At 67.1% G+C, this 214,500-nt stretch carries 201 protein-coding genes, 1 tRNA gene and 2 pseudogenes; 88 read left to right on the top strand and 116 right to left on the bottom strand.

The window, feature by feature from the left end; translation table 11 throughout:
• Window positions 1-226: 226 nt before the first annotated feature.
• From ACFVUS_RS34235 to ACFVUS_RS34220, 4 genes and pseudogenes are all read left to right on the top strand, one after another.
• Window positions 227-526 (top strand): annotated as a pseudogene (locus ACFVUS_RS34235) (DivIVA domain-containing protein); the annotation flags it as partial.
• A gap of 257 nt (window positions 527-783) precedes the next feature.
• Complete coding sequence (locus ACFVUS_RS34230; RefSeq protein ID WP_387776222.1) at window positions 784-1,428, top strand: DNA-3-methyladenine glycosylase I; 645 nt, start codon at window positions 784-786, stop codon at window positions 1,426-1,428.
• 165 nt (window positions 1,429-1,593) lie between these two features.
• The gene (locus tag ACFVUS_RS34225; protein ID WP_006554284.1) at window positions 1,594-1,761 is read left to right on the top strand and encodes a DUF3117 domain-containing protein; all 168 of its coding nucleotides are present in this window, start codon (window positions 1,594-1,596) and stop codon (window positions 1,759-1,761) included.
• A 21-nt stretch (window positions 1,762-1,782) separates the two neighbouring features.
• On the top strand, window positions 1,783-2,958 hold the full coding sequence (locus ACFVUS_RS34220) for a putative RNA methyltransferase (protein WP_387776219.1): 1,176 nt from the start codon (window positions 1,783-1,785) through the stop codon (window positions 2,956-2,958).
• On the opposite strand, the gene ACFVUS_RS34215 is transcribed toward ACFVUS_RS34220, so the two are convergent.
• Entirely contained in the window at window positions 2,940-3,863 is a 924-nt protein-coding gene (locus ACFVUS_RS34215) for a LysR family transcriptional regulator (protein WP_387776216.1), read from the bottom strand. The two genes, ACFVUS_RS34220 and ACFVUS_RS34215, sit on opposite strands and share 19 nt — an antisense overlap.
• 69 nt (window positions 3,864-3,932) lie before the next feature.
• Here ACFVUS_RS34215 and ACFVUS_RS34210 point away from each other — a divergent pair, with 69 nt between their 5' ends.
• Entirely contained in the window at window positions 3,933-4,430 is a 498-nt protein-coding gene (locus ACFVUS_RS34210; protein ID WP_387776213.1) for a GNAT family N-acetyltransferase, read from the top strand.
• On the opposite strand, the gene glgA is transcribed toward ACFVUS_RS34210, so the two are convergent.
• Window positions 4,427-5,584 (bottom strand): glycogen synthase, encoded by a 1,158-nt coding sequence (glgA, locus tag ACFVUS_RS34205; protein WP_387778462.1) that lies wholly within the window; start codon window positions 5,582-5,584, stop codon window positions 4,427-4,429. The genes ACFVUS_RS34210 and glgA overlap by 4 nt on opposite strands.
• 267 nt (window positions 5,585-5,851) lie before the next feature.
• Here glgA and glgC point away from each other — a divergent pair, with 267 nt between their 5' ends.
• Entirely contained in the window at window positions 5,852-7,066 is a 1,215-nt protein-coding gene (gene glgC / locus ACFVUS_RS34200; protein ID WP_387776210.1) for a glucose-1-phosphate adenylyltransferase, read from the top strand.
• Between the two features lie 101 nt (window positions 7,067-7,167).
• Entirely contained in the window at window positions 7,168-8,358 is a 1,191-nt protein-coding gene (locus ACFVUS_RS34195; protein WP_387776207.1) for a hypothetical protein, read from the top strand.
• Here the strand turns inward: ACFVUS_RS34195 and ACFVUS_RS34190 are convergent, their stop codons facing one another.
• The 6 genes from ACFVUS_RS34190 to ACFVUS_RS34165 form a co-directional block, all read right to left on the bottom strand.
• Complete coding sequence (locus tag ACFVUS_RS34190) at window positions 8,359-8,790, bottom strand: hypothetical protein (protein ID WP_387776204.1); 432 nt, start codon at window positions 8,788-8,790, stop codon at window positions 8,359-8,361.
• Between the two features lie 77 nt (window positions 8,791-8,867).
• Window positions 8,868-9,080 carry a hypothetical protein gene (locus ACFVUS_RS34185; protein WP_387776201.1) on the bottom strand — a complete coding sequence of 71 codons (213 nt, stop codon included), beginning with the start codon at window positions 9,078-9,080 and terminating at the stop codon, window positions 8,868-8,870.
• A gap of 148 nt (window positions 9,081-9,228) precedes the next feature.
• Entirely contained in the window at window positions 9,229-10,887 is a 1,659-nt protein-coding gene (locus ACFVUS_RS34180) for an ABC transporter permease (RefSeq protein WP_387776198.1), read from the bottom strand.
• Window positions 10,884-11,837 (bottom strand): ATP-binding cassette domain-containing protein, encoded by a 954-nt coding sequence (locus ACFVUS_RS34175; protein ID WP_387776195.1) that lies wholly within the window; start codon window positions 11,835-11,837, stop codon window positions 10,884-10,886. Before ACFVUS_RS34175 ends, ACFVUS_RS34180 begins: the two co-directional genes overlap by 4 nt.
• A 33-nt stretch (window positions 11,838-11,870) precedes the next feature.
• Window positions 11,871-12,503 carry a TetR family transcriptional regulator gene (locus tag ACFVUS_RS34170; protein ID WP_387776192.1) on the bottom strand — a complete coding sequence of 211 codons (633 nt, stop codon included), beginning with the start codon at window positions 12,501-12,503 and terminating at the stop codon, window positions 11,871-11,873.
• Window positions 12,504-12,710: 207 nt separating this feature from the next.
• The gene (locus ACFVUS_RS34165) at window positions 12,711-13,358 is read right to left on the bottom strand and encodes an O-methyltransferase (RefSeq protein ID WP_387776189.1); all 648 of its coding nucleotides are present in this window, start codon (window positions 13,356-13,358) and stop codon (window positions 12,711-12,713) included.
• Between the two features lie 235 nt (window positions 13,359-13,593).
• Between ACFVUS_RS34165 and sigE the strand changes: the two genes are divergently transcribed.
• The 5 genes from sigE (at window position 13,594) to ACFVUS_RS34140 (ending at window position 17,635) form a co-directional block, all read left to right on the top strand.
• Window positions 13,594-14,271, top strand: coding sequence for an RNA polymerase sigma factor SigE (sigE, locus tag ACFVUS_RS34160; protein WP_387776186.1), 678 nt, complete (start codon window positions 13,594-13,596; stop codon window positions 14,269-14,271).
• A gap of 71 nt (window positions 14,272-14,342) precedes the next feature.
• Window positions 14,343-14,726, top strand: a complete 384-nt coding sequence (locus ACFVUS_RS34155) for a hypothetical protein (RefSeq protein ID WP_387776183.1) — start codon at window positions 14,343-14,345, stop codon at window positions 14,724-14,726.
• 10 nt (window positions 14,727-14,736) lie between these two features.
• Window positions 14,737-16,323 (top strand): S1C family serine protease, encoded by a 1,587-nt coding sequence (locus ACFVUS_RS34150; RefSeq protein WP_387776180.1) that lies wholly within the window; start codon window positions 14,737-14,739, stop codon window positions 16,321-16,323.
• A 15-nt stretch (window positions 16,324-16,338) separates the two neighbouring features.
• Window positions 16,339-16,740 (top strand): Sec-independent protein translocase protein TatB, encoded by a 402-nt coding sequence (gene tatB / locus ACFVUS_RS34145; RefSeq protein ID WP_364640014.1) that lies wholly within the window; start codon window positions 16,339-16,341, stop codon window positions 16,738-16,740.
• A gap of 58 nt (window positions 16,741-16,798) precedes the next feature.
• Complete coding sequence (locus ACFVUS_RS34140; RefSeq protein ID WP_364640017.1) at window positions 16,799-17,635, top strand: hypothetical protein; 837 nt, start codon at window positions 16,799-16,801, stop codon at window positions 17,633-17,635.
• A gap of 36 nt (window positions 17,636-17,671) precedes the next feature.
• Here ACFVUS_RS34140 and ACFVUS_RS34135 read toward each other — a convergent pair whose 3' ends face one another.
• The 6 genes from ACFVUS_RS34135 to dapE all read right to left on the bottom strand — a co-directional run bounded on the left by ACFVUS_RS34135 (window position 17,672) and on the right by dapE (window position 24,136).
• The gene (locus tag ACFVUS_RS34135; protein ID WP_364640020.1) at window positions 17,672-18,601 is read right to left on the bottom strand and encodes a glucosyl-3-phosphoglycerate synthase; all 930 of its coding nucleotides are present in this window, start codon (window positions 18,599-18,601) and stop codon (window positions 17,672-17,674) included.
• The gene (gene folP / locus ACFVUS_RS34130) at window positions 18,598-19,470 is read right to left on the bottom strand and encodes a dihydropteroate synthase (protein ID WP_387776175.1); all 873 of its coding nucleotides are present in this window, start codon (window positions 19,468-19,470) and stop codon (window positions 18,598-18,600) included. The genes ACFVUS_RS34135 and folP overlap by 4 nt, the downstream gene beginning before the upstream one ends.
• Window positions 19,471-19,543: 73 nt before the next feature.
• Window positions 19,544-21,313, bottom strand: coding sequence for a long-chain-acyl-CoA synthetase (locus ACFVUS_RS34125; protein WP_387776172.1), 1,770 nt, complete (start codon window positions 21,311-21,313; stop codon window positions 19,544-19,546).
• Window positions 21,314-21,474: 161 nt separating this feature from the next.
• Complete coding sequence (locus ACFVUS_RS34120; protein ID WP_387776169.1) at window positions 21,475-22,026, bottom strand: TIGR00730 family Rossman fold protein; 552 nt, start codon at window positions 22,024-22,026, stop codon at window positions 21,475-21,477.
• Window positions 22,020-22,814, bottom strand: a complete 795-nt coding sequence (locus tag ACFVUS_RS34115) for a TIGR00730 family Rossman fold protein (protein ID WP_387776166.1) — start codon at window positions 22,812-22,814, stop codon at window positions 22,020-22,022. The genes ACFVUS_RS34120 and ACFVUS_RS34115 overlap by 7 nt, the downstream gene beginning before the upstream one ends.
• A 218-nt stretch (window positions 22,815-23,032) precedes the next feature.
• Window positions 23,033-24,136: a succinyl-diaminopimelate desuccinylase gene (gene dapE / locus ACFVUS_RS34110; RefSeq protein WP_387776163.1), complete on the bottom strand. Its 1,104-nt coding sequence runs from the start codon at window positions 24,134-24,136 to the stop codon at window positions 23,033-23,035.
• Between the two features lie 107 nt (window positions 24,137-24,243).
• Here dapE and dapD point away from each other — a divergent pair, with 107 nt between their 5' ends.
• Window positions 24,244-25,200, top strand: coding sequence for a 2,3,4,5-tetrahydropyridine-2,6-dicarboxylate N-succinyltransferase (dapD, locus tag ACFVUS_RS34105; protein ID WP_387776160.1), 957 nt, complete (start codon window positions 24,244-24,246; stop codon window positions 25,198-25,200).
• Between the two features lie 93 nt (window positions 25,201-25,293).
• On the opposite strand, the gene ACFVUS_RS34100 is transcribed toward dapD, so the two are convergent.
• Window positions 25,294-25,665, bottom strand: coding sequence for a PPOX class F420-dependent oxidoreductase (locus ACFVUS_RS34100; protein ID WP_375965545.1), 372 nt, complete (start codon window positions 25,663-25,665; stop codon window positions 25,294-25,296).
• Between the two features lie 64 nt (window positions 25,666-25,729).
• Window positions 25,730-27,157: an acyl-CoA synthetase gene (locus ACFVUS_RS34095; protein WP_387776157.1), complete on the bottom strand. Its 1,428-nt coding sequence runs from the start codon at window positions 27,155-27,157 to the stop codon at window positions 25,730-25,732.
• A gap of 148 nt (window positions 27,158-27,305) precedes the next feature.
• Between ACFVUS_RS34095 and ACFVUS_RS34090 the strand changes: the two genes are divergently transcribed.
• Complete coding sequence (locus ACFVUS_RS34090) at window positions 27,306-28,163, top strand: oxygenase MpaB family protein (protein ID WP_387776154.1); 858 nt, start codon at window positions 27,306-27,308, stop codon at window positions 28,161-28,163.
• A gap of 13 nt (window positions 28,164-28,176) precedes the next feature.
• On the opposite strand, the gene ACFVUS_RS34085 is transcribed toward ACFVUS_RS34090, so the two are convergent.
• Complete coding sequence (locus tag ACFVUS_RS34085; RefSeq protein WP_387776151.1) at window positions 28,177-28,809, bottom strand: TetR/AcrR family transcriptional regulator; 633 nt, start codon at window positions 28,807-28,809, stop codon at window positions 28,177-28,179.
• 146 nt (window positions 28,810-28,955) lie between these two features.
• Between ACFVUS_RS34085 and ACFVUS_RS34080 the strand changes: the two genes are divergently transcribed.
• On the top strand, window positions 28,956-29,840 hold the full coding sequence (locus ACFVUS_RS34080) for an oxygenase MpaB family protein (RefSeq protein ID WP_387776148.1): 885 nt from the start codon (window positions 28,956-28,958) through the stop codon (window positions 29,838-29,840).
• Window positions 29,841-29,887: 47 nt separating this feature from the next.
• On the opposite strand, the gene ACFVUS_RS34075 is transcribed toward ACFVUS_RS34080, so the two are convergent.
• The 7 genes from ACFVUS_RS34075 to ACFVUS_RS34045 all read right to left on the bottom strand — a co-directional run bounded on the left by ACFVUS_RS34075 (window position 29,888) and on the right by ACFVUS_RS34045 (window position 38,714).
• Window positions 29,888-30,838, bottom strand: coding sequence for a proline dehydrogenase family protein (locus ACFVUS_RS34075; protein WP_387776145.1), 951 nt, complete (start codon window positions 30,836-30,838; stop codon window positions 29,888-29,890).
• Complete coding sequence (gene pruA / locus ACFVUS_RS34070) at window positions 30,838-32,472, bottom strand: L-glutamate gamma-semialdehyde dehydrogenase (protein WP_387776142.1); 1,635 nt, start codon at window positions 32,470-32,472, stop codon at window positions 30,838-30,840. The genes ACFVUS_RS34075 and pruA overlap by 1 nt, the downstream gene beginning before the upstream one ends.
• Window positions 32,473-32,532: 60 nt before the next feature.
• Window positions 32,533-34,146 carry a GMC oxidoreductase gene (locus tag ACFVUS_RS34065; protein ID WP_387778459.1) on the bottom strand — a complete coding sequence of 538 codons (1,614 nt, stop codon included), beginning with the start codon at window positions 34,144-34,146 and terminating at the stop codon, window positions 32,533-32,535.
• A gap of 201 nt (window positions 34,147-34,347) precedes the next feature.
• Window positions 34,348-34,421, bottom strand: a tRNA-Asp gene (locus ACFVUS_RS34060).
• Between the two features lie 70 nt (window positions 34,422-34,491).
• Window positions 34,492-35,580, bottom strand: coding sequence for a succinyldiaminopimelate transaminase (dapC, locus tag ACFVUS_RS34055; RefSeq protein WP_387778456.1), 1,089 nt, complete (start codon window positions 35,578-35,580; stop codon window positions 34,492-34,494).
• A gap of 21 nt (window positions 35,581-35,601) precedes the next feature.
• Window positions 35,602-35,925, bottom strand: coding sequence for a ferredoxin (gene fdxA, locus ACFVUS_RS34050; RefSeq protein ID WP_067572375.1), 324 nt, complete (start codon window positions 35,923-35,925; stop codon window positions 35,602-35,604).
• Between the two features lie 182 nt (window positions 35,926-36,107).
• Window positions 36,108-38,714, bottom strand: coding sequence for a bifunctional FO biosynthesis protein CofGH (locus ACFVUS_RS34045; RefSeq protein WP_387776138.1), 2,607 nt, complete (start codon window positions 38,712-38,714; stop codon window positions 36,108-36,110).
• 243 nt (window positions 38,715-38,957) lie between these two features.
• On the opposite strand from ACFVUS_RS34045, the gene ACFVUS_RS34040 reads away from it, so the two are divergent.
• From ACFVUS_RS34040 to ACFVUS_RS34030, 3 genes are all read left to right on the top strand, one after another.
• Window positions 38,958-40,451, top strand: a complete 1,494-nt coding sequence (locus ACFVUS_RS34040; RefSeq protein ID WP_387776135.1) for a hypothetical protein — start codon at window positions 38,958-38,960, stop codon at window positions 40,449-40,451.
• Between the two features lie 133 nt (window positions 40,452-40,584).
• Complete coding sequence (locus ACFVUS_RS34035; RefSeq protein WP_387776132.1) at window positions 40,585-41,112, top strand: PH domain-containing protein; 528 nt, start codon at window positions 40,585-40,587, stop codon at window positions 41,110-41,112.
• Window positions 41,109-42,791, top strand: coding sequence for a PH domain-containing protein (locus ACFVUS_RS34030; RefSeq protein WP_387776129.1), 1,683 nt, complete (start codon window positions 41,109-41,111; stop codon window positions 42,789-42,791). The genes ACFVUS_RS34035 and ACFVUS_RS34030 overlap by 4 nt, the downstream gene beginning before the upstream one ends.
• A 30-nt stretch (window positions 42,792-42,821) precedes the next feature.
• Here ACFVUS_RS34030 and ACFVUS_RS34025 read toward each other — a convergent pair whose 3' ends face one another.
• Window positions 42,822-43,289, bottom strand: a complete 468-nt coding sequence (locus tag ACFVUS_RS34025) for a carboxymuconolactone decarboxylase family protein (RefSeq protein ID WP_387776126.1) — start codon at window positions 43,287-43,289, stop codon at window positions 42,822-42,824.
• 198 nt (window positions 43,290-43,487) lie between these two features.
• Between ACFVUS_RS34025 and ACFVUS_RS34020 the strand changes: the two genes are divergently transcribed.
• Window positions 43,488-45,443, top strand: coding sequence for a GMC family oxidoreductase (locus ACFVUS_RS34020; RefSeq protein WP_387776123.1), 1,956 nt, complete (start codon window positions 43,488-43,490; stop codon window positions 45,441-45,443).
• A gap of 1 nt (window position 45,444) precedes the next feature.
• Here the strand turns inward: ACFVUS_RS34020 and ACFVUS_RS34015 are convergent, their stop codons facing one another.
• From ACFVUS_RS34015 to typA, 9 genes are all read right to left on the bottom strand, one after another.
• The gene (locus ACFVUS_RS34015; RefSeq protein WP_387776120.1) at window positions 45,445-45,819 is read right to left on the bottom strand and encodes a DUF742 domain-containing protein; all 375 of its coding nucleotides are present in this window, start codon (window positions 45,817-45,819) and stop codon (window positions 45,445-45,447) included.
• Complete coding sequence (locus ACFVUS_RS34010) at window positions 45,816-46,250, bottom strand: roadblock/LC7 domain-containing protein (RefSeq protein WP_387776117.1); 435 nt, start codon at window positions 46,248-46,250, stop codon at window positions 45,816-45,818. The genes ACFVUS_RS34015 and ACFVUS_RS34010 overlap by 4 nt, the downstream gene beginning before the upstream one ends.
• The gene (locus ACFVUS_RS34005) at window positions 46,247-48,769 is read right to left on the bottom strand and encodes a nitrate- and nitrite sensing domain-containing protein (RefSeq protein ID WP_387776114.1); all 2,523 of its coding nucleotides are present in this window, start codon (window positions 48,767-48,769) and stop codon (window positions 46,247-46,249) included. Before ACFVUS_RS34005 ends, ACFVUS_RS34010 begins: the two co-directional genes overlap by 4 nt.
• 155 nt (window positions 48,770-48,924) lie before the next feature.
• Window positions 48,925-50,247 (bottom strand): FAD-binding oxidoreductase, encoded by a 1,323-nt coding sequence (locus ACFVUS_RS34000; protein WP_387776111.1) that lies wholly within the window; start codon window positions 50,245-50,247, stop codon window positions 48,925-48,927.
• Between the two features lie 80 nt (window positions 50,248-50,327).
• Window positions 50,328-50,840: a hypothetical protein gene (locus ACFVUS_RS33995; RefSeq protein WP_387776108.1), complete on the bottom strand. Its 513-nt coding sequence runs from the start codon at window positions 50,838-50,840 to the stop codon at window positions 50,328-50,330.
• Window positions 50,837-50,995: a hypothetical protein gene (locus ACFVUS_RS33990; RefSeq protein ID WP_194852736.1), complete on the bottom strand. Its 159-nt coding sequence runs from the start codon at window positions 50,993-50,995 to the stop codon at window positions 50,837-50,839. Before ACFVUS_RS33990 ends, ACFVUS_RS33995 begins: the two co-directional genes overlap by 4 nt.
• Before the next feature lie 3 nt (window positions 50,996-50,998).
• Entirely contained in the window at window positions 50,999-51,928 is a 930-nt protein-coding gene (mshB, locus tag ACFVUS_RS33985) for an N-acetyl-1-D-myo-inositol-2-amino-2-deoxy-alpha-D-glucopyranoside deacetylase (protein ID WP_387776104.1), read from the bottom strand.
• The gene (locus tag ACFVUS_RS33980) at window positions 51,925-53,679 is read right to left on the bottom strand and encodes an ABC transporter family substrate-binding protein (protein ID WP_387778453.1); all 1,755 of its coding nucleotides are present in this window, start codon (window positions 53,677-53,679) and stop codon (window positions 51,925-51,927) included. The genes mshB and ACFVUS_RS33980 overlap by 4 nt, the downstream gene beginning before the upstream one ends.
• 153 nt (window positions 53,680-53,832) lie before the next feature.
• On the bottom strand, window positions 53,833-55,728 hold the full coding sequence (gene typA, locus ACFVUS_RS33975) for a translational GTPase TypA (RefSeq protein WP_387776101.1): 1,896 nt from the start codon (window positions 55,726-55,728) through the stop codon (window positions 53,833-53,835).
• A gap of 151 nt (window positions 55,729-55,879) precedes the next feature.
• On the opposite strand from typA, the gene ACFVUS_RS33970 reads away from it, so the two are divergent.
• Window positions 55,880-56,059 carry a hypothetical protein gene (locus tag ACFVUS_RS33970; RefSeq protein ID WP_084522846.1) on the top strand — a complete coding sequence of 60 codons (180 nt, stop codon included), beginning with the start codon at window positions 55,880-55,882 and terminating at the stop codon, window positions 56,057-56,059.
• A 20-nt stretch (window positions 56,060-56,079) separates the two neighbouring features.
• Complete coding sequence (locus tag ACFVUS_RS33965; RefSeq protein WP_387776097.1) at window positions 56,080-56,373, top strand: 4a-hydroxytetrahydrobiopterin dehydratase; 294 nt, start codon at window positions 56,080-56,082, stop codon at window positions 56,371-56,373.
• On the opposite strand, the gene ACFVUS_RS33960 is transcribed toward ACFVUS_RS33965, so the two are convergent.
• Window positions 56,315-57,535, bottom strand: coding sequence for a mannosyltransferase (locus ACFVUS_RS33960; RefSeq protein ID WP_387776094.1), 1,221 nt, complete (start codon window positions 57,533-57,535; stop codon window positions 56,315-56,317). The genes ACFVUS_RS33965 and ACFVUS_RS33960 overlap by 59 nt on opposite strands.
• Before the next feature lie 318 nt (window positions 57,536-57,853).
• Here ACFVUS_RS33960 and ACFVUS_RS33955 point away from each other — a divergent pair, with 318 nt between their 5' ends.
• Together ACFVUS_RS33955 and ACFVUS_RS33950 are read left to right on the top strand one after the other, a co-directional pair.
• Window positions 57,854-58,642, top strand: a complete 789-nt coding sequence (locus tag ACFVUS_RS33955; protein WP_387776091.1) for a hypothetical protein — start codon at window positions 57,854-57,856, stop codon at window positions 58,640-58,642.
• Between the two features lie 112 nt (window positions 58,643-58,754).
• Window positions 58,755-59,120 carry a hypothetical protein gene (locus ACFVUS_RS33950; RefSeq protein WP_387776088.1) on the top strand — a complete coding sequence of 122 codons (366 nt, stop codon included), beginning with the start codon at window positions 58,755-58,757 and terminating at the stop codon, window positions 59,118-59,120.
• 80 nt (window positions 59,121-59,200) lie between these two features.
• Here ACFVUS_RS33950 and ACFVUS_RS33945 read toward each other — a convergent pair whose 3' ends face one another.
• The 4 genes and pseudogenes from ACFVUS_RS33945 to ACFVUS_RS33930 form a co-directional block, all read right to left on the bottom strand.
• Entirely contained in the window at window positions 59,201-59,953 is a 753-nt protein-coding gene (locus ACFVUS_RS33945; RefSeq protein ID WP_387776085.1) for a DUF1906 domain-containing protein, read from the bottom strand.
• Window positions 59,954-60,249: 296 nt separating this feature from the next.
• Entirely contained in the window at window positions 60,250-61,461 is a 1,212-nt protein-coding gene (locus ACFVUS_RS33940; RefSeq protein ID WP_387776082.1) for a hypothetical protein, read from the bottom strand.
• A gap of 165 nt (window positions 61,462-61,626) precedes the next feature.
• Entirely contained in the window at window positions 61,627-62,238 is a 612-nt protein-coding gene (locus tag ACFVUS_RS33935) for a CHAP domain-containing protein (RefSeq protein WP_387776079.1), read from the bottom strand.
• 2,346 nt (window positions 62,239-64,584) lie between these two features.
• A pseudogene (locus tag ACFVUS_RS33930) lies at window positions 64,585-65,796 on the bottom strand (BTAD domain-containing putative transcriptional regulator); the annotation flags it as partial.
• A 226-nt stretch (window positions 65,797-66,022) separates the two neighbouring features.
• Here ACFVUS_RS33930 and ACFVUS_RS33925 point away from each other — a divergent pair.
• A complete protein-coding gene (locus ACFVUS_RS33925; RefSeq protein ID WP_387776076.1) occupies window positions 66,023-66,502 on the top strand; it encodes a hypothetical protein in 480 nt (159 codons plus the stop codon).
• A gap of 3 nt (window positions 66,503-66,505) precedes the next feature.
• On the opposite strand, the gene ACFVUS_RS33920 is transcribed toward ACFVUS_RS33925, so the two are convergent.
• From ACFVUS_RS33920 to ACFVUS_RS33910, 3 genes are all read right to left on the bottom strand, one after another.
• Window positions 66,506-67,027 (bottom strand): hypothetical protein, encoded by a 522-nt coding sequence (locus ACFVUS_RS33920; RefSeq protein WP_387776073.1) that lies wholly within the window; start codon window positions 67,025-67,027, stop codon window positions 66,506-66,508.
• A gap of 154 nt (window positions 67,028-67,181) precedes the next feature.
• Entirely contained in the window at window positions 67,182-67,856 is a 675-nt protein-coding gene (locus ACFVUS_RS33915; protein WP_387776070.1) for a GNAT family N-acetyltransferase, read from the bottom strand.
• Between the two features lie 354 nt (window positions 67,857-68,210).
• Complete coding sequence (locus ACFVUS_RS33910; RefSeq protein WP_387776067.1) at window positions 68,211-69,674, bottom strand: flavin-containing monooxygenase; 1,464 nt, start codon at window positions 69,672-69,674, stop codon at window positions 68,211-68,213.
• A gap of 156 nt (window positions 69,675-69,830) precedes the next feature.
• Between ACFVUS_RS33910 and ACFVUS_RS33905 the strand changes: the two genes are divergently transcribed.
• Window positions 69,831-70,577, top strand: a complete 747-nt coding sequence (locus ACFVUS_RS33905) for an SDR family NAD(P)-dependent oxidoreductase (RefSeq protein WP_387776064.1) — start codon at window positions 69,831-69,833, stop codon at window positions 70,575-70,577.
• Between the two features lie 50 nt (window positions 70,578-70,627).
• On the opposite strand, the gene ychF is transcribed toward ACFVUS_RS33905, so the two are convergent.
• The 3 genes from ychF to ACFVUS_RS33890 all read right to left on the bottom strand — a co-directional run bounded on the left by ychF (window position 70,628) and on the right by ACFVUS_RS33890 (window position 73,735).
• Window positions 70,628-71,707: a redox-regulated ATPase YchF gene (gene ychF, locus ACFVUS_RS33900; protein WP_387776060.1), complete on the bottom strand. Its 1,080-nt coding sequence runs from the start codon at window positions 71,705-71,707 to the stop codon at window positions 70,628-70,630.
• Between the two features lie 64 nt (window positions 71,708-71,771).
• Window positions 71,772-73,037 (bottom strand): GDSL-type esterase/lipase family protein, encoded by a 1,266-nt coding sequence (locus ACFVUS_RS33895; protein WP_387776057.1) that lies wholly within the window; start codon window positions 73,035-73,037, stop codon window positions 71,772-71,774.
• A gap of 68 nt (window positions 73,038-73,105) precedes the next feature.
• Window positions 73,106-73,735 carry a TIGR03086 family metal-binding protein gene (locus tag ACFVUS_RS33890; RefSeq protein ID WP_387776054.1) on the bottom strand — a complete coding sequence of 210 codons (630 nt, stop codon included), beginning with the start codon at window positions 73,733-73,735 and terminating at the stop codon, window positions 73,106-73,108.
• 100 nt (window positions 73,736-73,835) lie between these two features.
• Between ACFVUS_RS33890 and ACFVUS_RS33885 the strand changes: the two genes are divergently transcribed.
• Window positions 73,836-74,792, top strand: a complete 957-nt coding sequence (locus tag ACFVUS_RS33885) for a helix-turn-helix transcriptional regulator (RefSeq protein WP_387776051.1) — start codon at window positions 73,836-73,838, stop codon at window positions 74,790-74,792.
• On the opposite strand, the gene ACFVUS_RS33880 is transcribed toward ACFVUS_RS33885, so the two are convergent.
• Genes ACFVUS_RS33880 through ACFVUS_RS33870 form a run of 3 tightly spaced genes read right to left on the bottom strand, consistent with a single transcriptional unit; the run spans window position 74,793 to window position 77,859 of the window.
• Complete coding sequence (locus tag ACFVUS_RS33880) at window positions 74,793-75,602, bottom strand: carbohydrate ABC transporter permease (protein ID WP_387778450.1); 810 nt, start codon at window positions 75,600-75,602, stop codon at window positions 74,793-74,795.
• A 23-nt stretch (window positions 75,603-75,625) separates the two neighbouring features.
• Window positions 75,626-76,531 (bottom strand): carbohydrate ABC transporter permease, encoded by a 906-nt coding sequence (locus tag ACFVUS_RS33875; protein ID WP_387776048.1) that lies wholly within the window; start codon window positions 76,529-76,531, stop codon window positions 75,626-75,628.
• Window positions 76,528-77,859 carry an ABC transporter substrate-binding protein gene (locus ACFVUS_RS33870; protein ID WP_387778447.1) on the bottom strand — a complete coding sequence of 444 codons (1,332 nt, stop codon included), beginning with the start codon at window positions 77,857-77,859 and terminating at the stop codon, window positions 76,528-76,530. The genes ACFVUS_RS33875 and ACFVUS_RS33870 overlap by 4 nt, the downstream gene beginning before the upstream one ends.
• A 449-nt stretch (window positions 77,860-78,308) precedes the next feature.
• On the opposite strand from ACFVUS_RS33870, the gene ACFVUS_RS33865 reads away from it, so the two are divergent.
• From ACFVUS_RS33865 to ACFVUS_RS33850, 4 genes are all read left to right on the top strand, one after another.
• Window positions 78,309-80,633, top strand: coding sequence for a carbon starvation CstA family protein (locus ACFVUS_RS33865; protein WP_387776044.1), 2,325 nt, complete (start codon window positions 78,309-78,311; stop codon window positions 80,631-80,633).
• An 85-nt stretch (window positions 80,634-80,718) separates the two neighbouring features.
• Entirely contained in the window at window positions 80,719-80,889 is a 171-nt protein-coding gene (locus ACFVUS_RS33860) for a YbdD/YjiX family protein (protein WP_387778444.1), read from the top strand.
• 77 nt (window positions 80,890-80,966) lie between these two features.
• On the top strand, window positions 80,967-82,493 hold the full coding sequence (locus tag ACFVUS_RS33855; RefSeq protein ID WP_387776041.1) for an AlkA N-terminal domain-containing protein: 1,527 nt from the start codon (window positions 80,967-80,969) through the stop codon (window positions 82,491-82,493).
• Window positions 82,490-83,008 (top strand): methylated-DNA--[protein]-cysteine S-methyltransferase, encoded by a 519-nt coding sequence (locus ACFVUS_RS33850; RefSeq protein ID WP_387776038.1) that lies wholly within the window; start codon window positions 82,490-82,492, stop codon window positions 83,006-83,008. Before ACFVUS_RS33855 ends, ACFVUS_RS33850 begins: the two co-directional genes overlap by 4 nt.
• Before the next feature lie 84 nt (window positions 83,009-83,092).
• Here ACFVUS_RS33850 and ACFVUS_RS33845 read toward each other — a convergent pair whose 3' ends face one another.
• Both ACFVUS_RS33845 and ACFVUS_RS33840 read right to left on the bottom strand, forming a co-directional pair.
• Window positions 83,093-86,284 carry an AAA family ATPase gene (locus ACFVUS_RS33845; RefSeq protein ID WP_387776035.1) on the bottom strand — a complete coding sequence of 1,064 codons (3,192 nt, stop codon included), beginning with the start codon at window positions 86,282-86,284 and terminating at the stop codon, window positions 83,093-83,095.
• A gap of 91 nt (window positions 86,285-86,375) precedes the next feature.
• Window positions 86,376-87,734: an exonuclease SbcCD subunit D gene (locus ACFVUS_RS33840; protein WP_387776032.1), complete on the bottom strand. Its 1,359-nt coding sequence runs from the start codon at window positions 87,732-87,734 to the stop codon at window positions 86,376-86,378.
• Window positions 87,735-88,059: 325 nt separating this feature from the next.
• On the opposite strand from ACFVUS_RS33840, the gene ACFVUS_RS33835 reads away from it, so the two are divergent.
• Both ACFVUS_RS33835 and ACFVUS_RS33830 read left to right on the top strand, forming a co-directional pair.
• Window positions 88,060-89,208, top strand: a complete 1,149-nt coding sequence (locus ACFVUS_RS33835; protein ID WP_387776029.1) for a DNA recombination protein RmuC — start codon at window positions 88,060-88,062, stop codon at window positions 89,206-89,208.
• Between the two features lie 77 nt (window positions 89,209-89,285).
• Complete coding sequence (locus ACFVUS_RS33830; RefSeq protein ID WP_387776026.1) at window positions 89,286-90,272, top strand: DUF6542 domain-containing protein; 987 nt, start codon at window positions 89,286-89,288, stop codon at window positions 90,270-90,272.
• Between the two features lie 125 nt (window positions 90,273-90,397).
• Here ACFVUS_RS33830 and ACFVUS_RS33825 read toward each other — a convergent pair whose 3' ends face one another.
• Window positions 90,398-91,399, bottom strand: coding sequence for a 4-hydroxy-3-methylbut-2-enyl diphosphate reductase (locus tag ACFVUS_RS33825; RefSeq protein ID WP_387776023.1), 1,002 nt, complete (start codon window positions 91,397-91,399; stop codon window positions 90,398-90,400).
• Window positions 91,400-91,572: 173 nt separating this feature from the next.
• Between ACFVUS_RS33825 and ACFVUS_RS33820 the strand changes: the two genes are divergently transcribed.
• The 3 genes from ACFVUS_RS33820 (at window position 91,573) to ACFVUS_RS33810 (ending at window position 94,003) form a co-directional block, all read left to right on the top strand.
• Window positions 91,573-92,307, top strand: coding sequence for a lipid droplet-associated protein (locus ACFVUS_RS33820; RefSeq protein ID WP_387776020.1), 735 nt, complete (start codon window positions 91,573-91,575; stop codon window positions 92,305-92,307).
• Between the two features lie 248 nt (window positions 92,308-92,555).
• Entirely contained in the window at window positions 92,556-93,782 is a 1,227-nt protein-coding gene (xseA, locus tag ACFVUS_RS33815) for an exodeoxyribonuclease VII large subunit (protein WP_387778441.1), read from the top strand.
• Window positions 93,779-94,003: an exodeoxyribonuclease VII small subunit gene (locus ACFVUS_RS33810; RefSeq protein WP_364640203.1), complete on the top strand. Its 225-nt coding sequence runs from the start codon at window positions 93,779-93,781 to the stop codon at window positions 94,001-94,003. Before xseA ends, ACFVUS_RS33810 begins: the two co-directional genes overlap by 4 nt.
• 6 nt (window positions 94,004-94,009) lie before the next feature.
• Here the strand turns inward: ACFVUS_RS33810 and ACFVUS_RS33805 are convergent, their stop codons facing one another.
• Window positions 94,010-94,558, bottom strand: a complete 549-nt coding sequence (locus tag ACFVUS_RS33805; RefSeq protein ID WP_387776017.1) for a DUF4245 domain-containing protein — start codon at window positions 94,556-94,558, stop codon at window positions 94,010-94,012.
• Between the two features lie 195 nt (window positions 94,559-94,753).
• Here ACFVUS_RS33805 and glpX point away from each other — a divergent pair, with 195 nt between their 5' ends.
• Both glpX and ACFVUS_RS33795 read left to right on the top strand, forming a co-directional pair.
• On the top strand, window positions 94,754-95,797 hold the full coding sequence (gene glpX / locus ACFVUS_RS33800) for a class II fructose-bisphosphatase (protein WP_387776015.1): 1,044 nt from the start codon (window positions 94,754-94,756) through the stop codon (window positions 95,795-95,797).
• A 115-nt stretch (window positions 95,798-95,912) separates the two neighbouring features.
• On the top strand, window positions 95,913-97,319 hold the full coding sequence (locus ACFVUS_RS33795) for a class II fumarate hydratase (protein ID WP_387776013.1): 1,407 nt from the start codon (window positions 95,913-95,915) through the stop codon (window positions 97,317-97,319).
• Between the two features lie 76 nt (window positions 97,320-97,395).
• Here the strand turns inward: ACFVUS_RS33795 and ACFVUS_RS33790 are convergent, their stop codons facing one another.
• A complete protein-coding gene (locus ACFVUS_RS33790) occupies window positions 97,396-98,580 on the bottom strand; it encodes an FAD-dependent monooxygenase (RefSeq protein WP_387776011.1) in 1,185 nt (394 codons plus the stop codon).
• A 103-nt stretch (window positions 98,581-98,683) separates the two neighbouring features.
• Here ACFVUS_RS33790 and ACFVUS_RS33785 point away from each other — a divergent pair, with 103 nt between their 5' ends.
• A complete protein-coding gene (locus tag ACFVUS_RS33785; RefSeq protein ID WP_387776009.1) occupies window positions 98,684-99,415 on the top strand; it encodes a TetR/AcrR family transcriptional regulator in 732 nt (243 codons plus the stop codon).
• A 177-nt stretch (window positions 99,416-99,592) separates the two neighbouring features.
• Entirely contained in the window at window positions 99,593-100,015 is a 423-nt protein-coding gene (locus ACFVUS_RS33780; protein ID WP_387776007.1) for a limonene-1,2-epoxide hydrolase family protein, read from the top strand.
• A 109-nt stretch (window positions 100,016-100,124) separates the two neighbouring features.
• On the opposite strand, the gene ACFVUS_RS33775 is transcribed toward ACFVUS_RS33780, so the two are convergent.
• From ACFVUS_RS33775 to ACFVUS_RS33760, 4 genes are all read right to left on the bottom strand, one after another.
• Window positions 100,125-100,982 carry an acyl-ACP desaturase gene (locus ACFVUS_RS33775; protein ID WP_387776004.1) on the bottom strand — a complete coding sequence of 286 codons (858 nt, stop codon included), beginning with the start codon at window positions 100,980-100,982 and terminating at the stop codon, window positions 100,125-100,127.
• Window positions 100,983-101,160: 178 nt separating this feature from the next.
• Complete coding sequence (locus ACFVUS_RS33770; protein WP_387776002.1) at window positions 101,161-101,682, bottom strand: LGFP repeat-containing protein; 522 nt, start codon at window positions 101,680-101,682, stop codon at window positions 101,161-101,163.
• A gap of 204 nt (window positions 101,683-101,886) precedes the next feature.
• On the bottom strand, window positions 101,887-103,287 hold the full coding sequence (locus tag ACFVUS_RS33765; RefSeq protein ID WP_387775999.1) for a PhoH family protein: 1,401 nt from the start codon (window positions 103,285-103,287) through the stop codon (window positions 101,887-101,889).
• Between the two features lie 229 nt (window positions 103,288-103,516).
• Window positions 103,517-103,903, bottom strand: coding sequence for a DUF488 domain-containing protein (locus ACFVUS_RS33760; protein WP_387775996.1), 387 nt, complete (start codon window positions 103,901-103,903; stop codon window positions 103,517-103,519).
• Between the two features lie 21 nt (window positions 103,904-103,924).
• Here ACFVUS_RS33760 and ACFVUS_RS33755 point away from each other — a divergent pair, with 21 nt between their 5' ends.
• A complete protein-coding gene (locus tag ACFVUS_RS33755) occupies window positions 103,925-104,197 on the top strand; it encodes a hypothetical protein (RefSeq protein WP_387775993.1) in 273 nt (90 codons plus the stop codon).
• A 79-nt stretch (window positions 104,198-104,276) separates the two neighbouring features.
• Complete coding sequence (locus tag ACFVUS_RS33750) at window positions 104,277-104,627, top strand: glutaredoxin domain-containing protein (protein ID WP_387775990.1); 351 nt, start codon at window positions 104,277-104,279, stop codon at window positions 104,625-104,627.
• 67 nt (window positions 104,628-104,694) lie between these two features.
• Here ACFVUS_RS33750 and glyA read toward each other — a convergent pair whose 3' ends face one another.
• Both glyA and ACFVUS_RS33740 read right to left on the bottom strand, forming a co-directional pair.
• On the bottom strand, window positions 104,695-105,990 hold the full coding sequence (gene glyA / locus ACFVUS_RS33745; RefSeq protein WP_387775987.1) for a serine hydroxymethyltransferase: 1,296 nt from the start codon (window positions 105,988-105,990) through the stop codon (window positions 104,695-104,697).
• Between the two features lie 246 nt (window positions 105,991-106,236).
• Window positions 106,237-107,433, bottom strand: a complete 1,197-nt coding sequence (locus ACFVUS_RS33740; protein ID WP_387775984.1) for a DUF885 domain-containing protein — start codon at window positions 107,431-107,433, stop codon at window positions 106,237-106,239.
• Window positions 107,434-107,656: 223 nt separating this feature from the next.
• Between ACFVUS_RS33740 and coaA the strand changes: the two genes are divergently transcribed.
• The gene (gene coaA, locus ACFVUS_RS33735; RefSeq protein ID WP_364640244.1) at window positions 107,657-108,589 is read left to right on the top strand and encodes a type I pantothenate kinase; all 933 of its coding nucleotides are present in this window, start codon (window positions 107,657-107,659) and stop codon (window positions 108,587-108,589) included.
• A gap of 3 nt (window positions 108,590-108,592) precedes the next feature.
• On the opposite strand, the gene ACFVUS_RS33730 is transcribed toward coaA, so the two are convergent.
• Both ACFVUS_RS33730 and ACFVUS_RS33725 read right to left on the bottom strand, forming a co-directional pair.
• Window positions 108,593-109,189, bottom strand: a complete 597-nt coding sequence (locus ACFVUS_RS33730) for a hypothetical protein (RefSeq protein WP_387775980.1) — start codon at window positions 109,187-109,189, stop codon at window positions 108,593-108,595.
• 161 nt (window positions 109,190-109,350) lie between these two features.
• On the bottom strand, window positions 109,351-110,130 hold the full coding sequence (locus tag ACFVUS_RS33725; RefSeq protein WP_364640250.1) for an isoprenyl transferase: 780 nt from the start codon (window positions 110,128-110,130) through the stop codon (window positions 109,351-109,353).
• 227 nt (window positions 110,131-110,357) lie between these two features.
• Here ACFVUS_RS33725 and ACFVUS_RS33720 point away from each other — a divergent pair, with 227 nt between their 5' ends.
• The 3 genes from ACFVUS_RS33720 to ACFVUS_RS33710 all read left to right on the top strand — a co-directional run bounded on the left by ACFVUS_RS33720 (window position 110,358) and on the right by ACFVUS_RS33710 (window position 113,531).
• Window positions 110,358-111,038, top strand: coding sequence for a hemolysin III family protein (locus ACFVUS_RS33720; protein ID WP_387778438.1), 681 nt, complete (start codon window positions 110,358-110,360; stop codon window positions 111,036-111,038).
• Between the two features lie 169 nt (window positions 111,039-111,207).
• Window positions 111,208-112,797, top strand: coding sequence for an adenylate/guanylate cyclase domain-containing protein (locus ACFVUS_RS33715; RefSeq protein ID WP_387775977.1), 1,590 nt, complete (start codon window positions 111,208-111,210; stop codon window positions 112,795-112,797).
• 266 nt (window positions 112,798-113,063) lie between these two features.
• Window positions 113,064-113,531, top strand: coding sequence for a hypothetical protein (locus tag ACFVUS_RS33710; protein WP_387775974.1), 468 nt, complete (start codon window positions 113,064-113,066; stop codon window positions 113,529-113,531).
• Between the two features lie 45 nt (window positions 113,532-113,576).
• On the opposite strand, the gene ACFVUS_RS33705 is transcribed toward ACFVUS_RS33710, so the two are convergent.
• Complete coding sequence (locus tag ACFVUS_RS33705) at window positions 113,577-115,673, bottom strand: thioredoxin domain-containing protein (RefSeq protein ID WP_387775971.1); 2,097 nt, start codon at window positions 115,671-115,673, stop codon at window positions 113,577-113,579.
• Window positions 115,674-115,911: 238 nt separating this feature from the next.
• Between ACFVUS_RS33705 and ACFVUS_RS33700 the strand changes: the two genes are divergently transcribed.
• Window positions 115,912-117,297: a cytochrome P450 gene (locus ACFVUS_RS33700; RefSeq protein WP_387775968.1), complete on the top strand. Its 1,386-nt coding sequence runs from the start codon at window positions 115,912-115,914 to the stop codon at window positions 117,295-117,297.
• Here ACFVUS_RS33700 and ACFVUS_RS33695 read toward each other — a convergent pair.
• From ACFVUS_RS33695 to ACFVUS_RS33670, 6 genes are all read right to left on the bottom strand, one after another.
• Window positions 117,283-118,122: an ABC transporter permease gene (locus ACFVUS_RS33695; RefSeq protein ID WP_387775965.1), complete on the bottom strand. Its 840-nt coding sequence runs from the start codon at window positions 118,120-118,122 to the stop codon at window positions 117,283-117,285. The two genes, ACFVUS_RS33700 and ACFVUS_RS33695, sit on opposite strands and share 15 nt — an antisense overlap.
• Window positions 118,119-118,856 carry an ABC transporter ATP-binding protein gene (locus tag ACFVUS_RS33690; RefSeq protein ID WP_387775962.1) on the bottom strand — a complete coding sequence of 246 codons (738 nt, stop codon included), beginning with the start codon at window positions 118,854-118,856 and terminating at the stop codon, window positions 118,119-118,121. Before ACFVUS_RS33690 ends, ACFVUS_RS33695 begins: the two co-directional genes overlap by 4 nt.
• A gap of 36 nt (window positions 118,857-118,892) precedes the next feature.
• Window positions 118,893-119,378, bottom strand: a complete 486-nt coding sequence (locus ACFVUS_RS33685) for a hypothetical protein (RefSeq protein WP_387775959.1) — start codon at window positions 119,376-119,378, stop codon at window positions 118,893-118,895.
• 32 nt (window positions 119,379-119,410) lie between these two features.
• Complete coding sequence (locus ACFVUS_RS33680; protein WP_387775956.1) at window positions 119,411-120,223, bottom strand: SAM-dependent methyltransferase; 813 nt, start codon at window positions 120,221-120,223, stop codon at window positions 119,411-119,413.
• 156 nt (window positions 120,224-120,379) lie between these two features.
• Window positions 120,380-121,471 carry a hypothetical protein gene (locus ACFVUS_RS33675; protein WP_387775953.1) on the bottom strand — a complete coding sequence of 364 codons (1,092 nt, stop codon included), beginning with the start codon at window positions 121,469-121,471 and terminating at the stop codon, window positions 120,380-120,382.
• 71 nt (window positions 121,472-121,542) lie between these two features.
• A complete protein-coding gene (locus ACFVUS_RS33670; protein ID WP_387775951.1) occupies window positions 121,543-122,622 on the bottom strand; it encodes a LuxR C-terminal-related transcriptional regulator in 1,080 nt (359 codons plus the stop codon).
• A gap of 86 nt (window positions 122,623-122,708) precedes the next feature.
• Between ACFVUS_RS33670 and ACFVUS_RS33665 the strand changes: the two genes are divergently transcribed.
• Window positions 122,709-123,140 carry an ester cyclase gene (locus ACFVUS_RS33665; RefSeq protein ID WP_387775948.1) on the top strand — a complete coding sequence of 144 codons (432 nt, stop codon included), beginning with the start codon at window positions 122,709-122,711 and terminating at the stop codon, window positions 123,138-123,140.
• A gap of 24 nt (window positions 123,141-123,164) precedes the next feature.
• Here ACFVUS_RS33665 and ACFVUS_RS33660 read toward each other — a convergent pair whose 3' ends face one another.
• Complete coding sequence (locus ACFVUS_RS33660; RefSeq protein ID WP_387775945.1) at window positions 123,165-124,640, bottom strand: hypothetical protein; 1,476 nt, start codon at window positions 124,638-124,640, stop codon at window positions 123,165-123,167.
• Window positions 124,641-124,838: 198 nt separating this feature from the next.
• On the bottom strand, window positions 124,839-125,687 hold the full coding sequence (locus tag ACFVUS_RS33655) for a class I SAM-dependent methyltransferase (RefSeq protein ID WP_387775942.1): 849 nt from the start codon (window positions 125,685-125,687) through the stop codon (window positions 124,839-124,841).
• Window positions 125,688-125,801: 114 nt separating this feature from the next.
• On the opposite strand from ACFVUS_RS33655, the gene ACFVUS_RS33650 reads away from it, so the two are divergent.
• The gene (locus ACFVUS_RS33650) at window positions 125,802-126,317 is read left to right on the top strand and encodes a MarR family winged helix-turn-helix transcriptional regulator (protein WP_387775939.1); all 516 of its coding nucleotides are present in this window, start codon (window positions 125,802-125,804) and stop codon (window positions 126,315-126,317) included.
• 186 nt (window positions 126,318-126,503) lie between these two features.
• Window positions 126,504-126,704, top strand: coding sequence for a hypothetical protein (locus ACFVUS_RS33645; protein WP_387775936.1), 201 nt, complete (start codon window positions 126,504-126,506; stop codon window positions 126,702-126,704).
• A 45-nt stretch (window positions 126,705-126,749) separates the two neighbouring features.
• On the opposite strand, the gene ACFVUS_RS33640 is transcribed toward ACFVUS_RS33645, so the two are convergent.
• Both ACFVUS_RS33640 and ACFVUS_RS33635 read right to left on the bottom strand, forming a co-directional pair.
• The gene (locus tag ACFVUS_RS33640; protein WP_387775933.1) at window positions 126,750-127,928 is read right to left on the bottom strand and encodes a family 2 encapsulin nanocompartment cargo protein terpene cyclase; all 1,179 of its coding nucleotides are present in this window, start codon (window positions 127,926-127,928) and stop codon (window positions 126,750-126,752) included.
• A gap of 133 nt (window positions 127,929-128,061) precedes the next feature.
• A complete protein-coding gene (locus tag ACFVUS_RS33635; protein WP_387775930.1) occupies window positions 128,062-128,523 on the bottom strand; it encodes a phage tail protein in 462 nt (153 codons plus the stop codon).
• A gap of 60 nt (window positions 128,524-128,583) precedes the next feature.
• On the opposite strand from ACFVUS_RS33635, the gene ACFVUS_RS33630 reads away from it, so the two are divergent.
• Together ACFVUS_RS33630 and ACFVUS_RS33625 are read left to right on the top strand one after the other, a co-directional pair.
• The gene (locus ACFVUS_RS33630; protein WP_387775927.1) at window positions 128,584-128,892 is read left to right on the top strand and encodes a hypothetical protein; all 309 of its coding nucleotides are present in this window, start codon (window positions 128,584-128,586) and stop codon (window positions 128,890-128,892) included.
• 70 nt (window positions 128,893-128,962) lie between these two features.
• Window positions 128,963-129,811, top strand: coding sequence for an acyl-CoA thioesterase (locus ACFVUS_RS33625; protein ID WP_387775924.1), 849 nt, complete (start codon window positions 128,963-128,965; stop codon window positions 129,809-129,811).
• A 1-nt stretch (window position 129,812) separates the two neighbouring features.
• Here ACFVUS_RS33625 and ACFVUS_RS33620 read toward each other — a convergent pair whose 3' ends face one another.
• The gene (locus ACFVUS_RS33620) at window positions 129,813-130,514 is read right to left on the bottom strand and encodes a helix-turn-helix domain-containing protein (RefSeq protein ID WP_387775921.1); all 702 of its coding nucleotides are present in this window, start codon (window positions 130,512-130,514) and stop codon (window positions 129,813-129,815) included.
• Between the two features lie 92 nt (window positions 130,515-130,606).
• On the opposite strand from ACFVUS_RS33620, the gene ACFVUS_RS33615 reads away from it, so the two are divergent.
• Window positions 130,607-131,803 carry an MFS transporter gene (locus tag ACFVUS_RS33615; RefSeq protein ID WP_387775918.1) on the top strand — a complete coding sequence of 399 codons (1,197 nt, stop codon included), beginning with the start codon at window positions 130,607-130,609 and terminating at the stop codon, window positions 131,801-131,803.
• Here ACFVUS_RS33615 and ACFVUS_RS33610 read toward each other — a convergent pair.
• Window positions 131,796-132,290, bottom strand: a complete 495-nt coding sequence (locus tag ACFVUS_RS33610) for a pyridoxamine 5'-phosphate oxidase family protein (RefSeq protein ID WP_387775915.1) — start codon at window positions 132,288-132,290, stop codon at window positions 131,796-131,798. The two genes, ACFVUS_RS33615 and ACFVUS_RS33610, sit on opposite strands and share 8 nt — an antisense overlap.
• An 18-nt stretch (window positions 132,291-132,308) precedes the next feature.
• Window positions 132,309-133,730: an MFS transporter gene (locus ACFVUS_RS33605; RefSeq protein WP_387775912.1), complete on the bottom strand. Its 1,422-nt coding sequence runs from the start codon at window positions 133,728-133,730 to the stop codon at window positions 132,309-132,311.
• An 87-nt stretch (window positions 133,731-133,817) separates the two neighbouring features.
• Between ACFVUS_RS33605 and ACFVUS_RS33600 the strand changes: the two genes are divergently transcribed.
• Window positions 133,818-134,276 carry a winged helix-turn-helix transcriptional regulator gene (locus ACFVUS_RS33600; protein ID WP_387775909.1) on the top strand — a complete coding sequence of 153 codons (459 nt, stop codon included), beginning with the start codon at window positions 133,818-133,820 and terminating at the stop codon, window positions 134,274-134,276.
• On the opposite strand, the gene ACFVUS_RS33595 is transcribed toward ACFVUS_RS33600, so the two are convergent.
• A complete protein-coding gene (locus ACFVUS_RS33595; protein ID WP_387775906.1) occupies window positions 134,216-135,394 on the bottom strand; it encodes a tRNA-dihydrouridine synthase in 1,179 nt (392 codons plus the stop codon). The two genes, ACFVUS_RS33600 and ACFVUS_RS33595, sit on opposite strands and share 61 nt — an antisense overlap.
• Window positions 135,395-135,759: 365 nt before the next feature.
• Here ACFVUS_RS33595 and ACFVUS_RS33590 point away from each other — a divergent pair, with 365 nt between their 5' ends.
• Window positions 135,760-136,974, top strand: a complete 1,215-nt coding sequence (locus tag ACFVUS_RS33590; protein ID WP_387775903.1) for a family 1 glycosylhydrolase — start codon at window positions 135,760-135,762, stop codon at window positions 136,972-136,974.
• A gap of 19 nt (window positions 136,975-136,993) precedes the next feature.
• On the opposite strand, the gene ACFVUS_RS33585 is transcribed toward ACFVUS_RS33590, so the two are convergent.
• Together ACFVUS_RS33585 and ACFVUS_RS33580 are read right to left on the bottom strand one after the other, a co-directional pair.
• Window positions 136,994-138,013, bottom strand: a complete 1,020-nt coding sequence (locus ACFVUS_RS33585) for a nitroreductase family deazaflavin-dependent oxidoreductase (RefSeq protein ID WP_387775900.1) — start codon at window positions 138,011-138,013, stop codon at window positions 136,994-136,996.
• 13 nt (window positions 138,014-138,026) lie between these two features.
• Window positions 138,027-139,568, bottom strand: a complete 1,542-nt coding sequence (locus tag ACFVUS_RS33580; protein WP_387775897.1) for a flavin-containing monooxygenase — start codon at window positions 139,566-139,568, stop codon at window positions 138,027-138,029.
• A 112-nt stretch (window positions 139,569-139,680) separates the two neighbouring features.
• Here ACFVUS_RS33580 and ACFVUS_RS33575 point away from each other — a divergent pair, with 112 nt between their 5' ends.
• Window positions 139,681-140,430: an enoyl-CoA hydratase-related protein gene (locus tag ACFVUS_RS33575; protein WP_387775894.1), complete on the top strand. Its 750-nt coding sequence runs from the start codon at window positions 139,681-139,683 to the stop codon at window positions 140,428-140,430.
• A 15-nt stretch (window positions 140,431-140,445) separates the two neighbouring features.
• Here the strand turns inward: ACFVUS_RS33575 and ACFVUS_RS33570 are convergent, their stop codons facing one another.
• The 10 genes from ACFVUS_RS33570 to ACFVUS_RS33525 form a co-directional block, all read right to left on the bottom strand.
• On the bottom strand, window positions 140,446-141,048 hold the full coding sequence (locus ACFVUS_RS33570) for a hypothetical protein (RefSeq protein WP_387775891.1): 603 nt from the start codon (window positions 141,046-141,048) through the stop codon (window positions 140,446-140,448).
• A gap of 25 nt (window positions 141,049-141,073) precedes the next feature.
• Window positions 141,074-142,045, bottom strand: coding sequence for an MlaD family protein (locus ACFVUS_RS33565; RefSeq protein WP_387775888.1), 972 nt, complete (start codon window positions 142,043-142,045; stop codon window positions 141,074-141,076).
• Window positions 142,042-143,061, bottom strand: coding sequence for an MlaD family protein (locus ACFVUS_RS33560; protein WP_387775885.1), 1,020 nt, complete (start codon window positions 143,059-143,061; stop codon window positions 142,042-142,044). The genes ACFVUS_RS33565 and ACFVUS_RS33560 overlap by 4 nt, the downstream gene beginning before the upstream one ends.
• A 20-nt stretch (window positions 143,062-143,081) precedes the next feature.
• Window positions 143,082-144,182: an MlaD family protein gene (locus ACFVUS_RS33555; RefSeq protein WP_387775882.1), complete on the bottom strand. Its 1,101-nt coding sequence runs from the start codon at window positions 144,180-144,182 to the stop codon at window positions 143,082-143,084.
• The gene (locus ACFVUS_RS33550; RefSeq protein ID WP_387775880.1) at window positions 144,182-145,171 is read right to left on the bottom strand and encodes an MlaD family protein; all 990 of its coding nucleotides are present in this window, start codon (window positions 145,169-145,171) and stop codon (window positions 144,182-144,184) included. The genes ACFVUS_RS33555 and ACFVUS_RS33550 overlap by 1 nt, the downstream gene beginning before the upstream one ends.
• The gene (locus tag ACFVUS_RS33545; protein ID WP_387775877.1) at window positions 145,159-146,181 is read right to left on the bottom strand and encodes an MlaD family protein; all 1,023 of its coding nucleotides are present in this window, start codon (window positions 146,179-146,181) and stop codon (window positions 145,159-145,161) included. Before ACFVUS_RS33545 ends, ACFVUS_RS33550 begins: the two co-directional genes overlap by 13 nt.
• Entirely contained in the window at window positions 146,178-147,164 is a 987-nt protein-coding gene (locus ACFVUS_RS33540) for an MlaD family protein (RefSeq protein ID WP_387775874.1), read from the bottom strand. Before ACFVUS_RS33540 ends, ACFVUS_RS33545 begins: the two co-directional genes overlap by 4 nt.
• Before the next feature lie 4 nt (window positions 147,165-147,168).
• On the bottom strand, window positions 147,169-148,035 hold the full coding sequence (locus ACFVUS_RS33535) for an ABC transporter permease (protein ID WP_387775871.1): 867 nt from the start codon (window positions 148,033-148,035) through the stop codon (window positions 147,169-147,171).
• Complete coding sequence (locus tag ACFVUS_RS33530) at window positions 148,035-148,889, bottom strand: MlaE family ABC transporter permease (protein WP_387775868.1); 855 nt, start codon at window positions 148,887-148,889, stop codon at window positions 148,035-148,037. Before ACFVUS_RS33530 ends, ACFVUS_RS33535 begins: the two co-directional genes overlap by 1 nt.
• Window positions 148,890-149,014: 125 nt before the next feature.
• Entirely contained in the window at window positions 149,015-150,685 is a 1,671-nt protein-coding gene (locus tag ACFVUS_RS33525; protein ID WP_387775865.1) for a hypothetical protein, read from the bottom strand.
• A gap of 309 nt (window positions 150,686-150,994) precedes the next feature.
• Here ACFVUS_RS33525 and ACFVUS_RS33520 point away from each other — a divergent pair, with 309 nt between their 5' ends.
• Together ACFVUS_RS33520 and ACFVUS_RS33515 are read left to right on the top strand one after the other, a co-directional pair.
• Window positions 150,995-151,999 carry an AraC family transcriptional regulator gene (locus ACFVUS_RS33520; protein ID WP_387775862.1) on the top strand — a complete coding sequence of 335 codons (1,005 nt, stop codon included), beginning with the start codon at window positions 150,995-150,997 and terminating at the stop codon, window positions 151,997-151,999.
• A 143-nt stretch (window positions 152,000-152,142) separates the two neighbouring features.
• The gene (locus ACFVUS_RS33515) at window positions 152,143-153,738 is read left to right on the top strand and encodes a GMC oxidoreductase (protein ID WP_387775859.1); all 1,596 of its coding nucleotides are present in this window, start codon (window positions 152,143-152,145) and stop codon (window positions 153,736-153,738) included.
• On the opposite strand, the gene ACFVUS_RS33510 is transcribed toward ACFVUS_RS33515, so the two are convergent.
• Window positions 153,728-155,023 carry an FG-GAP repeat domain-containing protein gene (locus ACFVUS_RS33510; RefSeq protein ID WP_387775856.1) on the bottom strand — a complete coding sequence of 432 codons (1,296 nt, stop codon included), beginning with the start codon at window positions 155,021-155,023 and terminating at the stop codon, window positions 153,728-153,730. The genes ACFVUS_RS33515 and ACFVUS_RS33510 overlap by 11 nt on opposite strands.
• Before the next feature lie 193 nt (window positions 155,024-155,216).
• Between ACFVUS_RS33510 and ACFVUS_RS33505 the strand changes: the two genes are divergently transcribed.
• From ACFVUS_RS33505 to ACFVUS_RS33495, 3 genes are read left to right on the top strand one after another with little or no spacing between them, the layout of a single operon-like run.
• A complete protein-coding gene (locus ACFVUS_RS33505; RefSeq protein ID WP_387775853.1) occupies window positions 155,217-156,425 on the top strand; it encodes an FG-GAP repeat domain-containing protein in 1,209 nt (402 codons plus the stop codon).
• Window positions 156,426-156,428: 3 nt separating this feature from the next.
• A complete protein-coding gene (locus tag ACFVUS_RS33500; protein ID WP_387775850.1) occupies window positions 156,429-156,905 on the top strand; it encodes a hypothetical protein in 477 nt (158 codons plus the stop codon).
• An 8-nt stretch (window positions 156,906-156,913) separates the two neighbouring features.
• Entirely contained in the window at window positions 156,914-157,441 is a 528-nt protein-coding gene (locus ACFVUS_RS33495; RefSeq protein WP_387775847.1) for a hypothetical protein, read from the top strand.
• On the opposite strand, the gene ACFVUS_RS33490 is transcribed toward ACFVUS_RS33495, so the two are convergent.
• Entirely contained in the window at window positions 157,434-157,682 is a 249-nt protein-coding gene (locus tag ACFVUS_RS33490) for a hypothetical protein (protein WP_387775844.1), read from the bottom strand. The two genes, ACFVUS_RS33495 and ACFVUS_RS33490, sit on opposite strands and share 8 nt — an antisense overlap.
• Between ACFVUS_RS33490 and ACFVUS_RS33485 the strand changes: the two genes are divergently transcribed.
• Together ACFVUS_RS33485 and ACFVUS_RS33480 are read left to right on the top strand one after the other, a co-directional pair.
• Window positions 157,677-159,464: a phytoene desaturase family protein gene (locus tag ACFVUS_RS33485; protein WP_387775841.1), complete on the top strand. Its 1,788-nt coding sequence runs from the start codon at window positions 157,677-157,679 to the stop codon at window positions 159,462-159,464. The genes ACFVUS_RS33490 and ACFVUS_RS33485 overlap by 6 nt on opposite strands.
• 54 nt (window positions 159,465-159,518) lie before the next feature.
• The gene (locus ACFVUS_RS33480) at window positions 159,519-160,472 is read left to right on the top strand and encodes an enoyl-CoA hydratase/isomerase family protein (protein WP_387775838.1); all 954 of its coding nucleotides are present in this window, start codon (window positions 159,519-159,521) and stop codon (window positions 160,470-160,472) included.
• Window positions 160,473-160,554: 82 nt separating this feature from the next.
• On the opposite strand, the gene ACFVUS_RS33475 is transcribed toward ACFVUS_RS33480, so the two are convergent.
• On the bottom strand, window positions 160,555-160,953 hold the full coding sequence (locus ACFVUS_RS33475) for a hypothetical protein (RefSeq protein ID WP_387775835.1): 399 nt from the start codon (window positions 160,951-160,953) through the stop codon (window positions 160,555-160,557).
• Between the two features lie 178 nt (window positions 160,954-161,131).
• On the opposite strand from ACFVUS_RS33475, the gene ACFVUS_RS33470 reads away from it, so the two are divergent.
• Window positions 161,132-161,851 carry a response regulator transcription factor gene (locus ACFVUS_RS33470; RefSeq protein ID WP_387775832.1) on the top strand — a complete coding sequence of 240 codons (720 nt, stop codon included), beginning with the start codon at window positions 161,132-161,134 and terminating at the stop codon, window positions 161,849-161,851.
• On the top strand, window positions 161,851-163,194 hold the full coding sequence (locus ACFVUS_RS33465) for a sensor histidine kinase (RefSeq protein ID WP_387775829.1): 1,344 nt from the start codon (window positions 161,851-161,853) through the stop codon (window positions 163,192-163,194). The genes ACFVUS_RS33470 and ACFVUS_RS33465 overlap by 1 nt, the downstream gene beginning before the upstream one ends.
• A 10-nt stretch (window positions 163,195-163,204) precedes the next feature.
• Here ACFVUS_RS33465 and ACFVUS_RS33460 read toward each other — a convergent pair whose 3' ends face one another.
• Together ACFVUS_RS33460 and ACFVUS_RS33455 are read right to left on the bottom strand one after the other, a co-directional pair.
• Entirely contained in the window at window positions 163,205-163,705 is a 501-nt protein-coding gene (locus ACFVUS_RS33460) for a hypothetical protein (RefSeq protein ID WP_387775826.1), read from the bottom strand.
• Between the two features lie 77 nt (window positions 163,706-163,782).
• A complete protein-coding gene (locus ACFVUS_RS33455; RefSeq protein ID WP_387775823.1) occupies window positions 163,783-164,415 on the bottom strand; it encodes a DUF4097 family beta strand repeat-containing protein in 633 nt (210 codons plus the stop codon).
• Window positions 164,416-164,588: 173 nt separating this feature from the next.
• Here ACFVUS_RS33455 and ACFVUS_RS33450 point away from each other — a divergent pair, with 173 nt between their 5' ends.
• Entirely contained in the window at window positions 164,589-165,527 is a 939-nt protein-coding gene (locus ACFVUS_RS33450; protein ID WP_387775820.1) for an ATP-binding cassette domain-containing protein, read from the top strand.
• Window positions 165,527-166,276 carry an ABC transporter permease gene (locus tag ACFVUS_RS33445; RefSeq protein ID WP_364640311.1) on the top strand — a complete coding sequence of 250 codons (750 nt, stop codon included), beginning with the start codon at window positions 165,527-165,529 and terminating at the stop codon, window positions 166,274-166,276. The genes ACFVUS_RS33450 and ACFVUS_RS33445 overlap by 1 nt, the downstream gene beginning before the upstream one ends.
• Here ACFVUS_RS33445 and ACFVUS_RS33440 read toward each other — a convergent pair.
• On the bottom strand, window positions 166,260-169,430 hold the full coding sequence (locus ACFVUS_RS33440; RefSeq protein WP_387775816.1) for a BTAD domain-containing putative transcriptional regulator: 3,171 nt from the start codon (window positions 169,428-169,430) through the stop codon (window positions 166,260-166,262). The two genes, ACFVUS_RS33445 and ACFVUS_RS33440, sit on opposite strands and share 17 nt — an antisense overlap.
• 90 nt (window positions 169,431-169,520) lie before the next feature.
• Between ACFVUS_RS33440 and ACFVUS_RS33435 the strand changes: the two genes are divergently transcribed.
• From ACFVUS_RS33435 to ACFVUS_RS33405, 7 genes are all read left to right on the top strand, one after another.
• Window positions 169,521-170,768, top strand: a complete 1,248-nt coding sequence (locus ACFVUS_RS33435) for a cytochrome P450 (RefSeq protein ID WP_387775813.1) — start codon at window positions 169,521-169,523, stop codon at window positions 170,766-170,768.
• Between the two features lie 157 nt (window positions 170,769-170,925).
• Window positions 170,926-171,378 carry a GtrA family protein gene (locus tag ACFVUS_RS33430; RefSeq protein WP_387778435.1) on the top strand — a complete coding sequence of 151 codons (453 nt, stop codon included), beginning with the start codon at window positions 170,926-170,928 and terminating at the stop codon, window positions 171,376-171,378.
• A gap of 22 nt (window positions 171,379-171,400) precedes the next feature.
• On the top strand, window positions 171,401-172,036 hold the full coding sequence (locus ACFVUS_RS33425; protein WP_387775810.1) for a TetR/AcrR family transcriptional regulator: 636 nt from the start codon (window positions 171,401-171,403) through the stop codon (window positions 172,034-172,036).
• A 70-nt stretch (window positions 172,037-172,106) separates the two neighbouring features.
• Complete coding sequence (locus ACFVUS_RS33420; protein WP_387775807.1) at window positions 172,107-172,535, top strand: nitroreductase/quinone reductase family protein; 429 nt, start codon at window positions 172,107-172,109, stop codon at window positions 172,533-172,535.
• A gap of 221 nt (window positions 172,536-172,756) precedes the next feature.
• Complete coding sequence (locus ACFVUS_RS33415; RefSeq protein WP_387775804.1) at window positions 172,757-173,449, top strand: alpha/beta hydrolase; 693 nt, start codon at window positions 172,757-172,759, stop codon at window positions 173,447-173,449.
• A 171-nt stretch (window positions 173,450-173,620) separates the two neighbouring features.
• Window positions 173,621-176,131 (top strand): LuxR C-terminal-related transcriptional regulator, encoded by a 2,511-nt coding sequence (locus ACFVUS_RS33410; protein WP_387775801.1) that lies wholly within the window; start codon window positions 173,621-173,623, stop codon window positions 176,129-176,131.
• A 300-nt stretch (window positions 176,132-176,431) separates the two neighbouring features.
• Window positions 176,432-177,841, top strand: a complete 1,410-nt coding sequence (locus ACFVUS_RS33405) for a DUF1254 domain-containing protein (protein ID WP_387775798.1) — start codon at window positions 176,432-176,434, stop codon at window positions 177,839-177,841.
• 3 nt (window positions 177,842-177,844) lie between these two features.
• Here the strand turns inward: ACFVUS_RS33405 and ACFVUS_RS33400 are convergent, their stop codons facing one another.
• The 4 genes from ACFVUS_RS33400 to mca all read right to left on the bottom strand — a co-directional run bounded on the left by ACFVUS_RS33400 (window position 177,845) and on the right by mca (window position 180,713).
• Window positions 177,845-178,288: a hypothetical protein gene (locus ACFVUS_RS33400; protein ID WP_387775795.1), complete on the bottom strand. Its 444-nt coding sequence runs from the start codon at window positions 178,286-178,288 to the stop codon at window positions 177,845-177,847.
• A gap of 82 nt (window positions 178,289-178,370) precedes the next feature.
• Window positions 178,371-179,378 (bottom strand): C2 family cysteine protease, encoded by a 1,008-nt coding sequence (locus tag ACFVUS_RS33395; RefSeq protein ID WP_387775792.1) that lies wholly within the window; start codon window positions 179,376-179,378, stop codon window positions 178,371-178,373.
• 157 nt (window positions 179,379-179,535) lie between these two features.
• Window positions 179,536-179,802, bottom strand: coding sequence for a hypothetical protein (locus ACFVUS_RS33390; RefSeq protein WP_387775789.1), 267 nt, complete (start codon window positions 179,800-179,802; stop codon window positions 179,536-179,538).
• Complete coding sequence (mca, locus tag ACFVUS_RS33385) at window positions 179,799-180,713, bottom strand: mycothiol conjugate amidase Mca (protein WP_364640539.1); 915 nt, start codon at window positions 180,711-180,713, stop codon at window positions 179,799-179,801. Before mca ends, ACFVUS_RS33390 begins: the two co-directional genes overlap by 4 nt.
• A gap of 154 nt (window positions 180,714-180,867) precedes the next feature.
• Between mca and ACFVUS_RS33380 the strand changes: the two genes are divergently transcribed.
• Window positions 180,868-181,284, top strand: coding sequence for a DUF4307 domain-containing protein (locus ACFVUS_RS33380; RefSeq protein ID WP_387775786.1), 417 nt, complete (start codon window positions 180,868-180,870; stop codon window positions 181,282-181,284).
• 248 nt (window positions 181,285-181,532) lie between these two features.
• Window positions 181,533-182,027, top strand: a complete 495-nt coding sequence (greA, locus tag ACFVUS_RS33375; RefSeq protein WP_387775783.1) for a transcription elongation factor GreA — start codon at window positions 181,533-181,535, stop codon at window positions 182,025-182,027.
• 137 nt (window positions 182,028-182,164) lie between these two features.
• Here the strand turns inward: greA and ACFVUS_RS33370 are convergent, their stop codons facing one another.
• Window positions 182,165-183,310, bottom strand: coding sequence for a cystathionine gamma-synthase (locus ACFVUS_RS33370; protein ID WP_387775780.1), 1,146 nt, complete (start codon window positions 183,308-183,310; stop codon window positions 182,165-182,167).
• 92 nt (window positions 183,311-183,402) lie between these two features.
• Here ACFVUS_RS33370 and ACFVUS_RS33365 point away from each other — a divergent pair, with 92 nt between their 5' ends.
• Both ACFVUS_RS33365 and ACFVUS_RS33360 read left to right on the top strand, forming a co-directional pair.
• The gene (locus tag ACFVUS_RS33365) at window positions 183,403-184,578 is read left to right on the top strand and encodes an acyl-CoA dehydrogenase family protein (protein ID WP_387775777.1); all 1,176 of its coding nucleotides are present in this window, start codon (window positions 183,403-183,405) and stop codon (window positions 184,576-184,578) included.
• Between the two features lie 87 nt (window positions 184,579-184,665).
• A complete protein-coding gene (locus tag ACFVUS_RS33360; protein WP_364640340.1) occupies window positions 184,666-185,010 on the top strand; it encodes a DUF6401 family natural product biosynthesis protein in 345 nt (114 codons plus the stop codon).
• A 69-nt stretch (window positions 185,011-185,079) separates the two neighbouring features.
• On the opposite strand, the gene ACFVUS_RS33355 is transcribed toward ACFVUS_RS33360, so the two are convergent.
• Window positions 185,080-186,057: a hypothetical protein gene (locus ACFVUS_RS33355; RefSeq protein WP_387775774.1), complete on the bottom strand. Its 978-nt coding sequence runs from the start codon at window positions 186,055-186,057 to the stop codon at window positions 185,080-185,082.
• Between the two features lie 238 nt (window positions 186,058-186,295).
• A complete protein-coding gene (locus ACFVUS_RS33350; RefSeq protein WP_387775771.1) occupies window positions 186,296-186,877 on the bottom strand; it encodes a transglycosylase SLT domain-containing protein in 582 nt (193 codons plus the stop codon).
• Window positions 186,878-187,547: 670 nt separating this feature from the next.
• Here ACFVUS_RS33350 and ACFVUS_RS33345 point away from each other — a divergent pair.
• From ACFVUS_RS33345 to ACFVUS_RS33335, 3 genes are all read left to right on the top strand, one after another.
• Window positions 187,548-187,949, top strand: a complete 402-nt coding sequence (locus ACFVUS_RS33345) for a hypothetical protein (RefSeq protein WP_387775768.1) — start codon at window positions 187,548-187,550, stop codon at window positions 187,947-187,949.
• A gap of 46 nt (window positions 187,950-187,995) precedes the next feature.
• Complete coding sequence (locus tag ACFVUS_RS33340) at window positions 187,996-189,081, top strand: HD domain-containing phosphohydrolase (protein ID WP_387775765.1); 1,086 nt, start codon at window positions 187,996-187,998, stop codon at window positions 189,079-189,081.
• Window positions 189,082-189,285: 204 nt separating this feature from the next.
• Window positions 189,286-189,741: a nuclear transport factor 2 family protein gene (locus tag ACFVUS_RS33335; protein ID WP_387775763.1), complete on the top strand. Its 456-nt coding sequence runs from the start codon at window positions 189,286-189,288 to the stop codon at window positions 189,739-189,741.
• Window positions 189,742-189,751: 10 nt separating this feature from the next.
• Here the strand turns inward: ACFVUS_RS33335 and ACFVUS_RS33330 are convergent, their stop codons facing one another.
• Together ACFVUS_RS33330 and ACFVUS_RS33325 are read right to left on the bottom strand one after the other, a co-directional pair.
• Window positions 189,752-190,897, bottom strand: a complete 1,146-nt coding sequence (locus ACFVUS_RS33330) for an AbrB family transcriptional regulator (protein ID WP_387775760.1) — start codon at window positions 190,895-190,897, stop codon at window positions 189,752-189,754.
• A gap of 280 nt (window positions 190,898-191,177) precedes the next feature.
• On the bottom strand, window positions 191,178-192,566 hold the full coding sequence (locus ACFVUS_RS33325) for a cystathionine beta-synthase (RefSeq protein ID WP_387775757.1): 1,389 nt from the start codon (window positions 192,564-192,566) through the stop codon (window positions 191,178-191,180).
• 81 nt (window positions 192,567-192,647) lie between these two features.
• On the opposite strand from ACFVUS_RS33325, the gene ACFVUS_RS33320 reads away from it, so the two are divergent.
• The 3 genes from ACFVUS_RS33320 to ACFVUS_RS33310 all read left to right on the top strand — a co-directional run bounded on the left by ACFVUS_RS33320 (window position 192,648) and on the right by ACFVUS_RS33310 (window position 194,888).
• Window positions 192,648-193,106 carry a hypothetical protein gene (locus tag ACFVUS_RS33320; protein ID WP_387775754.1) on the top strand — a complete coding sequence of 153 codons (459 nt, stop codon included), beginning with the start codon at window positions 192,648-192,650 and terminating at the stop codon, window positions 193,104-193,106.
• A 108-nt stretch (window positions 193,107-193,214) separates the two neighbouring features.
• Complete coding sequence (locus ACFVUS_RS33315) at window positions 193,215-194,432, top strand: acetyl-CoA C-acetyltransferase (RefSeq protein WP_387775751.1); 1,218 nt, start codon at window positions 193,215-193,217, stop codon at window positions 194,430-194,432.
• Window positions 194,433-194,564: 132 nt separating this feature from the next.
• Complete coding sequence (locus ACFVUS_RS33310) at window positions 194,565-194,888, top strand: DUF1330 domain-containing protein (RefSeq protein WP_387775749.1); 324 nt, start codon at window positions 194,565-194,567, stop codon at window positions 194,886-194,888.
• Window positions 194,889-194,947: 59 nt separating this feature from the next.
• Here ACFVUS_RS33310 and ACFVUS_RS33305 read toward each other — a convergent pair whose 3' ends face one another.
• The 6 genes from ACFVUS_RS33305 to ACFVUS_RS33280 form a co-directional block, all read right to left on the bottom strand.
• Window positions 194,948-195,859: a Bax inhibitor-1/YccA family protein gene (locus ACFVUS_RS33305; RefSeq protein ID WP_387775746.1), complete on the bottom strand. Its 912-nt coding sequence runs from the start codon at window positions 195,857-195,859 to the stop codon at window positions 194,948-194,950.
• A 223-nt stretch (window positions 195,860-196,082) separates the two neighbouring features.
• The gene (locus ACFVUS_RS33300; RefSeq protein ID WP_387778431.1) at window positions 196,083-197,009 is read right to left on the bottom strand and encodes an LLM class F420-dependent oxidoreductase; all 927 of its coding nucleotides are present in this window, start codon (window positions 197,007-197,009) and stop codon (window positions 196,083-196,085) included.
• 94 nt (window positions 197,010-197,103) lie between these two features.
• Window positions 197,104-198,243: a class I SAM-dependent methyltransferase gene (locus tag ACFVUS_RS33295; protein WP_387775743.1), complete on the bottom strand. Its 1,140-nt coding sequence runs from the start codon at window positions 198,241-198,243 to the stop codon at window positions 197,104-197,106.
• A 17-nt stretch (window positions 198,244-198,260) separates the two neighbouring features.
• Complete coding sequence (locus ACFVUS_RS33290) at window positions 198,261-199,724, bottom strand: MDR family MFS transporter (protein WP_387775740.1); 1,464 nt, start codon at window positions 199,722-199,724, stop codon at window positions 198,261-198,263.
• 225 nt (window positions 199,725-199,949) lie between these two features.
• Window positions 199,950-201,626, bottom strand: a complete 1,677-nt coding sequence (locus tag ACFVUS_RS33285; protein ID WP_387775738.1) for a DUF885 domain-containing protein — start codon at window positions 201,624-201,626, stop codon at window positions 199,950-199,952.
• Window positions 201,627-201,725: 99 nt separating this feature from the next.
• Window positions 201,726-202,643: a ribonuclease Z gene (locus ACFVUS_RS33280; RefSeq protein ID WP_387775735.1), complete on the bottom strand. Its 918-nt coding sequence runs from the start codon at window positions 202,641-202,643 to the stop codon at window positions 201,726-201,728.
• Between the two features lie 121 nt (window positions 202,644-202,764).
• On the opposite strand from ACFVUS_RS33280, the gene ACFVUS_RS33275 reads away from it, so the two are divergent.
• Window positions 202,765-203,274, top strand: a complete 510-nt coding sequence (locus ACFVUS_RS33275) for a hypothetical protein (protein ID WP_387775732.1) — start codon at window positions 202,765-202,767, stop codon at window positions 203,272-203,274.
• 89 nt (window positions 203,275-203,363) lie between these two features.
• Window positions 203,364-204,002 (top strand): DUF305 domain-containing protein, encoded by a 639-nt coding sequence (locus ACFVUS_RS33270; RefSeq protein WP_387775729.1) that lies wholly within the window; start codon window positions 203,364-203,366, stop codon window positions 204,000-204,002.
• A 66-nt stretch (window positions 204,003-204,068) separates the two neighbouring features.
• On the opposite strand, the gene ACFVUS_RS33265 is transcribed toward ACFVUS_RS33270, so the two are convergent.
• Both ACFVUS_RS33265 and ACFVUS_RS33260 read right to left on the bottom strand, forming a co-directional pair.
• The gene (locus ACFVUS_RS33265; RefSeq protein ID WP_387778428.1) at window positions 204,069-204,359 is read right to left on the bottom strand and encodes a hypothetical protein; all 291 of its coding nucleotides are present in this window, start codon (window positions 204,357-204,359) and stop codon (window positions 204,069-204,071) included.
• A 150-nt stretch (window positions 204,360-204,509) separates the two neighbouring features.
• The gene (locus ACFVUS_RS33260; RefSeq protein ID WP_387775726.1) at window positions 204,510-206,024 is read right to left on the bottom strand and encodes an amino acid permease; all 1,515 of its coding nucleotides are present in this window, start codon (window positions 206,022-206,024) and stop codon (window positions 204,510-204,512) included.
• Window positions 206,025-206,307: 283 nt separating this feature from the next.
• On the opposite strand from ACFVUS_RS33260, the gene ACFVUS_RS33255 reads away from it, so the two are divergent.
• Window positions 206,308-207,294 carry a hypothetical protein gene (locus ACFVUS_RS33255; protein WP_387775723.1) on the top strand — a complete coding sequence of 329 codons (987 nt, stop codon included), beginning with the start codon at window positions 206,308-206,310 and terminating at the stop codon, window positions 207,292-207,294.
• A gap of 6 nt (window positions 207,295-207,300) precedes the next feature.
• Here ACFVUS_RS33255 and ACFVUS_RS33250 read toward each other — a convergent pair whose 3' ends face one another.
• The gene (locus tag ACFVUS_RS33250) at window positions 207,301-208,344 is read right to left on the bottom strand and encodes an NAD(P)-dependent alcohol dehydrogenase (RefSeq protein WP_387775720.1); all 1,044 of its coding nucleotides are present in this window, start codon (window positions 208,342-208,344) and stop codon (window positions 207,301-207,303) included.
• A 139-nt stretch (window positions 208,345-208,483) separates the two neighbouring features.
• On the opposite strand from ACFVUS_RS33250, the gene ACFVUS_RS33245 reads away from it, so the two are divergent.
• Complete coding sequence (locus tag ACFVUS_RS33245) at window positions 208,484-209,947, top strand: flavin-containing monooxygenase (RefSeq protein WP_387775717.1); 1,464 nt, start codon at window positions 208,484-208,486, stop codon at window positions 209,945-209,947.
• 7 nt (window positions 209,948-209,954) lie between these two features.
• The gene (locus tag ACFVUS_RS33240; protein WP_387775714.1) at window positions 209,955-210,872 is read left to right on the top strand and encodes an alpha/beta hydrolase; all 918 of its coding nucleotides are present in this window, start codon (window positions 209,955-209,957) and stop codon (window positions 210,870-210,872) included.
• A gap of 11 nt (window positions 210,873-210,883) precedes the next feature.
• Here ACFVUS_RS33240 and ACFVUS_RS33235 read toward each other — a convergent pair whose 3' ends face one another.
• The 4 genes from ACFVUS_RS33235 to ACFVUS_RS33220 are packed head-to-tail and all read right to left on the bottom strand — an operon-like array spanning window position 210,884 to window position 214,275.
• Window positions 210,884-211,177 (bottom strand): chorismate mutase, encoded by a 294-nt coding sequence (locus tag ACFVUS_RS33235; RefSeq protein WP_387775711.1) that lies wholly within the window; start codon window positions 211,175-211,177, stop codon window positions 210,884-210,886.
• A gap of 52 nt (window positions 211,178-211,229) precedes the next feature.
• Complete coding sequence (locus tag ACFVUS_RS33230; RefSeq protein ID WP_387775708.1) at window positions 211,230-211,799, bottom strand: TetR/AcrR family transcriptional regulator; 570 nt, start codon at window positions 211,797-211,799, stop codon at window positions 211,230-211,232.
• A 53-nt stretch (window positions 211,800-211,852) separates the two neighbouring features.
• The gene (locus ACFVUS_RS33225; protein WP_387775705.1) at window positions 211,853-213,082 is read right to left on the bottom strand and encodes a cytochrome P450; all 1,230 of its coding nucleotides are present in this window, start codon (window positions 213,080-213,082) and stop codon (window positions 211,853-211,855) included.
• Between the two features lie 44 nt (window positions 213,083-213,126).
• Window positions 213,127-214,275: a BTAD domain-containing putative transcriptional regulator gene (locus ACFVUS_RS33220; RefSeq protein ID WP_387775702.1), complete on the bottom strand. Its 1,149-nt coding sequence runs from the start codon at window positions 214,273-214,275 to the stop codon at window positions 213,127-213,129.
• Window positions 214,276-214,500 lie beyond the last annotated feature (225 nt).

Here is a 214,500-nt window from a genome sequence, read left to right as displayed (position 1 = left end):
CGGGTGTTTCTCCAAAAACACCCACCCCCCCCCCCACCTTTACCCCTATCCCCCACCCAATTCGACACCCGCCGCCCCTTTCCCCCCCCCACGCGCCACGGCTGTTTCCAGGGACGGGGGTCGGATTGCGGCACGCGAGAAATGCTCGGCTGCGGGCGAATTCAACGGCTGAATTCCGCCGGGGTGAGATGCGGTCGCGGCCGCGTCGGCACCTAAGCTCGGGAGCATGCTCACGCTGCTTCTGTACGTGCTGATCGTCGGCCTGGTAGCCGCCCTGCTGTTCCTGGTCGTCAGCGCGCTGTTCGGACGGTCGGAAGAGCTCGGCCCCCTACCGGAGAACACCACCGCGACGGTCCTGCCCGCCGAGGGCATCAGCGGTGCGGATGTGCGCGCGCTGCGCTTCCAGCAGGTGATCCGCGGCTACAAGGCGGGCGAGGTGGACTGGGCGCTCACCCGCCTCGCCGCGCGCATCGACGAACTCGAGACGCAACTGGCCCATGCCCGCTCCGGCAACCACCTCGCGGGTATCGCCGTATCGCCCAATGGCGCTCCGATTCCGGCCGAACCACCAGCACCCCGCCGACTGGCCCCGGACGCGCTCTCCGGCGCGGCCGCGCCCGTCCCCGAGGTGCTCTCCGCTCCCGACCCGACCCCCTCCCCGGCCGATCACGGCGCCCCCGGCTCGTCCCCTCTCCCGGGCGATCACGGTGTCGGCGGCCAACCCGCCGTACCGAGCCCGGCGGCGGAGCCGGGCACCCCCGGCATCGCAGAGCCCGGTGCGCGATGAGCGCGGCGGCGAAGCCGGGCGGCACGGCAGCGGCGAAGCCGCGCGCGGCGGCGAAGCCCAAACCCGCGAAGCCCGAGCCCGAGCCGAGTGACGGCCGCACCCGCTGCGGGTGGGCGGACGGTTCGCAGCTGTATCGGGACTACCACGATCAGGAGTGGGGTCGGCCGCTGCACGGGGATGACGCCTTGTTCGAGCGGGTGTGTCTGGAGGCTTTCCAGTCGGGGCTGGCGTGGATCACGATTCTGCGCAAGCGCCCGGCCTTCCGGGCGGCGTTCGACGGGTTCGTGATCGAGCGGGTGGCGGAGTTCGGCGACGCGGATGTGGAACGCCTCATGGCCGATCCGGGCATAGTTCGCAATAGCGCCAAAATCCACGCCAGCATCCACAATGCGCGGGTTGCCCGCGACCTGGGCCGATCCCTGGACGAGCTGCTCTGGTCCTTCGCCCCGGCCCCGGGAAAGCGGCCACGCACCCTGTCCGATGTGCCCGCCGTCACGATCGAATCCATCGCTCTCGCAAAAGAACTGAAGCGGCTCGGATTCAAGTTCGTGGGACCCACTACTGCGTACGCACTCATGCAGGCGACGGGGATGGTAGACGATCACATCGCCGATTGCTGGGTGAATGTGAGGACTCCCTGAACGCCACAACGGTCGGTTTTTGGAACTCAGGTACCCGCCCCGATCCGCGATAGGGAAGAATGGTCATGGTGTAGCCCGCCACATGTCGGCGGGCTGCCTGGTTGGTGACAACTGGAGTTCCATGAAAGTGCGCGGATATTCGCGCAGATCTGGAGGGAGCAGAGGATGGCGGCCATGAAGCCCCGCACCGGGGACGGTCCCCTCGAGGCAACCAAGGAAGGGCGTGGAATCGTCATGCGGGTTCCACTCGAGGGTGGCGGGCGTTTGGTCGTCGAGCTCACGCCGGAGGAAGCTGCGGCACTGGGTGACGAACTCAAGAGTGTCACCAGCTAGTTGCCAGACTTGCCAGTGCCGGTGAGCACACCGCCCTCCGGGGCATTCGGCGGCTCGGCCCCCGAACCCCGAGGCACCGGAGCGCATCCGCTCACCGGCACATCGGTTCAGACCGCATACCCCCTCGGCCCGGCCGATCGTCTGATCGCCTGCGCCGACCTACTGTCCTGCCCGGAATGCGGTCGGGATCTCACATCCCGCGATCACGCGCTGCGCTGTCCGCGCGGGCACAGTTTCGATATCGCCAAACAGGGCTATGTCAGCCTGCTCACCGGCGCCGCCACCAAGATGACCGGTGACACCCCGGCCATGCTCGACGCCCGCGCGGCCTTCCAGCGGGCCGGCCACTTCACCCCCATCGCCGCCGCCCTGGCCGCGGCGGTCGCGGCCGCACCCGAACCTCCGGCATTGCCCGATTCCCGGATCCGAGTCGGCACCGCGCCCGAAAACACGGCGCTGCCCGACGCGGTGGTGCCTCCGCGTGGCGGTGCCGTGACACGCCCGGGCGTATCCATGACATCGGCCTCGGCGGCACGACTGGCCGCCACGCTGCTGCGGGCCTCCCCCGATGAGCGGCGGGCCGGAACGGCCGGAACGGTGTCCCCGTCCGCACCCGTGTCCACCGCGCCCGCGCTGCTGGAAATCGGCTCGGGCACTGGCTACTACTTGGCTATGGCACTCGATGCGCGGCCGGGGGCACGCGGGCTGGCCTTGGATGTGTCCAAACCCGCGGTGCGGCGGAGTGCGCGGGCGCATGAGCGGGCGGGCGCGGTGCTCGCGGACGCCTGGCGCGGGCTGCCGGTGCGCACCGGTGCGGTGGCGGCGGTGCTGTCGGTTTTCGCGCCGCGCAATGCGGAAGAGGTTGCCCGGGTGCTGAATCCGGGTGGGCGGTTTTTTGTCGTCACGCCGACGTCGCGGCATTTGGCCGAGTTGATCGAGCCGCTCGACATGGTGCGGGTGGACGCGGGCAAAACCGAGCGACTTGCCGATTCGCTGGACGATCGCTTCGAACTGCTGGATCGCACGCCGGTCGAGTATCGAATGTCATTGACGCACACCGATATCGCGAATGTGTCCGCGATGGGACCGTCGGCATTCCATGCCGCGGAGCAGCGCGCCGAACGCATTGCGTCGCTGCCGGACCCGTTCGAGGTGACCGCAGCGGTGACGGTGTCGGTCTATCGCCCGCGCGGCTGATTCGGCAGCAGATCCAGCAGATTGCGGACCAGCGGCCGCGTGTCGTCGGCGCGGTGCGCGGTGTAGATCGTGGTGACGGCGGCGGTTCCGGCGAGCGGGATGATGCGCACCGATTCGGGTGCGGTGAAGGTGGCGCTGCGCGGTGCGACGGTGACCCCGAGTCCGGCCGCGACCAGATACAGCAGGATCGTCCAGTTGGTGGCCTCCTGCACGATGCGCGGCCGGTGGCCGGATTCCAGCAGCGGCGCGAGGTTCTTGTCGTAGGCGCGCCCGCCCGCGGCGCGCGGATAGAACACCATCGGATTGGTGACGAGTTCGGCCCCGGTGATGCTGTCCCGGTGCGCGTCCGGATGGTCGGCGGGCAGGATCGCCACGAACGGTTCGGTGATCAGCGGTGTGGTGACGGTGCCGGGCTGCTCGTCCGGATCCCGCACGATGGCCAGATCCAGCGTCCCGTGCGCGAGCCGTGCCATCAGATGACTGGTGAACCCTTCCACCAGGTCCACCTCGACCAGTGGGAAACGGTCCCGGAAGGCCCGTACGCCGCGCAGCGGTTCCAGCGGCAGCACCGAGGGCACGAAGCCGAGGTACAGCGTGCCCTGACTGCCCTGGCCGATCCGGTGGATCTCGGCGAGGTCGCGTTCGGCGTGCCCGAGCAGTGCCCGGGATCGCTCCAGCAGTACCGTCCCGGCGGCGGTGAGCGCGACGGTGCGCGAGGTGCGATCGAAAAGCCTTGCCCCGAGCAGGGTTTCCAGCCGCTGGATCTGCTGGGTGAGCGCGGGCTGGGCGATGTGCAGACGCGCGGCGGCGCGCCCGAAGTGCAATTCCTCGGCGACGGCGCGGAAATACCGGAGGTGCCGAAGTTCCACGCCGTCGATGGCGAGGCCGGTGCTGCCTTTGCTCATAATTTCAACATATCAATCCGAGTTATCAAGTATTGGACGTTATAGGTGCAGGCGGGACATGCTGATGAGGTGACCCAGCAGACCGATTCCCTCGCCCCGCACTCGATCACGGTCGAGCCGATGACCACGGCCGCCGACGCGCGCGCCTTCAAGGACCTCAATCTGGAGTGGATCACCGAACTCTTCACGGTCGAGGCCGCGGACCTGGTCACCCTGGACCATCCGCGACGCATCGTCGATGACGGAGGCCGCGTGCTCATCGCCCGCGCCGGTGCCGAGGCCGCGGGCTGCGTCGCCCTGGTCGCCGAGGGGCACGGCGTCTTCGAACTCTCCAAAATGGCTGTCTCGCCACGCTTTCAAGGTCGCGGTATCGGCCGCGTCCTGTTGCGCGCCGCCATCGAGCAGGCGCGCGAGCTGGGCGCGACCTCGCTGATCCTGGCCAGTAATTCGAAACTCGCTCCGGCCGTGCACCTTTACGAATCGATCGGCTTCGCGCACGTGCCGCCGTCCGAACTTCCGCCGACGCCCTACGACCGCGCCGACGTGTTCATGCGCTACGACCTCTAGTTCTTGCGCACCAGGTCGTAGACCTTGGCGGTCTGCGCGGCGATGCGGTCCCAATCGAATTCGGCGATGGCGCGCGCCCGCCCGGCCGCGCCCATGGCGGCGGCGGTCGCGGGATCCGCGGCCACCTGGTTGACGGCCCGCGCCAGCCCGCGCTCGAAGGCGTCGGGCGCGTGTTCGTCGTAGTGCACCAGCCGCCCGGTGGCGTCCTGCGCCACCACCTCGGGAATGCCGCCGACATCGGAGGCGACCACGGCGGTACCGCAGGCCATGGCCTCCAGATTCACGATGCCGAGCGGTTCGTACACCGAGGGGCAGACGAAAACCGTTGCGGCGGCGAGCACCTGGCGCACCAGTTCGGTGGGCAGCATTTCCCGCACCCAGTACACCGCGTCCCGGGTCTTGCCGAGTTCGCGTACGGCCCCGGCCACTTCGGCGTCCATGGCGGGGGTGTCGGCGGCCCCGGCGAGCAGCACCAATTGGATATCCGGATCGAGATATCGGGCGGCGGCCAGCAGATGTGAGACGCCCTTCTGCCGGGTGATGCGCCCGACGAACGCGACCACCGGCCGGTCCCGCCGCACCCCGAGTTCGCCGAGGATGTCGCGGGTATCGCGGGCCGGTCCGCCGGGATGCCAGACCTGGGCGTCGATTCCGTTGTGCACCACATGCACTTTCGCGGGATCGATATCGGGGTAGGCGGCGAGCACATCGCCGCGCATGCCCTGGCTCACCGCGATGACAGCGTCGGCGTAGGTCATGGCATTGTGCTCGGACCAGGAGGACAGCCGATAGCCGCCGCCGAGTTGTTCGGCCTTCCAGGGCCGCCGGGGTTCGAGCGAATGCGCGGTCAGCACATGCGGAATCCCGTACAGCTCGGCGGCCAGGTGCCCGGCCAGCCCGGTGTACCAGGTGTGCGAATGCGCGACATCGGAGCCACCGGCGGCATCGGCCATGCGCAGCTGCGCGGACATCATCTGCAAGGCGGAGTTGGCGGCGTACAGCATCGGATCCGCCTGGTGCACCACGGCATCGGTGCGCTGCACGCCCATGCAGTGCACGGTCACATCGCACAGCGCCCGCAGGCGCGGGATCAGTTCGGTGACATGCACTCCCGCCCCGCCGTACACCTCGGGCGGGTATTCGCGGGTCATCATCGCGACTCGAAGTTCGCGCCCGCCGTCCGCGCCGTAACTCACCGATCCAAACTACAGCGTGCCGTCGGCGGGTTCGGGCCTACATCGATGAAAGAAAACATAGAGTTCACGGCCCGGCCCGGTAGCCGAGTGCGAAGCGCCGGAACGCGGCGGCCGAGTGGAGGGCCGAAGAACCGGGGTTTGCGGGGCCGTGAACACGCGACGCCGCGGGCGACGCGGACGGGCACGTTCATTCAGGGTTTCGCTATACCCGGTAGTTTGGCGAGTGTGAGGAGCCAGCCGCACGTACTCGGGATCGTGCTCGCCGGTGGCGAGGGCAAGCGACTCTTTCCGCTCACCAAGGATCGCGCCAAGCCCGCGGTGCCGTTCGGCGGTGCGTACCGGCTCATCGATTTCGTGCTGTCGAATCTGGTCAATGCCGGTTATCTGCGGATCTGTGTTCTCACCCAGTACAAATCGCATTCGCTGGACCGGCATATCTCGCAGACCTGGCGGCTGTCCGGATTCGGCGGCGAGTACATCACCCCGGTGCCCGCGCAGCAGCGACTCGGCCCGCGCTGGTACACCGGCAGCGCGGACGCCATCATGCAGTCGCTGAACCTCATCTATGACGAGGACCCCGAGTACATCGTGGTGTTCGGCGCGGATCACGTGTACCGGATGGATCCGGAGCAGATGGTGCAGGCGCATATCGAATCCGGTGCGGGCGTCACGGTGGCGGGCATCCGGGTGCCGCGCAGTACCGCGAGCGCGTTCGGTTGCATCGACACCGACGAATCCGGCCGCATCACCGGCTTTCTGGAGAAGCCCGCGCATCCGCCGGGCACCCCGGACGATCCGAATGTCACCTTCGCCTCGATGGGCAATTACGTCTTCACCACAAAGGTGCTGGTGGACGCGATCCGTGCGGACGCCGATGACAACGACTCCGATCACGATATGGGCGGGGACATCATTCCGACCCTGGTGCGCGCGGGCGCGGCCTCGGTGTACGACTTCGGCGGCAATGAGGTGCCCGGCGCGACCGATCGCAGCCGCGGCTACTGGCGTGATGTGGGCACCATCGACGCCTTCTACGAGGCGCATATGGATCTGGTGTCGGTGGATCCGGTCTTCGATCTCTACAACCGGCACTGGCCGATTCGCGGTGCCATGGAGAATCTGCCGCCCGCCAAGTTCGGCCGCGGTGGGCTGGCGCAGGAGTCGATCGTGGGCGCGGGCAGCATTCTGTCCGCGGCCACGGTCCGCAATTCGGTGCTGTTCTCCAATGTGATGGTGGAGGACGGCGCGACGGTGGAGGGCAGTGTGCTCATGCCCGGGGTGCGGATCGGTCGCGGCGCGGTGGTGCGGCACGCGATTCTGGACAAGAACGTGGTGGTGTCCGAGGGCGAGATCATCGGCGTGGATCTGGATCGCGACCGGGACAGATTCGCGCTCAGCAATGGCGGGGTGGTCACGGTCGGTAAGGGCATTTGGGTATGAGAGCGGCCGCGACGCGCGGATAACGGTGGACAGCCGCCCATCCGGGTCCGAAAATCGGTGGGTGGAGCGCTGCCCCGCCGGGCCGCGCGGGAGGGAAGAGCATGAACCGCGCAACGAGGGTCCTGACCGCACTCACCTGTCTCGCACTCACGGCCACCCTGTCCGGCTGCGCGCAGAAGGGTAAGGCGGTCGCCGGGGAAATGGACGTCCGCACTCTGGACGCGGGCACCTACGCGGTGAATCGATTCACCTACGACCGCAATTCGAACGGCAACGGCCCGATGCTGGAGGGCATGCGGATGGCCTCGGCGGTGGTGCCGACGGTGCAGATCGATCCCAGCCTGAAGATCGGTCGCGGCGGCATCGTGCTGACCAGCGTCAATGATGTGGTGACCGTGAGCCACCTGTCCTCCTCGGCCAAACCGGTGCTGCAGAACCGCGGTTTCGTGGCCGGTTTCGCCATGAGCGGTTCGGATCTGCCCGATCCGGCCGGTTCGAACGCGCCGGATCCGGCGAGCACCACCGCCACCATTCGCCTGCTGCGCTTCCCGTCCGCCGACAATGCCAAGCTGGCGGCGAAGGAACTGGAGGACGCCGACTTCGGCGTCGCGCTGGATCAGAACAAGAAGCTGTCGCTGGCGGACTATCCGGATGCCTTCTCGCACTGGCGGCCCGGCGTCGGCAGTATCGGTGTGGTCATGGCGCGCAAGGAATTCGTGATCTCGATCTTCATCTCGCGGCCCAAGGCGGATCAGGGGGATCTGCTGTCCTGGGCGAAGAAGACGCTCGACGCCGAGGTGCCGGTGGCGGACGCGTTCACCCCGACGCCCGCCGATCAGATCGATGCGCTGCCGGTGGATCCGGATCGGCTGCTGGCTCGAATCCTGGTGTCCGACAGGGATTCCCACACCCCGGATCCGGACAATTTCGCGGTGTACGGCGCGAATATGCTCATCCACCCGGCCGGTGACGAGAGTCTGCGGCAGCGGCTGGTGAACGATACGGGCATGGACGCCATGGCGCTCACCAAGGACGGCTATCTGTTCCGCACCCGGGACGCGCGCGGCGGGATCGATCTCACGGCCGGATTGATCAGCAGCCTGGGCGAGACCGCGATCGGCGCGCCGGACCGGGTGCCGGACACCAAATGCGTGCAGCACCGTTCCGATGGCACGTCCTACCGCTGCTACGTGGTCTACAAGCGTTTCGTGGGCGTGGTGACCGGCAGCAGTCAGGACGAGGTGCAGAAGAAGGCGACGGCGCAGTACGTACTGCTGGCCAACAGCCTGTGATCAGAAGCGGATGACATCCTCGTCCAGGGCTCGCCACGCGGCGGGCCGGGACGGGCGATGGGTGCCGTGCGCGCATTCGGAATCCGGTGCGGCGCCGTCGGTGTCATGCGGCAGCGCGATATGACCGGTGCGCGGCAACATATTCGCGGCGCGACCAGGGCGACTGTCATCGCGGAATCGGTAGTCGCGGAATCCGAAGGGCTGCAACAGGGCTCGCAGGAATTCCGCGCCGTCGGCGGGCAGCACCGTGCGGTCCTGGCCGATGATGTCCACGCCCTGGTGGTACCAGACGCGTGCGACCAGCCCCTCGACCGGATCGATCGCCCGGAAGCTGGCCTGCCCGTCCGAGTTCAACCGGAATTCGGCGACGCGTCGCCATCGTCCCGATTCGCGCAGATACAGACCGACAACGGCGGGGGTCCGCTGACTCATGAAAAACCTCACTCGTCGAACTTTCCCCTGGAGTATCCCGAACGGCGCGGGGTAATCCTGCTGTCCCTCAGTATCGTTCAGTTCTGATAGACGGGCGATGCGGTGCGACCCCCGCAGAAGGGTTCGCAGGGCCCCGGCGTCGAGGGCACCACGTGTGATTGATCGTCGAATCTGGCTCCGCTCACCAGGAGCAGCACCAGCAGCGCGGCGAAGACGACCAGCCCGAAAATGATCAGCGCGGGCCATAGCCAGCCTGCCGGCAGATGAATGCCGAGCATCAAACCTTCCATGCCCCACCTCCTTATTTCGTTCCTTACTCTCGTTTACCACCTGCGGCCCACTCGAATCCACCCCTGCGACTGCCCCAGCACTGCCCCTGCCGAAAACGCGAAAGGGGCCGCGAACCGCCGGCAACGGTTCGCGGCCCCTCCGGACGGGTCAGCGCAGGTCGCGTTTCCGGAATCCGATGAGCCCCAAGGCAATCAGCGCGGCCGCGATGACCAGCAGAATCAGCACCGGCACCGGGTCGAAGGAGGCACCGGGCACCTTGGGCAGATGCTCGAACGGTTCCAGGTCGCGGAGCCATTGCGGGGCACCGGAGATCGCGCCGAGCAGGAAGACCGCGATGGCGGCGGTCAGCACACCCCACGCCACCGGGGTCCAGCGCGGCGCGAGACCGAACAGCGCCACCGTGATTCCGGTGAATATCCACACCGCGGGCAGTTGGATGAGTGCCGCGCCGAGCACATCGGGCAGCTTGCCGCCGACATCACCGGCCGCGCGCCCGTACACGAAACCGCCGAGCAGACCCGAAACGAACAGTGCCACCGCCGGTCCCAGCAGTGCGAACAGCAGATGCGATGCGGCCCAGCGGGTTCGCGACACCGCACCGGTGAGCAGCGTCTCGGCGTGATCGCCGCTCTCCTCCGAATGCAGCCGCAGCGCCGCCGACACCGTGTAGGCCGCCGCCGCCACGCCGATCATGGTGAAGGCGTAGCTGATCATCGAATTCTCCAGCGACGCCGATCCGCCCATGCGGGTGATCAGATCGCGAATGGACTGGCTGCTGCCGAGTTCGTCGCCGATGCCGTGGATGACGCTGCCGATGATCAGGCCGTACAGGCCGAGTCCGACCGTCCAGGCGATCAGGGTGCCGCGCTGCAATCGCCAGGCCAGTCCGAGCGGTCCCGACAGCGCCGGTCCCGCGGTGGCGGCGCCCGGGCGTTCGGCGATCAGGCCCGCACCGATATCCCGGTGCCGCAGTAGCGAATACGCGATGACGGTCAGCACGACCACCGCCGCCACATGCAGTAGCAGCACCGCGAAATGATTGCCCGCGAACGGCCGCACCTGGAGAGACCAGCCTTGCGGCGACAGCCACACCAGCGGGCTGGTTGGCCCGTCTCCGGCGCGGGCATCACCGATGGCGCGCAGCGTATAGGTCACCGCGAGCACCGTGAAGGCGATACCGCGCGCCAGCCGCGCGCTGGTGGTCAATTGCGCGCAGACTGCCGCCACCGAGGCGAAGACCACGCCCGATCCGGCCAGGGCGAGCCCGAAGGCCAGCGATCCGGCCCTGGCGTCGTCGCCGGTGAGCTTGCTGCCCGACAGGCTCAGGAACCCGATCAGGCCGGTGGCAAGCGCACCCCCGTAGCCGAGGATGAGCGCCGCGGTCAGCCCTGCGTAGCGCCCGACCCGGGTGGCGGCCACCAATTCCCCACGGCCCGTTTCCTCTTCGGCGCGGGTGTGCCGGATGACGGTGAGAATGGCGGCGATGGCGATGAGACTGTAGAACATCCCCGCCTTCCAGATGCCGACCGCACCGAGGCTGGTGTTGTACACCGGTCCGTACATGGCCAGCTGCGCCGGACTGGCGAGAATCGAGTTCGCGAACCCCGCGCGGTCCGCCTCGTCCGGGTACACGCTGACAATGCTGTTGATGTACACGCTGCCCAGCGGCAGCGACAGCAGCAACACCCACAGCGGCAATACAATGCGATCGCGGCGCAGGTACAGCCGGAGCAGTTGTCCGGTGCCGGTGAAATCCGTTGACCGTAACGGGCTTTCGAATGCGCGGGGCGCGGTGATGGCGGTCATTTCGCGGCCCGCTGCAAATCGGCGGAGTCCCGGCCGGATTCGGCGGGGTCCTCGCCGTTGAGCGAATAGTGCCGCAGGAACAGCTCTTCCAGCGTCGGCGGCTGGCTGACCAGACTGCGCACACCGGTATCACCGAGCACCTTGATGAGCTCGCCGAGATGTTCGCTGTCCACCTGGCAGCGCAGGGTGTGGCCCTCCACGGTGATGTCCGCGACGCCCGGAATCCGGCTGAGATCGCCCGGATCACCGATCATTTCGGCGGTGATGGCGGTGCGGCTCAAATGCCGCATCGAGGCCAGCGTGCCCGATTCCACGGTGCGCCCGGCGCGGATGATGGTGACCCGCTGGCACAGCGCCTCCACCTCGGACAGGATGTGGCTGGACAGCAGCACCGTGCAGCCGCGCGCCGCGGCCTCGGTGACGCATTCGCGAAATGTCTGCTCCATCAGGGGATCCAGACCCGAGGTCGGTTCGTCGAGCAGCAGCAGACGGGCCTCGGACGAGAAGGCCGACACCAGCGCCACCTTCTGCCGATTGCCCTTGGAGTAGGTGCGCGCCTTCTTGCGCGGATCGAGCTCGAACCGCTCGATGAGATCGGCGCGCCGCCCCTGATCCAGGCCGCCGCGCATGCGCGCCAGCAGATCGATGGTCTCGCCGCCGCTCAGGGAGGGCCACAGCGTGACATCTCCGGGCACATAGGCGATATCGCGGTGCAGCGCGACCGCGTCGGTCCACGGATCCCGTCCGAGCACCTCGGCCTTACCCGAGGTACGGGCCAGAATGCCCAGCAGTACGCGAATGGTGGTGGACTTCCCCGCGCCGTTGGGCCCGAGGAATCCGTGCACCTCCCCCGCGGCGACCTCCAGGTCGAGTCCGTCGAGTGCGTGCACCTGCCCGAAATTCTTGTGCAGATCCCGGACCGAGATGGCCGGAGTGGCCGGAGTGTTCATCGAATCTCCTTGTAGGAAAACGACAGTGGGGTACTACTGCTGTTCGGTGAGGGTGTCCAGCGCCATCGAGTCGGTGAGCAGACCGTTGGTGTAGATCTCGAGCGCGGGCAGCGTCATTTGATTCGCGTACTCGCGCAAGGCTTTTCGATAGTCGATGCGGCCCTCGTGCTGGGCGGCGTACAACTGCAGGAACATCACCATGCCGCCGCCGTTGGTGGTGGCGATGTAGCGCGCGGTGGCCTTCAAATCCCTTGGCGGATGGTAGGTTCCGGCCGCGACACCGGCGATCAGATACTGTTCGACGTCCTCGACCATATGCTCGAAGAAACTCGTCAGCAGATCACCGCCGGATTGGAAGCTGCGCAGCATATAGGCCATATGCGGTGCGAATTCCTCGATCTCGGCCATCTGTTCCAGCAGCCCGTTGGGTGAGGGGCGCTGCGCGAATTCGACTTTCGCGGCCCGGATCACATCCCGGACGTGCTCATCGCAGGCCACCCGCAGCCCGTCCTTGGACCCGAAGTGATGGTTGACCAGACCGGGCGAGACGCCCGCCGCGGCCGCGATGGCCCGCACCCCGACCCCGAAGCCCTGTTCGCCGAAGGTGGCGATCGCGGCATCGCGAATCCGTGCGCGGGTGGTCAGATCCTCGGCGGTTGAACGCATGTTCAATAGATTAAACACTCGTTCAATCAGATGGCAAGGGGTGTGCGCCGGAAAGAAATCGTGAAGGTCGCACAACAAGCGCGAACGCGGATGTTCCACGCGCGGAACACTTCCCCCGCAGCACCTGCTGCTACGCGGAAAGTCCCCGCGTGGAAAACATTATCCGCAGGTCGGAAGAACAATCAGCCGCGCGAAGCGCAGCACACATCAGCCGCGCGAGGCGCAGAGCAGCCCGTCGCCGACCGGAATCAGCACGCTCGTCAGCGCCGGATCCTCCGCGATGGCCCGCGTGGCCGCGCGCACCGCCTGGGTCTGTGGATCGCGCTGCGCCGGATCGGGCACCCGCCCGCCGAGCAGCGCGTTGTGCAGCAGGATCGCCCCGCCCTCGCGGAGTAATCGCACCGCCTGTGCCACGTATTGCGGATGCTCCAGCGGCGCGGCGTCGATGAACACCAGGTCGTAGGCCCCATCGGCCAAGCGCGGCAACACATCCAGCGCCCGGCCGTTGATCAGCCGGGTGCGCGCGGGCGCGATCTCGGCGGACCGGAACGCCTCGCGCGCGGCGCGCTGATGTTCGGGTTCGGAGTCGATGGTGGTGAGCGTGCCGTCCTCGCGCATGCCGTCGAGCAGCCAGAGTCCGCTCACCCCGGCCCCGGTGCCGACCTCCACGACCGCTCGCGCGCCGAGCAATTGCGCGTACATACTGAGAAGTGCGCCCACCGACGGGGGTACCGGTGCGGCACCGAGTTCGAGGGCGCGTTCGCGCGCGCTGATCAGAATCTCGTCCTCGGCGACGGATTCCTCCACGTAGGCGAGGTTGCGCTGCAGGTTCGATGCCGCGGGAGTGAGGCTCACGGCTATGAGGCTAATGGCGCGGAACCGGGAAAGCCCGGCGGCGACCGGCCGGTGTGGCGATTTTTCTCAGGTGTCCCTCAGCCTGCGCATACGACCACCACATCGGGACCGGCAAGAGTATTGCCAAGTCAGGCCAGCGACAGTCGGTCCGGCGGGCGGGGAACACACGACCAACCAGGTCGGTTGTACCCGGCAGTCGGAACTTCGGTCCCGAGTAGGAGGTAATCCCATCCACATGGTCGACGCGGCGCGTGAACCCGCCATCCTGCCCACGCAGGACTTGAACTCCGTGCTGGACGGCACCACCGTGCCGGATAGCGAACTCGACGAGGCTGCCCTGAGCGGCACCGCGGCTTTCGATGCCACCGGTGACCGCACCATGATGCCGACCTGGGACGAACTGGTCCGGGAGCACGCCGACCGCGTGTACCGCCTGGCCTACCGCCTCACCGGTGATCAGCAGGACGCAGAGGATTTGACCCAGGAAACCTTCATCCGGGTGTTCCGCTCGCTGCAGAACTATCAGCCGGGCACCTTCGAGGGCTGGCTGCATCGCATCACCACGAACCTGTTCCTGGATATGGTGCGGCGCCGCAATCGGATTCGCATGGAGGCGCTGCCCGAGGATTACGACCGGGTGCCGTCCGAGGGTCCGGGCCCCGAGCAGGTCTATCACGACGCCAACCTGGATCCGGAGCTGCAGGCCGCGCTGGATTCGCTGGCGCCGGAGTTCCGTGCCGCGGTGGTGCTCTGCGATATCGAAGGTCTGTCGTACGAGGAGATCGGCGCGACGCTCGGGGTCAAGCTGGGCACCGTGCGCAGCCGTATCCACCGAGGACGTCAGGCACTCAAAGAACACCTTGCGCATAATGGAGTGGAGCGGCGCTTCGCCGCCCCCGAGAACGCCAGGTGACAGGCCGGGCCCAGCGCCCGAACACCGGCATTCCCGATGCAGCCGAGGTGGTCCGGAAGGGTGTGCAGCTTATGAGTGGGCAGGACAGAACGCCGCGTCCACCTCGATTCGCCCCGACCGAGCATCTGGCCAGTGAGGCCATTGCCGCGTACGTGGACGGCGAATTGCGGATGAACGCGTACCTGCGTGCCGCTCACCATCTTTCCGTATGCGTCGAATGCGCGGCCGAGGTGGACGCGCAGCAGCAGGCGCGCATTGCGCTGCGACAGTCCTCGGATCAGATTTCCGCGCCGATGCGCCTGCACGATTCGCTGAGCCGCATCCCGCTGTCCGAACTTCCGACGGCGGAAACGCTGAATGCGGATCGCGGAACTTTCGCGCGCGGCGCGAACTTCGTCGGGCTGCGCCAAGATTCGTTCGACAGCAAACGGTGGACATCCTGGTGGCGCAAGTAGAGTTCATCGCGTGACCACCGAATCGAAGAACACGGGCCCGGTTCCGGGTGACGGGCCCGCGGCGAACAACCTGCAGAATTCCGCGCAGGCTTCGGATTCGGCGGCCGATCGGGGGAACCTGAGGCCGTCGGACGCACCGGTCCTGGGACCGCGGCCGGTAATGCGGCCGCATGTCGATACGCATACCGCACGCGCCTTCCGCCGCCCGAGTGGGCAGAACGGCTCGTTCTCACCGCGCACGGCCGCCGCGGCGGCCGCGGCCGCCGCTACGGACGGCCCGCAGGTGCAGAACCGACCGCCGGACGCGGTGCTGGCCGAGGCGTTCGGCCGTCCCGCCGGTTCACAGGAGCTGTTGCAGCGTGATCCCGAGGCCAAGGCCGAGACGGCCGCCGCGGCCGGCCCGGCCGATCCGTGGCGGGATCCGAATTCCGCTGCCCGCCTTGGCACTCCGGCCGTGGGCACCCCGCTGCCGCCGCCGTTGACGCAGGGCCGTCAGATCAGCGCCCGGGAGGTGCTGTTCGGCGGTAAGGTCGCGCCCGCGGCGCTGGCCATCCTGGCCGCGATCGCACTGATCGTCGGGCTGATGAGTGGTTTGCTGGGCGGTCTGGTCGGGCGGCTCACCGCCGAATCGGCGCTCACCTCCCGCAAAGTCTCATTGCAGTCCGCGGATTCGACGAATGTGGCGCACGGCCAGATTTCCAAGGTCGTGGATACCGTCATGCCCGCGATGGTGACCGTGCGCGCCTGGGTCGGCGATTCCGGTTCCACGGGTTCGGGTGTGGTGATCGACGGCGCGGGTTACATCGTCACCAATAATCACGTGATCTCACTCGCCGCCAATGACAAGAGCGGCAAAGCCCAACTGCAAGTGGTGTTCTCCGATGGCACCCGGGTGCCGACCAGCATTGTCGGCCGCGATATCAAATCCGATCTGGCGGTGCTGAAAGTCGATGTGAAGAACCTGTCGGTGATTCAGCTCGGCAATTCCAATGATGTGAAGGTCGGCGACGATGTGCTGGCCATCGGTTCGCCGCTGGGCCTGGAGAAGACCGTCACCTCCGGTATCGTCTCGGCGCTGCACCGCCCGGTGAAGGTGGGCGGCGAGGGCACCGACACCAATGCCACGCTCGACGCCGTGCAGACCGACGCCGCGATCAACCACGGTAATTCCGGTGGCGCGCTGGTGGATATGACGGGACGGCTGATCGGCATCAACTCGGCTATCAAGTCCGAGAGCGGTGGTTCGGTGGGTCTGGGCTTCGCGATTCCGGTGGATCAGGTGAAGCGGATTTCGCAGGCACTGATCCGGGACGGGTCGGTGCATCATCCGCGTCTGGGTGTGAGCGCCAAGACCAAAATCGTCGCCAATGACGTGATGAGCGGTGCGGCCGTCGCCGATGTGCAGGCCGGTAGCCCGGCCGCCAAGGCGGGCATCGTGGAGGGCGATGTGATCGTGAAGGTCGGCGATCGCGATGTGACCGGGCCGGAGGAATTGACGGTCGCGGTGCAGTCCAATGAGATCGGTCAGACGGTGAATGTGCGGCTCATTCGCGACGGCCGGGAAGTCGATGTGCCGGTAACCCTGGAATCGGATTAAGGCAGAATAGGTACCGTGTTCAGCAATATCAGCTGGGGCGAGCTACTTATTCTGCTCGTCGCCGCCCTCGTGATCCTCGGCCCGGAGCGGTTGCCCGGCGCCGTGCGCTGGACAACCAATGCGCTGCGCCAGGCCCGGGACTACGCGAGCGGGGCGACGCAGCAACTCAAGGACGAGTTGGGGCCGGAGTTCGAGGAGATCCGCAAGCCGCTGGAGCAGTTGAACGAACTCCGCGGTATGAATCCCAAGACTCTGGTCACCAAACATCTTCTCAATGGCGACGATTCGTTTCTGACCGGAAACTTCGACAAGCCGGTCACCGCCGCGAGCAGCGGTTTCGAGGATTACTCCATGCCGAAACCGCAGAAACCGCTGGAGCGCAACGAACGTCCGCCGGTCGATCCGGACGCCACCTAGAGCAACTTCGTCAAGTGGTCTAGACGCATGGGGCTGTTCAGGTATCTAGACTGCCTCCATGTCAGCCGACGAGGTGGCACGGGTGTTCGCGATCGAGGACAAGGTCGAGCGCCTCAAAGCCGCCACCGACGGCGTGGCGGCGGCGCAGCAGCAGATCAATGAGCTGACGCGTATACGCCGCGCCGTAATCCGCGAACTACATGCCGAGGGCTGGACGTTCGCCAGAATCGGTGCGGCCGCCGGACTTTCCCGGGCCCGCATCCATCAGGTGAGCACCCAGGGTCCGGTGCCGGAGGGCCTGTTCTTCGGGCACGGCCCGCTCACGATTCTCACCCCGGACGTGCGCAGCACCACCCGCGCCATCGCCCTGGTGGGCGCGCCGGACGCGGCCGCGCCGCATCGCCTGGTGGAGCTGCTGCGCGAGCTCGGGTTCACCGCGGCCGTGCAGCGCTTCCTACCCGGGCGGCCGCTCGATCTGGATCGGGACGGCCTGATCGTGCTCGGCGGACCCGAATTGTCGCCCAGTCTGCGCTATCTCGTGGCCGCGGATCCCCGGCTGCGCCGCACGGTGGCGCGCGCGGGCCGGGTGCGCCGGGGTATCGAGGATCGGGCCGCGCGGCGCGTATACCGCCCTGGCGGCACCGAGCCGTACGACATCGCGTACCTGGCCCGGCTGCCCCGCCCGGACGGTAAGGGAACGGTCCTTGTCATCGACGGATTGCATCCCCCGGCCTCGCTGGGCGCGATCCGTTTGCTGGCAACGAGATTGGCGACGCTGCACGAGCGCGCGGCCACCCACCCGTTCTCGGCGGTGGTGGGCGTGCGCTACGACCGCAATACCGGCGAGCCGATCGAGGCCGACCTGCTCACCCCGATCTACCGCCACGATCGCTGAGTCCCGGTCGCGTACGCGACCGGGACGGCGGGATCGTTACGCGGCAGCCCATTCCGGGCGCAGCGTGTTCATCGGCGGGCGATCCTCCAGCGACACGTCCGTGGAGCGTGCCGTGAATTCGCCACTGATCAGCGGGAATTGGGTCAGTGCGGCACCCGAGTCGGAGACGCCCGCACGGCCGAGGACCGTGCCCAGGATCTGGCGGCTCATCACCCCGAGTTCGGACAGCGGGCGGTTGCGGTGCTGGCGCACACCGAGATTCACCTGTCCGATGGCGGACAGTCCGAGCATGTCGTGGGTATCGAGCAGCAACCCGATCTCCACGCCGTACCCGGGTGCGAACGGCACTGCGGTGAGCAATTCACGGGTGCCCGCGTACTCACCGCCCAAGGGCTGCAAGACATTCGACAGCGCCGGGCGCAGCGCCGAGAGCAGCGGGCGGGCCACCAGTTCGGTGACGCGGCCGCCGCCGTTGTCGTCGATGGTCGCGCCCTGCCGCAGCGGACGCCGGTAATACGCCTTCACCAGGTGCATTCCGTCGACGGTCAGCAGCGGCCCGAGCAGTTTCGGCACGAACATCGGGTCCGGATCGATGAGATCGGAGTCCACGAACGCCACCAGGTCACCGGAGGTGACGGCCAGGGAGCGCCACAGCACCTCGCCCTTGCCCGGGACCGGATCGAGTTCGGGCACGGCCTGTTCGCGGGTGACCACGCGCGCTCCCGCCGCCTGTGCGAGCTCGGCGGTGGCATCGGTGGATCCGGAGTCCAGGACGACGAGTTCGTCCACCAGCGTGCCCAGCAGGGGCCGGATGCTGGCCACCACGGTCGCGACCGTGGCTTCTTCGTTGAGTGCGGGCAGGACCACCGAGACGGTGCGGTCGCCCTTGGCGGCCACGAGTTCCTCGACGGTCCATTCGGGGCGGTCCCAGGTATTGCTGGTCACCCAGTCGGTCACCTTGTTCATGCCAGACCTCGCAGGGTTCGGGCGGGTGGGCGCAGGCCCTGGATCGCGGCGATCATGTCCACCACGCGTCGGGTGGCCGCTACTTCGTGTACCCGGAAAACTCGAGCACCCGCCGCGGCCGACCATGCAGTCGCTGCCAATGTGCCCTCCAATCGCTCGGATAGCTCGACACCAAGAGTCTCTCCGATGAAATCCTTATTACTCAGCGCCATCAAGACAGGCCATCCGGTATTCACAAGAACGTCCACAGAACGCAACAAATCGAGCCCGTGATACGTGTTTTTCCCGAAATCATGCGTGGGATCTATCAATATCGAGTCTTTGGAAACTCCCGCCGCGACCGCATTCTCGGCCGCCGCGACAACGGTTTCGGTGACCTCGGTCACCACATCGGTATAGCGCACCCGATGCGGGCGGGTGCGCGGAATGGCTCCCCCGGTATGACTGCACACAATTCCGACATTCAGTTCCGCGGCCACCTCGACCAGTTCCGGGTCCGCCCCGGACCAGGTGTCGTTGATCAGATCCGCGCCCGCGTGCACGGCGGCCCGCGCCACATCGGCCCGCCAGGTGTCGATACTGATCAGCAGCTCGGGAAATCGCTGCCGGATAGCGGCGACGAACGGCACCACCCGGCGCGCCTCCTCGGCGGCATCCACATCGCTACCGGGTCCGGCCTTCACACCGCCGATATCGACCAGATCGGCGCCCTCGTCCACGGCCCGGGTGACCGCGGCCATGGCGGCCTCGTCGGAGAAGGTCGCACCCCGGTCATAGAACGAGTCCGGCGTCCGGTTCACGATCGCCATCACCAGCGCCCGATCCGTCGCCACCGGCTTTCCGCACAATGTCGGCAACGGCGCACACATGCCCTCGACTGTACCGACACGTGTCCAGCTGATGCTGGGCAGCCGACCGGATTCCGGCCGCCGCCCGGGGTCGTCAGCCGCGCGGAAGTTTGCCCGCGGCCACCTCGGCCGCGTATTCGGGGTAGATCGGGACGTAGCCGTCACCGCGCCCGGTCAGCACGTACAGCGTGCTGATGTCGTCCGCGCCGAGTCCCTGGGTGCGCAGTTCCACCTTGCGGGACTTGAAGGTCGAGGTCTGCTCCAGTTCCGGGACCACTCGAATAACAAGGGGCACAGCGTAAGTGGGCAGCCGGTCGTAGAGGGTCTTCGCGGCGACCTTACCGTCGAAGGTCGCGCCCTCGGCGAGGGTGATCGCGGCCATGCCCGCCTTACCGTCCGCGCCCGGGATATCCACGCCGTAGACCACAGCCTGGAGTACGGCGTCGATACCGTCGAACGCGCCCTCCACCTCGGTGGTCGCCACGTTCTCACCCTTCCAGCGGAAGGTGTCGCCGAGCCGGTCCACGAAGGCGATATGACCCCAGCCCTGATTGCGCACCAGATCGCCGGTGTCGAACCAGCAGTCACCGGCGGTGAAGCCGTCCCGCACCAGCTTGGATTCGGTTGCGGCACTGTCGGTATAGCCGTCGAAGGGGGAACTGGTGGTGACCTTGGCCAGCAGCAGGCCCACCCCGCCCGCGCCCAGCCGGCGCAGCTTGCCGTCCGGGCCGCGCTTGGCTTTGCCGGTGGCATCGTCGTATTCGACCACCGCGAACGGCAGCGGGGTGAAACCCGCTGTGCGCGACAGGCTGAACGCGTTGATGAAGGCGACATTGCCCTCACTCGCGCCGTAGAACTCGACAATCCGCTTGATACCGAAGCGATCCCGGAATTCGTCCCAGATCTCCGGGCGCAGGCCGTTGCCGACCGCCAGCCGGACCCGATGCTGCCGATCGGTACGGCGCGCGGGCTGATTGAGCAGATAGCGGCAGAGCTCGCCGATGTAGATGAAGGCGGTCGCCTGACTCGCGATGGCCTCCTCCCAGAAGCGCGAGGCCGAGAACTTGCGTCCCAGTGCGAGTGTCGCGCCGCCCGCGACCACCGAGGACAGCGCGACGGTGAGCGCGTTGTTGTGATAGAGCGGCAGACAGCAGTACAGGGTGTCACCGCCGTCCAGGCGCACGCCCAGACCGCCGACCCCGGCCATGGACTTGGTCCAGCGCATATGGGTCATGACGCTGGCCTTGGGCAGCCCGGTGGTGCCGGAGGTGAAGATCAGGTAGGCGCGTTCCTTGGCCAGGACCTGTTCGCAGACAGCGGGATTCGTGGCGTCGGCGGTGCGGGACGCGGCCTCCAGATCTTTGGACCAGAGCACCGCGGGGCGCAGTTCGGTGAGCGTGTCCAGGGCCTCGGCGCATTCCTCGCCGATCACGTCCAGCACCGAGTTCAGCAGGCCGAAACTGTGCTGTAGCACCGCATCCCGCTGATTGTGGTTCAGCAGTCCGGCCGTGGCGCCGAGTTTCACGATGGCGAGCACCGTGAACAGCGATTCGGGCCGATTGGTCATCAGCACGCCGACCACATCACCGCGCTTGACGCCGTGCGCGGCCAGTACGCTCGCGTACCGGTTCACCTCGGAATTGGCTTCGCCCCAACGGTATTCGCGGCCCTCGAAGCGCAGGAAGGCGCGTTCGGGATGTTTGGCGGCCGCGCGCTGGAAGAACAGTCCGATCGATGCCTTGGAATCGGATTTCACCAGCATGTGCACGGCATTGCGGGTCATGCCCGGCAGCTGTACCGCCATACCGGGCAGGCTGCGTGCCAGATCCACCAGGCTGACCGTCGAACGGGCGTCGTTGTTCACTGCGCGGGGCTCCTCACCGGGTCGTGCTCGTCGTCACACCCTGACGGATACACCCCGCGTTGTCGAGTGAAACCCGGTAGTCCCGGACAAAATTGTCAGATGCACCGCTTGTGACGGCGCAATCTGTCAACTTCGACAGGGATCGCAGCCCCGGACCGAAATCAGAGCCCGGGACCCAGCGCCGCGAAGGCCTCGGCCGGATCGCCGGTCACGATCACCCGGTCCATCGCCTCGCGTCCGGCGTAACCGCGTTCGCGCAGTTCCTCCAGCCAGGCGAACAGGCCGCGATAGTGCCCGTCCGGATCGAGCACCACCACGGGCTTGTCGTGCATGCCCAGGTAGGCCCCGGTCCAGGTTTCGAAGAACTCCTCCAGGGTGCCGATGCCGCCGGGCAGGGTCAGGAAGGCGTCGGCGCGCTCGTCCATCACCTGCTTCCGCTCGCGCATGGAGTCGGTGACGATGAGCTCATCGGAGTCCACGTCCGCCATTTCGCGGTGCACCAGCTTCTTGGGGATGACCCCGACGGTCTTCGCACCCGCCGCGCGAGCCGCGGTGGCGACCGCGCCCATCATCGAGACATTGCCGCCGCCGGACACCAATTGCCAACCGCGGCGGCCGATTTCGGCTCCCACCAAACGGGCGAGCTCCAGCGCGGCGGGATCGCCGATGCTCGCCGAGCAGTACACGCAGACCGAATACGATTCGCTCACCACTGATCTCCCTGTGCCGCGGCGTCCATTTCGGCGCGCTGTTCGGCGGCCGCGAGCACGATGCTCAGTACCTCGTCCACACTGTCGGTGACGTGCAGCAGGTTCATATCGCCGGGCGCGATCTTGGCCGACCCGAGCAGTGACTCGCGCAGCCAATCCACCAGTCCCGACCAGTATTTGGTGCCGAACAGGATGATCGGGAACTGATTGATCTTATGCGTCTGCACCAGTGTGAGGGCCTCGAACAGCTCGTCCAGGGTGCCGAATCCGCCCGGCAGGCAGACGAATGCCTGCGCGTACTTCACGAACATGGTCTTGCGCGCGAAGAAGTACCGGAAGTTGATGCCGAGATCGACCCACTCGTTGAGATGCTGTTCGAACGGCAGCTCGATCCCGAGCCCGATCGAATACCCGCCCGCCTCGGAGGCACCGCGATTCGCGGCCTCCATGGCTCCCGGTCCACCACCGGTGATCACCGCGAACCCGGCCCGCGCCAGCGCCCCGCCGATGGCGATGCCCGCCTGATACTCCGGCGAATCCGGCGCGGTCCGCGCGGACCCGAACACGGCGACCGCACGCGGCACCTCCGCCAAAGCCCCGAAGCCCTCGACGAATTCGGCCTGAATGCGCAACACCCGCCACGGATCGGTATGCACCCAATCCGCCGGTCCCCGCTCATCGAGCAGATGCTGATCGGTGGTCCCGATCCCGACCTTGCGATCCCGGCGCAGCATTATCGGCCCACGAAACCGTGGACTCTTCGAACCCGGGATTTCAGCCTCAGCAGACATGCAGCCAACCGTACCCACCCCGTCATCCCGGCGCGTTTTTGGCCGGGATCCCCAGCACGCAGTTACAGCACCGCAGGTGTGGATCCCGGCCAAAAACATGCCGGGATGACGAGAGCCCACTCGCCGGGATGACGAGGGGCCGCTCGCCGGGATGACGAGGGGCCGCTCGCCGGGATGACGAGGGGCCGCTCGCCGGGACGACGTTGCAGCGCGAGCCGTCAGGCCTTGTCGCCCAGGAGGTAGCTGCGGAGCATGGAGGTGACCTGGGTGATCTGGTCGACGGGGAGGTGTTCGTCGCGTTTGTGGGCGAGGTTGGGGTCGCCGGGGCCGAAGTTGACGGCGGGGATGCCGCGGGCGGCGAAGCGGGAGACGTCGGTCCAGCCGTATTTGGCGCGGACGCCGCCGCTGCCGTGCAGGTGCACGATCTCGATGAGGTCCTTGGCGGCGGGGGCGGTCAGGCCCGGGAGCGCGCCGGGTGCGCCGTCGGTGCGTTCGAAGCCCAGGTCCAGGCCCGCGAAGACCTCGCGCACATGTTCGGTGGCCTCGTCCAGGGTGCGGTCGGGGGCGAACCGGAAGTTCACGTCGACCTCGGCCACATCGGGGACCACATTGCCAGCGACGCCGCCGGAGACGCGCACCGCCGAGAGACCCTCGCGGTACACGCAGCCGTCGATATCCACTTCGCGCGCTTGATAATTCGCGAGGCGCTCCAGAATCGGGGCGAGCCGGTGGATGGCGTTGTCGCCCAGCCACGCGCGCGCGGTGTGCGCGCGCACGCCGGAGGTGGTGAGCCGAATCCGCAGCGTCCCTTGGCATCCCGCTTCGATCCAGCCGCCGGACGGTTCGCCGAGCACGGCGAGATCGCCTTCGAGCCATTCGGGCAGTTCGCGTTCGATGCGGCCGAGCCCGTTGAACTCGGCGGCGATCTCCTCGCAGTCGTAGAAGATGAGCGTCAGATCGTGCACGGGTTCGGCGACGGTGGCGGCCAGGTGCAGGAAGACCGCGTCCCCGGATTTCATATCCACGGTGCCGCATCCCCACAGCTGCCGTTCACCGGTCTCGGTGACCTCGAACCGGCTGGGCACATTGTCGGCGATGGGCACGGTGTCCAGGTGTCCGGCGAGAATGACCCGGGTGGCCAGACCGCGGTTGGTGCGGGCCAGCACGGTATTGCCGTGCCGCAGGATTTCGAAGCCGGTGGTCTGCTCGCGCAGGGCCTTTTCGACGATGTCGGCGATCAGCGTCTCGTCCTTGGAAACGCTGGGAATGTCCACCAGAGCGGCAGCGAGGTTGATCGGGTCGGCGCTCAGATCGATGGTCACCCCTTCCACCTTAAAGGAGGTGTAATCTCCGCTCCCGGTATGGCGGCGGCCGTGGCACAAAAAGCCACCATTCGGGGCAAAATTCGCGGCCGGTAATCTTTACCGACGTGAGCACTCAGGGAGCAGTAGCAGTCGGCCTCGCCACCATCACCGCCAACGGCACGGTACTGGACACCTGGTACCCGTATCCGGAGCTGGGCACGGTCGCCGATACCGGCACCAAGCGCCTGGACGCCTCCGATATCGAATACGCCAAGTTCGCCGACGCCGCCGGGGTCGACGAGGCCCGCCGCGTCGAGACGGTCGTGGTGCGCACCAGCATCGCCGATCTCGATGCCGCGCCGGTCGATACGCATGAGGTGTACCTGCGCCTGCAATTGCTCTCGCATCGTCTGGTCAAGCCGCACGGCCTCAACCTGGACGGCGTGTTCGGTCTGCTCGCCAATGTGGTGTGGACCAATTACGGCCCGTGCTCGGTGGAGGAGTTCGAGCTCACCCGACTGAAGCTGCGCGCCCGCGGCCCGGTCACCGTGTACGGCATCGACAAGTTCCCGCGCATGGTGGATTACGTGGCCCCGTCGGGTGTGCGCATCGCGGACGCCGATCGGGTGCGCCTGGGCGCGCATCTGGCCTCGGGCACCACGGTCATGCACGAGGGTTTCGTGAACTTCAATGCCGGCACGCTCGGCAATTCCATGGTGGAGGGCCGCATTTCGGGTGGCGTCGTGGTCGGTGACGGCTCCGATGTCGGCGGCGGCGCGTCCATCATGGGCACCCTGTCCGGTGGCGGTAAGCAGGTCATCTCGCTCGGTGAGCGCTGCCTGCTGGGCGCGAATTCGGGGCTGGGCATCTCGCTCGGCAACGACTGCGTGGTCGAGGCGGGACTGTATGTCACCGCGGGCACCAAGGTGACGCTGCCGGACGGCGCGGTCATCAAGGCATCGGAGTTGAGCGGTAAGGACAATCTGCTGTTCCGCCGCAATTCGGTGACCGGCACGGTGGAAGCGGTGGCGCGCAAGGGCACCGGCATCGAGCTGAATGCCGCACTGCACGCCAACGACTGAGTGCACCTCCGTCATCCCGGCGCGTATTTGGCGGGGATCCACTGAGCTGGTGTGGATCCCGGCCAAAAGCATGCCGGGATGACGGGGGATCCGCTATTCGATACCGAAGGCGATGATCCGCTCCGGGGTGATGCGGATCAGCTCCGGCGTGCCGCCGGGGATATAGCTTTCGACGCCGCGCAAAGCCTGTGCGGTGCCGCGGATTTCGAGGCACCGCACGGTCCACGGGTTGACCGAGGGCACATCGTCGACAACGAAGGCGATCCGTTCCTCCTTGGCGAGGTTCCGGAACTTCTGCGACGCCCCCATATTGTGGCCGGCGATATCGATGGTGCCCAGGTCCGCGTTGTAGCGGAACCCGACGGGATTGTTCTGCGGTGACCCGTCGGGCCGGATGGTGGCGAGCCGGCCCAGGCGCTGGCTGCCCAGATACTCGATCTGCGCGGGCGTCAGTGTTGCGATCATGTCCGCGACGTTATGACCTGAAGTGCGGTTCAGGTCAAGCGACACGGTCCGGGCGGGGCGATGTTCAGCCGAGCAGTTTCTTCTGCACCTTGCCCATGGCATTGCGCGGCAGCGTGTCCACCACGCGCACTTCGCGGGGCCGCTTGTGCGCCGAAAGTTCGCCCGCCACATGGTCGATGAGTTGCTGGGATACCGCATCGCCCGCGCCGTCGCGCAGTACGACATAGGCGACGATGCGCTGGCCGAGGTCGTCGTCGGGGACGCCGATCACCGCGGTCTCCGCCACGGCGGGATGTCCGAGCAGCGAGGTCTCGATCTCCCCCGCCCCGATCCGATAACCGCCGGATTTGATCAGGTCCACCGATTCGCGGCCGACGATCCGGTGCATGCCCTCGGCGTCGATGACCGCGACGTCGCCGGTCTTGAACCAGCCGTCCGCGGTCCAGTTCGCGGCGGTCACCTCGGGCTTGCCCAGGTACCCGTCGAACAGCATGGGCCCCTGAACCTGAAGTCCGCCAACGCTTTCCCCATCGTGCGGCAGCACGTTCCCGGCCTCGTCGACCAATCGGGTCGTTACCCCGGCGACCGGCGTGCCCACCCAGCCCGGCCGCCGCTCGCCGTCCGGCCGGGTGGACAGCGTGATCATGGTTTCGCTCATGCCGTAGCGCTCCAGCGGTGCGTGCCCGGTCAATTCGCGCAAGCGCTCGAATACCGGCACCGGCAGCGGCGCGCTACCCGAGATGAGGATCCGCGCCTTCGCCAATTCCTTTGCGGCGGCGGTGTCCTCGGCGATGCGGGACCACACCGTCGGCACACCGAAATACATGGTGCCCGGCGCGGCGGCATACGCCTCGGGCGTCGGCTTACCGGTGTGGATCACGGGGCTGCCGACCCGCAACGGCCCGAGCAGCCCGAGAATCAGCCCGTGCACATGGAAGAGCGGAAGCCCGTGCACCAGTACGTCATCGAACTTCCATCCCCATGCCTGCGCGAGGGCGTCCAGCCCGGCCGCGATGGCACGGCGACTCAACATGACGCCCTTGGGCGCGCCCGTGGTGCCCGAGGTGTAGAGGATGAAAGCGATTGACCCGGGCGCGGGTTCGGGATAGGTGTGCCAGGAGCGCGCGTGCGTGCGCACCGGAATCACCGGCAGCGCACTGCCTTCGGGCGCTTCGCCGAGCCAGGCCTGGGCTCCCGAATCATCGAGGATATGCGCCAATTCCGCACTACCCGCGTCCGGCGGCACCGGAACCACCGTCACACCCGCGATAAGGCATCCCACCACGGCCAGCACGGTGCGCACGGTCGGCCGCGCGAGTATTGCCACCCGCTGCGCCTGCGCGACCCGTTCGGCGACCGAGGTGGCCGCCCCGAGTAAATCGCTCCGCGACAAACTCACCCCGTCGATGGTGACGGCATCGGGGATATCGTCCCCGGCCGCGACGGCGGCGGGATGCAAGGACCTCAGCAGGAGTGGCGACCCATAAGACACCCGCTCACGCTACCGAAGCGGCCGTCGCGGGCGAATCGGGCCGGGCGAGATACGAATCGGTCGCGATGGCGGCCGGTCGGTTGACAGGCGGTGCGAGTGGGTAAGACAGTTTGTGTACAACCTTCTCACTCCGAGGATGTGGTCGACGATGACCAGACCCATGGCCGCGCAGCCGTACTACGAGCCGGCGGGCGAGCCCGAAATCGATATCCGGCAGTTCATCGACGGGGCGGCGGGGCTGCTCGGCGGGGCCGCGAATGTGATCATGCAGCTCGCGCATCCACCCGTGGGATACGGGGTGGTGGAATCGCCGGTGGAGAGCGGCAATGTGATGGTGCATCCCATCAAGCGGCTGCGGACCACCATCACCTATCTGGCCGTGGCGCTGCTGGGGACCGACGCGGATCGGGCGGCCTATCGCGCGGCGGTCGACACCTCGCACCGGCAGGTGCGGTCCCGGCCCGGTAATCCGGTGAAGTACAACGCATTCGATCCGAAATTACAGCTGTGGGTGGCGGCCTGCCTCTATTGGGGCGCCCGGGATCTCTACGAGCGCATGCACGGGCCGATGAGCGCGGCCGATGCCGACGCGTTCTACCGGTATTCGGCGCGCCTGGGCAGCACGCTGCAAATGCGCGAGGAGATGTGGCCCGCGAATCGCGGTGCATTCGAACAGTATTGGAATGAGAACCTCGCGGCGACAACCATCGATCCGCGAGTTCGCGCCTATTTCGAGGATCTCATCGATTTGAAGATGATGCCGCTGCCGGTGCGATCGGCATTCGGCGGAATTCACCGATTCTTCGTGACCGGCCTACTGCCGCAACATCTTCGGGACGAAATGGGAATGACCTGGTCGCCGCGGCAGGATCGATTGCTGGCCCGGATCATGCGCACGGTCGGCACGGCGGAGGAATTGCTGCCCACGCCGGTGCGGATCTTCCCGATCAACGTCTATCTGCTGGATATGCGACTGCGCCGCAGGCTGGGCCTGCCGCTGGTGTGAAAACCGCTGCGGCTCACTGAATCCGGAAGCCGGGCAGGACATGGTCGATGGCGAACTGCCGCAGTGCGGCCTCATCGTCGAGCGGGATCACCGTCTGCGGGGTCAGCGCCAGTGACAGCGCGTTGCGGGCGACCATCTCCGCCAGCGGTAGCGGATCGTATTCCGGCAGTTTGCCTTCGGATTGCAGCCGGGTGATGAACTCGGCCAGATAATCCCGGCCCAATTCGATGACGGGCGCGCCCTGCACCGTGAGGAACGGCAGCACCACCTCGGGTTCGGTCTTGAGCAGGCGGCCCAGCAGCTGATTGCCGCGCAGTCCCTCGATGAACGCGATGAACAGCGCCACGATCTGATCCTGCGCGCTGGCGTCGCGTTCGATCTCCGCGTGTACGGCGGCATCGGCGTCGGCGATGAACTGGCGGGCCAGGCGCAGCCCGACCGCCTCGATCAGATCGGATTTGCCGGCGAAACGCCGATAGAGTGTGGCCAGCGAGAGCCCGCCGCGCCGGGCGACCTCGACCATGCTGGTGCGTTTGATCCCGAAGTCGAGGAAGGCGACCAATGCGGCATCGAGCACCTTGGCCTGATTCTGATCCTCCGGAGCGGATCCGCGCACGAGCGGCAGGAGTTTGGCCAGCTTGGCCATGGTCCGGCCCCTTTCGAGTCGCGAAGATACGATGAGGCACCAATCATCGCACATTGACAGTGACCCACCTCGATGAGAAGGTGAGGACAAGAGTTTCTCACACTCTCCTCAGCGACGAGGAACGACGACGAGGAGTCGAGTCAACGATGACCGCCCCGCTGCGCCAGCCCTTCCCCGACCCGGCAGATGGCTACGAGTTCGCGCTCGGCACCGAATCGCTCACCCCCGAATCCGTCCGCGCGCATATCGACGGACTGGCCGCCTTCCTCGGCGGGGCCGCCAATGTGATCATGCAACTCTCGCTCAAACCCGTCGGTTACGGCGTGATGGAGAGCGATGTGCGCAGCGGCAGCGTCATGGTGCGGCCCATCAAACGACTGCGCACCACCCTCACCTATATCGCCGTCGCGCTGCTCGGTGACGACGAGGATCGCGCCGCCTATCGCGAGGCGGTGAACAGGTCGCATCGCACCGTGCACACCAAGCCCGCCAGCCCGGTGAAGTACAACGCCTTCGACCCCAAACTCCAACTGTGGGTGGCGGCCTGCCTGTACTGGGGCGTGGACGATCTCTACCACCGTATGCGCGGACCGATGAGTCCCGAAGTGGCCGAAGCGTTCTACCGCTACAGCGCCCGCCTGGGCACCACCCTGCAAATGCGCGAGGAGATGTGGCCGCCGACCCGCGACGCCTTCTACGCGTACTGGGAGGAGAACCTGGCCACCAAGCACATCGACGAGCCGACCCGCGCGTACTTCAACGCGCTCACCGATCTGAAGATGCTGCCCTACCCGCTGCAATTCCTGCTCGGCGGCCTGCACCGCTTCATCGTCACCGCCCTACTCCCGCAACACCTCCGGGATGAGATGGGCATGACCTGGTCGGCCCGGGACGAACGCTTCTTCGGCGGTTTCCTGCGCCTGATCTCCGCGGTCTGGACCCGCATGCCCACGGTGATCCGCCTCTTCCCCTACAACTTCTACCTCACCGATATGCGCCTGCGCCGCCGCTTCGGCCGCCCCCTGGTCTGAGCACCCTTCGTCATCCCGGCATGCTTTTGGCCGGGATGACGGGGAGATCAGCCGCGTTCGGTGAGGGCGCGGAGGAAGAAGCCGAGGTTGGCGGGGCGTTCGGCGAGGCGGCGCATGAGATAGCCGTACCACTGGGTGCCGTAGGGGATGTACACGCGCAGGGCGTGGCCCTCGTCGACCAGGCGGCGCTGCTCGGCGTCGCGAATGCCGTAGAGCATCTGGAATTCGAAATCCCCTGGGCTGCGCCGATGTTCAGCCGAGAGCCGCAGTGCCGCCTCCACCATCGCCGGATCGTGCGTGGCGATCATGGGATGCCAGGCATCGCGCATGAGCACGTCCAGACACCGCAGGTAGGAGCCGTCGACCTCACCGCGCTTCTGATACGCCACCGTCTCGGGTTCCTGATATGCGCCCTTGCACAGGCGAACTCGGGTACCGGAGGCGGCCGCGTCGCGGCAGTTGTCTTCGGCGGTGCGCAGATAGGTCTGCATGGCCACTGCCAGCCACGGGAATTCGGCGCGCGCCTGTTCGACGGCGGCGAGGGTGTCGTCGGTGGTGGTGTGGTCCTCGGCGTCCACGGTCACCCACACCCGCGATTCGACCGCCTTGGCACACAGTTTGTGCAGGTTCTCCGCGGCGATGGCCGGACCGTCCGCGCCCAGGGACTGCCCGAGCGCGGAGAGTTTCACCGACACCTCCACCGGCGGTACCTCGGTATCGGGTGCGCGATCCAGTTCGGCGAGATCGTCGATGAGCGAGAAGTATTCGGCCACAGCCGCATTGGCCATGGCCGGATCGGTGGTGTACTCGCCCAGGAAATCGACGCTGACCATGCGCCCGCTGTCCAGCAGCGTGCGCACCACGGGCGCGAGTTCGGCGCGGGTCTCCCCCGCCACGAACCGCCGCACCACCGCCGCGGTGAGCGGGGTCTTGGTCACCGCCTTCTTCAGTCGCGGCGAATCGGCCGCGGCCAGGATTGCCGGTCGGAGCGGGTTCATTACGCCTCCTCCATATGCGGGTAGCGGTAATCCGTTGGGGCGACGAAGGTTTCCTTCAGGGTGCGCGGCGCGACCCAGCGCAGCAGATTGAGATGGGACCCGGCCTTGTCGTCGGTGCCCGAGGCGCGCGCCCCGCCGAAGGGCTGCTGCCCGACCACCGCGCCCGTCGGCTTGTCATTGATGTAGAAGTTCCCGGCCGCGAATCGCAGTGCGGTGGTTGCCTGTTCGACGGCTTGGCGGTCGCGGGCGAAGATCGCACCGGTGAGCCCGTACGGCGATGTGGCGTCGACGGTGGTGAGCATGTCCGCGAAGGCGTCCGGGCGGCTGTCGTCGTAGACGTGCACGGACAGGATCGGCCCGAAGTACTCGGTGGCGAAGGATTCGTCCCCGGGATCATCGCTGAGCAGCACGGTCGGGCGAATGAAGAACCCCTCGGAGTCGTCACAACCGCCGCCGGTGATGCCCAGACCCTTGTCGCGGGCACGGGCGATGGCGGCCGCGTTCTTGTCGTAGGAGCGCCGATCGATCACGGCCCCACCGAAATTCGACAGATCCGCGACATCGCCGTAAGTGAGCTCGTCGACCTGAGCCAGGAATTCGTCGCCCATCTCACGCCACACCGATTTCGCGACGTACGCGCGGGATGCGGCCGAACACTTCTGCCCCTGATACTCGTAGGCACCGCGAATCATGGCGATGCGCAGCGCATCCGGATCGGCGGAGGAGTGCGCGACGATGAAATCCTTACCGCCGGTCTCGCCCACGATGCGCGGATACCCGTGATACCGGCCGATATTCGCGCCGACCTGCTGCCACAGGTACTGGAAGGTCCCGGTCGAGCCGGTGAAGTGGATTCCGGCCAGCCGCGGATCGGCCAGCGCCACCTCGGACAACCGCACGCCATTGCCGGTGACCATATTGATCACCCCGGGCGGCAGGCCCGCCGCCTCCAGCAGTTTCATCGTGTAGTACGCCGAAAGCGTCTGCGTCGGTGAGGGTTTCCACACCACGGTATTGCCCATCAGCGCGGGTGCGGTGGGCAGGTTCCCGGCGATGGCGGTGAAGTTGAAGGGTGTGACCGCGTAGACGAACCCTTCCAGGGGCCGGTAGTCCAGCCGATTCCACACCCCCGCCGAGGATTGCGGTTGTTCGGCCAGTATCTGCCGGGCGAACGCCACATTGAAGCGCCAGAAGTCGACGAGTTCGCAGGGTGCATCGATTTCGGCCTGCTGCACCGTTTTCGACTGGCCGAGCATGGTGGCGGCGGCGATGGTTTCGCGCCAGGGTCCGGCGAGCAGATCGGCCGCCCGGAGCAGTACGGCCGCGCGTTCCTCGAACGGTAGCGCCCGCCAGGCGGGTGCGGCGGCGTGCGCGGCGTCGATCGCCGCGCTCGCCTCCGCGTGGGTGGTATCGGTGAATGTGCCGAGCACGTGGCGATGCCGGTGTGGCATCACGATGTCGGCGCGTTCACCGCTACCGGGTTGGTGTTTGCCGCCGATCACCAGCGGCACATCGATAGATCCTGCGGAGATTTCGGCGAGCCTGCCCGTCAGCAGTGCGCGTTCACTAGAGCCGGGTGCGTAGGTGTGCACCGGTTCGTTCGCGGGAGCAGGGACAACCGTGACAGCGTCCATATCCCAGGCTAACGCGAACAAGACCACCGCCGTGGGCGAGACGCTCCGAAAATTCTCCGGTTAGGTCAGGTCGTTGGCGATGATGTTCTCGATATTGCGTTCCGCGAGAGCAGTAATCGTCACGAACGGGTTCACCGTCGTCATACCCGGGATCAAGGAGCCGTCGATGACGTAGAGCCCCTTGTACGAGGTCAGCCGCCCGTAGTTGTCGGTGCTCTGGTTGAGCACGCAACCGCCCAGCGGATGGTAGGTGAGGTCGTCACCCCAGGTCTTGGTCGCCCCGAACAGGTCGGTGCGGTAGATCGTCACTTCCTTCTTGTTGATCTTGTCGAAAATGCGTTTGGCGGCATCGATACTCGGCTGGTTCCAGGCGGTCTGCCAGTTCAGGTCCACCCCGCCGGTTCCGGAGTTGTAGGTGAACTTGCCGCGATTGGGATTCTTGGTGATGGCCAGATACAGGCTCGCGAAGGTCTCCAGCCCCGCCGGGAAAGGCGACACCTCGGCGAACGCCGGGCCACCGCTGTCGGCCCAGTTGTCGATGCCGAGGGTCGGAATACAGGATTGCAGGCTGCCGGTGGCGTCCCAGGCCTGATTCTGCCGCGCCACCATGACATTGCCGTTGGTGCCCCAGCCGGTGCCGACCGAATCGGGCAGGTTGGGCAGTTTACCGGTGGCCTTCATGCTGACCAGCAGTTTGCTGGTGCCCACGCTGCCGGCCGCGAAGAAGACCTTCTGCGCCACAACGGCTTTGGTTGCCACCGTATTGCCGCTGGTATCGATCTGCTTCATCTCGACCTTGTAGCCGCCGTCGGTGGGCGATACCGCGGTGACGATGTGCATGGGCGTGATGCCGACCTTGCCGGTGCCTACGGCCGCGGCGAGATAGGTCTTGTCGAGCGACTTCTTGCCGTAGTTGTTGCCGTAGATGACCTCACCATCGAGCGCGGAGCGAGTGACGGTCTTGGCCTGCTCCTGCTTCATGTAGTTGAAGTCGTAGACATTCGGCACGAAGGTCCACGAAAACCCGGACCGCTCAGCCTGTTTGCGGCCGACGCGAGCGAACTGATAGCAGTCCGCGCTGTCGAACCAGGACTGATCGATATTGTTCACCCCGAGGCCGGTATTGGCGCGCGGGTAGTAGGTGCTGTACATCTCGCCCGCGTCCACCGAGGGCAGGATGCTGGCGAAGTTCTCCTGTTTGGGCGTGACAGCCATACCGCCGTTGACCAGCGAGCCACCGCCGACGCCGCGGCCCTGGTACACGCGAATCCCGCTGAAGTGCTCGGAATCCAGTACGCCGGTGTACCTGTTGATGGACTTGTTGTAGGGCGCGCCCATGAAGTGGTTGACCGGTTGATCGGTCTCGGTCCGCAGCCAGAACGACCGCCCGTCCGGCTTGAGCATGTTGCAGAAGATCTTGCCGTCGGAGCCCGGCTGCGACCAGGACATGCCCATCTCGACGATGGCCACGTCGACTCCGGCCTGCGCCAGCCGCAGCGCCGCGACCGCGCCGCCGTACCCGGAGCCGATGACGAGCACCGGCACCTTGTCGCCGTCGGCGAGCTGTTTGGTCGGCAACGCCTGGGCGGGGACCTTTCGGGCCAGCACCGCCGCCCCGAAAATGACACCTGTTGCAGCTAGGAAACCGCGGCGGGTGACGTTACTCCCGTACATACTCTTACCGGGGGTTTCATAAATGGATCCACGCACTGAAAGACTCCTCATCGAGACTCGATGAGAACCTGTTATAGAGATTGTGAAGTAGCTGTGTGTCAGTTTTCGGCAAATCAGGAAAAAGTCCGGCAACCAGAAGGCAAGGGACCCAACGCAAAAAGGAAGGGCGTGAGCTGCTGCTCACGCCCTTCCTTCGAAGTGCGACCCTGACGGGACTCGAACCCGCGACCTCCGCCGTGACAGGGCGGCGCGCTAACCAACTGCGCCACAGGGCCTTAACTGTTGCCGGGCCACCGGGCCTTGCAACGCGGTAGACGTTAGCACGACCCGGGGTCCGGAAGTAAATCAGCTGGTCAGACGATCAGCCGCGGCCGCGATGCGCTCGTCCGTCGCGGTCAGCGCGATGCGCACATGCTGTGCGCCGCGCGGGCCGTAGAACTCGCCCGGAGCCGCCAGAATGCCGCGCTCAGCCAGCCAGTCCAGCGTGGTGCGGCACGGCTCGCCCCGGGTCGACCACAGGTACAGTCCGGCCTCGGAATCGTCGATCCGGAACCCGGCCGCCGCCAACGCCTTTCGCAGCACCTCGCGGCGGGCACGGTAGCGCTCGCGTTGCTCGGCCTCATGCGCGTCATCGCCGAGGGCGGCGGTCATGGCCGCCTGGATCGGGAACGGCAGCATCATGCCGGAGTGCTTGCGCACCTCCAGCAACTCCGCGACCAGGGCCGGATCACCGGTCACGAAACCGGCGCGGTAACTCGCCAGATTCGAGGTCTTGGACAGCGAGTGAATGGCCAGCAGACCGGTGTGATCGCCATCGCACACCTCGGGATCGAGCACCGACACGGCCCGGCCCTCCCAGGGCAGGCCCAGGTAGCACTCGTCCGAGGCGATGATCGCGCCACGCTCGCGGGCGAACTCCACCACCTTGCGCAGATGTTCGACGCCGAGCACCTTGCCGGTCGGATTCGACGGCGAATTGAGGAAGATGAGCGCGGGCTTCTCCGGACCCAGCTGGGTCAGGCTGTCCGCGCGCAGGATTCGGGTACCCGCCAGCAACCCACCGACCTCATAGGTCGGATAGGCCACCTCGGGAATCACCACGAGATTGTCCACGCCCAGCCCGAGCGTGCGCGGCAATCCGGCGATCAGCTCCTTGGTACCGATCACCGGCAGGACCGCGTCCGGCTCGATGCCGGTGATCCCGAATCGCCGCTTCAGCGCTGCCACAACGCTTTCGCGCAATTCGGGGGTGCCGTGCGTGGTCGGATAGCCCGGTACCGCCGCCACCGACGCGAGCGCCGCCTGGATCAGCGGATCCACCGGATCGACCGGGGTGCCCACGGAAAGATCCACGAGCCCGCCCGGATGCGAAGCGGCCTTCGCCTTCACGGAAGTGATGGTGTCCCAAGGAAAATCGGGTAGTAGCGCACTCACCCGGCCACGCGCGGTCAAGACCTACTCCGCGGCCATCGGCGGTAGCGCGGCGATGAACGGCGGGTCGTAATCGACCTTGCCGACCTTGGTGGCGCCGCCGGGTGAACCGAGATCGTCGAAGAATTCGACGTTCGCGTTCACGTAGCCGCTCCACTGGTCCGGGGTGTCGTCCTCGTAGAAGATGGCCTCCACCGGACATACCGGTTCACATGCACCACAGTCCACGCACTCGTCCGGTTGGATGTACAGCATGCGGCCACCCTCGTAGATGCAATCCACGGGGCATTCCTCGATGCACGCCTTGTCCTTCACGTCAACGCACGGTTCAGCGATGATGTACGGCACTGCCGCTCTCCTAGTCTGTCCTCACACCCTGCGGGATAGTCCGCCCCGCGAAACAGTATCCCGGCGCGTTCACAATACTCCTGGTCAGGCAAGCCTAATTTCCGCTCTGCCTGATTTCGCCCTCCGCTCCGCCCCGTCCAGAACCGGGGCGGGGCGCGGCAGTGCCGGGCGAATCGCTCGATTCAGCCCAGCGCCAAGGGTGCCACCAGCGAACTGTGCTGTGGCACACCGTAGGTGGTGGTGCGCTGGCGGACCGGGCGGCCGATGCCGGTGGCGATTTCGGTGAGTTCCGCCACTGTTTTCGCCGAGCCGTGTTCCGAGCCCGCCATGCGGGAGATGGTCTCCTCCATGAGGGTGCCGCCGAGGTCGTTGGCGCCGCCGTTCAGCATCAGCTGGGTACCCTTGGTGCCGAGTTTCACCCAGCTGGTCTGAATATTCTTTATGCGGCCGTGCAGCATGATGCGGGCCAGGGCGTGGGCGGCGCGGTTGTCGCGCACCGTCGGGCCCGGGCGCGAGGCTCCCGCCAGGTAGAGCGGGGCGCTCTGGTGCACGAACGGCAGCAGCACGAATTCGGTGAAACCGCCTGTCTCGTCCTGGATTCCGCTCAGTACGCGCAGGTGGCCGACCCAGTGCTTGGGGTTGTCGACGTGGCCGTACATCATGGTCGAACTGGAGCGCAGGCCGAGTTTGTGCGCGGTGGTGATGACATCGATCCAGGCCGAGGTGGGCAGCTTGCCCTTGGTCAGGACCCAGCGCACCTCATCGTCCAGGATTTCGGCGGCGGTGCCCGGAATCGAGTCCAGCCCAGCCTCTTTCAGCGCCGCGAGCCAGTCGTGAATGCTCTGGCCGCCCCGCGAAGCCCCATTGACGATCTCCATCGGGCTGAAGGCGTGCACATGCATGCCCGGCACGCGTTCCTTGATGGCGCGCACCAGATCGGCGTAGCCGGTGACCGGCAGTTCGGGATCGATGCCGCCCTGCATGCAGATCTCGGTCGCGCCCTCGACGTGCGCCTCCCAGGCACGGTCGGCGACCTCGGACGCACTCAGGGTGAAGGCGTCGGCATCGCCCTTGCGCTGCGCGAACGCGCAGAAGCGGCAGCCGGTGTAGCAGATATTGGTGAAGTTGATATTCCGGTTGACGATGTAGGTGACGTCATCGCCGACGGTATCGCGGCGCAGCTGATCCGCCAGCGCCGTAATCGCTTCCAGCGCAGGGCCGTCCGCGGTGGCCAGGGCCAGGTACTGATCGTCGGTGAGCCCGGCTGGATCGCGTTCGGCGGCGTGCAGGGCGGCCAGCACATCGGAATCGAAGCGCTCGGGCGCCGCGACCGCGAGTTCCTTGACCTGTTCGCGAATGGTCTCCCAGTCGCCGAACGCGCCCAGGCCGTCACTGGCGAGCGCGGAATCGCTGCGGGACTCGGTATTGCGGCCCTCGGAGTCGATGGCGGTATTGAGGTCGACGCGGCCGACCGATTCCCAGTCGTGGTCCGGTTCCTGCCAGGGCAGGCCGGTGGGATTCACGCTGCGGGCCAGACCGGTCAGCGGATCGGCGAGCGCCTCGATATGCCGGGAGACGCGCGGATCGATCCAGGGATGGCCCGCCAGCACATATTTCGGATGCGCGGTGAGCCGCTCGGTGAGCACATATCCGGCGTCGGCGGTGACCTGCGCGAGGGTGTCCAGATTCGGCCAGGGCCGTTCCGGATTCACGTGATCGGGGGTGAGCGGGGAGACGCCGCCCCAGTCGTCGATGCCCGCGTCGATGAGCGCACGGCATTCCTCGAGCGATACCAGATTCGGCGGGGCCTGAATCCGCATCTTCGGGCCGAGCAGCAGGCGCGCCACGGCGATGGTGGCGCGGAACTCCTCCAGACCGGCGTCGGGGGTATTGCGCATGGCGGTGTCGTGCTTGGCCAGGAAGTTCTGGACGATCACCTCCTGAACGTGCCCGAAAGCCTTGTGCGACTTGCGGATCGCCAGGATGGATTCGGCGCGCTCGGTGAGGTTCTCGCCGATGCCGACCAGAATGCCGGTGGTGAACGGTACGGACAGCCGGCCCGCGTCGGTCAGCGTGCGCAGCCGCACCGCCGGATCCTTGTCCGGGCTGCCGTAATGCGCCTGACCCGGTTCGGTGAACAGCCGGGTGGAAGTGGTCTCCAGCATCATGCCCATGGACGGGGCCACCGGCTTGAGGCGGGACAGTTCGGCCCAGCTCATCACACCCGGATTCAGGTGCGGCAGCAGGCCGGTCTCCTCGAGTACGCGAATCGACATGGCGCGCACGTAGTCCAGGGTGGAGTCGTAGCCGCGCTCGTCCAGCCACTGGCGGGCCTCGGGCCAGCGCTCCTCGGGGCGGTCGCCGAGCGTGAAAAGCGCTTCCTTACAACCGAGTTCGGCGCCCTGCCGGGCGATCTCGAGAATCTCGTCGGGTTCGAGGTACATGCCCCGGCCCTCGGCGCGCAATTTGCCGGGCACGGTGACGAAGGTGCAGTAGTGGCATTTGTCGCGGCACAGGTGCGTGATCGGGATGAACACCTTGCGCGAATAGGTGATGGGCAATGTGTCCCCGGCATAACCGGTTTCGCGCAGGCCCGCGTCTCGCACGCGCGCGGCGGATTTGGCGAGATCCTCCAGGTCACTGCCCCGCGCCTGGAGCAGCACCACCGCCTCGTCGAGGTTGAGCGTCGCGCCGTCGCGCGCCCGCCGCAACGCCCGGCGCATGCCCGAGGGACTGGGCGGAACCGGGGGAAGACTCGGGTTCGGTAGATCCGTCACGTCTTCGATCATGCGCCATCCATCCGACTGGTCCGACTCGGGTGCCATAAGAACGGGCAACCGGGCGCAGCGGCAGGCTATTCCATCGCCGACGCGCGAATATTCTCGCGCATGGGAGCGGCGATCGCGCGGTGTGACGTGCCCGATGGGACAAAACCTTGCGGGGCGCGGAAGGCGTGCCTAAGGTGATCCGCCACGATTACTCGTATCGCCTGATTCGAATATTCGCATTCACCTTGCTGAGATGGGGAACCCGTGTTCGAGAGATTCAGCCGCGCCACCCTCGTCGGAGCGGCGGGCGCGACGCTCATGCTGACCGTCGCGACCAGTCCGGCCACCGCCGCCTACAACCTGCCGCCCGCGAATCCGTACCTCGGACCGGTGGGCACCGCGACCATGCACGGCGATGCCGAATCCTCCGACGCCACCCCGCTCCCCGGACCCGGCACGGGGAACGTGCGCGCCGACTTCCACGAGGAAGCCGCCGCCTGCCCGACGATTCTGCAGGGAGCCGACGGCTTCCCGCAGGCCCTGTGCACCAAGATCGTCGACCGCGCGCCCGAAGTACTGCTGCTCGATCCCACCAACGGAAACACCCTCGCCACACTGAATCTCACCAAGGGCAGCCTGCTCGGCGGCGTGTACGCCTACCTCGACGAACAGGACCGCATGGTCACCGTCGACGGCAGCGGTGAACTGCTGCGCATCGGCCACGAACGCGACGGCAACGGCTGGAAGCTGACCATCACGTCCAGAACACCCATCGCACAGGCGGTTACCGCGCACTGCGGCGGCGGGGACTGCGATCACGTGGCCGCGGTCATGCCGGACTTCGACGGCCGAGTCTGGTTCGCCACCGACAACGGAGCCGCCGGATTCGCCGATCCCGCCACCGGCGCGGCCAAGGCCGTGGAACTCGCGCCCGGTGAAATGGTCGCCAACAGCATCTCCAGCGCACCGCAGGGCGTCACCATCGCCACCGATCACGCGCTGTACCTGCTGCGCGCGGACTCCTCCGGCAACCCGTACGTGGTGTGGCGGCGCGCCTACGACCGCGGACCCGCCCGCAAACCCGGCCAGTTGAGCTGGGGCACCGGCGCGACGCCCACCTTCTTCGGCGCGGGCAGCGGGACCGAATACATCGCCATCACCGATAACGCGGCGACCAAGGAGAACCTGCTCGTCTTCGATACGGCCACCGGCAATACCGTCTGCTCGGTGCCCGCCATCGACGGCACCGAGAACTCCCCCATCGGCGCGGGCAACAGCCTGTTCGTGGCCAGCACCTACGGCTACCCGTACCCGCAGCTGCCCGCCAACGCCGGACCCAGCCAGCCCGCGAGCGCACCGTTCACCGGCGGGATGACCCGCATCGACGTCACCGGCTCCGGCTGCTCGGTGGTGTGGACCAATACCGTTCCGTCGGCGGCGGTTCCGCGCCTCTCGGTCGCCGACGGCAAGATCTACACCATCGCCCGGCATTCGCTGCTCGGCTCCGGCAGCGGCGGTTCGGGCAGTTCGTCCGGCAGCCTCGGCTCCGGCAGCGCGGGCCTGCCCAGCGGCAGCGGCGGCGTCACCGACAATTACAAGTACACCGTCATCGACGCCGCCACCGGCAAGGTCGATACCGAACAGACCATCGGCGCCACCACCATTCACGACACCCTGCAAATGGTCGGCACCATCGCCCCGGGCCGCGTGCAGTACCAGGGGACTCTGAGCGGACTGTTCCGCATCACCCCGAACTAACCCCGTCATCCCGGCGCGTTTTTGGCCGGGATCCACACCGCGCAGTGGATCCCGGCCAAAAGCTTGCCGGGATGACGGAGGGTCCCGCCGAGATGGCCGGAGATCGGGCGGGAATCGTGCAAGCATGGTCGACATGTCCGAGCGTCCCGCCTCCGGCGACCTCCAGCCCGCTCCCGGCGGGATCATGGTGGACCCCGCCTGGCATCCGAGTCCGCGCGCGAAATTGCTGTGGGCGATCGGCGCCGCGCTGTCGTGGGCGTTCCCCTTCCTGGCCCTGATCGTCTGGATGATCGTGGATCCGCACCGGCGCACCTGGCAGCTGTGGATACTCGTAATCGCGGTGCTGGCAGCGGTATTCAGCATCGCGGTGGTGCCGCTGTGGCGGTACGCGGTGCACCGGTGGGAGATCACCGCCGAGGCCGTCTACACCCGCACGGGGTGGTTCACCCAGGAGAGCCGGGTCGCGCCGATCTCGCGCATCCAGACCGTCGACACCTATCGCGGACCACTGGAGCGGGTACTCGGCCTGGCCACCGTCACGGTCACCACCGCGTCCTCGGCCGGGGCCGTGCACATCAGCGCGCTCGCCCTCGACGATGCCCGGCGCACCGTCACCCAGCTCACCGAGATCGCCGCACGCCATCGCGGGGACGCCACGTGACCGACCCGCTCCAGCCCGATTCCGCAGTGCCGCAATCCGATTACCCGTCATCAGCTCCCTCGCCGGTGGCGTCCTGGCAACGCCTGGATCGGCGCATGCTGCTGGTGCATCCGATCACCGAGCTGATCCGCTTCATCCCGGTACTGCTGGCCACCCTCGTCGCCGGAGCGCGCGCCGACAACCCCATGTGGAGCCTCGGCGTGGTGGGGATCATCGTGGTGCTGGCCATCACGCGGTGGTTCACCACCACCTATCGGATCACGCCGGACAATGTCGAACTGCGCACCGGGCTGATCCAGCGCAAGCGACTGTCGGTGCCGCGCAATCGAGTTCGCTCGGTCGATGTGGAAGCCGATCTGCTGCACCGGGCGCTCGGACTGGCGGTGCTGTCCATCGGCACCGGACAGCAGGCCGAGCGCGGGGACCGGTTCAAACTCGATTCACTCGACGCCGGACTGGTGCCCGCGCTGCGCACGACACTGCTCGAGCACACCCGCGAGCCGGGGCACAATGGCGCGGAATCCGATGCGCTACCGCCGGATACGGCGGCGGACGGCGGCGTGACGCTGAACAAGCCGGTCGTCGATCTGCCCCCTCCGCCCAGGCACGCGCCGGTGGAAATCACGCACTGGCAGGCGAATTGGGTGCGTTATGCCCCGCTGTCACTGACCGGATTCGCGATCATCGCGCCGATCGTCGGCCTGCTCTTCCAATACGGTTTCGCCCGCGTCATCTTCGACTCCAGCGCCGTACAGGGCGTGGAAGACGGTGGCGCACAGGCCATCGCGCTCGCGGTGACCGCGCTGTTCGTATTCCTGGTGGCATTCGTCAGCCTGGCGGCCTGCGCCCGCTACCTGACCACCTACTACGGCCTGAAAGTCATCGACGACGGCACCACCCTGCATATCCGGCACGGGTTGTTCACCACCCGCCAGACCACCCTGGATCTGGCCCGGCTGCGCGGCGCGACCGTGAACGAGCCGCTGCTGCTGCGCCTGGCGGGGGCCGCCGAACTCGAAACCATCATGACGGGTACCAAATCCCGGCAGAAGATCGTGCCGCAGGCGCCGCGCGTGGCCGTTGATCACACCCTGGCGCATCTGCTCGACAGCACCGCCGTCCTCGATGCGGTCACCCCCGGTGCGGGTCCGGTCGCCGGGGCGAACGGTCCGATTGCGGGCGAAGCCGAACTCCCGGTGCCGCCCATCGTCTCCGCGGAGCTGCGCTCACACGGCCCGGCCGCCACCCGCCGCCGCTACACCCGAGCCCTGAGCCTGCCCGGCGTCGCGGCGCTCGTCCTCATCGCGATATCCCTTGCGGGCGGGTCGATTCCGGCGTGGATCTGGGTGCTCCTGATACTGACCGCCGCCGTGGCCACCGCCCTGGCCTGGGATCGCGCACGGGGCCTGGGCCACACCGTGATTCCCGCGACCGGCGACAATCCCACCTGGCTCATCACGCGCAGCGGCTCGCTCGATCGCGACCGCGACTGTCTGGAAGGCCCCGGCATCATCGGCTGGACGGTGCGGCAATCCTGGTTCCAGCGCCGAGTCGCCCTGGCCACCATCACCGCCGCGACCGCGGCGGGCAAGAAGCGCTATCACGTCATAGACATTCCGCTGGAACAGGTGTGGCCGCTGATCGAAGCCGTCACCCCTGGTCAGCTCGGAACCCGCTGAGCCGCACCGCGACTCAGCGGACCGAGCGGGTCACCACTGGCCGGGCTGGTACTCGCCGCCGGCCATTCCGGCGATGACGTTCAGGCGGTTCCAGGCATTGATGGTGGCGATCAGCGAGATGAGCGCGCCGATCTGATCATCGTCGTAGTTCTTGCGCACCTGCGCCCAGGTGTCCTCGCTGATGCCCTGGTGGGCGTCGGCCAGCCGGGTGCCCTCCTCGGTCAGCGCCAGCGCCGCGCGCTCGGCCTCGTCGAAGACGGTGGATTCGCGCCAGGCCGCGACCATGGCCAGGCGAACCGGGGTCTCACCCGCGTGCGCCGCGTCCTTGGTGTGCATATCCAGGCACATGCCGCAGCTGTTGATCTGCGAGGCGCGGATCTTGACCAGCTCCTGGGTGGCCTTGGGCAGGGTGGACTCGTCGACGACGCGGGCCGCGGTCACCAGGCGCTTGTTGAACTTGGCGGCGACTTCATTCTGGTACAGGGCGAAGCGGGTCATTGTGCTGCTCTTTCCACTGGGTTCTTGTTGACTACACAGAGATGACGACGTGGCCCGCACGGGTGTGACATCGAATCTCGATGTAATTTTTCATTCACCGGGGATTCGATGGATTTCCGCAGATCGTAGCGGTGAAAAGTGAGCCTGAATTCGCCCAATATGGTAGAAAACACCCAGGTTTACGAAGGGGAGTTTGCCATGGAACCGACGGCCGCACAGCGAGCCGCGCTCGGCCTGATCTGCGATACGTTCCTGCCCGGCGACGGGCTCGGTCTGCCCGCCGCGACGGAACTGGGAACGGTCGACACCATCTTCCGGATTCTCGAGCGCAATCCGCGCGAGGCCGAACGGAAACAGCTCGCCACCTTGCTCGGGCTGTGGGATTCCCGGCTCACCGGACTGCTCACCGGCAGCGGACCGCGCAAGTTCTCGACACTGACGCAGGCGCAGCGCGAGAAAGCACTACTGCGGCTGGGTAATTCGGGACTTGCGCCGGTGCGCGCCATCTTCCAGGCGCTCAAACAGGCATCGCTGCTGGCCTACAACGTGACCCCGGGACCGACCGGGACGAATCCGCTGTGGAAGGAAATCGGGTATCCGGCACCGACCGGCCCGCTGCGGCAGGCTCCGCAACCGGCGCTGAGCCCGCAGCGCTTCACCGAATCCACCACCCTCACCTGTGATGTCGTGATCGTCGGCTCCGGCGCGGGCGGCGGAACAGCGGCCGCGATACTGGCGGCGGCCGGGCTCGACGTGATCGTGCTGGAGCGCGGAAACTATTACGACGACCGGGATTTCGGCAACGGCGAACTGGAGGCGCTGACCAGCATGTTCTCCCCCGGCCCCGCCGGATCGGCCGAGGGGCAGATCTCCCTGGTCGCGGGGAGCTGCCTGGGCGGCGGCACCGTCGTCAACTGGACCACCTCGCTGCCCACCCCGGATATCGTGCGGCAGGAATGGGCCGAGCTGGGCGCACCGCAGTTCGCCGCGGCCGAATACGGTGACGCGCTCGACGCGGTATCCCGCCGAATCGGCATCACGACGGCCAAATCGCAACTGTCACCCCGCGACAGCGTCCTCGAACGCGGCGCGCAGGCCCTGGGCTGGGATATCGACACCCTGCCGCGCAATGTCTCCGACGCCTGCGATGCCGGAACCGAATGCGGCCGTTGCGGTTACGGCTGCCGCGTGGGCGCGAAGCAATCGGTCACCAAGACCTGGCTCGCCGATGCCGCCGGGCACGGCGCACGCCTCGTGATCGATGCCGACGTACGCCGCATCGAGGTGAAAAATGGCCAGGCCGAGGCGGTTTCGGCGATCAGCTCCGCCGGTGCGGAGATCACGGTGACAGCTCGAGCCGTGGTGGTGGCCGCCGGGGCCATCCAGACGCCCGCGCTGCTGCAACGCTCCGGACTGAAGAACAAGAACATCGGCCGCCATCTGCGCCTGCATCCGGCCGGGGCGGTCTTCGGCGTCTTCGAGGACGAGATCAGAGGCTGGGAAGGCGGTTTGCAGACCCGGATCAGCCGCCACCACGCCGATCTGGACGGTAAGGGCTACGGCGTCATCTACGAGACCGGACCCCTGCATCCGGGCTCGGCCACCGGATTCATGAACTGGCTCGGCGCCGCCGAGCATCGCGCCACCATGCTGGACTTCGCCCGCACCGATGCCGTCGGCGTCATCACCCGGGACCGGGATTCGGGCACCGTGGAGATCGACAAGACCGGCGAGGCGATCGTCAAGTACCAGCTGTCGGATTATGACGCCGGACATCTGCACACCGGAATCTCCGGTGCCGCAAGGATTCTGGAGGCGGCAGGCGCACGACGCATCTTCTCCGGACATCAGGCCGGGGTCTCCTACGAACCCGGTGTGCGCGGTTCGCATGCCGAATTCGAGGCGGCCTGCGCACGCGCGGGCTACGGCCCGGGGCGGTGTGCCCTGGGCGCACTGCACATCATGGGTTCGGCCCGCATGGGCGGCTCCCCCGAGTTGTCCGCCACCAATCCGGACGGGGCCACCTGGGACGTGCCCAATATCGTCGTCGCGGACGGTTCCAGCTTCCCCACCGCACCGGGCGTCAACCCCATGGTCTCCATCGAGGCGATCGCCTATATGAACGCCAAACGCCTTGCCGCACAGCTGAGTTAGCTCACAGCGACCGGATGCCCTCCAGTACCGCGGTCAGCAGCCCCATATCGGAGGTGCTGCCCGTGGGGGGCGGCGGCGTGCGATACACCACCCGGCCCTCGTCGATCAGATCCCCGATCAGCACCTTGGTCACCGCGAGCGGCAGATGCAGATGCGCCGCCACCTCGGCCACCGAAATCGGTGTGCGGCACATCCGCACGATGGCCGCGTACTCCGGTTCGGTGCGCCGCACGGACGCACCCCGCTGCACATCGACCAGCTGGGTGGTCAGGGTCAGCTCGGGCCGCTGGACGCCGCCGCGGCCGCCGGTCACCGCGAAAAGGCGAACCAGCGGACCGGAATCCTCCTCGTACCAGTGCTCGCGCGGCTCGTTCATGGCCGTTGCGCGCCGCCCGCGGGATCGGCGTGTGGTGGACGGCGCACCGGATCGACCGACAGATGCGTGCCGACGCGCTGCACGGTCTGGTTCATCTCATAGGCCACCAGGCCCATATCGGCGGTCTCGGAGGCCAGCAGGGCCAGGCAGGCGTTCTCCCCGGCGGCGGTGATGAACAGCACCGCCTCATCCAGTTCCACCACCGTCTGGCAGACCCCGCCCGCCCGGAAGTGGTGTCCGGCCGACCGCGCCAGACTGTGCAGCGCCGAGGCCATCGCGCCGAAACGCTCCGCCTCCGCATGCTGCTGCCCCTTCGAATAGCCGAGCAGCAGCCCGTCGGTGGACAGCAGCACCGCCACCCGCGCATCGGTCAGCCCATTGACCATTTCATCGAGCAGCCAGCCCAGATCGATTCGCTGGAAGGTGGTCATTGTGGTCCTCTCTCGGATTCCGGAGGGTGCTTGCGGCCCTGGCGGGTGCCTTTGGAGATCGCGCTCATGAGATTGCGGGCCTCGTCGGCCGTGCGCTGGCGCGGTGGTGCGGGAACCACCGGCTGGGCGGCGGTATCCGACCCGGGCTGGCGGCTGCGGCGCGGCAGATCCGGGCGGGCGCCATCGGTGCGCGGGAGGTCGGTGTACGTCCCGGGCCGATCCGCATGGGCGTCCGGGCGCTCGGTGTAGGCGGCGGTGAGCGCGTTGGGCCCCGGCTCCCGGGCGGGCAAACTCGGCCGCGGTAGGTCCGGAATCCGTTCGGCGCGAACCGCGTTCGACCAGACCGGGGCCAGCGATTCGAAGGAATCGGGGCCACCGGAGGGCGCCGCCGTGTGCACCGCGAACTGGGAGGTCGGCGCGGCGGGCAGGCCGCGATGCGGAAACGGCTGCTCATGCCGCGGCGGTCCGCTGGTCTCCAGCACCGCCGACGGAATCAGCACCACGGCGCGTACACCGCCGTACTCCGATTCGAGCAGCTTCACCGAAACAGCGTGCCGCGCGGCCAGTTTCGCCACCACGAACAGACCGAGCCGGGTATTTCCGGACAGCGTCGCCACACTGAAGTCCGGCGGATTCGCCAGCAGCGCATTGCGTTCGGCCAACTGGGCCTCGGACATGCCGAGGCCGTGATCGATGACCTCGACCGCGACACCCCGGCCCACCACCACCGCCGACACCGTGACATCGGACTCCGGCGGCGAACAGGCCGTGGCATTGTCGGTCAGCTCGGCCAGCAGGTGGATGATGTCGGCCACCGCGCGGCTGGCCACCCACACCTCGGGCAGGCGGCCGGTCCGAATCCTGGTGTAGTCCAGGCTTTCCGCCACCGCACCGCGCACCAGATCGATGAGCGCCACCGGATTACGCCAGCGCCGCCCCGGCTGCTCACCGCCGAGAATGATCAGATTCTCGGCATTGCGGCGGGCGCGGGTGGCGAGATGATCCAGCTGGAACAGCAATTCGAGCTGATCGGAGTTCTTCTCCTCGCGCTCGGCGCGATCGAGCAGACCCAATTGCCGGTGCACCACGACCTGACTGCGATGCGCGATATTCAGGAAGACCGCGTTGATACCGGCACGGGTGCGCGCCTCGGCGATCGCGGCCGAGACCGCCGCCACGTGAGCGCGGTTGAACGCCGCGGCCACCTGACCGAGCTCATCGGTGCCGAAGTCCAGGCGCGATACCTCGGCGGTGACATCGACCTGCTCACCCGCGCCCAGCCGCCCGATCAGGGCGGGCATCCGTTGATCGGCCAATTCCAGTGTGTCACTGCGCAAACGCTTCATGCGGCCGATGAATCGATTGGCCAGCACGAACGCGGCTAGGAAGGCCAGCAGCGCGATCATCCCCACCATCGCACCGCCGATGAGCGAATTGCGGGTGGTCGCGGCCCCCTGTTTGCTCGCGATCACATGCTGATCGCGGCTCTGGTTCTCCCAGAGCTTCTGCAGCGCCATGGTGATCTGCGCCGACGCACTCTGCCAGTCGTCCAGCGTCACCGGCAGCGCGGCGGTCGCCTTGGCGGTATCGCGCGCCTTCCCGGACGCCGTCGTATTACCCGCCGTCACGGCTCCGCTCGCCGCGGTATCGGCGTCACCGACCGGACCGCGCAGCAGCAGCGCGTCCTGCATCGCGGTGACCTGCTGCCAGGCCGAGCTGTCGGTGATGGCGTTCAGTTCGGCGAGCCGCTTGCCCTTGAGTACCGTGCCCGCGTACGCCACCTCGGCGCGGAATTCGCCCGCGCGGCGGCTGAATTCGAGCAGCTGCGCGCCCGGGAAGGTACCGGCGGTCAGGGCCACCGCGCCGATGGTGTCGGCCTGCGAGAGCGCCTCGGCGGCGCGCAACGGTTCCACGCCGTGCCCGAGTTCGATACCCAGCTTGGCGTTCGGCGCGACCCGGGCGGCCAGCAGCGACGCCGAGATGATGGTGCGAATCACCTCGGTGAAGAATCCGAAGACCTGCTCGGGGGTGGCCTGCAGTGCGTCCACCCCGTTGCGCAGCGTGGGCACCATGCCGAAAAGCTTGTTGTAGCCGTCGATATCGGCTGCCGCGCCATCGGGATTGAGTTTGCGCGCGGCGTCGCCCTTGGTCTTGACCACGGCCAGCGCCTGATCCGAACGCGCACGCGCGGGGATCAATTCGCCGATCGTGTCGGTATCCCCGGCCAGCCGCAGCATCGACAATCGCCGCTCCTCCTGGAAGGAGGAGACCATCAGGATCGCGGGGGTCGTGGTGTCACCGCTGAGTTGCGCCCAATCCTCGTCATCCTGAGCGGATTTGACCAGGTAGCTGGCGGCGCCGGCGCCGATGGCCAGCAGCGTGACGCTGGAGATGAGCACGATGGCGAGCAACCGGACCCGGATGCTCACCCAGCCCCGCACCCCGCGCTCTATCGAATCGGTCTGCCTGCCAATCGATTTGCGCAGGTTCTGCCAGCTGCCCACCGAAAATCTTCCCACTCCCGAACGCTGCCGCGCCCCCGGTCATGCCGAGCTGCCCAAAATGAGCTGTTCGTCACGGTTTCTCTCGATCGAGAGAGTAACGGAAAGATCCCGAATCGACTACAGATGCAATTCATTTCAAATGCTAAAGACTTTGCGATTATGCGTTCGCATCAACCCAGCACGCCGAAATTGGCTCGAATCACATTGTCCGCGTCCCGATCCCGCTTGAGCGCCCGCAACCGCTCCAGCGTCCGCGCGTCGAATGCCGCCGCCGCCGATTCGCCGGGAGCCAGGAAGGTGTACGGCTTCGCGCCGCTGATATGCCCGGCCAACGCCTCGACCAGCGCGGACTGCTTGGCGGACACCGCATCTCGCAACTGCGGCAACCCCAGGCCCAGCAGGTACACCACGTACTGCTCGGTCAGCGGACCGCGCGCACCCGCGCCGGGCAACCTCAGCGCACCACCCAGGTGCCGGATCTGAATATTCAGCAGCGGTGCGACCGATTCGCCCAGCAGCACTTTCACCGTCTCGTCATCGAGATCGGTGAGCAATTCCGCCCGCGATACCGACGGGCTCGGCGCGGTCGGCTCGGCGGTGATATCGCCGAGATTCGCCGCCGACAGGACCGCGCGGGTATCGGCGATCGCACCGCCCAGCGCGTCGATGGCCGACACCAGCGCGCGGCCCCGCTCCGGATCACCCAGGTAGGCGATATCGATGGCCACCAGCTCCGGAGACTGCGGGAATTGGAACCGCTCGAACCATACGGACAACTCGTCGGGAGCCTGGGAAGTCAACTGCCGGAAGGTATCCCACACCTCCCGCACCCGCTCGCCCGGCCACGTCACCCGGCCGCCGTACACCACGGGCACCGGGAACAGCTCGAACTCCAGCGCCGTCACCACACCGAAATCGCCACCGCCACCGCACAGCGCCCAGAGCAATTCCGGATCGCTGTCGGCGGTCACCCGCACCTGCTCACCCTCGGCGTTCACAATCTCGAAGGCGCGCACCGCATTCGACGCCCAGCCGTACTTGCGGCCGAACCAGCCGACGCCGCCGCCGAGGGTATAGCCGGTGACACCGACGACCGGATTGCTGCCCGAGAGCCCGGCCAGCCCGTGCTCCGCGGCCGCCGCCTGCACCTGCCCCCACTTGACCCCCGCGCCGACCCGCGCCATCCGGGCCCCGGCATCGATCGACACCGAATTCAACAGTCCGGTGCGCAACAGGATCGCGTCCTCGATCGCATCGGTCGCGCCGTGCCCGGTCGGCTGGGTCACCACGAAGCGCGCACCCGCCCGGGCGAACCGCACCACCGCCGCCACATCATCGGCATCGACGGCTTCGACCACCGCCGCGGGATGCTGCGTCACCGCGATATTCCACGGCGCCGCCGCCTGTTCGAAATCGGCGTCACCGGGGGTCAGCACCCGGCCGCGCACCTGAGCGCGCAGTTCCTCGAAAGACCGCTGTTCCTCGAAAGACATTGTCATCCCTCATTTCTCGAATTCTCGATCGTCATGAAGAAGACGGAACAGCGCGCCGAAGTGTGACGACGACGCGAAAACTAGCGCACGGCCTTGATCTCGTGGGCGTAGCGGGAGGTCGCTTTCCAATACAGGTACAGCCCCGGCGGCACCAGTCCGCACAGCAGCAGCGCCATGGTCGGCCAATCACTGATCAACAGCGCGTCACCGCCGGGTCCGCTGCTCGCGCACACCAGGAAACCGAGCGTCCAGACCGTGATCGGGATGATCATCACCGGAATCCGCTGACTCACCACCGACATGCCCATCACCAGCAGCACATTCACCACCCCGGCCAGCAGCGCGGTGATCGGCAGCGCAATAGCGCCGGCCGTGGTGCTGGTCGAGGCCAGCGGCGCGGCGGCGGCCAGCACCGGCTCACTCAGCGGCGCGTTCGCGTGACCCACGTAGATCGGCAGGTACAGCACCTCGAGCACCAGGGTGATCAGGGCGTCGACGGTGAGGAACAGCGCGATGGCAGCGCCCACCCAGGTCCGCCCCGGCACGCTGCGCAGCTCGACCGGATCGCCATGCTCGGCGACGGCGGCCGTCACGGCACCGGCGGGAAGCCGAGCAGGGTCAGCAGGTGACTCTGCATATCCACGAATCCGTACAGCACCGACAGATACAGCTCGTGCTGTGCCTGGAAATTGGGGCGCTGACTTTCGACGAACGCCGCGATCGCATTCTGCAGATCCCAGTTGTACATGGCTCAGTGTCTCATCTCGATCGACGGTGAAACCTGTGCGCCGGGCAATCCGGCGAACAGATCGTGCTCACGCCCGTCCGCTCCGACCGGACCGCGCTGCCCGCGCACCAGAATGTAATGCTCCTCCGGCAGCACCGGCTGGGCGATATTGTTCGACAGCGCGAATTCGCGGCCGGACGGCGCGACCGTCACCTGGGTGGCGTGCGCGCGCAGGGCCGCCCGCTTGGCGGCCAGCGCATCCGCCACATCCACCGTGGTGGTGACGGATTCGTGTGGCACACAGGCCAATTCGCCGGTGTGCGGCAGTCGCCAGCCGGGCGGAATCGCACCCGGCAGCTGATCGACCGTGCGCCGCTTGAGCGCCTCGGTATGCATGGCCAGCGTCGCGCTGTCGGTGACGGTCCAGTACGCCTTCGGCGTCTCCCAGCCCCATTCGGCGGCGGCGTCGATCGCGGCCATGGTGATCTCGTGCGCGCGAATATGGTCCGGATGGCCGTAGCCGCCGCGCGGGTCATAGCCGACGACCACGCTCGGCCGCAGTTCGAGAATGATCCGCACCAGCGCGTCGACCGCCTCCTGACCGGACTTCACGAAGGCGCGCGGATGGCGCGCCGCCGGGGTCCCGGCCATACCGGAATCCCGCCAGCGGCCCGCGCCGCCCAGGAAACACGGCGGACCCGCATCCAATTCGGCCAGGGCCCTGGACAATTCGAGAATCCGGTAGCCGCCCAGCTGATCGGCCTGATCGGCCACCAGCCGCGCCCATTGCTCCCCGATGACCTCGCCCTCCTCACCGAGGGTGCAGGTCACCACGGTCACCGGAATACCGCGCCGCCGGTAGTGCGCGATGGTGCCGCCGGTGGTGATGGACTCGTCATCGGGATGCGCGTGCACCAGCAGCAGACCGCCCTGTCCGGGCCCGATATCGGTCATGGCAGCCGCCGCCAGTTCGCGGCATCGGCGAAGATGCCGATCTGGATCGCACCGCTCAGCGAAACGCCGTCCACCCGTGGTCCGGCCGCCGCCACCTGCGTGTCCTGCACGATCGGCAGCACCGTCGCCAGCGCCCACAGCGCGGGCTCGGAATCACCGATCACCTTGCCGACATCGATACCGCGCAGCGCGACATCGATCCCCGGCTGCAAGGCCGGATCACAGATGCCGGACAGATTCGACGGGGCCTTCTTGGCCGCATCGGACACGGTGCTGTCGGTGCCGGTGCCCGAGACATCCGGGATCGGCACCGGCGGGCAACCGAACCGCGAGGCCAGCGCGGTCGCCGGATCCGCGCCCGCGTGCTCCCAGCCCACGATCGCGTCCACCCCGGAATCGGTGGTGTCTTTGCCGTACAGCTGCGCGGCGGCGATGCTGCGCACCATCACATCGATTCCGGCACTGCGCAATTGGTCGGCGGCGGTATTGGCCACGGCCAGCGTGGCGTCATCGCCCTCTACCGCGCCGATCCGAATGGTCAGCGTCTTACCGTTCTTGGCGATCGGACGAGGTTGCGGCGCGGGCGAAGTCGGCGACTGCGTCACCGCGGGCTCGGCGGCGCGACCGTATCCGGCCTCGTTGAGCAGTCCGAACACCTCTTCGGAGCTGAGCCGCGGCGGTTGCGTCGCAACGTAACCCGGGTCCGAGGGCGCGAGCACCTGTGCGCGCACCGGCTCCACCCAGCTGCCGGTCTGCGCGCCGACCGTGGCCAACAAGACCGGATCCAGCAGTCCGAGAACGGCTTTGCGCACTCGCACGTCGGCCAGATCACCGGTACGGCCATTGAGCACCAGCTGCATCTCCCGGGACTGCGCCTGAATCGCGGTGCGCACCGACGGAATCGCCGCCAACTGTGCCTGCAACGCGACACCGCCGTGCACGAGCGCCATCTGCGCGTCCCCGACCCGCAGCGATTCGGCCACCTGCGCGGGAGTTCCGCCGCGCCGCAAGAGAATCTGATCCGGCACCGCGGGCTTACCCCAGTACCGGTCATTGCGCTCGAGCAGAATCTCCTCGCGACCGCGATCGGCCTGCTTGATCCGGAACTGCCCGCCGGAAATCCGAATGGTGTCCACCAGACCCTGTTCGAATCCGGAATCCTTCACCAGATGCTGCGGCAGCAGATCGGTGAACAATTGCCGCCAGGCCGGATACTCCTCGCGCAGCGTGACGGTCACCGTCTTACCGCCCGCGGACGAACTCACATCCGAAATGAGCCGGTAGCCCGCGGGATCCACCACACCGGGCTGCGTAATCATCTGCTGCCACAGGTATTTGAAATCCTCGGCCGCGATCGGAGCGCCATCGGACCAGGACGCCTCGTTCTTGATCTGATAGGTGATGGTGAACGGCTCCTGCGCCGTCACATCGGCCGACACCATCAGCGCAGGATCCAGCACCCAATCCGAACCGCCGGGCACCACGGTATTGGGCACCGACCGGAACGGACTCGGCAGCACCATCGACGACACCGCCGACGTGGCCGGCGAAAGTTGCGACCGCAGATGCGGATTGAATCCGATGCCGATGTCGTCCACCGCCACCACCACGGAATTCTTCCCGGGCTTGGCGGGCTGAGTCTTCGGACTGTCGGTGGACTCGATCGGCGGCGGCGGATTCGCGGTGCAACCGGTCGCGACCGTCAAGACCGTCGCCACCGCGATCAGCACCGCACGCCACTTCGCGCGCATCCGAGCCCTTCTCACGTTCGGCACTCTACTTCAACGCCCCTTCCGCACCCGGTCACCGGCGTCGCGCTCAATTCGCGACCGCATTCGACAACTCCGGCGGTCCATGGTCGCGAACAACCATGAACCGCCGGAGTTACGGCAGAGCTGTGAAAATCAGTTGGCCGCGCGGTCGCGGGCCTTCTTGCGGGAGAGTTCGCGGCCGCGCTCGGTGGCACCGAGGATCAGCTTGCGCACGCGCACGACCTCGGGGGTGACCTCGACGCACTCGTCGTCGGTGCAGAACTCCATGGCCGCTTCCAGATCCAGGTGCAGCGGCTTGGCCAGGGTCTCGAAGACGTCGGCCGTGGCGGACCGCATATTGGTCAGCTTCTTCTCACGGGTGACGTTGATGTCGAGATCCTCCGCGCGCGGGTTGATGCCCACGACATGGCCCTCGTAGGTGTCCGCGCCCGGCTCCACGAAGAACTGACCGCGATCGGACAGCTGGATCATGGCGAACGGGGTGACCGAACCGGCACGGTCCGACACCAGCGAACCGGTGTGGCGGGCGCGGATCTCGCCGGCCCACGGCGCGTAACCGTCGAAGATGGCGTTGGCGATACCGGTGCCGCGGGTCTCGGTGAGGAAGTCGGTGCGGAAACCGATCAGACCGCGCGAGGGGACGATGAACTCCATGCGCACCCACCCGGCGGAGTGGTTGCTCATCTGGACCATCTTGCCCTTGCGGGCGGCCAGCAGCTGGGTGACCGCACCCAGGTACTCGTCCGGGCAGTCCACGGTCAGCTCTTCGAAGGGCTCGTGCACCTTGCCGTCGACGGTCTGGGTGACCACCTGCGGCTTGCCGACGGTCAGCTCGAAGCCTTCGCGGCGCATCTGCTCGACCAGGATGGCGAGCGCGAGCTCACCACGGCCCTGGACCTCCCAGGCGTCCGGACGGCCGATGTCCAGGACCTTCAGCGACACATTGCCGATGAGTTCCTTGTCCAGACGGTCCTTGACCATGCGGGCGGTCAGCTTGTGCCCGGACACCCGACCGACCAGCGGCGAGGTGTTGGTGCCGATGGTGACCGAGATGGCGGGCTGATCGACGGTGATACGCGGCAGCGCGACCGGGTTGTCCACATCGGCGAGGGTGTCGCCGATCATGATCTCCGGGATGCCCGCGACGGCGACGATGTCACCGGCGATGGCCTCTTCGCCCGGCTTGCGCTCGACGCCGACGGTCTGCAGCAGTTCGGTGATTCTGACGGTCTTATTGCCCTCGGGGGTCATCCACGCCACGTTCTGGCCCTTGCGCAGGGTGCCGTTGTGGATGCGGACCAGGCCGATACGGCCGAGGAACGGGGAGGCGTCGAGGTTGGTGACATGCGCCTGCAGCGCCGCGTCCTTATCGCCCTTGGGCGCGGGGACGTACTTCATCAGGACCTCGAACAGCTCGTCGAGGTTCTCCGCGTCCGGCGCGCTGCCGTTCTCGGGACGGTTGGTGGACGCCTTGCCCTCACGGCCGGAGGCGTACAGCACGGGCAGGTCCAGGGCCAGTTCGGCGGCCTCGGAGGCTTCGTCGTCCAGGTCGGAGGCGAGGTCCAGCAGCAGATCGTGGCTCTCCTCGACGACCTCTTCGATGCGGGCGTCCGGACGGTCGGTCTTGTTGACCACCAGGATGACCGGCAGCGAGGCGGCGAGCGCCTTGCGCAGCACGAAGCGGGTCTGCGGCAGCGGGCCCTCGGACGCGTCGACCAGCAGCACGACGCCGTCGACCATGGACAGGCCGCGCTCGACCTCACCACCGAAGTCGGCGTGGCCGGGGGTGTCGATCACGTTGATCACGGTCAGCGAGCCGTCGGCATTGTGCCGATGCACCGCGGTGTTCTTCGCGAGAATGGTGATGCCCTTCTCGCGCTCCAGGTCCCCGGAGTCCATCACCCGGTCGACCAGCTCGGCACGCTCGGCGAATGCGCCGGACTGCCGCAGCATGGCGTCGACCAGTGTTGTCTTGCCGTGGTCGACGTGCGCCACGATGGCGACGTTACGGAACTCGACAGACGACACAGTAAATTCCTCCTGGTGCAAAGGGTTGGCCCGACCCGGCGGGTCATGCATGGGGAAAGTAGAGATTCCACCGGGCATGCGGCGAGCTACACACTACCGTTGGTTGGAACTCACACGTTTAGCGCTCCCGAGTTAGGTTAAGCTAACCAACATGGGCAAGGTCAAGGCGAAGGACGTTTCGAGTCTGAAGCCGAAGAAAAAATGCTGCCGCAAGAAGACGCGGTGTCTGAAATGCCCTGTCGTCATCATGCGCATGAAGAAGCTGGAAGCCTCGGGCTGCTGCGGCAAGAAAGAGCTCAAGAAGGGGCTCAAGGCCGCACGCGCGGCGTGAATGCGGGGTACACCGTAAGCATGACCCCAGCCCGGCTCTCCCCCGAAGACATCGCCAAGGCACTCACCGAACTCCCCGGCTGGACCCGCACCGGGGACAGCATCTCGCGCACCGTCGAGGCCGCCTCATTCCTCGCGGGCATCGAACTGGTACGCCGCGTCGCGGTCGCCGCCGAGGCCGCCAACCATCATCCGGATATCGATATCCGTTGGCGCAGAGTAACTTTCACACTCTCCACGCATGACGCCGACGGGCTCACGGCACTGGATGTGGCGCTGGCTCATGAGATCGATCGACTGGACGGGCAGAGCTAGCCCGGCCCGCCCGCGCCACCCAGGCGTAGAACACCAGCACGCCGATCACATCCACCGCGCCCAGCCAGGACAGAATGCCGGGCCGCGATACCGTCCAGATCGACGACTGGAAGAACCCGAGCACCCACGGCACCCCGATCACCGTGGTGACCAGCCAGTATCCCGCGATCCATCGCGCACCCGCGGCCGCGCGCAACGGTCCGTACACCAGCCACAGGATGACCGGGATCAGCCAGATCCAGTGGTGCGACCAGGAAATCGGCGACACCATCAGGCCGAACAGCTGCACGATGATGAGCGTGCCCAGCCGGTCATCCTTGGCCAGCGCCCGCCAGGCCAGCACCGCGAGCACCGCCGTGACCAGCACCGCGACCATCCAGACCGGCCCGGACACCACGTCGTGGCCGAGAAAACGGCTGAGCGCGCCGCGCAGTGACTGATTCGTGGAGGAGGCGACCGGCCCGATCCGGGACGCGTCGCCCAGCAGTTCGGTGAAGTACTTGCGCGTCTCATCGGGCGTGATCGCGAAGGTCAGCCCGATGGTGCCGAAGAACACAATCGCCGACCACACCGCGTCCAGCCAGCGCCGCCGCGCCACGAAATAAAGCCCGGTCACGGCGGGTGTGAGCTTCACTCCGGCGGCCGCGCCGACCAGCGTCCCCGAGATCCACCAGGTCGTGCTGCGCACGGCGAGCATGGCGATCAGCACCAGGAACACATTGACCTGGCCGTAGTCGAAGGTGGTGCGCACGGGTTCGAGCCACATGCCAACGGCCGTCCACGCGACCGCGGTGGTGCGCCAATGCTGTTGCCGCAGTGCGTCTTTGCCGAGTATCAATTCCAGCGCGATCCACACCACGCCGAAAAGCGCCGCGACCGTGGCGAGCAGCCAGCCGATGGCCACCACCGAGAACGGCAGGAAATGCAGCGGATAGAACACCAGCGCCGCGAACGGTGGATAGGTGAACGGCAGCGGAAAATCCGGGGTTTTGCTGGAATCCGTGTATTCATAAAGATTTCCACTGCCCAGATTCGCCGAACCGTCCGCATAGACGTGTAGGTCGACGAAATTCATGCCGTTCGGCAGCAGCAGCACCCAGGCCAGGCGCGCCAGTACGGAGAGGCCGAGGGCCACGGCAGCCAGGCGGAAATGTCGATTCACGGCTCGGGACTTTCAGCTCGGGCAGCGGATGACGCCGGGATACACCTCGAACAGGCCGAATACCGGCGGGCTTGCGGGCCTCGACAAGACTAGTCGCATCGCGTGTGGCGTCCCGCGTCGCGCTCCCCCTGCTGTAACATTTGCATCACCGACCCCACCAGTAACAGCGTTTCGGGTCGGTCGTTCGATAGCGTTGCCTGATATAGGACGCCAAGATCACTCCGTGGCTGTACAACCGGGCAGCCCGGTCCCTAGAGTGGCGCGGAGCGATGCCTCCATCGCTGCTAGTTGCACCCGAAGGTAAGGACGGCTACACCAGTGCTTCGCACCCGAGGATCGCGGTTCGCAACCACCGCAGTCGCCCTGGCGGCCTGCGCCACCGTGGCCGTGCCCACCACCGCGTTCGCCAAGCCGGCACCGGCCCCGCAGCAGATCACCGCGTCCATTCCGATGGTCCCCGAGGGGGTTTCGGTCGATGCGCTCGCTTCGCTGATCCCGGCCATCATCGGCGCGGCCGCCGGTCCCGCGGATATCGCGGCGCCCGGCCCGCAGACGGCCATCCTCGATCAGGCCAAGCAGATCCTGGCGACGCTGAATCTGCCGCAGTCCATCAAGGACACCCTGAACAAGATCATCACCTTCCTGGACGGCAGCGGCGGCGGCGGTCCGGACATCCCCAAGGATGGACCGGTCATCGCCCAGTTCCTGTGGCCGACCATCGGTAAGGGCTGCATCGGCTCCGGCGCCGACTCGGTGGGCACCGCGCTCGCCGTCGCCGGCCCGGCACAGCTGCCCCCGCCCGGACCGGCCGCGAGCCAGACCGGTTTCGTGTTCACCGCGCTGGGCACCAAGCGCCCCACCGACATTCAGAACCCGCCGATGACGGTGCAGTGGCTGAACCTGGACACCCGCCAGTCCGGCGTCGCCAATCTGACCGATGAGGCCAAGATCAACCCGGACGGCCCGGCCACCCTGTCGGCCATCGTCAACACCGGTGGCGGTCGCGTTGTCGCCGTGGTGTCGGGTTCGCTGACCACCCAGGCGGACGCGGAATCGCAGCCGATCACCTGCTCGTTCCTGCCGACCATCGGATTCTTCACGGTCTGACCGGAATCCATCGTCAGCCGAGAATTTCGCCCCTGCTCCACCCGCGCGACAAGCCGGGAGGACAGGGGCGAAAATCTTTCTGCGGCACCGGCGACTGTGGTAGACCGGCAGTATGGCCGCTGAGAATTCCGCCCTTCGGGGGCTTAAGTCGCGCCGCTCGATCCTGTCGATTCGCTCGGAGGGATCGATCCTGTCGATCGGCTCGGCCTATTCGATCCTGTCCATCGGCAGCGTCGGATCGGTCCTGTCCATCGGCTCCGCCGGATCCTTCGGCTCGCTGATCTCGTCCGCGTCGTTCGGCAGCATCGGATCGGCCTTCTCCGGCCTGTCCCGCTGGTCGATCTTCTCGTGGAACGGTGACCGCCAAGCCTTTTCACAGGGCTCGGACCCCGATCACGTCGACCATCACCACACCCTGCGCGTGGTCCCCGACGAACCCGATCTGCTGGACGACCCGACCTGCCACTGCCAGACCTGAAGCCGCGCACCCACTCCCCCAAGATATTTCGTGCCCCGCTGCCGATCAGGCAGCGGGGCACGAGGGTCCGGGAGTCGGATCTACCACCACTGCCCGTAGGCGGGGGCGAGGACCGAGTTCACGTCGACGCTGATGCCGCCCACCGAGCGCTTGTCGATCTCGAACTGGTGCAGGTGGGCGTCCGGGTGCACGTAGCCCTTCGGGGTGCCCCAATTGTGTTGCCAGAAGTAGGAACCCAGGCCCGCGTCGCGAATGTTGTCGATGGTCGGCGAGTTGGCGTAGACGCCGACGCGCGGGCGGCCCAGCACGGTTTCCCAGCCGCGCAGGTACGGGTCGATCATGGACTCGAAGTCGGCGTCGCTGGGGTTGTCGTCGATCGAGGCGTAGATGGGCGCGTTATCCGGACCACCCGCGGCCTTGTGCAGCACCAGGCCCCGGGTGGCGTGCTGAACTCCGGCTTCGAACCCGCCGCGCCAGTCCGCCGTCGCGCCCTTGCCGAACTGGTAGCACGACACGACCGATAGTCCGGCGCTGCGGAGCGCGTCGACTTCCCTTGCCAGCAACGGTTTTCCGGCCATCCATTCCGCGCCGGGGCGGCGATCGGAGACGTAGCGGATCACGCCCATATGGCCGTCATCGCTGATGGCGTCGACATCGGGGACGCCGCCCGCGTAATCGAGCAGGGTGCCGAGTTGTTGCCGTGCCGCCGCGGTCGGGGCGGGCAGGGTGAACGCGGTGGTGACACCGGCGGCAACGGCCGCACTGCCGAGCAGGAATCCGCGACGGCCCACCGCGCGGTCGGAGAGCAGATTGCGGGCACGGGACAGACGCATCGCGGGACTCCTTCGCACACTCGCTGACCGAACATGCCGATCGCGTGCGCACCGAGAGAGCTTGCCCGTGACCGGTAGAACTCTTGCGGCGTGCCCGGCGCACCTTCCCCGATGACCCGTGGGTCATCCGTGCGCCGGGAGCCTTTGACGTGCCCTCATTTCACCATATTCACATTGGAATCGCCAGGCACACACGGCTCATGAGCATCATTAGTCCCATAAGTGCGCAATCGGGCACATCGGCTATCCGCTGGTAGCAAGGGGAAAATGCCGTCGGAAAAAGACGGAAAAGCCGGTCAGACCCGCGTGCCGTCGAGCCGCGCGCCCACATCGATGGTGCGGCGGGAGGCATCGGCAACCTCGGCGCGGACCACCGACGCCACCTGTGCGGCCACCTGCTTGCGAATGCCCGCCAGTTTGCCGAGTGTGGCGGCGCGCAGGCCCTGCGCCTTCAATTCCAGCTCGATGTCCTCGGGCCCGGGCGGCGCGGCGTCGATGATGATCAGCAGCGGATCGGCGGCGCGGGCGGTCAGCGCCACCGGCACCTGCACCTCGGCGCTGTACCGATTCGATTGCAGCACATCGACGGTGATGTCCAGGCTCACCGGAATCGTCAGATCGAAGGTCACCAGATCCGACTTGTCGGGGGTGTCCGCCTCGGGCATCGGATGGTGTTCGACCTTCGGCAATTCCGCGATCACCGGCTCCGGCGCGGGCGGCGCGGGCTGATGGGTGGACTCCACGATCCGCGGTAGTCGCACCGTGCCCTGCACCGCGACCTGGGCCTTATTACCCGGCCCGGTGCGAATCGGGCCGACCTCGATGGGCTTGCCCGCCATGGATTCCACCACCTCGCGCACCCGGTCGACGGTCACGATGCGCTCGAAGAAGCGGTGCCCGAATTCGCCGTAGCCGATCCAGGCGTGCGCGGGCGATCCGCGATAGGGCGAGCGGCTGCCGTTGAGAATGGCCTCCACATCGAAGGTGCGACCGCGCTGCGCGTCCGGATCGGCGAGGATGCCGTTGATGCGATTGGCGACCTCGTTCTGCACCAGTTTGGCGATCGGGTCGACCAGCAGGTCGAAGGCCGCGCCGATGGCCTGCGCGCGCATCACGAAACTGACGTCGCGGCCGGTGACGGGCGGGATATCGATGACGATGAGCAGCGGATCCGCGGTGCGGGCGTGCAGTTTCAGATCGATGTCGACGACCGCCTCCAGGCGTAATCGCTGACCGCCGAGGGTGACCTCGACCCGGAAGTTCACCGGCAGCGCCACATCGAAGTGCACATGCGGGCCGCGCCGGATGATGGTGGGTTTGCCGACACTGCCCTTGGCAACGAATCGGGCCAGGCCCGCCGGGCCGATACCGAACGGACCGATGGTCATACCGCGCCCGGCCATTCCGGAGACCGCCGCCTCGATGCGGGATTCCGTAACCGCCGCCGCCACGAAACGTTCGCCGAATTCGGCGTAATCGATCCAGGTCGGCTCGTCGGACGGAGTCATCCAGCTACTTTCGTCGGGCGGGGATCCCTGTCCTGCCGATGAGGGGGCAGCAGGACAGGGACCAATCGGCGACGCTGCCGGGCGCCGCCGAGACCATCGTAGGCGGAAGAGCCAAAGAGTCCCACCCTCGCGCGCAGGCTTTTCCAAAATGTGGAACTGGACTGTTCACAATCGGCCGTAACCGACCACCCCGGAAACCTCGGCGGGACGGATGCGATGAATGCTGATCCTGCCGAATTCATTGCCGCCGACGGTGGTGATGGAGTCGGCATCGGCGTCGATGACGATATTGGTGTGCTGGTTGAACACGCTGCCCGCGGCGTACATCACCACATCGCCGATATGGGCGCGATAGCCCGGCTCTTCGAAGCGCTGCTGCTGCCGGTAGTAGGCCTCCAGGGTGGAGACGCCCGGAATACGCCAGGATCCGGAATTCGGATTGTCCAGCGGGCGACCGGATTCGCGCATCACCCAGCTGACGAAGTCGGCGCACCACGCTTCCCGCACGCCCTCGGCATAGGTCTCACCGCCCGGCTGCCGCGCGAATTCCCGCTTCGTGACATCCAGAATGCGCAGCTGCGTCTCATCGAGCCCGGTGCGATCCACGGCCGGGAAACTCCGCAGCCGGTCCCCCGCGATGGCGTAATCCGATGAATGGTCCTGCCACCAGCGCACTCCCGCCGCCCCGCCCACGGCCAGCAGCACCAGCACCGCCGCCACCACCGCGGGCCAGCGCCGCGTGCGCCTGTGCACCGGCCGTTCCACTTGCACGGTCATTCGATCCCTCCCCAAGAATCCGGCCGAAGATCAGCCGCTACCCAGTCTGACGCCCCGTGACGGCCCCGGGTTCCCATGCACACAACACCTCCACAATTCCCGCCCAACCTCGCGACATCAGTCCGAGGGGCCCGGGACGCGGCACATCTGCCCCCGGGTGCCCCCGCGCACCGGGTCGGTGCGCGGCGGAACCCGGTGCTGGCCACCGCGTTCGGCGAGCAGGGCCAGGTCGACCTCCAGTCGCGCCCGCAGACGCTCGGCCGAATCCCGGTGCGCGGCGGCTATTTCCGGCGCTTCCAGAAAGTCGGCGAGGTCGGCGAGATTGTCGTCCATCGGGCCGAGCACGGTCGCACCGGTTTCCAGGCCGGCGATGGTTCCGGCGTAGGGCAACAGCTGGTCGTACAGTTCGCGTGCCCAGTCCGCATCGCGCAACGCCACCGCGAGGCGGGCGCGCACCGAGCTGAAGGTGGTCCAGAACTGCGGCGCCAGTGGACCGGCGTCCCGCAATACCCGGCGGGCGAGCTCCCCCTGTCCCGAGTCGACCAGCGCCAGCGCGTAGCCGTACACGAACAGTTCGGGCTTGGCCGCGGCGCGTTCGCGCATCTCGTCGACGAAGCCGGACATGTCATTGCGCTGCCAGGCCAGTGAGATCGCGATGCCGATGTGCAGGGCGTTGGGTTCGCGGGCGGGTTCGGCGACGCCCGCCTCGGTCAGGATGTCGTCGGCGGAGCGGGGTTCCATGGCGAGCATCAATTCCACCGCGTCGGTATTGCCACGCAATAGTTCCAGCACCATATCGAAGGGCGCGATGGCGTCGAGCAGATGTCGCAGCTGGCCGTCGGTCGCGTATTCGCCCGCGCTACGCGCGTGTTCGGCGGCGGCCACCAGATCGGCGTCGGCCAGTGCGACGCGGAACAGCAGATAGTGTGCGAGCGCGCTGAATTCGGTGAGCCGGGCGTCGGTGGCGATCCGAAGCATCCGTCCCGCATGACGTTTCAGCTCGTCGGCGCGCAGGAAGCCGCCGTTGGCGAAGGCGGCGAAGGCCTGTGCGTTCAGTACCGCGCAGAGCAGATCCGGATCGGGCAGCGGTGCGGCCAGCGCGCTGGCCGCACGGGCAGCGGCGGCCGCGGCGTCCCGATCATCGAGCGCGCGATCGAAAACCGTGGTGATGTGCACTCGAATACGCGTGGTGACCGGAAGTTCCGCATCCTCCAGCGCCAATCGCAGCGGTTCGCGGATGCGCGGATCCGGGGTGTGCCAATCGTCGACGGACCAGATCAGCGGGGTCGGCCAACAGGTGGCGGCCCGCGCCAACAGCTCTGCGCCGCCGAGGGTTTCGGCGAGTTCGAGCGCCTGCTCGCGCGCGGCGCGGGCCTCGACGTGCTGACCGTCGTAGGCCAGCGCGGTGACAAGTTCGCAGCGGGCCTCCAGCACGGCGACGCGGTCCTCCCGGGTCGCCTCCTGCAGGGCGTGCCCGGCCAATTCATGCAGTGCCAGCACCGATCGCCAGCGACTCACCGCATCGGCGCGCATGCGCCGCTCGACGCAGCGCCGCGCCGCCGCGCGCACGAATTCGAGTGCCCGAACGGCGGTTTCGGCATTCGCGCCGAGGGCGGCGTGATGGGCGAGGGCGTCGATATCGGTGCCGGGCAGCGCGGTGTCCCCCGCCGTCGCCGGGGTGCGGGCGGTGAACTCGGGCAGCGGCGCTATCGCACCCAGCGATACCGCGGCGGAGTGCGCGAGCGCGTCCATGGGTGCGGGAGTCCCCGTTCCGGCGCCGCCCGGCAGTCTGGTGCACAGCAATTCGAATGCGGCCCAGTGCATTCGGGAGCGACGCAGCACCGGGATGTCGTAGTAGACGGTTTCCCGGACCAGCGCGTGATCGAAGGCGATGCGGCCGCTGCGCTCGGTGCGCAGCAGGCGCGCGGCCTCGGCGGTGGCGATCAGATCGATGAGGGTGTCCGGGGTGTGCGCCGCGGAGGCGGCGAGGGTGGTGACGTCATTGTGCTCACCCCAGACCGACATATGCCGGAGCAGTTCGGAGACCTGATCGGGCAGCTGGGCGATGCGGCGGCCGAGCAGATCCCGCACGCTGTCCGGCAACGCGTCGGTGCTGCCCTGTCCCGCAACCAGTTTCGCGAGTTCACGGACGAACAGCGGATTGCCGCCGGTGCGGCGGCGCAGCAGTTCCACGGTGCGATCGTCGAGGGTGGTGAGCCCGGCGGCGGCCGCGGCACTGCGCGTGCCCGCCAGATCCAGGCCGTCGAGTTCGATGCGCTCGGCGGTGAAAAGCGCCAGGGCTGCGGCGGTATCGCGCACCCCGGGTCCGGCTTCGGTGCCGCGCAGGGTGGCCACGATCAGGATGGGGCGATCGCGCAGCCAGTTCACCACCTGCCGCAGCACCTGCAGGGTGGCGGCGTCCGCACCGTGCACATCCTCCAGCACGATGGCGATGGGCCCGCCCGCCGAACGTTCCCGGCAGGACCGCACGACTCGCCGGGCGAGCGTGAAAGCGTCTGCGGCGCTGTAGGTTTCCGGATCGGCGGCATCGAGTCCGGTGAGCACTTCGGCCCAGGCCCAGGCGGGCGGCGCGCCCTCCACCTCCGGGCAGCGCCCGAATACGGTGGTCCAGGACTGTTCGGCCAAGCGGGCGACGAGCGCGGCGGCCAGGGTGGTCTTACCCGCGCCCGCCTCGCCGGAGAGCCAGACCAGGCGCACCTGTCCGGTGGCGGCGGTGGCTGCGGCGTCCAGCAGGCCGGTGCGCTGTTCGCTGTAACCGCTGTCCAGCAAGGGATCCGGTGGATGCGCCGGTTCCGGTTCGAGCGGGCGGATGATCACCGGCGGTGCGACCGGTTCGCTGTCCACCGAGTGCGTGAGGATGGCGGTCTCCAGATCGCGCAACCCGGGTCCGGGATCGACACCGAATTCCAGGGTGAGGAATTCGCGGCAGTGCCGCACGGTGGCGAGCGCGTCCAGGGACTGTCCCAGTCGGTACTGGGCCAGCGCCAGCAGCCGCGCGCATTCCTCGCGCCCGGGATGTTCGGCGAAGACGGGCCGCAGGGCGAGCACCACCTCGGCGGGCCGATTCATCTCCAGTGCGGCTTGGGCGCGCAGTTCGGCCGCGGTGAGCCGCAGCGCGCCGAGCCGCGCGGTTTCCTGTACCGCCCAGGACATTCCGGCGAACGATTCGAAGGCATTTCCGTGCCAGCAGCCCAGTGCGGCGTCCAGCACCCGCACCTGTTCCAGCGGATCCGGGCGCAGCGCCGGATCCCGCATGGCCGATTCGTGCCCGTGCAGCAGCTGCTCGAAGTGCCAGGAATCGACCTGCTCGGGTTCGAGATTCAGTGCGTAGCCGTGTGATTCGGAGACGATGACGCGGGACTGCGCCCGGCGCGGCCGGTCGGGTTCGAAGACCCGGCGCAGATTGTGGATGTAGACCTGCAGCGCGGCAACGGCTTTGGCGGGCGGGTCACCGCTCCACAGGTCGTCGATGAGCCGGTCGGTCGGGACCACCCGGCCGCCCGCGGCCACCAGCCGCCCCAGCACCGCGCACTGCATCGGCGCTCCGGGCGGTACCCGCTGACCCTCGATACTGATGTGCAGCGGACCCAGCACACCGATCCGCGTGACCGCCATCGCGCCGAACCACCCCCGATACCCACTTCACTACCGAACCAAACAGGATCATCAATATGGCAGAAATTCTGCGAGAGTACCCAGTCTTGTTATTCCTCTTAACCCAATACGAAGTGAACCGCAAGAGGTGTACCGCACACTGCTCAGAGTGTTAGACCCCTCTCGGCCCCCGCCCGCCGATCTCGCAGTGCTGCACGCACTTACGCATCCGGCGTGCCTGCACGACGGCGCCTTCGACGTAGTGGCCGCGAACAGCGCCTTCCGCCAACTGTTTCCGGGTACCGGCCCCGGCGCCAATCTCCTGACCGCCATCATGCTCGAGCCTATGGCACGGTATCGACTCGGCGACTGGGAAGCCGAGGCGCAGATCATGATCTCGGCGTTCCGCGGCAACGGACCCGAACTGGTCGCGCCCGAACGCCGGGACGAGATCCTGAACCTGTGCCGCCGCGCACCCGAATGGGATCGGCTGTGGCACAACGATGCCGATCCGGATCCGGAAATCGAGCGGACCATGCTCATGCGCGAACCCGCCACCCGCGAGGAGCGGCGCATGTACGTGCAGACCTTTCAATTCCACTCGCCGCGACGGCCCTGGTGGCTGCTGACGGTGATGCCCGCCGAATAGCTCTCAGGCCTGCGCCGCGGGCTCCTCGAACCAGCCGTCCTCGGGCTCGGCGAAACCGTGATACATGAGCGGTATGCGGCGATCCACGCCGAAATGCCGGTACACCGCGAGCATGGCGGTGCGCACCGCCTGGTCGTGGAAATCGTCGATGCGGCGCGCGCCCAGGGCGTGTTCGGGCAGCAGCGCGAGGCGGGTGAGTTCGGCCGGATCATCGAGGTCCAGGCCGATCGGGGCCGGATCGGCGATGAAGTGATCGTGCAGTACCGCGCGCACCCGGGCCGGATCGTGAATTCCGGGCCGGAACGCCAGGAATCGGGTGCGGACGGCCGGGGTGCAGTGCACCTGCAACCAGTCCACCAGCGTGGCGTTGGGGCGGGGTATGCGGCCGGTCAGCGGCGTCTGCTCCAGCAGGTGCAGCATGGCGGCGCCGGGGACGCGGGGTTCGGGAACCAGGAAGAGCGTGAGCGCGGGAGCGCCGGACACCTTGTCGGCGAGATACACCTTGGTGGCCATGGGGTCGGGCATGCGCTTCTCCTTCGAGAAAGAGGGGCCGCATAACGCGACCCCGCGCCCGGTTGCTGACTATTCATCCGAGATGCTGCCGGCCGCCGAGTCACCCGACTCGGACTGATCTCCTCGGCGACCGACCAGTGCGACACTCGGAATTATAGTCGCGGAACTAAGCGTCGATCAGCCTGTTTCGGGCAGGCTGGGCGCTGAGCTGTCTTTCTATGGTGGCCCGGACGGTCGGCCACTCCTCGTCCAGAATCGAGTAGAAGGCGGTGCTGCGCACCTCCCCGTCCAGCCCGCGCGAATGTGCGCGCCGGACCCCGTCGCTGGTGGCGCCGAGTCGTTCGATCGCCAAGCGGGAGTGGGTGTTCCGCACGTCGGCCCGCATGCTGATGCGGCGCACCCGCCAGGTCTCGAAGGCGTGCTGCAACAGCAGCAGCTTGGATTCCATGTTGATACCGGCCCCGCGCGCGTGCGGGGACAGCCAGGTATTGCCGATCTCGGCGGCATCGGGCACCGCCATCAAGGGGTCGCCGGGCGGTAGCCCGTGCACCAGCGGCCACACCATCGGCCCCTGCCAGTAGTCGAATCTGGTGAACCGGGTCGACCCCAGCACCCGGCCGCTGGCGACCGCGATGATCGCGAACGCCAGCGAGGTCCCGGCGGCATGCCCGGCCAGCGCCTGCGCCACATATTCCAGCGCCTCGTCCACACCGTGTGGGACAGGTGTGAACCCATACGCGTCACGATTCCCCTGAGCTGCCTCCGCTATACCCGAAGCATGCTGCGGCGCAAGGGGTTCCAGCCGTACCAGACGGCCAGTAAGAGTAAGGGGTACAGGCACGTTCCCTCGATCTTTCGGATACGGTCGGGGCTCGCTTCGGACAGTGCCCAACCGGCCGAGTGCTCCGGAATCGACGAATCAGCCTTGGCGCGCCAGTAGCAGCATCGAACAGTGCGATGAACGATAGCGGAACAAGGCCTCACAACAAGGAAGGCAGCGCGCAAATTTACTTCCCCGCTGAGCGTGTCGCCCCCGACGTGTTCCCGAACCCCCCGAATCCCCCAGATCGCCCGGTCACGGGCGCGCTTTCGGGTAGGGTCCGCGGTCGGATATTCGCGGCGTCGGCGCGTCCCAATGCTGGGAACGGCGGGCCTCCCGAGCCGAGGGCTCGGGAGGCGGTGGGAGACCGGAGCCTCAGTTCGCGGTGGCGTCGCGCAGGTGGAAATCGTGGTCGTCGGGGGTGGCGAGCATCTGTTCCAAGGTGGCGCGGGTGAAGGGGAGCAGGTCGATGGTGCCGCCTTCGGTGAAGTACCAGGAGTTGCAGCCGGTGTTCCAGACTGTCGGGGTCAGGGCTTCGGATACTTCGGCTTCGAAGCGGGTGGTGGCGGCTTCGGTTACCTCTACGGTGTCGAATTCGCCTGTGCGCCAGCGGTTTATCCAGGCGGTGATGTAGCGGGCGGTTACCTCGGCGGCGTGGTGCAGGGGGATGGAGCCGGTGGGTGAGTTGGGGCCCAGGACCGTGAAGAGGTTGGGGAAGCCGGGGATGGCGGTCATGCGGTAGGCGCGGGGGCCTTTTGCCCAGGCTTCGTCTATTGAAATGCCTTCGCGGCCGGTCAGATTCATGGGGCGCATGTAGTTGTGGGCTTTGAAGCCGGTGGCGAAGACGATCATGTCGACTTCGTGGTGGCGGCCGTCGGCGGTGCGGATGCCGGTGGGGGTTACGGCTTCGATGGCGCCGGTGACGAGTTCGGCGTTGCGGGCGCGCAGGGCGCGATAGTAGCTGCCGGACAACACCTGTCGCTTGCACAGCGGCTGGTAGTCGGGGGTGAGCTGTTCGCGGAGTTCGGGGTCGCGGACCTGGGCGCGCAGGCTCAGGCGGGCGTATTCCTGGACGGTGCGGCGGCGCCAGCTCGGCCGGGTGACGACATCGGTGAACATTTTCGCGCCGGTCATGCCCACCCGGTAGAGGGCCTTGTTGACCTGGGGCAGTCGATCGAGCACCGCGCCCAGCAGCGGCGGCTGCGGCAGCCGCATCGGAGCCCAGATCACCCATTGCGGGCTGCGCACGAAGTGGGTGATGCGCTCGGCCTTCGGCTGCAACGCCGAAACCACCTGCACGCCGGTCGATCCCGTGCCGATCACGGCGATCCGGCGGCCATCGGTGGGCACGGTGTCATCCCAGCGCGCGGTGTGCAGCACGTCGCCGGTGAAATCCTCGAGCCCGGGCAGTTCGGGCATAGCCGGATGGTGCAGCACCCCGGTGGCGGCGATGACGAAGTCGGCCTCGTAGACGTTCCCGTCACCGGTCTCGACCCGCCAGCCCGTCCCGGTGAAGTTCGCCGCGGTGACCTCGGCGTTCACCCGCAGATGCGGGCGCAGCCCGTATTCCTCGAAGACATCGGCCAGATACCGCTGAATCTCCGGCCCGGGCGCGAAGATTCGCGACCAGTCGGCCTTGGGCGCGAACCCGAATTGATACAGCTGCGACGGCACATCGCAGGTGAGCCCCGGGTAGTGGTTCCAATGCCACACCCCACCCACGTCGGAACCCTTCTCCAGGATCACGAAGTCATGAACTCCATTGCGCTGCAAGGTGATCGCACTGGCAATTCCGGAAACCCCGGCCCCGATGATCACAATGCGCGGTTCCCGGGCCATGCGCTCTCCCACTCTGCCCAACCTCCTCGTTGGATACCTCCGGTATTCGAATACTGACGGTATGTTGAGAGAGGCGGGCGTGTCAATCCACTACGTTGGAATCCGTTTGCACGGGCGGCGGGCTCTCGGCCGCCCGGCGAGGAAATGGAGACGGGTATGGCGGGCAATGATGCCGGACGATTCGGCGGCCGGGTCGCCCTGGTGACCGGGGCATCCTCCGGACTCGGTCAAGCCGTGGCGCGAGCGCTCGCCGACGGCGGCGCACAGGTGTTCGGCGTCGGCCGGGATGCAGCGCGACTCAGCGCCACCCTGGGCGAAAAAGCCTGGCTGGCAGCAGATCTCACCGATCCTGCGGCCTGCGCCGAAGCGGTGCGAGCCTGCGCGGACCACTTCGGCGGCATCGACATCCTGGTCAACGCCGCGGGCGCGCACACCATGCGCCACACCGCCGAAGTCACCGACGAGGAATGGAACCGCGACCTGGCCGTCAACCTCAGCGCCCCCTTCTTCCTCTCCCGCGCCGCCCTCCCCCACCTCCTGGACCGCCACGGCTGCATCGTCAACGTCGCATCCATCGCAGGCCTGGAAGGCCAGGCCTATTCGGCCGGCTACTGCGCCGCCAAACACGGCCTCATCGGCCTCACCCGAGCCATGGCCCTGGAATTCGACGGCCGCGCCATCCGCGTGAACGCCGTCTGCCCCGGCGGCATGACCACCCCCCTCCTGGAGAACTTCACCTTCCCCGAAGACCCCGACTACACCCTCATCATGAAAACCGCGACCCCCCGCGGCCTGATGGACCCCACCCAGGTAGCGAACGTCATCACATTCCTCTGCTCAGACGACGCATCAGCCGTCCACGGCGCGATCTACACCGTCGACAACGGCAAGATGTCCCTCTGAAAACACTCGCGCCCCATCCGGTGATCCGAATGGGGCGCGACCGCGAAAACCTATACGTTGAAGCGGAACTCGACGACGTCGCCGTCGGCCATGACGTATTCCTTGCCTTCCATGCGGACCTTGCCCGCGGCCTTGGCGGCGGCCATGGAGCCCGCGGCGACCAGGTCGTTGTAGGCGACGATTTCGGCCTTGATGAAGCCGCGTTCGAAGTCGGTGTGGATGACGCCTGCGGCCTTGGGGGCGGTGTCGCCCTGGTGGATGGTCCAGGCGCGGGATTCCTTGGGGCCTGCGGTGAGGTAGGTCTGCAGGCCGAGGGTGTGGAAGCCGGCGCGGGCCAGGGCGTGCAGGCCGGGCTCGGACTGGCCGATGGATTCCAGGAGTTCCAGGGCCGATTCGTCGTCGAGTTCGATGAGTTCGGATTCGATCTTGGCGTCCAGGAAGACGGCGTCGGCGGGGGCGACAGCGGCCTTGAGTTCGGCCTTCTTGGCCTCGTCGGTGAGGACGGCCTCGTCGGCGTTGAAGACGTAGAGGAACGGCTTGATGGTGAGCAGCGAAAGTTCCTTCAGCAGCTCGACGTCGAGTTCCTTCTGGGCGGCGAACAGGGTGCGGCCCGCGTTCAGGATGTCCTGCGCCTGCTTGGCGGCATCGGCGACCGGCTTGCGGTCCTTCTTGATGCGCGCTTCCTTGTCGAGGCGTACGACCGCCTTCTCCAGGGTCTGCATATCGGCGAGGATGAGCTCGGTCTCGATGACCTCGATATCGGCGAGCGGATCGACCTTGCCGTCGACGTGCACCACGTCGCTGTCGGCGAAGACGCGCACGACCTGGCAGATGGCGTCGGCCTCACGGATATTGGCGAGGAACTTATTGCCCAGGCCCTCGCCCTCGGAGGCGCCCTTCACGATGCCCGCGATATCGACGAAGGTCACCACGGCGGGGAGTTGGCGCTCGGAGCCGAAGATTTCGGCGAGCTTGGCCAGCCTCGGGTCCGGCAGCGGCACGACGCCGGTGTTCGGCTCGATGGTGGCGAACGGGTAGTTCGCTGCCAGCACGTCGTTGCGGGTCAGCGCGTTGAAGAGCGTCGACTTTCCGACGTTGGGCAGGCCGACGATTCCGAGGGTGAGACTCACGAGAACGAGAGTTTACCTGCGCAGTTCCGGCGGAACGGACCCGGGCACACGCGGGGCCGCACGATCAGCGCAGCGCCACCGCGACGACCGCCGCCAGCGCGGTGTATCCGGCGTCGTTCGGATGCAGGTGATCGCCGCTGTCGAAGGCGGGCGCGAGCCGGTCGTGATCGGCCGGATCGGCCAGTGCGAGGGCCGGATCCGCGACGGCGTCGTATTCGCCCGAGGTGAGAATCCACTGGTTGACCGCTTTGCGCACGCTGTCGTGTGCGGCGTAGCGGGCCCGATCACCGCCACCGAACGCGGAACCGCCCGCGGGCAGGATGGTCGCGCCGATCACGCGCAGACCCGCGTCGCGCGCCTGCCGGATGAGGGCGCGGTGCGCGTCGATCAATTGTTCGGCGGTCACCCCCTGTACCGGAGCGCCCAGGGCCATGGTCCCGCCGTCGAGCCAGATGTCGTTGATGCCCTCGAGAATCACCACGGTCCCGATGCCGGGCTGGTCGAGCACATCGCGCCGGAAGCGGGACAGTCCGCTGTCCCCCAGCCAGCGCGAATCGACGGTCAGGCAGTTGCCGCCGATGCCGAGGTTCAGCACCGGCCGTGATTCGCCCTGTGCGGCAAAGTCTTCGGCCAATCGATCCGGATAGGAGCGGTGCGCGTCGTAGGTGGAGCCGACGCCTTCGGTGAACGAGTCACCGAATAGCGCGATGCCCGATCGATTCGGCCGCGCCTGCTCGACCTCCAGCGCGGCCAGGTAATACCAGGACGAGGAATTCACGGTGAAGGCATTGCCGGAGGCATCCGCCCGGTGATCGTCCCAGGCGAGGTACGAATTGTTCTGCGCCTGAGCGTGAAACGTGGCCGGACCGGTGGCATCGGCGAAGTACAGGGTCACCGTCAGCGTTTCCAGAGCTTGCACGGGCATATCGACCGAATCGGTGACCGCGTCCGCGCCCGCCTCGATACGGAACTCCGGCCGACCGTCGATCATCAAGGGCCGCAGGCTATCCGGATGTATCGCGGCCCCACCCGCACTGCGCGCGATGGTCGCCCCGGTCACCGCGAGCCCCCGCGCACCGAAGCTGTTCGACAATCGCAGCCGGATCACGGACCCCGAGGTGCTCACCCGAATCATCTGCCGCACAGTCTGATTCCCGAATCCGACGCCGGACCAGTTGGGCGCGAAACTGTCACCCGGCCGCTGTAGCGCGGTCACCCAGACCGGCTGCCACCCCGGCGCGACGGCCGGTGCGGCGGCGGTGACGGCGGCGAGGACGAGCAGCGCCGTGCACAGCGCCGCGACAACCCGCGGGACGGTGATTCGGTTCATCGGCCCCCGGCCGGTAGGTCGTGCATACCTACCAGCCTCGCATCGAATCACCGAATTCTCGTGGCGACTCAGGCGCGCGGGTCGCGGCCGAGGTAGCCGAGCAGTTCGTCGGTGACGGGAGTGGCGCTCGCCGAATCGGATTCGATGACCGCGGCGTACGCGCCCCACTGCCGCAGCGGCTCCACCAGTCCACGCGAGGCGGTGAGCAGATGCCCGGACAGTTCCTCGGTCAGCGGCGACGGCTGGCCGGTGGCGATGGCGATATCCCAGGCGTGCACGGCGGCGTCGAGGGCGCACATGACGGCCGCGACCGGGGTGGGGAGTTCGCCGTGCGGCAGCGGGGTGGGGACGGTTTCGGCGTCGTCGGCGACGGTGGCCCAGGCGGCGGCGGTCTCCTCGACCGCGGCGGCGATCAGCGCGGCCGGGGTGCCGTCGACGGTGCCGGACGGGTCGAAGGGGTCGTACGCCGGGCCGTCGCCGATGCCGAGGAATTTGGCGTAGGCCAGCTGATCGCCGGCGGCGTGCTGGACGACCTGGGTGACGGTCCACTCCTTGCAGGGGGTGGCGAGCTGCCACTGATCGTCGCCGACACCGGCGACGGCGCTGGTGAGCGCGGCGTAGGAGGTGGCGAGCGCATCGCGCCAGACGGGGGCGAGGATGGCGGCGGGGGTGTTGGCGGTCTGCGAGTCGTTGCTCATTGTCTTGCCTCTCAGGTTGTTTCGATCCGTTGAGATAAAGGTATGAGCTGATTAGGCTAGATTCCTTCCTAATAATGGGAAGTGATCGAAAGGCGCCAGTGTGACCTCCACCACAACCCGATTGCTGCGCCTGCTCTCACTCCTGCAGGACCGCACGCATACCGGTCGTGAGCTGGCCGAACGCCTCGCCGTCACCGATCGCACCCTGCGCCAGGACATCACCCGGCTGCGCGAACTCGGCTATCCGGTGCACGCCGAACGAGGCCCGATCGGCGGTTACCGCCTGGGCCAGGGCGCGAATATGCCGCCGCTGCTGCTCGACGACGACGAAGCCGTGGCGATGGCGGTGGCCATGGGGCTCGCCGACAATGGCAGCACCGGGGTCGCCGATATCGACGCGACCGTCGCGCGCGCCCTCGCCAAATTGCAGCGGATCATGCCGAAACGCCTGCAGCACAAGGTGACCGCACTGCGCAGCAGCACCGAGATGGGTCCGGCGGTCACCGGCAGCCGCGAACCCGACGCACCCGTGCCCGCGGAGACCCTGACCACCATCGCCACCGCCATTCGCGGTCACGTCACGCTGCGCGCCGAGGGCACGGAGCTGGAGCCCTACCGGCTGATCAGCTGGCAGCGCCGCTGGTTCCTGGTCGCGTACAGCCTCGACTCGCAAAGCTGGCGGGCGCTGCCGGTCGCCAACCTCGGGGCGGTCGAGCGCGGCGTTCGGGTATTCGCCGCCCGCGCCCTGCCCGAGCAGGATCTGGTGGCGTTCGTACTGCGCGAAATCGCCATCGCCGGTTGGGAGGTGCACGCCCGCGTGACCGTGCTCGAATCCGCGGAAACGGTGATCGCCCGGATCAATCCGGCCGTCGGGGTGGTGGAGCCGATCGACGAACACTCCTGCGTATTGCTCACCGGCGCGGACCGGCTGGAGACGATCGCGATCTACCTGAGCATGCTGATGATGGACTTCCGGGTGGACGACCCACCCGAATTGGTCGCGCACCTGCGCACGCTGGCCCGTCGATACTCGGCCGCGACACCGCCGGAAGGCTGATCAGCGCCCGCCGAGCCCGGACATGGCGATACCGCGGATGAAGGCGCGCTGCGCCACGGCATAGATGAGCAGCAGCGGCAGCAGGATGATGGTCGCGGCGGCCATCAACAGCGGCCAGTTGGTGGTGTATTGGCCCTGGAGACGGATCAGTCCGAGGGTGGCGGTGGCGTATTCGTTGCGCTGGATCATGATCAGGGGCCAGAGGAAGTCATTCCAGACGGTGATCCAGGTCAGGACCGCCAGGACCATGACGGCCGGGCGGGCATGCGGGAGTAGAACGCGCCAATAGATCTGCCACGGGGTGCAGCCGTCGAGGGTGGCGGCCTCTTCCAATTCCGTTGGGAGGGTGGCGAAGAACTGACGCATGAGATACGTGCCGAAGGCGCTGCCGAACAGGCCGGGCACGATCATGGCCCAGGGGGTGTCCATCCAGCCGAAGGCCCGCATGAGCAGGAACTGCGGAATGACGGTGACGGTGAGGGGAACCATGAGGGTGGCCAGATAGGCGAGGAACAGGGTTTCGCGGCCGGGAAAGCGCAAGCGAGCGAAGGCATATCCGGCCAGCGAGCAGAAAAAGACCTGACCGGCGGTGACGCTGGCGGCGTAGACGGTGGTGTTCAGGAGCATGCGGCCGAGCGGGATGGCATCGAAAACGTCCGTGTAGTTGGACCATTGGGGATGCGCCGGGAGAGCGGCGGGTTCGATGAGTTCGCCCTCTGATTTCAGCGATGCCGAGACCGCCCACAGGATGGGACCGAGGGCGCACCAGGCGACGGCGATCAAGGCGGTATAGATGAGCAGCACGCGCATGATTCGGCGAGCGGGCGTTCCCCTCACAGGTCCGCCTCCGCACGCCGGGAGAGCCGCAGCTGAATCAGCGTGAGCGCCAGCAGGATCGCGAAGATGACCCAGGCGAGCGCGGAGGCGTAGCCGACCTCGTAGAAGCGGAAGGCGTTCTGGAACAGCATGATCCCCAATACATAGGTGCCGGTTTCGGGTCCGCCGTTACCGCCGGTGAGCGCGTACGCCTGGTCGAATGCCTGCACCGAGTTGATGACGGTGATGACGAAGACGAAGGACAGCGCACCGCGAATCAGCGGGATGGTGATCGAGTAGAAGCGGCGCAACGGTCCCGCACCGTCGATTTCCGCTGCCTCGTAGAGGTTTTCGGGGACACCCTGCATGGCGGCCAACAGGATGACGGTCGCGAACGGCACGCTCTTCCACACCGTCACCAGGCTGAGCGAGATCAGCGCCCAATCCGGATCGGTCAGCCATGGCACCGGGGAGATGCCGAACCAGCCGAGGAAAAGATTGGCGAGGCCGTCATCGCTGGCGAAGACGAAGCGGAAAACCACCGCCATCGCCACGGTCGAGGCCACCAGCGGCAGGAACGCGATGGTGCGAAAGATGCCTATCCCCCGCAGTTTTCGATTCAGCAGTCCCGCGACGACCAGACTCACCAGCACGGTCGGAATCAGGGTCAGCAGCGTGAACACGGCCGTATTGCGCAGCGCGATGAAGAACAGCGGATCATCGGCGACCAGCCTGCGATAGTTCTCGACCCCCACGAATCGCGGCGGACTGAACAGATCCCACGAGTGGAAACTCAGGTACAGCGAAAACCCCAGCGGGAAAAGCAGAAACACCGCGATGGCGGCCAGATTGGGCGCGATGAACCAGACTCCGGCGCGCGCCCGTCGCCGCGCGAGCGCTGATCGAGTATCGGTCCGGCTCATGTCGCCGCCCGCAATACCGCGTCGATATCGGACGCCGTCTGCCCACCCAGCGAATCGGCGGTGGCCGCGCCGCGCAGCACCCGATTGCAGCCGCGTTCGAGCAGCGATTCGACCTTGCCCCACAGCGGGGTAACCGCCAGCTGCCGGGAGTTGGCCGGGCCCTCGGTGAAGACCTCGAGATTGCGGATGCCGCGATGCGCCGCCGCGAAACCCGGTGCGTGCATGGCGGATTTGAGCACCGGCACGAAGAGCCCAGAGGCGGCGATGAGCGCCTGCCCCTCCGGCCCGGTCGCGAATTTCACGAATTCCCACGCTTGTTCGCGACGCGGGCTGGCGGCGGCGATGGCGAGCCCGGTGCTGCCCACATCGGTGATCGCGCCCGGTCCGCCGTGCGGTCCGACCGGCAGCACGGTGACATCGAAGTCGAGATCGTCGCGCCCGGTGAATTCGGAGTACAGCCAGTGCCCGCCCATGAGCATGGCCGCGCGCCCGCTACAGAACAGGTCCTGGGCCGAAACCGATTGCCGGTCACCGACACTCGGCGCGACCCGGTGTTCGACGGCCAGATCGGCATAGAACCCGAACCCCTCGGCGAAGTGCGGATCGCCGATATTGGTGCGCCCCGGCCGCACCGGCGGGGAGAACCACTCCGCACCGTTGTTCATACCGAAGCAGGCCGCCGAGAAGTACGGCACCCAGGCATCGACGAAACCCCACTGCCGGACGCGTCCGTCCGAGCCACGATGGGTGAGAGTTTTTGCGGCAGCGAGGAATTCGTCGAAAGACCAGGCGTCGGCCCAGCGGCCCGGCGGCTGAATCCCCGCCTGTTCGAACAGCTTCCGGTTGTAGTAGAGGAATACCCCCGACCACTGCTCCGGCAGCGCGTATTGCCCGTCCTTCCAGACGAACGTATTCCGCAGTGGCGCATACCCATCGGCCGCCAACTCGGCGGCGTACACCGGATCCCGGTCGAGGAACTCCCGCAGATCGACCAGCACCCCGCGATCGGCCAGCCCGGCGTACAACAGTTCCCACGCCATCAACACGTCCGGGCATTTCCCGCCCGCGCAGTAGGTGAGCATCTGCTGTAGTGGATCCGGCCCGGACATGATGGTGCGAATCTTGATATCCGGCCGCCGCCGCTGGAATTCCTCGATGATCAACAGGCGGGACCGCGCCTCCTCCGGCCGCGCCTGGAAGAAGAACGTCACCGCATCGTCATCGCCCCCACCGCACCCGGCGGTCATGGCCGTCAACCCGGCCGCCGCCGCACCGCCGAGCAGTGCCCGGCGGGATATCCCGCCGACGCGAGCCGAACCGCCCGGCATCAGCGCGTCACCGAACTCGGCACTGTCGCCCACGCCACATTCGACCCGCCGTTCGCCGCGAATTTCCTACCGTTCGGCGCAGTGGATCCACCGTTCGTCGCAAATCCGTCGTCGGTCGCGATCCAGGGCCGAAAGTACGGGCATGAGTGGAACGACCTCCGGGTCAAGAGGGTCTCCTCCGGTTGCGGACCCTGTGGCCCAGGTCTCAGATCAGCATGGCAGCATACGGAGAGCAACCGGCGACACGCGGAGAACACGCGGACTCGCCGGAGCGCAATGCCGGATCGCGTCACCCCGTCCCCCGGCACCGAGCGGCCGCCGGGACATCCATACCCATCGGTACGGCACCTGTTGAACAGCGAGCGAAAGCCGCAATCCAGGCGCGTCGGTTCCGCTACGTTGTGCTCGAAATCAGTTGAATCCGCTGTACCGCACGGGAGAGTTGTCGCATGGCGACCATCGAATACCTCCGGACGGACCCCGACCTGCCTCCGGTCGGTGTCGTGGACCGGACGCCCCTCACGCCCGCCAAGAAGGGCATCTTCCTGGCCATCGCCGTTCTCGGCGCCATCGCCTGGACCATCCTCGCGTTCATGCGCGGGGAGGACGTCAACGCGGTCTGGATCGTGGTGGCGGCCGTCTGCACGTATGTGCTGGCGTACCAGTTCTATTCGCGGCTGATCGAATGGAAGATCACCAAGCCGCGCGATGACGTCGCCACTCCGGCCGAAGAGCTGGAGAACGGCCGCGACTACATGCCGATGGACCGCCGCGTGCTGTTCGGGCATCACTTCGCCGCCATCGCCGGCGCCGGACCGCTGGTCGGCCCCGTGCTGGCCGCGCAGATGGGTTACCTACCCGGCACCATCTGGATCATCGTCGGCGTCGTATTCGCCGGTGCGGTACAGGATTACCTGGTGCTGTGGGCCTCGGTGAAGCGGCGCGGCCGCAGCCTCGGGCAGATGGCGCGCGATGAGCTCGGCGTGGTCGGCGGCGTCGCCGCCATCGTGGCCGTGCTGGTCATCATGATGATCCTGCTCGCGGTGCTCGGCATCGTGGTGGTCAATGCCCTTGCGGCGACGCCGAATCCGAAGACCGGCGTGCTCGAGGGCGGCAGCCCGTGGGGCGTGTTCTCCATCGCCATGACCATTCCGATCGCACTGTTCATGGGCGTGTACCTGCGCTTCGTGCGACCGGGCAAGGTCGGCGAGATCTCCCTGGTCGGTTTCGCACTGCTGATGCTGGCCATCATCTCGGGTAACTGGGTCGCCGGATCCGATTGGGGCCGTGACCTCTTCACGCTGTCCGGTACCAGCATCGCCTGGATGCTGATCATCTACGGTTTCATCGCCTCGGTGCTGCCGGTGTGGCTGCTGCTCGCCCCGCGCGATTACCTGTCCACCTTCATGAAGATCGGCACCATCGGCCTGCTGGCCGTCGGCGTGCTGGTCACCATGCCGGTATTGCAGGCTCCCGCCATCTCGCAGTTCGCGGGCAACAGCAATGGTCCGTCGTTCGCGGGCAATCTGTTCCCGTTCCTGTTCATCACCATCGCCTGTGGTGCGCTGTCCGGATTCCACGCCCTAGTGTCCTCGGGCACCACGCCGAAGCTGCTGGCCAAGCAGTCGCAGGCGCGCATGATCGGCTACGGCGGCATGCTGATGGAATCGTTCGTGGCGGTCATGGCGATCATCACCGCGAGCATCATCGATCAGCACCTGTACTTCGCCATCAATGCCAGCCCGGCGGTGACCGGCGGCAGTGCGGACAAGGCCGCCGCCTATGTGAACAGCCTTGGGCTGCACGGTGATCCGATCACTCCGGCGCAGCTGAATCAGGCCGCCGCCGATATCGGGGAGAGCAAGATCGTCTCGCGCACCGGTGGCGCGCCGACGCTGGCCATCGGCATGTCCGAGGTGCTGCACAAGCTGTTCGGCGGTTCCGGGCTCAAGGCGTTCTGGTACCACTTCGCGATCATGTTCGAGGCGCTGTTCATCCTCACCACCATCGACGCGGGCACCCGCGTGGCGCGGTTCATGCTCTCGGATTCGCTCGGCAATCTGGGTGGCGCGGCCAAGAAGTTCAAGGATCCGTCCTGGCTGCCCGGTGCGTGGCTGTGCTCGGCGCTGGTCGTCGCGGCGTGGGGTTCGGTGCTGCTCATGGGCGTCACCGATCCGCTGGGCGGCATCAATACGCTCTACCCGCTGTTCGGCATCTCGAATCAGCTGCTGGCCGCGGTCGCGCTGACCGTGGTGCTGGCCATCGTGGTGAAGAAGGGCCTGGTCAAATGGGCCTGGATTCCGGCGGTGCCGCTGATCTGGGATCTGATCGTCACCATGACGGCCTCCTTCCAGAAGATCTTCTCGGGCGATCCGAAGATCGGTTACTGGACGCTGCACAACAACACGGTGACCAAGCGCGACGCCTATCTCGCCGCGCAGGATTCCGGGCAGCTGCCCAAGGGTGTGGCGGACGCGGCGGCCTTGCAGACCCAGATCGACAACCTGGACAAGACGATTCGCAATACCTTCATCCAGGGCACGCTGTCGATCGTGTTCGCGGTGCTGGTGCTCATCGTCGCCGCCGTGGGTGTGTGGGTGTGCCTGCGCGCCATTCGCAAGGGCGAGGTGGAGACCACCGAATCGGAGGAGACGCCGTCGAAGATCTTCGGCCCCAGGTCCTTCCTGGCCACCAAGGCGGAGAAGGAAGTCCAGCGCGAATGGGACGCCCTGGCCGCCGAAGGCAAGGTCAAACCCACCGCGCACGCGCACTGAGCGACAATTGATTCCGATGAACGACTCCGCCGCCCCGTCGCCCGCAGCACCGCTGCGGTCGGCGGGGCGCACGGTTTTACGTGCCATTCGCGGTGTGATCTGGTGGTTCAACTCGATCCTCGGCGGCAACGACTATCAGCGCTATGTGCAACACCTGCGCCTGCGCCATCCGGACGATCCCGTTCCCAGCGAACGCGACTACTGGCGCGACCGCCACGACGCCGCCGCCCGGAATCCCGCCAACCGCTGCTGTTGAGGCGTGTCTCATTCCCGCTGACGCCCGCGTCTGATTTCCGCTAGCGCTCGGTGCCGACGGCTGCGATTGTGGTTGTTGTGAGTGCGAATGATTTGGACTTCGAACGGTGCTACCGCGCCGTGGCCACCCGGGACGCCCGGTTCGACGGGCAGTTCGTGACCGCGGTGCGCACCACCGGAATCTACTGCCGCCCTTCATGTCCCGCGATCACGCCGAAACCCGCCAATGTCAGCTTCCTGCCGACGGCGGCGGCCGCGCAGCAGTCCGGCTTCCGGGCCTGCCGCCGCTGCCTACCGGACGCGGCCCCCGGGTCACCGCTGTGGAATACCCGGGCCGACCTGGCCGCCCGCGCCATGCGATTGATCGCCGACGGGGTGATCGAACGCGGTGGCGTGCCCGCGCTGGCCGATACCCTCGGCTATTCGCAGCGGCAGCTGACCCGGGTACTCACCAGTGAGCTCGGGGCCGGACCGCTGGCACTGGCACGAGCGCACCGCGCCCACACCGCCCGGCTGCTCATCCAGACCACCCGGCTGTCCATGTCGGATATCGCGTTCGCGGCGGGATTCGCGAGCATCCGGCAGTTCAACGACACCGTGCGCGAGGTGTTCGCGGTCAGCCCGACCACCCTGCGCGAGGAGTCCCGCCGCCGCAACGGCGATACCCTGCCCGCCACCAATGGCCTACTGACACTGCGACTTCCGTACCGGGAACCGCTCGACAAGCAGTGGCTGGAGTGGTTCCTGTCCGCGCACGCGGTACCCGGCCTGGAACTCTGGGAGGACGGGCATTACACCCGCAGCCTGCGAACTCCGCACGGGCACACCACCGTTCGCATGTCCGTCCAGCCGGGGCACGTCCGCGCTTCACTGGCACTGCAGGATATGCGTGATCTGGCGCCCACCGTCGCCCGGCTCCGCCACTTCCTCGACCTGGATGCCGACCCGGTCGGCATCGACGAGGCGCTGGCCGCGGGAATGACCGGCGAGCTGCCGCTTTCGGTCGCGCCGGGTGACCGGCCCGCAAGCATGCTCTCACCCGGCATTCGCGTCCCCGGCTGCCTGGACGGCCCGGAACTGTTGCTGCGCACCATGATCGGCCAGCAGATCTCGGTGGCGGCGGCGAATACGCATACGGCGCGACTGGTGCACACGCTCGGCGAATCGATTCCGGGCCCGATTCCGTACCTGTTCCCCACTCCCGCGGCCATAGCCGAGCACGGGGCCGAGGTGCTCACCGGACCGACCCGGCGGATCGAGGCGATCGTATCTGCGGCGCGCGCGATCGCGGACGGCGAATTGGTACTGCACGCCGGGCGCACGGCCGCCGACCTGCGCCGCGATCTACTGGCCCTGGACGGCGTCGGCCCCTGGACCGCCGATTACGTCACCATGCGACTGCTCGCCGACCCGGACGTGCTGCTCGGCTCCGATTTGATCGTGCGGCGCGGCGCGGCACTGCTCGATATCGATCTCGCCGACACCGCGCGCCTGTCCCCCTGGCGCTCCTACCTGACCATGCATCTCTGGAAGCACGCGCTGACCACCCCCGCATCCACCACCGACGGCGCATCCGGCGCCCGGAAAGCGAGTACCGCCCCGTGAACACCCGAATCAACTCCGGCACAGCCGATTTCGCCACCGTCACCACCGCGGCGGGACCGTTCACCGCACTCGTCGACGCGGACGGCGCGGTATTGGCCGCCGGCTGGACGACCGATGCGGAGAACCTGCGCGGGCTCATCCACGCCACCCTGCGTCCCGGGACCCTGCGCGAGCGCACCGAGCTCGGCCAGGTCAGCACCGCCATCGAGCGGTATCACGCGGGCGATCTGACCGTCATCGACTCGATCGCGGTCCGCCAGGTGTCCGGCCCCTTCCTCGTGCACGCCTGGGAAGTGCTGCGCAAAGTCCCCGCGGGTGAACCGATCACCTACACCGACTTCGCCGCCGCCTCCGGCCGTCCCGCCGCCACCCGCGCCGCGGCCAACGCCTGCGCCCGCAACGCCGCCGCCCTGTTCGTTCCCTGCCACCGCGTATTCCGCACCGACGGCACCCTCGGCGGCTTCCGCTGGGGGCTGGAGATCAAGCGGTGGCTCCTCGACCACGAATCCCACTGACACGCGCTACCCGCAGTTCGGTTGATCGGCAGGAGGTTTCACGCTCCACTCGTCGCCGACCCCCGGACTTCGATCGGCGGGCAGCTATGCGGTGAGGGAGGTTTCGAGGTGGGAGCCGGTGCGGCCGCGGATTACGTGCAGGCGGCTGGGGATGCGCTGGCGCATTTCGTCCACGTGGCTGACTACGCCTACCACACGGCCGCCGGAGCGGAGTTCGTCCAGGACGCCCATGACGGCGTCGAGGGTGTCGGCGTCCAGGCTGCCGAAGCCCTCGTCGATGAAGAGGGTGTCCAGGACCAGGCCGCCGGATTCGGCCGCGACCACATCGGCCAGACCCAGGGCGAGAGCCAGTGAGGCCATGAAGGTTTCGCCGCCGGAGAGGGTTTTGGCGGGGCGGATCGCGCCGGTGTAGTCGTCGCGGATATCCAGGCCGAGGCCGCCGCGGCGGCCGCGCGGGCCGGCCACATCGGTGTGGACGAATTCGTAACGGCCGCCGGACATGCGGCGCAGGCGCACCGAGCCCGCCACCGCCACTTCTTCCAGGCGGGCGGCGAGTACATAGGAGCGCAACGACATTCGGCGGTTGTTCTCGCCACGGCCCGACACGACTTCGGCCAGACGGGCGAGTTCTTCGTGAGCGCGCTGAAGCGGGGCGATGCGGTCGACCGCGGCCCAGAGCTGGGAACACAGCTCTTCCAGCTGCTCCACCCGGCGAGCCGCCACCGTATGCGCGGAGATGGCACGCTCCAGGGCCGATTGTGCTTCGGCGACAGCGGATTCCAGGGCCTCGAGATCGCCGGGGACGATATCGGCGGCGGCGCGGATCTCCGGCTCGGCGAGCACCGCTTCGGCATGTGCCCGGGCGCGGTCGGCATTGGTCAGCTCGGCTTCGATATCGGTCTGCCGTTGCGCGGTCCGCGACGCCGCCTCGACCGCGCGGGCGTATTCGCCCAGCACGGCGTAGTCCGGACCGGTCTCGCCCATGACCGGCGGCGCGGTCTCGACCAAACCCGCTTCGTAGGAGAGCTTTTCGACGCGCAGTGCGAGCGCGGCGACCTGTTCACGGGCCAGGGCCGCCGCGGCGCGCGCCTCGCGCAGCGCGGTGGCACCGGCTACCAGCGCGTCGAGGCGGGCGCGGCGGCGCTCCACGGTGCCGTCCGCTCCGGCGGCGGTGGTCAGGCGCTCGGTGAGTTCGGCGAGCCTGCGATCGGTGGCGATAATGCGTTCCGTCGTGGCGCTGCCGCGACTTTCGCAGTCCCGCAACTCTTCCTGTAGTCCGGATTCCTCGGTACGCAGCCGCTGTAGCTCGGCGGTGAGGCCGTCTACCAGCTCGGCGCGGCCCCGGGCTTCGTCCCACTGTGTCTCGGCCGTCGCCAATCCGCTTGCCAGTTCCGCCTTATCGGCGTCACCACCGCGTTCGACCAGCACTTCGATCGCGCGCTCCAATTCGGCGACCTGCTGACCCGCCCGATCACGGGTGGCTTCCGCTGTCCGCTCCGCCTGGAGCGCCGCTTCCTCGGCCTCCTTGGAAACCGCCCGCTCGGCAGGTCGCGCCGGGGCCGGGTGCTCCGCCGACCCGCATACCGCGCAGGGCTCCGAATCGACCAGTGCCCCGGCCAATTCCGCCGCCATACCGGCCAGCCGATGCTCGCGCAGTGCGAGCGTGTGCTCGCGTGCGTCCAGATGCTTCGCGCGAGCGGACTCGAAAACCGCTGCCGCACGGGCCAGTTCCGCGCGCCGCTGCTCCAGTTCCAGCGCCGCCTTCGCGGCGGCGCGCAACCGTTCCCGCTCCGCCTCCAGCACCGGCAAACCAGCCGCCGCGGCGGTGGCATCGCGCAGCCGAACCTCGACCCCCGCGAGGGCTTGCGGCAACTTCGCGCGCCGCTCGGTCACCTTCGACAATTGTCCCGAAAGCTCCTGCTGCTCCCGGCGCAGTCCCGACAGCTCCCCCATCAAACGCTTGGCCGAATCCGCGTCCGACCGCACCTCATCCAACGCGCCCATCTGCGCGCTCCACCGCTGCGCGGCGGCCTCCAGCCCCCGCGCCCGGCCCGCGACCAACTCGGCGCCGCCCGATTCCGTTGGCTGCCGGTCATTCTCGTCGCGGTCGGGCGCGACCGCGGCGAGCGGTTCGATCGTGCCGAGGTCCAGTACGAAGTCGCTGCCGGAGAGTTCGGCTGCCGCGAGATCGGTTGCGGCCCAGAATGTTCCGTCGAGCTCAGCGGAGGGGGTCTCCAGCAGCCGGGTGGCCAGATGCTCGGCGGCACGCACGGCTTCCTTGTCACGACGGCCCAGGGTCACCGCGGCGGCGCGGGCCTCCGCTACGGCCGCGTGCGCCGGTTCGGCTCGGCGGGCGCGGTCGAGTTCGGATTGCAGGGTGTCGCGGTGGGGTGCGGACGCGGCGTGGGTGGCGAGTTGGGCGGTGGCCTCGGCGTGCCGGGCGCGCAGGGCGTGCAGGCGGCGCTGATCTTCGGCGGCCACCCGGGCCTGATTCGAAATATGCTGGCGCTGTTCGCGTTCGGCGGTGCTGGCGGTGAGGTCGGTGCGCGCGGATTCGAGCAGCGTGCGGGACCATTCGCCGGATTCGAGCAGGCCCGCGGTCTCGGTGGCGGGCAGACCGGCGGCGGTGACGACCTGGCCGATGAGGCGGTCGATGGTGGCCTTGCGGGTTTCCAGATCACTGCCACCCGCGCGGCGCTTATCGTTCAGCCACTGCTCGGCGGTGCCGAAACGTTCGGTGTCGAAGAGCTTTTCGAGCAGTTTCTCGCGATCCTCGTTATCGGCGCGCAGGAAGCGCGCGAAATCGCCCTGCGGCAGCAGCACCACCTGGAAGAACTGGTCGGCGCTCATCCCGAGCAGGCGCAGGATCTCCTCACCGATATCCGGGATGCGAGACAGATGCTGGCCGCGACCGTCGAGCCATTCCAGCGTGGCCGACGCGTTCTCCTTGACCCAGCCGCTCTTGGCGCGTGAGCTGGGACGCTGGAATTCCGGCGAACGAGTCAGGCGCAGGCGGCGGCCGCCGAGGGTGGCCTCCAATTGCACACGCGGCGGGGTCTGTTCATCGGCGTGATCGGAGTGCAGGCGCTTCTCACCGCGCGCACCGGGCACGCTGCCGTACAGCGCGAAGGCGACCGCGTCCAGCACGGTGGTCTTGCCCGCGCCGGTCTGGCCGTGCAGCAGGAACAGCCCGTCCGCGCCGAGCTCATCGAAATCCACCACGGCGGTCTCCGCGAACGGACCGAATGCCGTCAGCTCCAAACGATGCAGCCGCACGCGCCGTCCCCTTCCGCCTCCACGCACCATCCAACAACCCGACGCCCGCGCCCGCACTCGGGACACGCCGTCGCGGCGCGGCAATTACCGCTCATGCACTCAACTCGGCTGCGCCACCGTCGGATTCGGGCGGGGTCAGCCCGAAAAGTCCGGGATCGCCATCCAGTTCGCCGTCCCCGGATAGCCGGGTGCCACCATCATCGGCAATCGGCTTATCCGCGGCAACCGAGTGCCGTCCGGACGCCGAATCGCCCTGCGCACGGACCTCGACCGTCGGCGCGCCCTGCTCGCGTGCGGCGGGCGCGCGCACCGGCCCGTCCTGCTCCCGTACGGCGGCGGCGAGGGCGCGTTCGAGCCAGGTCAGCTCACCCGAGGTGGGGGCGCCGCGCACATCGGTGAGGAAGCTCTGCGCGATCTCGGTATCGCGGCGGCCGTGCACCCGTTCGCGGTAGTGCAGTTCCGGATTGCCTTCCGGGCGTACCCATTCCACGTGCACGGCGTGCGGGAAACGCTCGCGCAGACGGCGCAGCGCATCGACCGGGCGGGCCTGGTCGGTGAGGGTCGCGGAGACGTAATCCGATTCGGCGGCCCCGTGTTCCGGCGCTTCCAGTAACTCCTCCAGCGTGCCGCTGATCTGGCTGAGCCCGCGCACCACCGGAAGTTCGTGCCGCGTCACCTCCGACAGCCCGTCGGCATCGAGATCGAGTACCCACACCGCCTTGCGATGCGAGCGCTCGCCGAACGAGTACGGCAGCGGGGAACCGGAATACCGCACCGACTCCGACAGGATCTGCGGCGAGTGCAGGTGGCCGAGCGCCACGTAGTCGATGCCCGCGAACGCGCCGAGCGGCACCGTCTCCACCCCGCCCACCGAAATGGAACGCTCGGACCCGGTGGCCTCACCGCCCACCACGAAGGCATGCGCGAGCACCACCGAACGCACCCCTGGGCGCTCGGCGAGATCGCCCCGGATCAATCCCATGGCGGCATCCAGAATCTCGGCGTGCGAACGCGCCTGCGGCACGCCCAGTTCCGCGCGCGTGATTTCCGGCTCCAGGTATGGGATTCCGTAGAAAGCCACCTCTCCGTGCAAATCGGACACCATTACCGGCCGTGCCACTTCGGCTATGCCGCAACGCAGATGCAATCCGCCCGCGGCGGCGAAAGTCCCGAGCGCCCCGAGTCGCGTCGGCGAATCGTGATTGCCCGAAGTCGCCACAATGATCGCGCCGGCCGCGCGAATAGCCTCGAATCCCCGATTGCACACCGCGATCGCGTCCGCGCTCGGAATGGACCGGTCGTACACATCCCCCGGCAACACCACCACGTCCACCCGCTCCGCGGCCACCAACTCGGCAATGGCGCGCAGCGCGCACTCCTGATCGCCCAGCAGATCGACACCGTGAAAGGTACGGCCGATATGCCAGTCGGAGGTGTGCAGGATTCGCATGCCGCCGACGGTAGGCGATCGCCCCGACAGAATCACCGATACCCTCGCGAGCCGCTCACAACTCGCCGGTGTTATCACGCGCCGGACGATCCACCGGATACGAACATCCTCGACTGCCGCGATGAATCGGTCACCCGCGGCCGCGGCGAATACAGCGCACTCGGGTCGCGGCCGGGAGCAGCCACACTTCGGACATATCCGGCGAGTTCTTCGGACTCGCGAAAACCGTTGTCGCGGCGTGTAGCCGCGGAATTCGGGTGCGGTGCCGCTCGGAGATTGCCCGCCTTCGCGAGTTTGTCGGTGCGATGCGGCAAACTCGCGTGCCATGACCGCATCGATGCTGTTCGCGTTGTTGTTGGTGTTCATCGCGGGGCTTGCCGTGGGCTGGCTCGGGCATGCCGCGCGGGCGGGGCAGCGGGCGGCCGTGGCCGAGGCGCGGCTGGGGGCCATGCGCGATAACGAGCGTCTGTTGCATCAGTCACTGGGGGCCGCGAGTGAGGATGCGGCGCGGCGGCATTCGCATGCGGTCGGCGCGATGATGGAACCGCTGCGCGAAGCGGTGGGGACGTTGAATCGGCATATTCAGGAAGTCGAGCACAATCGCATCAACGCGTATTCGGGCCTGCGCGAACAGGTTGCGGGTATGCAGCGCACCTCGCATCAACTGTCCACGCAGACCTCGCAATTGGTGGCGGCACTACGCGCGCCGCAGGTGCGCGGGCGCTGGGGTGAGATCCAATTGGAGCGGGTGGTCGAACTCGCGGGCATGACCCGGCATTGCGATTTCGACACCCAGGTCACCCGCCGCGCGGGCAGTACCGGGACCACCGAGGGCGTGGTGCGCCCGGACATGGTGGTGCGGCTCGCGGGCGGACGGCACATCGTCGTCGATGCCAAGGTGCCGTGCACCGCCTATCTCGAGGCGGCCTCGACCGAGGAGCCGCGCGAGCGCGAGAACCACCTCGCCCGGCACGCCAAACATCTGCGCAATCACGTCGACCAGTTGGCCGCCAAGGAGTACTGGGCGGCCTTCGATCCCTCCCCGGAATTCGTGGTGCTGTTCGTACCCGGTGATCCGTTCCTCGATGCCGCGTTCGGGGCCGATCCCGGCCTGCTCGAATACGCCTTCGGCCGCAATGTCGTACTGGCCACGCCCACCACGCTGATGGCGCTGCTGCGCACGGTGGCGCTGGGCTGGCGGCAGGAGGCCATGTCCCAGGACATGGCGGTCATCCAGCAGTTGGGCCGGGAACTGTATGCCCGGCTCGGCACCACCGGCCGGCATCTGGATCGGCTCGGCGCGCAATTGGGCAAAGCGGTGGATTCGTTCAATTTCACCGTCGCGTCCATGGAGACACGCGTGTTGGTGACGGCTCGCAAACTTCATGATCTGGAGATTTCAGACACTCCGATGGAGGAAATTCAGCGGGTGGAAACCTGGCCCAGGGCGGTGGGTTTCGCCGAAAAGGACTAATGCGCTTGACGCGCTCGAGTATCTCCGCATGATGTCGCCTACCTCGCGGAACCGTCACATGCTTTAGTGTGCTTGACGTGGCAGTTACCCAGCGCGAGCGAGCAGAGGTGCCCCCGTCGCACCGTTCGATCCTGCCGACGGTCCCCGGCGTCCCGGCCGGCGCCGCGGTGCTCACTGCCGTGACCTGCACCTTCATCGGATTCCTGATCGACACCATGGGTGGCGATGAGCTGACCGGCACCTTCGCCTCGCTGTATGTGATCGGGTGCATCGCGGCCGCGCTCATCGTGCGATACCGCGGCCTCTTCACCACGATGGTGCTGCCGCCGCTATTGCTCTTCCTAGCCGTCCCGCTGGCGTATCAGCAGATGCTCGGCAACTCGGCGGGTGGTTTCAAGGTCAAGGAAATCCTGCTGAATCTGGCCATCCCGCTGGTGAATCGGTTCCCCACCATGGCGCTGGCCACCGTGCTGGTGCTGATCATCGGCGCGATCCGGGTGGCCATGCACCGTCGCGAGCAGCAGGGTGAGTCCGGCGGCGGGCTGAGCAAGCCGCGCGCCCGCACCGCCCGCCCGACCGGAGCCGCCCGCGCCCAGCGCGCCGGAGCGACCGACACCAAGGAACCCGCCAGACGACGCTTCCGGTCCGGCGCCGACGATCAGGACGGCGACGCGGCCGATTCGACCACCGCCACCCGACGCCCGTCCGGTCGCGTGGCCTCGCGCCCACCGCGGGTGGGGGCGGACCGCCAGCCCGCCTCGGGCCAGGCCGCCAACCGGCAGCCGTCCGCACGCCAGTCCGGCACCGATCGCAAGCGCACCCCGCCCGCCGATCGCAAGCCCAACCCGGATCGCAAGCCCACCGGCGACCGCAAGCCCCCGGGCGAGCGTCGCGCCAACCCGGCCGATCGCGCCGAGCGTACCGAGCGCGCGAACCCCGCCGACCGCGCCAACCCGGCCGGTACCGAGGCTCGCCGCCGCCGCGCCCAGACCCCCGAGATGCCACCGCACCCGCGCCCCAATGTGCGCTACCGCGAACGCGATTCGGGCCGCGTAGAACGCTGAGCTGTATCTTCTGCCCTCCGCTTCGCTGCGGGCGGTGTTCGGGGCTCGCATCCCAGCTTTCAACGCAGAAATCCCCGTATCCCGCGACTTGTTCGCTGGGTACGGGGATTTCTTTTCGTGGCGAATCAGCTGCGGGCGGTGCGCAATTCGCGCGGCAGCGAGAAGACCAGGGTCTCGTTGGCGGTGGTGACCGGCTGCACCTCGCCGTAGCCGTAGGTGGCGAGCATTTCCAGCACACCCTCGACCAGGATCTCCGGCACCGACGCGCCCGAGGTGAGGCCGACCGTGCGGACGCCCTCGAACCAGGCCGGATCGATCTCGCGGGCGTAGTCGACCAGGTACGAGGCGCGCGCGCCCGCGGTCAGCGCGACCTCGACCAGCCGCACCGAATTGGAGGAGTTGCGCGAGCCGACCACGATCACCAGATCGCAGGCCGGGGCCATCGCCTTCACCGCGGTCTGGCGGTTCGAGGTGGCGTAGCAAATGTCATCGCTCGGCGGATCCTGCAGATTCGGGAACTTGGCCCGCAGCCGGTGCACGGTCTCCATGGTCTCGTCCACCGAGAGCGTGGTCTGCGAGAGCCAGATCACCTTGTTCTCATCGCGCACGGTGATGGTGTCGACCGCGTCCGGGCCGTCCACCAGCTGCACGTGATCGGGCGCTTCACCCGCGGTGCCCTCGACCTCCTCATGCCCTTCGTGCCCGATGAGCAGAATGTCGAAGTCGTCGCGCGCGAACCGCTTGGCCTCCTGGTGCACCTTGGTGACCAGCGGGCAGGTGGCGTCGATGGTGTGCAGGTTCCGCTCGGCGGCGGATTCGTGCACCGCCGGGGAGACACCGTGCGCGGAGAACACCACGAGCGCGCCCTCGGGCACCTCATCGGTCTCGTCGACGAAGATCACGCCCCGGTCCCGCAGTGTCTCCACCACGTGCCGGTTGTGCACGATCTCCTTGCGCACATAGATAGGCGCACCGTGCTTTTCGAGCGCCTTCTCCACGGTGACCACCGCGCGGTCGACACCGGCGCAGTAACCCCGAGGTTCGGCGAGCAGTACTCGTTTCGGCGCGTCGGCATCCACACCGGCGGACCGCACGATTCCGACATTCAAAGGGATAGCCGAGGACATGCGTCCCAGCCTACTGGGCGCCTATGGCCGCCGCTCCCCGGCTATTACCGGCAACACATTCGCCTCCCCGTCGCCGCACCCCCGGCGTGATGAAGCGAAGCATAATTGGCTCACAATCACATTCCGTGTCATCTCACCTTTGCATCACACGGCGTTTCGGGCAGGCTAGGACCATGTTCCGACCTCCGTTCCTAGCCCGGGTCGCCGCCGGGGCTGCTGTCTATGCCTTAGAGGAAACTCGCCGGCTACCGACCAGTGCAATCAATTTCCCGATCACCGCGATCAGTCAGATGTTGCAGACGACCATGCATCTGCAGCAGTTCGTGACCAGCCTCGCTCTCAAGGGTGACGCCGTATTCGACCGTTTGGTCAACCAGCCGGAAGAACAGCCGGCGTGGGCCACGTTCGATGAGGACGAGGACTTCGAGCAAACTCCCAGCGCCGCGCCGGAATCGGCACGCAAGAGCAGTTTCGATCTGTTCGAGCCGGTGCCGTCGGTCGAGGAGGAGCCGGTCGCGGCCGCCTCCGAACCGATTCTCAGCATCGTCGAACCGGTGGAGATCGCGCCGGAACCGGTTGCGGCCCAGCCCGAACCGGAAATCGCCGAAGCCGCGGCAGTGGTCGCCGACCCGGTCACCGCCGAGCCGGAGGCCGTCGAAACCGCCGCTCCCGCAACGACTTCCAAGGCTGCCAGCAATGGCCACAACGGCAGCGCCGCGGTGACCGAGCCCGAGGTGGCCAGCCGCTACGACTACACCAATATGACCCTGGCTCAGCTGCGTGCCCGGCTGCGCATGCTCACCGTCGAGGATCTGGCCGCGCTGCTCGATTACGAACAGCACACCCGCGACCGCGCCCCGTTCGTCACCATGCTGACGAATCGGATCGCGACCGTTCAGGCCAAGTGACACGTTTCCCTTAGCGCCGACTGCCCGGGCCGGGTACGCCCGGACGGTCGGCGCTCTGTCATTTCCGGCGCATGAGTCGCATCGCCGCACGGATTCCATCGCACGAGCGGACTTTCGGCGGGTGTGAGCACCGAACGTCGGTGCCTACTGCCAGAATCGGTGCGGTGACCCCCGACCAACCAGCCCAAGCGGCGCAACCGGCAGCACCGGCCCCACCGCCGAAGCCGTCCAGTACCGCCGACAATCCGATGCCGGTGCGCACGATCGCCGTCAAGGTGGCGCAGTGGATCGACCGGCTGGGCGCGGTCTGGGTCGAGGGCCAGATCACCCAGATCAATCTGCGGCCCGGCACCCGCACCGCGTTTCTGGTGTTGCGCGATACCGCCGCCGATATGTCGCTCTCGGTCACCTGCGATCCGGATCTGCTGCGCAAATCCCCGGTGCCGCTGCAGGAGGGCAGCCGGGTCGTCGTCTACGGCAAGCTGTCGTTCTTCACCGCGCGCGGCACGGTGTCCTTGCGCGTCACCGAGATTCGCCCCGTCGGTATCGGTGAACTGCTCGCCCGCATCGAACGACTCAAGGCGCTGCTGGCGGCGGAGGGGCTCTTCGATCCCCGGCTCAAGCGGCCGATTCCGTTCCTGCCCAATAAGATCGGGCTGATCACCGGCCGCGCCAGCGCCGCCGAGCACGATGTGGTGACCGTCGCGACGCAGCGCTGGCCCGCGGTGCGCTTCGATATTCGCAATACCGCCGTCCAGGGCGCGACCGCGGTCCCGCAGATGCTGGAGGCGCTCGCCGCGCTGGACGCCGATCCGGAGATCGATGTGATCGTGCTGGCGCGCGGCGGCGGCAGCGTCGAGGATCTACTGCCGTTCTCAGATGAGACACTTTGCCGCGCAATAGTTTCCGCTACCACCCCGATCGTCAGCGCGATCGGGCACGAACCCGACAACCCGCTCAGCGACTATGTCGCGGATCTGCGCGCGGCCACACCCACCGATGCCGCCAAGCGCATCGTGCCCGATGCCGCCGCCGAGGCCGCGCTGCTGCGCGAACTCCAGGCCCGCGCCGCCGCCGCGCTGCGCGGCTGGGTGGATCGCGAATCCCGTGCGCTGCAACAGCTTCGCTCGCGTCCGGTGCTGGCCGAACCGCTGCGACTACTCGATCAGCGGCACGATGAGGTGGAGCGCTATCGCACCGCCACCCGCCGCGCCATCAACCAGAGCCTGAGCACCGAGTCCACCGCCACCCGGCATCTGCGCGAGAAGCTCTCCGCGCTCGGACCCGCCGCGACGCTCGCGCGCGGTTACGCGGTGGTGCAGAAGGTGATCGGCAAGGAGCGCGAAGTGGTGCGCTCCATCGATGACGCGCCCGCGGGCAGTCAGCTCCGCATTCGAGTGGCGGACGGCGCGCTGACCGCCGCCGCCCTCGGCTCCCAATCCCTCGGCCCGCGAAAGGAATCCACCGAAAAATGACGGACACCGACCTCACCGAGATCGCCGGTTTCGGCTATGAACGCGCCCGCGACGAACTCGTCAACGTGGTGAAGATGCTCGAACAGGGCGGCCTGGATCTGGACGATTCCCTCACGCTCTGGGAGCGCGGCGAGGCCCTCGCCAATCGCTGCGAGGAACACCTCGCGGGTGCCCGCAAGCGCGTGGAAGACGCACTGGCGCACCGTTCGCAGGAGAGCTGAGCAGCCTTACTTCGGCAGCGGCTGGGCGTTGGTGACCGCGGTGGCCAGGGTGGTGAAAGCCCCGTTGTTGCCCGCGCCCTTGATCAGCACGCGGGTGTCGCCGTAGTCGGCGATCCAGGAGGGTTCGGTGCCGGGTTCGGCGTAGACGACCCATTTGCGATCGCCGATCTGCTGTACGCCGGTGGCGTAGCGGGTGCCCGCGACCTTGCGCGCCAAGGCTTCCTCGGTGGCATTGGACTGCGTCACCTGCATATAGCTGCCCTGCGGGGTGATGTAGCCGACCGTGCTGGAGACGCCGGGTTCGCGGTTGCCGGAGTTGGCTTTCCAGTCCGCGGGCAGCACGGGTTCGCGAATGCCGAACGGGAGCTGTTTCGCGTCATCGGTGAATGCGCTGTGCGCGTCGAAGTTCGGGATGTTCCCGGCCTTCGGGCCGCCCGCGGTGAAGCTGCACTGACTGGCGATGCCGGCGATGGCCAGGCAGATCAGGACCAGGGGAAAGAGGGACCAGAACAGGTCTTTCCAGTCGTTCAGGATCCGCGGCTTCGTGTTCGGCACGCCCCCAGTATCCACGGGCGGTCGATGCGACCCACCTCACAGGGCCGTCGCACGACCCTTGCGCCCGCGCGCCGTCAAGCGGCGCATCCGTAAAGGTCCAGGACCGGTGCGGAAGTGAAACGTCAGTACTTGGTTGGGGCGCGAAAGCGCAATGCGACAATTTACCCAGCAGTTGACAACCAAGGAGGCACCGTAATGACGGCACCCACGCCCGCAACCAGCCGCCGCGAGGCCCCGGATCGCAATCTCGCATTGGAGTTGGTCCGGGTCACCGAGGCCGGCGCCATGGCCGCGGGACGCTGGGTCGGACGCGGTGACAAGGAGGGCGGCGACGGCGCGGCCGTCGATGCCATGCGCCAGCTGGTGTCGACCGTTTCGATGCGCGGCATCGTGGTCATCGGTGAGGGCGAGAAGGACGAAGCGCCCATGCTCTACAACGGCGAACTCGTCGGCAACGGTGAGGGCGCCGAACTCGACTTCGCGGTCGATCCGATCGACGGCACCACGCTGATGTCCAAGGGCTCGCCCGGCGCGATCTCGGTACTCGCGGTCGCCGAGCGCGGCGCGATGTTCGATCCGTCGGCCGTGTTCTACATGGAGAAGATCGCCGTCGGCCCCGACGCCGCCGATGTCATCGACCTATCGGCCCCCATCGCGGAGAACCTGCGCCGGGTCGCCAAGGCCAAGAACTCCTCGGTCTCGGACCTCACGGTCTGCATCCTGGACCGCCCCCGGCACGCCAAGCACATGAGCGAGGTCCGCGACGCGGGCGCGCGCATCCGTCTCATCTCCGACGGTGACGTCGCGGGCGCGATCGCCTGTGCCCGTCCCGAATCCGGCGTCGACCTGCTGATCGGCATCGGTGGCACCCCGGAGGGCATTATCGCCGCGGCCGCCATGCGCTGCATGGGCGGTGCGCTGCAGGCCAAGCTGGCTCCGACCGATGACGCCGAGCGGCAGAAGGCCATCGACGCCGGGCACGATCTCGATCGCGTGCTGTCCACCGAGGACCTGGTCTCCGGTGAGGACATCTTCTTCAGCGCCACCGGCGTCACCGACGGTGATCTGCTGCGCGGCGTGCGCTACTACGGCGGCGGCGCGTACACCCAGTCCATCGTCATGCGCGCCAAGTCCGGCACCGTGCGCATGGTGGACGCCTACCACCGCCTGACCAAGCTGCGCGAATACGCCTCGGTCGATTTCGTCGGCGACGAGGATGCCACTCCCCCGATGTTCTGAGCATCGAATCCCGCACCGGGGCAACGACACGCACCGCCTATTCCGGCGGTGCGTGTGCTGATTGCCTCAGGCGTGGCACCCCCACGGACCCTGCTCCGGGCCTAGGGTCGAATTCATGACCGACGAGACGCAGTTTCGAATCGAACACGACACGATGGGCGAGGTACGCGTCCCGGTTCAGGCATTGTGGCGCGCGCAGACCCAGCGCGCGGTGGAGAACTTCCCCATCAGCGGCCGAGGCCTGGAGCGTGCGCAGATTCGCGCGCTCGGCCTGCTGAAAGCCGCCTGCGCCACCGTGAACCGGGATCTGGGCCTGCTCGATCCGATCAAGGCCGATGCGATCGTGGCCGCCGCCACCGAGATCGCCGACGGTAAGCATGACGACCAATTCCCCATCGACGTCTTCCAGACCGGTTCGGGCACCAGCTCGAATATGAACGCCAACGAGGTGATCGCGAGCATCGCCGCGCGCGAGGGCGTCACCGTGCATCCCAACGACGATGTGAACATGTCGCAGTCGTCGAACGACACCTTCCCCACCGCAACGCATGTCGCGGCCACCGAGGGCGTGGTGAAGGATCTCGTTCCGGCGCTGGATCATCTGCGGCTGGCGCTGCTGGACAAGTCGGTGGAGTGGCGCGATGTGGTGAAGTCCGGTCGCACCCATCTCATGGACGCGGTGCCGATCACGCTGGGCCAGGAGTTCAGCGGATACACCCGGCAGGTGAGCGCGGGCATCGAGCGCCTGCTGACCACGCTGCCCCGGGTGGGCGAGCTCGCCATCGGCGGCACCGCCGTCGGCACCGGACTGAACGCGCCCGCTGGTTTCGGCGCGAAAGTCGTTGTGGAACTGAAGAAGTCCACCGATCTGGACGCGCTGTCCGAGGCCCGCAATCACTTCGAGGCGCAGGCCGCACGCGACGGCCTGGTGGAGCTGTCCGGTGCGCTGCGCACCGTCGCGATCAGCCTCACCAAGATCGCCAATGATGTGCGCTGGATGGGCTCCGGCCCGCTCACCGGTCTCGCCGAGATTCAGCTGCCGGATTTACAGCCCGGTTCGTCGATCATGCCCGGCAAGGTGAATCCGGTGCTGCCGGAGGCGGTTACGCAGGTCGCCGCGCAGCTCATCGGCAATGACGCGGCCATCGCCTGGGGCGGCGGCAATGGCGCGTTCGAGTTGAACGTGTACATCCCGGTGATGGCGCGCAATGTGCTGGAGTCGATTCACCTGCTGGCCAACGTATCTCGGCTGTTCGCCGACAAGTGCATCGTCGGCCTGGTCGCGAACGAGGAGCGGTTGCGTCGCCTCGCGGAATCCTCCCCGTCCATCGTGACGCCGCTGAATTCGGCGATCGGTTACGAGGAAGCCGCCGCCGTGGCCAAGGAAGCGGTCAAGGCGCACAAGACGATTCGCCAGACGGTGATCGATCGCGGCCTGATCGGGGACAATCTCTCCGAAGCCGAGCTCGATCGCCGCCTGGACGTTCTGTCCATGGCCAAGGTCGAGGACACGAAGGACTGACCGTACCGGGCAGCAGCGAAAGCGGACCCGATGGCATTTGCCATCGGGTCCGCTGCTTTCGATCAGTACCCGCACTTCACTGTGCCGCAAGGATTTCCGGGTAGTTCTTCAGCTCGATATCGTTCTTCGACTTCTCGGTGGACTTCATCATCCGATCGAAGGCCCACGAGGTCAGGAACCAATTGCGCACGCGCAGGCCGAACGCGGTCTTGGGCGCGAGGAACGGTCCGGCGTTCGCGCCGCCCGCCAGCTTGCTGTAGCGCTTCAGCATTTCCTGGTAGCGCGGGAACGCGACGGTGTAATCGCCGTTCGCGGCGGCCAATTCACCGGCCAGCACGTATGCGCCGACCACCGCGAGACCGGTGCCGAATCCGGCCATGGTGTTGCCGTAACCGGCATCGCCGAGCAGCGCGACGCGACCCTTGACGAAATTCTTCATGGTCACCTTGGCGATGGAGTCCAGGAAGAAGCCCTTCAGACCCGGCAGTTCGGCGAGCATCTTGGGCACCTGCCAGCCGAGCCCGGCGAACTTCTCGGCGATGATGCGGCGCTGGGCGTCGAGATCTTCGCGGTCGAAATCCAGCTTGGGCGAAGCGAACAGGTACATCTGTCCCGCCTTGGAACTACCCAGCGATGCGAGTCGGCCGGGGGTATTCAGGGCGTAGGAGACGGCCCGCTCACGGGGCGCGTCCGGATGCGCTTCCCAGTTCGAGGCCCCCGCGATGGAGTAGTAGTGGCCCTGATGCTTGACGAACTTCTCCTCCGGACCGAACGCCAGTTTGCGCACCCGGGAGTGGATGCCGTCCGCGCCGATGACCAGGTCGAAGGTGCGGGCGGGTGCGTTGGCGAATTCGATGTGCACGCCGTCGGCGGTGTCCGCGAGCGCGGTGATGGTGTCACCGAAGAGGTATTCGCACCGGTCCGCGGTGCGCTCGTACATGACCTCGGACAGGTCGCCGCGCAGGATTTCGATATCGCCGCCGGTGAAATCGCCTGAGATGAGCGCCTTTTGGTTGCCCGCCTCGTCGACGATGACCATATCGGTCTTACCGGTCTGGCGCGCCTTGACGTCGTCCAGGATGCCCATCCGCTCGAGCACGGTCATATGGGTGCGACCGGTGAAGTCGACGGCCTGACCGCCCTGTCGCAGCGCCGGGGCCTTCTCCACGACCGTGACCGCGAAACCGTAGCGATCGAGCCAGTACGCCAGGGCCGGGCCCGCGATGGAAGCGCCGGAGATGAGAACGGTGGTCTTGCGCATGATGTCTATCCTTCGTTAATTGCGTCCGTCGGCCGCTGTTGTTTATTAGCGTATGATGGACGCAGAAGAACGTCAAGCGGCAATTCTCGGAAGGATGGCGACGATGCCGACACCGACCTCGTTCGAACTGCTCTGGGGCGCGCCCGCGAAACCCAAACGCGGCCCGAAACCCTCGCTCACGCTGGAGCGGATCGTCACCGAGGCCATCGCACTCGCCGATACCGAGGGACTCGCGAACCTGTCCATGCAGCGCCTGGCCGAACGCATCGGGTGCGCGAAGATGGCGCTCTACCGGTACGTGCCGGGCAAGACCGAACTGATAGCGCTCATGATCGACGCGGCCCTCGGCGCACCGCCGGAACCGGCTGCGGCCCCGCCGAATTCAGCCGAACCGTGGCGCGACTACCTGCGGTTGTGGACCGAATCCATCGCCGAGCGCTACGACTCGCACCCGTGGGCGCTGGAACTGACACCCGGCATCCGGCCCATGGGACCGAATGAAATGGGCTGGCTGGAAAGCAGTCTCACCGCACTCGAGGGCAGCGGACTGAACGCGGCCGAACGCTTCGACGCCACCGTGCTGTTGATCGGCCACGCCCGCGCCCTGATCCAGCAGGTCGGCGGCGGCAACGCCGACGCGGATATGGAGGCGCAATTGGTCAAGGAGATGGGCGCGGTGCTGGCCGAGCACGGCGAGCGCTTCCCGCAGGTCGCCGCGGCACTGGCCGAACAGGCAACCCGGCCGGACGAGGACACCGGCCGGAACAACGCCCTGAGCTTCGGCATCGACCGGATTCTCGACGGGCTGGGCGTGCTGATCGACAGCAGGAAGTAGGCACGGCCAACGGTGTAGATCCCGGCCAAAAGCATGCCGGGATGACGGGGCGGGGTGATGACGAGCGGGTAGGGTGCGAAGTCGGTGGAGGGGTGCGAAGTTGGGGGCAGGGTGCGAAGTCCGTGGCGGTGGGCCGAAGGTCTATGGCCGCGCGAGGCTTCGGCTTAGGCTCAAACCATGTCGGAGATACCTGAGTTGCAGCAGGATGCGGTCACCACGGTGCGGGAGTTCTTTGCCGCGATGGAGATGAAGGCTGTCACGGAGGCTCTCGAGCTCGCCGATCCCGGCATCGTCTGGAAGAACACCTCGCTACCGGATGTGCGCGGGATCGATCGGGTGCGCTGGGTGCTGGACAAGCTTGCCAACCCGCGCTACGGATTCCGCGCGGATATGCACCACATCGCCGCGGATGAGGATGGCGTGGTGCTCACCGAGCGCACCGACTATCTGCGCTTCGGGCCGGTGGAGATCGCGTTCTGGGTGTGCGGCACCTTCGAACTGAGCGATGGCCGAATCACGCTGTGGCACGACCACTTCAGCTGGGAGAACTTCCTGCGCGGAACAGTCGTCGGACTATTCCGGGCCGCGCTCCCCCATTAAGGCCGCACGCCTCCGTCATCCCGGCGCGCTTTTGGCCGGGATCCACACGCCGAGTGGATCATCCACCGGTGTGGATCCCGGCCAAAAGCATGCCGGGATGACGAGGGAATCAGGGTCGCAGGTGCGCCAGTTCGGCGCGGGCCTTCTCGCCGACCTCGCTGAAGTCGGTGCGGGTGAAGATCTTCCACTGTTCGAGCAGCGGGCCGAAGACCAGCGCGGGCTCGTCGGCGCTGTTGTAGATGCCGGCCGCGGCGAGCACCTCATCGCTGGTGGTGCCGTCGGCGAGCTTGACCACGGGCACGTGGAAGTCGGCGACCCGGTCCGCGATGGCGCGCACGGCCTGATCGGGGACCACGTCGAGAGCCGCGGCGACGATGTTCGCGAAGAACACCGCCTGCAGTTCGTCATCGGCGGCCAGCCGCTCGGCAATGCTCGCCACGATCGGATTGTCCGCGGTGGCGGCGGTATTGCGATGCCGCACGGCCGCTGCCAGCTCTTCGAACGCGCAGGTGGCCAGCACATCGATGAGGTGCATGGCGGGGCGGCGGAAGCTCTCGGTCATATGCGCCATGCGCATGCGCTCGAGGCCGATCGGGTCCACCGCGCGGGTCACCATGAGGTAGTTGCGGATCAGGATTTCGTGCCGGTTCTCCTCGGCGGTCCAGCGGCCGACCCAGCGCCACCAGGCGCCGGTCCGCAGGTACATGCCGATCTCCCGGTGATAGGAGGGCAGATTATCGGCAACCAGCACGCTCACGGTGAGCGCCAGCTTGGAGACCTCGCTGAGCTCGGATTGCCCGGGCTCCCAATCGGTTCCGCCGAGGAACTCGAAATTGCGGCCGTCATCCCACGGCACGTAGTCATGGGGCTGCCATTCGGCCGCCGCCGCGATATGGCGAGTGAGGTTCGCCTCCACCTCTGCCGCGAGCCAGTCCAACAGTTCCCGGTCGGCCAATTCCTTCTGCACGGAGACAACCTAGCGGCTGCGGAGCAAACGTGGGTATCTTCGCCGCGCATTCACAATCGCTATGGCCGCGGCCTTGGTATTCGCACAGCGAAACGACCGGTTCGAACGTACGGCGGGGCAGCGCGGTCCGGGGCGAGGAAGGCTCCGGACCGCGCCGTTCCTTATCCGTTGGGAGTGCTCACTTCTCGGTGACGGTGGTCTTGTTGTCCACCCAGGTGATGGTGCCGCCGGTGAACTCGCTCTGCTTACCGCCGGTGATATCGGTCTCATCGGAGGTGGGGTAGCCGAGTTTGCCGCTCGGGCCGCCGTTCTCCTCCCACGCCTTGCGAATCTCGCCCCACACCACGTGGATTCCGGTGGCCGGGCTGGAGACGATCGCGCCGCCCGCGAATTCCTGCATCTTGCCGCCGCCGGGGCCCTCCTGCTGTGCGCCGGTGGGCAGGCCGAGCGGGCCTGTCACGCCGCCCATTTCGGTGTACTTGGCCAGGAAGTCACCGGCGACGGTGACCTCGGCGCCATCGCGGGTGGCGATCTTGGTTTCGGTGGCGTGCTCGGTGGTGGTCTCGGCCATCACCGTGGTGCTGGTGGTCGCCGTATCGGATTTCGAATCCTTGTTGTCCTTATCGCAGCCCGCGGTGAAGACGGTGACGACTGCGAGGGCCGCGATGAAACCGGCCGAACGTCGAGCGAAGGTGTGCATTTCATCCTCTCGATAACCCGGGCCAGGCACTCGGCAATCTTTCGGCGAATACACACTTCTCACCGAATCGACCGACGAGCAGGTATTTGACCGGAATATACCCTGTGGATTATGAGATGAAACACACGCCATGAATTTGCCCGACCGAGTCGACGAATCGACTCGGCCGGGCAAGGGTTTTCAAGGGTTGTCGAGCGTCAACGCCTAGGCGTTGGGGCCGAACTCCTCCAGCATCTCGGTGACCAGCGCCGCGATCGGCGAACGCTCACTGCGGGTCAGCGTGATGTGCGCGAAGAGCGGATGCCCCTTGAGCTTCTCGATCACCGCGGCGACACCGTCGTGCCGCCCGACCCGCAGATTGTCACGCTGGGCGACATCGTGCGTGAGCACCACCCGCGATCCGCTGCCCAAACGGCTCAGCACCGTGAGCAGCACATTGCGTTCGAGGGACTGCGCCTCGTCCACGATCACGAACGAGTCGTGTAGCGACCGCCCGCGAATGTGGGTGAGCGGCAACACCTCCAGCATGCCGCGCGCCTGCACCTCCTCCATCACCTCCGGGCTGGCGAGCCCGTCCAGGGTGTCGAAGACGGCCTGCGCCCACGGCCCCATCTTCTCGCTCTCCGAGCCGGGCAGGTAGCCCAGATCCTGGCCGCCGACCGCGTACAGCGGGCGGAAGACCACCACCTTGCGGTGGGTTCGGCGTTCCAGCACCGCTTCCAGGCCCGCGGTCAACGCGAGCGCGGACTTACCGGTACCGGCGCGACCACCCATCGACACGATGCCGATGCTCTCGTCGAGCAGCAGATCCAGGGCGATGCGCTGTTCGGCGGAACGGCCGTGCAGGCCGAACGCCTCCCGATCACCGCGCACCAGCTGCACCCGCTTATCCGGCGAGACCCGGGCCAGTGCGCTGCCGCGCGCGCTCAGCAGTCGAATACCGGTGTGGCACGGCATATCCCGGGCCTCATCCAGATCGATCACCGAATCGCTGTAGAGCTTGTCGACGAGTTCGGAGCCCACCTCCATCTCCACCATGCCGGTCCAGCCGGAGGTGACAACATCCTGCGCGTGATATTCCTCGGCCCGCAGTCCGACCGCGCTCGCCTTGACGCGCATCGGAATGTCCTTGGACACCAGCACGACCCGCTGACCCTCGGCCGCGAAGTTGAGCGCGCAGGCGAGAATCCTGGAATCGTTGCTGTCGGTGCGGAATCCGACGGGCAGCACATTCGGATCGGTGTGGTTCAACTCCACCTGAAGCGTGCCGCCGGCGGTGCCGACCGGTATCCGCTGATCAAGCCGACCGTGCGCCAGACGAAGATCATCCAGCATCCGAAGTGCCTCGCGGGCAAACCAGCCCAGTTCGTGGTGGTGACGTTTTGCCTCGAGTTCACTGATCACCACGAGCGGCAGCACCACGTGATGCTCGCCGAAGCGTGTCAGTGCCCAAGGGTCGGAGAGCAGTACCGACGTATCCACGACGAAGGTTTTCAGTCCTGATTCGGACGACTGCGAGGCGCGAACTCCCGGACCTGTGGTGCGCGTGCCCCGGTTGGAGGCGGCGTTCCCGGTGGGAGCGTTGACGGAGCGTGCATCAGTCACGGTGGGCTCCTTTGCCACTCGCGCGGCACCGCGCAAGCGTTCTCGCTGGGCCGGTTGGGCTCTAGGGTCGTACGACCCGAGGGCCGGATGCCGGCCCCCTCGCACTGAGTTGCTCAGACACGATCAGGACCTCCCGTACGAACCACACCTACGCGGCCCGCACAACCGACGCTACATTCGAAATCGCGATCCGGCTTCCCGACTGGCAGGCACATTGGTGAAGAACTCGTTAACGCGCTCCCCCTCTGGGCGTTTCGTCCAATTCATCGAGCAGGATCGGCACGTGACTGTGCTCAGGCACTTTCACCGCCGTCACCAGCGTCAACGGTTCTTCGGCGGCCTCGCGGCGCAAACGCGCCAACTCGGCCTGCGCCGCGTCCGCGGCGAGTTCAACTCGATACCGTGTCTCGAATTCGGCGCGTCGCGTGTCCGGATCGTCGTGATACCACTTCCGGAGTTCGTTCGAGGGCGTCACCTCCTTCGCCCATTCGTCGATCGCCGCCGCCTGTTTGCTGACCCCGCGCGGCCACAGTCGATCCACCAGCACCCGGCGGCCGTCATCGGCCGCGGGCTCGTCGTACACACGCTTGACCCGGTACCTCGGTTGCTGTGCCATCGGTCCATTACAGTCGAGGTCATGGCCGATACACAGGAACTCGAGGCGCTCTCCACCAAGGATTTGCACGACCGGGCCGTGAAACTGGCGGTTCGCCACGGCGATGTGAAATTCCTCTGGGAGCTGCTCAAGTCCATCCCCGCCGCCGAGGCCGCCGCGGGCGATCTGGGTGAGAGCGAGGCCGATATCAAGTACGTGCTGCCCATGCTGGACGACTACGTGCACGCGGGCGAGGGTGAGATCGGCGAGGTGCTGCGCCCGATGTACATCGACTACCTGAGCAAGCGCTCCTAGCCGATAGCTGCGCGGTATCGCGCCGGACGGTCCCGCGATGCTGTTCGCGGGCAATCCGTTTCACCTCTAAACTCCGGACATGACCGCTGAGACCACCCCGGAACTGGTCGTCTATCGACGCCCGGGCTGCCCCTTCTGCGCCCGCCTGCGCCGGGTGCTCAATCGCAACGGGATCATCTACAGCGAGATCGATATCTGGGACGACGCGGACGCCGCGGCCTTCGTCCGCAAGGTCGCCGACGGCAATGAGACGGTGCCGACGGTGAAGCTGACAATCGATGCGCAGGAACGCTATTGGGTCAATCCCCGGCCGCAGTGGCTGCTCACGGTGATCAACACCGACGCCCCGGCCTTGACCGGCGGCCCGAAGAGCTACTGGCCCATCCGCCGCGACGACCTCCCCCGCCCGCGCCCGCCGCAGGCCAACTGACCCCTCCGCAAAGCAGAAGGCCCGCAGCGACTTCGATCGCTGCGGGCCTCTTTGCCTATGGCTGGACTCAGCCGAGCAGGCGCCAGTCCTCCAGGCCCTCGTAGAGGGGGAACTGCTGGGCCAGCGTGGAGACGCGCTGGCGCAGCGAATCCAGATCGGCGGAGCCGGTGAGGGCGGCCGCGATGATCTCGGCGACCTCGGTGAACTCGGCGTCGCCGAAGCCGCGGGTCGCCAGCGCCGGGGTGCCGATGCGCAGGCCGGAGGTGACCATCGGCGGGCGCGGGTCGAACGGAACGGCGTTGCGGTTCACGGTGATTCCGATTTCGTGCAGCAGATCCTCGCCCTGCTGGCCATCGAGCTGCGAGTTGCGCAGGTCGACCAGGACCAGGTGCACATCGGTGCCGCCGGTGAGCACATTGATGCCCTTGGCGGTGCAGTCGGCGGCGGTCAGGCGCTCGGCCAGGATCTTCGCACCGGAGATGGTGCGCTCCTGGCGCTCCTTGAACTCCGGGGTTCCGGCGATCTTGAACGACACGGCCTTGGCGGCGATGGCGTGCATGAGCGGTCCGCCCTGCTGACCCGGGAAGACCGCCGAGTTCAGCTTCTTGGCGAATTCCTGCTTGGCCAGGATCAGACCGGAGCGGGGACCGCCCAGGGTCTTGTGCACGGTGGAGGACACCACGTCGGCGTGCGGCACCGGCGACGGGTGCAGCCCGGCCGCGACCAGTCCGGCGAAGTGCGCCATATCGACCCACAGGTACGCGCCGACCTCATCGGCGATCTCGCGGAAGGCCGCGAAATCCAGGTGCCGCGGGTACGCGGACCAGCCGGCGACGATCACCTTGGGGCGGGTGTCGCGGGCGATCTTGCGCACCTCGTCCATATCGACGCGGTGGTCTTCCTTGCTGACGCCGTAGGCGTGCACCTCGTACAGCTTGCCCGAGAAGTTCAGGCGCATACCGTGCGTGAGGTGACCGCCGTGCGCGAGATCCAGGCCGAGCAGCTTCTCGCCCGGGCTCATCAGCGCCATCAGCACCGCGGCATTGGCCTGCGCACCCGAATGCGGTTGCACGTTGGCGTAATCCGCGCCGAACAGCTCGGTGACGCGAGCGCGGGCGAGATCCTCGACGATGTCGACGTTCTCGCAGCCGCCGTAGTAGCGGCGGCCCGGGTAGCCCTCGGCGTACTTGTTGGTGAGCACGCTGCCCTGCGCCTGCAGCACCGCGCGCGGCACGAAGTTCTCCGAGGCGATCATCTCGAGGGTGTCGCGCTGACGGGCGAGCTCGCCGCCCATCGCGGCAGCGACCTCGGGATCGAGCTCGGCGAGGGACTGGGAATTGACAGAGGAGGTCGTCTGCGTCACGGGGCCGAGTGTATTGGCCACGCCCGGAGTGTCGGCCAGGGGGTTCTGTGTGTCGAGATGCTGATTCATCGCAACCTCCGTGCTCGGAGGATTTCGGGGTGCCCGAAATCCTCGGGCCCAGCACCCAGGCGCGCGGTGCGGGACTTCGGTGCTTCCCGGTGGTTGCTTCCACCTCGAGTGCGCCAGTCGCGTGAGGTCAGCTTATCTTGCAGCCGACCGTGCTTCGGACTCGCACTTGTGTGATGTTCACATTCGGCGGATCGCGCCCGGGGTGAGGGGTTCGTCGAGGAGGCGGCGGAAGCGGTCGGAGCGGTCGGCCGGATCGGGGGCCTGATCGAGCCAGCCGCCGAGCAGGCGGTAGCCCTCGACGTAGGTGGAGATGTAGGCGCGCCACAGGGGTGAGGACAGGAAGCGCAGGGATTGGCGGGCGCGTTCGGGGGTGACCAGGCTCCAGCGCTGTAGGAACTCCGCGACATCGTCTTCGCCGCGATGCCGGTCGTGCAGCAGTAGTGCGGCATCCTGGCGCACGCCGAGCAGTTTCGCCGAGGCGGTCGAAATCTGTTCCGCGCGTTCACCATCGAAGCGCAGGCCGAGATCGGCGTAGATCTCCTGCGCCCAGCGGCCCCAGCCCGGGCCGACGATGGATTTCAGCGCCAGATCGGCCAGGCCCTCGGCCATCAGGCACTGCGGGGTGTTGACCACGAACAGGGTCTGCTCATCCTGTCCGGCGCCGACCAGTCCGGCTTCCTTGCGGCAGTGCTCGGTGTGATGGCCCGGATACGACTCGTGCGCGATCAGATGCGGCAGCTGCGACAGATGCTGTTTCAGGTCGGAGTTGATGGCGACGCGGGACTGATAGTTGCCCAGGTAGTAATTGAAGCCGGACCACGGCTTATCGCCCACCACTTCGTATTCCACGCGTTCGTGGTCGGGCAGCGGATAGCGTTCGCGCACCAGTTCGCGCAGCGCGCTGGAGAAGGCGTCCACGCATTCGCGCAGCCGCTCGGGCGGGATCTCGTCGCCGCGCCGGTGCGCGGTGATGCGGTCGAACAGCGATCCCTCGCCGGGCAGCACCGCGTCGAGTTGCCGGTGCGCTTCGCGATAATCGTCCTCGTCGCCGGGCGCGATATCGACGTCGAAATAGGCGCGCACCTCATCGATGAAGGAGATGTCATCGCCCGCGAATTTGCGGGCGGAGCATTCCAGCGCGCGCAGGTGCGCGTCCAGGAATTCGGTGCGCTCGGGCGCGAGGCCCGCGTCCGGCAGATCCTTCAGCAGCGCCGCGGCCTTGTTCGCGAGCGCGCGCGGTTCGGGCTTCGGCGCGTTCTCACTGGCCCGGCGCAGCGCCGGATCACCGGTGTAGGCGTCGACGAAACCCTCTTCCAACCGGTCGAAAGCCAGACCGAGACGCAGGTATTCGGTGACCAGTGGATGCGCTGCCATAACAGGCGACTGTATTGGATCGCACGGCTTCCGGTGACGCGGACGGCGGCGCGGCTATGGCATATGTCACGCCGGTTACTGGTGAGTAGCAACACCTGGTGTTCACCGGCCTGTTGGACCCGAGCACAATTCGGCTATGCGTGGAGTGGTTACCGGTTCGCCGGACTCGGCGGCGGGACGAACTCCCCGAGACTGTTGTCGCCCGACCCTGGGACGTGGATAAATGGCACGGATGAGCGAGCCGAGTCCCTACGTGGAATTCGACCGGAAGCAGTGGCGCACCCTGCGCAAGTCGACTCCCCTGGTACTCACCGAGGAAGAACTGACCGGCCTGCGCGGCCTGGGTGAGCAGATCGACCTCGAGGAAGTGGCCGAGGTCTACCTGCCGCTGGCGCGGCTCATCCACCTACAGGTCGCCGCGAAACAGCGTCTGTTCGCCGCCACCGCGACGTTCCTCGGCGAAAGCCATCCGGATCGCCAGGTGCCGTACGTGATCGGCGTGGCCGGATCGGTCGCGGTCGGCAAGTCGACCACCGCCCGTGTGCTCCAGGCGCTGCTGGCGCGCTGGGATCACCATCCCCGGGTGGATCTGGTCACCACCGACGGATTCCTGTATCCGACAGCCGAACTCACCCGGCGCGGCATCATGCACCGCAAGGGTTTCCCGGAGTCCTATGACCGGCGCAAACTACTGCGCTTCGTCACCGAGGTGAAATCCGGTGCGCCCGAGGTCTGCGCGCCGGTGTACTCGCATATCGCCTACGACATCGTGCCCGGCGAGTACCACTGCGTGCGCCAGCCCGACATCCTCATCGTCGAGGGCCTCAACGTGCTGCAAACCGGTCCGCGTCTGATGGTGTCGGACCTGTTCGACTTCTCCGTCTACGTCGACGCCCGCATCGAGGACATCGAGAAGTGGTACGTGCAGCGCTTCCTGTCGCTGCGCAAGACCGCCTTCACCGATCCGAACTCCGCGTTCCACCACTACGCGAATTTCAATGATCAGGAAGCCACCAACCAGGCGAAAGAGATCTGGCACAACACCAATCGGCCGAACCTGGTGGAGAACATCCTGCCGACCCGGCCGCGCGCGACCCTGGTGCTGCGCAAGGATTCCGATCACACCATCAACCGGTTGCGGCTTCGTAAGCTCTGAAGCTCATAGTCGCCAGGCCGCGTCCAGGCGCGCCGCCACGTCGATATCGGTGGCGGCCTGGATATTCGGCTTGCGGATCTCCTCGGCGATATAGCGCGCCACGAACCGGCGGATCTCATGATCGACGCTGGCCAGGATGCGCAGCAGTTCGCCGCGGCGGGAGGCGCTGGCCACATTGATGCGCACATTGCTGGGCTGGGGTTCATCGATTTCGATGAGGACGCGCAGCGGTTCGGCGGTGCGAACGGTGAGATGCAGGTGAATGGTGCCGTCCACGTGGAACGGATAGCGATCCACCGACAGGTCGATGAGCAGATCGACATCCAGCGGGATCACCAAATCGAACGAGATGTATTCCTGCGGTTCACGATTCAATCGCGGCTGACCCAGCCGCACGGCCGCGGAGAGTTTGGCGATCCGGCCCGGCCCCAGCCCGATCGGACCGAATTCGAAGGCCTCGCCGGTGAGTTTCTCGAATGCCCCCGAGATGCGTTCCGGTGAGGCCGCGTACTCCAGGAACCGGCGGCCGAACTCCTCATAACTGAGGTAGGACTGCACATCCGCCACCGGGCCACTCTGCCCTTGGTTCAGCTCACTCATGCAGTCCGACGGTACGCAGCGACGCGCTCGCGAACCACGGAAGCCATTGCACTGCAACACAACCGTTGACTGGTCGTGTCGCAAGTACACCCGTTGTCACACCTGAGACGGAGCGGCCCGCACGCCGAAGCGGCGGTGTCTAAACGCCGAAGCGGCGGTGTCTAAACGCCGAAACGGCGGTGCCGAGCCGCGAAATCGCGCAGTGCGCGCAGGAAGTCGACCCGGCGGAATTCGGGCCAGTACGCCTCGGTGAACCAGATCTCCGAATAGGCGCTCTGCCACAGCAGGAATCCGGAGAGCCGCTGCTCACCGGAGGTGCGAATGACAAGATCCGGATCGGGCTGGCCGGAGGTGTACAGGTGCTGGCCGATGGCGTCCACGGTGATGGACTGCACCAGATCCTCGCCGTGCTCGCCCGCGTCGATCTCCTGGCGGACCAGGGAGCGCACCGCGTCGGTGATCTCCTGCCGCCCGCCGTAGCCGATGGCCACGTTCACGTGCACGCCGTCGCGGCCCTCGGTGCGTTTGGCGGCCTCCCGCAATCGCCCGGCCACATCCTCGGGCAACTGATCGAGCGCGCCCACGATGCGGACGCTCGAATTCTGTTCCGGCGCGGACAATTCGTCGACCACATCGGTGATCACCTCGAAGAGCGTCTCCAGCTCTTCGCGATCGCGGCGCAGGTTCTCGGTCGAGAGCAGGTAGACGGTGACCATCTCGATCCCCGACTCACCGCACCAGCCGACCAATTCGGCGATCTTGAGCGCCCCCACCCGATGGCCGTGACTCACATCGGTGAAGCCGTTCTCGCGTGCCCAGCGTCTATTGCCGTCGCACATCACCGCCACATGCCTGGGATGCTGCCGACCGGCCAGTTGCTTGGACAACCTGGCTTCGTAAATGCGATAAGGGAGTCCACGCACCTGACTCGCAAGCTTCACGCCGAGGAACACTACGCCTTCTCGGCGACGGCCGAAGCGACCGGGACAGTGGTGTGAAACGCGCACATAGCCGGATCGGACATTGCGGAGTCGTGCGCCACTTCCGTGATCCGGGGCGGCTAACCTACGGTACCGTAGGTTACTCAGGAGGTAACTTCGTGTCCGACACTGTGCAACCATCCGCCCCGGTGGCGGAGGCTTCCGGCGGCACCGACCATGAGGCCGGGCTGGTGGACAAGACGCTCGAGACCGTGCGGGAAGAGCTCGCGCTGATCAAGCCGCGCATGCGCGGGTGGATTCACGCCTGGGCCGTGGGCATTGCCGCCATCGCGGTCATCGTGCTGGTGAGCGTGGCAACGACGGTGTCCGCGACCGCGGTGTGGTCGACGGCCGTCTACGGGCTGACCGTCTGCGGCGTCTTCGGCATCAGCGCCACCTATCACCGGGTGAACTGGCGCACCGCGCGCGCCCGCATGTGGATGAAGCGGGCCGATCATTCGATGATCTTCCTGTTCATCGCGGGCTCGTACACCCCGTTCGCGTTGCTCGGGGTGCGCGGCAGGTCCGGAACCATCCTGTTGACCGTGGTGTGGGTCGGCGCGCTGGCGGGTGTGGCCCTGAAGATGTTGTGGCCCACCGCTCCTCGCTGGGTCGGGGTGCCGCTGTATCTGCTGCTGGGCTGGGCCATCGTGCCGGTCGCGGGGACGCTCATCTCGAATGTGGGCTGGGCTCCGGTACTGCTGCTCTTGGCGGGCGGTATCGCGTACAGCGTCGGCGGCATTCTCTACGCGGCGCGCTGGCCGGACCCGTGGCCGGAGGTATTCGGTCATCACGAGTTCTTCCATGCCGCAACGGTGGTCGCGGCGCTCTGCCACTACATCGCGGTCTGGCTGGTACTGCTCCGCTGACCGGGACACGGCGGGTTACTCGCGGAGCAATTACTCACAAAGGTGCCATCCGGGGTGAAAGGTCTCTAAAGTCCTGAGCAATAGCCGGACGACACCCTAGGCATGCCACCGCGATGACACCCACCCGCACACCCGACACGGCCGTCGCCTCCGCGACGCCTCTGGCGACGTGATCAGCAGGGTCATCCTGTGGGCGCTGCGCGCGCGATGGGGATTGTCGGCCGTGGTCATGGCGTGCAATCTCAGCGGCCTCGCGGTGATCACCATCGAACTCTGGCTCAGTGGATTCTTCGGACGGCTCGGCTCGGATTGGCTGAGCACCTTCGTGCAGGTGTCCATCTATCCGAGCATCGGCGCGGCCATCGGCATCGTGCTCGCGGTGCGCGACCGGACGCACTATTTCGGCTGGCTGGATCAGCGGCGCGCGCCCACCGAATCCGAGGCGCGGCGGCTGCTGCAACTGCCCATGGGCATTACGGTGCGGGCGCTGGCGATCTGGATTCCGGGCGTGATCATCGCGGCGGCGCTGTTCGCGCACGCGACCGCGCCGCGGAATTTCGCGGTGGTGCTGTCCATGTTCACGCTCGGCGCGCTGGAGTCGGCGGCCATCACCTATCTGATCGTGGATCGGTTGATCCGGCCCACCATTCCGGTGGTCGCGGAGGTGTTGGACGATACCGCGCACTGGAGTTCCACCGTGCTGATGCGGGTGCTGGTCACCTTCGCGGTGGTGGGCGCGGTACCGCTGCTCATGATGATCACCGTGCTGGCCGATCCGACGCCGGAGTACACCGACCGCATTCGCACCGCCATATACCTTGCGGTGGTGGGGCTTTCGGCCGGTTCGGTGGCGACGGCGGCACTGTCGCGCGCGGTCGCCACGCCCATGCACACGCTGCGGGACGCCCTGGATCGGATCGCGCGCGGTGAACTCGATGTGCGGGTGCCGATCGGCAGCACCAGCGAGATCGGGCGGCTCGAACACTCGGTGAACGAGCTCGCCGCGAATCTCGCTGAGCGCGAACGCATGTTGACGGTTTTCGGGCGGCACGTCGGCACGGAGGTCGCCGAACGGGCACTGTCCGGTACCGGCGACACCATCGGTGTCACCGATCTGAACGGCGACACCCGGGTGGTGACAGCGCTTTTCGTCGATGTCACCGGATCCGTCGCCCTCGCGACCGAACTCGCGCCGCACGATTTCGTCACCAAACTGAATCGGCTGCTGTCCATCGTGGTCGCCGCCACCGAGGAGAACCACGGGCTGGTCAACAAGTTCGAAGGCGATGCGGCACTGTGCATTTTCGGTGCGCCGATCGCCCTGGACGACAACGCCACCCCCGCCCTGCGCGCCGCCCGCCGCATTCGCGATGAGGTGACCGCCGCCGGGGAACTCGATATCGGCATCGGCGTCGCCCGCGGCATGGTCTTCGCCGGGGATGTCGGCGCGGACACCCGCCTGGAATTCACCGTGATCGGCGACGCCGTCAACGAGGCGGCTCGCCTCACCACCGAGGCCAAGCAGACACCGCGCCGCATCCTGGCCAGTCAGGCCGTCATCGACGCCGCCGCCGAGTTCGAGCGCAGCAAGTGGGCGCTGCACGACACCCTCCACCTCCGCGGCCGCAAGGAGCCCACTCCAGGGTGGACCGACGTTCCGGTCCGCACGTCAGGCCTCCGCAACGGCACCGCCCCGCAGGTCGAGCCGGAGCAGGTCGCACCCCCGGTCGCGACCGCCGACCTGGCAAACGATCACTAGTCATGCACGGCATTCGCGGCATAGTCGGAGCGCTGCGAGAATCTCGAGATAAACACGCCCGGAACTGTAGGTCCGCGCGTATGGCGGGGCAATGGAATATGGGCCCCGGCCGACCAGTTCGACCCGTGGACGGGATGGGTCGGCAGACCACCATGCTCGAGGGGGATGCCGGATGAGCTGACCAGGGTTTCGTACTACTCGGGGACTACTCGGGTCGGTACCTGTGGGGGATTCGCGGGTGGGGTGCGGAGGATCACGCTGGGAGCATGACCGAAGTCAGTGCTTCGCATCGCTTCCCCACCGCTCCGGAACCCGTTCGCGCGCCCCTGCTCGCCCTGGCGTTCCGCGCCGTCGTCATCGCCCTGCTCGCCGGGGCCGGGGAGACGGTGCTGCGCGCCGGTATCGCCCTGGCCGATCCGGATACCAACGCGGGCGGACTGGTCTACGGGCTGCTGATTCGCAGCGCCATCTACCTGACCGTGCTGACCGTCGCCGTCCGCATGGTCGCCGGAGTCCCCTGGGCGCGAATGGCTCTCATCATCGGGCTGGGCACGGTCGGGCTGGCGTCGCTGGTCGCCGAACCCATCGGCGCGGCGCTCACCGGGCACGTGGCGATCGAGTGGACCGCCGGAAACATCGCGATCGGAGTGCTCCGCGCCGTGCACATCGTCGCGGTGCTGGTCGCGGTTCCCGCCATGGTGCGCGCGGGCACCCAACTCCGCCGCCACGCGTAATCGCCTGCCGCACAGGCGGTGTGACGGCAAGCGATACGTGTCGGGTCAGGCCGGGGGTGTGAGGGCGGCGCGCACCTCCGCGACGGTGGTGACGGGGAGGTCGCAGACCGAGCCGCGGCAGACGTAGGCGGCGGACAGGTCGTTGACCGGCGGTCGATCGGTGAGCAGCGGTTGCGAATCCTGTTCTCCGGAAATGATTACCGAGCCGCCGGGGGCCGCTACCCGGGCGGCGGTGAGCAGGCAGGCGGCCCAGCCGTCCAGGTCCGCGTCACCCGCCGAGACCGCGACCTGGATGGGACCGCGCAGCGCGGCTTCGGCGACCGCGAGCCAATGTCCCGCCGAGCGTGGGGCTTTGGCGAGCAGCACCGCACCGCGCGCCAGGGTCTGGTCGGCCAACTCGCGGTAGCGGATAGCCTGCTCCGGTGCGCTGAGCGCTGCGGCGGTGAGCAGTGCGTCCGCGAGAACCGAAGTGCCGGAAGGGGTTGCGCCGTCGATCGGATCGCGGGGCCGGGTCACCAGGGTTTCGGCGTCATCGGCGGTGTCGAACCAGCTGCCGGGCGTTTCCGGATCGGCGAAATGCGTAATGGCCGCATCGAGTACGCGATGCGCCTGTTCCAGCCAATCACCGCTGCTGGTCTGGTGCAGTGTGAGCAATCCCAGTGCGAGCCAGGCGTAATCCTCCAGCACGCCGGGCGCGGCCCCCGCGACACCGCCGAGTGAGGCCCGGCAGGGTCGCCCGTCCCGCACATGCGTATCGAGCAGGAAGCGCGCGCACCGTTCGGCGGCGGCGATCCACACCGGATTCAAGTGTGCCGCACCGGCTTCCGCGAGCGCGGTGATCGCCATGCCGTTCCAGGCGGTGACCACCTTGTCATCGCGTTCGGGCTGCGGGCGGCGACCGCGGGCATCGCTCAATATGCCCCGAATGCGTTCGAAGCGTTCGTAATCCGAGGTGTCGGGATCGGTGTACCGCGTGAGCACCGAAGTCCCGTGCTCGAATGTCCCGGCCGTGGTGACACCGAAAAGCTCTGCGACCCAGGCCCCGTCGATCGCGCCGAGCACCCCGTTCAGCTCCGCCGGAGTCCACACGTAGGTGGCCCCCTCGACCCCCGGCTGCCCTTCCTCCAGATGCGTATCCGCGTCCAGCGCGGAAGCGAACCCGCCCTGTTCGGTGCCGAGATCCTCCAGCAGGAAGTTCACCGTCTCGCGAGTGACCCTGAGCGCCAAGGGTTCCGACGCGTCCGGCGCCGCCAGCGGATCCCGCCAGGGCGCGTCCTGCCCGTCCTGCGCCCGCCGCGCGAGATGCGAGTAGACCCGCAACAGCTGCGCGTTGTCGTACAGCATCTTCTCGAAATGCGGCACCACCCAGGCGGCATCCACCGAATACCGCGCGAATCCCCCGCGCAGCTGGTCATAGATCCCACCCCGCGCCATCGCCTCGGCGGTGAACGAAACCACCTGCCGCACAGCGTCGTTGCCGGTTCGCTCATAGTCCCGCAGCAGCCCCTCCAACAGCGCCGACGGCGGGAACTTCGGTGCGCCGCCGAACCCCCCGTGCTGGTTATCCACATCCTTCAACACGGTCGTGACCGCGTGATCGAGCAGTTCCGGGCCGATCTGCACCGTGCTGTCCGGCAATCCGGCGGCCTGCTGCCGCAACGCCTCCCCCACCTGCGCCGCCGCCTGATCCACCTCATCCCGCCGATTCACCCAGGTCTCGGTGAGCGCGGTCAGCACCTGCGTGAACGAGGGCATCCCGTGCCGGGGAGTCTTCGGGTAATACGTCCCGCAGTAGAACGGCTCCCCCTCGGGCGTCAGGAAGCACGTCATCGGCCATCCGCCCTGCCCGGTCATGGCGACGGTGGCATTCATGTACACCGCGTCCAGATCGGGCCGCTCCTCCCGATCCACCTTGATACACACGAAGTTCGCGTTCATCAGCGCCGCGGTCTCCGCGTCCTCGAACGACTCGTGCGCCATGACATGACACCAATGGCAGCTGGCGTAGCCGATGGAGAGCAGGATCGGCACATCGCGGGCGGCGGCCTCGGCGAGCGCGTCGGCGTCCCATTCTCGCCAGTCCACCGGATTGTGGGCGTGTTGGCGCAGGTAAGGCGATGTCGCTCCAGCCAATCGATTCACACCCGTCAACCTTTCCCGGTCGAACTCGCAGACAACACGCTCGGTCGACATGAAGAGTAGTGCGCCCGCAGCGGCCGGGACATCGGCTGCGGCTCCCGAGATGAATGTCCCTCGGGTTGTTGGCGTTTCGGCAAAAGGTGGTGGTCGGTTGCTGATCCCGGCTAACGTAGGGCGTAGATGGACGACCCGCCGCAGTGATCGAGCTCGGTTGTTGTCACCTACTCCCGCAGGAGTCCCTGTGCAGACGGCGAAGAACGCGCTATTCGGCACGAGCCGACCCCGCCGGAACCTACGGCGTGCGGCGGATCTTCGTGATGTCCCACGCGGGCCCGGCCGGGTGCCGGTGCTCGGGCACGGCTGGCGATTGTTTCGTGATCCGGTCCAGTTCATGGTGGATCTGGCGGCCGCCGGGAAAATCGCGCGGGTCGATATCGGCAATCGGGTTGTCTACGTCATCACCGATTTCGAACTGCTGCACGGGGTGTTGGTGGACAACTCCGGGGCTTATGAGCGCGGGCTTCTCTTCGAACGCATCCGCCTCATCTTCGAGGAATCGCTGATTGTCGCGGATGGTCAGCGGCACAAGGAACTTCGCCGTCTGGTGCAACCGGCGTTTCATCGACCGGAGCTGGAGGGTCACACGCCGACCGTGCAGCGCAACGCGGACGCACTGGCGAGTTCGTGGCAGCCGGGACAGATTGTCGAGATCCGTTCCGCGCTACTGGATTTGGTGATCACAGATCTGCTCGGTTCCATGTTCTCGCATGAACCGGAGACCGAGGAACTGCGATTCATCTCGAGTCTGATCGGGAACATCGGCGCGGGCGCCATTGTGGGCAGTGTGCTGCCGAAGCGGCTGGCGAGCCTGCCCTTGCCGGTGAACCGCAAATTCCTGTCGTCCGGAACGCGGCTGCGGGACTATTGCCGGGAGCTGCTGGTCGCGCGCCGAGCCAGCGGTGAGCGCCGCAGTGACCTGCTCGACATCCTGCTGTACGCACCGGACGGTGCACACCATAGTGACAAACTGCTGGCGGAGCAGGCCGTGACGGTTCTCTTCGGCGGCATCGACGCCTTGACCGCCACGCTGACCTGGTCGCTGTACGAGTTGTCCCGGCGTCCCGAGGTGGCGTCGCGAGTGCGGGACGAGATCATCGACGCGGGCGAACTCGACCCTCGAAAACTCGATCGGCTCGAATACCTGAACTGTTTCCTGAACGAAGTCACCAGGATTCATTCGCCGCTGCTGCAGACCAGGCGCAGTGTCACCGAGGTCGAACTCGATGGATTCACATTTCCCGCCGGCACCGATATCGGCTACAGCCTTGCCGCCATTCATCGCAATCCGCGTATCTTCCCCGAGCCAGACACCTTCGACCCGGACCGGTGGTCGCCGTCGAGCTCCGGATCGAAATCCCGGAGCTTCGCACCGTTCAGCATGGGCAATCAAATGTGTGTCGGCAGGAATTTCGCATGGGTGGTGCTGCAGACGACGCTGCACAGTCTGCTGTCGCGGTGGGAGTTCGGGCCGGTCGAGACCGGGAAGCTGCCGCGGGCCATGGGTCCGATCCCCGGGATGAGACGACTTCCGCTCCAGGTTCGCCCGGTCTCCTCAGCTACCGCCTGATTCGGTGACCGCCGTCCGGCGCAGGCCGGATATCCGGCGAATCAGGATGGGCAGCACGACCGCCGCGAGGAACAGGGTGACGGCAACGAGGATGAAGTAGAGCAGCGATCCATTGCGCCCGAAGCGGGGCTGAAAGGCGACCTGCTGACCGGTTGCGGCGACGGCGTTGAGGAACGGGGCGTAGGCCTGCACGGTGAAGCCGTGGGGAAGCAGATTCATCGCGCTCTCGGCCACATACACCCAGAACAGCAGAACGGCGACGGCGGCGGACGGGGCGCGAACCAGTGATCCCGCGGCGATGCCGACCCCGCACGCGGCGAACGCGTAGACCGGGACGGTCCACAGGAACCGGATACCTGCCGAATCGGTAATGTCAACGGCCCCATAGAGTTCCGGGAACTGGTGCGGCAGCGTGACCATGACGATCACGAGCAGCGCCAGGGTCGAGATCGCCGCGATGACGCCGTAGTAGATCCATCGGGCCAACGCGACCGTCCACGCCCGGGGGAACAGGAAGGTGCTGAGATCGCTTGTGCGCCCGCGCCTTTGGGTGCCGTGTGCGTAGGCGGCGGTGACCATCATGACCGATACGGAGAAGGTCATCACCCAGTACACCGAGTTGACGGTGGAGACCGGGGCCACGAACCGCTGCCCGGGCAGGGTCGCGAGTCGCTCTGCGACAGCGGCGATTCCGAACGTGACGACCAGCGGCAGTGCGAAGGTGAGCGGGACGGCGACGGTCCACAGGAAACCGCGTCCGGCGGTGCGGGTCCATTCGGCGGCGACGCCGCGGCAGACGAGGGTGACCGGTCCGGGGCCGCTCATGAGGCCGCGCCCGACGCGAGGCGACCGGGTAGACCGGCGATGCGCACGTAGGCGTCTTCGAGACCGGCCTCGCCGGGCTCCAGTGTGCTCATGAGGTTTTCGAAAGTCCGGTCGGCCAGCACACCGTGGTTTCCGAGGATGACGATGTGATCGGCATTGCGTTCGACCTCATCGAGCAGATGTGAGGCGACCAGGACACAGGTCCCGGCATCGGCGAGTTCGCGCAGCAATTCACGTATCCATCGAATGCCTGCGATATCGAGGCCGTTCAATGGTTCGTCGAGCAGCAGGGTCCGAGGCTCACCGAGCAATGCGGCGGCGATGCCGACCCGTTGCAGCATGCCGAGCGAATAGTGCCCGAGCCGACGGTCGGCGACCCCCACCAGATCGACGATCTCCAGCACCTCACCGACCCGGCCGACGGGTATGCCGCGGGCCCGAGCGATCCAGCGCAGATGCCGGCGTGCGGTGTGGCGCGGGTCGAAAGCCCGATAGTCGAGGTGCATTCCGAGCGTCGCGGGCGTGGTGCGATGGGCTCGGACCACGGTGTCGTCGACCCGAACGGTCCCGGCGGCGGGCGCGATGAGGCCGCAGATGCACCGCAGCAGCGTGGTCTTGCCGGTGCCGTTGAGACCGATCAGGTAGGTGATCGCCCCGTCCGCCACCGTCAGTTCGGGGACTTCGAGGACGGTCACGCCCGGGTAGCCCAGGGTGAGGTCACGAATATCGATCACGGTGCTCCGCGCCGGTCGGAAGTCACAGGACGCCGGTCAGAAGTCGCAGGACATCGACAGACCCACGGCCTTGACGCCCTCGCACACCGAACTGTTGGAGAGCTTCCAGACCCCGTCGATCCGCTTCCAGACCACCCGCGCGGTGATATCCGGCCGCCCCACCGACCTGGTGCGCAGCATCGCGGTGTGCACATTGCCGTCGTGGGTTTCCGGACCGCTGATCTCGTTCGATCCGTACGGAGCCCGGAACATGCCGGTGTTGAAGAGCGCGTCCGCGACCGCGACCGCCCCCATACCGCCTTCCATATTGGCCGCCTTGGCCTCGTCGGAGACGCCGGGCGTTTCGATCAGGAAGACGACCTGATCGTGCAGATCATCAAGGGAGGGAACATCTTTGGTGAGCAGGAACGCGCCGGGAGCGGCGGACGCGACGGGGGCACTGACAATCGAGACGCCGGTCGTGACCGCGGCGACCGTCAGGATCGACGACACGGTACCGGCGACAATCTTCAAGGACTTCATCTCTTCATCCTTTTATCGACTTGGCGACTTCCTCAGGGTTTGCGGCCGATGGCGCCGAGCATGACCATCCGCGTCTCCGGTAGGTCGGGGCGGAGCCACTGCTGCACCGGCACCACACCGGGTTCGAACAATTCGAAGCCGGCCAGGTACGACTCCGTCTCGGCCGTGGACCGGAAGGTGACCTGGGCCGAGGTGTTGGCGGTGCCGGTGAGCACCTGGAGTATCTCCGGGGAGGAATCGCTGGAACCGTGACTGATCGCCAGATAACTACCCGATACCACCCGATCACGAAAGGCGGCGACGACCTCGGCGGGGCGCTCGTCGTCCATCACGTAATGCAGCACGCCGGAGAACAGCAGGGCTATCGGCTCATCGAAATCGAGCAGACCGCGCTTGGTGATCTCATCGAGAATGTCACCGGGACAACGGATATCGCCGAGCAACGCGGTGGTTCCGGGAGGTCCGGCGAGCAGCGCCTCACAGTGGGTGACCACGACCTGGTCGTAGTCGACATACACCACCTGTGCGGTCGGCTGGATCTCCCGAGCGGCCTCGTGCACGCTGGGCGCGATCGGAATCCCCGAGCCGAGATCGAGGAACTGACGGATGCCCGCTTCGGCGGCCATCTGGACCGCTTTGATCAGGAATCCTCGGGTGAACAACACCAGAGCCCCGAGTTCGGGGACTTCAGCGAGCATCCGACCGGCCATTTTGCGGTCGGTCTCGTAGTTGTCCTTTCCGCCAAGCAAGTAGTCATACACCCGGGCGGAGCTCAGCTCATTGGGGTCGAGCGAATCCGGTTTCCGCCTGAGCTCCGACGCAGGCCTCTCGGTACCTTCGGCCACAGATGTAACCGTAGCCGACCACCGGCCCGGGTGTATGCCACTCCACAGATCTGCCGATGCCCGGATGCGGTGGAACCGCATCCGATCGCCATCGGCGTACCGTGCTCCGGCACAACACGATCCGGCCCTTCGCGACGGGTCGACCAGTACGTACTCTCAACCGCCGGCGCGGACCGGGCTCGAATCCGTTTGCGCCAACGCGACCGCGTGCGCCACCGCGGTCCGCGCCCGATCGACGGTCGCGTACCGGCCCAGACCGCAAGGGGCCGCTACATCCAACCGGCCGCCGTAGGCCGACTCGGCCACCGCCAGCGCCTGTCGCGCCTGCGCGAGCGGTTGCCCCGCATGCGCGAGACCGGCGACAACCGTTGTGGTGGAAGGCAATTCGAGACGAGCCAGCGGAGCGTAGTACCGCGGCCGGACCGGCGCCTGTTTGCCGTCGCCGATGGGCAGGTGGACGAAATCGAGATGCCGTCCGGCGGGCCAGTGGCGGGCTATGGCGTTGGCAAGCGCGACGACCGGAGCCGTCGACCGCGGTCGCACCGCCGGTTTGTCGTCGAGGCTTCCGTAGCAGAGGTGCACTCCGAAATGGGCATCGTGCGGAGCCCGTGCGACCAGGCGCGCGATGGCGCGGCCCGCGGCGGTGGCCGGGCCCTGCCGCAGCACACCGGGTGTCCCCGCGCACAGAAGCGTCTCGGCCGCCAGTTCGAGTTGGAATACGACATTGCCGCGCATCGCCTCGTGGATACGGACGATCTCCCTGACCGTGGCGTCGAGGATCGGCCGGTAGTAGGGAAAGCCTCTGCGCCACAGCAGCATTCGCGCCTCGAAGGCGATGAAACCGATGACGAACGGGGTCGGGATACCCACCTGTAGGCGGAGTCCGGGATCGGTGCGGCGCAGCTCGGCCAACGCGGCCGCGGCCCGCTCGGCTTCCCGCGCGTAGCCGAGCGCGGAGTCGACATCGGCTTCCACCAGCGATCGACCCGGCCGCAGCCGGAAGGTGTCGCGGGCGCGCAGCGTCGACCAATCACCGGTACGCACCGGAGCCAGCGCGGAGATCTCGCCGAACCGGTCGATGATGGGTCTGACGTACCACTGGGCGCGAAAGGGATCCGCCTCGCAGCCCGGAACCATACCGTCGAGAAAGTCACCGGCGGTGTCGACGGCGAATGCCATCGCCTGCTCCGGACTATCCAACTGTGCGGGCAGGCTGCCCACGAAGTGAACCCGACGCTCGCGCTGCACAGCGCCAGTCTCGCATATCGGCTGTCTCCGAACATGGGTGTCGGCAAAGAAGATTCGAACCTCCGCCGCCGTCACCCCGCCGTGCCGGGAGGTTGCAGCAGACGGCCGATGAGATCGCGGCGGCTGCGGACGCCGACCTTGTCGAAGACGGCTTTGAGATGGTCCTGGACGGTATGCGGGGAGATGTGCAGGGTGTCGGAGATGAGCTGGGTGGAGGTGCCGCGCAGCACCAGGCGGGCGACTTCGGCTTCGCGCGGGCTGAGACCGTGAGCCGCGAGCATGAGCGGGATGGTGGCGGTGGGTTCGGCGGTTCTGACCACGACGCTGATGCGTTGTTCGCTGGGCGGGCCCTGCAGGCGGGAGGCGTGCAGGGTGAGCCAGTGTCCGTCGACGGTGCGGACTCGGCTGGTGGGCAGGGTTCGCGATGGCGCGGTGCCCTGTTCGATCGCGCGCACGGCCATGGCCACGGTGTACACGGCCAGCGGGAGTGGAAGGTGGATCGAGCGGGTCTCGTCCACGAGGGATAGCAGGTGTGCGGCTTCGGGCGTGACGGCCACGACGCCGAGGTCTTCGGCGAGCAGTACGACGCCGGGTTCGCCGACGCCACCGTTCGACGGGGCACCGTGCAGCAGCACGGCCTGGCGCAGGGCGTGCGCGAGGTGCGGTGCGATGGTCGCGATCAGCGCGGCCTCGGCGTCGGTGAAGCCGAGCGGATGGTCTTCGCGATGCAGGCACAGGTAGCCCCAGCATTGTGAGCCGGTCACCAGTGCCGCGCGCAGTTCGTCGCCGAGGCCCAGCGGTCGCATGATCTCGCGATAGCGTCCGCTGGCGAACCGGTCGGCGTGTGTCGCGGTATCCAGGGATGCCACGTGCCTATTCGAAATGGCAAGTGCCGCAAACCTGTTCACATCGGAGCCGCCGAACTCATTGTCCATGAACAGCGGTGTCACCGCGCCGAGCGGTTCGTCGGCGAACGCTCCGGTGAACAACAGGGTCTCGGGATCGGCGGTGGCGAAGAACGCCGCGTCCACCGGCATGAGCTTGCGCACCGAGCGCAGGAATTCGCCGTGTACCCCGGGGACGTCCAACCCGTCATGGCAATGACGGATCAGATCCTGCACGGCCCGTGCCGTGTCGGTTGTTCTCGACACCTTCCCAGTATCCTCGGCCGATTCGACTTCGGAACCCCCAACTACCTGGGATGGTGGCCCGCCCCGATCGGTTCGACGATCGATCCATGACAAACAACGACAGCACCCGGAACAACAAGCAACTCGTCGACACGTTCATCCAGGAACTGTTCACCAAGGGCAACCTCGATGCCGTCGACCGCTACCTCGCCCCCGATTTCGTCAACCACGACGATCCCTTCCCCGGCGCTCCCGCCGGAGCCGAGGGCCTGCGCATCGCCGCCGCGATGTTCCGCGCGGCCCTACCCGACTGGCACAGCGATATCGACCAGCTCATCGCCGAAGGCGACCTGGTGGTCGAACGCTTCACCGCCCGAGGCACCCACCGGGGCGAACTCATGGGAGTCGCCCCCACCGGAAACACCCTGGTACTCACCGGCATCCAAATCTTCCGGGTCACCGGCGACAAAATCGCCGAACGCTGGGGCCGCCTCGACGACATCTCCCTGCTGCGCCAACTCGGCCTCATCCCCGCCTGATCCATCCGGACCCGCGGACACCCGTCAGCCCAGGGTGGAGACCCAGCTCAGGCTGGTGTCCGTGCGGCCGAGTACCCCGATGACCCGGCCGGCGGGTGGGCCGGACTCCTTTCGCGTCACCACGAAGTGCGCGCCATCGGCCAATTCGGCCGGGGTGCAGACGTATTCGGCGGTGACGAGGAGTTCCATGCGTTCGGCGTCGTCGGCACAGACCCGGGTGCCGGTGCGGGCTCCGGCGAGTACCAGGAAGACGACATCGCCCCAGGCCTCGTGGGGTTTGCGCTCCAGCACGATCGAGCGGGTTCCGGCGACCTGTTTCATCGCGTCCAAGGTGGTGGTGAGGCCGACGGTGCCGGGGCGGCGATTGGCCAGCGAGTGGGTCAGGCCGCTGACCACGAGCCCGATGACCAGCAGGGCGACTCCGGCGTACCGCAGTACGGCCGCGCCGTTGAATTCGAGTTCCGCGATCCACCGGGTGAGACCGATCAGCAGCAGCGCGAACATGAAAAGCGGTACAGCATAGGAGAAGTAGCCGATGTACGGCTCATTGATCTGGTCGATGCCGATCGTCGCGTAAATCGACATCAGTGGCACGGTCGCCGCACAGACCGCGAGTCCGCTGCGCAGGAATTTCTCACCGCGCGTGAGCAACGCCACAAGCGCGAAGAGCACGATGAAGATGATGACGCCGAGGATGCGGTTCGGCCCCCAGAACTGCACCGTGTACCAGGCCGCCGTCCACGGTGCGTGTATTCCGTGCCCACCGCCGTAGATGGCATATTTCGCGAGTTCGCCCGGGAAATGCACGATTCCGTCGAGCACGATCGTCGAGGCGAATGCCGCGGCGATTCCGCCGAACAACCACCAATCCCGCTTGGCGACCGCGAGTTTGCGCCGCCAGATGAGAAAGAGCGCCGCGCCGCCGAGCAGTGGCACGAAGAACAGGAACTCCGCGTGCCCGTGGATGAGCAATCCGCCCGCGAGCGCCAGCACCCACAGATGTTCGGTGCGCCCGGCCACCACCGAGGCGACCGCCACCAGCAGCAGCAGGAACGGGGCGAAATACACGTAGGGCATCCAGAGCCCGCTGAGCAGATCGCGGTACACGGTGACGAACAGCAGACTCGCGCCGCCGATCCCGGCGATGAGCGTCCAGGACGGATACCAGCTGTAGATCACGCTCAATGCCAGGGCCACCAGTGCCGCGTTGAGCAGCAGAATGGCGATCGCCTGCCCATTCCAGGGCGTCGGCACCCAATGCAGCACATCGTAGAAAAGCCATTCGCCGAACGCCTGCACGTATACGAATGAGGGACCGGGATGATGAAATCCGACCCTGGAGTAGTTGCCCACCAGCAGATCGAAATGTTTTGCCGAGAGCACCAGGATCGAGACGGTCCCCGCGTCCCCCTCCTCGTACACGGACTGGGTAAAAAGGTCACGACTGCTGGTCAGCAGTGCCGTGGCATACGCGAGCCAAGCCACGAAGAAAACTCTCACGAGCCCGGAGCCTATCCGCCGAATCGTCAGGCGTCCTAACGGTCGGCCGGTCGAGAAGGAAGGGGCGTTTCATGCAGCGCGATATCGGTTCGGCGCTGCCGCATGAAGTTCCAGGTGTTCCGGTGCCGTCGCGCAGCGAGTTCAGTACATGGAACAGGCCGGTGAAAATGAGCATCTGGCCGATTGGCGTCAGGATCATCAACCGACGAAGGGATGCCCTCGGTGTGCGGCACGCAGGATGTGGCCGCCGACGCGGTCGTCGGTCGGGCGCCCCGGTGTGAATCTGGCGAACAGCCCCGGGCGGTCGAAGTCTTCGATCTCATCGAAACCGAGCGCTCGCAGCTGTGCGGTGATCTCCCCGACAGTGAACAGCGACAGCCACGATTCGCCCAGCTCGTCCATCAACCGCGTGAGCCCCTGGACCATCGGCCGATGTTCCGGCGCGAGTGCGGAAATCGGTTCGCTGTAATCGAATACCACCTGCGCCGGGGCGGAGTGCTCGGCGATGAAGCGCAGGGTCGCGGTCACCGATCCTGGGGTGAGATAGACGACAACACCCAACCAGATGAAGAAGGCCGGGACGGTTCGGTCGAAGCCCGCCGAGGCCAAACCCGCTGCGAGAGTCTCTGTTTCGAAGTCGACCGGCACGAAACGCACCGAGTCGGGGACCGTGATTCCCGCGTCGGTGAGGCGCTGCCGCTTCCACTGCTGAGTCCAGGGGTGGTCGACCTCGAAGACGGTGAGGTCCGGATGCGGATTGCGATAGGCGAACGTATCCAACCCCGCCCCGAGGATGACCACCTGTTTCACCTCGGTGGCGACCTCTGCCAGCGCGTCCTCGGCGAATCGATGCCGCATGGCCAGAAACAACCGGGCGTCTTCCGGGACCGGGCGATCCTGCGGCCCGTCGCCGATGGCGATATCCGCCGCACCCGCGATCGCCGCGGCGAAGGGGTCGACGAAGATCGATGCCGCCTCCTCGGTCTGGTGCAGCGCCCGCGCGCGAGCCGCGCCCAATGCGGTCCGGCTGGGTTGTCCCACCTGCATGAAGTCGCCTCTCTCAGTGCACCTCTCGGCTGCGGCCCGAGCGCCGATCGGCAAACTCTCTCAGAAACTTAACTATTAAGCAATAGAGAGACTTCGGGACGATAGGCTGCGGCGGTGACCGACAGCGACCCCACAACAGCCGCACCCACCCGTGCGACGCCGCAGCGCGGCGCGTTGGAAACCGGGATCACCGCCGATATCCGCGCACTCGGCGCCATCTCCGATCAACTCGGCCACCTCTTCGCCCGCTCGAATAACTTGCGCCCCAATGACTTCCGCGCCCTGATGCACATATCCAGCGCAGAGGACACCGGCCGCCCACTGACACCGGGACAGCTGGGCAGACTGATGGGAATGTCCTCCGCCGCCGTCACCTACCTGGTGGAACGCCTGATCGAAGCCCGGCACGTACGCCGGGGACCCGACCCCACCGACCGCCGGCGAATCATCCTGCACCGCGACACCACCGGCCACGAAGCCGCCGAAGCCTTCTTCACCCCGGTCGGCCGCTACGCCCGCACGGCCATGACCGATTTCCCCGACCAGGACCTGGCAGCCACCCATCGCGTCCTCACCGCGATCACCCAGGCCCTGCACGATCAGTACGGCGCCATGACCGACCCCGCGTAATCGCTCGACCCGGACTCAGGATGCGCGAATGAGCTATAGGCGAAAGCTATTACAGCTGCTCGAGCGTACGCTGGACATTGTCGATCATGACAATTCGTGCGGTATCGGATCGAGTTCGGGATGTCCCAAAACTGGTGGCGTGGAGCGCTGTTATCTCAGCTGGCCCGATCGTCGGGAAGTGCGGCCGTGCTGTTCATGGTGCTCGAGGACGGTACCGAGGCCATTACCTTTCCTCGACTCAATTGGGCCGTGGTTGTCATTGCCTCGGCCCTGGCGGTCGGGCTGGCGGTTGTCATCGCGATCGTGGTGGGCAGTGCGCATTTCGAACAGACGCCCGCGCCGGAGCCGCCCGCCAGCTGTGAGCCGTTCTGTCCTATGCCGACGTGATCGCGACCGGACTCACCTTGCAGATCGCGGGCGTCATCGACCTCACTAGCGATAACGGGGGTTGGTGTTGTGCCATTCGAAGGAACCGCCCATCCAGTTGCGGACGCCGTGCAGGAAGGATTGCAGTTCGGGGGATGGGATGGGTTGCAGGGCACGGTGTCCGGCTTCGAAGTCGCGAACCATGGTGTTGTGCAGGTCCACGACTGTTTCGGTAGCGGCGGCGATGGAGCAGCCGCGGTCGGCGGCGATTTGCAAGACCATATTGGAGACGGGATTCTCGTCGGCGGCGTCCTTCTTCACCGAGAAGAGGTCGTTGACCAGGACGCAGGCGGTGCCCGCCTGGAAGGCGGCGCGCCGGACCCGATCGTCGTAGAAGAGGTTGGACGGGACTTCGTAGCCGACCACCGGATCGATCAGGGTCATGGAGGTGTAGAAGGTGTCGTGCTGGCGGGCGGCGAGGTATTCCCACGCGGCGGGCGGCTCGCCGGTGTGCCGCCAGGCGGCGTACGCGGTCCAGGAGACGAACATGGAAAAGGTTGCGTAGCAGGCGCGTTGCACCTGGTCGGGGGTGGCGTGGCGGCGCAGGTGCGCGATCGCCGAGCGGAACGCGCGCAGCACCCGATCGGTGCGCAGCTCCTCGTTCAGGGGTTCGCTGAATTCGCCCGCGTCGGGCAGCGGGTCCAGGGCCGCCATGGCCAGGGTGAGGCGCTGGGGCAGCAGGATGGGATCCGCGCCGAGGGCCGAATCGTCGGCGTAGTAGTCGTCGGCCATCCACCACGCGGTGTTCATCTGCGCGGCGACCAGCAACCGATCGGGATCGTCGGAATCGCTGTGCGCCAGCATGACCAGCCGCCCGTAGCCGGTCTTGCGCAGCTTCTCGATCTCCTCGGGGGTGAACCCGATCGATTCCGCCCATTCGGCCAGCCGATTGTCCACCTCGTCGGCGAGGCGATCGTCGATGCGCGCGGCGGGCGGGCAGTACAGCGGCGGCGCGGACCCGTCACCCCAGTCGAGCAGCTGATAGGGCTCGATATCGGCGGTCAATCGCCGCAGCGGGATCCGGAACGCGCTTTCGCCGAGCCGGGGCACGCTCGGTACACAGTGATCGGCCGTATCAGCTTCCGGGACAATGGGTTCCGACTCCGGAACCGAGTCGGCTACCGCCGCGAAACGCCTGGCGAGCTGGGTACCGAGCCCACTCGGGCCGCTGTCGAGACTTGTCATCATGCTCTCCTGCCACGCGGAATCATCAGGTCCAGGCAACGCACAGAGGTGACCGCATCGACTATCGGACCTGACCTGCCGCCCGCGCAGCCGTTTGACCGATTCCCGGCCCGGCGACACGCGGGGAGCCGGATCAGTACTCGTTCTTGATGACGAAGTAGGAGCCGCGAATCGTGCCCGCCAGCTTGGATTTCTGCCTCGCGAATTTGAACGAGTCGAGCTCGGCGGGGATGGCCATACCGTCGGACAGCTTGAATCCGACCGCGCGCTTACCGGCATCGGCGATCGTGTACATGACGTTGATCGACAGACCATCCTCGTAGAACACGTAGGCCATGCGAATGCCCTCGACCTCGAAGGCGGTTGCCTCGAGCGGCCGCGCCGCGATGACGATGCCGCGTTCCTGCTTCAGGATCCGGCTGACCCAGTCGACGGCCGACCGGGCATCGCTCGCGGGTTCCACGGTGAAGACGTGGTTGTACTTGTTCTTGAAGTACCGGGCCTCGTTCGCGCGCAGCCCGGCGAGTGCGTCCGCGACCGGCGAGGACTCCAGTCCGACGGTGGACACGGAGTCGAAATTCACGACATACGGCATGAAGAGCTCCTCAGCGTGTGTATATCCGTGCATATCCGGAATCGTCAGCATAGGAGAGATATGAGCTGGAATGAGACACCCGAGGTGAGTGATCGGCAGATCCTGGCCGCGCTGCGACCGCTGTACGAACCCACGCGGGAACGAGCCCGGATGGCCGAGATCGTGGAGCGGCTGCGCGATGCCACCGACGCGGACGAGATCGCCGAACGCGATCGCTGCGGGAATCGGATGGCCGAGTTGGACCGGGACATCTGTGTGCAATCGGTGGAGGCCCTGGATCGAATCGGCCTGTGGCATGCGGCCGGGATGATCGAGGCGGCGCTGAGTATGCCGCCGGAGCTGTTGGAACAGTACGGTTCTCCGAGCTGAGGCGGTGCGGGCGTCCCGCTCAGCGCTCCTCGCGTACCCCCGGACGGGAACGGTGTGCGAGCATTTCGCCATGGCTGGTGGAACACATTTATGGCCGGTCGTCGACCTGACCGATCTGCTCGACGTGCTCGATCTCGATGAGCTCGAGCCCGGGCGCTTCCGTGCCCGGAATGTGAGTTCCACCCTGCCGACCACGCTCGGCAGTCAGACGCTGGCGCAGGCCGTGATCGCCGCCGAGCGGACGGTGCCGCATATGGCGGTGCAATCGCTGCACGGGGTGTTCCCGCGCGGCGGGTATGCCGACCGGGATGTCGAGGTGGACGTCGAGGTGGTGCAGTCGGGACGGGCGCTGGCGACCGTGCAGGTGACGTTCCGGCAGCAGGAGCGCGAGCACGCGCGAATACTGGCGATGCTCAGCGTCGACGAGCCCGACTTCCTCTCGCACGGTGCGGAATTGCCCGCCGGGGTGCCCGGACCGCAGGACTGCGACGAGCTGCCGTGCGCATTGCTGCCGTGGGAGGTTCGCACGGTCGGCGGGGCCGACGCGGTGGCGCTCGACCTCGCGGGACCGCCATCGCTGGATGTGTGGATGCGCTGCGATAAGGCCCCCGATCTGCCCGGTGTGAACCGCGCACTGCTGGCGCACGGCAGTGAGGGCTTCCTCGGGCCGGTCGCCATGCGCCCGTATCCGCAGGCCGAGATCGCCAGGCGCGGTGGCCGTTCCGCCGCGGCCATGCTCGCCCAGACCATCACCTTCCATCGGCCGTTCACGCTGCACGATTGGCTGCTGCTGCGCTGCGAGAGCCCATTCGCGGGCAGCGGGCGGATGTTCACCCGCATCCAGATATTCACGCGCGCGGGCGAATTGGTGGCGTCGGTGGACGCGCACGGCCTGATGCGCGGCGGCGAACGGCCGTGAGCTAGCGACTGCGCGTGCGGGTGTGAATACGCGCGCCGTGCCTGCCGAACAGGCTCAGCACCTCGACGCCGTCTCTGCCGGTCGCGCCGAACCAATGCGGTATGCGGCAATCGAATTCGGCGGCCTCGCCCGCGGTCATGGTGAAGTCGTGTTCGCCCAGCCGGACGCGGAGCTGACCCCGCAGGACGTACAGCCATTCGTGGCCCGGGTGACTGCGCGGGTACGGGGTGGTGTCGTGCGCGGGGATGGTGAGCTTGTAGGCGCGGGGTTCGGCCGGATGCCGGGACAGCGGAATGAGGACTCGTCCCGGTTTGGCATCGGGCTGTTGCGGGACAACGGGATCGAGCGCCTCGGAATCGGCTCCGGCACCGGCGGGTAGGTGCTTATCGGCTGAACCGCCGATGACACCCGCGCGGCCGCCGGTGTCGGTATCGGTCGCTTCCGCACCCTTGGGCGCGCGCGGCGCGGTGATGCGCGGTGCGGTGACGATGGCGTCGAGGGGAACATCCAGGGCCGCCACCACCGGCAGCAGCAACTCCAGACTCGGCTTGCGCAAACCGGATTCGAGCCGGGACAGCGTGCTGGTGGAGATGCCGGTGGCGCGGGACAGCGCGGCGAGGCTGATCCCGGTGCGGTCGCGTGCGGCACGCAGCCGGGGCGCGATCTGGGCGATGGCGGCGGCCACGGTCGGATCGGTTTCCATCGGTTCCCCTCGGTCGGCATGTCCCGGATTCGGCAATGGTGTGCGCCGAAAACGGCCGGTGGCTCGGATGCTTCGGATCGGAGGTGATCCGAATGGATACAACGACAACGCATGTCGACAACGCTCCGGTGTCGCGGAGCATGCCCGCCGGGGTCTACCTGCTGGGCTTCAGCCTGTTCGCCATGGGCAGCGCCGAGTTCCTGCTGGCGGGCGTATTGCCCGCCGTGGCAGCCGATCTGGAGGTCACGCTGTCCTCGGCCGGAATGCTCATCACCGCGTTCGCGCTGGGCGTGGTGGTGGGCGGCCCGCCGTTCGCGGTGCTGAGCCTGGGCTGGCCGCGCCGCACCGCGCTGGTCGCCACCCAGGCGGTTTTCGCGGCGGCGGTGGCGGCCGGACTGCTGGGGAACTATCCGGTGTTGCTGATCAGCCGGTTCGTATCCGGACTGGCCTACGCCGGATTCTTCGCGGTGGCGGCGGTGACCGCGATCGGGCTGGTGACACCGGACCGGAACGCGCGGGCGTCGGGCGTGGTGGTCAGCGGGCTCAGCGTCGCCATGGTGGCGGGCGGTCCGATGGGGACGCTGATCAGCCATTTCACCGGCTGGCGGGGCGGGTTCTGGGTGGTGGTGGCGTTGACGCTGGCGGGTATCGCGGGCGTGCTGTTCGGCTTGCCCGCCACCGGCGGCCGGGGACCGGCCCCGAGCGTCGCGGGTGAGCTGGCGGTCTTGCGAAAGCCGTTGCTGTGGAACATTTTCGGCATCACGGTGCTGACCACCGCGGCGTACATGATCAGCTTCAACTATCTGGCGGCGATGCTGTCCGATATCGCGGGCGTGCCCGAGGTGTGGATTCCGGCCGTACTGGCGCTGTTCGGCATCGGCGCTTTCGCGGGTCTGTCCATCGGCGGCCGGATCGCCGATCGCCGCCCGCACCGGGCCCTGCTGACCGGTGCGATCGGTATCGCGATCCTGTCGATACTGTTGGCGCTCACCATGTCTCACGCGTGGATCGTGGTTCCGGCCGTATTCCTGCTCGGCACAGCGGCTTTCGTGCTCAATCCCGCCCTGTACGGCCGGGTGTTCGCCATCGCCGCCGCGGCCCCCACCCTGGCCGGGGCCACCACGGTCTCGGCGTTCCAGCTGGGCATCAGCGCGACCCCCGTGCTGGCGGCCGTGGCGCTGAACCGCGGCACGACCCTGACCTCGGTATGCGTGATCGGGGCCGTGCTCGCGGTGGCCGCTGTCGCGCTGATCCTGCTGGACCGGGCGCGACAGCGTCCGGCTAGCTGACGGTTTCGGCGACCGGGGCCCGCCACAGGATGCTGCGCAGGTCCCGGCCCCGGATCACCTGGATGCGCCAGGGGTCCAGTTTCAGGATGTGCAGTTTCGGATCCTGGATGCCGGACCAGAACTGCCCCAGCGGATATCCCGCGCCCTGGGGGCTGGTGCGCTGATACATATCCCAGACGTACTGCCGGGTTTCCAAGTCCGCCAGCGGAATCCAGTCCGCGGTAGCATCGATGTGCACCGAGTTCTGCTTGCGATTCCAGTAGGAGAACGTGGTGTTCGGATTGCCCGCGAGGTGCGCCTCCTTGACCGGTGTCCGGTAGGTGGCCAGCCATCCGATCGGCTTGCCGTCCACCACTTCCCACACCGGAATCAGCACCCGGGCGCGCGGCCGGTGTTTACCGTCGACGGTGACCATGGTGGCGTAGACGATATCGCCGATATAGGCATCGAATTCGGGGCGAATGAGATCGAATTCCGTTGTCGCCATGACAGTTTCCTTTCCGAATCAGGCGAGGGCGGGTTCGGCGGCCGGAGCGGTGCGGCGCAGGCCGAACAGCCCGATGGTCCCGGCCAGGACGGCGGCGATCACCAGCACCAGCAGGGCGGTGCGCACCGCGTCGATACCGCTCGCACCGGATCCGAGCACCGCGACGTGCACGGCGGTGACGCCGGAAATGCCGAGCGCGAAACCGAATTGGAAGGCGGTGTACAGCAATCCACCGGCCAGGCCGTGCTCCTGCTCATCGATGTCATCGGTGGCGGCGATCGTCAGCGGACCGTAGACCAGCGAGAACGCGACACCGAGCAGCAGCAGCGCGGGCAGCATGGTGATGTAGGCCCGATCCAGGCCGGTGGGCAGCATCAGCAGGTAGGCCAGCGCGGCCAGGGCGACGCCGCCGAAGATCACGCGGCCATTGCCGAATCGATCCACCAGGCGCGGGGTCAGTACCGGGGCGAGGATGGCGTCGATGCCGATGACCGCCATGGCCAGACCGGTTTGCACGGTGCTCCAGCCGCGCAGTTCCTGGAAGTACAGGGTGGCCAGGAATTGGAATCCGGCGAACGAGCCGACGAACAGCAGCGCGATCAGGTTGGTGCGCACCAGGTTCGCCGAGCGCAGGATGCCGAGCCGGACCAGCGGTTCGGGGGTGCGCCGTTCCTGGATGACGAACAGCGCGAGCAGCACCGCGCCCGCCAGGAACACCAGCGCGGTCACCCCGGGACCGTCGCCCGCGTGTTCCAGCCGGACCACACCGTAGACCAGCAGCATCATCGCACCGGTCACCGAGAGCGCGCCGAGCACATCGATACGTCCCCGAACCGCCTGCGGCCCTTCACCATCGCGCAGCAGCGGAATCGCGGCGACCAGCAGGACCGCGGACAGCACCACCGGAGCGAAGAACACCCAGCGCCAGCCGAGCGCGGTCAGCAGCCCGCCGACCACCATGCCGAGCGAGAAGCCGCCCGCGGCCACACCGGCGTAAACCAGCAGTGCCTTGTTGCGCACCGGCCCCTCGGCGAAATTGGTGGTGATGAGCGAGAGTCCGGCCGGGGCCATGAACGCCGCCGCCACACCGGTGACGAAGCGCGCGGTCAACAGCATCCAGCCGCTGGTCGCCAGGCCGCCGAGGCCGGAGAACAGCACGAATACCGCCAGCCAGAACAGGAATACCCGGCGGCGGCCGAAGAGGTCGGCCGCGCGCCCGCCGAGCAGCATGAAGCCGCCGTAGCCGAGCACGTAGGCGGAGACGACACCGCTCAGGGTGCCGGTGGACAGGCCGAGATCGGCGCGAATGGAGGGCAACGCCACATTGAGCATCGCGACATCGATGCCCTCCAGGAAGATCGCGCCGCACAGCACCGCGAGCACGGCCCAGGCGCGACCGGACAACTCGGTGAACACCGTTGTGGGTGTGGATTTCAACATTGCAGACTCTCTTGAAAGTGATGGTTCCCGACGGTGTGGTCGGTTACTTCTTGTTACCTAGTCGATCTTCGGGCAGACTTCGAACCTGTGGAAGACGGCACATTCGAATCACTCGGTTACTGCGCGGATACCGACCCCGGCGAGTACGCCGTGCATTGGGACTCCCGCAATGACTGCGAGGTACGCCAGATCCTGGATCGGGTAGCCGACAAATGGTCGCTATTGGTGATCGCGTATCTCGAGGAGCGCACGCTGCGCTTCAGCGAACTCAAGTACAAGATCGACGGCGTCAGTCAGCGCATGCTCAGTCGCACGCTGCGCCAACTGGAACGGGACGGCTTGGTCGACCGCACGGTCTACCCGACGGTCCCGCCGCGCGTGGATTACGCCTTGACCCCGCTGGGCGCGAGCCTGCACACGACCATCAAATCGCTGGTCATCTGGACGGAGGCGCATCAGAACGAAATCGCCGCCGCCCGAACGGCTTACGACGATCGCGAGGCCGACGCCGAGGCCGGAATCCTGCCGGTCGCCGTCTCGCGCTGAGCCCGCCACGCGGCCGCGCACTCCAGTGTGGCCAGCGGGTGCAGCATTTCGTAGTCGAAGTCGTCGAGCTCGACACTGCCTGAAATGCGCTGTGGCAGATCGGGATTGGCCAGCGCGCCGCGCCCGAGCGAGAGCACGTCGGCATGGCCGCCGGTCAGCACGTCGGCCGCCTGGGTCAGATCGTGCATGCCGCCGTTGGCGATGACGGGCAGCCCCGACACCTCACGGGCCAGTTCGGTGATGGTGACCCCGTTCGGGAAGCGGGCCGTTTCGATGAAATTCCTTCCCTCACTGGCGATATGCAGGTAGCTCGCCGCACGCAACGCCGCGAAGATCACCCACGCGTCGGTCTCGCCCCCGGGCCACCGGTAGCCGAAATCGTTCACCTTGGTCTGCGACAGCCGCACGCCGACCGGGAAATCCCCCACCGCCTCGCGCACCGCCTCCAATACCTGCGCGGTCAGCCGAATCCGATTCCGCACCGGACCGCCGTACTCATCGGTGCGCAGATTGGTGTAGTCGGTGAGGAATTGATCCAGCAGATAGCCATTGGCCCCGTGAATCTCGACCCCGTCGAATCCGGCCTCCCGGGCATTGACGGCGGCGGCCGCGAATCCGTCCAGCACCTCGTCGATATCGTGCGCGGTCATCTCCCGCGGCGCGTCCCACTCGCCGCCGACCCCGCCGTAGTCGACCATCATCTGCCCGCGCGGCCGCACCGCCGACGGCCCGATCGTCTCGGCCCCGAACGAATTCCCCTGCGAGATCGCCCCCGCGTGCATCAACTGCGCCACGATCGCGCCCCCGGCCGCGTGCACGGCCCCGGTCACCGCCCGCCACCCGTCGATCTGCCCGACGGTGACCAATCCCGGCTGCCCGAGATAACTCTGGCTGTGCACCGCGTCCACGTACACGCCCTCGGTCACGATCAATCCGAATCCGCCGAGGGCGTATTCGCGGTAGTACTCGGCCATCTGCGCCGTCGGCACCCCCTGACCCGTCGCCGATATCCGAGTCATGGGCGCGACGGCGAGCCGATTGCGCAGTGGTAGGGATCCGAGCCCGAATGGTTCCAGCGCGGGGTGCTGGGCACCTCCGCTGGTTATGGATGTTTTCACCACAACAGCCTCACCGGCCGGGGAACCAGCAACCAGCACCCGTTTTACCGCTGTTGCCCGAACCAGGGTTTCGCGGACCTACCCTCCCGATGGAATATCGCCCGTGCTGGACGTTTGACCAGTATGGTCTGGGGCACACCATGCGCGGCCATGTCGGGGACGCGCTGGGTTGCGCTGGAGGATGTACTGGAATGAGTCGATCTCGACTGGTGTGTGCCGTTTTCGCCGCCGTGGCAATCACATTGGCGGCGTCCGGTGGTGCCGGAGCCGTGCCCACCGGGAGTGGGGGGTCGGGATCCGGGAGCGGGTCCGGGTCGGGGAGTTCCAGCGGGTCGGGGACGGGCAGTTCCGGAGCTCCGACCAGCGTGCCCGCACTCGGGTCCGGGTTCATGTGGGGTGTGTCCATGGCCGGTTTCCAATCCGAAGGGCATGCGCCCGATAGCAATTGGAGCCGATACGCGAAGTCCGGCAAAGCCCGGGACACGTACGGGGACTCCGTGGACTTCTTCGATCGGTATGCCGAGGACATCGATCTGGCGGCCGGGCTGGGGGTGCAGGTCTATCGGCTCAGCATCGAATGGGCGCGGGTGCAGCCGCGCCCGGATGTGTGGGACGAGAACGACTTCCGGTTCTACGACGCGGTGCTGGCCAAGATTCGGGCAGCCGGTATGCGACCCATGCTGACCCTGGATCACTGGGTGATTCCCGGATGGGAAGCCGATCGGGGCGGCTGGAAGAGCAAGAACATGGTGTCGGACTGGCTGGCGAATATGCGGCGGGTGGTGGACCGCTACGCGGGGTTCAACCCGCTGTGGGTGACCATCAATGAACCGATGGGCTATGTGGCGCAATCGATCAAGATCGGCGATATCGGGCTGCTCGACGCGCTGCCGATGTTCGATCGACTGGTCCAGGCGCACAGCACGATCTACGACTACATCCATCAGCGCCAGCCCGGAGCACAGGTGACCAGCAATATCGCGCAGTACCCGATCGTGCAGAACCTGACCGATCTGCTGTTCGCCGATCGGGTGCACGGCAAACTCGACTACGTCGGCATCGACTTCTATTACGGTGCGTCCCTGTCGAATCCGCCCGGTACCGCCCTGCTCGGCGACGAACTGTGGCAGAACGCCATCGAACCCGAGGGCATCTACTACGACCTGCGCACCTACGCGGAGAAGTTCCCCGGACTCCCCCTCTACGTGGTGGAGAACGGCATGCCCACCGACAGCGGCCGCCCCCGCTGGGACGGCTACGACCGCGCGGATCACCTGCGCGACACCGTCTACTGGATCCAGCGCGCCAAGGCCGACGGCATCAACGTGATCGGCTACAACTACTGGAGCATCACCGACAATTACGAATGGGGCAGCTACGCACCACGTTTCGGCCTCTACACCGTCGACGTGAAGACCGACCCGGCCCTCACCCGCCGCCCCACCACCGCGGTAGCGGCATACCGCGCCATCACCGCCCAGGCCGGTGTCCCCGCCGACTACCGCCCCACCCGCACCCCGGCGCTCTGCTCGATCGTCACTCCGCTGGAAAGCTGCCTGCGCCCGGTCTCGGTCCCGTAGCGGACCGGGCGATCCGCGGTCAGCTCGGGTCCAGGTCCGCGACCAGGATCTTGAGCAGGCGGGTGAACAGGGTGGCGGGGGCCGGGAGGGTGGCGGCTCCGGCGGCGTCCAGGACGCGGGGGGAGGTGAATTCGCGGGTGCGGCGGCGGTGGGTGACTTCGCCGCCGTTCGCGGCCAGGACGTTGCGGACCCAGTCGGAGCGGTCGCCGTAGAGGAGGGGGACGATGAGGAGGTTGCCGCGGTGGGCGGCCAGCACCGGGGTGCGGAAGGGGCGACCGGATTTGCGTCCGGAGTGGTGAATCACGCTGTAGGGCGGGATCTTTCCGGCCGAGGGGCCGACCAGGCGGTTGGTGACGGCCTTGTTGAAGCGTGGGAGGCCGCCGGGGGTGAGGCCGTCGCCGCTGGCGCTGTCACGGACCCAGCGCAGGGGGCCACGCCGCCACATCTCCGGTTCGGGTTCGATGCCGTGGGTTTTCAGCAGCATGGCGAGCATGTCGTAGTGGCCGACCAGCATGCACAGGTCGACCCGCTGCGCGGGGGTGAGGTGGGCCGACAGTCCGGTCCAGGTGTCATCGAGAATCATTCGGCCGGAATGCAATTCGTCGACGGCGCGCAGGAGTAGGCGCTGCGGTTCGGACCAGCCCGGATCCTCCGGACCGGCCGCCACGCGCTCGACCGTTTCCAGGGACAGGCCGCTGAAGCGAGCCGCGTACACGTGGTGGTGCCATTCGTAGCGGGCGCCGACCAGCCAGGCGGTGCGCAGGGTGGCCAGTTCGCAGTCGACGCGGGTGAGTTTGCTGCCGGGGACCAGGCGCACGGCCAGGGGTGCGTAGCGCCAGAACAGGCCACCGGAGCGGCCCATGATCTCGAGCAGTTTGATGCGGCCGCCACCGCCGAGCAGGCCGCCCAACCGGGCCAGCAGCCAGGTCGCGGGTTCGGTATGCCGCAAGCTGCCCAGCTCGGGGACGCGATCGGGCGCGGCCGCGCGCCAGTGCGGGGCCGCGTCCGTGCGCGCGGCGACATCGGGTTTTAGTTCCATGCTGTCCTCCGGTCTAGGACGCGCGTTCGCCGGACGGCGCGGCGAGCGTCGAGTAGGCGTAGTCGTCCAGCGGGAAATGCTTGTTGGCCCACCACATTCCGGCATGCGTACCGGGCCGGATGGCCGCCACATCGTGCTGGGCGTTGATGTAATAGGTATTGGAGGATTCGCAATCGTTGTTGAGCCACAGTGCGTTCCGGTGCCGTCGCAGCGATTTGCGCCAGTAGCGGTCATGCGGTTCCCGGCGGATCTCGACGGCGGTCGCGGCCCGATCGCGGGCCGCCACGATGGCCCGGCGGGCGTGCGCGGCGGTGCATTCGATCATGGCGATATAGGACGCGGCGGCGAAGCCGTACGGCCCGGTGATCATGAACAGGTTCGGGAAATCCGGGATGGACACGCCCTGGTATGCCTGAAAACGGTTGTGCTGCCAGAACTCTCCGAGTTCCTGAGCGCGACCGTGGATGGGGAACGGTGGTGTCGCACCGGCCTCCATGACCTTGAATCCGGTGGCGCAGACCAGCACGTCGATCTCGTGCTCGACGCCTTCGGCGGTGACGACGGCACCGGCGGTGATCTTCTCGATCGGATCGGTGACCAGCTCGACGTGATCGCGGGCGAAGGCGCTCAGGTACCGGTTCGATACCGAGGGCCGTTTACAGCCGAGAGCGTAATCGGGGGTCAGCCGCTCCCGCAGTGCGGCATCGCCGACCTGAGTTCCGTACCAGCGCTTGATACTTCGACCGGTGAAGCCGATGATCGGGCTGGTCGCGCGATAGAAGACGCCGGCCGTGGAGACCCCCGCGTCGAAGGTCGACATCACCCCCAGCCGCACCAGCCTGCGCAACCCCGGCACGGTATCGAGGGCCCATTTCACCCCGGCACCGATCCGGAAATCCGGCTTGGGCATCACCCAGATGGGCGTGCGCTGGAACACGGTGAGCCGCCCGGCCGCGTCGGCAAGCTCCGGAATCAATTGCAGCGCGGTGGCTCCCGTGCCGATCACGGCGATCCGCTTACCGCGGTAGTCGAAGTCGTGATCCCACCGCGCGGTGTGCACCACCTTGCCCGCGAATTCGTCCACGCCCGGAATATCCGGCATGCGCGGCACTTCCAGACCACCCACGGCCGCGATGAGGAACCGGGCCGTGAATGATTCCCGCTCGGTATCGATCCGCCACCGATGAGCGCCTTCGTCCCAGGTCGCGGCCCGCACCCGGGTACCGAGCCGCAGCTTGTCCCGCAACCGGTAGTCATCGGCGATCTGATCGGCGTACGCCTTGACCTCCGCGCCCGGCGCGAACAACCGCGACCAGACCTTCGGCGCGGCATAGGAGAAGCTGTAGTACACCGACGGAATATCAACGGCCACACCGGGATAGGTATTGGCATACCAGGTGCCGCCGATATCCGGATTCTTGTCGAAGATCAGGAATCGATCGATTCCGGCGCGCCGCAGTTCCACCGCCGCCCCCAGACCGCCGAATCCCGCGCCGATGACCGCGACCTCCAGATCGGGTTCGGACGGGGACTGATTCGGATGCGGCGGCGTCATTCCCCGAACCTATGGTCCCGCACCTCCGGTTCGTCTTTCCGCGCGCGCCAACAGATTGACCCTCCCGGCCACCCCGCGGCGCGCCCGTCCGGCGCTCGGTGAGAATCGGCGCATGACCGTGGAACGAGAACGGGACGGCCGGACCCTCATCATCCGGATGCACCGCCCGCATAAGCGCAATGCCATCGACGCGGAGATGACCGCGGGCCTGGACGCGGCGCTGAACGATTTCGAGGACGATCCCGGCCTGTGGGTGGCGGTGCTGACCGGCACCGAGACCATGTTCTCGGCGGGCACCGATCTGAGCGCGGGATCGGGTGGACGCACCGAGCGCGGCGGCGAATACGGGGTCATCCGCCGCCGGATGGGCAAACCGCTCATCGCCGCCGTCGAAGGCAATGCCCTCGGCGGCGGTATGGAATTGGTGCTGGCCTGCGATCTGGTGGTGGCCGGTCGCACCGCGGCGTTCGGGCTGCCGGAGTCGAGCCGGGGCGTCATCGCCACCTGCGGCGGACTGTTCCGCACCCGCCGCGCCCTGCCGCTGAATGTGGCGAAAGAGCTGCTGCTGACCGGTGATTCGCTGAGTGCGGAACGCGCGTATCAACTCGGCTTCGTCAATATCGTGGCCGAGGCCGGTCAGGCCGAACGGTCCGCCCGCGAGCTCGCCGCGCGCGTCTGCCGCAATGCCCCGGTCTCGGTCCGCGAAAGCCTCACGGCACTGGAGCGATTGAATTCCGCGGATGACGAACAGGCGTGGCAGGTGACCGAGGCCGCCATGGCCGCGACGCTGTCCTCCCGGGATACCGCCGAGGGCGTCGCGGCCTTCCTCGAACGCCGCGAACCACGCTGGAGCGGAGCGTGATTCGCGGCCTCCGGGTCACTTCAGCGGGAGCGCCCCGTCCATTCCGCCGACATCGCTGATCTTCCAGTCGGCATTGCGATCCACCGTCACGTTGTAGGTGACGGTGGTCTGCGCGCCGTCCGGATTCTGCGCGTTGGTGGAGGAGACATTGACGAAGACGTTCACCTTGTAGACCCCCGCCGCCGCGCTCACCACCTTCGCCGAGATCGGGGCGGCGGTGGAGGTCCACTTCAGCGGGGTGAGCAGATCCTGCAATTTCGGCGCGGTGGCATCGAATTTGGTGGCGAGCGCGGGCGCGGTGTTCTTCTTCAAACGCGCTACCCAGGAGTCGAAGTCGGCGAAATTGACCGTGGCCGCGCCGACCGCGTAATCGCTGGCCACCTGTTCGGCGCGGGCGTCGTCGGCGGCCCGGCCGTCCCGGTCCGCGAGGTCGCCGCGCGCGGAGACCAGCAGCACCGCCAGCACCACGGCGATGATCACGGGCACCGCCACCAGCGCCGACCAGAGCAGGGTGCGCACCGAAATCGCCACCGCCCGTGGTGAATCGACAGCGCGCAGCACGGATACCTTTGCCTGCTCTGCTTTTTCGTCGACGTCGGTGTCGAGGTCTGTCGTCATGGCGAACTCCGATACGAGGGTGTGATCACTTGACGCGCAGCTGCAACCGCAGCGTGCCGTCGGGGCTGGTGGCATGTAGGGCCTGGCCGATCAGGCTGCCGAGATCCAATTGCTGGAGCAGCGGGGTTGCGCTCGCGTACAACGGGGCGACGAGCGGCGCGAGCGGCGCGAGGTCCGGTCCGAGCTGCCGCAATCGATCGGTCAATTCGCGCAGGAACGGCACCAGGCCCGGGGCGTTCCGGTCCTCGCTCAGAAACGAATCCGGCAGATCGCCCGCGCGAATGACGGCCGCGATGGCGGCCGCGACCTCCGACACCCGCGGCCCGAAATCGGCCCACGGCCCGGACGCGCTCACCAGGGCCGGCTCCGCCCAGTCCATATCGGTGGCCCGCGATTGCAGGGCCACCAGCATGCGCCGGATCAGATCGGTCCGGCTCACCAGGGTCGCGGCCAGCAGATCGGTGGCGCGGGCCAGATCCGGGATCACCGCATCGGTACCGGCCATGGCTTGACCGAACGTGTCCACGATGGACGCGAGCGCGGCCGGATCCAGCTGCCGCATGAGCCGGGTGGCGGTCGCGGCGACCTCGGGAATGGTTACGGGCGTGGCGATTCCACTGCCACGCAGGGTCTGACCGTCGCGCAGGAAGGGGCCCGCGCTCGCGCCCGGCTCGATCTCGATATAGGACTCGCCGAGACCGGACAGACCTTCGATGCGCACCGTGCTGGCGACCGGTATCGGATAGCGGTCCGAGACGCGCACCCGGACCAGCACCCCGTCGGCGGTATGCGTCACCGCGCCGACCTGACCGATCTGCACCCCGGACAGCAGCACCTTCGAGCGCGGCAGCAGCCCGCCCGAACGCGGAATGAGCAGTGCCGCATCGATATCGCGGCCGGACCAGTCCACCCGGGCGACCCCGAAGGCGAGATAGCAGCTGCCGGACAACAGAATCACCATGATGCTCAGCAGGGACAGCACCGAACTCGGCCTCATCGCACCACTCCGATCATGCGCAGCGCGCGCACCATGGCTTCGATCTGATCGCCCGCGTCGGGGGCATCGCCCAGAGTCACCGAGGTGATATTCACCTTCGCGCCGCTCTGCGCGAAGGGCAGCACCCGGTCCCGTAGCAGCGCCACCAGGCGATTCAGATTGGATGGCGCGTCCAGGTCGAGGGGGTTGCGCGCCAGCAGCATCGGCACGAACGCCGCCGCGGCGGCGTCCCCGGCGCGCAGCAGCGGCGCGAACGGCACCAGGGACTGCCCGATATCGCCGAGCGAGCCGACAATGCCGAGGGTGTTCACCAGCGCCTGCACGTCCGCCGGAATGTCATGTGCGCCCTGCGCACTCAGCAGCGCGTTCAGTTCGCGTGGATTTCCCAGCACCGCGTCCAAGTCCTGCTGGAAGCCATCCAGGAATCGGTCCAGCACATCGAGATTGCCCGCCACGTCCGCGACGTCGACGCCTATCCGATCGAAAATCCTTGCGGTGTCCCGCTTATCCGCGGGCAGCACGGCATTGGCCTGCTCGATGATCTCCTGCACCTGATGCGGCGCACCGCCGCCGACGAAGGTGGAGAGTCCCGACAGCAAATCCTCCACCTGGAGCGCGGGTTTGGTCTGCGCCAACGGGATCGTCCCGCCCGCCGGAATACTCCGCGCCAGGTCATCGGGCGGCGTGGTGAGCCCGATGAAGACATCACCCAGGAGGGTGTTCTGCCGCAGCTGCGCGGTGGTGGCCACCGGAAGCCGCACCGCCGCTTCGAGTTCCACTTCCGCGTCGACGCGGCCGGGACCGGCGGCGGAGGGATCGATCACCCGGACCGAACGGAGACTGCCGATCCGGGTGCCATTGGCCACCACCTTCGCTTGCGCGGGCAGGTTCAGCGCACTGGCGAATTCGATGTGCACCCGATAGGTCGGTCCCGGCACCGCCGCACCCGGCACCGGGAGCTGCGCCGGATCGAAGGAACAGCCCGCGGACAGTGCGGCAGCGACGGTGAATGCCATGCAGCCGAGCATGATTCGCCTCATCGTGCACCCGCCGATCCCAGTATCAGCGGTATCAGATCCATCGTCACGAGCCCATCGTCCGCGCCGCGGCACTCCCCCGGCCGCAGTATGGCCAGTGCCGCGCACACCTGCTCCGCGCTGTCCTTGGGCAGCGCGACGCGCGGCGCCGCGTAACCGACCTTCACCTGCCCGGTCCGACCGTCGATGAACTGCCCGAACGCCGAAACCACCGCCGGGAGCATGCCGAGCAGCCGTTGCAGCGACCCGATGCCCGCCGACAGCAGCCGCAGTTTCGGCACCGCGGCGTCCAGGCCGTTGAGGATGGAGCGCCCGTACTTGTGCGCGATGGTGTTGAACCACGGCAGGATCACCAGCAGTGAATCCACGATGCGCACCGTCTCGCCCCACACCGAGTTGATGAAGCCGATGCCCTCATTGGCCTGGGTGAGCGCCACTTTGATATCGCCCCAGTTCAGCGAGATGCTGTCGGCGAGCGAGGCGAACGCGTCCAGCACCGCCCCCAGATGCGCGACGGCGGCATCGGGATGGTTCAGGGCCGAGCCGAGATCCTTGATGAGCTGATTCAGTTTCGGGCCGCCCCCGGAGGTGGCGCGATCGAAGCTCCGGACCGCGTCGCGCAGCCGATCGGCCTGGGCGGGATCGCCGTCGCCATTGAGCTGCCCGGCCAGATCGGCGAAGGCTCCGAGCGTCCGGGTGATGCTCTTGGGCGTAAAAGTCTGTGTGATGCAGGTCTTCTCGGGCCAGTTGTCCGGTGCGGTGTTATCCCCGAGCACCTCCAGCTGCCGATCGGCGACCAGGGTGTCCGATACGGTCGTCGCCGTCACCTTGCCACGCAGCGGATAGGCGGCGTCAACGGTGAAAGTGACTCTTACCGAACCGTTCTCGGGTTCGACGCGATCCACGGTGCCGACCGGGAGGCCGCGCGTGGTGACCTGATTCCCCGGATACAGCCCGATGGAGTCCGGCAGCACGGCGCAGTATCCGATGGTCCCCCGCAGCGGATCGAAGGCGAGCAGATAGCCGACAACGGTCACCAGTATCACCAGCGCCACACCGGTCGCCGTCACGAAACCCGGTGTGCCCAATACCCGTTTCATCAGCACCCCCGGCCCGGCAGTGGAATGCAGACCTGCGGGGCGGACAGGGTGATTCCGGATTGATCCACCACCACCCCGTCCTGCGGCGTCGATGCCGCACGTAGCCGATCCTGCAACCGGCCGAGGCTGTCGATCGCCTGATCGAAGCGGCGGCCCAGCTCCTCGAGTTGCGGGACCGCGGCTTCCAGCTGATCCGCGAGCGGTTCCAGCTCGGTCCGCCAGGCGGGTTCGATACCTGCGATGCGCGATAGCAATTCCGCTGTCACGGACAGTGATTCGGCAATTTCCGCCTTCTTGGCCAGACCGTCGGTCTCCAGTGAGCCGATCTTGCGCAGGAAGGTCCCCAGCAGTGCTCGATTGCCGTTGACGGCGGTCAGATATTCATCCATCACGGTGAGCGCACGGGACACATCGGCGTTCTGCCGGTCCAGCAGTCCGACCAGCCCCTGCACTGCGGTACCCATGCGCCGCAACGCGTCCGGACTGTCGTCGAGCGATCCGGCCAGCGCGTCGAAGTTCCGGCGCAGGGTATCGCCATCCACCTGCTGAATCGGCACGGTGGCGTCCTGGAGACTGCGAATCAGACTGTAGGGCAGCCGAACTCGATCGGAGGGTATCGCCGCATGACCCAGTGGCCGGTCCCCCGCCGGGAAGGCGGCGATGTAGTGGCCGCCGACCACGGTCAGCATGCGCACCTCCAGGCCGGTCCGATCGCCGAGGAAGACGTTGTCGTTCACCGTGAAGGTCATGCGCACCCGATCCGGCAGCAGTTCGAGGGATTTCACCGCTCCGACCGGAATCCCGGCGATGCGGATCTCATCCCCGGCCCGCACCGACCGGGCCTCGGTGAGATCGGCCGTGTAGGTGGACTTTCCGAGCGGGAGCAGATAGCAGACCGCCGTCGCGACGAGCAGTACGGTCAGCGCCGCCGCACCGTACAGGCCCAATCGCAGTTCACGAGCGGCGCTGCCGGGCTTCAACTTCGGCATATCGACACCCGCTGCCCGCTGATCAGCACCGCGAACGGCGCGGGCACCTCGGCGGGCCCTTTGGAACAGGTCAGCGTGATCTCCCCCGCGATCGGACCGGCCGGCGGTAGCAGATTGGCCAGCGACTGCAATAGACCCGGCAGCCGCCCGAGCGTGTCCAGCGCCTGATCGGGATCGGGGAACAGTCGTTGTAGGTCCTGCTCCAGGTTCGGATTCGAATTTTCGGTCATACCCAGGGTTTTCAACAGGCTGTTGAGCGGCCCCAGCGCCGACGGCGCGACCGCCGCGAAATGCAGCAGCCCGTCGAGTTCGACCCGGAATGAGGTGAACACATCCGCGATGCCCTTCAGCAGAGTTACCAATTGCGGTGACTTACCACCGATCTGCTCGGAGATGGCCTGCAGATTGGACAGCACCAGCGACAGCACGGCCTGTTTATCGGTGATATAGCGGCTCAGCTGTTCGAACGCGTCCAGCGCGGGGCCGATGCCATTGCCATCGCCCTGGATCACCGCCAGCACGCTCTCGGTGAACTGATTCAGCGCACCGGGCGAGAATTCCCGCAGCACCGGCTGCAAACCATTGAACAGCTGGGTGATGTCGAACGAGGGCACCGTCCGGTCCGCGGGCACCGTGGACCCGGGGGCCAAGCGCTCGCCGGGTGAATCCGGCTGCCGCACATCGACATACCGCTGCCCGGTGAGCGTCTGATATCGGATCGCGAACCCGCTGGTGACGAAGCAGGGCCGGTCCGCACGCACGGTGAACGCCACCACCGCTCGTGTGCCGCGCAGTTCGATACCGGTCACCTTGCCGACCTGCACCCCGAACATGCGCACGTCGTCACCGGTCTTCAGCCCGCTGACATCGGTGAATTCCGCTCGGTACGAATCGGTTTCACCGCTCACCGGCCGCACGATGGCGGTGATCACGGCGAGCAGCAGCACGATCATCACCGTCGCGAAGCCGCCCAGCCGCAGCAGGACTCCGACCATTCCCCGCTGTGTCATCGGCCCGCCCCCAGGAGCGTGACCGCGACATTCAGCATCGGACCATCCGGGCTGTCCGCGAACATGCGATGCAGCCGGTCGATGGTCTCGGTGAGCTGAGCGTGCGAAGTCGCGGGATCGGGCACGGTATCGGCCAGCGCCCGCACCACCGGCGCGAGCGGATCGGTGAAACCGCCGAGGCTGTCGTGCACCGTACCGAAAGTCGTTGCCAGACCCTTCAATACGCCCTCGCGCAGCATGGTGATGGACGCGTCGTAGCGGTCGCGATCCTGTTGGAAGATCTGGATGTCCAGGATCGCCTTGGCCAATTTGAAGGTGGCCGAGGTGAACGAGCCGAAGCCGGTGAGGAATCCGGCGTACTGATCCAGCAGGAACGAGGACGGGTACCGCTGGGTATCCGCCACCGCTCGGCTGAGTTCGACCACCGCGCGCAGCACCGGGCTGAACGCGCGCAGATCCGAATTCGCCTGCGTCAGCAGCCGTGTCAGCTGCGGGGTGAGCACCTCGGTCGAGGTCTGGGTGAGCGAGCGCAGCAGCGCGCCCATCGTCACGTCATTCACCCGGTCGGCCAGATCGATCACCTGCCCGTCCCGCAGCGCGGACCCGCCCGGCGCACCGCGCAGCGCGACCGCGCTGATGCCGAACAGGTTCTCGGGGGCGTAATCCACCCCGAGGGCATCGGTGAGCGAGGCGATCTGCGCCGGATCCAGCTCGAGGGTGAGCAGCTGCCTGCCCCGCTCGGCGGTCTTCACCTCGGTGACCCGCCCGACGGCCACACCGTCGAAGCGCACCGGCGTGCCGGTATCGATGCCCTCGCCGATCTGCCCGGTCCGCAGTTGGATGCGCATCAGCGCACCGGTTGTCCTGTGCTCCAGCGCATTCCATCCCGGCACGGCGATCACGACCAGCAGTACGGCCAGTGCCCCGAGCAGCCGGGAGGGGCCGCGCCCGATGCGCACACCCGGAATCGCGTAATTCGGCATCGCCCTACCCCGGGAATTCGATCGCGGAATTGATACCCCACAGCAGCAGCGTCAGCACCATGTCCAGGGCGATGATGGCCACGAAGCTGGCGCGCACCGCGCGCCCGGAGGCGATACCGACACCCTCGGGTCCACCGGAGGCGAAGAAACCGTAGTAGCAGTGGATCAGGATCACCGCGACGCCGAACACCAGGATCTTCACCACCGCCGCGAAAATGTCATAGCCACTGGTGAATTGGAAGAAGTAGTGGTCGTACACCCCGTTCGCCTGACCGTGCAGCAGCACGATCACCGCCGAGCAGGACGCGTACGACAGGATGAGCGCGATCAGGAAGGTCGGCACGATGGCCACCGCACCCGCGATGATCCGGGTGCTCACCACGAAGGGAATCGACCGCAGGCCGAGCGATTCCAACGCGTCGATCTCCTCGGAGATGCGCATGGCCCCGATCTCGGCGGTCATCCGGCAGCCCGCCTGCGCCGCGAAACCCACCGCGGCCGCGATGGGAGCCAGCTCGCGGGTATTGGCGAACGCGGACACCACACCCGATACCGAGCCCAGTCCGAGCAGGTTCAAGGCCGCGAAGGATTGGATGCCCACCCCCGCGCCGATCGCCGCGCCGAGCACGGTCAGCATGGGCACCGTGCCCCCGCCGACGATCAAAGAGCCACGGCCCCAGGTCATATCCGTGATGGCGCGCAGCGTCTGCGCCCGATAGCGGCGCAGCGTCACCGGGATTCCGGCCAGCGCCAGCGCGATGAACCCGAGCATGAACCCGGTGTTCTCCAGCGGCGTCAGGGTGCGCCCCGACGTGCGAGCCAGGCGACGCGCGGTGCGAAAACCCTTGGGCAGGTATGGAGTAGCGGTCATCACGCCACCCGCATGGGCAGAAACATGGCCACGATCTGGGTGAGCGCCAAATTGATCACGATGATCCCCGCCACCGACAGCACCACCGCCGCGTTCACCCCGTCGGCGACGCCACGCGGCCCCCCGCGCGCCTCCAATCCGCGCTGACAGGCCACGATCACCACCACGAAACCGAACAGCACCGCCTTGGCGAGCGAGATCCAGACATCGGTCAGCACGGTGAACGCGCCGAAGGTGGCCCAGTAGCTGCCCGGCGTCACCTGCTGCGCGCTGATGGCGACGACGTACCCGGCGACCACCCCGACGAAGATGACCAGGATATTCAGCAGCGGCGCGACCAGCACCATGGCCGTGACGCGGGGAATCACCAGCCGGTGCACCGGATCGATGCCCATCACCCGCAGTGCGTCGATCTCCTCGCGCACCGTGCGCGCACCCAGATCCGAGGCGATGGCCGAGGCCCCCGCCCCGCCGAGCAGCAGGCCGGTGGCGATGGGCGCGCCCTGCTGGATGACGCCCAATCCGCCGGCCGCGCCGAGCAGTGAATCCGCACCGAGCTGATGGATGAGATTGCCCACCTGCACCGACACCACCACACCGAACGGAACCGCCATCAGGATGGCCGGAATCGCGGTGACGGTGATCAGATACCAGGCCTGGGAGAACATCTCGCGCCATTGGAAGCGTCCGGCGAACACGTCGGCGACTGTCCCGCGCACCACTTGCGCCCCCAGATCGACCGTGCGCCCGAAGGTGCGCAGGCCGCCGATCGCTATGCCGGAGAAGCTGTTCCGGGCGATCCTGAGCGCCGTGAGTGGTTCATCCCCGCCGCGAGGCTCCGTCTCGATCCGCATCCGCCCCTCCTTCCCGCGTGAACTCCCTGCGCTGCACGCTATGCAGCGACCGCGGCGCTGCCCATGGCACGGACGGTCAGCGGTTTGACAGTTTCCGACCGTCCCGCGTCGCGCCTGCGGATCACTCAGGACGCGAGCGGAACCGAGGGCAACACACTGCCCACGAAATCGGCCAGGGCCGCGGCGATCGGCTCGGGCGTGCCGTCGGCGCGCGGGTGCGCGCCCGCCGCCAGATCGCAGTGCAGATAGCCCGGGAACCAGTGCACATCGCGTTCCGGGTAGACGCCCCAGCGCGACAGCGTCCGGGTGAAGCTGGACGCTCCCATCAGATTCACGAAAGGTAGGCGGGCAGCGCCCTTTTCATGCCGCAGCGGGGCGAGTGAGCCGGTGCGGCAGCCGGTGAGCATCGCGATGGCGTCGAAGGGCTGCCGGAGTGGGAAGTAGTCCTCGAAGACATTGAGCCGCCCGCCCGCCAATATGCGTGCCAGTTCCACAATGCTCACCACCTCACTGCTCGCGGTGGCGGCCGGAATGCCGGTGCGGCTGAATTGCGCTGGGGCGTCGGTGGTTCCGCAGCGGTCGTAATCCCGCCAGCGGTACAGGGTGTCGAAGGAGGTCGGACTGTAGCGCGGGGCGGTACCGCAGGCGGCCTGATACAGGCTCCGCAATCCCGGCAGCTGCCCGGCCTCGAAGGAGAGCGGGAAGCCGCGCGGGGCGACCGCGGCGCTGTCCAGCGTGCCGCAGCTCATCGAGAGCACGGCCATGTTCACCGAGGTGTGCGCGCCGCCGAGCAGTCCGAGCAGCGCCTGATTGGTGATCCGCAGTTTGCGGTAATCGGTGGTGCGCGAGAGGAATTCGCGCCACGTGCGCGCGGTGGAGCCGCGCACCAGCAGATCCGCGGTGCCGTGCTCGGGCAGCAGCCGCAGGATATCGGTCTCCTCGTCCGGCGCGAGCACCGCCGCCGCGGCCACCGCGGCGACGATCGCGAACGCCTCGGCATTGCCCCAGCCGCCGCGTAATACCGCGGTGCTGCGCGGCACGCGACCGCGGCGCATGGCGGCGGGCGCGCGTTCGGCCGCCCGGGCCAGCGCGCCGAGCGGTGCGGCCAGCGCGCGCCGCCGCTCCAGCCGCAGCGGGTCCAGGTGGGTGATGGTGTCCAGTGCGATCAGACCGGCGATCTGCTCGTGGCCGGGCCGCCCGTCGAAATCCCAGGCCGCGTACGCGCCCGCCTGAATGCCGCCCAGCGAATGTCCGCCCAGGAACAGCTTTTCCGCGCGGACCTGCGGGTCCGGGAGTTCGCGTCGCAGTACCTCGTGCGCGTCCCGCACCGTGCGGGCCATTCCGAATTCGGCGAGGAAGCCGAGCTCGCGGTCGCGGTGAAAACCACCGAAGGTACGACCGCCGACCGGTCTGCCGCCGAAGTAGTAGTCGAAGGCGAGGTGATAGTCGCCCTCGGCCATGGCGACCTCGATGGCCGAATGGTCTTCCACGCCATTGGCGCGGCGATCGAACACCCACACCTCGGCGGTGCGCCCCGCCGCGGCGAGTTCGCGGACCACATTGCGGGCCAGCGGTTGCAGGGAGCGGGCACCCGCGATGGCACCGGGCAGCAGTGCGATCACCACATCGGCGCGAGCTGGATCGTCTGAGGCAATCTCACCGCGAACGCGCAAATGTCGTAATTCGTCGCATTCGAGAGGGTGTTCAGGGGAGCCGTGGGGCAGTGGAACATGGTGCCCGACCATGCTCACACGGATGCCGTCGGCGGTTTCCAGGACCTGTTCCGTACGCGTCACGGCGCGATCTCCCGTTCATTCTGCTGTCCGGTCACAACCGGGCCAGCCTAGGCAGAACACCGGAAATACCGCTCTGACCGGGGAACAACGCGTCCGAAAGGGTGAATGGTCCGGCCGCCCGGATCAACCGGATGCGAGGCTTCGTCACCATGCACAACATTTCCGGCTGTCGGTTGTGCCACACTGACTACCGGGAAGGCGAGCCGCGCCACCAACCCTCTGGGACGGTGGTGGGCCCGAGGAGTCGATGAGGACTACAGCTACATGTTCGATTGGGATTTATTGCGCAATACCTCCAGCGTCCACGTGATGACACGGCTCGCGGAGGAACGAGGCATGCGGGCTGCCGCCTGCCTGGCGGGCACCGGGCTACCGCCTGAGACGGTCAACGATCCGAATATCGAGGTCACCGCCCGGCAGGAACTCGCCCTGATCCGCAATGTGCTCGCCCGCTTCGGCGACGAACCGGGGCTCGGGGTGGACGCGGGCAGCCGCTATCACATATCCCTGTACGGACCGCTCGGGCTGGCACTGCTCAGTAGCCGCACCCTGCGCGATGCCATCGGCGTGGCACTGCGCTTCGTCGAACTGGCATTCGTCTTCGGGCAGTTGACCTTCGAGGAATCCGACGGCGAGGCGCGCCTGGTCTACGAGGACCGCGAGGTGCCCGAGGATGTGCGGGACTTCCTGGCCGATCGGGTGCTGACCGGAATCCAGATGATCAGCACCGAGTTGTTCTCGGTCGGAATCCCGCTGCACCGCGTCAGTCTCCGGCACGATCGGCCCGCCGACACCGGCCGCTATCGCCGGGTGTTCGAACTGGAGCCGACTTTCGGGGCCGCCCGCAACGAGGTCGCGTTCCAGGCCGCCTTCCTGGATCTGCCGCTGCCGCAGGCGAACGAATGGGCCCGCAGCACCTGCGAGCAGATGTGCCGCGATCTGCTCACCCGCCGCCATGCCCGCACCGGTGTCGCGGGCGCGGTGCGCGATCTGCTGGTGCGCACGCCCGGTGAGATCCCGGATCAGGTGTCGGTGGCGGCCGAACTCTTCGTCAGCCCGCGCACCCTGTCGCGGCGGCTCGCCGATGAGGGCACCTCCTTCCGGGTGCTGCTCGACGAGGTGCGCCAGGCGCTGTCCGAGGAGCTGCTCGAGCACACCGAGATGACCACCGAACAGGTCTCGGCGCGACTGGGGTACGCGGAAGCGGCCTCGTTCATCCGGGCCTTCCGGCGCTGGAAGGGTTGTCCGCCACAGGAATACCGCGCGCGGCGGGGACGCGCGGGTACCCGGCTGCCGGAGCCGGAGCTGGTCTAGCCTCCGGCTCCGCGCCGTCCGGCGGTGCGCCGGACCGGTGCCGCTGACGTGAAATGTGTATGGCGCGTCCGCCGTTGACCTTCTCGCTGCCGCCCGATGCCCGATAGCGTGCCCGGGACATTCGGCAGCGCGGAGGGCACGACGTGGACAATTCCAAACCCGGGAGCCAGGGGTTCGACTACGACTGGATCGTGGTCGGCAGCGGATTCGGGGCGAGCGTCAGCGCACTGCGCCTGGCCCAGAAGGGGTACCGGGTCGGCATCATCGAACAGGGCCGCCGTTTCGCCGATACCGATTTCGCGGACCGGGCAACACAATTGGGGAAATTCCTGTGGCTGCCCGGGCTCGGCCTGCGCGGCATACTGCGGGTCGCGCCGTATCGGCACGCGACGGTGCTGGCCGGGGTCGGCGTGGGCGGCGGCAGTCTCGTCTACGCCAACACCATGTATCAACCCGACAGCGACGAGTTCTACCGGCATCCGCAATGGGGTGAATTGGCGGATTGGCGTACGGAATTGGCACCGCATTTCGATACCGCCCGGCACATGCTGGGCGTGCTGCCCTATACCGGCGAACGACCGGTGGACGATCTCATGCGCGACCTGGCCGCCGATCTCGCTGTGCCACAGGGCTATCGGAATACCCCGATCGCCGTCTACTTCGGCGCGCCGGGGCAGACGGCGCCCGACCCGTACTTCGACGGCGCGGGTCCGGCGCGCACCGGCTGCGTGCGATGCGGGCAGTGCATGCTCGGCTGCCGCTACGGAGCGAAGAACAGCCTGCCCAAGAACTACCTATGGCTGGCCGAAAAGGCCGGGGCCGCGGTGCTTTCCGAACTCAAGGTGGTGGATCTCGCCCCATTGGGCGGCGCAAACGGCGAACACGGGTACCGGGTGCGTGCCCGCCGACCGGGGCTGAGACACGGCAGGACACGAGAATTCACCGCGCGGTCGGTGGTGCTGGCGGCGGGCACCCTGGGCACCAATGAACTGCTGGCCGCCTGCAAACGCCGCGGTTCGCTGCCCGGGCTGTCCGACCGGCTCGGTGACATCGTGCGCACCAATGACGAATCCATCCCCGCCGCAACGACTTCCGTACCGGGCGCGGACTATCGCAGCGATGCCGCCATCACCTCGAGCGTATTCCTGGGCGAGCATACGCATATCACCAACAACACCTACGGTGACGGCGGCGGACTGCTGGCGCTGACCTACGGCCCCGCCACCACCGCGCACAGCACGCTCGGCAAGTGGGGCCAATTCCTGCGGGCCTACCCCGGATATCTGCTGGACCTGCTGGGCCACCGGCAATGGTCGCGGCGCACGGTCATCTTCACGGTGATGCGCGGCACCGACGTATCCCTGCGCCTGCGAAAGGGTTTCGGTCCCGGCCGCCTGCGCACCGAGGCGGCGGGCACGGTGCCCGGCGGGGAATCCGCCGTGGATATCGCCCGCCGGGTGGCGGCGCTGGCGGCGCGGCGCATGGACGGGCGCGCCCTGGCCTCGCTCGGTGAGACACTCGGTTCCGCGCCGATGACCGCGCACTTCCTGGGCGGCGCGGTGATCGGCGCGGATCGCGAACACGGCGTAATCGACTCACAGCACCAGGTTTTCGGTTACACCGGACTGCTCGTCTGCGACGGCTCGGCGGTGCCCGCCAATGTGGGCGTGAATCCGAGCCTGACCATATGCGCCATGGCCGAGGCCGCCATGACGCATATCCCGGCGGTCAGCGCGTGAGGTTGATCAGCACGGCCAGGGAGCCGCCACCCGTGACGGACAGGAACGACCCGGTGACCACATCGGGTCGGCCGTCGCCATTGAAATCCGCGGTATCCAAGGAATTCGGCGTCCAGCCCGCATCACCGATGAGCACCGGCGGATCGAAGGTGAGCGCCTGCGCACCATCCCCGGTCGTATTGCGCAGCAGCGACAGCTGATTGCGGATATTCAGGTACGGGCTGGCCAGGATCGCGTCGGGCTTACCGTCACCGTCGAAATCCGCGATGGCGGTGTTCTCGGTGGCCCAGCCGCCCGCCTGATGCGCCTGCGCGCCGTCCAGCACGGTCGGGAACACCGGAACCGGCGCACCGGCGGGCGTGCGGTTCACCGCGGAGAACATGCCCACCAGCGGATTACCCAGAATGCCGACATCGGACATCAGATCCGGTTTGCCGTCATTGTTCATGTCCGCCAGCCCGACCCAGGTGGCGAACGGGAAGAAATAGGTGGTCGGGCGCAGATCCGGGACCGGCGCGCCGTCGGGAGTGAAGTTCATCAACACCGTGACGGTGCTGGAGCTGGTTTCCCCGATCGCCAGATCGGTCCTGCCGTCGCCGTTGATATCGGCGGCGGCGATGCCCTCGGTGGTGATACCGCCGTTGAAGAAGTACGGGCCACTGAAAGTCGCTGTGTCCGAACCGGGTTCGGTGGTGTTCATCAGCACCTGGGTGGTGCCGAGCACGACATTGGCGGTATCGCCGATGATCAGATCCGGGCGGCCGTCATTGTTGATGTCGGCCGATGCGACCACGGCGGGCATCAGTCCACCCGCGAAGTACTGCGGCGGGCCGAAAACCGGTGTATCGGAACCGTTCTCGGTGTGGTTCAGCATGACCACCACACCGCCGACCCCGAGTTTGGTGGCGTCGGTGGCGATCAGATCCGGGCGACCGTCGCCGTTGACATCCGCGACATTGCAGCCGAACGACAGCGGAACCCCGGGCACATTGAATGGTCTACTGAAATTGGTTGTGGTCGAACCGTTCTCGGTGTGATTCAGAAGCACCGACAACCCGCCCCAGCCGCCCTGGAGCGAATCGCAGGTGACGATATCGGGTTTGCCGTCCCCGTTCATATCGACCGCCCGAATGAAGAACGGCCCGCCCGCGAAGGTGTCGTAGAACTGCGCGGGCGCGAACGTCGCACCGCCCGCCGCCTGCGCCACTCCGCCGCCGAGCGTCGCGGCGATCACCGCCGCGGCGACCACACCCGTCCGCCGCACGCTGTCCCCGATACCGGCCACACTGCCCTCCTGATTTCCGACCCGAAAGCCCACCGAAACTATCGACGGCCGACCGGTATCGACCACGCCGCCGCGACCGCTGTCCGCGGATGTCAACCACCTGGCGTTTCATGGCGCATCGCCGGGACCTGCGGCGCTCTACCGTCTGGGACGAATGAGCTGTGCGTCACATCAGGAGTCGAGGACCGCGTACATGACCGATACACAACGGATTCGAGCCGTCACCGCCGTAGTCGCGCTGGCGCTGGCCGCCCTCACCACCGGGACCGCCGGCGCGCTGCCCGCCGGATCGAGTTCGGGTTCCTCCGAGGGCGCGAATCCGATCTTCAGCGAATCGGCGCAGTACAACGTCGGCGGGCTCGGACCCGCGTTCGGATCCCAGACCATGGCGTACGCGGATTTCGACGGCAACGGCACCGTGGACGTGGCGGCCACCGGCATCGTGGACGGCGTCGGCATCATGTTCGGTGACGGCACCGGGCGGCTGCGGCGAAATCAGTTCGTGCACACCGAAGTCGGCGCGAACGCGGTGCAGGTGGCGGATCTGAACGGGGACGGCGCACCGGATCTGGTGGTCACCAATTTCCTCAGCATCTCGGTACTGCTCAATGACGGGCACGGCGTCTTCCACGTCGACCGCAGCTATGCCACCGACTTCAATCCCGATGTCAGCTACCGCACCGGCGGCATACCGTTCGGGGTGGCACTGGCCGATTTCGACCACGACGGCACCGTCGACATCGCCTTCAACAGTCTGCTGCCGGTACCCGGCGGCGTCGGCATCATGCACGGTGACGGGCAGGGGCATTTCGCCGAACCACAGTGGTACGGCGTGGGTGTGAGCAAGGCCAGCGTGCTCGCGGGGGATCTCGACAATGACGGTTACCCGGATCTGGCCTTCCACGATCTGGCCACCTCCGGCGTCTGGGTGATGCTCAATGACCGGCACGGCGGCTTCGCACCGCCGCGCTGGAATCTGGCCGCGCTGCCGAGTGAGGATCTCAAACTCGCCGATGTGGACGGTGACGGCAATCTGGACCTGATCACCGCCAATGTCGCGGGCTTCAGCGCCGGGGTGCACTGGGGGGACGGGCACGGCAATTTCAGCGCACCGCAGCTGATCGGCCCCGCGCTCGCGCCGTGCACCATCGCCATCGCCGATTTCGACGGGGACGGCATCCCGGATATCGCTGCCGGACAGTACGTTCCGTCCACCGCCATGATCTTCAAGGGCGACGGGCACCGCAATTTCACCTACGTGGAACAGCACACCATCGGACTCGGACCGCAGGCGATGGAGGCGGTCGATCTCAATGGCGACGGCCGTCCCGAACTCATCAGCATGAGCAGCGTGTCCGAGGACGTGGCCGTACTCCTGAACCGCAGCGCCGAGAAAGGCTGAACCATGCGAGTATCTCTGTCCCGCAACGGTATCCGCGCGTCCGCCGTGCTCGGCGGCGCACTAGCGGCCCTCGCGGCCGCGACCCCGGCGCAGGCGGTCGAGCCGACGCTGTCCTTCGGAACGAGCTTCGGCGGCACCAGCGTCAATCATTTCACCACCGTCCCCGACGGTGCGCTCTTCGACGCCGACATCATCACCCTGCAACCCGGCATCAACGCCGGAATAGTGGGTCTGCTGGCCGACGCCACCCCGCTCGATACCGCCTGCGCCACCGGAAAATTCGTACTGCACCCGAAAACCGGTGCACCGGAAGAAATCCCGGTCGGCACCAGCTGCGGCGTCCCGTTCCCGTTCCTGGTGGCCGCGGCCCGCCCCGCCGGTGACTACGCGGAGATCTGCGCCATCGTCGAGGTGGCCCAGCGCATCGGCGCGACAACCGCGCAGCGCACCGAAACCTGCTTCCGCTTCCCCAACGATTGAGGCCCCCGATGCTGAACCCGCGCACCCGCCGCCTGCTCACCGCCGTCGCGGGAGCCGCCACCCTCACCCTCGCGGGCACCGCCACCGCCTTCGCGGATCCCACCCCGGACCCGATTCCCGGAACATCCGCCGCCGACTATCCCGCCCGCCCGGCCAACCAGGCCCCGGTCCTGTTGCCGCCCTTCAACTTCAACGCCAATATCCTCGGCTTCGACTTCAAACACACCAATCAGTTCCCCGCCGGAGTCACCTTCGACGGCGCGGTCTGGGCGGTCAACCCGGACTGGACCATCATCACCATCGGCTGGCTCGCCGATATGGCCCCCTTCATCGACGCGAACTGCGCCTCCGGCTCGATCGTCTTCGAAACCAAAACCGGTGAGCTCGAAACCCACCCCCTGGCCTCGGCCTGCTCCAACGGCTACATCTACGGCCTGGTCTCCAACCTCCCCGCCAAGAACTACCGCACCGTCTGCATGTCCTCGGCCACCATCGGCGACCGCGGCGAACGCGCCTGCTTCCGCTTCATCAACTGACCACGCGCGGCGGCGCGGCGGCGGGAATGACGGAGCCGATCACCCGGCTCAGCGCGATTCGAACATCGTCCAGCGGCTCGACGGAACGCGCGCCGCGACTCTGGGCGATAGCGCCCTCGACCGCGCTGACCGACATGCTCGCAATGGATTTGGCGGCAACCGGTTCGGCGCCCGCGCCAACGAGAGCAGCCGCGATCTTATCGGCCCAGCCCGCGAAGGTCGCGGCGGAAGCGGCTTGCATACCGGGCTCCTGCGGGCCGGATTGCGCGGCAGCCATGACGGGACACCCCATGGCGTAATCGATGGCAGCGGGATGGGCGGTATGACCGCGGCCGCCTATCTGGCCGCCAATGGCCGCCGCACGCTCGTGCTGGAACAGGGCGATGTACTCGGCGGCAATACACATGTGTTCCGCCGCAAGGGATATGAGTTCGAAGTGGGGGTGCACTATCTCGGCGACTGCGGCCGCCCGGAGGGCAATATCCCGACCGTGCTGCGCGGCGTCGGCGTGGACAAGCACATCGAATTCCGTGAGATCGATCCGGACGGGTTCGATGTGCTGGACTTCCCGTCGGTGACCTTCAAGGTGCCGCGCGGCTGGAAAGCCTACGGGGACAGGCTGATCGAGACCTTTCCGGACGAGGCACCGGCGCTGCGCCGGTACCTGCGCATCATTCGCAAGCTGGCCGACGCGGTTGATCGCGCCACCACGCCCGCGTCCACGCGCGGCACCGCGGCCATGCTGCTGCGCGCGGGATGGGCAGCGCCGTTCGCGATCGTGCCGCTGGCGCGACTGCTCGACCTGTGCGGGGTCGGATCCGCGCTGCGACCGGTGCTGTGCGGGCAGACGCCCGCGTACGCGTCCCCGGCCGATCGAGCACCCGCGATCGTGCAGGCCGGTTATCTGAAGAACTACGTCGAAGGCGGGGCGTACTTCCCCATCGGCGGCGGGCAGGTGCTTTCGGCCACGCTCTCGGAAGTGTTGCGCGCCAATGACGGTGACTTCCGGCTCAATGCCCGGGTGCGCCGGATCATCGTCGAGGGCGGTCGCGTGCGCGGCGTCGAACTCGACGGCGGCGAGATCATCACCGCACCGGTCGTGGTGTCCAATGCCGATCTCAAACGCACCTATCTGGAACTGCTCGACCCGTCGGCGGTGTCCCCGCTGAAGCGAAAGCTGGTGTCCGGCTACACCATGGCGTGGCCGCTGTTCAACACCTACCTCGGCCTCGATATCGATCTGTCGAAAACCATGACCAGCAGCCAGATCTGGAAATTCCGCACCGATGCCGACTTCGGGCCGATGCGGAAGACAGTGAGCTGGGCGGGCGCGGGCCGCGATCGGGAACGCTGGCTCGGCATCCTGCGCGACAATGCCGCGGCGATGATCCACATCGCCACCAACAAGGATCAGACCACCGCACTGGCCCCGGCGGGCCATTCCATCATCGAGATCATGACCTACCTGCCGCCCGACCACGATCTGTGGGGACTCGGCGCGGACGGGCCGGTCGACGGCGCGAAATATCGCGACAATCCCGAATACCTCGCGGTCAAGGACGCGGTCACCGAAATCCTGATAGACCTTGCCGCCGAGGTCATTCCGAACCTGCGCGACCATATCGTCTGGCAGGAGGCAGGGACCCCGATCACCCAGGAGCGGTACACCCACTCCACCGCGGGCGGCTCCTACGGCATCGAGATGAACCTCCGCCAGATCGGCCCGCTGCGCCCCACCCCCCAAGACCGAGATCAAGGGTCTCTACCTGGCCGGAGCGAGCCTGGGCTGGGGACCGGGCGTGGAGGGCGTCATGCTCTCCGGCGTCGGCGCGGCCGGTGCCGTACTCGGCCGCGATCTGTTCACCGCGATCCGCAAGGGCGAGGTCTTCGGCAACGCGGACCAGATCCCACCGCACGGCCGGGCCTGGGATCCCCTGGCCGTCGCCACCGATACCAAGCTGCGCGGCCGCAAAGCCCGACCCGCCAACTCACGCGGCTGACGGCCCCGCTCCTTCGCCGATAGACCACGATGGATCCATCCGACCGCGGCACCACACCTCCGAACAGGCAGGCGCGCATGCGATTTCTCCGCACCGAACGAACCGATTCCGTTCAGACGATCTGGCTGGACAATCCGCCCTACAACTTCCTCACCGAGGAGGTGATGGGCGAACTGCTCGAACTGCTGCACACCCTGGACGCCGATCCCGGGGTGCGGGCGGTGGTGCTCACCAGTGCGGTGGAGGGCGTATTCGTCAGCCACTATTCGGTCGCCGAGATTCTGGCGGGCGTGCAAGCCGCGCCGATCACGCTCGGTCCGCGCACCGCGTCGGCGGCCCTGCTGGCCAGCAAGATCGCGGACCGGGTGCCGGGCGGAGCGGCTGGGCTGGCACAGGCCGGGGCCGGGGGTGTCGCGAATCTGCGCCGCTACCACGAGGTTTGCGCCGTCATGCGCGGGTCGAGCACCGTCTTCATCGCCGCGCTCAATGGGCGGGCACTCGGCGGCGGCTGTGAGTTGGCGCTGGCCTGCGATATCCGATTGATGGCGGATGGACCCTTCGAGATCGGACAGCCCGAGATCCTGGTCGGGATCATTCCGGGCGGCGGCGGCACCCAGATGCTGACCCGGGTCGTCGGGGCCGCCCGCGCCCTGGAACTCTGCCTCGAGGGCGCGCCGATCACACCGCGAGAGGCCCTCGATATCGGCCTCGTCCATCGGCTCGTCGAGCCCGCCGATCTGCTGGACGAGGCCCGGACGACCGCCGCCCGCCTCGCCAAACGCTCACCCACGGCCGTCGCGGGCATCAAACACGCTGTCTACGAAGGCGGCTCGACCTCTCTGGAAAAGGGCCTGCGCATCGAACAGACCCAATTCCTCACCGCCGCCTCGACCCCCTCGGCCAAACACGCCATGGCCACCTACCTCGCCGACATCGAGGAGACCATCGCCAAGGGCGGCGATATCTCCGAATTCGTGGCCGCCAAACTCCCCGACTGGATCGCGGGCACCAAGGTCGAGTTCACCGAATAGCCGCGCGGCCTCGGATCAGGCCGAGGCGGAGGTGGGTGTTCGTCCCGATCATCGAACACGGGCTGCCCGGCCCGGCAACCGGCTAGCGGTTCGGCGCGGCGATACCGCAGGCCTCGAATGCCGCCTTGGCCTTGGCGATCTGATCGTCGGTTGGCTTGCCTTCGGGGCGGGAGTCGCGGGTCAGGCCCTGGTCGGTGAGGCACTGTTTCTGCTGGTCGGTGAGCTTGGGGCGTTCGGGCATCTGAATGCCGCAGGCCGAGAAGGCATCCTTGATCTTGGCGATCTGATCATCGGTGGGCTTACCCTGCGGATGCGAATCGCGGGTGATGCCGTGATCGGTCAGACACTGCTGCTGCTGATCGGTGAGCTGGGGATGATTGCCGTGGCCGTCGCCGGGGGCTGCCGAGGCGACGCCGAGCCCGGCGGACAGCGTGATTCCGGCGGCGGCGACGGCCAGGAACGAATAGCGGATGATGCGCATTCGGATGCTCCCTTATCGAGTACCGGCGCACTCTGCGCCGACGACCGAAAGTCTCGACAGCGGGGCTGGCGGCTCCTTGAAGGAATCCTGGCGATTTCCTGGAGATGCGCGCCGATTCACAGCTATTCACCAGGAAGTCTTCAGGTAGCCGAGAAGGTGCCGCTACAGGGTGTGCAGTATGCGCGAACCGACGACAGATCCCGGTGACCACGGCACCACCGCACCGCGGGTGCTCGTCGTCGACGATGAGGAGAACATCGCGTACCTGGTCGGCACCGGACTGCGCATGGCCGGATACACCGTGCGCACCGCCGCCACCGGCCGCGAGGCGCTGGAATGCGCCGACGCCCTGCGCCCGGACGCGATCGTGCTGGACGTCATGCTGCCCGATGACGACGGCTACACCGTGCTGCGGCGATTGCGCGGCAGAGGTTGTGACGCACCGGTACTGTTCCTCACCGCGCGATCGGACGGGGCCGAGCGCGTGCACGGGCTCACCTGCGGCGGCGATGACTACATCGTCAAACCCTTCATCCTGGAGGAGGTGGTCGCGCGCGTGCAGATCGCGCTGCGCCGCAGCGGAGCCATCGCCGAACTGCCCGTCCAGCGCCGGGTCGCGGATCTGGTACTCGATGATCAGGCGCATCGCGTCTGGCGCGGTGACAATGAAATACACCTGACCGCAACGGAATTCACGCTGCTGCGCTGCCTGATGAGCAATACCGGCCGGGTGGTGACCCGCGCGCGGATCCTCGATCACGTCTGGCAGTACAGCTTCGAGGGCGAATCGGCGATCATCGAAACCTTCATCAGCAGCCTGCGCCGCAAGCTCGATGACGGCGGCCCCAAACTCATCCACACCGTGCGTGGCGTCGGCTACAGCATTCGGGAACCCTGATGTCACTGGCGCGGCGACTGACCCTGGCGCTCATCGCACTGGTGCTGACACTGCTGGCCGCGGGCACGGCGGTGGTGCTCATCCAGCGCCACTATCTGGTCGAACAACTCGACTCGCAGATCACCAAATTGGCGGACAGTCCCATGGTCGGGGTGATCGCCGGCCAGCATCCGGCCCGGCCCACCCGATCACCACTCGCCTTCGGCGATATCTATCTCGGAATCCGAAGCGCCGACGGCACTCTCAGCACCGTGCAGGGACCGAGCAACGATCCCGAACTCGTCCCGGATCTGAAGGGCGTCGGCGAACTGCGCAAGCCCACGGGCAGGCCGACGATCTCCGGCAATGCCTCGGAGGTCCGCGCGGTGACCGCCCGGTACGGCAATACCGATGTCGTCATCGCCATCTCGGCGCAGAGCGCGCACGACGCCACCGAACGACTCATCATCACCCTGGTCATCGCGGGTCTCGCACTCGCCGTGGTGGTGGGTTCGGTGGTCGGCTGGGTGCATCGGCTCGGGCTCGTACCCATAGCGCGCATGACCGAGGCCGCCGACGCCATCACGGCCGGGTCCACCCAACGCCGCATCGACGCGGGTCCGCCCGGCACCGAGGCCGACCGGCTCGCCAGGGCCCTCAATACGATGATCGACACCACCCGCGCGACCGAGGATCGCATGCGCCGCTTCGTCGCCGACGCCTCGCACGAATTGCGCACCCCGCTCACCACCCTGCGCGGCTACTCCGCCCTGCACTCATCGGGCGGCGACGAGGTGCACGACGCCATGCGCCGCATCAATGACGAAGCACAGCGGATGAGCCGCATCGTCGAGGCCCTGCTCGATCTCAACAATCTCGATAATCTCGACGAACACGGCCTCACCGACCGCGGACCCGTCGACATCGTGCCGCTGATCACCGCCATCGTCGACGACCTGCACGTCATCGCCCCCGGACGCCGCATCGAAATAGACGCTCCCGCATCCGCTTTCGCCGACGCGGTACCGGATCGGGTAACCCAGGCGGTGCTGTCGCTGGCGACGAACGCGCTGCGCCACACCCCGCCGGACGCCCCGATCACCCTCCGCGTCACCACCTCGAACGCGGTGCGCATCGCGGTCGTCGACCACGGCCCCGGCATCGCACCCGAACATCTCCCGCACCTGTTCGACCGCTTCTACCGAGTGGATACCGGCCGGGCGCGCAGCGCGGGCGGCAACGGCCTGGGCCTGGCCATCGTCGCCGCGATCATGCACGCGCACAACGGAAATCACGGGGTCGAGTCACAACCTGGTTCCGGCAGCACCTTCTGGATCGAATTCCGTTCCACCGCAGCCGGTTAGTCGCGTCGGTTCATTTGGTCGGTGCCGGGTTATCGCACACCGGCGGTGCGCTGCGCTCCAATTGCAGCAGGCTGCAAAAGGTTTGGGCGGTAACCTTCCAGGAGCCGTCCGTGCGAATAGCCTCACCGTGCCGATTGGGCAGCAGCGGGAAGCCGTGCTTCTTGATGGTGTAGGTCACCGCGGCACGATCCGGGCCGGTGCTGTCGACCTGCGAAACCGATGCGGACGCGCCCCCGGCGATCGACGAATTCGCCTGGGCCCTCAGGGTTTCGGCAAAAGCTGGACCGTTCTCGACCAGCGCCATCTTCTGATCGACCGGTAGCGAGCTGTCGAAGAAATGCTCGAAGGTGGTGGTCACCGCGTCCACCTCCGACGCCGGGGCCGAGGATTCGGAGTGACCGCCGCACGCTCCGGTCAGGAGCAACGGGGCGCAGAGCGCGAGCACCCGCGCGGCGGCTTCGGTTCGTCCGGCCGAACTCCACATCGATGCCTCCGGCTGCTCGTCGGTCAACTGTTCGCCCTGGTCAGGCTATCCGCCGGGGGCTGATTCGGCGGGATCGACGCGCGCGACGGCAACCGTGCGCCGGGTCACGCGGCGCTGTGGTGAACGATGATGTTGCCGTACGAGTTTCGGGCGTGCACCTGCACGGTGCCGGCGTCCGCGGCGACCGGGGCCAGCTGATTGCGGACCGAACCGTGCTGGGTATTGGTTTCCAGCTGCACCGCGCTGCCGGGGTGCACGCCGACCTCCAGCTCACCCATGGAGGTCTCCAGGCGCAGCACCCCGTCGGCGGCGTCACCGACCCGGATATCACCCTTGGCGGTCCGCGCGGTCACCGCGCCCCGCGGGCTGTCCACGATGATGTCACCGCAGGAGACCTCCAGATCGGAACCGTCGAACGCGCCGCTGGCCAGCAATCGGCCCATCGCCAGGGTGGCCTCCAGCCGCGAACCGGTGGGCGCCTCGATGACGACCTCGATCGCGGCGTTGCCGCCGAACGGGCTGTAGGTACGCCAGCTCTTCGGTGTCTTCACGGTCAGCGTGCCCGCGCTGAAATCGACCTTGATCTGCTTGGCGGCACGCACATCGTCCTTATCGGCCGGGTTCGCGGGGCGCACCTGCACGACGGTGTCCGAGCGATCCGAGGCGATGATCTGCACGCTGCCCGAGGGCACGTCCACGCTCAGGGCGATCGGGGCCGGGGTCTGGAAAGTGGTCATGGCGGTACTCCTGTTCGAGCCTGGGTGCCGCCTCGGTCGAGTGCGACGAGAACGACGATCGCCGGTCGTGCTGACACGGTCCGGTCATCGCGCTGACACCGCCGCCACCGCCGGATTCACCGTGTCAGGAGCGTGACAGCCGGGTGTCAGGACGAACCCCGAAAGTTTGTGCCATGACGAACTCAGCAATCGCGGTCCAGGGGCTGCGAAAGGCATACGGGGACAAGGTCGTGCTCGACGGCATCGACCTGACCGTCCCGGCGGGCACGGTGTTCTCCCTGCTCGGCCCGAACGGTGCGGGCAAGACCACCACGGTGAACGTACTGACCACACTGATCAAGGCCGACAGCGGATCGATTCGGGTTGCCGGACATGACCTTTCCACCGAGGCCAAAGCGGTCCGCGGGGCCATCGGGGTCACCGGTCAGTTCGCGGCGGTCGACGAACTGCTCACCGGCCAGGAGAACCTGGAACTGATGGTGGACCTGCACGGCATCGGCGGTAAGGACGGCAAGCGGATCGTCGCGGACCTGCTGGACCGCTTCGAGCTGACCGAGGCCGCCCGCAAACACGCCTCCACCTACTCCGGCGGTATGCGCCGCAAACTCGATCTGGCCATGACCCTGGTCGGCACCCCCAGCGTCATCTTCCTGGACGAGCCCACCACCGGATTGGATCCGCGCAGCCGCCGCACCATGTGGTCCATCATCGGCGATCTGGTCGCCGAGGGCGTGACCATCTTCCTCACCACCCAGTACCTGGAGGAAGCCGATCAGCTCGCCGACCAGGTGGCGGTGCTCGATCAGGGCCGCATCGTCGCGCACGGCACCCCGGACGAACTCAAGCGCCAACTGCCCGGCACCCATGTGCGCCTGCGGTTCGGCGATCCCACCCAACTCGCTTCCGCCGCAACGGTTTTCCCCGAATCCACGGTCGACGAGGAGAACCTGACCCTGCGGGTGCCCAGCGACACCGGCACCAATTCGCTACGGGCACTGCTGGACCGGCTCGATCAGCACCATCTCGCCGCGGCGGAATTCTCCGTGCACACACCCGATCTCGATGACGTTTTCCTCGCCCTGACGGGCCGTACCACGGAGGTGGCAGCGTAATGAGCGCCAAGTCCCCAGCAATTGTCATGTTGCGCCGCAACTTCAAGCACATCGCCCGGAACCCGACCTCGGTGTTCAACGCGGTGCTGATGCCCATCATCATCATGCTGATGTTCGTGTACATGTTCGGCGACGCCTTCAATGTCGGCGTCGACTACATCGACTACGCGACGCCCGGCCTCATCCTGCTCGCCGTCTGCTACGGCCTCGGCGGCACCGCCACCGCGGTGAACTCGGATATGACCAAGGGCATCATCAACCGGTTCAAGGTCATGGACGTCTCCCGCGGCGCGGTGCTGACCGGTCATGTGGTGGCCAGCGTGCTCACCAATATCATTGCCATCGCGGCCCTGATCGGCGTCGCGTTCCTGCTCGGCTTCAACCCGTCCGCGAGTGCCGTGGACTGGCTCGGCGTCGCCGGAATGGTGGTGCTGCTCGGTGTCGCCACCGGCTGGTTCACCGTCGCTCTGGGCCTGTTCGCCAAATCCCCGGAGACGGCGGGCATGGCTTCGGTGCCGCTGGTCATGCTGCCCTTCTTCAGCAGCGCGATCGTCCCCGCCGACAAGATGGGCCCGGGCCTCAAGCAGTTCGCCGAGTACCAGCCCTTCACCCCGATCATCGAAACCATGCGCGGACTGCTCAACGGTTCCCCGGACGGCGGCAAGGCCCTGATCGCCATCGCCTGGTGCGCCGGGATCGCGATCATCGGATACTTCTGGGCCTCGGCCACTTTCACGAAGCGAGCGTGACCGTCACCAATTCCCGCCAGTCGGCCCGCGCGCCCCGCTCCATCGCCTCGGTGAACTTCTTCTCACCGAGGCGATTTCGCGTTTCCGCCGTGATTCGGGCCGCATCGGGCTGGGACAGGTCCGGGAGCCCGCGCACCACCGCACTCGCCGCGAGCAGGCACGTCGCCTGCTCGTATTGCTGTTCGCGCAGTGCGAGATCGGCGATGCCGAGTAGCGCCTGGGCGACCTGGGGCGCGTGCCCGACCTCCAGCGCCGCCGCATAGGCCGCGGCCCGGTGGGTGCGGGCCACCCCGATATCCTCGGCCAGATACCCGAGCAGATCCTGCGTGATCGCGCGCACGATGCCCCGATCGGCGCTCTCGCCCAAAATGGCGGTGGCGATATCCACTTGGCGGTACACCTGCTCCGCGTCACCGCTCCAGCGCGCCAGCTCGGCCTTCGACAATGCCAGATCGGCGAGCACATTCGGCCACGCGACCCGTTGGATGGATCGGTCCGCCTGCGCCATGGCCGCCGCGCTCGCCTCGAAATCACCCAGTAGCCAATACAATTGGGCCTGGCGCGACAGAATCGGCACCGCGTCCTCGCTCGCGCCGATCTCCTGCACCACCGCGACGGCCTGCTCGTAATACGCGCAGGCGGCGGCGAATTCACCGCGCCGGGCAATGTGATTCGCCAGCGTGGTCAGGGCGAACGAAATCCCCCACCGGTCACCGATTTCCCGGAATTCGGCGAGCGCCCGCTCGAGATAGCCGTCGACCTCCCGGCCGTCCTGACCGAACTGGATGCGCAGATTCCCCAGCTGCAATCGCGCCAGGGCCCGCACCCACGGATCCGAATCATCCAGCAGCGCCTCCCATGCGGGCAGGAACGCGTCCGGGGCTTGCAGCATGCGCTCCAGCGGTGCGGCGAATCTCGCTGCCGGATGGCGGATCTCGACCCTGCGGGTGATCTCGTACGCCTTGTGAATCCACTCCTGGGCCTGGTACTGATCGCCCTGCACCCCGGAGCTCAGGAACTGCACGACGAACGAATACACCACGGCCCGAGTCTCATCGGACACCTCGCCGGACAGCTCGATGGCGGCCATGATCAGTTCATTGCCCTCGGCCTTGTATCCGGCCAGCCACCAGTACCAGCCCGCGGCGGCGGCGAGCCGCATGGCCCCGTTCGCCTCCTCGGCCGCGATCGCACCGCGCATGGCGGCGGCGATATTGTCGTGCTCGGCCTCGAGCAGGCGCAGCCAATCCAACTGCTGGGCCCGGCGCAACTGCGGTTCCGCGATCTCGGCGAACGCGGTGAAATACGCGAGATGGTTGCGGCGCAACGAGTCCGACTCACCCGCCTCGGCCAGCCGCTGCTCCGCGTACTCCTTGATGGTGCCGAGCATGCGATAGCGCGGCGCGCTGTCACCGACGGTGACCAACAGCGACTTCTCCGCCAGCGCGGTGAGCAGCTCGTCCACCTCGTACTGTTCGACCAGCGCGTCCGGCGCACCGCCGATATCCGCGCACACCCGTTCGGCGGCCTCCAGGCTGGCCCCGCCCGCGAACACCGAAAGTCGGCGCAGCACAACGCGTTCGGGCTCGCTCAGCAGCTCCCAGCTCCAGTCCACCACCGCGCGCAGCGTCTTGTGCCGGGGCAGCGCGGTGCGACTGCCGCCGGTCAGCAGACGGAAGCGGTCATCGAGCCGATGCGCGAGCTGATCCAGGGTCATGGTGCGCAATCTGGCCGCGGCCAACTCGATGGCCAGCGGCATACCGTCCAGCGCCCGGCACACCCGCGCCAGCGTCGCCAGGGTGTGCGCGTCATCGGCGAGGTCGGTGCGCACCGCGGCCGCGCGATCACGCAAAAGCTGTATGGCCGGGGCGGATTCGATCTCCCCGGGATCGGCGTCCGACTCCGGCAGCGCCAGCGGGGCCACCGGCCACAGCGCCTCACCGGTGATGCCGAGCGGTTCCCGGCTGGTCGCCAGAATCCGCAACCGGCGACATTCGCCCAGCGCCCGATGCGCGAAGATCGCCGCCGACTCGATCACATGCTCGCAATTGTCCAGGATCAGCAGCATCGACCGATCGCGCAGCGCGGCCACGGCCCGATCCATCGCCTCCGCGTCCGGGGCCTCACCGTGCAGCGCGTCGCGCAGCCGCAGTGCGGCCAAAGTCGCCTGTGCCACCTGGTTTCCGCTCACCTGGTCACCGTCCGCGCCGATGGGCGCGAGCTCGACCACCCAGACGCCGTCCTGGAAATCGCCGAGCAGTGTGCGCGCGGTCTCGGTGGACAACCGGGTCTTGCCGGATCCGCCCGGTCCGATCAGCGTGGTGAGCCGATGTTCGCCGATGAGCGTGCGCGCCATCGCGATATCGCCGTCCTTGCCGATATAGGTGGTCAGCTCCTCGCGCAGATTGTGCTTGCGGTTCTCCTCGCGCCGCACGGTCAGCTCACCGCGCAGCAGCGCCATATGCAGGGCCGCCACCTCCGGCGACGGATCGACACCCAGCTCATCGCCCAGGGTTTCGCGCAGCCGTTCGTAGACGCGCAGGGCCTCGGTATCGCGACCGCTCGCCACCAATGCCCGCATCAGCGCCGCGACCAGCCGTTCGCGCATGGGATGCGCGGCAACCGAATCGGTCAGTTCGGTGACCAGGTCAGCGCCGCGGCCGAGCCCGATCTCCGCGTCGAAGCGATCCTCCATGGCGGCCAGGCGCAAACCCTCCAGCCGGGTGACCGCCGCGTCGAACGCCCCGCTCTCCTGTAAACCGATGTCCTGCATGGGCGCACCGCGCCACAGCGCCAGCGCCTCGCGCAGCAGGCGCGGATCGTCATCGCGACGCGCTTGCGCGACAAGGCTTTCGAAGCGCACGGCATCGACGGCGTCTGGGGCCACCGCCAGCCGGTAACCATCCGCCTGACCCTCCACCACACCCTCCGGCAGCACCTTGCGCAACCGGGATACCAAGCGCTGCAATGCGTTCGCGGCATCGGCGGGCGGATTCTCGCCCCAGATCCAGTCGATGAGCGAGGCCTTCGGGACCGCGTGACCCGGTTGCAACGCGAGCGCGATCAACAGCCCGCGCAACCGCGCGCCCGGCACGTCGGCGAGCACGCCGTCGGCCGAACGCACCTCGAATGGTCCAAGTATCCCGATCTGCACCCGGCTGATCCTGCCATGGTCGAGTGACCAGGCCCTCGCGTGTCAGAGCCGTGACAGGGTCATGACAGGCCCCGTGGCGACCGTTGTCCTATGACGCACACGGCTTCCATCCCCTCCGGTCTCCCCATGGACCGCAATGCCGGACCCTTCGCCCCGCCCCGCGAGATCACCGAATTGCGCACTGCCCGCCCGGTCAGTCCGCTGCTCTTCCCGGACGGCCATCACGGCTGGCTGATCACCGGGTACGACGCGGTGCGCCAGGTCATGTCCGATACCCGATTCAGTTCCCGGCAGGACCTCGGCATCGTGCACGTGCCCTACGAGACGCCCGGTATGCCCGCCGCCACCGAACCGTCCCCGCAGACCCCGGGGCTGTTCATCGCCATGGACCCGCCCGACCACACCCGGCTGCGGCGCCTGCTGACCGGGGCGTTCACCGTCAAGCGCATGAAGGAGTTGCAGCAGCACATCATCGACATCACCGAGCGGCAGCTCGACGAGATGGCACGGCTGACCCCGCCGGTGGATCTGGTCAAGGAATTCGCGCTGCCGGTGCCCTCGCTGGTGATCTGCGAACTGCTCGGGGTGCCGTACGCGGATCGCGCCAACTTCCAGGTCAATACGGCACAGTTCCTGATCAAGGATCAGGCGCTCGAGGACAAGATGGCCGCGTACGGCGCGATGACCAGCTACCTGGTCGGACTCGTGGTGGGCAAGCGGGCCGAACCGGGCGAGGACATCCTGTCCGATCTGGCCCGCAACGAGGACCTCGGCATCGACGAGCTGGTCGGCATCGCCTTCCTGCTGCTGCTCGCGGGGCACGAGACCACCGCGAACATGTTGTCGCTGGGCACTTTCGCGCTGCTCGAGCATCCCGACCAGCTCACCGAACTGCGCGAGCACCCGGAGCTGATGCCCGGTGCGGTGGAAGAGCTGTCGCGCTATCTGACCGTGGCCGACATCTTCTACCGCTACGCCACCGAGGACCTCGAGGTCGGCGGCGAGATCATCGAAAAAGGCTCGACCGTCGTCGTCTCGCTGCTCGCCGCCAATCGCGACCCGCGCCGCTTCGAGGACCCCGACACCTTCGACATCCACCGCGAGACCGGCGGCCGCCTGGCCTTCGGCCACGGCATCCACGCCTGCCTCGGCATGCAACTGGCCCGCATCGAAATGCGCGCCGGCTTCGAGGGACTGCTGCGCCGCTTCCCCACCCTCGAACTCGCCATCCCCGCCGACCGGGTGAAACTCCGCACCGATATGAACATCTATGGCGTACACGCGCTTCCGGTCACCTGGACCGAAGCGGCCACGCACACCATCCACATAAGGTCGTGACCAGGCCGGACATCACGTCAGAGCGCTGTCAGCGCGACGACAGAGCCGTGTCAGCCGGGTTGGCGACAGTAGTCATGTGAACAGCACCGCACTCGCCGCCCCCGGCTTCCGGAACGCCTACGGGGACACCGCATTCCTCGACAGCATCGACCGGACCATCGGCGCCTACCCGGTGCTGCGCAACCACCTGCTCGACCGCTTCGGCGGCATCGCCCGCTTCCTGCGCGGCGATCACGCCTTCGCACAACTCATTCGCTTCGCCGTGGTCGGCGGGGCCAGCAATATCGCCTACGTACTGCTGTTCACCGCCACGACCGGGGTGGGACCGCTGGCCGCCAATATCGCCGGCTCGATCGTCAGCACCGTGATCGCCAATGAGCTGCACCGCAGGCTCACCTTCCGCGCCGCGGCCCGGGTCACCTGGTCCACCGCACAGTGGGAGGGCGGCGGGCTGGCCCTGGCCGGGCTGGCGATCAGCACCGCCGCGCTGGCCGCGCTCGGCTACCTCGCCCCCGGCCTCGGCGCACTCGCGCAGGCCGCCGCCATGATCGCGGTCATGGCCGCCATCGGCGGCGCGCGCTTCCTGGCCCTGCGCGGCTTCGTCTTCTGAAATCGGGCACTACCCTGATCGGGTGGCTGTAAGCGGGACATCCTCACGGACCTACGACGGACTGCCGGTGGAGGACCGCCGGGCGGATCGGCGCACCCGATTCCTGACCGCCGGCCTGGCGGTATTCGGCGAGAGCGGTTACCAGAACAGCTCGATCACCATGCTCTGCCGGGCCGCCGGCCTGGCCCGCAGCCAGTTCTACGAGCACTTCACCAACCGCGAGGATCTGCTGCTCGCGGTCTACGACGAGATCCAGGAGGTGGCCCGGCGCGAAGTCGCCGCGGCCATCGCCGCCACCGGCGGCCAGCCGGGGCTCGCACCCACCCGGGCCGCGGTCACCGCCTTCGCCGAATCCGTCGGGCGCGACCCGCATCGCGCCCAGGTGACCTTCGTCGAGGTGGTCGGCGTCAGCGCCGCGGTGGAGGCGCACCGCATCGAACAGCGCGAGAAATGGGTCGACTTCTTCGCCGAGGAAATGCGAAAAACCTTCGGCCCCAGCTTCATTCCGCCCGGCGGCTATCGCGCAGCGGCCACCGGATTCATCGGCGCGCTGATGGCGCTGGTACACCAGTGGAGCACCTCGGTCCCGCGCCCCGAACTCACCGACGCCGTCGCGGTGCTCACCTGCTTCCTGAACAGCCTGGCCGGACCCCGCTAGTTATCCTCCCGATCGCGCCGATCCGCGTGCCGCCCGAAACCTGCCGCGGCACACCGGGAGAATGCACGGCATGACCGAAACCCAGGACTGGAACAGCCAGATCATCGCCGAATTCCGCGCCAACGAGGGCCGAGTCGGCGGACCGTTCGAGGGCGCGCCGATGACGCTGGTGCACAATCGCGGCCGCAAGAGCGGACGCGATCTGGTGAGCCCGATGATGTACCTGGCCGATGAGCAGGACCCCGAACTCATCTACGTGTTCGCCTCCAAGGCCGGAGCCCCCACCAACCCGGACTGGTACTACAACCTCACCACCGCCGGAAAGGGCGAGGTGGAGATCGGAACGCAGACCTACCCGGTGACCGTGACCGAGGTGACCGGCGCGGACCGGGACCGGATCTACGCCGAACAGGCCCGCCGCTACCCCGGATTCGCCGGGTACGAGGAGAAGACCGCGGGCATTCGCGTCATCCCCGTGCTGGCACTGCGCCGCGCCTGATGCCGACGGGGCCGTGCCCGATACCAGCGGGCTTGCGCCCTTTCGTGTCCCGAACCGGCCGCCGCCTCACCCCGCGCGGGTGAGGCGCGCCAGCGGACCCGCACCTACCGTGAAATCGGACCCGGGTGGCGCGCGCGTCGCGGCACCCGCCATTCTCGAAGGGAATGCCGAACAGCTCCTCAGCAGCACACCCAGCTTCACCACACCCGAAAGGCACGGTCATGGCTGAAAAACCGGCAATCGTTCTGGTTCACGGATTCTGGGGCGGGGCCGCCCACTGGGCCAAGGTCATCGTCGAATTACGCCAGCGCGGGTTCGGTGACCTGCACGCGGTGGAGAACCCACTCACCTCGCTCGCCGACGATGCCGAGCGCACCCGCAAGATGGTCGCGCAGATCGACGGTCCGGTACTGCTGGTCGGACATTCCTACGGCGGCGCGGTCATCACCGAAGCCGGAAATTTGCCGAACGTCGCCGGGCTGGTCTACATCGCGGCCTTCGCACCCGATGCGGGCGAGAGCCCCGGGCAGATCAGCGAAGAACTGCCGCCCGCCGCATTCGCCAATCTGGCTCCCGATTCGGACGGCTACCTCTGGGTCAAGCAGGACAAATTCCAGGAGAGCTTCTGCCAGGACCTGTCCGATGACGAAGCCCTCGTCATGGCGGTCACCCAGAAGGCGCCGCTGGCATCGACCTTCGGGGATACCGTCACCGCACCCGCCTGGTCGGTGAAACCCACCTGGTACCAGGTGTCGACCGAGGATCGCATGATCAATCCCGACAATGAGCGCAAGATGGCGGCGCGGATGAAGCCGCGCGCGGTGATCGAGTTGGCGGCGAGCCACGCCTCACTGGCCTCGCAGCCCAAGGCGGTCACCGATCTGATCGCCGAGGCCGCCGCCGATCTCGGCTAGCCGTCGGCCGATTCCGGGCCGAGTGTGAACAAACTCATCGACCAGTTCGCACCGCGAGGTTTGCGGTAACGTTGCGGTTGGCGGTTGTGATGGGTCGGCACTCGGTCCGGAGGCTCGATGACCACCTCACAACAAGAAGAAATCACAATACCCGCAGCACAGTGCGAGCCGGTGACCCGGAGTGAACTCGACACGCGTTTCATCCCGGCGCACCCCAGCAAGGGTGCGCATATCGTGATAGTTCGCGGCCCCGCGGGCAGCGGAAAGACCGTCCTGCTTCAGGATTGGCTCGCGCGGTGCGCACAGCCCGATACCGCGGTCGCGTGGCTGACCATCACCCCCGAACTGGATCGCGATCCCGTACGCCGGGCCGAGGTGGCCGCCGCGCTGTCCGATGCGCTCGGAATGCCTGCGCCCCATGCTGATTCGGGAGAGATCCGCGAGCGGGCCGATACCACCGTGCGATACGCGACCCGACTCACCACCGCTCTGACGGCGCGGACGAACCCGGCAGTGCTGGTGATCGACGATGCGCATCTGCTGTCCGACCCCGATCTGCTCGCCGCCCTGGAACATCTGATCCGGCACGCGCCGCCGACCACGACGGTGGTGATCTCCGGCCGCTGCGATCCGCCACTGCGCTGGCATACGCTCAACACCCACGATCGGCTGAGCAGAATCGACGCCGACGAGCTGAACCTCACCGAAACCCAAGTGGCGCAACTGTTCCGGCAGCATCACTGTGAGCTCGAACCAGCCGTGCTGAATCGCGTCATGGAACTGACCCGGGGCTGGGCCGCGCTGACCCGAATCGCGGCCATCGCGCTCACGAGCGCCGGTCACGATCAACCCGCCGCCCTCGCCGAACTGGCGCGACCCGCCCAACCGGTGGCGGACTTCCTGATTCGGGAGACGCTGTCCGGCCTCGAACCGGCCGATCTCGAATTCCTCATGCGCACAAGCACTCCCGCACGCTTCACCGAGGAACTCGCCGACGCGCTCTACGGTGCGCGCACCCACGAACTACTCGACGCGCTCCCCCGGGCCGGGGTGCCGATCACCCGCGCGTCGGCCGCGGGCGAACTGTGGTTCGAATACCCGCCGCTGCTGCGCGCCCACCTGGAGTCGGAAGTGCACCGGCGCAACGCATCCGAGGTATCGGAACTGCACGCTGTCGAACAGGACTACCGGCGGCGCTTCCTGCGTGAACGCGGCGTCGCCCTGGTGCTGGACGGGCGCGGCGCGGAACTGTTCGGGGAGTTCGCCGAACCCGGTTCCGCGCTCGCCGGTGACCCGTTCATCTGGCGCCTGCGGGCGGTGGACGCACTGACCTGCGGCGCGGACAGCGCGGATCTGACCTATCTCGATTTCCTGAGCGCCCAACGACATTCGGAATCCGACTGCGTCCCGGCAACCTGGCTGGCGGCCCTCGATTTCGCCATCGCCGCCGATACCGCCGTCACCACCGGCTCCGGCGTCACCGAACTCGACCCGCTCGACGCCTTCGCCGCCACCGGCAACAGCGATATCGACTGCTACGTCTACGTGCAGTACGGGACCGCCATGCTGCTGCGCGGACGCTTCGAACAGGCAGCGGCGCTGTTGAAGTCGGCCATCACCATCTCCGAGCATTTCGCGCGCCCGCGCCTGACGCTGCGGGCGATGGCCCGGCTCGCGGTCACCGTCGGCTACCAGGGGTCGATCACGGCCATGTGGACCGTCGCCGAGCAGGCCGTCGAATTCGCCAGGCGCAACGACATTCTCGATTCACCGGACGCGCGCCGCGCACTGACCGCCGCCGGGATGGCGCACGTCGTCCAGGGCGATGTCTGGGATCAGCGCATCGTCGGCGATCTCGCCGGGGCGGCCGGGGTACCGGCCCCGCCGGGGCTGCCGGTCGACGCCTTGCCCACCGAGATCGACTGGCGGCTGCTGGTATGCGTCGCGGCGACCGGAGAGCACGCGGCGGTGCGGGCGCTGCGTTCCGGCCTGTCCGATCTGCTGCGGCGCGGTCCGCAACCCGCCATCGGCGCGGCACTGCTGCTGGTGGCAACGGTCGGACAGTTGATGCGCCTGCGCGAAATACGCGCCGCCGAGGAACTGCTGGCGACCGCGCGACCGGCGCTGGGCCGGACGGCGGAGTTCATCGTGGCGCAGGCCTTGATCGCGACCGCCGCGCACAAGTCCCGTTCCGCCCGGGCCATGCTGGAACCGGTACTGCGGCAATCCGATTCGATGCATCCGCTGACCGCGGTCACCGGCTGGCTGCTCTACGCCGAGGCCCAGCATCGGCTGCGGGTGCCCGCCAAGACCGTCGCGGCGCTGGAGGCCGCACTGCGGATCTCCGCGCCCGAACGGCTCATCCGCCCCTGGCTCAATCGCCCGCTGGCGGTCGAACTGCTCGATATCCACCTGGGGCAGTTCGGACGCGGCGATGCCTTCGCAGAAGTGGTGCGACAGCATCCCGCGACCGTGCGGCAGTATCCGGCGCCGAACCTCACCGAAGCGGAATGGCTTGTGCTCAAACATCTTCCGTCGGGGCGCACCGGAAATCAGATCGCGGCGGACCTCGGGGTGTCGATCAATACCGTGAAAACGCATCTGCGCGGGGTGTACCTCAAACTCGGCGCGAACAGCCGAGGTCAGGCCGTCACGCGCGCCCGCACCATCGGATTGCTGTGAGACGGGCAGCGGACGGCCCGCCCGGGTGGCGGTCGTGATCGGTCATCGACTTGTCGGGCGGCCGTCCGCTGTAGCCCCATCCTGCATGGCCCCGGCTCCGGCGGCGAGAGGGTGACCTATGCGATGACCGATACGCCGACCTGCGCTTCGCCCCGTCGATTCACACCATTGGGGTGAGGCGCGCGGACCCGATCCGGCGGCATAGTCGGCATCGTCAATTCAGGTCATTCACACAGTGAGGTGCGCAATGAGGTGCTCGATATCGATGATCGGCGACCTGTTCCGGCACGGAGGCTCGCTATGAGCCGCGCCGTGTGGGGCGACGGGATGGGCCGCCGATCGCTGCTCATCGGCGCGGGCGCGCTGGCGGTGACCACGCTCGGGCTCGCGGCCTGTGGCAAATCCGAATCATCCTCGGGGACAACGGCGTCCAAGGCGAACGAGGACGATGCCGCCGGCGCGGCCGATGCCTACGTATTCGGCTATCCGCTGGTAATCATGGATGTCACCCGGGAGACCAGTGCCCCCGCCAACCGCTTCGAGAACTCGCGCACGCTGCCGGACGCCGCGAACCGGTCACTGGTGCGCCCGAATCAGGACACCCTCTACTCCAAGGCCTGGCTGGATCTGCGCGCCGAACCGGTCGTGGTGCAGGTGCCGGCGATGGAAGCCGGTCGCTACTGGCTCATGCAGGTCATGGACATGTGGACCAATGTGGCCCAGAACCCGAGCAGTGTGCGCCCGCAGGTGACATCCGGTGCGGCCACCGGGCCGTTCACCTATGTCTTCACCCCGCCCGGCTGGACCGGGACGCTGCCACCCGAACTCACTCGGATGGCCCTGCCCACCCCGCAGGCCTGGATGCTCGGCCGCATCGAGGTCAACGGCGCGGCCGATCTACCCGCCGTGCACGCGGTCCAGGATCAGCTGAAAATCGCACCGCTGAGCGCATGGCTGCGCGATCCGGGCAGCAGCAATCCGACTGCCGAAGCACCGGCCCCCGCCGATCCCGTCGACATCGTCGCCAAAATGGACGGCCGCACCTACTTCGACCGCATGAACGCGCTGATGGCCATCGACGCCCCCGCTGCGGCGGACGCTCCGGCACTACAGCGGTTCGCCACCATCGGCATAGCCCCCGGCGGCACCGCGGACAAGCTCTCGGCCGCCCAACTGAACGCCGCCGTCACCACCGGGCAGCAGCGCGTCACCGACTACCACGACGCGTCCACCACCACCATCAAGGACTGGAACTTCCCCGGTGTCGCGGGCCGCTACGGCACCAACTACGACCAGCGCGCCTACGTGGCCCGCATGGGCCTGGGCGGCAACGTCCCCGAAGACGCCATCTACCCCACCTACTACGGCACCGCCGACGGCGCGCACTCCACCTTCCACATCCACTTCGCCCCCGGCCAACTCCCCCCGGTGGACGCCTTCTGGTCCATCACCGCCTACGCCGCCGACGGCTTCCTCATCCCCAACCCGGCCGGCGTCTACTCGGTAGGCCACCAAACCCCCGTAACCCAGAACCCCGACGGCAGCGTCGACATCATCGTCCAAAATGCCCAACCCACACCCGAATTGGCCCCCGCCAACTGGCTCCCCATCCCCCAAACCGGCAAATTCACCCTCACCCTGCGCCTCTACGCCCCCAAACCCACCGCCATAGACCACACCTGGCAACCCCCCACCGTCACCTCGGGATAGCCGTCAAGGGTTGGGCAGCTTGTAATTCAACAACACCAATTCCGTTGCGTCCCTGCGACATTCCATCGGTTGATCCGACCGTGCCGTCGTTTGCCCAACCCCGGACTCGACAACCACACAGTTCCATCCGGCGGCGGTCGTGAACTCCACGTCGAACACCCGTACCTGCGTGTACGCCTCCGAGAACGCCGCGACCGCCGCCCCACAGGTGAGAGACCCACGAACCACCGCCGCCTTGTAATCGACCTTGTAGACCATCAGCGAAGGAAAAGCGGCCAGCCCATCCGGATGGAAGAACCCGCAATCCTGCCCCGCGCCGACCACCACATCCGGATCCTTGGCAGGCGGTATCTTCGCCAACTCCAGATCGCAACCCGTTGTGGGACAAGACTCATGGAAGAATCCGAATGAATACGCACCGAGCACCACGCCACCGGCCAGCACCACCCCGATAGCCGAGATCACGAGTGCGACAGCCCGTTTCATCATTTCCCCCACCCGTCACCGAATCGAATCATCGCCCGGCGACTCAGAAGGATCCGGCCGTCGCGAAGGAGGCAATGCCACCGTGGTCGATCGCCTGCGTGAGATTGACCCATTTCGAACCGGGCACATCGGATACCGCCGGAACGTCCCAATCACCCTTGTTGCCATGCGATCTGTTGTGTCCCCACGGGTTGTTCACCAGCCCCCAGACCGTGCCGTCCGGATCCTTATGCATGCTCATTACCTCATAGACATGAGCACTGACCAGGCCATCCCGGTGCGGATCCAATCCGAGCGGTGTCATGGATTTCCATGTTGCCATCACCACGGGCGTACCGCTGTTGACCAAGCCCATCGTCTTCGTCAGATCCGAGCCCGCGTTGGGAAAGAGCAGCGTGTCCGAATGACCGGTCAACGCCTGCAACCCGGTCCCCGGGAGCCCGGTCTCATCCAGGCTGTCGATACCGAATTGAATGGGGTTGCCGGGAGCGCCGCCCTCGATGCGGGCCTGCGCCGCCTCGAGCACCACCGGCCACAGCACTTCCTGGTCCGGGTGATGGTTCAGCAGGGCCTGCACATCAGCGGAAGAGACCTTCACGTCCCGTTTACTGCCCGATTTGTCGTACAGATTGACCACGTAGCCACCGTCCTTGCCGGGGTGAATCATATTGCTGATCAGGCCCCCCGACATATCTGCGACCGCGGCCTCGGCACCGACGAAATAGCAGTCGTTGATGTCGTCCTGCACGACATCGCGACCGTGCGGCTTACCATCCAGGCCGTACATCGCCAGCTCCGATGCGTTCTTCGGCGTTTTGGTCTGCACGGGTCCGGGATTCGGGGCACCGACCCATGGCAATGCGAGCGACCCGAGGGCGTGCGCCGCGCCCGCCCGACTCGCGCCGACGACGTCGAATCCCTGATCCCGGGCGGGGTGCGGGGCAAAGGCTCCGAGCAGGCCATTCATCATGGCCGGGAAATCGAGGTGCGGAACCGTGGGCACGGGTGCGGCAAGTGGCGCGGCTCCCCAGGATCGGAACATATCCGGCATGCGCACAACCTTTCGAGACTCACGTAAATCACTGCGGCACATGCTATGTCGCACAGAAATACCTATCCCGAAAAATGACCAACGCTCGCCCCGGAATTCGAGGCGAGCGTTGTCATTCGCTGCGATCTGAACGAAAGTCGTTCGGCGCGTTGGGTGCTCAGGGGGTGGTGGACTCCGGCTTGGGGGCGTCCTGGTCCTGCTTGGTGATGCCCCGCTCGGTGCCTTCGTCCGCTTCCTGGTCCGGTTCCGGGTGTTCCGGGGAGAAGGTGGCGGGGAGGTTCTTCAGGTGGCGGTTCATGCTCACCACGAGCAGGACCGTGCCGACCAGCAGCACCAGCACGATCACCAGGCCCAGGGGGGACGCCTTACCGAATTCGGGTCCGGTGGGGGCGTTCTGGGCCTGGGCGAGCAGGGTGAGCATCATCGGGTGGCGTCCTCGGTGTGGGCAGTCTCGGTGTCGGCAGCGTCTTCGGTGTCGGCATCGTCGATACCCGCGAACAGGTCGGTCTCCGGGATGGCGGTGCGCACCCGGGTCTTCGCGAGCTCGAATTCCTCTGTGGGCCAGAGCTTCTGCTGTAGATCGACCGGGATGGCGAAGAACGCGCCATTGGGGTCGATCTGGGTGGCGTGCGCGCGCAGCGCGTCATCGCGCTGCGGGAAGTACTTGGCGCATTCGATCTGGGTGGTGACCCGGCCCATGATGTCGCCGCGATCGCGGGCGTAGCCGCGCATGCGATCCATCCACTCCTGCATGGGGAACGGCTCACCGCGGCGCTCGTACTCGTCCGCGAAGATCTCCAGGCGAGCCAGGCTGAAACCGTGGTTGTAGTACAGCTTCAACGGCGTCCAGGGCTCGCCCGCGTCGGGGAAGCGCTCCGGATCGCCCGCCGCCTCGAACGCGGCGACCGAAACCTGGTGGCACATAATGTGATCCGGGTGCGGATAGCCACCCATCTCATCGTAGGTCGTCATGACGTGCGGCTTGAATTTCCGCACCACGCGCACCAGCGCCTCGGTGGCCTCCTCCAGGGGCACCAGCGCGAAGCTGCCCTCGGGCAGCGGCGGTAGCGGATCCCCTTCCGGCAGACCGGAATCCACGAATCCCAGCCACAGCTGCTCGACGCCGAGCACGGCCGCGGCGGCGGCCATCTCCTGGCGGCGGACCTCGGAGATGTTCTCCTTGATACCGGGCGTATCCATGGCCGGGTTGAGGATGTCACCGCGTTCGCCACCGGTCAGGGTGACGACCAGGACGTCATTGCCTTCGGCGGCATAGCGCGCGGTCGTCGCCGCACCCTTGCTGGATTCGTCGTCGGGGTGCGCGTGTACCGCCATGAGGCGAAGACCACTCACTTCTCGTTCACCTCACCGATCACTGTTTCACCTCATTGCTCTCCGCCAGATCCAGGCAGGGGGTGGCCGATCTCCATTCCCTATAGTTCCATCCGACCATCAATTGTTCCGACCTACCCCCCGGGAGCGTCCAGTCATGAGCGAAAGACCGGTCGGCCGGTACGGGGCAGCGCGGCGTCAGACCCCCCGCTGGGTCATGATCGCGATCAGCGCGGTGGTCCTCATCGCGGGTCTGGGCGTCGCCTACGTGGGCTACAAGCAGTACGGACCCAAGGACATCGAACCGGATCGCCTCGGCTACACCGTCGTCGACGACACCACCGTGAGCGTGGATTTCAAGGTGACCCGCAAGGATCCGGGCAAACCGGTCGTTTGCATTGTCCGCGCCATGACCGCCGACAGCGAAGAGGTCGGCCGCCGCGAAGTCCTCGTCCCTGCCTCCGACAGCGGCACGGTCCGGCTGCAGACCACCCTGAAAACGACCGCTCGGGCCGGCGCGGGTAATGTCTACGCCTGCACCGATGACGTACCGGCGTATCTGCGCGCCGGGTGAAAAGTCCGGTACTCAACGCGCTTTGACGCCTCTACCTGCATCTTTGCGATTCGTGCTAAAATAACGCAACACACGGTTCCGGGGTTCGGAGCCGTGTTTGCTGCATTGACGGCCGGCGCTGTCGGGAACCTCCCCCAGGATGGCTCTGGCTGTCCGCTGTTGTCATGCCTGCCCCCGGGCCGGTTTCGACAACGGATATCAGGGAAATCCCGGCATGCGCCGGGGACAACTACTAGGGAGTGATCGAGATGACTGAGACGAACGTGACCTGGCTGACCCCGGAGTCGCACGAGAGGCTCACGAGCGAACTCGGCTTGCTCATTGCCAACCGTCCGGTCATCGCGGCCGAAATCAATGAGCGCCGTGAAGAGGGCGACCTCAAGGAAAACGGCGGCTACCACGCGGCACGAGAAGAGCAGGGCCAGCAGGAAGCCCGCATTCGCCAGCTACAGGAGCTGCTGAACAACGCGAAGGTCGGCGTCGCCCCGACCAAATCCGGTGTCGCCCTCCCCGGATCCGTCGTCAAGGTCTATTACGACGGCGATGAGAGCGATACCGAAACCTTCCTCATCGCCACCCGCGAAGAGGGACTCGGCAATGCCGACCTGGAGACCTACTCCCCCGCCTCCCCGCTCGGCGGCGCCCTCATCAACGCGAAGGTCGGCGAGACCCGCGAATACACCCTGCCCAACGGCAACACCATGAAGGTGACCTTGGTCAGCGCGGAGCCGTACCACAGCTGAGAGCTGTAGCACTTTCGCGGCCCCCGGTCCTGAACGGACCGGGGGCCACAGTGTTCGAAGCAGGAAAGTCGAAGCAGTAAAAGACGAAGCGCCGCACCGGATTCCGGTGCGGCGCTTCGTTTTTGGTTGTGCAGCTGTCAGGCGAGAGCCTGTTCGATGTCTGCCAGCAGGTCGCTGATGTCTTCGATGCCGACCGAGAGGCGGACCAGGTCGGCGGGGACCTCGAGGAGGGAACCGGCAGTGGAGGCGTGGGTCATCGCGCCCGGGTGCTCGATGAGGGATTCCACACCGCCGAGGGATTCGGCGAGGGTGAACAGCTTGGTGCGGGCGCAGAAGTCCAGGGCCGCGTCCTTACCGCCGTGCACGCGCACCGAGATCATGCCGCCGAAGCGCCGCATCTGCTTCTGCGCGACGGTGTGACCCGGGTGCTCGGGCAGGCCGGGGTAGATGACCTGCGCGATCTTCGGGTGATTGGCCAGGAATTCGGCGATGGTCTCGGCATTGTCGCAATGCCGGTCCATGCGCAGCGCCAGGGTCTTGATACCGCGCAGGGTCAGGAACGCGTCCATCGGACCGGGCACCGCGCCCGCGCCGTTCTGCAGGAACGCGAACTTGGCGTCCATTTCCTGATCGTTGGTGATGAGCGCGCCGCCCACCACATCGGAGTGCCCGCCCAGATACTTGGTGGTCGAATGCAGCACGATATCCGCGCCAAGCAGCAGCGGCTGCTGCAGGTACGGCGAGGCGAAGGTGTTGTCCACCACCAGTTTCGCGCCACCGGCGTGCGCCACCGCGGCCAGCGCCGAGATATCGCCGATGTTCAGCAGCGGATTGGTGGGCGTCTCGATCCACACCAGCTTGGTGTTCGGCCGCATGGCCGCCGCCACCGCGTCGGCGTCGTTCACGTGCGCCACCGAGTATTCGATGCCCCACTGGGTGAACACCTTGTCGATGAGCCGGAAGGTGCCGCCGTACGCGTCATCCGGAATGACCAGGTGATCGCCGGGCCGCAGATTCGCGCGCAGCGCACAGTCGGTGGCCGCCATCCCCGAGGAGAAGGCCCGCCCGTAGGTGCCCGATTCCAGCGCCGCGAGGTTCGCCTCCAGCGCGGTCCGGGTCGGATTGCCGGTGCGCGCGTACTCGTACCCGCCGCGCATCCCGCCGACGCCGTCCTGGGCGAAAGTCGAACTCGCGTAGATGGGCACGTTCACCGCACCGGTCTGAGGGTCCGGATCGAACCCGGCGTGCACCGCCCGTGTGGAGAAACCCAGCTGATCGCTCATACCCCACAGCCTAAGTCGCTGCGTATTCGCCCCTGCGCCCGGGCGGGCCCCGGGTCTCGCCGATGGTCGCGACGGCATCCTAGGCTGTGGGCATGGTCACCGTAGACGAGCTGTTCGCCATCGATTCTCTGCTCAGTGAAGAGGAGCGGGCTATTCGCGATACCGTGCGCGATTTCGCGGCGGAGCGGTTGCGGCCGCATATCGCGGACTGGTTCGAGGCGGGAACGTTCCCGGCTCGGGAGTTGGCTCCGGAGCTGGGGAAGCTGGGGCTGCTCGGGATGCATCTGGAGGGGTACGGGTGCGCGGGGACCTCGGCCACCGCCTACGGGCTGGCGTGTTTGGAGCTCGAGGCGGTGGATTCCGGTGTGCGGAGCATGGTTTCGGTGCAGGGGTCACTCGCCATGACGGCGATTCACAAGTACGGGTCCGAGGAGCAGAAGCAGCGGTGGCTGCCGGGGATGGCGGCCGGAACGCTGCTGGGTTGCTTCGGATTGACCGAACCGGATTTCGGGTCCAATCCGGGTGGAATGCGTACGCGCGCACGGCGAGACGGGGATGACTGGATTCTGGACGGATCCAAGATGTGGATCACCAACGGATCCGTCGCGGATGTCGCGGTGGTGTGGGCACAATCGCGCGAAGGCGAGCGGGACACCATTCGCGGCTTCGTAGTCCCTACGGACACACCGGGATTCAGCGCCAATGAGATCCACCGCAAGCTGTCGCTGCGCGCCTCCATCACCGCCGAACTGTCCCTGGACGGTGTGCGGCTGCCCGCCGACGCCATGCTGCCCGAGGCACGCGGACTGACCGCGCCGCTGGGCTGCCTGTCCGAGGCGCGCTTCGGCATTATCTTCGGCGCGCTCGGCGCGGCCCGCGACTGCCTTTCCGCCGCAATCGATTACGCCCGCAGCCGCGAGGTCTTCGACAAACCGCTCGCCGCCTACCAGCTCACCCAGGCCAAGCTCGCGGATATGGCCGTCGAACTCGGCAAGGGGCAGCTGCTGGCGCTGCACCTGGGCCGCCTCAAGGATCAGGGCGTGATTCGCGGCGAACAGATCAGCGCGGGCAAGCTGAACAGCACCCGCGAGGCCATCGCCATCGCCCGCGAGTGCCGGACCATCCTCGGCGCCAACGGCATCAGCCTCGAATACCCGGTACTGCGGCACGCCAACAACCTGGAATCGGTGCTCACCTACGAGGGCACCGCGGAAGTTCACCAGCTGGTGCTCGGCGAGGCTCTCACCGGTTCCAAAGCCTTCCGCTGACGCCCGACGGGAATGCGCGCGCGGCGGCGAGTGCGCTATATCTCACAGGCGGTGCCGCCGAGGCCGGGCGGCGGCTAGCATGACCAGGTGTTTTTGCCCGGCTCCGCGTTGCTCGTCGTCTCGGCGCGTAAGACTTTGAACCGCCTGCAGCGCACACACGGAGCTCCGGCCGTCGAGGCCATGCGCGAGTTCCCGGGTGTGGCCGCGCAGGTGGATCAGCATGCCGCCGCCATTCGGGACATTCTCGAAGTGGGCGTGGAGAATTCGAGCGTCGTCCCGGTGAGCGTGCTGCTCGCCGGGTACGCCCGCGGACTGCTCGAGGATCTGCGCGAGACCGGATTGCAGGCCCCGTACGACTCCGAGGATTGGCAGTGCGCCGAATGGGTGCACCTGCGCTTGGCCGCGGTGTGCGCGCTCGCCCGGGGCGAATGACAGCTCAGCACCGATGAAGCGGCCCACGTACTCGAAGTACGTGGGCCGCTTCACTTCCCCTGGTGAATGTCAGTACATACCGGGCTGATTGCCACGGTCCGGCATATCACCGCCGCGATCGGGCATCTGACCCTGCTGGCCGGGCTGGCCATAACCCTGCTGGCCATAGCCCTGTTGCCCGTAACCCTGCGGGCCGTATCCCGGTGAGCCGACGGGCTGTTCGGCCCATTTGCCCGGCGGCATCTGCTGTCCGCCCAAGGGCCGCTGATTACCCTGCTGCGCCATCATCGCGCGCTGCTGTTCCATCGCCTCGCGCTGCCGGGCGGCATCCTCGCGGCCGCGCTGGAACGCCTCGGCATGCCCCTTCATCTCGGGCATCTCACCCTCGATGGTTTCGAGCCAGCCTTCCCAGCGCTGCTGCATGGGCCGGATCAACCCGCCGCCGACGCCGACCACCAGCACACCGCCGATGACCGCCAGCACGGTAATGAGAATCGGCATGGTGACCGAGGTCGCCACCCCGATCTGGTTGAGCGCCGCGATAATGCCGACGCCCCAGATGAACACTGCCGCAATGCGTCCCATCATGCGTCCGTAGGACAGACCGCTGAGCATATTCGCGATCATGTCCATCACCACGGTGGCGATCGCGCCCGCCACGCACACGATGATGATGGCGACGGCCAGCCTGGGCAGCCAGGACACGATGCCGTCCAGCATGGTGCTGATCGGATTCGGCCCGAACACCCCGAATCCCAGTTGCAGCGTGATCAAAAGGATTGCGTAGTAAGCCAATTTGGCGATGATGCCGACGGCGTCGTAGCTGCTGCGCGCCAGCATGTCCTTGATGCCGCCGCGCTCGACGAGCCGGTCGAAGCCGACCTGATGCAGAATCCGAGTGACCAGCCGGGCGACGAGCTTGGCGACCAGCCAGCCGATGATCAGGATGGCGAGGAAGCCCGCGAACTTCGGCACGAACGTGGCGACCGAACTCCACGCGTCCGAGAGGCCCTGCTGGATATCGATAGCCAAACTCGAGGTGTGCATACCCCGTCCCTTCGCTATCCGTTCCGGCCGAGTTGCCGGAACTTGCTCCAAGGGCGGTTATACCCGTCGGCGATCATGAGATTCACCGGTTTGCGAAATAGTTGCCAAATCGGGTGCCTGTGATTTGCCGAACAGCGCTTCCGGAAAGCCGAAACCCTCCCGGAGCGAATGCTCCGGGAGGGCTCTGACGGGGTCTTACCGGCTTTTCACAGGCGGATCGGAGTCAACCGGTACAGGCTCAGTACGCGCTGTTGACGTTGTCCATCGAACCGTAGCGCGCGGCGGCATAGTTGCAGGCGGCAACGATGTTCGCGACGGGGTTCCAGACATCGAACGGGGTGCCGTCCACGTGGTACGCGGCGAAGGTCGGGTCGATCACCTGGAGCAGGCCCTTGGACGGGATGCCCATGGCGGCGTTCGAGTCGTACAGGTTGATCGCCTGCGGGTTGCCGCTGGATTCGCGCAGCACATTGCGGAGGATGCCCTCGTAGCTGCCCGGGATGCCACGCTGGGACATGATGTCCAGCGCCTGGCGGATCCAGCCGTCCAGGTTATCCGGGTACGACGGGGCGGGCGGCGCGACCGGGACGACCGGAGCGGGCGCGGGCGCCGGCATCGGGGCGGGCACGGCGGCGGCCGGGGCAGGCGCGGCGGGCTGCTCATTGGCCGGGACGTGCACGGCGGGAGCGGCCGCGGCGAGGGTCTGCTTCAGTGCGACCGGGTGCACGTCGCCGTTCGCGGCGCCGGCGGCGGTGATAATGGAGCCGAAGACTCCGAGAGCAAGGGCGGCGGTACCGGCCGTACGGGCGGCGGCAACCACCTTGCTACGTCTAGCAGGGTCACGCAGAGCAGTCATGGCGTTCGTGGGCATGGCGAATTTGGATTCCTGTTCGGTTTCTGGGCTCGCAGGCCTGGAAAAGGCAGCGCGGAACCAAGCGGGCGTCTCTCGACAGGCACCGGTGGCGCTGGGGCTGTTTCGCGTTGCTGTTGTGAGACCCGTTGCGGGCCAGGGAAACTCGACGCTCTAGGAGACTTGCGAAGTACGTGCCGGCCGCTTCGGGCCGCGGCGCCTCATCGCACCGTTGTCGTGTTCACGTTCCGCATGTGTGTCGACATCTCCTTGCGTCAACCAGACTTGTGGTCTGTTTCCAACAAGGTCACAGCTTGATTGCGCTTAGTTAACACAGCCTGAACCAAAGTTGAACAGAAGGTAAACCAGCTAGCTTGGCGACCCAAGGACCTGCATTAATACAAGCACTGACCTGGTCATTCAATTCAAACTAGTAAGTGGTTTAGATCACAGAAGAATTTAGACCCTAATTGCCGATATACCCGGATTGGCTGTTTTTTCGGCGTTTCGCGCGCACTTAGCGAGCTTTCAGCAACCTCCGATCACGGGCCAATCACGGTGATCAGCAAAGGAAAACGCACCGAATACGATTCCCGAAAACACGCTGTGACCGGCGCGATCGGCGCATTACGCTCGACATATGGCATCGATCCGGGTCGCCGAGGTGCTGGCGGCGCTGTCCCTGACCACCGACCTGGCCACCGGAATGCCATTCGAAAAAGGCCTGGCCGTCTGCCTGATCGCCACCGCCGTGGCCGAACGCCTCGGTCTGGACGAGGCCGACCGGCGCGTGGTGTTCCACGCCGCCCTGCTCGGCGCGGTCGGCTGCACCAGCCGGGCCAGCGAGAATGCCGACTCGTACGGCGATGACATCGCCTTCCAGCGGGCCTATCACACGCTCGATCCGGGCGATCCGGATGTTTTCCGCGATCAGCTGAGCCGATTCGGAGACTGGCTTCCGGGTACCCAGGCGGCGCTACGAGACCGTTTCGTTACCGAAGCGCCCCCGGGGCGCCCCCGCGGCCGTCCGATCCGTCTGTGAGGTCAGCAGGGCCCTGGGACCGCGTCTGGGCCTGCCGGAGGCAGCGGTGATCGCATTGACCGAGGTCAAGGAGCGCTGGGACGGGCTCGGCGCGCCCGAACGGCGCCGCGGCGGCGAGCTCTCACTGGCCGGGCGCATCCTGCACCTGGCCGAGCAGACCGTGCTGGCATCCGCGAGCCGGGACCGCCGGGGCGTGCTCGCCGAACTCCGCCGCCGCGCGGGCGGGCACCTGGACCCCGATCTGGTCGACGCCTTCGCCGCCGATCCGGAACCGGTGTGGAGCGTGCTCGACGAGCCCGATCTGCTTGCCGCCGTCGTACGCGCCGAACCGGGACTGCCGACCGTGATCCGGCCCGACGAGCGGGACCACCTGTGCACCGCCATGGCGGTGGTCGTGGACTTGAAAGGCCGCTATTTACTTGGACATTCGGCGCACGTCGCCCAATTGGCCGATGCCGCAGCCGAATTGGCCGCAATCCCCGGCCCCGAACGCGCCACCCTGCGAGCCGCCGCCCTGCTGCACGATATCGGGCGGGCGGGCGTCTCCAGCGCGGTATGGGATCGCCCCGGCGCACTCGGCCCCGGCGACTGGGAAAGGGTTCGGCTGCACAGCTATTGGACCGATCGCATCCTGCGCCGCTGCCCCAGCCTGGCCGATCTGGCGGAAATCGCCGCCGGACACCACGAACGCCTCGACGGCAGCGGCTACCATCGCGGCGTCCGCGTGCACGACCTCTCCCCCTCGGCCCGATTGCTCGCCGCCGCAGACGTTTTCGCCGCCATGACCGAGGAACGCCCGCACCGCCCGGCGCACAAACCGAGCGAGGCGGCGGCCCATCTGTCCGCCGAAGCGGCCGCCGGACGTCTGGACCGCGACGCCTGCGCGGCCGTGGTGGAAGCCGCCGGACTCCGCCCCGCGCGCACCGAATACCCCTGCGGACTCACCGAGCGCGAAGTGGACGTGCTGCGCCTGGCCGCACGCGGCCTCTCCAACCGCCAGATCGCCGCCGAGCTGGTGCTCTCGGAACGCACCGTGGGACACCATCTCGCGCACATCTACGACAAGACCGGACGCCGCACCCGCGCGGGCGCCGCGGTATTCGCGATGGAGCACGCGCTGCTCCCAGGCTGAGTGTGCCCCGTCATCCCGGCGCGCTTTCGGCCGGGATGACGCGGTAGGTCGCCATCGCACGGGGATAGGTCGATCGACCGATGTGGGCGGGTGCGCTCGCCGACGACCATTGAGACACCGCAGGGGAGCTCGGACAGCTTCTCCCGGAGACCGAGAATCGTTCTCCGGCAAGCGGTTTCATCTCCAGTTCGACGGAGTCATGCCATGAGCGCCAGCGTCAATCACGCCGAGATCGTCACCTCCCTCTACAACGCCTTCGGGACCGGCGATATCGCCTTCATCCTCGAGCATCTCGCCGATGACGTGTCCTGGGACGCCGATTGGGAATCCAATAGCGCCCAGCTCGCGGGGGCTCCGCATATGGCCGCTCGGCGCGGCCCGGCCCAGGTCGCGGAGTTCTTCGCGCTGCTGTCGGAGTGGAAGTTCGAGGACTTCACCGTGCTCGATGTGATCGGGAGCGACGGTCAGGTGGTGACCGAGATGCGGGTCGACATCGTGATGCCGAACGGCGGCCGGATCGCCGATCAGGAACTGCATCTGTGGTCGTTCGACGATCAGCACCGGGTGCGGACCTTCCGCACCTACGCCGATACCGCCAAGAACATCGCCGCCAATTCCGGTGTGGACACGACGGTCCCGGGCTGGACCTTCGCGTCGTAGTCGGCGCGGCTCAGGCGGCTCGGTCCGAACCGGGCCGCCACGCCGGGGCGGGCACCGGCGCGGGCGAACCGAACCTGCGCAGGGCGCGCATCAACACCGGGAGCATGAGCATCATGAGCAGCAGCCGAATGGTCTGCACGCTCGTGATGAGGGGCAGATTCGCGTTCATCTTGTCGGCGGTCGCCAGCACCGCGTTGATACCGCCCGGGGTGGTGGCCAGGTACAGGTCCGACATCTCCAGATCGACGAAATAGGCCAGCCCCAAAGCCAATCCGGCCACCAGCACCGACAGCGCGAGCACCGCGGCGGTCATGGCCGGGATCATCCGGGCCATCTCGCGCACCACCTTGCGGGTGAAGCGGGTGCCGACATCGAAGCCGATGAGCACGAACAGCAGATCCTTGAACAGGTGCGTGGGCGCGTAGCCGTGACTGATACCGGTCGCGGTCAGCACCGCGGTGAGCAGCATCGGACCCAGCAGCGCCGCATTGGGCAGGCCGATCCGGCGGCCCACCCAGATACCCAGCACGCACAGCATGATCGCGGTGGAGATGCCCGCGACCTGATCGCCGCGGCCCACGATCATCCAGTACGGCAGGCTGGGATCGGTCACCGAACCGCCGAGAGTGGCTGTGCTGTAGGCGATTCCCTCTTGATCATCGAGCAGTGCGGCGACCGCCGGTGCGCTCAGCGCGACCAGCGCCACCCGCAGATACTGCATGAACGCCACCCGGCGCGGATCGGCGTCGAGCTCATCGGCCGCGGCCACCACGGCGGCCGAGCCACCGGCCAGCATCCCCAGCGTCGCGGTCGGCACATCCACCTTGGTGGCCCGCGCGAATACCAGCGCGACCCCGACGCTCAGGAAGATCGTGGCCACGGTGACCGCCGCGACGGGCAGCAGATCCCACCCGATCGAGGTCAGCAGCGAAATCTGCAGATAGCTGCCCATGACCACCCCGAGCATGCCCTGCACACCCAGATTGACCTGCACGGGAAGCGGTTTCGGCAGCCGTCCGCTGAGCGCCAGCGCGGCGCCGACGACAATCGCCAGAATCATCTGCGGGGCGGGAAACCCGACCCGGTCAAGCAGTGCCGCACCGGCAAGCACCGCGCTCGCCAGTGCCACCCAGGTGAGCGCCTGCCTCCAGTTCATACGAGCCGATCCTGCCCGCCGCCCATGAACGGACAGTAACGCACCAGTTACCGACCCCGCAGCCCCGCTGTGACTTCTGATGCACAAACGAATCCCCAAGTGCGAGGCCACAAATCACACGGAAGTAATTCGCGGTTTCCCCCGTCATCCGGCATGTTTTTGGCCGGGATCCACACGGGCAGCGCATCGGCTAATTGTGTGGATCCCGGCCAAATACGCGCCGGGATGACGGGCGCGCGCCGCCCGAAGCGGAATGCGCGCTGCCCAACGGATTGAGCTGTCAGGAAAGCACTCCGTCGCTGAGGAAGCCGAGCAGGTCGTGGCGGGTGATGACGCCGACCGGCTTGCCATCGTCGACGACCATCAGCGCATCGGTGCTCTCGAGCAATTTGGTCGCGGCCGAAACCGGTTCGCCCGCGCCGATGAGCGGGAACGCCGCGCTCATATGCTGCGCCACCGAATCGGTGAGCTTGGCCCGGCCCTCGAAGACATCGGAGAGCAGATCGCGCTCGGTCACGCTGCCCGCGACCTCGCCCGCCATCACCGGCGGTTCCGCGCCGACGACCGGCATCTGCGAGACGCCGTACTCGCGCAGGATCTCGATGGCATCGCGCACGGTCTCCTGCGGATGGGTGTGCACCAGATCCGGCAGCTCACCGGACTTGCCGCGCAACACATCTCCCACATGCACCTCGGCGGTGGAACCGTCCAGGCGCGAGCGCAGGAAGCCGTAGGAGCTCATCCACTGATCGTTGAAGATCTTGGACAGGTAGCCGCGGCCACCGTCCGGCAGCAGCACGACGACCACGGCATCGGGATCGCGCTCGGCGACCTTGAGCGCCGCGACCACGGCCATACCGCAGGAGCCGCCGACCAGCAGGCCCTCTTCCCGGGCCAGGCGACGGGTCATCTCGAAGGAGTCGGCATCGGAGACCGCGATGATCTCGTCCGGGATGGCCGGATCGTAGGCCGAGGGCCAGAAGTCCTCGCCGACACCCTCGACCAGGTACGGGCGGCCGGTGCCGCCGGAGTACACCGAGCCTTCCGGATCCGCGCCGATGACCTTGACCTTGCCGCCCGAGATCTCCTTCAGATAGCGGCCGGTGCCGGTGATGGTGCCGCCGGTACCGACGCCCGCCACGAAGTGCGTGACCCTACCCTCGGTATCGGCCCAGATCTCGGGACCGGTGGTCTCGTAATGCGATTCCGGCCCACCGGGATTGGAGTACTGGTTCGGCTTCCAGGCGCCCTCGATCTCGCGCACCAGGCGATCGGAGACGTTGTAGTAGCTGTCCGGATCCTCCGGCGCGACCGCGGTCGGGCACACCACGACCTCGGCGCCGTAGGCGCGCAGCACATTTCGCTTGTCCTCGGAAACCTTGTCCGGGCAGACGAATACGCACTTGTACCCGCGCTGCTGGGCCACCAGGGCCAGGCCGACGCCGGTATTGCCGGAGGTCGGTTCGACGATGGTGCCACCGGGCTTCAATAGTCCGGCCTCTTCGGCGGCATCGATCATCTTGACGGCGATGCGGTCCTTGGAGCTGCCACCGGGGTTCAGGTACTCGACCTTCGCAGCGACCAGTCCGGAGTTCGGGCCCACCACGGAGTTCAACCGGACGAGGGGGGTGTTTCCGATCAGATCGACGACGGAGTCAGCAATGCGCATACCCCTCATCGTTGCAGAAAGGAGATGGGGGCTTGCGCGCACGTCGGCGATCTCACGCTCGCGGGAAATTACCATCGCCGCATGAGGACGCCGACCCGTGTGCGCGCTGCTCTACTGCTCGGTTGCCTGACCGGGGCGACCATGATCGTTTGCGCGCCCGCGGCACAAGCCCGGACCGTCGAATTCCCCCAGGTGCCGACCATGTTCCGGGACGGACTCTGCGGCGGCAGCGTCCGGGTCTGGACCGATACCGATCCACAGTGGCCGGGACGCGCCATCTTCAATGTGCGCGCCACCCCGATCGTCGGCTACGGCCCGGGCGAGTACAGCTTCGCGCCGCTGTGCGAAAACGTGACCACGGTCGCCTGGCGGAACATGAACACCGGGGCCACCGGCGAATACCGGGTAACCGTGGTCGCGGGCATCTACGGCAGCATCCAGTACGCCCAATACCAGGACACCGGTCCCGGGCACATCGTGGTGACCTCCTACACGGACATGGCCAACATCCCCCAGCGGGGCGAGTTCGACGTGCAGTGAGGGATATTTCACCGTTCAGTCATTGGGATACCGGCATACCGGATGTTTGATGCACGACACACCCGTCGTAGATTCGAAGTGGTTCACCCCCGCACTTAAGGAGTCCTCATGGCTGAGGCCGTTATCGTTTCGTACGCCCGCTCGCCCATCGGCCGCGCAGGCAAGGGTTCGCTCGTGGGTATGCGACCGGACGACCTGGCCGCCCAGATGGTGCAGGCCGCCCTCGACAAGGTCCCCGGCCTGGCCGTGAGCGATGTCGAAGACCTGATCCTGGGCTGCGGCCAGCCCGCCGGTGAGGCCGGTTTCAATATGGCCCGCGCGGTCGCGGTGCAGCTGGGCTACGACTACCTGCCCGGTGTCACCCTGAACCGCTACTGCTCCTCCTCGCTGCAGACCACCCGGATGGCCTTCCACGCCATCAAGGCGGGCGAGGGCGATGTGTTCATTTCCGCAGGCGTCGAGACGGTTTCGCGCTTCCCGAAGGGCACCGCCGACGGCTGGCCGGACAGCCACAACCTGACCTTCGCCGACGCCGAGGCCCGCACCAAGGCCACCGCCGAGTCGAACGCCACCTGGGTCGACCCGCGCGAGAGCGATCTGCTCCCGGACGTGTACATCGCCATGGGCCAGACCGCCGAGAACGTCGCCACCTTCACCGGCATCTCGCGGGAGGACCAGGACCACTGGGCCGTTCGCTCGCAGAACCGCGCCGAGGATGCCATCAAGTCCGGCTTCTTCGAGCGTGAGATCACCCCGGTGACGCTGCCCGACGGCACCATCGTCACCGCCGATGACGGCCCGCGCGCGGGCACCACCTACGAGAAGCTCTCGACGCTGAAGCCGGTCTTCCGCGCCGACGGCACCGTCACCGCCGGTAACGCCTGCCCGCTGAACGACGGCGCCGCCGCGCTGGTCGTCATGAGCGACACCAAGGCCAAGGCGCTGGGCCTGACCCCGCTGGCCCGCATCGTGGCCACCGGCGTCTCCGGCCTGTCGCCGGAGATCATGGGCCTGGGCCCGATCGAGGCCGTGCGCAAGACCCTGAACAACGCCAATATGACCATCGGCGATCTCGACCTGTACGAGATCAACGAGGCGTTCGCCGTTCAGGTGCTGGGTTCCGCCCGCGAGCTGGGCATGGACCACGACAAGCTGAACGTCTCCGGTGGCGCGATCGCCCTGGGCCACCCGTTCGGCATGACCGGCGCCCGCATCACCGCCACCCTGATCAACAACCTGCAGACCCAGGACAAGCAGTTCGGCCTGGAGACCATGTGTGTCGGCGGCGGCCAGGGCATGGCAATGATCATCGAACGCCTCAGCTGATACCCGGAAAACGTTGAACGGTCCCGCACTTCGGTGCGGGACCGTTCGCTATTACCCAATAGGTAATCGACTTCGCTACCTCTGGGCGGAAAACTGAAGGGCAACAACGCAGTCCCACTCCAGGAGCGCGAGATGCCCGGTTACGCCATTGCCCATCTGTACGACGTCGACGTCAACGCCGATATCGTGGAGTACCTCGAGCGCATCGATTCGACCCTGGCACCGTTCGGCGGGAAGTTCCTCGTGCACGGCGGGAATCAGGTCTCGATGGAGGGGCCGGAGCACGCGGTGGCGGTCGTCATCGAATTCCCGGATTACCAGGCGGTTCAGGACTGGTACCGCTCCGCGGCGTACCAGGCGATCCTGCCGCTGCGCACTGGGAACGCCAGTGGCACAGCCATTCTGGCCCAGGACTGCGGTGAGGACCATATCGCCACCGATGTACTCGAGCGCTGAATCGCGCAAACGAAAGGGCGGGTACCGGAAACCGGTACCCGCCCTTCGTATTTCGAGCGCTAGTTATTGCTGTTGAAGTACGACAGCAGGCGCAGGATCTCGACGTACAGCCAGACCAGGGTGACGGTCAGGCCGAATGCCACGCCCCACGCGGCCTTTTCGGGCGCACCGGCGCGGATCATCTGATCGGCGGCGTCGAAGTCCAGCAGGAAGCTGAAGGCCGCGATGCCGATGCAGACCAGGCTGAAGATGATGGCGATGGGGCCGCCGTCCCGCAGGCCGAAGCCGCCGGGGGTGAAGATGCCCGCGACCAGGTTGCCGACGATGAGCACCAGCACGCCGATCATGGCGCCGACCATCATGCGGGTGAAGCGCGGGGTGACCCGGATGGCGCCGGTCTTGTACACGATCAGCATGCCGAAGAACACGCCGAAGGTGCCGAGTACCGCCTGCGCGATCAGCCCGGAGCCGCCCGCGCCGCCGAACGAGATATTGGTGAACATGAACGACAGCGCACCGAGGAACAGGCCCTCGAACGCCGCGTAGCTGAGCACCAGGGCCGGGTTGTACTTGCGGCCGAAGCTGACGACCATGGCCAGCACGAAGCCGATGAGCGCGCCGCCGAGGGCCAGCGGTGCGGCCAGGTTGTGGTTGGCCGCGGTGAGCGCGTAGGAGATGATCGCCGCGACGGTGACCACGCCGAGCGTGATACCGGTCTTGGTGACCACATCGTCGATGGTCATGGGCCGGGTGGTCGGGACCGCGGGCTGGTAGGGCTGCTGACCGTAACCGCCGGTCGGCGGGTACATGGGCGGCTGCGAACCATACTGCGTCTGACCGTATTGCGGCGGCTGCTGACCGTACTGAGGTGCGGACGGCCCGGCTCCAGTGGGGGCCGAGCCGAAGCCGGCGTAGCCGCCGTTCTGCTGCGGCGACAAGTTCCGGAAGACCGGGTTGGAAGTGGTGCGCAAGGCGCTTCCCTTTCTGGAGTCGCGGCCGGCGAATGTCGCGGCCTCGTTCTACCTGTCCAACGTGAGGTGGCTATGGCGAGTTCCCGAACCGCCACGGATCGGACACAGTGGACTTTACCCGAGCTTTACCCTGTATGCCGACCGGTCGGACTGGAAATACGCCCGATTCGGTCACCCGGCCGGGCCGAACCGCCCTACGGATCCTGCACTCGAGAAGGTTGGCTCAGCCCAGTCGACTCATCACCCGATCGGCGATCAACTCCAGGTGATCGAGATCGTCCAGATCCAGAATTTGCAGGTAGACGCGGGTCGTACCGGCGATCTCGGCATAACGGCCGATCTTGTCGACCACTTCCTCCGGGCTGCCCGCGAGGCCGTTGGCCTTCAGCTCGTCCACATCCCGGCCGATGGCGGCCGCGCGCCGCTCCACCTCGGCATCGGTCGCGCCGACACAGGCCACCAGGGCATTGGAGAAGGTGATCTCCTGCGGATCGCGGCCGGCGTCCTTGGCCGCGCGGCGCACCCGCTCGAACTGCTCGGCGCAGGTCTCGGCGGATTGGAACGGCACATTGAACTCATCGGCGTACTTCGCCGCGATGCGCGGGGTGCGCTTGGCTCCCATACCGCCGATGACCACCGGGATCTTCGACTGCGCGGGCTTGGGCAGGGCGGGTGAGTCCTTCAGCGTGTAGTGCTCGCTGTCGAAGCAGAAGGTCTCCCCCGCCGGGGTGCGCCACAGACCGGTGATGATCGCCAACTGCTCCTCGTAGCGCGGGAACTTGTCGGCGGGGAACGGAATGCCGTACGCGGTGTGCTCGCCCTCGTACCAGCCTGCGCCCAAACCGAATTCGACGCGGCCGCCGGACATGGCGTCGACCTGTGCGACCTGGATGGCCAGCACGCCGGGCAGGCGGAAGGTGGCGGCGGTGACCAGGGTGCCGAGGCGAATGCGCTTCGTCTCGCGGGCCAGACCGGCCAGGGTGATCCAGGCGTCGGTCGGACCGGGCAGGCCGTCGGCGCTGCCCATGGCGAGGTAGTGATCGGAGCGGAAGAAGGCGTCGTAGCCCAGGTCCTCGGTGGCCTTGGCCACGGTCAGCAGGGTGTCGTAGCTCGCGCCCTGCTGGGGTTCGGTGAAGATACGAAGATCAATTCGTCCCATGCCCACCATTGTGCTGGTCGGTCGCCGGGCGTGCGGTGGCCGGTCGGCCGGGGCCGCGGACTCCGGGTGCGCGGCCGTCGCACGCTCAGGTGTGCAGGCCGCGCACCGAGCGAGTGACCGTGAACTTGCGGTTGCGGCCGATCACCTCGGTCTTGCCGACCAGGCGTTCCATCACACCCCGGTAGTTGAGGTGGGTGTTGTAGACGGTCCAGAGTTCACCGCCCGGGCGCAGCACCCGGCCGGTCTCGGAGAACATCTTGATGGCCGAACCGGTGTGCACGGCCGCGCCGACATGGAAGGGCGGATTGCAGACGACCAGATCCGCGCTGTTGTCCGGGGCGCTGGACATGGCGTCATCGCGCAGCACGGTGATCCGATCGGCCACCTCGTTCGCCGCGGCCGTGGCCCGGGTGGAGGCGACCGCCGCCGCGGACTGATCGGTGGCGATGACCCGGATGCCGGGCCGCGCCTTGGCCAGCGCGACCGCGAGAATGCCGGTGCCGCAACCGAGATCGATGGCATCGCGGGCGTCGGGCTTCATTCGCTTGAGGTAGTCCAGCAGGAAGCGGGTGCCGATATCCAGGCGCGAACCGGAGAAGGCGGCGCCGTGCGCGACCACTTCCAGCTCATACTCGTCGAGTTGATTGCGCAGCGGAAAGCGCTGTTCACCAACCGGTTTCGGATCGGTGGCCAGCAGCACCCGGGATTTCTGGCGGCCTCGACTGGCCTGCACCGAACCGAAGGATTCGGCCAGAACGGCATTCATCGCCGGGGTGAGGTATTTGTCCCGGCCGCCCGCGTACACCCGGACATCCGGTGCCGCGTAACGAGCGATGGCATCGGCCGTCTCGGCGATGCCGGACAGCGCACGCGGCAAGCGCCACAACACGACTCGGACATCCGCGAGCAGGCGTTCACCGAGCTCGCACACATCGTAGCGATCGGTGAGCCCGACCTGGCGCGCGTTATTGGCCAGTGCCAGTTCACCGGTCAGCAAATCCTGATGCACCCGCAGACCGCGCAGATCATATGCGGCGGCGGCGCCGAGGGTGAGTGCGCCGTACCCGTCGTCGATCACGGCCACCCGATCGTCACCCGCGGCGGCCAGCGCCTCGGCCGCCTCGTCGAGTAGTAGTCGATCGGCGGCGTCGACCGCGTAGAGGTTCACCGCCTCTACATCCGGATACCGCCGCAATCGGCTCAGCACGTCCTCGACCTCAACCACACCTACAGTGTGCTAGATCATTGCCGAACCGTCCCATCGGGCCGGGTTTCCGGCTTGATAAGCGTTTGCCCGGGCGTTGCGCGATCGGTTTTCGGCATGATCGCGGCCGCCCCGATCATGACCACCGCCATGGCCGCCACACCGAGGAATACGAGGTGGATGGCGGGTGAGAGGTCTTGCGGGGCCGGATGATCGGTACTGCCGATGCGCGAATTCACCAGTGCGCCGAACACCGCCACGCCGAGCGCGCTGCCGATGGAGCGCGCGAACATATTGGTGGAGGTGACCACGCCGCGCTCGGACCATTCGGCGCTGGACTGCGCGGCGATCAGGGTCGGACTGGCCACCAGGCCCATGCCCGCGCCCACCACGAAACAGCCCAGCGCCACCTGTAGCAGGCTGGAATCCGCGTTCACCAGCAGCAATGTGGCCGCGCCCAGCGCGGCGAGCACGCTGCCGATGACCGAGGTGGCACGGAAGCCTATGCGCAGGTACACCTTTCCGGCCTGCGAGGCGGTGAGCGGCCAGCCCATGGTGAGCGCACCGGCGGTGAGACCCGCGATCAGCGCACCGGCGCCGAGCACGCCCTGCGCGAAAGTCGGCACGTACGAGGTGAGTCCGAGCAATATCGCGCCCACCAGCAGCGAGACCAGGCTGCTCGCGACGAGGATGCGGCGGGTGAAAACCCACAGCGGCAGAATCGGATTCGCGGCCTTGCGCTCGACCAGCACGAACAGGACGAGCATCAGCGTGCCGCCCGCGAAGAGACCCAGGCTCGGTGGCGCGGTCCACGTCCAGGCCTGACCGCCCTCCAGCAGCGCCAGCATGAGCCCGCCCGCGCCGATGGTGAGCAGCCCCGCGCCCAGATAGTCGATCCGATGGTGTTCCCGCGGAGTGCTTTCGGTGAACTTGCGTAGGATCATCCAGGCCGCCACGGCCGAGAGCGGCAGATTGATCAGGAAGATCCAGCGCCAGCTGACGTACTCGGAGAACACCCCGCCCAGCAGCGGCCCGAGCACCGAGGACGCCGCCCACACGCTGGCCAGGTACGCCTGCACCTTGGCGCGTTCGCGCACGGTGTAGATATCGCCCGCGATGGTGATGGCCATCGGCCCCACCGCGCCCGCGCCGATGCCCTGAATGGCCCGGAAGATGATCAACCCGATCATGCTGGTGGCGATGCCGCACAGCAGCGATCCGAGGGCGAACACGGCGATTCCGAAGAGCATCACCGGTTTCCGGCCCACCATATCGGCGAGCTTGCCGTAGATCGGCACCGTCACGGCCTGCGCCAGCAGATAGATGCTGAAAAGCCAAGGGAACTGCGAAAATCCGCCCAGCTGATCGGTGATCGTCAGCACCGCGGTGGCGATCACCGTCGAATCGAGCGCCACCAGCGAGGTCGCCAGCATGATCGCGGCCAGCACCGGACCGCGCTCCGATCGCAACCCGATGCCCGACACCGATTCGGTCGCCGTCACGGGCAACCCCTTTCGTTAGCTCAACTCAACAGTTGAGTCGAACACAGAAACCGCCCGGCTATTCCGCTCTCGGTGAAATAGCTCGCATTCCGGGACGCCGGCTCATGTCCCGGGCGAAATGCCATGGGCGAGGCCGATATCGGCACGGTGCGAGGCTGATATCGGCGCGGTGCGAGACCGGGGCGCGAGCCGCGTCTGCGGGAGCGGCTCGCGCCGGGCGCCGGATCAGAGCGATCCGGCGAGCTCACGTAGGACGGGAAGGCTGACCGAGCCGGAGCTCAGCACCACGTCATGGAAGTTCTTGATATCGAAGTCCGCGCCCAGACGTTCCTGTGCCGCCGCACGCTGACGACGGATCTCGAGCTGACCGACCTTGTAGGCGACGGCCTGACCCGGCATGGCGATATAGCGATCCACCTCGGTGCGGATCTCCTCCACGCCGACCGGGGCATTGGCGACCATGAAGTCGATGGCCTGCTGCCGGGTCCAGCCCTTGGCGTGCAGACCGGTGTCGACAACCAGGCGGCAGGAGCGCCAGGAGTCGGCGGCGAGCATGCCGATGCGGGCCAGATCGTCCGGGTACAAACCCATTTCGTCGGCCAGGCGTTCGGTGTAGAGGGCCCAGCCCTCCACGAACGCGGTATTGGAGAAGGACATGCGCTGGAAGCGCGGCAGATGGTCCAGCTCATTGGCGATGGTCAACTGGAGATGGTGACCCGGAATGGCCTCGTGGTACGCGACCGCCGCGGTCTCATACCTGTTGCGTTCCTTGGGATCATGCAGGTTGACGAAGTACGCGCCGGGCCGCGAGCCGTCCGCCGCGGGCGGGAAGTAGTAGGCCGCGGGCGCGTCCGGCGCGAGGAAATCCGGGACCGGCACGATATCGCAGGACTGCACGGGCAACCGGCCGAACCATTTGCCCATTTCGACATTGGCGGCGGCCAGGCAGGCGCGCGCGTCGACCATGATCTCCTCGCGGTCGCCGTAGCGCAGCGCCGAATCCTCGCGCAGCCGGTCGAAGATCTCGCTCTGCTCGCTCAGACCGAACAGCCGCGCGCCGATCTCTGCGTATTCGGTACGCAGCCCGGCCAATTCGTCCAGCCCGAGCTGATGGATCTCCTCCGCGCCCAGATCGGGCAGCGTGGTGTGCCGGCGCAGCAGCCGACCGTAGATGTCCGCACCATCGTCACCGAGCCAGCACAGGCCGGGCTGGTCGTCGGGGCGAGCCACCGGCAGCAGCTCCTCGGCGAGCACCCTGCGGTATTCGGCGAAGGCGGGACGGATCACCTCGCGCACCACCTCGGCCAGGTCTGCACGCCAAGCCTTTTCACCATCCCACTCGGCGGGACCGGCGAAGGTGGCGAACGGATCGGTCTCGATATCGGAGGCCAGATATCCGTCGAGCTGATTGAGCGAACGCTCGATGGTGATGCGCGCGGGCGTGCGCCCGGCGGCCAGCCCGGCCCGGAAGCGCGCGACCGCCTGGTCGACGAGCGCGCCGAACTGCCGGAAGCGCTCGACCAGCGCCAGCGCGTTCTCCGGTGCGGGCGCGTTGAGCTGCGGGGCCATGGTGAGCAGGCCCGCGTGCACACCGGTCATCTGATCGGAGGCCAGCTCCACCGGCCGCCATTCCAGCTGGGCCGCCGCGGACACCAATTCGGTGCGCAACAGGCTGCGGGTGACCCGGTCCTCGGCGTTCAACAGCTCGGGATCGAGGGCGTCGACCTCGGTAATCAACTCGCGCCACACACCCAGCAACCGCTGTTCGGCGGCCTCGGACAGATCCTCGATCCGATCGTCGAATCGCCTGTCCCCCAACAGTGTTGCTTCACTGGGCGCGGACTCCAGCATGGCATCCCAGTACCGGTCGGCAAGGGCGATGAGTTCCTCGTGCGCATCCATGCAACCCATCATGCCCGCGCATAACTCGGACCGAAACGCTCAGCCCGACTTCGCACCCCTGCGACTTCCGGCCACCGCCAGGAGACCGGAGGGCATCGCTCAATGCCGGGGCGGCACCGGAATTCGCATGAGGTCCTCCGCGACGACTATCTCCCCGTCGAATTCCTTGCGCGCCTCGGACAGATGGTCGTCGAGTGAGCGATAGCGCTGGGAGAAGTGGGTCAGGACCAGGGTCCGCGCCCCCGCACGGGCCGCGACCTCGCCCGCCTGCCCGGCGGTGAGATGGCCGAACTCGGTGGCCAGATGGGTATCGGCGTCGACGAAGGTGGCCTCGATGACCAGCATGTCCACCCCCGCCGCCAGTTCGTGCACGCCGTCGCACATGCGGGTGTCCATGATGAACGCGAAGCTCTGGCCCCGGCGCAGTTCACTGACCTCGTCGAGATAGACGGTGCGCCCGTCGATTTCCACTTCGCCGTCGCGCTGTAGTCGCCCGACCACCGGCCCGGACAGCCCGAGTTCGCGCAGTCGCTCCGGCACGATGCGCCGTCCGTCGGCTTCGGTGAGCCGATAACCGAATGCCTCCACCGGATGGGAGAGTGGTGCGGTGCGCAATGTGAAAGGCGCTCCGGGCGCGGCCAATTCACCCGCCGTCGTGATCGGATGCGGGCGCAGCTCACCGGTCTGGTGATAGGCCGTGGAGGTGCACAGCCGCTGGAAGTACTCCTCGCCCGACGCCGGGTAATACACATCGACCGGATGCGGCACCTTGTCCAGGCTGATCCGCTGCACCACGCCCGCCAGCCCGAGGCTGTGATCCCCGTGGAAATGCGTGATGCCGATGCGGGTGAGGTCGGTGGCCGAGACCCCGGCGTAGATCATCTGCCGCTGCGTGCCCTCCCCCGGGTCGAACAGTAGGCCTTCGCCATCCCAGCGCAGCAGATAGCCATTGTGATTGCGCTGTTTGGTCGGTACCTGACTGGCTGTTCCCAAAATGACCAGTTCGCGCTGTGACACGGGCGTCAGGCTACCGGTCGACGGTGACTTCCTCAGGGCGGCGCGTTCCCGGGCGCGCCTTGCGGCAATACCAGGAGGGGGTATCGCGGCCGCCGCGACACCCGGCACTAGAATGGCCGTCGTGGTGGAACAACAGGCCCTCGGAACCCGGTTGACCCGGGCATTCGGCCTGTTCACCCTGCTCGCCGGAATCGCGATCATGCACGCGGTGGTCATCGGCATGGGCGGCGGTTCGGGCGAAATGAGCCATATGGGCTCGGGCACGCATACGACCGCACCGCTCCCGGCCGACATGTCCAATCCGCTCCCGGCCGACATGTCCAATCCGCTCGCGGCTGCCATGCCCGAACCGGTCACCATGGCCGTTGCCACGCCTCTCACCATGAGCACCGCACACGAGCAGACCATGCCCGGCTGCGGCGGCGACTGCGACGGCCACGCCGGATTGCACGGTTGCGTCTTCGTTTTGACCGCACTGCTACTCGCACTCGGGCTGGCCCTGCTGGGCTGGTTCGGTGTGCGGCAGCGCGAAACCGCCGCGACCAAGGTGCGCGGGCTACCCCCGCACCGCGCCCGCCCACCCCCGTGGACGGTGCCATCCCTGGCCGAATTGGCGATTCTGCGGATCTGATGGGCCGCCGCAACCGCGTATTCCACACGCGGACGCGCGCTTTCGCATGCCCATTTTCTCTTCCTCCGCAATTGCCAAGGAGTTCAACCATGTTCACCATCAGCCGTATCAAGCTCGCCGTCATTGCCGGTACCGCCGCCATCGCGGTCATCGCCGCGGGCTGTAGCAGCAATGATTCATCCAACTCGGCACCCGAGACCACCAGCGCATCCATGCCGGGCATGAACCACGGCGGCGCTATGCCGACCTCCGCGCAGCCCGCCACCCGCACCGATTTCAATGCCGCGGACGTGACTTTCCTGCAGATGATGTACCCGCATCACGCGCAGGCGGTCGAGATGGCGAAGCTGGTGCCCTCGCGCTCGCAGAATCCGGAGTTGATCACGCTCGCAAAGAATGTGGAGCAGGCGCAATCCCCGGAGATGCAGCAGATCACCACGCTGCTCCAGGCCTTCGGCAAGGGTGCGCCGAGCGCCACCATGGGCCACGAGGGTATGGCCGGAATGATGACCGCCGATCAGATGACCGCGCTGGCGAAGCTGTCCGGCCCGGACTTCGACAAGATGTGGGCGCAGATGATGATCGAGCATCACAGGGGTGCGATCGATATGGCGAATACCGAGCTCGCGGGCGGCGGCAATGCCGAGTCCAAGGCGATGGCCCAGGCCATCGTCACGAGTCAGCAGGCCGAAATCGATCAGATGAACCGGATGCTCGGCCAGTCCTAGTCCCGGAAAACGCAACGGGTGCACCGGAATCCGGTGCACCCGTCGGGTGTTCGAGCCGCAGCCGAGTCAGCTGCCGATGACCGTGTTCATGATCGTTCCCGCGCTGGTGGCCGTCGCGCCGCCGATCATGGCTCCCGCCACCATCTTCGGCGATTCCAGCCCGCCGCCGCTCCACTTCTCCCAGGCGAAACGGCCGCCGCCGTAGGTGATGGCGGTGACGCCCGACAGCATGGTGAACCAGGTGAAGTAGCGAACGAGTTTCATCAGCTTGTCCGCGACCGGTGGGGTCTCCGGGGTCGGATTGCCTATCTGCGCGACCACGGTCGTGTAGGTCTCGTGCACGGCGGCGAGGAGCATGCTCACGATCGGTTCCTCTCGAATGCTGAGGTGGTGCTGACAGGGCGGAACTTGTGGCGCAACTCTCACTAGTGAGTGCAATTGAACCTCATCCCGCCAGGTCGAGTCATGACGACACACCACCGGCAGCGAACTCGAGCGGCTGTTCAGTTATCGATCGGCATTCGCCTTGCCGAGCAGGGAGTGCTTGCGGCTGTAGACGAAGTAGATGACGAAACCGATCGCCATCCAGATCACGAACCGCAGCCAGGTCTCCACGGACAGGTTGAACATGAGCCAGGCGCAGGCGATCACGGACAGGATCGGCACCAGCGGGACCAGCGGCACCCGGAAGCCGCGCGGCAGGTCGGGACGGCTGCGGCGCAGTACGACCACACCGATGGACACCAGCACGAACGCGAAGAGCGTGCCGATATTGACCATTTCCTCGAGCGTGCCGAAGTCCACGAATCCGGCGAGCACCGCACAGATGACGCCGACGATGACGGTGATCCGCACCGGGGTGCCCTTGGGTCCGGTCTTGGCCAGCTTGCGCGGCATGAGCCCGTCGCGGGCCATGGCGAACAGCACGCGGGTCTGACCCAGGAACAGCACCATGACCACGGTGGTGAGTCCGGCCAGCGCGCCGATGGAGATCAGGTTCTTGGCCCAGGTGACGCCGTTGATGGCGAACGCGGTGGCCAGGGTGGCGTCATCGCCCTGCAAATCCTTGTAGGACACCATGCCGGTCAGCACCAGCGAGACCACCACGTACAGCACGGTGACGATGGCGAGCGAGCCGAGAATGCCACGCGGCACATTGCGCTGCGGATCCTTGGTCTCCTCGGCGGCGGTGGCGACCACGTCGAAGCCGATGAAGGCGAAGAACACGATGCTGGCCGCGGCGAGCAGGCCGTACCAGCCGAAGCTGCTGTGGCCGCCGCCGGTGACGAGCTGGAACAGGGTCTGATGCAGTTTGCCGGTGCCGGAGTCGTTGTTGGGCACCGATTCGGGGATGAACGGCTTCAGATTGCTGGCCTTGAAGTAGGTCGCGCCGACCACGACGACCAGGGCGATGACGGCCAGCTTGATGGCCACGGCCACCGCCGAGACGCGCGAGGAGAGCTTGGTGCCCAGGGCCAGCAGTACGGCCAGCACGGCGATGAGAAGTACCGCGCCCCAATCGAATTTGATCGAGCCGAAGTGCCAGATGGGCTGGCGTCCGCCCATGACGACGCCGAGGTATTGCGACCAGCCCTTGGCCACGACCGAGGTGCCGAGCGCGAATTCCAGAATGAGGTCCCAGCCGATGATCCAGGCGACGATCTCGCCGAAGGTGGCGTAGGAGAAGGTGTACGCGCTGCCCGCGACCGGCACGGTGGAGGCGAATTCGGCGTAGCAGAGCGCGGCCAGGCCGCAGGCGACGGCGGCGAAGACGAAGGCCAGCGATACCGCCGGTCCGGCGAGGTTGCCCGCGGTGCGCGCGGTGAGGGTGAAGATACCCGCGCCGACGACCACGGCCACGCCGAAGATGGTGAGGTCCCAGGAGGTCAGGTCTTTGCGGAGTTTGGCATCGGGTTCGTCGGTGTCGCGCATGGACTGTTCGACGGATTTGGTGCGGAACAACCCGCGCTCACGGGGGGACAGTTCTCCGGGCGCTCCCGACTGGGGATCCGATATCGCCACTGTGTCTCCTATGTCTGACTTCTCGGCAACAATGCAGTTGGCGTCGGACGTGCAACGCCCGGCACCTGATTCATTCGCCTTCGCATGTGACCGGCAGACAGAAACCCTGGTCCTGCCCCGGTCGGTGCTCTCGATCTCGGGGCGAGATCTGAGTTGTCGGCGTCACACCGAACCGTATCACCCACTGGTACGAACCAGTTCAGCAACTGGACGGACAACATTCGCCAGAATGCGGTTCGAAGGACCTCGCACCCGGAACCGGCCGGTCCCGTTAGGGTTTGGTATGCAGGACGGGGGCGGGCGCGCCACGGGTGATCGGGCGGCGCTGGACCGCGTGCTGGCCGATGCCCGCGCGGTGCAGATCCGGGAGATGCGCGGTGATGCCCGCTCGCTACTGGTGGAGCGCGACCCGGTTGCCGTGCAGGCGCTGCGCGAGGCGCTGCGGGTCACCGACGCACCCGGAATGTCCTGCATGTGCTTCGGCGACGTGTCCTTCGTCTTCCTCGACGCCGCCGGTCGCGAACTGACCGGAGTGACCCTGCACCACGGTGATTCGGTGCGCTGGGACGATGCCGCGCGCTGGGGCGGCTGGCACGATGACGCCATCCTGCGCGATAGCGCGCGCTCACTGGAGTGGCTGGCGGTGCGCGGGGTCACCTGGCCGCTGCGCGAATTCCGGGCCGCCCAGCGCCGCGCCGATGCGGCCGGGCATGCCCGCCGCCGCTGGACGGCCGATATCCCTGAGCTGATCACCGACTACACCGCCATGTTCCTCGAGACCACCGATCGCGGCGTGCCGCTGCTCGAGCCCGAATTGGCGCAGGTGCGCGACCGCCTGCTATCCGGTTATCCAGATCCGGTCGATCGAATCCTGCGACTGCTCATCTGGTACGGCTCGGGGACCGCGAACTCCTCGGGATATCCGACGCACGAGGCGGTTCCGGCGCAATTGCTGGATCAGGAGGAGCCCGCGGATGTCGCACGGGCGGTGGCGGACGCGACGGGTCGCGTGGCGGCGGACCCGACGGGTCGCGAGGCGACGGGCGCGACCGAGCACGCGGCGCCGGGGGCGGCGGTGCGCACGGGGGCGGACACACCCGCGGACCGCGCCCTGACGGGTGCGGTCCGCTATCTGGCGAGCTGGCCCGGACGGCAGCGGCTCCCAGCGCTTTCGGCGTATTTCACGCCGGAGGTGCGACGCGCGATCGTGGCGCACGCGCCGAGCGCCAAGACCCGTGCCTGGCTGGAACGCCGCTTTCCGAAGCGGTGAATCCGGTCAGGGCACCAGCACCGCGCGGCCGTTGATCTCGCCACTGTCCAAGCGGCGCAAGGCTTCCGCGCCGTCGGCGAGATCGAAGCGCTCGACCTCGACATGCAGTTTGCCCGCCTGGGCGAGACCGACGCAGTCGTAGAGGTCACCCCTGGTGCCGCCCAGCGACTTTCGCACCGTCGCACCCCAGGGCAGGAACGGCCCGCCCGCGGCACCGGCATTGATCTCCGGCGGGGTACCGCCGCCGATGCCGATCATGCGGTACGCGCCATTGGGCGCGACGCTCTCGACCGACATCTTCGCGGTGGCGTCGATGCCGACGAAGTCGAACACCGCTTCCGCGCCGCGTCCGCCGGTGAGCTCCAGAATCTGCTTCGAGGTGTCCGCACCGGACAGAATGCCCAGGTCCGCACCGCATTTGGCGGCGAGATCGAGTTTGTCCTGACTGACATCGACGGCGATGACCCGTACGCCGGTGATGGCCTGGAGAATCTGCACGGCGACATGGCCGAGTCCGCCGATGCCGATGGCGACGGCGGTTCCGCCGGGGCGCAACACATCTCGCGCACCGCGAATGGCGTGGTACGCGGTCAGCGCCGCATCGGCGACAGGTGCGGCCTGCAGGAAGTCCAGATCCCCGATCGGCACGAAGGCGCTGGCCGGAATGCGCACGTACTCGGCCATTCCGCCCTCGGCGGTGAGGCCGGGGGTGGGCGGCATGGCGACGCGTCCGGCCGCGATGCAGACGTTCTCATTGCCGCTGACGCATTCGCGGCAGACGCCGCAGGTCCAGAACAGGTAGACGAGTCCGCGTTCGCCGACCTCGCGGCCGTTCACATGGGAGCCGATGGCCTCGACGGTGCCCGCGATCTCGTGGCCGATGGTGAGCGGTTCCTCGCGTATTTGGTACGGGAAGTTCACCAGGGTCACATCCGAGTGGCAGACACCGGCGGCGCCGACCCGCAGCAGCAGATCATTGGGACCGATATCGGGGACCGGAATGTCGTTGACCGCGACTTTTTCGGGGCCGGTCCACTGGAGTGCTCGCATATTTCTTCCTTGACTCGAGCTGGTGATCTGGCGCACACGCTAGCACTCGCTATACAGTCCGTCTAACGAATGACGGGATGTCTACCGATATCCCGAAAAGGATCCCGGACAGCGGGACGAGAACCTAGGCTGCGGTCGCATGAACGAACCACGTATCGCTGTGGTGGGCGCCGGAATCTCCGGCATCTGTATGGGGGTGGCCCTGCGGCGGGCCGGATTCACCGACTTCACGATCTTCGAGAAGGCCGCCGATTACGGTGGCACCTGGCGCGACAATACCTATCCCGGACTGGTGTGCGATGTGCCCTCGCGCTATTACCAGTTCACCTTCGCGATGAATCCGCAATGGTCCCAACTGTATTCGGCCGGGCCGGAGATTCGGGACTATCTCGCCGGGGTGGCGCGCGAGCACGGACTGCCCGCACATACCCGGTTCGGGGTGGAGGTGGTCGGCGCACGGTTCGACGGCGCCGCGTGGCAGGTGCACACCTCCGACGGCGCGGAGCGGATCTTCGACTTCGTTTTGTGCGCAACGGGATTCCTGCATCGGCCGAATCGACCGGATATCGCGGGCCTGGATGATTTCACCGGGACCCTCATGCACTCCGCGCGCTGGGATCACGCGGTCGAGCTGACCGGCAAGCGCATCGGGGTGATCGGATCCGGTTCCACCGGAACGCAATTGGTCAGCGAGCTGGGCGGCAAGGTGCCGAAGGTGGTGATGTTCCAGCGGACTCCGCAGTGGATTCTGCCGACCGTCAACAAGCGGTACCGGGGCTTGACCAAGCGGCTCTATCGGCGACTGCCATTGCTGGGCAGCGCGGCGTATCAGGTGAATCGCGGCTTCTTCGCGGCCTTCTCGCAGGGGCTGGTACATCCGGGCCGGATGCGCTCGTTCATTCAGTGGGTGGTGGCGCGAAATCTGCGGTCGGTCCAGGATCCCGAGCTGCGCCGCAAACTGACACCGGACTATCAGGCCATGTGCAAGCGGCTGGTGGTCTCGGATCGCTTCTACCGCGTGGTGCAGCGATCGGACGTCGAATTGGTCACCAGCGCAATCGATCACGTGCAGGATACCGGGGTGGTGACCGCCGACGGCGAGCTGCACGAGCTCGATATCCTGGTGCTGGCAACGGGATTCGATTCGCACGCGTTCATGCGGCCGATGGCGATCACCGGTACCGGTGGCCGCACCCTGGATCAGGCGTGGGCGGATGGCCCGCGCGCCTTCGAGGGCGTGATGATGCCGGACTTCCCGAATCTGTTCATGCTGGTCGGGCCGCACAGCCCGTTCGCCAACCACCCGTTGACCGCGGTCGCAGAGGCGCAGTCCGAGCGCATTGTCGGCTGGCTGCGGCGGTGGCGCGCAGGCGAATTCGCGACCATCGCGCCGACCGCGGCCGCCACGAACCGCTACAACGCCATGATGCGCGCGGCCGCCCCCAGCACGGTGTGGACCACCGGGTGCCGGAGCTGGTATCTCGGCGCGGACGGGATGCCGGAGCTGTGGCCGTGGAGTCCGAACCAGTACGAGAAGCGAATCCGGCGGCGACCCGATCCCGTCGATTACCATCTGGGCCGCCCGGCCCTGAGCGAGAAGTGAGTGCCCGGTGCTGATTTCCCTGACCCGCTTGATGTCCCGCGCCGTGGGTGCGTGGTGGTTCGGCGCGGCCCCGGACTGGGTGGAGGTGCGCCGCCGCGCCACCGTGAGCACGACTTCGGCGAGCGCGGGCAAAGGCGTGCGCGTGACCGCCGGATGGCTGGCGGGTCTGCCGGTCGAAATACTCACGCCGGCAACGGCTCCGGCCGATGCGGCCGTGCTCTACCTGCACGGCGGCGGGTTCGTCATGGGCAGTCCCAAGATGATGCGGCCGCTCACCGGGCCACTCGCGGTGGATATGAACACCACCGTCTACGCGCTCGACTACCGGCTCGCCCCGGAGCATCCACATCCCGCACCCATCGAGGACGCGGTGGCTGCCTATCGTGCCCTGCTGGCGCGCGGAATTCCTTCGGAACGTATTGCGGTAGCGGGTGATTCGGCGGGCGGCGGACTCACGCTGGAGCTCGGCCTGCGCATCCGGGACCAGGCCCTGCCCGCTCCGGCGGTGCTCGGCATGATCTGCCCGCTGATGGATTTCTCACCGGATTCGGCGGCCTTCCACTGCGGTCCCACCCGCGAACCGCTGCTCACCCCCGAGGTGATCGCGAAATGCCTGGACGGCTATCTGCCGGGTGTCCCGGCCGAGCAACGCCGGGCACTGTCCCCGATATACGGCGACCTCACCGGCTTGCCCCCGATCGTGCTGCACTCGGCCACCGATGATCCGCTATCGGGCGACGGCCGCCGCCTGGCCGATATGGCGGCGAAAGCCGGTGCGCCCCTGCGGCATCGGGAGTATCGCAAACTCTGGCACGTATTTCACGCCATGCCCATGAAACCCGCACGCGCGGCCGTCGGCGATCTGGCCGCCATGCTCGCGGAGGGCATCTACGGTCATCGCACCGGGTACCGCGCCACGCACTGACCGAAACCTGCTCAGCCGCGGCCGATCTCGGCGTGGGTGTCGAGTTCGAGGGTGATGAACGCGCCGATCATGGCCCGCCATACGGCTTCCGCGACAGCGGGTTCCAGTCCGGCGGCCGCGGCGCGTTCCCGGGCGAGCGCGACGACCTGCTCCACCCGATCGGGGGCGCGCACGGCCTGCTCATCCTTCTTGAATCCGGCGGCGGCGCGCACCAGGCGCTGCCGCTCGGCCAGCAATCGGGTCAGTTCCCCGTCGAGGGCGTCGATGCGAGTGCGGACTTCGGCGAGCGATTCTGGAGCGGACACGATTGCAGACCTTAGCCGGGCGACCGGTACGAAAGCGCGGCCGCTCCCCTGCTCAGGCGAAGGCGCGGGTGATGATCGGTACGACGAAGTCCTCGAGCATGGTGCGTTCGTCGTCGTCATCGCGTCCCGGCGCCGAGAGCAGCGAGACGATGATGCGCGTCAGCCACCGGGCCAGGCGGCTGCGTTCGGGATCGGTGAGCCCGGTCGGGGTGAAAAGATTGGCCGCGATGGATTCGATGACCTCGGAATCCTGGCTGATGCGCCCGGCCGCGCCCGCCTCGCCGGGCCGGAACCAGGCGATGAGCAGCGGTTCGGCGCGCACCTGGTGCACGGCCCCCAGCATGGCGGCGATGATCCGCTCGCCCGGATCGTCGATACCGCGCACCTGATCCACCACGCGCGCGGAGATGCGCCGGGTTTCGCGGTGCACGAAGGCCAGCCGCACCGCCTGCCGGTTCTCGAAGTACCGGTACAGCGTGGCCCGCGAACATCCGGCCGCCTTGGCGATATCGCCCATGCCGACCGCGGTCACCCCGCGTTCGGCGAACAGGTCCGCCGCCGCGTCGAGAATGCGTTCGGCGGCCAGGTCGGCCCGATCGTCGGACAGCCAGTCCCGGCTCATGCTGTCTCCCTTCGGCCTTCGAGCGTTCGCCCGACCCTACCGGGGCGCGATCGTCACGCCACGGCCTGGAAGGGCACGCTCATGGGCCAGCGCACGTAGTTGCCGTTGGACCAGGTGACATTGTCGAGGTCGACGGCGAAGTCGGGGCAGCGGGTGAGCAGTTCCTCCAGCGCGACGCGGGCCTGCATGCGGGCGGCGGCCGCGCCGAGGCAGTGGTGGTGACCGTGGCTGAAGGTCATGATGCGCTTGGGATTGCGGCGCACGTCGAGTTCGGCCGCGGTGGGGCCGAATTCGCGTTCGTCGCGATTGGCGGAGCCGTAGAGCAGCAGTACCTTGCGCCCGGCGGGAATGACGGTGTCGTGCAGTTCCACATCGCGCGTGGTGGCGCGGGCCAGGCCCTGCACGGGTGAGGTCATGCGCAGGAATTCCTCCACCGCCTCGGAAATGAGTTCGGGCTGTTCGGCGAGCAGTCGCCGCTGTTCCGGATACCGGTGCAGCAGCTGTACCGCACCGCCGAGATTGCCGGTGGTGGTGTCGTTTCCGCCGGTGATCATGGTGAAGGCGAAGCCGAGAATGGCCAGGATGCCCTCGTTGTCGCCGTCCTCGCCGAGGCCGGAGGCGAGCAGGTGCGAGATGGTGTCGTCACCGGGTTCGGCGCGGCGGCGGGCGATGAGTTCGGCGAAGTAGCCGACCATCTCACCGAGCGCGGAGGGCAGTTCACCGCCGGCGGCGATCTTGGCACCGTCCACCGCGCCGCCGACGATGGCGTAGGTCCATTCGTCGAATCGGTCCCGATCCGCTTCCGGCACACCGAGATAGTGCGCGACCACCATGGTCGGCAGCGGTTTGAAGAGTTCGGCGACGATATCGCCGGATCCGGCGGCGCGCAGGCGTTCCAGGCGTTCCACCACGAAGGCGCGGACGGCGGGTTCCACCGAATTCACCTGGCGCGGTGTGAATCCGCCCGCGACGCGGCGGCGGAAGTCGGTGTGCTCGGGCGGATCCATGAACACGAACGGGCGGATCGGAATGCCCGCCGCTTCCAGGCTCATGTAGTCGACGGTCAATCCGGCTGCGGAGGAATAGGTTTCGGGGTCGCGCGCGGCCGCGTACACGTCCTCGTGCCGGGACAGCACGTAGAAGTCGTCCTGCTCGCGCCCCTCGGGGATGACGCGGTGCACCGGATCGTTGTCCCGCAATGCCGCGTAGGTGGGCCAGGGGTCACGCCAGGTCTCCCCGGACATCAGCTCGAATCGAACTTCCTGAGACGCCATTGAACTCATGATTCGACGGTAAGACAAATAGCCAATTTTGTCTAGAACAGGTTTCACTCTTCGCCGCCGGGCACGTCCCGGGCGGCCCGGACCAGCACGAAGGTCAACTCGGTATCGCCGATCCGCAAGCGCACACCGTCGGCCAGGATGGCGCTGTCCACCACCCGCACGCCGTCGACGAACACGCCGTTCGAGGAGTGCAGATCCTTGAGCACGTAGGTCATGCCGTTATCGACGATGAGCGCGTGATGCCTGCTCACGCGCCCATCGGCCAGTGGAATGTCATTGTCGGAGAGTCGTCCGATGCGGGTCGCGGTGCCGGAGATCGGGTACACATTGCCATCGCGATCGCGCAGGATCGCCTGCGGTTCATGCCAGCTGCGATCCACGATGGTGGTGGCGCGGGTCGCGGAGGCGGCCCCGACCACACCGGCGGTCAGCTGGTCCTGCCGCAGAATGCGCGCTTCGAGTTCACGAATGCGATGCCCGGGATCGATGCCGAGCTCCTCGGCCAGGGTGGCGCGCAGGCGGCGCGCGGCATCGAGGGCGTCCGATTGCCGTCCGGCCAGGTAGAGCGCGGTGATCAACTGCTCCCAGAGTGATTCGCGCAGTGCGTGATCGCGCACCAGCAGCGCCAGTTCGGCGATGACGGATTCGGCGCGACCCTGCGCGATATCCGCTTCGGCGCGGGCCTCGATGACGCCGATGCGCTCATCGTCCAGGGCCACGGCGTAGGCGTCGGCGAAACCGAGTCCGCGCAGATCGGACAGGACGGGGCCGCGCCATTGCGCGAGCGCTTCGGACAGTGCGGTGGTGGCGGCGGCGAAGCGGCCCGCGGCCAGGGCGCGCAGGCCGACCTCGCGGCGGGTGCGGAAGCGGAAGACATCGCAGGCGGCGTCATCGACCACGATGCGATAGCCGGTGCCCATGTGCTGGAGCATGGTGCGCGCGTCGATTCCGCCGTCGCGCAGTGGTTTTCGCAGATTGGAGACGATGGCGTGCAGGCTGACCCGGGCGTCCGGGGGCGGATACTCCTCCCAGACCGCGGCGGCCAGCGCGTCCACCGAGACCGGCCGGTTCGCGTTGATGGCCAGATAGGCCAGCACCGCACGCTGTTTCGGCCCGCCGAGCTGCTGCGGTACACCGTCGATGGTGAGCTGCACCGGGCCCAGCACGCCGACCTGTGCGCGCACCTCGGCCATCGTCGAACTCCTCACGACCGTCCCCCATGGCTTTCGACCGCAACTTTAAGCTTTTTCGCGCCCGCACGTGGGGCTGTTATCCGCCGCATCGGAAAATGCGGACCGGGGGGGGGGGCAACGGCGGGGGCGCCGGGCCTGAATCAGCACGCCGGGTCGGATATTGGTGGTTTTCGGCGGAGAAGTCCGACCATGTGGTCGGGGGGGTTGGCCCCCCCCACACCGGGA

This window comes from Nocardia sp. NPDC058058 (assembly GCF_042885355.1).
Taxonomy (GTDB): Bacteria; Actinomycetota; Actinomycetes; order Mycobacteriales; family Mycobacteriaceae; genus Nocardia.
Note: the sequence above shows the minus strand (reverse complement) of the source record. Positions and strands in the feature narration are given on the sequence as shown.

What these genes read in the sequence shown, in the direction of transcription:
- ACFVUS_RS34230 (WP_387776222.1), top strand. Translation starts at nt 784, where the DNA reads ATGAGCGCGGCGGCGAAGCCGGGCGGCACGGCAGCGGCGAAGCCGCGC.
- ACFVUS_RS34225 (WP_006554284.1), top strand. Translation starts at nt 1,594, where the DNA reads ATGGCGGCCATGAAGCCCCGCACCGGGGACGGTCCCCTCGAGGCAACC.
- ACFVUS_RS34215 (WP_387776216.1), bottom strand. Translation starts at nt 3,863, where the DNA reads ATGAGCAAAGGCAGCACCGGCCTCGCCATCGACGGCGTGGAACTTCGG.
- glgA (WP_387778462.1), bottom strand. Translation starts at nt 5,584, where the DNA reads ATGATGACCCGCGAATACCCGCCCGAGGTGTACGGCGGGGCGGGAGTG.
- ACFVUS_RS34195 (WP_387776207.1), top strand. Translation starts at nt 7,168, where the DNA reads ATGAACCGCGCAACGAGGGTCCTGACCGCACTCACCTGTCTCGCACTC.
- ACFVUS_RS34190 (WP_387776204.1), bottom strand. Translation starts at nt 8,790, where the DNA reads ATGAGTCAGCGGACCCCCGCCGTTGTCGGTCTGTATCTGCGCGAATCG.
- ACFVUS_RS34185 (WP_387776201.1), bottom strand. Translation starts at nt 9,080, where the DNA reads ATGGAAGGTTTGATGCTCGGCATTCATCTGCCGGCAGGCTGGCTATGG.
- ACFVUS_RS34180 (WP_387776198.1), bottom strand. Translation starts at nt 10,887, where the DNA reads ATGACCGCCATCACCGCGCCCCGCGCATTCGAAAGCCCGTTACGGTCA.
- ACFVUS_RS34175 (WP_387776195.1), bottom strand. Translation starts at nt 11,837, where the DNA reads ATGAACACTCCGGCCACTCCGGCCATCTCGGTCCGGGATCTGCACAAG.
- ACFVUS_RS34170 (WP_387776192.1), bottom strand. Translation starts at nt 12,503, where the DNA reads ATGCGTTCAACCGCCGAGGATCTGACCACCCGCGCACGGATTCGCGAT.
- sigE (WP_387776186.1), top strand. Translation starts at nt 13,594, where the DNA reads ATGGTCGACGCGGCGCGTGAACCCGCCATCCTGCCCACGCAGGACTTG.
- ACFVUS_RS34155 (WP_387776183.1), top strand. Translation starts at nt 14,343, where the DNA reads ATGAGTGGGCAGGACAGAACGCCGCGTCCACCTCGATTCGCCCCGACC.
- ACFVUS_RS34140 (WP_364640017.1), top strand. Translation starts at nt 16,799, where the DNA reads ATGTCAGCCGACGAGGTGGCACGGGTGTTCGCGATCGAGGACAAGGTC.
- ACFVUS_RS34135 (WP_364640020.1), bottom strand. Translation starts at nt 18,601, where the DNA reads ATGAACAAGGTGACCGACTGGGTGACCAGCAATACCTGGGACCGCCCC.
- folP (WP_387776175.1), bottom strand. Translation starts at nt 19,470, where the DNA reads ATGTGTGCGCCGTTGCCGACATTGTGCGGAAAGCCGGTGGCGACGGAT.
- ACFVUS_RS34115 (WP_387776166.1), bottom strand. Translation starts at nt 22,814, where the DNA reads ATGTCTGCTGAGGCTGAAATCCCGGGTTCGAAGAGTCCACGGTTTCGT.
- ACFVUS_RS34100 (WP_375965545.1), bottom strand. Translation starts at nt 25,665, where the DNA reads ATGATCGCAACACTGACGCCCGCGCAGATCGAGTATCTGGGCAGCCAG.
- ACFVUS_RS34090 (WP_387776154.1), top strand. Translation starts at nt 27,306, where the DNA reads ATGACCAGACCCATGGCCGCGCAGCCGTACTACGAGCCGGCGGGCGAG.
- ACFVUS_RS34085 (WP_387776151.1), bottom strand. Translation starts at nt 28,809, where the DNA reads ATGGCCAAGCTGGCCAAACTCCTGCCGCTCGTGCGCGGATCCGCTCCG.
- ACFVUS_RS34080 (WP_387776148.1), top strand. Translation starts at nt 28,956, where the DNA reads ATGACCGCCCCGCTGCGCCAGCCCTTCCCCGACCCGGCAGATGGCTAC.
- ACFVUS_RS34075 (WP_387776145.1), bottom strand. Translation starts at nt 30,838, where the DNA reads ATGAACCCGCTCCGACCGGCAATCCTGGCCGCGGCCGATTCGCCGCGA.
- pruA (WP_387776142.1), bottom strand. Translation starts at nt 32,472, where the DNA reads ATGGACGCTGTCACGGTTGTCCCTGCTCCCGCGAACGAACCGGTGCAC.
- ACFVUS_RS34065 (WP_387778459.1), bottom strand. Translation starts at nt 34,146, where the DNA reads ATGTACGGGAGTAACGTCACCCGCCGCGGTTTCCTAGCTGCAACAGGT.
- ACFVUS_RS34045 (WP_387776138.1), bottom strand. Translation starts at nt 38,714, where the DNA reads ATGATCGAAGACGTGACGGATCTACCGAACCCGAGTCTTCCCCCGGTT.
- ACFVUS_RS34035 (WP_387776132.1), top strand. Translation starts at nt 40,585, where the DNA reads ATGTCCGAGCGTCCCGCCTCCGGCGACCTCCAGCCCGCTCCCGGCGGG.
- ACFVUS_RS34025 (WP_387776126.1), bottom strand. Translation starts at nt 43,289, where the DNA reads ATGACCCGCTTCGCCCTGTACCAGAATGAAGTCGCCGCCAAGTTCAAC.
- ACFVUS_RS34020 (WP_387776123.1), top strand. Translation starts at nt 43,488, where the DNA reads ATGGAACCGACGGCCGCACAGCGAGCCGCGCTCGGCCTGATCTGCGAT.
- ACFVUS_RS34015 (WP_387776120.1), bottom strand. Translation starts at nt 45,819, where the DNA reads ATGAACGAGCCGCGCGAGCACTGGTACGAGGAGGATTCCGGTCCGCTG.
- ACFVUS_RS34010 (WP_387776117.1), bottom strand. Translation starts at nt 46,250, where the DNA reads ATGACCACCTTCCAGCGAATCGATCTGGGCTGGCTGCTCGATGAAATG.
- ACFVUS_RS34000 (WP_387776111.1), bottom strand. Translation starts at nt 50,247, where the DNA reads ATGTCTTTCGAGGAACAGCGGTCTTTCGAGGAACTGCGCGCTCAGGTG.
- ACFVUS_RS33990 (WP_194852736.1), bottom strand. Translation starts at nt 50,995, where the DNA reads ATGTACAACTGGGATCTGCAGAATGCGATCGCGGCGTTCGTCGAAAGT.
- mshB (WP_387776104.1), bottom strand. Translation starts at nt 51,928, where the DNA reads ATGACCGATATCGGGCCCGGACAGGGCGGTCTGCTGCTGGTGCACGCG.
- ACFVUS_RS33980 (WP_387778453.1), bottom strand. Translation starts at nt 53,679, where the DNA reads ATGCGCGCGAAGTGGCGTGCGGTGCTGATCGCGGTGGCGACGGTCTTG.
- ACFVUS_RS33970 (WP_084522846.1), top strand. Translation starts at nt 55,880, where the DNA reads ATGGGCAAGGTCAAGGCGAAGGACGTTTCGAGTCTGAAGCCGAAGAAA.
- ACFVUS_RS33965 (WP_387776097.1), top strand. Translation starts at nt 56,080, where the DNA reads ATGACCCCAGCCCGGCTCTCCCCCGAAGACATCGCCAAGGCACTCACC.
- ACFVUS_RS33950 (WP_387776088.1), top strand. Translation starts at nt 58,755, where the DNA reads ATGGCCGCTGAGAATTCCGCCCTTCGGGGGCTTAAGTCGCGCCGCTCG.
- ACFVUS_RS33945 (WP_387776085.1), bottom strand. Translation starts at nt 59,953, where the DNA reads ATGCGTCTGTCCCGTGCCCGCAATCTGCTCTCCGACCGCGCGGTGGGC.
- ACFVUS_RS33940 (WP_387776082.1), bottom strand. Translation starts at nt 61,461, where the DNA reads ATGACTCCGTCCGACGAGCCGACCTGGATCGATTACGCCGAATTCGGC.
- ACFVUS_RS33935 (WP_387776079.1), bottom strand. Translation starts at nt 62,238, where the DNA reads ATGACCGTGCAAGTGGAACGGCCGGTGCACAGGCGCACGCGGCGCTGG.
- ACFVUS_RS33920 (WP_387776073.1), bottom strand. Translation starts at nt 67,027, where the DNA reads ATGCCCGACCCCATGGCCACCAAGGTGTATCTCGCCGACAAGGTGTCC.
- ACFVUS_RS33910 (WP_387776067.1), bottom strand. Translation starts at nt 69,674, where the DNA reads ATGGCCCGGGAACCGCGCATTGTGATCATCGGGGCCGGGGTTTCCGGA.
- ACFVUS_RS33905 (WP_387776064.1), top strand. Translation starts at nt 69,831, where the DNA reads ATGGCGGGCAATGATGCCGGACGATTCGGCGGCCGGGTCGCCCTGGTG.
- ACFVUS_RS33895 (WP_387776057.1), bottom strand. Translation starts at nt 73,037, where the DNA reads ATGAACCGAATCACCGTCCCGCGGGTTGTCGCGGCGCTGTGCACGGCG.
- ACFVUS_RS33890 (WP_387776054.1), bottom strand. Translation starts at nt 73,735, where the DNA reads ATGAGCAACGACTCGCAGACCGCCAACACCCCCGCCGCCATCCTCGCC.
- ACFVUS_RS33880 (WP_387778450.1), bottom strand. Translation starts at nt 75,602, where the DNA reads ATGCGCGTGCTGCTCATCTATACCGCCTTGATCGCCGTCGCCTGGTGC.
- ACFVUS_RS33875 (WP_387776048.1), bottom strand. Translation starts at nt 76,531, where the DNA reads ATGAGCCGGACCGATACTCGATCAGCGCTCGCGCGGCGACGGGCGCGC.
- ACFVUS_RS33870 (WP_387778447.1), bottom strand. Translation starts at nt 77,859, where the DNA reads ATGCCGGGCGGTTCGGCTCGCGTCGGCGGGATATCCCGCCGGGCACTG.
- ACFVUS_RS33865 (WP_387776044.1), top strand. Translation starts at nt 78,309, where the DNA reads ATGGCGACCATCGAATACCTCCGGACGGACCCCGACCTGCCTCCGGTC.
- ACFVUS_RS33840 (WP_387776032.1), bottom strand. Translation starts at nt 87,734, where the DNA reads ATGCGAATCCTGCACACCTCCGACTGGCATATCGGCCGTACCTTTCAC.
- ACFVUS_RS33835 (WP_387776029.1), top strand. Translation starts at nt 88,060, where the DNA reads ATGACCGCATCGATGCTGTTCGCGTTGTTGTTGGTGTTCATCGCGGGG.
- ACFVUS_RS33825 (WP_387776023.1), bottom strand. Translation starts at nt 91,399, where the DNA reads ATGTCCTCGGCTATCCCTTTGAATGTCGGAATCGTGCGGTCCGCCGGT.
- ACFVUS_RS33820 (WP_387776020.1), top strand. Translation starts at nt 91,573, where the DNA reads ATGTTCCGACCTCCGTTCCTAGCCCGGGTCGCCGCCGGGGCTGCTGTC.
- xseA (WP_387778441.1), top strand. Translation starts at nt 92,556, where the DNA reads ATGCCGGTGCGCACGATCGCCGTCAAGGTGGCGCAGTGGATCGACCGG.
- ACFVUS_RS33810 (WP_364640203.1), top strand. Translation starts at nt 93,779, where the DNA reads ATGACGGACACCGACCTCACCGAGATCGCCGGTTTCGGCTATGAACGC.
- glpX (WP_387776015.1), top strand. Translation starts at nt 94,754, where the DNA reads ATGACGGCACCCACGCCCGCAACCAGCCGCCGCGAGGCCCCGGATCGC.
- ACFVUS_RS33795 (WP_387776013.1), top strand. Translation starts at nt 95,913, where the DNA reads ATGACCGACGAGACGCAGTTTCGAATCGAACACGACACGATGGGCGAG.
- ACFVUS_RS33790 (WP_387776011.1), bottom strand. Translation starts at nt 98,580, where the DNA reads ATGCGCAAGACCACCGTTCTCATCTCCGGCGCTTCCATCGCGGGCCCG.
- ACFVUS_RS33785 (WP_387776009.1), top strand. Translation starts at nt 98,684, where the DNA reads ATGCCGACACCGACCTCGTTCGAACTGCTCTGGGGCGCGCCCGCGAAA.
- ACFVUS_RS33780 (WP_387776007.1), top strand. Translation starts at nt 99,593, where the DNA reads ATGTCGGAGATACCTGAGTTGCAGCAGGATGCGGTCACCACGGTGCGG.
- ACFVUS_RS33770 (WP_387776002.1), bottom strand. Translation starts at nt 101,682, where the DNA reads ATGCACACCTTCGCTCGACGTTCGGCCGGTTTCATCGCGGCCCTCGCA.
- ACFVUS_RS33760 (WP_387775996.1), bottom strand. Translation starts at nt 103,903, where the DNA reads ATGGCACAGCAACCGAGGTACCGGGTCAAGCGTGTGTACGACGAGCCC.
- ACFVUS_RS33755 (WP_387775993.1), top strand. Translation starts at nt 103,925, where the DNA reads ATGGCCGATACACAGGAACTCGAGGCGCTCTCCACCAAGGATTTGCAC.
- ACFVUS_RS33750 (WP_387775990.1), top strand. Translation starts at nt 104,277, where the DNA reads ATGACCGCTGAGACCACCCCGGAACTGGTCGTCTATCGACGCCCGGGC.
- ACFVUS_RS33740 (WP_387775984.1), bottom strand. Translation starts at nt 107,433, where the DNA reads ATGGCAGCGCATCCACTGGTCACCGAATACCTGCGTCTCGGTCTGGCT.
- coaA (WP_364640244.1), top strand. Translation starts at nt 107,657, where the DNA reads ATGGCACGGATGAGCGAGCCGAGTCCCTACGTGGAATTCGACCGGAAG.
- ACFVUS_RS33730 (WP_387775980.1), bottom strand. Translation starts at nt 109,189, where the DNA reads ATGAGTGAGCTGAACCAAGGGCAGAGTGGCCCGGTGGCGGATGTGCAG.
- ACFVUS_RS33710 (WP_387775974.1), top strand. Translation starts at nt 113,064, where the DNA reads ATGACCGAAGTCAGTGCTTCGCATCGCTTCCCCACCGCTCCGGAACCC.
- ACFVUS_RS33695 (WP_387775965.1), bottom strand. Translation starts at nt 118,122, where the DNA reads ATGAGCGGCCCCGGACCGGTCACCCTCGTCTGCCGCGGCGTCGCCGCC.
- ACFVUS_RS33685 (WP_387775959.1), bottom strand. Translation starts at nt 119,378, where the DNA reads ATGAAGTCCTTGAAGATTGTCGCCGGTACCGTGTCGTCGATCCTGACG.
- ACFVUS_RS33665 (WP_387775948.1), top strand. Translation starts at nt 122,709, where the DNA reads ATGACAAACAACGACAGCACCCGGAACAACAAGCAACTCGTCGACACG.
- ACFVUS_RS33655 (WP_387775942.1), bottom strand. Translation starts at nt 125,687, where the DNA reads ATGCAGGTGGGACAACCCAGCCGGACCGCATTGGGCGCGGCTCGCGCG.
- ACFVUS_RS33640 (WP_387775933.1), bottom strand. Translation starts at nt 127,928, where the DNA reads ATGACAAGTCTCGACAGCGGCCCGAGTGGGCTCGGTACCCAGCTCGCC.
- ACFVUS_RS33635 (WP_387775930.1), bottom strand. Translation starts at nt 128,523, where the DNA reads ATGCCGTATGTCGTGAATTTCGACTCCGTGTCCACCGTCGGACTGGAG.
- ACFVUS_RS33630 (WP_387775927.1), top strand. Translation starts at nt 128,584, where the DNA reads ATGAGCTGGAATGAGACACCCGAGGTGAGTGATCGGCAGATCCTGGCC.
- ACFVUS_RS33625 (WP_387775924.1), top strand. Translation starts at nt 128,963, where the DNA reads ATGGCTGGTGGAACACATTTATGGCCGGTCGTCGACCTGACCGATCTG.
- ACFVUS_RS33620 (WP_387775921.1), bottom strand. Translation starts at nt 130,514, where the DNA reads ATGGAAACCGATCCGACCGTGGCCGCCGCCATCGCCCAGATCGCGCCC.
- ACFVUS_RS33615 (WP_387775918.1), top strand. Translation starts at nt 130,607, where the DNA reads ATGGATACAACGACAACGCATGTCGACAACGCTCCGGTGTCGCGGAGC.
- ACFVUS_RS33610 (WP_387775915.1), bottom strand. Translation starts at nt 132,290, where the DNA reads ATGGCGACAACGGAATTCGATCTCATTCGCCCCGAATTCGATGCCTAT.
- ACFVUS_RS33605 (WP_387775912.1), bottom strand. Translation starts at nt 133,730, where the DNA reads ATGTTGAAATCCACACCCACAACGGTGTTCACCGAGTTGTCCGGTCGC.
- ACFVUS_RS33585 (WP_387775900.1), bottom strand. Translation starts at nt 138,013, where the DNA reads ATGGAACTAAAACCCGATGTCGCCGCGCGCACGGACGCGGCCCCGCAC.
- ACFVUS_RS33580 (WP_387775897.1), bottom strand. Translation starts at nt 139,568, where the DNA reads ATGACGCCGCCGCATCCGAATCAGTCCCCGTCCGAACCCGATCTGGAG.
- ACFVUS_RS33575 (WP_387775894.1), top strand. Translation starts at nt 139,681, where the DNA reads ATGACCGTGGAACGAGAACGGGACGGCCGGACCCTCATCATCCGGATG.
- ACFVUS_RS33570 (WP_387775891.1), bottom strand. Translation starts at nt 141,048, where the DNA reads ATGACGACAGACCTCGACACCGACGTCGACGAAAAAGCAGAGCAGGCA.
- ACFVUS_RS33565 (WP_387775888.1), bottom strand. Translation starts at nt 142,045, where the DNA reads ATGAGGCCGAGTTCGGTGCTGTCCCTGCTGAGCATCATGGTGATTCTG.
- ACFVUS_RS33560 (WP_387775885.1), bottom strand. Translation starts at nt 143,061, where the DNA reads ATGGCATTCACCGTCGCTGCCGCACTGTCCGCGGGCTGTTCCTTCGAT.
- ACFVUS_RS33555 (WP_387775882.1), bottom strand. Translation starts at nt 144,182, where the DNA reads ATGAAACGGGTATTGGGCACACCGGGTTTCGTGACGGCGACCGGTGTG.
- ACFVUS_RS33550 (WP_387775880.1), bottom strand. Translation starts at nt 145,171, where the DNA reads ATGCCGAAGTTGAAGCCCGGCAGCGCCGCTCGTGAACTGCGATTGGGC.
- ACFVUS_RS33545 (WP_387775877.1), bottom strand. Translation starts at nt 146,181, where the DNA reads ATGACACAGCGGGGAATGGTCGGAGTCCTGCTGCGGCTGGGCGGCTTC.
- ACFVUS_RS33540 (WP_387775874.1), bottom strand. Translation starts at nt 147,164, where the DNA reads ATGCCGAATTACGCGATTCCGGGTGTGCGCATCGGGCGCGGCCCCTCC.
- ACFVUS_RS33535 (WP_387775871.1), bottom strand. Translation starts at nt 148,035, where the DNA reads ATGACCGCTACTCCATACCTGCCCAAGGGTTTTCGCACCGCGCGTCGC.
- ACFVUS_RS33530 (WP_387775868.1), bottom strand. Translation starts at nt 148,889, where the DNA reads ATGCGGATCGAGACGGAGCCTCGCGGCGGGGATGAACCACTCACGGCG.
- ACFVUS_RS33520 (WP_387775862.1), top strand. Translation starts at nt 150,995, where the DNA reads ATGACACGGCTCGCGGAGGAACGAGGCATGCGGGCTGCCGCCTGCCTG.
- ACFVUS_RS33505 (WP_387775853.1), top strand. Translation starts at nt 155,217, where the DNA reads ATGACCGATACACAACGGATTCGAGCCGTCACCGCCGTAGTCGCGCTG.
- ACFVUS_RS33500 (WP_387775850.1), top strand. Translation starts at nt 156,429, where the DNA reads ATGCGAGTATCTCTGTCCCGCAACGGTATCCGCGCGTCCGCCGTGCTC.
- ACFVUS_RS33495 (WP_387775847.1), top strand. Translation starts at nt 156,914, where the DNA reads ATGCTGAACCCGCGCACCCGCCGCCTGCTCACCGCCGTCGCGGGAGCC.
- ACFVUS_RS33490 (WP_387775844.1), bottom strand. Translation starts at nt 157,682, where the DNA reads ATGCAAGCCGCTTCCGCCGCGACCTTCGCGGGCTGGGCCGATAAGATC.
- ACFVUS_RS33480 (WP_387775838.1), top strand. Translation starts at nt 159,519, where the DNA reads ATGCGATTTCTCCGCACCGAACGAACCGATTCCGTTCAGACGATCTGG.
- ACFVUS_RS33475 (WP_387775835.1), bottom strand. Translation starts at nt 160,953, where the DNA reads ATGCGCATCATCCGCTATTCGTTCCTGGCCGTCGCCGCCGCCGGAATC.
- ACFVUS_RS33470 (WP_387775832.1), top strand. Translation starts at nt 161,132, where the DNA reads ATGCGCGAACCGACGACAGATCCCGGTGACCACGGCACCACCGCACCG.
- ACFVUS_RS33465 (WP_387775829.1), top strand. Translation starts at nt 161,851, where the DNA reads ATGTCACTGGCGCGGCGACTGACCCTGGCGCTCATCGCACTGGTGCTG.
- ACFVUS_RS33455 (WP_387775823.1), bottom strand. Translation starts at nt 164,415, where the DNA reads ATGACCACTTTCCAGACCCCGGCCCCGATCGCCCTGAGCGTGGACGTG.
- ACFVUS_RS33450 (WP_387775820.1), top strand. Translation starts at nt 164,589, where the DNA reads ATGACGAACTCAGCAATCGCGGTCCAGGGGCTGCGAAAGGCATACGGG.
- ACFVUS_RS33445 (WP_364640311.1), top strand. Translation starts at nt 165,527, where the DNA reads ATGAGCGCCAAGTCCCCAGCAATTGTCATGTTGCGCCGCAACTTCAAG.
- ACFVUS_RS33435 (WP_387775813.1), top strand. Translation starts at nt 169,521, where the DNA reads ATGACGCACACGGCTTCCATCCCCTCCGGTCTCCCCATGGACCGCAAT.
- ACFVUS_RS33420 (WP_387775807.1), top strand. Translation starts at nt 172,107, where the DNA reads ATGACCGAAACCCAGGACTGGAACAGCCAGATCATCGCCGAATTCCGC.
- ACFVUS_RS33415 (WP_387775804.1), top strand. Translation starts at nt 172,757, where the DNA reads ATGGCTGAAAAACCGGCAATCGTTCTGGTTCACGGATTCTGGGGCGGG.
- ACFVUS_RS33405 (WP_387775798.1), top strand. Translation starts at nt 176,432, where the DNA reads ATGAGCCGCGCCGTGTGGGGCGACGGGATGGGCCGCCGATCGCTGCTC.
- ACFVUS_RS33395 (WP_387775792.1), bottom strand. Translation starts at nt 179,378, where the DNA reads ATGCCGGATATGTTCCGATCCTGGGGAGCCGCGCCACTTGCCGCACCC.
- ACFVUS_RS33390 (WP_387775789.1), bottom strand. Translation starts at nt 179,802, where the DNA reads ATGATGCTCACCCTGCTCGCCCAGGCCCAGAACGCCCCCACCGGACCC.
- mca (WP_364640539.1), bottom strand. Translation starts at nt 180,713, where the DNA reads ATGGCGGTACACGCGCACCCCGACGACGAATCCAGCAAGGGTGCGGCG.
- ACFVUS_RS33380 (WP_387775786.1), top strand. Translation starts at nt 180,868, where the DNA reads ATGAGCGAAAGACCGGTCGGCCGGTACGGGGCAGCGCGGCGTCAGACC.
- greA (WP_387775783.1), top strand. Translation starts at nt 181,533, where the DNA reads ATGACTGAGACGAACGTGACCTGGCTGACCCCGGAGTCGCACGAGAGG.
- ACFVUS_RS33370 (WP_387775780.1), bottom strand. Translation starts at nt 183,310, where the DNA reads ATGAGCGATCAGCTGGGTTTCTCCACACGGGCGGTGCACGCCGGGTTC.
- ACFVUS_RS33365 (WP_387775777.1), top strand. Translation starts at nt 183,403, where the DNA reads ATGGTCACCGTAGACGAGCTGTTCGCCATCGATTCTCTGCTCAGTGAA.
- ACFVUS_RS33355 (WP_387775774.1), bottom strand. Translation starts at nt 186,057, where the DNA reads ATGCACACCTCGAGTTTGGCTATCGATATCCAGCAGGGCCTCTCGGAC.
- ACFVUS_RS33345 (WP_387775768.1), top strand. Translation starts at nt 187,548, where the DNA reads ATGGCATCGATCCGGGTCGCCGAGGTGCTGGCGGCGCTGTCCCTGACC.
- ACFVUS_RS33335 (WP_387775763.1), top strand. Translation starts at nt 189,286, where the DNA reads ATGAGCGCCAGCGTCAATCACGCCGAGATCGTCACCTCCCTCTACAAC.
- ACFVUS_RS33330 (WP_387775760.1), bottom strand. Translation starts at nt 190,897, where the DNA reads ATGAACTGGAGGCAGGCGCTCACCTGGGTGGCACTGGCGAGCGCGGTG.
- ACFVUS_RS33325 (WP_387775757.1), bottom strand. Translation starts at nt 192,566, where the DNA reads ATGCGCATTGCTGACTCCGTCGTCGATCTGATCGGAAACACCCCCCTC.
- ACFVUS_RS33320 (WP_387775754.1), top strand. Translation starts at nt 192,648, where the DNA reads ATGAGGACGCCGACCCGTGTGCGCGCTGCTCTACTGCTCGGTTGCCTG.
- ACFVUS_RS33315 (WP_387775751.1), top strand. Translation starts at nt 193,215, where the DNA reads ATGGCTGAGGCCGTTATCGTTTCGTACGCCCGCTCGCCCATCGGCCGC.
- ACFVUS_RS33310 (WP_387775749.1), top strand. Translation starts at nt 194,565, where the DNA reads ATGCCCGGTTACGCCATTGCCCATCTGTACGACGTCGACGTCAACGCC.
- ACFVUS_RS33285 (WP_387775738.1), bottom strand. Translation starts at nt 201,626, where the DNA reads ATGGATGCGCACGAGGAACTCATCGCCCTTGCCGACCGGTACTGGGAT.
- ACFVUS_RS33270 (WP_387775729.1), top strand. Translation starts at nt 203,364, where the DNA reads ATGTTCACCATCAGCCGTATCAAGCTCGCCGTCATTGCCGGTACCGCC.
- ACFVUS_RS33265 (WP_387778428.1), bottom strand. Translation starts at nt 204,359, where the DNA reads ATGCTCCTCGCCGCCGTGCACGAGACCTACACGACCGTGGTCGCGCAG.
- ACFVUS_RS33255 (WP_387775723.1), top strand. Translation starts at nt 206,308, where the DNA reads ATGCAGGACGGGGGCGGGCGCGCCACGGGTGATCGGGCGGCGCTGGAC.
- ACFVUS_RS33250 (WP_387775720.1), bottom strand. Translation starts at nt 208,344, where the DNA reads ATGCGAGCACTCCAGTGGACCGGCCCCGAAAAAGTCGCGGTCAACGAC.
- ACFVUS_RS33245 (WP_387775717.1), top strand. Translation starts at nt 208,484, where the DNA reads ATGAACGAACCACGTATCGCTGTGGTGGGCGCCGGAATCTCCGGCATC.
- ACFVUS_RS33230 (WP_387775708.1), bottom strand. Translation starts at nt 211,799, where the DNA reads ATGAGCCGGGACTGGCTGTCCGACGATCGGGCCGACCTGGCCGCCGAA.
- ACFVUS_RS33225 (WP_387775705.1), bottom strand. Translation starts at nt 213,082, where the DNA reads ATGAGTTCAATGGCGTCTCAGGAAGTTCGATTCGAGCTGATGTCCGGG.
- ACFVUS_RS33220 (WP_387775702.1), bottom strand. Translation starts at nt 214,275, where the DNA reads ATGGCCGAGGTGCGCGCACAGGTCGGCGTGCTGGGCCCGGTGCAGCTC.